We start from the raw sequence: 221406 nt of genomic DNA on the forward strand, positions 1-221406 counted from the left end.
GTCAACAACCGTGATCGCAACTTCACCCAGGCCAAACTCCGCGCCCGCATGGAGCAAATCGAAAAAAGCATCGACCGTTATCTGGCAGCGATGGATACCACTGACCGGACGCAGTCCGATGTCGCTGAGGCCAAGACCAGCCGCCTTCAGGACAAAATCGAGAAGCTCCGGCAGCAGATGCAAGCGCTCAAGGAGATGGAGCAGCAGCTACGTGAAGCGCCGGATGGACAGGTGTCATTGACCGATCCGGATGCGCGCTCCATGGCCACCAGTGGAAAAGGCACCGGCACGGTTGGCTACAACGTGCAGACTGCGGTCGATACCCGGCATCACCTGATCGTCGCTCACGAAGTCACTAACGTCGGTCATGACCGCATGGCGCTAGCCGCAGTGGCCGAGCAGGCACGCGAAGCGACCGGAGCTGAAAGTCTCACCGTCGTTGCCGACCGTGGCTACTTCAGCGGGCTGGAAATCCTGGCCTGCGAGCAGGCCGGCATCACGCCCTTCGTACCCAAGCCGATGACCTCAAGCAGCAAGGCCGAAGGGCGCTTCGGCAAGCAGGACTTCGTCTACCTCCCGGCTGATGACGAGTACCGCTGTCCCGCTGGCCAGCGTGCGATCAAGCGTTTCTCGACAGTGGAGGACGGCCTCGAGTTGAATGCTTACTGGAGTTCTGCGTGTCCGCGCTGCCCAATAGCAGTTATCGGAGACTCAAGCGCTGGCGACACGAGGCGGTACTGGAGGCCATGCAGCAGCGGCTGGACCGTCAGCCGGAGATGATGCGCGTGCGCCGCCAGACCGTGGAGCACCCGTTTGGCACGCTCAAGCACTGGATGGGCGCGACGCACTTCCTGACCAAAACGCTGCCTCGGGTGAGCACGGAGATGAGTCTCCATGTGCTCGCCTACAACCTCAAACGGCTGATGAACATCTTTGGCATCCGTGGTGCGGTAGAGGCCCTGCGGGCCTGAGGCGGCCCATTTTGACTCGTTCCCCCGCCTCAGGATGCCGTAGATGGCGCCAGGCGGCTCAGGTAGCGGTCTGCACCGAGCTGCCGTGCCTAAACCTCACCCGACCTCGGGTCAAAGGCTGCCTGTAGCTCTGGTGTTAGCACTTCGCTGTTTTCACACAGCCTGGCCCCAAAGCGGACGTCCAATCAGCGACAAACGACTAGTTGAGCGCGACGCAATGCGGAGTCTGTGAGATCTCCAGAAGTGCGGCTCGCTTGATCGAAGATAGCGGACCTGGACTAAGAGCTGATGCTTGATCGGGAGCGATCATGGTGGCAGAGAACGTCCCTTCTCGCTCTCCACATCCAGAGAATCCGGAAGCCTGATAGCCCCCATTTCCAGTTATCCGAAAGAATCCGAGCGGCGCTACCGCTGAATGGATAGCATTGAGCCACCAAGGATTATGACCAGCTGCGTCTCAGACTGACAACGCTTCTCATCATCAAGGATGTGACCCTCAAACAGAGTCCGCGGTAATCACTGTTTTTAAGGAAAAAGAGATGGCGCCAAGGTGCGGTAGTCGTTACTTAGATAAATTTGAGAACTTAAATTTAATTAAGGAGTTTGACCCTAAAGAGCAATCGCCTGCTTTCATAGAGGCAGAGCTAGAAGGCTTGCCTGTACTGATTAAGCATTGGGTCCAAGAAAGCCCCGATACTGAAAGAACGCTACAAGAAATTTGGCTTTATGAGGTTCGGCAGCTTCACCGACTTAAGGGATGTCCGGGTGTGGGCGATTTTATTGCCCCCATTGTCGCTTCCAATAGTGATGAAGACGGCTTCTATTTGGTTTTGGGAACTGAGGATCGACGCCCGCTTTCACTGTATACATCAAGAAGTGTCAAGGGAACCCTTAGGGTTAGGCAGTGGGTAAACAATCTAAAGAATAGGTCAAACAGGGCTAAGCTTTGGAGGAATATAAATAGAGTATCGCAGGCTCTGCAAATATTGCACTCCCAGGGAATTCTACACAGAAATCTGGATTGTGATTCAATTCTTACTGACATAAGCAGCGAAGTAGATGACTTCCAGTTAACTGGATTTGAATGGTCAATCCGACTGCAGCATATGTCAGATGACAACGTTGCAATAGCCTCTCCAAATCACACTAGCGGAAATATATTCTCATTTCTCACGGATTGGCATGACTTGGGTAGGCTTGCAGCTGAGATCCTGGATATAAATATATCTTCAATCTGCGACTTGAACATCCCTGTTAAGTCCATAATCGAAGACACAGAGTTAATTCTCGATGAGATTAATTTGATACGTGGGCTGATTGGAGTTGTAAGGATTGACTCTAGCACACCATTTGAAGGATTGAGTTATGAGGTTTTACAGCCAAAGCTGGAATCAATAATTAAAAAACTAGATGAGTTTGGCGTCACGCAACAAGAGGGTTATAGTGTTGCATTTCTTCTGACTCCCCCTGCAAGTAATCCAGGATCAGGAGCAAAACGGATTCCAGTGTATTCAGCAATACAGAAAACCTTCTTCGATGCTCATGGCATAGCTATTCCAGCCCACGACATATCGGAGTTTATTAGATTTATAGAGGATGATTTGCGAGACACTTCCATTCTGTCTGTATTTAAGACTGATAGAGCGGTTGAGGAAGTCATACTTTTAGGCTCGACTCTTACCTATGTATTGACGAAGAACAAAAGGATTGGAGGGGATGAAGATGGCTCTTGGGATTGTGCATTTTGCACTCAAGCGTACCTCACTCCACCACGAAAAGTCGATGGTACCAACCCAACAAAAATAATAACTTCAAAAATAGCATGCTTTGCGCATAATGACCGTGCAGGCCAAGCATCTTGTAACTCAAAGTCTTGGCAAGGTGTAATAGGTGAGTTGCGAAGCGCTAGTGCTGTCGAGGAAAAGGCAACGACGCTGCTTCTTGGATTTGCTGCATATCATTTGGCAGAAATCGCTTATGCTAAGTCAGAGATATATCCTGTAGAAATTATTACATATACCCCAGATGTAGAGGATCCGGGTCAAAGCATCGTTCGACTTAAGAGCAGATCTGACGCAGTCGCCGATGATATTTCGGAGACATTGCGAATTAATAGCCCGGCAAAAAGATTTAAAGAGATTTTAATCGGGGCTAAGGCGTCGGAGCCAAACTGGAACTTAGTTAGCAATATTAACTTTTCTGAAGATGATCAAGAAGTCATTTTTACATTCCTGCAGCACCAGGAGGTCTCTGGAGAGGATATATTTGAATTTCAGGCAAGCAATCCTGATCCGGAGCATCAATACTACTATCTAGTGCCAGGGTCCGCGCAAGGAACCACTAAGCAGTTGAGCAGGAGAGCGTTTGCGATTGACGCTCTTAGCGAACACGCTGAGCTAATAAAAGTTCTTGAGCGCCCACATCTAGAATGCATGGACTCACATGAAAACTATGTGGCCGACTCTGCCTTTGAGCAACTGGACTCGTCAAAGAAGGATGTGTTTAAAAGGATTCAAAGCACCTTGCCGCTCTATTTGGTTCAAGGCCCTCCAGGAGTAGGAAAAACTCACTTAGTTACAGCCTTGGTTAGGCAGGCGTTTGAGTCAGAACCTAGCTCCAGACTTCTTCTCACAGCTCAAAGTCACTCTACTGTTCAGCATCTCTACAAAGAGGTTAAAAATGCCGTAGATGCCCAAGGCAAGGCGTCGCCATTAATAGTTAGCTGTATCAAAGATGCGTCAGGAGATGATGAAAAGGATGCAATATCTCAGCTAGATGATCTTGCGCGAGAACAACTCTTGAGGCTGACAAGTAGTGACGCTTACCGAAATGCTCCAGCGGATATCACAAAGCATAAAATTCAGGAGCTGTGCAGGGATGGAAATAGATCCATGCGATTCTCTTTTATGGGGCAGCTGTTAAGGTCGGCAAATTTAGTTTTCACAACTACAAACTCCAGACAGATAGAAGACCTTATCAGAACGCGATCCCAGTTTGACTGGAGTATTATGGAGGAGACAGGGAAGGTTACGGGGATCGAGCTTCTAAGTCCTCTACTTCTGTCTTATCGTCGATTGATGATTGGAGATCATAAGCAACTTCCTCCCTATGCGACTGAGCAAATGCGCCAGACTCTAAGAGACCTAAATAGGCTGAGAGGTGCGCTAGAGATTTCCACTGAAGTCTACAACAGCCAGATAAAGGGGGAGTTTATTAAAGAGATGTTCACATCTGAAAAGATAAGTGAAATATCACCTGAGCATCTACGAGAGATAAGCTCTGAAGCACTACGCCTGCATCTGCTGTTTGAGTCTCTGATTAATGAAGAGATATCCGCCGCAAAGAAATCATTAGAATACTATGGGTCTAGTGATTTTCACAGACCTATTGCAAGTATGCTGTCCATTCAGCATAGGATGCATCCAGATATTGCGGACCTAATTTCATTCTCATTTTATGAAGGGAAGCTTAAAACTTATCATAAAAAAGAGATTGAGTATTTATCAAGCCCTCGACCTTTCTTTTTTGAAGGCAATTGCAAGGTGGTAAGGAAGTTGAATAGCGCTGCAATAATCTGGATTGAGATCCCAGATGTTCAAGCTAATCGAGGGGTGAAATCTAAAGAAGAGAAGCCTACATGGAATAACCCACTTGAACGCAAGGTTCTGATTAGAGCACTGTCAAGGCTTCGTGCAGTGCCAAGTGGCAAGACACCGAAGCTCGCGCTATTATCTCCGTATGCGGTTCAGGTTAAGCATTTAGAGAAAGATATTGATCGAGCGGCAGGAGATCTGGAAAACTTGCGGGACTTTTCTAAGCCAGACGACTTATCTACATTTTGTAAAACGGTAGATAGCTTCCAAGGCGCGGAGGCCGATCTAGTCGCTATTTCTCTAGTCAGAAATAATAGTGAGTCCTATCCGCTGAGTGCGTTGGGTTTCTTACTTGATAGCCGCCGGATGAATGTTCTTCTCAGTAGGGCAAAACATCAATTGATGATTATAGGGTCTTATGAGTTCCTTTCTTGCTGGTCGCAGAAGATAAAAGAAGAAGAGATCCGGAAGGGAAATGCTGATAATGAGTTCCTTGTTAGGTTAGTAGAGAAGCTTGAGAGCCATAAGAAGGCAGGCAAGATGGTAACTATTCAGTACGAGCAGATTATGAGTCTGACCAAGATTTCGTAGGAGCATTTCATGGAAGATAAAAAACTTAGCCCGATGATATTTGTTAAGGTTCCATTTGGTTATGGGGTGCATAAGTTTAAGCTTATGAAACGGATAAGCTGGGGGGCTGTCGATCATCTTATTCTACAAACTATTGCTTTCGGCCCGACGACACCTGACGAGCTTTCGAAAAGGACTAGTCTTCCTAAGCAGCTTGTAATAGAGATTTTGATCCCCCTAATGCAAGCCGGATGGATAGAGATATCCCATATAGATGGGAGATATCAATTTAAGATCACTCATCGCGGCTTGGCGGTTTCAACAGAGGCAGATCTTCCTGTAAACAAAGAACCTATACTTAGAATCAGAAGCTTCTTGGTCGATCCATTGACCCAGCAGTGCTATCGTGTTGATAAGAAAAAAAAGCAGGCATTCTTGATATATCCAAAGTCTAAAGTGCATAGAGTAATTGAGCAGTATGGGATCTATGCGACTGAGGTTAGGATCAAAGAGCCTGTCTATGATCCTGATATCTCGGAGATATATTCTTGCGTTGCACACGATGATGAAGAAATAAGCGGATTCGAAAGTGATGCCGTCAAACCACGCTATGGCGAATCACTAAGGTACATTATTGCGCGAGTAGATTCTGAGAATAAATTGCAGGGGGTGCCGGATATTTCTGACGAGCTGCGTGCGGAAATAATAAGTGCTGGTGTAAAAAGGCGTGAGCAGATTCGCTTGCTAGGTTCTGCTCCAGCAAAAGGATCGCAGCTTTCATTTTATGAGGCCTCTCCACTCGAAAAGGTATTTCCAGCTGCTCTAGTTAAGTCTAGTTGTGTAGATCTTCTGGCTACTCCAGAAGAGCACAGGGCACATTTAACCTCGGAGATCAGATGTGCTTACTCTAGACTGGTTATTCACTCAACCTTCCTCAATCCAAGCTGCATTGATCTGATTCTTGAAGATCTAATAAGCGCAGCGCGGCGGTCCGTCCAGATAGATATCCTTTGGGGGCAGTGCCCGCCAGAAGTTGAAGATAAACTGTCGAATTATAAGCGAGTTCTTGAGTCAATTGAGTCTTTCCAAACTTATATTGACTCTCAAGGGCTATCTACGCAATTGAGGTTCCATCGCGAGCCAACCAATTCTCACTCGAAATTTTTGATCAGCGATCGTAAGAGTGGTGAGTGGCATACTACATTTGGGTCCTGTAATTGGTTATCTTCTAACTTTAACAGGATCGAAGCATCTGTTCGAATTGTAGATATGAAAATAGGTTCTATTGCCTTAAGCATCGCTTCTACCCTTGCGATGGGGCGTCGCGGTTTGGCAAATAACTTAAGCAGGGACCTAGCTGTTCAGTCAGCAAGGCTGGCTGCATGGGCGAAAGATCAGAAAAGCGCAACACCAGGTGACTCTAACTCTGTCTCGGTTAGGGTCATTACAGCACCAGAACATCACAAATTAGCGAAACATGCTTGTGATGAGGCTGAAAGGGAAATATTTGTTTGTAGTCATCGCGTTAGTTATGCCGGAGATAGGCCGATTTTTACTCCACTAAAGGCGTCTATTAAAGCCGTTCCTTTAATCAAAATAAGGATTGCCTTTGGTAGATCAAGTGGAGAGATGAAGAATCAGGAGGCGAGAGTACTAAAGGAGAAGCTGGAGGGTCACGGTTTTGAGGTCATCAAGGCGGACGACCCACAAATACATGCAAAATTTCTCACTTGGGACGATAACAATTTAATTGTGACTAGTCTGAATTGGCTTTCGGCGTCATCTAAAGGTGATTATCTGGGGGAGTTAGGGGTGCATGTCTTTGGTGGGGGTTATTCAAAGACAATAAAAGACTCATTTGATAAGTTCTATGGATGAGATATCTAGTTCTCCAGCTCCAGTGCGTCCGAGGCCGATCCGGGATTGGCAGTGTTCAGCTCGCGAACTCAGAACTCGTGGGCCAAGCGCCATAGATTGTGGCGCTGGCGCGCGTCTCAAGGAGCAGTACGATGCAACTGTGGGATCCTCTTTATAACTACGTGCTGATGCTTCGCAGGAGTTTCTGATTCGTTCGAGAGAGACGGTGGCTGCAGTCTGATGGAGGTAATCACCGGCTCAACTTATACTCCAATGCCCGCTTCTGGCCGTTTGTAGCCATATAGCATCCAGCCTGGTTCGCTCCACAACCCAGGGTAGACCCCAGCAGGCAATCCGTTACGGTCTGAGTTAAGGACGAGGGGATGACCGTGGCTGACTCGAGTCTGATCGGAGTGCCGCAGTGCAACCGGATGGCTGTGCCATCGGCTCGTTCGTCCGGCTCTCTTCGTTCGCCTCCGGAATCAGCAATTTGGCACGGCTTGTTGTTGTTGAACGCCGGTCCGATAGCTCCGCGCCCACTCCTGAGCGGGGAATCCGCCGAGTAGCTCCTGGTGAAAAGGCCCCGCTTCTCGCTCCCCAGCTCGGTCATATAAAGAGTCGTTCCATCCCTGGCGTGAACCTTCGCGCTGGCAAAATTCCAAGATCGAAATGACCTCCGTGCCAGTCAGTTCCGAGACATGGCGACCACTCCAGGCCATGAAACCGCAATGGTTGAAGACGATACGGGGAACGTATTCAGAGGGATCATCGCCCTGTTGCACTATGGTCATGACGCTTTTTCCTAAATCAGTAATTACCCCCCTGCTCGTTGTAGCAGCTGGATGGCGGCGGTGACGTGTCGGCTCAAGGTGGCGCGCTCTTCCGAACGTCCCCGCCAGTACCCGCCGGCGTTGGCGAGGCGGGTCATCAGCTCCAGGTCCTGGTCGCGACGGGCAGCCTGCAGGTACTGCTCGGCCAGCTCGGGCGTGTGCAGGAACAAGGTGCGCTCCGCTTGCTGGCGGGCATCCTGCTCGCTGCGACAGAGGTACGAGACATGCCCGCCCTCGATCCGAAAGGTCCACTCGTCGGGGTGAGCGATGAAACGGGGATCGTCGGCGTAACCGCCACGGCGGGCGAAGTCCACCAGCCGGCCGATCTCGATGAAGGGAAACGCGGGATGGGGTTTGATGGAGGGCATGGCGAGTTTCCTCACAGAGCGCTGGCGAGCCAGTCGAGCGCGGACAGGAGCGTGGCTGCATCGGCTGCGCCTTCCAGGCGGATCGAGCGGCCGGTCTGGTGGTCGGTGAGCAGCAGGGTCGGGGTGGCCTCGATGCCGCTGGCCGAGGCGGCCGCCGCCTGCTGGCGGACGGTTCGGGCGATCGTCTCGTCGTGGGCGAGGCACTGCTCGAGCGCCTGGGGATCGACGCCCGGGATCGTCAGGGGACCGGGCAGCCCCTGGCCGCTGCCGCGGGTCTGGCGAAAGACCCGCTCGACTGCCCGCCAGAACGCCGCATTACCGCCCAGCCGGCCGGCGCACTCGGTCAGACGCGCCTCGCGCCCGGCCGCCGGCTCGTGGAAGGGCAGCGGCCGATGCTGCCAGGTCCCGTTCACCTGCGGGTGCGCCTCGATCCAGGCCTTCAGGCCGGGAAACGCGTCCCGGCAGTAGGGGCACTCCAGGTCGGCATACGCGGTGAGCGTGAAGCGCGCCTCGGGAACCCCGTAGACCCAGGGTCCTTCAGGCAGTGCATCGGCCTCGGGCGGATGGCCGCTGGGCGCGGCCAGGCCGATCAGGGCCAGGAGGGCGACGGCCACCCCGGCGATGCCCCATGGCGCCTTCGGCCTCATGTCGTCGGCCCCTGGCGGTTGAGCAACTCGGCTTCCAGGAACTTCAGCAGGGCCTCCTGGGCTGCCTGCGGTTGCGGATGGCGTTCCAGCCAGCGGCCGACCGCCCTGCGCAGCTGTGCCTCGATTTCCCGCCGGTCCACGGCGCGCTGCCGGACCGTCTGCAGGTTCTCGATGAGCACCGGGGCGCAGACCTTGAGGACGGCCAGGCTGTCCTCCTGGGGCTCGCTCAGCAGCTCCGTAAGGCTGTCGATCAGGTTCTGGGTCAGGGTGTCCATGGCTCTCATGCCTGGCTCTCCGGTGAGGCGGTGGGGGTAAAGACGATGGGCAGCGAGTCGATGCCGCGCTTGCGGTCCAGATCGGCCGCCACGGCGAGGGCGGCCTCCAGCTCGTCGCAGCCCCGAGCCTGCATGATGTCGTAGCGCTGTTTCTTCTCTTCCGGCTCGGTCATGGCCAGGGCGAGGCAAAGGCTGGGCGGCACGACCCGGAACAGCAGCTCCATGGCCTTGGACAGCACGACGCCTTCGGTGAACTTGCCCGACTCCTTGCGCGCGGACAGCATCAGCGCCTTCTGCGCCGGCTTGAGTTCGCGGAACCGGGCGATCTTCTCGACCTCATCCGGCGGCATGTTCAGGCAGATCCACCACTCGATCATGTTGAGCAGCGCATGGGCTTCGGGCGGTACGTCGTCGACGTTCTGGGTGGCCATCCAGAACCAGGCGCCGAGTTTTCGCCACATCTTGGTGATCTTCACCGAGTAGGGCGACAGCAGGGGCACCTTGAGCTGAATGTGCCCCTCGTCGGTGAAGAAGATCAGCGGGCGTCCCTTGAACTGGTCGCGTTCGGCGATGTTGTTCACGGTATTGAGCAGGGAGATGTAGGAGATGGCCATCTGGGCGGCATAGCCTTCGCGGGCGTAGGTCGCCAGATCGACCACGGTGACGTCGGCCTCCGGCCAGGCCGAGCCCGGCCGGTTGAACATCTCGCCTTCCGCGCCCATGCAGAACAGGCCCATCGCCTCGGCCATCTCCAGGAAACGATTGCGCCGTGACTCCGGCTGGGAGGTATCCGCGCCGGCGAGGCGCAACTGGTCGCGCACATCCTCGGGCAGGACGATCCGACCTTCGGCATGGCACTGGCGAGCTGCCTCGAGGATGCACTGACGGATCGCACTGCGATCGGCACGGGTCAAACGCTGGTCCTCCTTGTCCTCGCCGCCGGTGATCATCAGGCGAGCCACGATCTCCATCTCGCCCAGGATGTCCCGCTGCTCGTCTTCCTCCGTCTGGCTGGCGACATGCTCGTCGGAGGCCTCCAGCTCGTCGGCGCCCAGCACCCGGATGCCAGCAGGCTGCTCGATCAGCTTCACGGCATCGGAGAAAGGCGCCAGGCTGACGCCGGACCCGGGGGACAGCCGGACGCGGTTGACCGTCAGGCCCAGGCGCTTGGCGAAATCCCCCATCAGACCGAAGCTGTTACCGGCCTCGACGATGAACAGTCGCGGTCGGTAGAGGGCCAGGATCTGGATGAGGATGTTGGTCGCCGTCGCCGACTTGCCCGCCCCGGTCGGGCCAAAGATGAACATATGGGCGTTCATCTGCCGATCGAGCTTATTCAGCGGATCGAAGGTGAGGGTCTCGCCGCCCCGGTTGAAGAAGGTGATCCCCGGGTGGCCGGTGCCGGTGGCACGACCCCAGACCGGGGTGAGGTTGGCCACGTGCTGGACCAGCATCATCTGCGTGTACCAGTCCAGCCCGTGCTTCTGGTTCGGGTCGAAGTTGGCCGGCAGCCAGCGCAGGTAGCTGTTCAGCGGGGCCACCTCGTCCTGCGGCATGACCGGCTCCATGCCGGCGCCGAGCATGGTGTTGCACAGGTCGAGCGAGCGCTGCTCGAGGATCTGCTCGGTCTCGCCGCGCACGAAGAAGGCCACGCTGCCCCGGTACAGCTTGTGCTTGCGGCCGATCAGCTGGCGGGCCTGCTCGACCGCCTCGCGGGTCAGCGCCGAGGCCTGGTTGTCGCCCACCGACTTGCGGTGCAGGCGCTCCAGGTAGCTCTCCAGCACGTCCTGCGGGGTGACCACCAGGGTGAGGTTGAGGACGGTGTCCTCGGGCAGCTTGTCGAACAGGGCGTGCAGGGCATCGCCGCCGCTGCGGGTTTCGCCGGTGAGGTGCCCGGTGGGCGGCGGCTCGCGCAGGCGATCGAGCAGGATCACCCGGTGCGGCTGGCCGTCGAAGTACCAGAGCCCCTTCTCGAAACTCGAGACCGGCTCCCGGTAGAACAGACACTGGGAGAAGTCGTCCCCGTCCGCCAGGGGCAGGGTGCCTTCCTCGTGCTTGAGGCGGGTATTGATCAGCTCGAAGAAGCGCTCCCGGTCCTCCCGGGTCGGACCCAGCATGTCGGGGTGGGGATTGAACCAGCGCAGCAGCCAGTGGCGGATGTCCTGTCCGTCCATCCGGCGGGCGGTGAGGCCGGCGTTGGCCAGCGCCCCGCACAGCCGCTTGCAGATGTTGTTCAGGTAGGGCGCCGGGGCCTGGCCCCGGATCTTGCCGTCGCCGACGCTGCGCCGGTAGACCACCATCCGCACCCGCCGGCGCTGTCCGCGCCAGGGCAGCTTGGAGACCACGGTGTCCTGGAACAGGCCGCCCGGCTTCGACACCGCGGCGAGGTGATGATGGAACAGCTGCAGGTAGAGCTCGGTGAAGGGCGTGCCCTGGGCCCGGGGCTGCACGTAGTCGCGCAGCCCCGCCAGGTAGTCGTCCCAGCGGGTCTCGTCGTTGGCGAAGAACTGGATGACCCAGGGGGAGGTGTCCAGCTCGTCGAAGCTGTCTTGCAGCGCATTCTCCAGGGCGTCCCGCGCTTGGCGCAGCCAGTCGGGGTCGCGCCCCTCGGTGCCGATCGGCGTCAGCTCGAAGAAGGCGGCGAGGGACTGGTTGTCCTCGAGCAGCATGGCCTGCTCGTCGGGCAGGTACTCGACCCAGGGCAGCAGCTCCACGAAGCTTGGATTGGCCCGGTACAGCGCGGCGACGTCGTCGACGGTGGCGGGCTTCTGCTTGGGATCGCGCCAGGCGCCCGGGGCGGGAATGCCGTGCGCGGCCAGGCGATCGAGATAGCGTTGCCAGGCCTCCTCGGCAGTGCGCTCGGCTTCTCGGGTGGCCTTCAGCCCATCGTCGGCGAACAGCCGCGGCCGCTTCGCCGGCACGCTGTCCGCGTCCGGAACGTCGTCAGCTTCCGGAGGTTCCGGGGCTGGTTCAGCGACCGTCCATTCGGGGGCTGCCTCAGTGGAACGCGATTCTGTTTCAGGTTCTGCCTCAGTAACCGGCTGGGCCGCTTTGTCCCGCCGGAACCATTCGAATAATCCCATCAGTAATCCTCCACGCGCTCGCCGGGCATCGCGTATTGCACGCGCTGGTACAGGGGGAAGACGGTGGTGTAGCCCGGGACCGGCGCCGGATCGGAGCCGGCCAGGTGCGGGAACACGTACATCACCAGGTCGGGGTTGGGCAGACGGCGGAACTGGCTGTAGATCTCGTTCTGGGCAGTCCGCGAGTAGCTGGCGTTCTCCGCCAGGGGCGAGCCTGCGTTGACCGGGCGGCGCAGTTCGGCGCGGGCATCGAGCAGTTGGCGGCCGGCGGCGCTGCCGCCGCTGCCCACCGTGCCCTGGTCCCACACGTCCAGCATGGTCTGGGGACCGTGCGGGAGTAGTTTCTCCTTGCTGGTCGAACAGCCGGTGAGGAGTGTCACGACGGCACCGAGCACGACCGCATTAATCCAAGTTGGCCGAGACATGGCTGGCTCCTGTGCGATGGTCGACGGCGCGACCCTTGAGTTCGTAATCGATGGCGAGCTCCCGATCCAGGTGGACGGCCACCTGGGCGCCGGGCTGCACGTAGACGGCGGCGAAGGCCTGGCCGTAGAGCTTGTTCATCCAGTCGGAGATATCGCTCACGCCCTGGGTCAGGATCTGGCCCATCGCCTGGTTGCCGGAGAGGCCCGTGCTGCCGAGGGTGCCGCTCGCGTTGGAGATGTAGGACGAGCTGTTGCTGTTCTTGACCAGCGACGCGGCGGCCGCGCCGGCGGCCGTCACCAGGGCCTGGTTGCCGATGTATTCGGCGGCATTGCTGCGGCGCACGCCGCTGATGCAGGGGATCCCGTAGGGATCGCTGATCCAGCCCAGGCCGTTGCCCTGGACGGGCGCGGGCTGGCCGTTGACCGCGCTCTGGTTGTTGTTCTGCTGCGACGCGCCGTTCTCCTGCGGGGCTGGCAGCGTGCGCACGCGCCCGTCGTGGAAGACGAAGGTCAGGCTCCGGATCTGGCCGCGGACGCAGGACAGGGTCCAGTCGCCCGAGGCGGTGCCGGTGGCCACCGCCCCGGCCACGTCGGGCAGGTCGATGCCGTTGGCCGTCAGGTTGTCCGGGCCGATCAGGACCTTGAACGGGTAGGGGTCGTTCACCGTGCCGTCGATCGGCACCCGGCCGATGAGGGCGGACATGGCCACCGAGCCCATCAGGGTCGAGTTCTGCGGCAGGGTGTAGACCTTGCGCACCTGCCGGCGGGCCTGCTCCTCGGTTTCGACGTGTTCCGCGACCTGGCCGGCGCCGGCGCTCAGCACCTTCTGGCCTCGCTCCACGGACTCGCCGAACGCCGTCGGAAAGCTGAACCCGCTCGCCGCTTGCCCGGCGCCCGAGGCCAGAGGCCTGCCGTTGGCATCCAGCGCCGTGGCGTCCTGCGGTTCGATCCAGATCACGTCCGCGCCCGGTGGCTGGAACTGCTGGCCGTCGCCCGGCTGCACGCCCAGGCCGATCGGCAGCTCCGATCCGGTGGCGGTCGGGCGGTTTTCGAGCCGTTCCCAGCGCTGCTGCAGTTCGCCGAAGAAGTTCTGCTGCTGTTCCCGGACCTGCTCCAGGCCGCTCTGCATCCGCTGATCCACTTTCTGGTCGATCGAGCCCAGGCGCTGTTTGAAGACCTCGTTGTCCTCCTTGAGGCTCTGGTTGTCCTTCAGGGCGTGTTGCAACTGCTCCTTGAGCTGGCGGCTCTCGGCCACCATGGTCCGCAGGGTGTCGCTGGGGGTGTCGCCCTCGATGCCCAGCGCCTTGGCCTGGTCGGGCGTCAGGCTCGGGTGGGCGGCGTCCGGGGCCGGCGCGGAGCGGTCCCGAAGGACGCCGATGGCGACCAGGCAGGCCAGCAGGACCACCGGCACCACCAGGAACTTGAGCAGGGGATTACCTTTGAGCGTGGCCATCGCGGTCCTCCGGCGCCGGGCGTGGGTCGGCGGCCCCCAGGGCCGGGATCAGGGCGCGTTCCAGTCCATGCCCCTTGGTCACCAGGTACAGCACGGTGGTGTCGCTGGCGTCGCCGCGCCGGCCGAGGTCCGGGTGCTGGAAGGTCGCGGTGGCGAAGTCGCCGAGCAGCTCGCGGGGATCGAGGACGAGCCGCTGCGCGCTCCGGTTGCGCAGCTTCACGGCCGTCACCCAGTGGTCGTCCAGGCGCCAGGCCCCCAGGGCCGAGGCCTCGACGGGCAGGCCGGGCAGCAGGTGGGCCAGATCCAGGCGGCGATCCAGCTTGACCGGGGCGATGCCCTCGACCGGCTCCACCGTGCGCAGCGGCGCGTACAGCGTCTGCGCGGCATAGCGGGTCAGCACCACGGGGATCGGCGTCTCCCGCCGGGGCGGTGTCGGTTCGTCCTCGTTATCGGACTCGCGGGTGGCTTCTGGACGCTCGGCGACGGACCGCGAAGGCACCGAACGGTCACGACCATAGTGTTTGGGCGCCGTCTCGCCCGGCACGATCCGCACCGGCTCCAGGGGCGCCTGACCCTGGGCCGGCGGCGCGGCGGCGATGTCCACCAGCAGGATCTCGCCGGTGGCGGCATCCTGCAGCTGCAGGCGGCTCGGCTCGATCGGCGCCTGGGCCAGCAGGTACAGCGCGCCGCCTGTGCTTTGCACGCGCAGCTTGCCGTTCAGGCTATGGGGCAGGCCGACCCGCACGTTGCGCTCGACGAAGACGATGCGCTCCTGGCCGACCACCAGGGGAATGGCCAGGGGGATGCGCTCCCAGCGCTGGATTTCCACGGCGCGGGCCTCGGCCAGCCCGAGCAGGACCAGCAGGGCCAGGCCCGGAACGCTCCAGCGGCTTAGGGTTCTCCGGCTCATGATCCACCCCCGACCGGCACCTCGGCCGTGGCCTCGATGCGCTGCGGCGTGCCGGCGTAGCAGTCCCAGACCAAGCCGAACGGGTTGCGCTCCGGATCCACGTCGTGGCGCACGATGTGCAGCGGATAGCGGGCCAGGGCGCGCTTGACCCGTTCGCCGCCGTAATACTCGTCGGCGGTGATGTCCAGGGTGACTACCCAGTCGTTGTCGGAGAGCTGGCGGACATGCAGGGTGGGATCGTCCCCATAGCCCCGACCGGGGATCTCGTAGACGCCACGGACCCGCTTGCGCAGCTCGCCGGCATTGCGCCGCTGTTCGAAGTCGCTCTGCAGTTGGGCCGTGCAGGCGGGCGTGAGGTAACTGCCCAGGGTGTGCAGGTTGCGCTCGTAGTCGGCTTCGCCATCGGTCGGCCAGCGGTTCATCTGTTGGAAGAGATAGAGGCCGAAGGTGTAGACCGACTCCGGCGGCACGTCCCACCACTTGCGGGTACTGCCGGAGCGTAGATCCGGCGGCACGTGGATGGTCAGATCGCGGGGTGCGCTCCACCAGCCGTAGCCGAGGCCCAGGCACCCCAGGGTGAGGATGGCGATCCCGCCGCGCAGGGTCCGGATGTGTCCCCGCTGCGCGTCGGAGAGCTTCCAGGCCCGGCTCATGCGAACCTCCTGCGTTTGCACAGCCAGGCGCCCGAGCGCAGGACCAGTCGGGCGCTGTTGAACGAGGTCGGACCGTACTCGGCCAGCGCGAGCTGCGACTGGCGGTTGAGCCAGGTCTCCGGCCGGCCGCGCTTCAGGCGCCGCAGCACGCGGGCACCCACCGACAGGCCGAGGGCGCCGCAGACCAGGGCCCCCAGCAGCGGCATGGCGGGCGTCACCACGAACGCCAGCGGTATCCCGCCGAGCAGGCCGGCGCCGGCGGACAGGCCGATCGTCAGCCACATCTCATCGGCCGTCAGGCCGCCGATGATCACGGGCTGATGGTTCAGGCGGCTGGGCAGAAAGCGCAGCGTGCCATCGTCGAATGCATCGAACATGCCGGCGGCTCCCATGGTTCAGAAGATCTTGGTGGCCTGGGTCACCAGGAACACGATGGCGCCGAGCAGGGTCACCCCCACGGCGACGGTCCCGCCGAGGTCGGCCCATTTGGCCTTGCCCAGGTGGATATCGTGATAGATACCGATGGAGTGACGGCCGACGATGAACAAGGCGAAGGCGCAGAGGCCGACGCCGATCAGCATGGCGCCGTCGTAGATATAGTTCTGCATGGTCTGCAGCCAGTTGCTGCCCTCGCCCCGGGTCGGCGCCTGCTGTTGCGGCAGGGCGGCGAGGACGCTGGCCGGCAGGGCGGCGAGCGCCAGGGTCGCGAAGCGCGTCAGCGGGCGGCGGGCGCAATGGAACAGACGGGAGAGAGACAGCATCGGACAAAACTCCTTGGGTCAATGAAGCAGCAGGAAGGACAACGTCATGCAGAGCACTATCCAGCGGACGGCGTAGGCGGCGGCCGCTTGGCCGTCGAGGGAACGCTTCGCCCAGCCCCGGTAGAGGCTGAGCAGGGTCCAGGCGCCCCAGAGCAAGACGAGTGCGAAGGTGAGCGAGAGCCAGAGGAGGCTGACCGCGCTCGGCGTGAAGCCGCTGGCGGCCTGGAAGGCCGTGACCTGGGCGCCGCTCATGGGCATGGCTAACGCTCCCCATCCTGTCGGTAGCGGCCGGACAGCTCCACGGGGTCGCGAGGCTGGGCGCGGGAGGGGGCGAGGTAGTCCTGCAGGCCCTGGCGGATGCGGGCGACATCGCCGGCCAGGCGCTGGTAATCGAAGTGGTAGCGCTCACCGGGATCGTGGGGCAGGTCGGCACTGCGGCGGGCGACGGCTTCGACCGCGTTGAGCTGGCGGATCATGACCTCGAGGTTGACCGCTTCGGAGGCCGTGCCGGCGGCGCCGGCCGAACCGGCGACGGTCAGGGCGCCGAAGGCGACGAGGCCGAGGAGGCGGCGGAGGAGGGAGGGGCGATCGTGCATGTTCACGGCGAGGGCCTTGGACTACCGTTCGGGGTGTGGTCCAGAGCATGACGAGCCGATCGGGACGGGTCAGCAGAAAACCCTTTTTTGGTCGGTTAGGGTTTTTTCGAGCATTCGACGCGCCACTCTTCTGGCGTCTTTCACCCGTTGACCCAATGGGTACTAGTCTGTTTGCTGTATAAACAGACAGTTATTCTAGGGGCATTCCATGGTCAATGCGGAACTCATCGGGCCAGCGGGCAGCTCGGACACACCGCTGCCGTTCTTCTCGTTTCGTGTGCCGGCTGGCTTTCCCAGTCCAGCCCAGGATCACATGGAACGGCAGATCTCCCTCGACGAGGCACTGGACATCCGAGCGCCGCACACCTACTTGGTCCGGGCCATCGGCGACAGCATGACCGGCGTGGGGATCTACGACGGCGACATTCTGGCCGTGAACCGATCCTTGCGTCCGGCGAGTGGTCAAGTGGTGATCGCCGTGCTCAATGGCGAGCCCCTGAAGAAACTATTCATGGTCCAGGCCGGCCAGTCGCGCTGCTGGCGTTTGGCCTTAGGCCGCAATCGGCCAATGCTCTCGCGGGGCTTTTCGTTTTCTTGACGACCGCATGACGAAACGTTCACATGCAAGCCATTAGCCTGAAAGGGTCGTGATGTTGTGCTTAGCCCCGCTCTCCCGGCGGGGCTTTTTGTTTCTGCCTTTTCCCCAGGCGCCCCTCTGCGATAGCATTTTGTCTCCAGCAGTAAGGAGCGCCCGATGACAAGGCGCCGCATCGCCCATTCTTTTCTTTACCTGTTCCTAGCGGCCGGCCTAGCCCTTTTCATTGGGTTCATCGCCGCCCCGGCAATCACCCGCTCACTCGCAATCGTACATGAAGGTGTTCTGACCAAGATCCATGCAGTCCAGGCACGTGGTCAAGCCATATGGCGGGAGATTCAAGCCCGGCAGGCGATCCGGCAATACGAGCTCCAACAGCGCCAGCCAATGCCGAGAAATCAAGTTCAGCAGACGGCTGAGCAGCAGCTATTAAAGGATACAGCCTGGAAACGGTTCTATATCCCGCCAGAAGCCTGCAAGCATCCTGATGCTGAAGACCGCTTTGAGATCTGTGTGCTTCGAGAAGCTCAATTCAGAAAGGAATTCGATCGGCGCTGGGCTGCTGGAAAGTTTGCTCAACCGAAGTCCTAGTTTCGATGCGAGCCTTCTGATGTGAGCCTTTGCCCTCTCCAGCAGCGGCTTCCTCAGCCCCTATCAGGCTATCGATCGCTCAAAATTGGTGGATAAGGCGCATTCCGACCTCGGGACGCGCTGACTCGCTGCGGCTTTTGTTGACTCCGAGACCGAATTGGATATTCGCCAGCCGAGTGAGTCGTTGATGGATCTGGGGCATCAACAGGACATGGCTATCATGGCCGGTCAGATAATTGACCTCCAGCCCAAGAACGGTGCTGTCGGTCGCATCGTAGAAGGTCGAATGGTTGAGGATCAGATCATTGCGCTGGCTGGAGCGAGACCAGCTGATATCAGCAAGTCCGATCATGCTCATGGTGCTCCAGCGGCTGCTGAATCGGTTGCCCAGCATATAGACCAGGCTGTTGAGATAGGTGTGACGCTCACGATCGTAAATGCCCAGATACTGGGCGCCATGGACGGAGCGCCCATGATTGAAGGTGCCGAACGTGCCTTGCAGTCCCAGCTTGTATTCGGTCAGTCGGTCATCCTGAAAGGGAAATTCGAACTCGATGGCCATACCATCGGCGAAAGCCAATTCCGCTTCCGGCGCCCAGTGGGTCACCCGATCGGATCCGGACAATGGGGAGGTGGCCAGCGCATTGGTCTCGAACTCGCCCTGGTGCGCACCGAGCGGGCGAATCATGTCAAAGACCATTGGCTCCGGGATATGAGGGTAGGCGCTGGCTTTCCCCTTGCTGGACGACGCTTGCGCGGTCGATGCGACCGTGAACAGGAACGATCCCACGAGCAACCACTCGCATACGACAACGAGCCAATGATGTACCAAGACTGCAATCTCCGATAAGTGACAAAGAAGCGGGCAGGAGGATACCCCGAACCGTCGCCTCCTGCTGCAAATCGCATACCCAAACCAAGTCTATTCGGTAAAAGACCAAGGCGTCTTAAGCAACCATTCCTGTGATAGCGCTTGCCGCTCACCGTAGTTGGTTGTGACTTCGCCCATTGGGACAAGCAACTTCAGGGAGAGGAAGAGCCACCATGGACCACGACGAGCAAGCAGTACAAGTTTCACAAAAGCAGCGCCCATGAGCACACAAAGCCATGCCAGGCCAGCCTACATCGCACTCATTGTCAGGATTTCAGGATTGCAGTCTCGCCGCCTTATGCCTTCCGAGCTCGCCCGCCCGCGATGACAGCAGAGGCCGCAACCAAGATCGTCATATTCGAGCAGATCCCATCTGCTCGTGTTGTCAGGCCGGACTGGTGGGTGTCGACGACTCCATGGCGACCGGGGCGAAGATCTCAATCGCATTGCGACCGGATTGTTTGGCTCGGTACATGGCCTCGTCGCCTAGGCGCAGCAGATCGCGTGGGGTGTTGGCGTGGTCAGGGTAGAGCACTACGCCGACACTGGAGGAAATGTGCAGGGTATCGCCGCTGGCAGTGACGAACGGTACTTCGAGTCCGGCACGAATCTTTTCCGCGACGCACAGGGCATCGATATCCGAGGTGATATCCGGCAGCAGGACGACGAACTCGTCGCCGCCGACGCGCGCTACCGTATCCGATGCGCGCAGGACTGCCAGCATGCGTTGGGCGACCTGCTGTAGCAGCCAGTCGCCGGTTTCATGGCCGTACTGGTCGTTGACCGGTTTGAACTTGTCGAGATCGATATACAGCAAGGCCAGTCTGCGCTGGCCACGCCGGGCCTGGGCGACCAGTTGCGCTAGGCGGTCCTCCATCAGCCGGCGGTTCGGCAGGTTGGTCAGGCGATCGTAGTAGGCCATGTGGCGGATGACTTCCTCGGCTGCCTTGCGATCGCTGATATCGCGGCTGATGCCGAGGATCTGACAGGGACGGCCGGCCGCGTCGAGCAGCAGGGTGGCGGCTACCTCAGCGGGGATCGAGTGCCCATCCTTATGCGGTAGTTCGGTTTCGAAGGTTTCATGGCGCGACGGGCATTCCGGCGCTGCCAATCGTGCGGCCAGCTCGCGCAGGGCGCTTCGGAAGTTCGCCGCCTTTTCCGTTCCGACCAGTGCGTCCAGCGGCTGGCTGAGAATCTCCATCGGCGTCCAGCCGCGCAGCCGTTCGATCGACGGGCTGATGTAGCTGAAGGTCAGTGCCGGCAGGTCGACGATCCAGATCACGTCGTTGCAGTTCTCGGCGATCAGCCGGTACATCTCCTCGCTGTGGCGCAGCGCTTCTGCCAGGCGTGCGCGCTCGACTGCCAGCTGGACGAGCTTGGCGTAGTCCTCGATCAGGCGGATCTCCTGGTCGGACGGTATGGCCGGCTGGCGATGGTAGATCGCGAAGGTCCCGAGCACCTTGCCTTGGTTGTTCTTGAAGGGCTGTGACCAGCAGGCGCCGAGTCCGGCCCATTGGGCCAGTTCACGAAAGCCTTTCCAGTAGGGATGCTCCTGGATGTCCTCGACGATCACCCGCTCGCCGCGGAAGGCTGCGGTGCCGCAGGAACCGGCGCCTTCGGCGATTGGCACTCGCGCCGTCGCTTGGCTCCAGAAGGAGGGCATGCTGGGGGCTGCTGCGTGTAGAAGCGCGCGGCCATCCTCGCTGGCGAGCAGGATTGAGCAACAGGTGTCGGGGTGTCGTTTCTCGATGTTGAGCATCAGCTCATTCAGGATGTCGGTGAGCGGAGTGTTCTCGCCGATCTGTTGGAGGATCCGGTTGTTGATGCATAGATAGTGGCTGTGCTCTTCGAGTGCGGCCTCGCTCTGTTCGCGTGCCTCGGTCAGGGTCTGCAGGTGCTGGCGAGTTTCATTCAGCCAGCCAATCACGCTATCGGGCTTCGCCGGGACGGGAAGAGCGGGCGGGGAAAGGTCGCCCTTGCCAATGCGCTCGATTTCCGCCCGTACCGCTTCGGGTGAGGCACCGAGCAGCGTGCGTAGTGACAGGTAGTTGCGCCACAGCAGGGATAGCCACAACAGGCTGAGGCCGACGAATGCCCAGCGGCCCATGCCGGCATAGAAGGCCGCTTGCTCAAGGTCCGTGTTTTGGTCCGTCAGCTTTGCGAAGTCATCGAGCGGTCGCAGGAGCGCTTGCTTGGCGCGCAGATAGGCTTCGTCGAGCAGGATGTCGCGAGCGCGCTGCCGATCCTCTTCGGCATTCGGGTTGTCGCTTCCGACCAACCGCATCGCCTCTTCTTCCGTTTCGACCAAGGCGGTCGAGGCGAGCAGGGCCTGGTTCAGCAGGAGCCGTTCCTGCTCTCCCAGGCCGGCTTCCGCGATCCTGTCTTGCAGGGATGTCTGGCTGCCCCGGCTCTCGCCTGGCAGGGGATCGCCGGGCATGCGCTCCCAGTAGGGGCGACCCTGTTCCGGTTGCGGCTTGCGGCCAGCCTGGATGTCCAGCATTTCCTGATAGCGCTGTGCGTAGGCTGGATTCCCAGTGGCTATATAACCTTGCGCCATCCTGCTCAGGCTGTCCGAGGAGTGGCGTAGTTCGTCAGCGAGCAGCAGCGAGCGTAAGCGCTGCGCGTTCGCCCGTTCGACTTTTTTCTCGGCAAGGAGGTAGCTGGCAAGACTGGCGATCAACGTGCCGAAGGTCAGCATCATCAGCGCCATCCAGAGGGTAATACGGCGATTGTTTCCGATTCGAGTCATGGGATTCAGCAAGGCTCCGTCAGTTTCTATTTTTATAAAGTATGAGCCTGCCAGAGTGGCGATTCTAGAATGTGCATCTGGGGGATTCCGGCGTACGATGGTTCTAGCGGTCACCGTAGCCCCACCGATCCAAACAGTCTCTGCCAGCGGGAATCGGCAAGGGCGCGGCGTTCCGAGGGCGAGCCTGATCGAGAGCGAGGCGAGCTCGGTGCGCAGTCGTTGCGTCTGCCCCCCGGGCCCCCTTGGGCAGTAGGCCAGCCTACTCGATCACCTATTCACCTTCTGTAAGCTACGACCTACAAGAAATCGGGATCTTTTCCAATGTGCTCAAAGCAGCCGCCTGGGTACAGTTAATGCACCGAGACGTCGAGGGAACGACGCAGGCTGACCAAGAATGGCGGCCAGGGAGAAGTCGCAGGATAAGCGGCTGCTCGTCAGGACGATGAGCAAACGGATCATAGGGCAAAACAAAAACGGCGAGGCTAATCCCCCGCCGTTTTTGTTTGTGTCGGAAAAGATTATCTATCACCTGATGCAGGCCGCTGGCTCAGTCTCAATTTCCCTCTAGAGCGATAGAACTCAACGCTGCGCCAAGTTAGAACTGCCATCGTATTGGCGTGATGCCATGGAAATATCTGTGAACTTGTTTGCAATATAGAAATCAGACCGTCCGCAAAGTAGCGGTAGCTGGAGCAGTATCTTGAGCACGGAAGCAGTGTTTCCCCCCTTATGGATAGGATTGGCAGTCTTGTTGCCAGTGGCGGTATGGCTGGTCTGCGGTGTGATCGACCAGCAGCGCTGGAAAAATAAGCCATTCATGCCGGCAACAACGGATAGCGGCCTCGTGCGCCGTCTGAATGAATGGGTGGTCATGCATCCCGCCTCGCTCATTATCGGTTCATGGTGTGCCTTCTTTGCCGTCTACATCCTGCTTTGCTGGCTATGCGCCGGACAGCCGTAGAACTGAATTGCACTCGGTTTTTACTAACGGTGCAGGAGCGCCAGACCAAGGCGTCTTAAGCACGCATGCCTGTGATAGAGTTCACAACTCACCGTACCGTAGTTGGTCGCGACTTCACCCCTTGGGACAAGCGACTTCAGGGAAAGGAAGAACCACCATGGAGCATGACGAGCAAGCAGTACAACTCTTACAAAGAAGTAGCGCTCGTGAGCACACCAAGCCATGCCAAACCAGCCTGCCTCGCACTCACTGCCAGGATTGCAGTCTCGCCACCTTATGCCTGCCGAACTCGTCCGACTTCGATGATGGCGGGGCCGCAATCGAGATCGTCAAACGGAGCAGGCCGCTCAAAAGAGGCGAATATCTCTATCGACAGGGCGACCAATTCAATTGTGTGTTCGCCGTCTGCTCCGGGGCGCTGAAGACCTTCGGTCTGAGCGACGATGGTGAGGAACTGATCACCGGCTTTCACCTGCCCAGTGAACTGGTGGGGCTTTCAGGCATGGGCAGCAACATCTATCCGGTTTCGGCGCTGGCACTGGAAGAAACCCAGGTTTGCAGAATTCCCTTGAAGCAACTGGACGAGCAGCCCCTGGAGCTCCCCTATCTGCGTCGCCGGCTGATGAGATGCATGAGCCGCGAATTGCGCGACAACCAACAGATGAGGTTGCTGTTGTCGAAAAAGAACGCGGACGAGCGGATTGCCGCCTTTCTTATCGACCTGTCCGCACGCTTCCGCAGTCGCGACCTGCCCGCCAACCAGTTCCGCCTGCCCATGTTACGCAACGAGATCGGCAGTTACCTCGGCTTGGCCGTGGAAACGGTATCGCGCGTTTTCACCCGTTTTCAGCAAATGAGGCTGATCGCCGCGGAGGGTAAGGAGGTGCACATCCTCGCTCCCCTCGAACTGAGTACCCTGGCCGGCTGGCATTTGGATGACAGCCCGATATGAGCCGACAGGTCACCTCGGGCACTGAGCGTCGGTGAATCGACTGCTCCCTCACGACTAAAGCCCCGTCCGCCGGTGGGCCGTTGCAGACGGCATTCAGCGGAGCATGCTGCATCCGCTGATGGGGACTGATCCGTTCCGCTCGCAACGCGTCCCGCATCCGCTCCAGCCACTCCAGTTCATTGTTGTGTTTGCTCGAATTGATGTCGAGGAAGAGCGGAGCAATAGTGAAGTCGTAGTAGATGCTCGTAATGCGCTAATGTAGTGGCCCGACAATTTCTAGGCGGAATGCTTTATGAAAACCTGTGTTTACCTTTTTATGGGGAGTATTTTGATGCTCTCTTTTGGCGAGGTTTATGCTTCAACTGTCCGCTGTGGAACAGAGATCGTTAGTACCGGAGATTCGATTGATCAGGTCTTGGCTAAGTGCGGTAAGCCCGCAAGGCGAGAGGCATGGGGACCGGCATTGAGAAACAATGGTGTTCCCAAAAAAGGGGCTGTTAGTGAGGAAACGTTGGTCTATGGCCCAGATGGTGGCGCCTATAGGTATTTTCGATTTATTGAGGGGGAGCTTGTTGAGGTGCGTACTGAGCGAGAGTGAGGGCATTTTGATGATGCCCTCAGCGGTCATGACTCTAATGCGCTGCGTATATAATATCCAGCACGATATTCAGGTTGAACTGAGTTTGGCCTACAGAGTTAACGCTGAACTCCGTGCCCTCTTGGGCAACCTGAATAGCTCTTACTACATAGTTTCCGTCAGTGGGCGTCACTACAAGCTGAGCTCCATTATATTCAAGGGCTAGATTTGTACCGGCTGAGGCTTTGATTGCGGCAAGCATGTCGACCAGATTGGTTGCTTGGGCTGTGTTAATGTTGAAGAAGTTGTTCAAGTTGCCAAGTTGTACCGTTGACAATGGCTGGCCAGAGTAGAATTGTGCTCCATTCAGGTTGATGGAGATTTTTCTGTTGCTCGCTGTTTGTAGTAGTGTTTTTAGGTTTGGGGTTGTGAGAGCTTGGGCGGAGATTAAATTAAATCTTGTATTCTGATTGGATGCTGCGATGGTTTGTTTGATGAAGTCAAAGTTGACTTTTGTGACATCGAAGCTGATTGTGAAGTTGCGCGAGCCTGCAGCGGATAGGAATTGTCCAAAGTAATTCGTAGAGATGTATTCGCTATTTATTAAGGAGAGTGAAATGTTGGCGCCGCTGGGGCGATCTAAAAGATAAAGAATTTTGGCCGGTGAGGCCTGTTTCCCGTCGATTTGAGCCTGAAGTCTACGGCTTCCTGCTGCGTTGATAGCAGTCGCTATCCCTGAATCGGTCATCGATGTAATCGAGCTTAGTGTCAGGCTAGTGTTTAGTCCGTTTGCGTAGCCTAGCAAGTATTGTATTTGAGACTCGTTAGTGGCTGCACCATTAATTTGTGCGGAAAATGGTTTGTCTCCTACTGCTGAGTAAATAGATTGGATTTGTAGCGAGGAATATGCGTTGGCTTCGCGAAGCGAAAGTGAAGCGTTTGGATTGGGTCTGCAGGCGTTGAATAAGGCTAACGTCTGTGTGACTGATGCAGCGCTTCCATCTATGTCGATTGATATCTTTTTAGCGCTTGCAGACTGGATTGCGGACACAAGTTCGGATTGAGGTCTTCCATTGGCGTTTGCTACTGAAATTGTTGTATTGCTTCCAGCAGCCTGCATCAGTTGAGATATTTGGTTAACGGTTATGTAGTTGCCTTGGCAGCTTATATTAAGCTTCATTTTTACTTCCTTGCACTGATGGGGTGAATTGGTTTAAGGGTCTGTTTGGTAGATCTCTTGTTCGTCTCGGCTGTGTGGTCGATAAGTTGTTGTGTTGACAACTTGGTCGTTCGAGAATCTTACTTGCGTTACGGCTCCATTTGCGGGGCCGTAAAACCACAGGGTTATTGCTGCGTGTGGATATTGAGTGTCTTGGGGGGCGTTTGGGGCTATTTGTAAGATTCTTTTTCGGTCAGGCTTTCCACATTTTCTTTCAACGGCCTCGTAAGAATCGCCTGCCGATACGACTCCATTGCGACAGAGATATCCAGCGGCAGCGTAATCTGTAATTAGGGCTGTGGATGCAAGAAGTGTAATTTTGGCAAGCCTTAGAAATTCCTTCATGGGTATGGTTCTTTCTTGGAATTTAGTTTGCTGGTTTTTGGTTTTACTGCGCTTGTTGATAATGGAAGATTTATGTGCGCTTGGCTGTTGATTTGTGTCAGTCGTTTGGCGATTGCGCTTGGTTATTGCTTCATATTCGGCATTGCAGCTGAATAAGAGTTCGGGAATTGTGATGCGCTTCTGAAAGTTATAGAGCCTCCCCCTTCTTCCCCCAGACTTCGCGCAGCGCCTCGTCGTTCTTGACGATCTCCGCCTCGCACTCGTCTGCGGTGAAAAGCTCCGTCCGCCGGTGGGCCGTGCAGACGGCATTCAGCCGGGCATGCTGCATCAGTTGGTGGGGGCGGCTCCGCTCCGCACGCAGCTCATCCCGCATCCGCTCCAGCCACTCCAGTTCCGACTGCTTGACCGGGGCGGGAAGGGACGGGTTCATGTTCAACTCCTGGAGGGCGACGGGTGGGCGTCCTTATAGCGCTGCATGATCTGCAGGACCAGCGAATTGATCGCCAGGATCTTCGTGTCCCGTGTCCCGTGTCCCGTGTCCCGGTCACGTATAGCAAGTTCAGTTGGTCGTCTCGCTTGCCCGGATTGATGTCAGGGGAGAAATCTATCGTCAGACACTCAGACACTCAGACACTCAGACACTCAGATACTCGGCAACGGCAGGTGCACATGCAGGCAAATAGAGACCCATTGTTCCTGTGCATTGCTGTCAAGCCGGTTTCCGTAGACGGTGTCGATTTGCACACTGTCGGCCACCAGCCAGTGGCGTAAGCCCACTTGGTAGTACGGACGATCCCAATCCTGTCCGAAGGTCTCGGCGATCAACCAGGTGCTCGATGCGAACTGCGTTTCCGAGCCTACCCCCCAAGTCAGGTGGTCGCGCCGGGTTTCCCCCTCGCGCAACCAGCCCCAATTGGTATGCAAGAGCACACGGTCATCGCGGAATGAAAAGCCCGTCGGGACATAGGCATACCAGTCCAGGGCGCTTGAGGATGCGTGCAGATGCCGGTCGATACCCGCCGCTAGCCCCATCCCCCAACCGTTGGTCTCCAAGGGCTTGAACAGCGTTTTGCCCTGAACCTGTACGTCGCTGGTTCGAGTAGTCTCCTTATCGCCCGTGAGGGCTCCGCCTACTGTCAGCTCAAGGTTGCCAGTGAAGTTGCAGGCCGGCAGCGCCCAGTATTCGGTATGGCTCCGATTGCTCTTGATCGTGGTTTCGAGTTGGCAGGCGTTGGCGTCGACGACTCCCGCATCGTCGGTGACCATTGCCCCACCAGCGTGGGCGGAAGACGCACAACCAACTGCGAGCGCACGGACCAGTGCCGGCAATCCGGTGCGAATTTGTGCCGAACGAGGCAGCTCGATGAAATCGAAATGCATTGCTGCTCCCCAGCTCGGCATGCTGTGCGATGCAGAGCCGAACTTTTGCCGTAAATCGGCATTAATCAGTCAGATGGGAAGCAGAAAAAGAGGGTCGAGAACCGACCGGCTTGATGCCACTACCCCGCCATTGCGGCAAGGTAGCGATAGGAAGTGATCCCTTGGTTACCTTGCCAGTGTTTTACCGGTGCGATACCGACTACTGGAACTGTCCACAGAGAAAACTCCGTTTCTGAAAAAGGTGGTGGATTTTAGGCTAGCCAACAGGTGCTCACAATATCCTCCTAGAGGGGCAGGGGGTGGTGACCATGGCACGATACACAACATCTGTTTCTGCCAAGTTCCACTGTTAGAGATACTTCTTAAAGGTCGACGCAGTCAGGCTGACCGAGAAGCCGAGCAGGGCGGCGCACGGCAGCAACACCAGGAGCGGGCTGACGCTGATCGGCAGGGCCAGGTACAGGGTCCAGGGCAGGATCGCCAGGGGCACCAGGGTCCCCCGCACCTTGTGGTAGAGATAACTGGATTCCCGGCCCGCCCCGAACTTGCGCAGGTCCCGGCGGACCAGACCGTCGACGAAGCCGACCAGGGCCGCCATGGCGAACAGGGGGATGGCCAGCGTCAGGATGACCAGGCGCACGCAGAAGACCAGCACGGTGAACAGGGCGGCCAAGCCGTAGTCGGCCAACTGGGTCGTGGCCATCCCCGCCAGGTAGCGGAAGTCGAGCCCGTTACCCTGGGGGCCCTGGGCGGCGATCCCGGACTGGCGGGCGAACCACTCGGCCAGGCCGGTCTTCACGACACCCCAGTCGTAGAGCGTCTGGACCAGCCAGGTCGCAGTCCGACCGGGCTCCTGAATCAGCGCGCTGTGCAGGAAGCCCTGGGACAGCCACTCCAGCTCGTGATTGAGCATGGCCTTGGCGTGATGCCAACGGGCTTCAGGCCAGAAGCAGTACAGGCACAGCCATTCCACCAGGATGGCGCCGCCGAGGGAGAGGAACATCACGCCGATGAAATGGAAAGGGAAGCCGAGCAGCGAGCCGAGGAAGGTCGTTTCCCGGTCCTGTTGCTGCTGGGCGCGGTCGGCCACATCGCTCATCGTCAGGCCCCTTCATCGGTGGCGGCGAGCTGGCGGAAGCCGTCGACCAGGTCGTCCGGCAGCGCCTCGTTGAGCGCCCGCTGCCCCGGCGTCTCCCACCAGCCGCTGTCGCCGGCGCGGCCGACCTCGTAGGTCTGGCGCATGTTCGCCGCCAGGGCCTGCAGGTCCGCGGGCATGACCTCGTCGGGATCGTTGGCCGGCAGGGGCATGCGCACCTTCCAGAGGTTACCGCCCTCGATCAGGGCGAAGCACTGCCCCTTGGGCAGGCCGACCACATGGGCCGGTTCGATCATCGGCACGCTGACGGCGCCGATCTGGTCGTGGGTGTTGGAGGTGAAGGCGGTGTTGCCGTTGGCGGCATCGCTCGCGCTACTCGCCGGCGTGACCGAGTAGACCTGCACCTTGGGCAACTGGCCGGTCAGCAGCTCTGCCGTCGCGGTCTCGCGCACGCGCAGCATGAACAGGTTGTTGAAGTTGCCGATGATCTGGCCGGCCTTGGCGCGGTTGCCGATCCGCGCCTCGATATCGGACAGGGTTTGGGTGTAGGCCGTGACCTGCATGCCCGCACCGCCGCCCTTGTTGATCATCGGGATGAACTCGTCGCCGATCAGTTCGTTGAACTCGTCGGCGTGCAGGTTGATGGCCACCTTGCTGCCGCCCGAGGCGCCCGGCAGGCCGTCGTCGATGCCGAACTTGTAGAGATGACCGGCCACCGAGACCAGGTCGGAGAACATCGAGTTGCCGACCGCCGCCGCGACCTCGGTGTCCGACAGGGCGTCCAGCCCGACGTAAACCACCGCCCGTTTGCGCACGACCTGCATCCAGTCGAAGATCGGCCGTGGGTCGTTGACGTCCTGGTAGTCGGGCGAGATCAGCTCGGCCATCCGCCCGGTGGTGAGCTTCTCCAACAGCGGCAGGAGCGAGGCGACGATCTTGTCGAAGTAGGTCTTGTCGTAGCGCACGGCACTGCGCAGGCCGTCCATGACCGGATCGGCGACACGGGTCGCCGACAGGTATTGGTCGATGGCCACCACCCGCAGCGGCTTGCCCTTCATGTTGAACGGGATGTTCTTGTCGTTGAGCTTGCCCTCGATTGCAATCACTTCTTCCCAGGCTTTCGGCCCCTGCTCGCTGAAATACTTCTGGGCATACTCGAGGAAGAGGCCCTCGATGTTGATCACGTGCTGCTGGATCTGCAGGTAGTCCGGCCGGCGGCCGAGGGCGACCAGGGCGCGGGCGATGATGTTGACGAAACGCCAGGCGAACTCGCGGAAGGCCGCCGAGTTACCCTCGCCCGACAGCTGGCCGGAGATCCGGCTGGCCACCTCGGAGATGCGGCCGAAGCGGCCGACGGCGTTGTAGCGCACGGAATGGTCCGGCCAACCCAGGTGGAACACGTAGAACTCACCCAGGCGGCCGGCGCGTTCGCACTCGACGTACATGCGCTTGAGCAGGTCGGCGTCGCCCTTGGGATCGAACACGACCACCACCTCGAACTGGCCGTGCTTCTGACGGCGAATGTCCTGGGTGATGAACAGCTCGGCCAGGCGCGTCTTGCCCACCCGCGTCGTGCCCAGCACGATGCTGTGACCGACCCGCTCGCCCAGCGGCAGCGTCACGTCCTGCTCGTCCGGCTCGATGCCGTGCAGGCGCGGCAGGCCGCCGACCGGGGGCAGGGGACGCACCGGGTTGAGCGGGCTGTCCCAGGCCGTCGCTTTAGCGAGCAATGTCAGCGGGAAGGGCGCGAACTCCAAACGGGCCTCGAAGCACCGGGCCCACTGGGTCAGGGCAGAGGGTTCGACATACTCGGCGAACGTCGGCAGGTAGGTGTCCATCAGGCGCTGGGTGTGCTTCTGGGTCCAGCGAAAGCCCTTGCCGACGAACAGCCGCTGATTGCTGACCGGGATCTCCTTGCTGGTCATGCTGTAGGCCGGCAGCCGGCGAATGTTGCGCCGATAGCGCAGCACTTGCAGGGCCTGACGCAGCCGGACGGAGCCGAGGGCGAGAAAGGCCAGGGCGGTCACCAGTCCGAACAGCGGGGTGAGCGCCAGAGCCCAGGGGGCGAACAGGCAGAGGAAGGCGCCGGCCGCACAGACGTAGACGGTGTAGAGCTCGACCGCCGGGCGCAGCAGGATTTCCAGGGTGTGTTCCTGAGCCATGGTTGGACTCCTACTGTTCGAGGGCGCTGGAGGTGATGAGCACGGGGTAGTGCTTCAGGCCGAGCCGCTCGGCCAGGTCGTCGCCGGCGGCGGGCACCAGTTGCAGTCCCGGCGCGGCCCGGCGTAGGGCCTCCAGGCGCTCCTGATTCTCGACGTTGACGACCAGGCCGACCGCCTGCAGCTGCCGTAGCCTATCCCCCCGCTGCTGCAGCCAGCGGAAGGACAGCGCGTCGTCGCCGACCAGGAAGAAGGCGGACAGCCCGGGTGCCCGGATAGCTTGGCCGGAAACCGGCCCTGGTCTGAGGCGTGGCGAGCGCAGCGGCAGCCCTTGGGCCGCCTCGAGCGGTGCCAGCGGTGGCACCGGATCCGGCTCCTCGGGTTCCGGGCTGATCCGCTGGTAGTAGGGGGCCGCGCTGACCCCGCCGCGGTCCTCGACCACGGTGAGCGGCGCGGCCGGCGCCGAGGTCGGGCCGATCAGGAGGCCGGCGAGCAGGGCGCCTCGCCAACAGCACGGAAATCGATTCATGGGGTGGTGGCCAACAGGTTGAGGCCGGTGACCCGGCTGAGGTGTTTGGCGAAGGCGGCGCGGTAGCGCTCGGCCGGCTTGCCGCCGGCCGGTCGGTGGTAGCGGCCGGCGACGGTGATCCAGTCGCTGCCGTCGGCCCGCAGTTCGGCCAGCATCCGGGCGGCCACCTCCAGGTTCTTGTAGGGGTTGAGCGCCTCGCAGGGCGGTCCCCCGCCGAAGCGGTGGCCGTTGTGGCCCATATTGACCTGGGCGAGGCCGACATCGACCCGCTTGGGACTCACCGTGTTCAGGGCGATCAGCAGCGCGGTGCAGGCATCGGCGCGGGTAGCGAAGCGGTAGCCGGCACCGGCCACGTTCAGGGTCCAGGGCCAGGGGACCAACTGGCCCCGCAGTTTGGCGCCGCTCTCCTGCAGGGCCACGGCGTAGAGGACCTCCGAGGGAATGCCGGCCCCGTGGGCGGCCAACTGGTAGGCCGGTGGCGGCAGCTCGGCGGCGTGGGCCGTGAGGGCGACAGCGCCCAGCAGTAGTCCCACCAGGGGCCCGAGAGGAAGCCAGTAGCGACTCACTGACGCTGCCATTGCCCATCCACCTCGCGGACCACGGCCGGCAGTTCCCCGCCCAGGCCGAGGCTGGCCCAGCGGCCGCCGTCGTGGTTGAGGGTGATCTCCCGGGTACGCACCCGGGCCGGTTCCACGCCGGCGAGGACGGCCCAGCGTCGGATCTGCTCGTCGGCGCCCTGGCTGCCCACCATGTAGAGATCGAACGGCGTCTTCTGCGCCTGCAGCGCCTTCACCCGCTCGATGCAGCGGGGACAGTCGTCCTTGACGAAGACGGCCAAACGTCCGCTGCCGCGGGGGGCGGTGACCGGCGAAGCAGCCGCGCCACCCAGCTGCACGACCGCCATGCCCGGATAGAGGCGCTTCCAGGCTTCGTCGTAGGCCTGCTGGTAGGCCAACTCCTGGCTGACCCGGCGGGCCTCGGCCCGCACCTGCAGCTCCGCGTAGTGGCGGCGCTCGTCGTCCGAGCGCGCCTCGGTGCCCAGCGCCGTGAGCGGATCCAGGCCGGGAGAGTAGATCCCGCGAGGCCCCTGCATCAGCGTCTGGTAGCGCTGCCACTCCTGGTCGGTGAGATGCCAGGCCCGCGCCGCGGCTTCCCCGCTGAGGCGAGCGTCCGACTGCACGAGCTGACTCTCGCGTTCCTGGGCGCGAGCGGTGGCGGTGTCGGCAGCGGCGATAGCCGGCAGGAGGGCCAGGCAGGCGCCGGCCAGGGGAGTCAGGAAAGGAACACGCATGGGGGCCTCACGGGGTCAGGGAAAGGGAGCGGGAAGTGCCGTCGACCGCGAACTTGGCGCGGTTGCCATCGATGCCGTTGAGCCGCCAGCGGGTGCCGCCCACGGTGTCGCCTGGCCTCACCAGGTAGATGTCGCTCAGGCTCGTGCTGCCCTGTGGTGCCACCGAGAGGAAGCGCTCCCCGCCGCGGTATTCCAGGCCGATGACGTGGAAGGGCGGCGTCGTCTCCGCGACCTGGGCGGGTTCGGCCGGGCGGGGTTTCGGCGTGAGGCGGGGCTTGGGCTTCACCGGCAGGACCGACGACGGCGCGAGCCGGATCTTGCGCAGCTCCTGGAAATCGGTGGTCAACTGCTCGACCTTCACCTCCAGCATCACCACGTCGTTCAGCCCGGCCGCGCCGCGGCGGAGCTCCTGGAGCGAGCCCGTCAGGCTGTCGAGGCGGTTCGACAGGGCCTGCTGGGCGGCGCGGAAGTCTGCATCGGAAACCGGCTGCTCCACACCGTCCCCTTCCAGACGGGTCTCCGCCGCACTCAGGCGCTTGCTGAGGGCGGCGATGCTGTCCAGGTCGGCGGCGTGCTCGAGCACGGCCCGGACCTGGTGAAGCTGCCAGAACAGCCAAGCGACAGACAGGATGAGGGCGCCCCACAGCAGAGCGATACCGGCAGAGCGCAGGGGCAGGTGAAGCGGCAGTTTGGGACGGTTCATGGAGGACCTCACTCGACGTGAGGCCACCATGGCAAAGAGGGGGTGAGTGGGTCAGCAGGAAACCCTAATTGGGTCGGTTAGGGTTTTGGGGGCACGGAAACTGCATGAAATGGATTAAGGGGGCTGCTAGGAAATGCGTGATACTGCGCAATCAGAATGCGGTGCATGGTGCTTTCGCGACTCACTTTGAAGGACATAGTCATGAGTTGTGGAGTGGGCCAGCTACCTTTCCGCTCTTCGGAGGATGCGCCTGTGGATCTATTCGTTACCGCTTGGATGCTGAGCCGAGCGAGACAGGGTACTTTCACTGTCGGATATGCCAAAAAATCAGTGCAGCACTTGCTGTGCCATAGGCGACCGTTCCATTGAAGGCTCTGCATTACTTGGGAAGCGAACCTGCGATTTTTCGATCCAGCATTCAAGGTGGGGACGCCGCTTCTGCCAATCCTGTGGCTCACCTTTGGAATATCGCCAGGCCGGCGGAGACTCCATCAACCTTAATACGATTACCTTGGACCAGCCTGAGCGGTTGGTGCCAACAAGGCATATCTGGTGCTCATTTAGATTGCCTTAGTTCGAGGTCGCTAATGATCTGCCTCGTTTTTCTGGAGACTGATACAGCGGCTGACAGCGGATACCGTATCTCGATTATGCTTGTCGTTCACTCTATCACTTCGATCTTAAGTGCTTAGCCTAAAAACGACCTATTTGGCTATGGGGTTATGACTTGCGTGGAGTTTTATATGCAGAGCTGGAACGGTTCCTTTTTTAAAGCTACTTGGGGAGTGTTTGGTATCGTCGATGAAAGGTGGAAATAAGTTCTTGGGTTTAATGTGAGTGATGTGCTGGGCTATTTGTTTTGCTTTTGGTTTATTTTGAGTGCTTTTCTGGGTCGGAGATAGAAATTTGAGCCCTATTGTTAATAGTTTCATTAGGCCGTATTTTGATTTTCTATATGGTGCGGCTTATAGCTTGCATCAGGTATTAGAAGGGCTGGATGTAACTTCTTCAGGTTTTATAGAGCGCAATTCTGTTGGTCAGATAGTTGCCGGTTACTGGTCTCCAGAAAAGGCTGTGCTTTTAACTTTTGCTGGGTTGGTAATAGTTATACCATTGCTGATAGTGCTGGTCAGTATGGCTGCATATACTCTTGGTAGAGGCAAGGGGGTGTTGATTTTTCTAGTACTTTTATGCGTGCCAGGGGCTCTGAGTTGCTTGGGGTTGTTTCCAGATATTCACTATTTGCCAGAGCGCTTTGTAATTCATGGAACAGGTGTGCTGGGTAGCGAAGTCGGGGTGATTCCTCTGCTAATCGCTGGTGTAATGACTGGATGGGCTATTGTTGTTTTGTTGTACGATAGCTTTAGTTTAACTGATAAATTTAGGCAGTATTACGATCACTTGTGGTTTCCAATGGCGTTGGTTGCTGCAGTTTTCTTTGTTAAAGATAATGGTGCAGTTCAGGACTCGTCGATGCTAAGTGAGGGGGTGCGAGAAGTACGGCAGTCCAGTCAATATTTGCTAGGGCAGGTAAGGCGTTATCAGGACTATTGTAGTTCCAATGGGATGTCGGGCTCGAAGTCGTGTAAATGGAGTTATGATGTTCAGCCAGTGTTGAGTGATATTGCTGGATATGATGGGGGGTATTTCATTGAATTTGCTCCTGATTCTAGTCTTGGATTTTATGCTGGAGTGGGGGCTGGTGTCTCGGAAAGTGATGTTTTGGAAATTCGGAAAGAGATCGCAGTATACAATCAGGCAGTATGTCCAGTAAGGCATTTCTCTAATGGTGTTTCTCGGATGTCTCCTGTTTCAAGTAGCTGTGAAGTAGCCCCGTTTGGGTATTGCACAGCTTTTCCTGATGGGCCTGATGGGCTGGTAGATAAGCATATCGGCTCTCAACCTGTAGCATTGGCTAGTGAATGTATTATCCCTTCTTTAGTAGCTAGGAAACCATCGATTGCAATTCTTTCAAATTTGGTTGTTAATGATAAGCGTGATAAAAATCAACGCTGGTTATATTTTATTTTGGTCTCAGTGATGGTGGGTGGGAAGGTTGCTAACTCGAGTACAAAGGTAGCAGAGATAGATGTGCGTCCAGCAGCTAATCGCCGGGTTGTAGTTGGTGGTCTGTATAGGCTTATGTGTTGCTTTGCTCGAGCTTGCAGTAGTGTGATTCAGATGTGTATGGTAAGGACAAGGCGATGATTCGTAATGTCATAACCACATCGTTGGAATGTGGCTATATCTAGTATGTTGATCTTTCGATTGCTGGTTTGTGGCCGTCTAAATACTGTTGGCCTGTGGGTGCTTAATATGGAGAGGCTATACAAGATCTTGTGGGCGATAGTACTGCAGGTTGGGGGTGCCTGCAGTATAAGCTTTATCGGTTTAATTTTTAGGGCTCTTTTTACGGGTCCTAGAGCTCTTAATTCCAAGGTAGTTTGTTTCGTATGTGGTTAAGAGATTCCACATTTGTCTATCTATTGCATCATGTTTTTCGGGGTTTCTAAGTTTTTGAAGTAGTTTGCATAGAAATTTGGCTGGTAGCTTAATAACTAGGGCTTGGTGTGATTGAAACATTTCGCGCGTCCAATCAAGATCCTTCCCGTTGATGAGGTGTTCATCTGTATCTCTGTTTATTATGAAGCCAAGTTTTCCATAGCTGCCGGTTAGATATGATTGAAGTTGTCTGTACTCATCTGCGCCGAGATCTTGGTAGTTTTTTGAATCGAAGACAACATTTCTTACTTTGTAGTCATGAAGTACTCTCGTCCAGAATTCGGATTTGCTTCTATTGGTTCCTATAATGTCTCGACGCTGTACTGCTGCTCCATTAGGATGGAGTTGTAGCCCTGTAAGGTGAGCGGCGAATACTATCCTTAGTGCTTCGAGGCACCATAGTTCAAACTCTCTGTCTCCCTCTCGGCCTGGCGGAATTTGATCTAGATGAGAAACGACTTGACCAATTTTTGTATTTCTCAGCTTTGGGTTGAGTGATTCAACCTTGATATCGTATTCATCATTTATTTCCTCGGCTTCATCCGGCGATAGGGCATTTTTGCTGAGGTTTAGCCCAAGCCAGTAGCAGGGGTGAATAAGGATTCGGTCAGAGTTTTCAAATCCTTTATCCGGAGTCCTCCCGTCGTGGCAATATGAAAATGATGAAGTATTATGGTCGTGAACTCCAATGAATCCGATACTATAGAGAGATTGAAGTAGCCCACTTGGTTGGAGTAGCCTCGCTTCTGACAGCGCTGCTTGGTCGCCGGAGTCTTCAAGAGAGTTCACGGCACCTTCTATCTTTGAAAGTGCAACGAGTACGGATAGCTCTGGTTCGCTATTCTTGAATGAGCTTGTTACAGCTTGAACTGGTGGGAAGATTTTTTGATATTCTTTCCAGAGGTCCTCTAAGCGCGCTACGGATATGGATTTTGCAGCATGCTCTAAATCATCAAGTACGGCGGTTGTCCGGTCATGGCGGAAAGCACAAAAAAAAGCTTCATTTAAGAGGGAAAGAAGGTCTCGTGGTCGATATAGCGTAAATTGTAGGCATTTCTTGAATCCATCTCGTCCTTGTAGTTCTCCGGCGGTGCATCGATCCCATACGCGTTGGTCTTTTTCAATGTCTAGATTGAAAGAGATTCTCATTCTGGTTGCTGCTAGTAGTAATAACTGTGCCCAGTCCCAATGCAGCCTAATTGCTTGGCCTTCAATGTTTCGTGAGTAGTCAGGGTCTTCTTTTGCTAAGGCCCTGAATATATTGTCTCGTAAAAATATAATTGGTCTGACTAAGTCGGATTTTTGATTAAGTTCAATCGCTGCATATGCTAGCCCCGCAATGATTCCAATTCCAATGGCGTCGGGTTCATACCCTTCATCTAGGCGGTCCATTAAAATTACAACTCGGCGTTCTGCTTTTTTGAAGAGGTTTAGAACTCGCTCCTCAACAGTTGTAAGATCTAGGTTTATTGGTAGGTCGCCAATTGCTTCTTCTGGAGAGTCGGGCGAAAGGAACCTTTTTGCTATTGCGCGACATTTGGTAAGAAATGGACCTCTTGACTCATTCCAGTGAGTAAGGTGTCTGCTGAGTAACTCATCACGCTCAATAAGTGAAGATAGCTTATAGTGGCCGGCTATATAGTTTGCCATTTCCATAAGCATTGCATATCGCCACAGCATTCTAGTGGCGGCTCTTGCAAGGTTAAAAGAGCCTGCGAATGGTCTTAGAAGAGATCTAAAGCCAATTATTTCGGTATCTTCGGGGGAGAATGATAGAGTTATAACCTTCTTGTCTCTTTCCCAATATTTCTTGAGATTAATAAATAGTGCACTCTTTCCGGTTCCTCGCCGACCAACTACAACAGTTCGGTCGTCGGACTCAATAAGTGTGCGAAAATCTGCTGTCTCAATAAAGGCATCGGACAACATTCGACCATCATTTTCTGCAGTAGTATCGCCTAGTGGATTTGGCTTTCTAAGAGTTGCAGCTGAGGTCATCTCAATGGCTCCCGACCTACTGTGTTCTTCTTTTCTTGGAGCACTAACTCTTGGATGAGGCTCCGCTTTGTTAATTTTCATTTGGTACTCAAATTTTGGTTTGGTGTCAACCTGGAGGGAGTTACCAATTGCACAAAACCTTCCTTATAGCTGAAAGTTATCCGTCTCTGCAGTCTCAGACATAAAATCCATAGACGGAAAATTTTGATGAGCGGAATTCAGGCGTCTCAGCGTCGAGCAGGCCCAAGAGTCCCTCCCGGTTACAATTATTGTTCGTGATTCAATGCAACACAAAAAGGCCACCCGAAGGTGGCCTTGAAAGTCATGCCGCGATGAGTTGCCGGGCGAGTGCCATCTCGACCGAGTCCCCGTCTTGGTTCAGCGCATCGAGCCCCGACTCCGGGACGTCGCCCGACGTGCTCTGGGCCACGGCGATCTTCTTGGCCATCAGCTGCAGGCAGGTGATCTGCGAGCTGCCGGCATAGCCGAAGAACACCACCCGTACCGGATGCTTCTGTCCGATCCGCCACGACCGCCGCGCCGCCTGCTGCAGGGTGTAGACGTTGTAGCCCGTCTGCAGAAAGGCGATGGTCGGGAAGTCCAGCAGATCCAGGCCGGTCTTCACCAGTTCCGGATTGGTGATCAGCACGTCGATGTCGCGGTCGACCTGATCGAGGATCCAGTCCTCCCGCCGAGCCGTGTCCACCGAGGCGCGCAGCACCGCCACCTTCAAGCCGGCCTGTTCCAGCATCCGCTTGAGTCGACTGGTGGTGTCGCGCGTCCCGCTGTACACGGTGTAGGCCAGGACCTTGCGCTGCTTGGCCTTCTCCGCGAGGCAGAGGTCGACCAAGGCCCGCTCCTTGGGCATCAGCTCCTCGTCGCCGAAGAGCGCCGGCACCAAGGCCAACGTGTTCCGGGTCCGCGGGTGCTTGACCACCTCGGTGCGGAAGCAGCAGTCCGGCCAGGCCAGCAGCACGTTGAGCACCACGCCGAGCAGCGTGGTGTCCCGCCGTGCCAGGGCCTGGCGGAGCTCCGTCGTCAACGTGGCCGCCAGGCGCTGGTAGGCCGTGGCCTGTTTCGGCGCCATGGGCACGTCGACGAACTCCTCGCGGTAGTCCGGCAGCACGTTGCCACCGATGTCCTTCAGCTTGAGGAACACGGTGAACGGCAGTACGAAGCGGTGGATGCCTTTCGGGCCGAAGCCCGGGGCCTTCACCGTCCGCACCGAGAGCTTCTTGCCCCGGGCGGTCTTGTGCGATTCGCCGTCGCGCTCGGTGTAGATGTCCTTCAGCACGCCATGATCGCGCATGAACGACATGGCCGCGGGGGCCATGCTGCCACGGGCGTTCGGCCGGTAGCCGTCCTCGATCATGCGCCGGGTCAGGATGCGGAACAGGAGATAGAACAGGTCGTCGGCATAGCCGCCCATTAGGGTCCCGGTCAGCAGCACGGTTTTCCGTGCCTTCGCCGCCAGTACCCCCATGGCCTGGCCCTGGGCCGAGCCGCTGTTCTTGTACTCGTGCCCCTCGTCCACCACCAGCAGGTCGAAGCAACCATCCGGCAGATAGCGCTTGATGAACTCGGTCGGTTGATAGCCGCCTTCGCCGAAGCCGAACTCGAGGTTGGCCATGGCGCGCTCCATGCGCTTGGCCTGGCGGTCGCTGAAGATGAAGTTGCCTTGCGCGTCCATCAGGTTGACGAACTCGCTGACGTTGTCGACCAGCATCGAGGCGAGGAAGTCCTCCCCGAAGTCGTTGAGCAGGCGCTCGGCACGCACCGGACCGATGGTGGGGATCCGGCACATGGACTTCAGGATCGTCGTGCGACGATCGCTGGGGTCGGCTTGGCCGGGGCGCATCAGGGTCCAGAGCGCGGCGCCGCAGTGGGGACAGCGCCGGCGGCGCTCCTCGCTGCGGAACAGCTCCATCGTCAGCAGGTTGCCGTCCGGGTCCTCAAGGAGGCGGCCGCAGTCGGGACAACCCGCCAGGAGGCGGCCGCCGCCGGCACGCTTGGGCCAGCAGGCCAGCCGCCAGTGGAAGCCCATCCGCATCCGCACGCGACCGAGGACGAAGAACTCCTGACGACCGTCGTAGGGCCCCCCGAGCTGGTCGCGCAGCCTGAGCAGCTTGACCAGGGTGTCCGGGCCGTTGAGGACCCAGACGCGCGCGCCCGGAGCGGTCTCCAGGATCTCCCGCCGCCACTTGTAGACCAGGTGGGGCGGCGAGACCACGAGGGTGCGGCGATAGCCGGCCGCGTGCATCACGGCGGCGATCGCGATGGCCATCATGGTTTTCCCGGTGCCCATCTCGGCATTGAGGACGCAGGCCTGCTCGTGACGATCCAGCAACAGTGCTGCGGCCGCTTGCACGACCTCGGCCTGGGCCGGGAAGGGTGAGCGCGCAAGTCCCTCCAGCACGCGCTGCCGTTCGGCATCGCGCTGGCCGGTATAGACCGGCGGGTTGGAGCGGTTGAGCGAGTCCAGCAGCTCGTCGCCGAATTCGTCGATGAACTCGGTCAGTCCGATGGACAAGGGGGAAAGGGAGGCCGAGAGGCCCTGGGACAGGTCGGTCATATCGTTCATGTCGCTTCTCCTGGAAGAGATGAAGCAGGGCATGCACGACACCCCGGCGGGTATGCACATACCCTGCGGGTTGGTTAAACGACACCGGCTCGGTGTCGACGGGGTCAGTAGTCGCTGGGCAGCAGGACGGTGGTCGCGCTGCGGTCCGCTTCGGTGATGATCCAGAGCCGGGACTCGTCTCCGGCCTCGATGTCGTAGCTGGAGAACAGCCGGTCGCCCTGTTTCAGCGCTTGCTGGTTGCTCCGCCGATCCTCCTCGCACCGCTCGCCCCAATCGCCCGCCAGATGACGCTGGAGGTAGGGCAGCGGGTCGAGCAGGCCACGTGCGACCAGGTCATGGACGGCGCGTGTCTGCACGAGTCGGCCAGGTTCGAACCGCGGCGCAGGGCTGCTGCTCGGGGGTGTGGCAACGGGCGGCGCCGTTGGCTCCTCCGGTTGCGGACCGGACGAGCTGATGGTCAGCACGCGACCGAGGTGGGCGGAGCCCGGTGTCATCTCCCACGCCCGGATGATGGGCACGAAGCGGTCGGTGAGGATCCGCACCTCGGAGACGTTGCCGTCTTCGTCCTCGGTGAACTCGGTCTTGCGGACCTTATCCTTGTAGGTGTCGCCCTTCAGGACCAGGACGCGCCCGGACCGGGATCGCACCACGCCGGAGATCGCCCCGGCCGCCAGCGCGAGGGCCAGGTGCCAGCGCGAGAGCTCCCGAACGGGTGGACGCGGCTGCACCCCGGACTGGCCGAAGTGGAGGGTGAAGTCGGACCAGAGGCCTCGCAGCCGCTGGACCTCCTGGGCGAACTGCTCCGGCTCCAGGCTCACGCGGTAGAAGTGTTCCAGCTCGCGGGTCGCCGCCAGGACCCGATAGGGCTCCCAGGGCCAACACGCCGGCAGTTCCTCCGCCGTTTCCTGGCCGGCACCGATCGCCTGTAGGCGAGCGCGCACGGTGGCCACCTCCCGGGGCTTGGCCAGGTCCTGACGACGGATGCGGATGCCGAAGATCACCACCTGCTTGAAGGTGGGATCGACGGTCGCATAGATCCGCAGCGCGGTGAAGTGGTTGCAGAGCCAGCCGGTCAGTTCGTCGTCCAACACGTAGTGCGGGACGATGAAGACCAGGACGCCGCCGTACTGCAGCAGGGGCAGCGTGCGCTGGTAGAAGAGTTTCTCCAGGCGCCGCCGGCCGCTGCCTTGGTACTGCGAGGCCCCGGCATGGTCCGCGACCAGGTCGCCGTAGGGTGGATTGAGCCAGAGCAGGCCGAAGGACTGCCGACCGATTAGGGTGTCCATCAAGTCGCCGTGCAGCACCCGGTCGAGGAGCGATCGGGCATGCTCGGCGCGCTCCCGGTCGTACTCGACCGCGAACGCCTCGACCCGCTCGCGCCCCAGGGCGTGAGCGGCTTCGGCCAGGGCGACGCCTTCGCCGGCACAGGGATCGAGGATCCGCATCGTGCCGGTGGGGGCGGGCTCCAGGGCCTGCAGCACCCGCTCCAGGGTGGCCTCGTCGGTGGGGTAATAGCCGTTGCGGGCGAAGTTGCGCGCCAGGCGCGGAAACATCAGAGCCATGAAGGCCTCCTGTGAAGAAGTGAATGAGGGCGCCCGAAGGCGCGAAGTCGGGGGCTCAGGCGGGTGCCCGAGCCTCGAGGGTGAGTCGTCCCTGGCGGATCAGATCGCCGAGGGCCGGCTCCAGGACGTCGAGCTGGAGGGCGAGCCGCCAGGCGTGAACCCGGCCCAGCGCGCCGGGGAGGCGTTGCAGCATCCCGTGGTGGGTGAGGACCTCCATCACCGGCTCCCGCCAGTGCGCCAGAAGCGGCAACGGACAGGTGTCGGCGACCAGGGGCCATAGGTGCTGCAGTGGTGCTGAATCCTCCGTGAGGAGGGCATAGGCGAAGTGGTGGGCCCGATCGGGCTGGGTACAGCGCCGGTCGAACAGCCAGAGATGGAGCAGGCTGCCGAACAGCGTGCCGCGGTACTGCCGGGTGGTCCGCTTTTCCAACAGGTCGACGTTGGCGAAGACCGGCAGGTCCCGGCCGTCCTGCTCGAGGTGGACGTGCTCCAGGCCGTTCTCGGCGCTGCCGAGGGTCAGCCGGGCCAGGAACTCCTGGACGACGGTGTCGCGCCCCCAGGCGGAGAGGAAGACCAGGTTGCGCTGCTCGTCGCAGACGCAGGCGTCGACATACAGGTCGGGGCACTCCGCGACCGGGTAGAGCGCGTGGGGTTGCATGGATAGGCCTCCACTGAATAGGGGCCTGCCCACGAAGGGGCAGGGGTGCCCCTCGGGGTGTGTCGGTAAAGGTGAGTCGAGAGCGCTTAGGCTGCGGTGTCGCCATGATGGCGACGCAGTGCTTCGCGCCACGCCGGGTTGAGGCCGTAGGTGGCCATGTCCAGAAAGTGCAGGGGGCAGCCGTAGTAATACGGCCCCATCTCTTCCGGGATGGCCTTGTAGCCCCAGTAACCCTGGTTGCCGTCGAGCAGGTCCAGGTTGATGAAGGTGATCGCGTCCCCGATGGCATTGCCCTCGATGAACTGCGCCACTCTCATCTTCCACTGCACGACGGTCCAGAGCTCGTTGCCGACCAGGTGGTGCGCGAGCACGGTCCGGTCACGGGTGAAGCTGGAGGTCGGCGCCAACCGCTCCGCGATCAGCGCCTCTTTGCTGCGATGGGTATAAAGCCAGCCCATGGATGAATCCTCAGGTGATGGCCGGGCCCCCTGTCGGGTGGCCCCGGCAGGGTGGTCGTGAAGGTGATGCGATCGTGCGATCAGGTGCGGTTCCAGACCTGTTGCCGGAAGTCGAGGCTGTAGCCGAGCTCGCCCAGACGGGCGCACTGGGCACGCAACCGCTGGCGGTCGACCGTGGTATCCAGCTTGACCGTCTCGCCGAGCGGCCAGACGGTGCCGAACAGTTCGGCGTCCCCACTGGCGGCATCGGTAGTCGGTGCGGGCTTCGCGTCGTTCATGCCGAACGGCGCCTCGGCGGTCGGACCGGCGGGCGGCTTCGGCGTGGAGCGCGTAGGTGTCGGGGCCTTGGCCTTGCGGGCCGGCTCCGGTGGTGGCGTCTGCGACCGTTCTTCTTCCAGGGGATCGAGCTCCGTACTGGAAAACGTGGCGGTCTCTTCGGCGGTCAGGTGATCGAGGTCGTCCAGGGTCATGCTGTCGAGCTTCGCCCGGATCTCGACGACCAGGCGGCCGCCGGTCGAGTAGTAGGAGGGCCGGATCTCCGCGATGACGAAGTCGCCCCGGTACTTGCCCTCGTGATACTGATCCAGGAGGGCATCCTTGATGACGAACTCGCCGATGGAGGTGGCGAGGCGACCGACGTTGAAATCGCCGTTGCGTCCGTTGATGGTCCGAATCGCCAGTTGGCCGGGGATGGTGATCATGGTCGAGTCCTCACCCCGGGAACACCGGCAGGCCAGCCAGAACGCACGCGTGCGGATCGAACACTAGGAACCGCACATCGGCTTGGGCAGCCAGATGCAGGATGTCCACCAGTTCGGCCGGTAGGCCCTTGTCCAACTGTTCCTGACGCAGCGCGGTAAGGTTCTGGTCGTCCCAGGGCGTCAGGAGCAACTTGCAGCCCAATCCCTCGCCGGCATCCAGGCAGAAGAACTCGACCAGGGCGCCGGTCTGGGGGGCCGGCTCGCCGGCACCTGATAAGACGCGTAGACGCTGCCGCGCGCTCGCGGGCAGGTGCCCGGTGCTGATTTCCCAGCAGCGGCTGTAGTGGCCGGTCTCGAACGTCAGCCGTTGCACGACGGTGCGGGCCTGTTCGGCGGAATAGACATCGCCGACGAACATAGGCTGGCCGTTCTCCTCACCCGTTAGGGTATAGAGAACCTGGCGAACGATGCCGCGATGCGGGCATTGATCATCCAGCTCGTTTGCGATGACCTGCCCCTCGCTGATCAACACGAAGTCGTCATTGAAGACGCAGGGAAAGCACGCCAGTTCGGTATCCGGAAGATCGGCTTGGGTGGGATGGAGGGGGCGATAGCAGGGAGGGCAATCGTCTTCGTAAGTGATCTGCAGCATCCGCCGGATGCGCAGACGGTCATAGCCGCGGACGAAGGGGTTGTCTGCAGGGTGAGTCATGGTGAGAACCTCGTAGCGAGAGGGGCACCACGCCCAAGGGCCGGTAGCCCCTGGGGGAAAAGAGTCGGAAGGCAGAGCCTTCCGAGGTGGGTCTGAGCGCAGAGGCTCAGGACAGCGAATCGTGGCGCTGCGTCCAGGAGTGGGTCTCCAGGGCTTTCGCGGCGGCCTCGGTCGTGGGGAAGTACTCCTCGGACTCCCGGGTGAGGGGGCCGAGTTCATCGGCAGTCCCGATGTAGAAGCCCGCAGCGCTCTGGAGGATCTGCAGCGGGGATTCGGTGTGGAACTGGGCTAGAGCGAGTTGTCCGTACATGGTGGTCTCCGAACGTATCTGGAGCACACCATGCCCCGAGGGGGAATGGTGTCCCCGGGGGGGGTGATGAATAAAAGGCGCCCGAAGGGGCGCCTTGAGTTGGAATCAAGCAGTCCGGCGCTGATGCGGGCGGTCTGCGGGCTCCTCGGGTTGGGCCGGGGCTTCGGATTCCCCTTGCGGGGGCACCGGGAGCGGGTCGGCATTCTTGGGTTTGGCCTCGTAGACGGTTTCGCCATCCACCTTGATCCAGCCGATGAAGAGCAGTCGACCTTTCAGGCTTGCGCCCGGTTGACCTTTCTTCTCGCCTTTCTCGTAGGTGAAGGCATCTGCCCAGATGTCGCCGATGCGGAAGGACACCAGGACCTTCTTGCCGGCCGTGACGGCTTGTTCGCAGCGGCGTACCAGCTTTTCAGCCTCGGCGCCGACGACATTGCAGTCGATGTAGCAGTATTCCACGTCATCGGACGATCCCCGGAGGGCGGCGATGGTGGTGGCCAGGAAAGGGGCCCCCTTACGTGGTTTCACCTCGCGGATGCGGTTGAGATAACCGATGCCGCTGGTGTGCAGGTCGAAGAACTTGTTTTCGGTGGCGTTGCTCATGGTGATTCTCCAATTTCAAAAGGTTGAAAGCGGAGAAACACCTCGCCCGACAGGGAAGTATTCCCCGCGAGGGTAGGGCAAATCGGTGAAGGGTTAATGCATGTAGCGGATGGCGGTCAGTATCACACCGACAAAGGCGGACAGCATGACGCCCATGCGAATGGTGAGTCTCAGCTCCATTGCTGCAATCTGGGCCTGAAGCTCAGATTTCAGTTGAGCAATGTCCGATTTGACGTCTGATTTGACAACCAGCAGATCGGATTTTGTGGCCAGGACATTCTGCATATCCGACTCCAGAGCATCGACAACAGCAGTGGCTTTGCTTTCCTCGACATTGATGGAGCGCAATGCCTGGTACAGCGCTAAGCTCGCTTTCATGTAGGCCTCATTGGTCACGAGGCCTGCCCGGACGGGAAAGCCCCGTCGTGGGTGGGAAAAAGGTGCATTCATCGACCGTTGCCGGTTGATCGATCGCGCTGCCGAATGCTGAGCGATCTTGGGGTTGGATCTACGCGGAAACCGCGTCGCAATCACGAGATCCGGATTGCCTCGGGCATGTTGCTGACAACGTCAGCGAGACACGTCTCAAGAATCCGAAGAGCTCGGCGTCTTGTCAAGCGCGGGGATGAAAAAAGCCCCTCCGAGGAGGGGCGTTGGTGGGGCGTTCAGCAGGAGGCCGGCTCGATCGGCTCGATGAGCTGATCCAGCGATCCTCGCTTCGGCTCGATCACCGGGGGCACGGGCGTTTCGGCCTGAGCCGGTTGGGCCTTGCGGCGGCGGGGCCGTTTCTTAGCCTCGACGACTTCCCGGGTGTTGTTCTGGAACCAGAGGCCTAGGTCTGCGCTGGTCTTGCGGACGAACGCCGGTGTGCGATCGAGGTTGCTGAGTTCGGTCGTGGAAAGCAGCGGTCCGAATTCGCGGAGGATGCGGCCTTGGCCAACAGCCGGCGTTTCGGCCTTGTGGGGCTTCTTCCGGTTGTCGTCATAGGTCGTCCAGGGCGAGTCCGGCTGCTCTCGGGTCGCACGGAGGAATTCCCGGGTGACTGTGCCGAGGGCAGCGCCGAAACGGAAGCTGAGCGATGGGGTGGACATGAGGTTTCTCCTGCAGATTGATCATGCGGAGAAACACTGGCCCTATGCGGGGAGTGATTTCCCCGCTGGGTGAGATGACGCTGAGTGAAGTGTGCATTCATCGATTGATGGTCAATCGACCGATCGCGCTGCCGAATGCTGGGCGATCTTGGGTTGGATCTACGCGGAAACCGCGTCGCAATCACGAGATCCGGATTGCCTCGGGCCTGTTGCTGACGACGTCAGCGAGACACGCCTCAAGAATCGAAGGCGCCGAGGGGCGCTGTCAACCCCTGAAACGAATCCTATGATCTGCTCGGCTCACCCGAGGATCATGTCTCCCTGGGCAGTCTTTCTGACGGGATCTATTTAATAACAAAATAGAATTAGAAAATGTTTTATATGGCGAATAGCCTTATAAGTGGGTGCTGGCATATGGCCTCTATATCGCGTGCATTTCGTAGTCGGCCTCGCAGGAAGGGCTCGATCTAGATTGCCGGAATAAGGACATAACACGTGCGAGCCAATACAGACCTTCTATAAGGCGAAGCCCATGATTGCAATGGATGTTTTACAACAGCACTTCCGCCGAGAACAGGAGAGGCTTTGGGGGAGCCCTGTGCCGCTGATGGCGACTCCCGATGGCGTGGTGGGCCATTTTGCCCAATTTGTCCTGCACAGCCATTTTCAGCCGTTGTTCGATGCCAGAACTCTTCTGCCAGAAGCGTACGAGGCGCTGTTGCGCCCCGTCGATCACGAAACCCTTCAGTGTCATGCTCCGTCTGCAGCGTTCGGTTGCGCCAAAACGCCGGGGGAAGCTATCTACTTGGACCGGCTTTGCCGTGTGGTGCATGCGGCCAATTTTGTGCGTCAGCGGCCGAGTGGGCAATTGCTGTTCCTGAATGTCAGTGGTCGTCATTTGGTCGCCGTGGCCCAAGAGCATGGCTCGGCTTTCGAAAAACTGCTGGAGCTGTGCGGTCTGACGCCCCAACAGGTAGTGTTGGAAATACTGGAGTCCAGTGTGGATCAACTGGAGCTCTTACAAACGGCGGTGAAAGCCTATCGAGGACGAGGGTTTCGCATCGCTATAGATGACTTCGGCTGCCAGCACTCCAACTTCGATCGACTGTGGAAGTTGACTCCGGATCTGGTGAAGCTGGATCGCCATCTGGTTCAACAAGCCGAGGTCAATCCTCGGGCGCGGTTGATCCTGCCGAAACTGATCGAGATGATTCACGATCTGGGAGCCCGGGTGGTGTGCGAGGGCATCGAGACGGAGCTGCAGCATCAGCACTGTGTGAGTGCTGGGGCGGACCTTCTCCAGGGGTTCTACTACGCTCGCCCTCAGCCCTCGCTGCTCACGGAAGGGGGGATTGCAAGGCCACCCGTTCGCATGAGCAGGAGCGTCGGGTAACGCTCAGAGAAGATGTCTAGATGTCTCTGACGGTGCTCGAGATTATTCCCGGCCCCTTGCATCCGTGCTGGTATAGGAATGTCGTTGAGCTGCGGCAGAGGGGCGGCTAGCCGCCTCTGTTCGTGGCCACAGGATGATGGGCATGGTGGAGTTTCTGCACAGGGCAGATCCACGGCCCGGAGCGGGGTTAGATCTGCTTGCAAAATAGCTCTCAGGCTGCCAGTGTAATGACAAGTGTCTTTACTGGAGCCCGACAATGGCCTCGATCAATATTCGCGTGGATGACGACCTCAAAGCCCGCGCCTACCGGGAGCTGGAGCGACTCGGTGTCACCCCTTCCGAGCTGATGCGTCAGGCCCTGCAGTACGTGGCCGAACGTGGGCAGTTACCCTTCCGCCCGGTGCTGCTGACTGAAGAGGACGAAGCCCTGATGGCGACCGTTCGCGAACGGCTGGCCGCCCCGCAGCGCGTGAAGGTATCGCTGGATGACCTATAGCCTCGAATTCGATGCGCGTGCTCTGAAGGAGTGGCACAAGCTGGGCGATACGGTCCGGCAGCAGTTCAAGAAGAAACTGACCGAAGTCCTGAAGCATCCCCGCATTGAGGCCAACCGCCTGCAGGGCTTGCCCGACTGCTACAAGATCAAGCTACGCAGCGCCGGTTACCGCTTGGTCTACCAGGTCCTCGATCACGAGGTGGTGGTCTTTGTGGTAGCCGTCGACAAACGGGAGCGCTCGGCTGTCTACGAGAAGGCCTCCGAGCGGCTGGCCTGACCGCTCACACTACCCAATACGGTGCAATCCTGGGACGGCTCCGTGCGGAAACTGTCGCAGTCACAGGATCCTAACTGCTTCGGGCCTGTCGCTGACGAAATCAGCAGCACACGCGACCAGCGCTTCGGGTTCAAGGGGCTATCAAGCGAAGGGGCAGGGCAGGCGATGGGCGGGGCGGAATACTCGCCAGGGGCCTGTCCGACGACAGTCCGACTGGCGAGGCAGAGCGAGACTAGGTTGGGAGTGAAGGGGGAGCGAACGGAGAGAAGTGTGCCACCTGTGAGCGGAGCCACTCGTCCAGACCCCTGGGCATTGGTCCATCGAGCGATCGTCGCATCACCTGGCCCGTCATCGTGGCGGGGGCCAGCTATCGTCAGGCACGCATGCGCGCACAAAGGGAGCCCGTTTTGTCGCCGGCGGGCACCGGCGAGGAAAAGCGGCTACCCGAAGGGTAACCGGGTACGTCCGACGATCCGGAAGCACCTGGTTACCCAGCGGGCAAGCTAGAACTGAAAAGCGTGGGCCGCAACACCAGTGCGGCCCTAAGACTAGTGTGCACCGAACCTTCTGTGAACCCTATGTGCCTATAAACTCGCGTTCACGAGAGTTGAAGACAGCTGCGTGTCTGCTAGTACAGGGAGACACAGGGAGAATTCACGCGAAAATCTGCACGACCTTCCCGATGCTTATCGTGCTCTAGGGGTGGCCGCCACAGAACGAATCTGCCGCGACCGGGGTTGTCACTGATGACCGCCAGTGACCAACGGGGTGGAACAACGTTACGGCGCCATTATGTGGGGGGCGGAGGGGGGAACGCAAGGGACGCCCCTCTCAGGCCGGGCTGGTTTCCTTGGCCTTGCCCGGGCGGCGCTTGCTCTTGCCGGCACCGTCGATGGCCTGGATTCCCTTGCAGTCGGGGTACTTCGAGCAGCTCCAGAACTCGCCCTTGGTTCCCTTGCGCCGGCTCATCGGCGCGCCGCAGAGCGGGCAGGCGGGACTGGGCGGCAGCTTGATCGACAGGGTCATCGTGCTGCAGCGGTTCACCAGGCTGGTGATCCAGGTGGACTGCTTGGCCACGAACGCCTCCAGGCTGAGCTGGCCGCTCTCGATCAGGTCCAGGGCCTGCTCCCAGACTGCCGTAGTGCCCGGGTCGGCGACGGCCTTGGGGACGGCATCGATCAGCGTGAAGGCGGCCTCGGTGGCGCGCACGGCCTTGTTCTTCTTCACCAGGTACTGGCGATCGATCAGCCCCTGGATGATCCCGGCGCGGGTCGCCTCGGTGCCGATGCCGGTGGTCTCTTTCAGCGTGGCCTTGAGCCGTGGATCCTCCACCAGCTTGGCCACGTTCTTCATGGCCTTGACCAGGTCCCCTTCGGTGAAGGGCTTGGGCGGCTGGGTCTGCTGCGCCTTCAACTCGACGCCCTGCACCTGACAGCGCGAGGCGTTCTGCAGCGGTGGCAGGAGCTGGGAGCGCCCCCTGCTCGCGCTGTCGTCTTCCTCGGTGGTCTGGCCGAAAAGCGCCCGCCAGCCCGGCACGACGATCCGTTTGCCGACCGCCTGCAGCGCCACGCCCTCGCAGTTGAAGTCCGCCACGGTGCGGTCGAATTCGTGGTGGGGCAGGAATTGCGCCAGGTAATGCGCCCGGATGATGCCGTAGACCGCTCGTTCCTTCTCGGACATGGCGGCGAGGTTGGCAGCCTCGAGGGTGGGGATGATGCCATGGTGGGCGGTGATCTTGCTGTCGTTCCAGGCCCGGGAGCGCAGGCTCCGGTCCAGGGTCTGCAGCACCGGGGCGATGGCTAGATCGGTCGCCGCCACGGCGGCCAGCACGGCGGGGACCTCCTGGAGCATGCTTTCCGGGAGGTAGCCGCAATCCGTTCGGGGGTAGGTGGTGGCCTTGTGCGTCTCGTACAGCGCCTGGGCGACATCGAGGGTTTCCTTGGCCCCCAGGCCGAGCCGCTTCGAGCACACCTCCTGCAGTGTCCCGAGGTCGAACGGCAGGGGCGCGGCTTCCTTCACCCGATTCGTTTCCACCGTGATGGCGATCGCCGTCAGGCCGGGCGCGAGGCGGGCCTTCACCGCCGCCGCCGCCCCCTGATCGAGACAGCGCCCCTCGTCGTCGGTGAGGGCGTCGTCCGGCACCCAGTGCGCGGTGAAGGCCTGGCCGTTGGCGAACAGCTGCACCTCAAGGCTCCAGAACGGCACGGGGACGAAGTGGGCGATCTGCCGGTCCCGGTCCACCACCAGGCGTAGGGTCGGCGTCTGTACGCGACCCACCGAGAGCACGCCGCTGTACCCGGCCTGACGGCCGAGCAGGGTGAACAGGCGGGACAGGTTCATGCCGATCAGCCAGTCGGCCCGCGAACGCGCCAGGGCAGAGTGATAGAGCGGGAAGGTCTGGGCGCCGGGCTTGAGTTCCGCCAGGGCCTTGCGGATCGAGGCCTCGTTGAGGGCCGACAGCCAGAGGCGCTCGATCGGCCCGCGATAACCACAGTAGTCCACCAGCTCGCGGGCGATCATCTCGCCCTCGCGGTCGGCGTCGGTGGCGATGACCAGCGCCGAGGCCTGGGCCAGGAGCTTCTTGACGATCTTGAACTGGGTGGCGGTCGCGGACTTGACCTCCATCTTCCACTGGGCCGGGACGATGGGCAGGTCCTGGAGTGACCAGCGCTTATAGGCCTCGTCATAGGACTCGGGCTGAGCGGTCTCCAGCAGATGGCCGATGCCCCAGGTGACGGTGACTCCCGGGCCGACGAGGCAGCCATCGCCGCGCTGGGTTGCGCCCAGCACCTTGGCAATGTCCTTGCCCTGGCTGGGCTTCTCGCATAAAAACAGACGCATAAGCGGTTCTCCTGACGGTTGTCCGGAAGAACCCTGCCAGCTCGCCGGCCGACGAGCCGCAGTCAATCCTAATTCAGTGCCGTTCGATTCGATTTATGCAAAAGCTTCTCGCGGCAACACTGCTGCTCGTCCTTGCCGGATGTACCTCCCAGCCGAACCCGGGCATCACCGTGGTCGATCACTCGACGACCATGCTCTGGCGGCAAACCAGTCCCTATATGTGGGAGCAAACCATCGTTCCGGCCTCAACAGTCCCCTGATCCGGTCACTGGTACAGGACGACCGAGCTCTGGGGAATGGCGGTGGGGACGCTCATGCCGACCAAGCCGGCAAACGAGTTGAGCAACTGGCCGCCCGAGACAGAGCCCACCACTAGGAGCCGCTCGGTCGACGCTACGAGTTGACATTATCCTGGAGCTGCGTCGCCAATACTTGGCTTCCGCCCGCTTTCAGATGATCTGAGTTGCTGGGGGTTTTGCCGCCGCTCTTTGAAGATATCGAAACGTACCAATGTGTCGCTCGGCGAGTTATAGAGGTACAGGTCTCCTCCGATGGTGACCCGTCCATATCGACGCGCCACCGCGTAGCGCGTGCTCTTCACATGCTCGATGGTTTCTGGATTTCGTTTGCGCAAGATTGCACCTCTCTAGAATGTCGATGTCGGCCTTCATCTAGGACAAGCCGCTGTCTCTGGATCGAGACACGAACATACTCGATGCTTCTTTCATGAGAATATCTTAAGTTCTTCGAGAGAATATTGAATTTGTCTCATGATTGCTTCGGCCCCGAGAATACGTTTCATCATTCTCAGTGGAGCATCACGACGTGGCATTGGCACACAACCTCGGATTCCCGCGTATCGGGCGCAATCGAGAACTGAAGAAGGCCATGGAGGCCTTTTGGAAGGGCGAACTGGATGAGGCCGGACTGCAGGCCGTCGGCCGGGAGCTGCGCGCCGCACACTGGCAGATGCAGAAGGACGCCGGCATCGAGCTGTTGCCCGTCGGCGACTTCGCCTGGTACGACCAGGTGCTGACCCACTCGCTGACCTTTGGCGTGATCCCCGAACGTTTCCGTCCGCATGATGGCCAGCCGACCCTGGATACCCTGTTCGCGATGGCCCGCGGCGTGAGTTCCGGCTGCTGCGGTGGTGCGCATGCCCAGGAAATGACCAAGTGGTTCGACACCAACTATCACTACCTAGTCCCCGAACTCAGCGTCGACCAGCAGTTCGAGCTGAGCTGGGAACAACTGTTCGACGAGGTCGAGGAGGCGAAAGCCTTGGGCCATGCCGTGAAGCCGGTGGTGATCGGCCCGCTGACCTATCTATGGCTGGGCAAGACCAAGGGCGCCGACTTCGACAAGCTGGATCTGCTTGACCGCCTGCTGCCGCTCTACGGGCAGATCTTCCAGCGCCTGGCTGCCCAGGGCGTGGAGTGGGTGCAGATCGACGAGCCGATCTTGGTCCTGGACCTGCCGCTGGGCTGGAAGAGCGCCTTCGAGCGGGCCTACAACCTGCTGCAGAAAGAGCCGCTGAAGAAGCTGGTTGCGACCTACTTCGGTGGACTGGAGGACAACCTCGGCCTGGCCGCCGGTCTGCCGGTGGACGGCCTGCACATCGACCTGGTGCGTGCACCGGAACAGTACCCGACTATTCTCGACCGCTTACCGGCCTACAAGGTGTTGTCCCTGGGGCTGGTCAACGGCCGCAACGTCTGGCGTTGCGATCTGGAGAGGGCTTTGGCGGTCGCCCGTCATGCCCATGAGCGCTTGGGGGCGCGTCTCTGGATCGCCCCGTCCTGTTCCCTGCTACACAGCCCCGTGGATTTGACCAGCGAAGACAAGCTGGATGCCGAGCTGAAAGGTTGGCTGGCCTTTGCATTGCAAAAATGCCAGGAGGTGGCGCTGCTCGTCCGAGCTGTCGAACAGCCCGACGCGGACGACGTCGTGCTCGCCTTGGCCGAGAGTCGGTCGGTTCAGGACAGCCGTGCCGCCTCGCCGCGCATCCACAAACCGGCCGTGCAGGCCCGTCTGGCCGCCATCAAGCCGGCCGACAGCCAACGCCATTCTGTGTTCGCCGAGCGTATCGTTAAACAGCGGGCTTGTTTGCATCTGCCGGAGTTTCCGACGACCACCATCGGCTCGTTCCCGCAGACTCCGGCGATCCGCCTGGCCCGTCAGTCGTTCAAGCAGGGCAAGCTCAACGAGGCCGCGTACATCGAGGCCATGCAGAGCGAGATCCGTCATGCGGTCGAAGTCCAGGAGCGATTAGGGTTGGACGTTCTGGTGCATGGCGAGGCGGAACGCAATGACATGGTCGAGTATTTCGCCGAGCAGATCGATGGCTACGCCTTCACCCGTTTCGGTTGGGTGCAGAGCTATGGGTCGCGTTGCGTCAAGCCGGCCATCATCTATGGCGATCTGAGCCGACCGAAGCCCATGACCGTCGATTGGATCACGTATGCGCAAAGCCTCACCGACAAGGTGATGAAGGGCATGTTGACCGGCCCGGTGACCATGTTGATGTGGTCGTTCCCACGGGAGGATGTATCGCGTGAGGTTCAGGCCCGCCAACTGGCGCTGGCCATTCGCGACGAAGTGCTCGATCTCGAAGCGGCCGGTATCCGCATCGTGCAGATCGACGAGGCCGCCTTCCGCGAGGGCTTACCCCTTCGCCAAGCGCACTGGGCACATTATCTGCGCTGGGCCACCGAGGCTTTCCGCCTCACCGCGAGTAGCGTACGTGATGAAACGCAGATCCATACCCATATGTGCTACAGCGAGTTCAACGATGTGATCGAGGCCATCGCCGCCATGGATGCGGACGTCATCACCATCGAGACGTCCCGCTCGGATATGGAGCTGCTGGAGGCGTTCGAGAAGTTCGCGTATCCGAACGAGATCGGTCCGGGCGTCTATGACATCCACTCGCCCCGTGTTCCCACCCAGGAAGAAATCGTCCAGCTGATTCGCAAGGCCGAACTGCGGATTCCTCCCGAGCGCTTGTGGATCAATCCCGATTGTGGCCTGAAGACACGTGGCTGGCCGGAAACCGAAGCGGCGTTGGCCAACATGGTCGCGGCAGCACGAGAGCTGCGCAAGGAACTGGCCTCGCATCCTTGAGAGGGATAGGCGTAGAACGAAACGGGACGCGTGGCGTCCCGTTCTGCTTGCATAAGACTATGCGCTGGCAGCGGACCAGCCCCATATGTGGAAGAGATCCATTTTTCCGATCTCAATGTCTCCCTGATCTGCTCATTGGTACAGGACGACCGAGCCCTGGGGAATGGCGGTGGGGACGCTCACGCCGACCTGGCCGGCGAACGGGTTGACCAACTGGCCGCCCGATACCGAGCCCACTGCCAGGGAGCGCCCGGTCAGCTTGCCCAGTTGCGTCGCCAGTCCTCTGGGAGGATCGCTGCAGTAGGTGTAGCTCCGGCCGGCAGCGATATAGCCCTGGACACCGGAGGCCTTCACGTACCAGGTCGGGAGGTTCAGGGCCGAGTCGGCGACGGCGCCGGTAACGCTCGGATGGGCCACGGCATACTCGGCCAGGGCGTTGCGATAGACCAGTAGGCTGTGGGCCAACACCGACAGGTCGGTGCTTTCGCTCGAGCGCGCCGCCTGGTCATCGAGATCCAGCAGCAGGCCGAGCATCAGGGCCAAGGCTAGGAAAACGGCACCGTACATGCCCATCAATCAACCTCTTCATTCGTAGACTGTCGAGGAGATGTGAGCGGATGAGCTAGTCGTCCACAAGTGGAAATTAGAACTCACTCTGAAGATGGTTCCCGTATGGGGAACCATCTGGACTGACTGGATGGGGCATGCGATCAACTGATCTCGATCCCAAGCTTCTCACTCAGTTTTTTATAGAAAACAGTTCTCTTTCGTGGGGAGGGTAACTCTTTACAACACTCATCAAGTGCATCTGTTGCTTGGGTACAGGTAATAGACCCGTTCTCGACGTGGGGCTTTAGCTTGGAGTCATAGATGTGTATTAGCTCGTTGTAGTTTCCGCACTGCCCACATGAAACCAGCGAAGGGTCGCGTTTTCCTTGAGGGTTGGTATCTTCATAGCGGTACTTCTCGTTAATGTCCCTAATCGCCAAATGGGCCATCGAGTCTGTCACATCATTTCGCATGGTCATGTTCAGTTCCCTTTCAGACTACAAGATTAGCTCCGAGCCATTCCCCTGCAGGTTTGATCCGAAGTCACATCAGATGTAGGGCGATTGTTGGCGCTTTCAATGGTGCTGTCATATTTTGAAACGGTAGCTAACACACTGTCACGGCTGATCATCATTAGGTTTTTTGATTTTCTTAGCGCAGTTCTGCCCATTGATCAATGTCGCAGTACTTGGTGGCTGCGCTCATCACGCCATACGTCTGCCCTGGCGGAACGATGTATGTGGCTGGTTGTATTTCGGTGTTCGCATCGCCCCCGTCGTAGTCGTAGAAGCTGAACTGTCCGACCTGCACGCCGCCGATATAGAGGTAGTTGCGCTTCCAGTTGTTATTGACCCCATCGCAGTAGATGCTCGGGGCAATCATGATCGGTTTGGTGGTGTCATTCAGATACGTTTCGTTCAATGCCCGCGAAACGAGTTGCCACGTCTGGCCGTAGCCTATCCCGACGTTCCCAGTCCACTTCCCATCCTGGCAAGACAGCGGGAGGCCGTTCACATCACGGGCGAACAGCCCGGTGCGAGGGCAGCTACTCCCCTCGGTCGCGACGCCGTCCAGTTGCAGGTATTCCCCGACCGTCGTGCGTCCCTCGGAGGTGAGGCTGCCGCCGCGGACCTGTCCGCCGGTATACACGCCTTTGTTGCCGTACACGCGGACCCAGTCCGAGTCGCTCATGTACCAGCCGCCACCCCATTGCTCGCTGTACCAACCGCCATTGCCGAGCGAGCGGAACCACTGACCGGCCGAGACATCCGCCGAGGCGGTGATCGAGGCGGCGTTGACGAGGTCCTGGTCGCCCATGTCCAGCGTGGTGTTCATCCGGTTCAGCTCTGGGCGTCCCGGGATGGCATTGCGATACAGGTAGTCATTGGCCAGGGTGCCGTCCTGGAGGAACAGCGCGCTGGCGGTATGGCCGACCCCGGGATTCATCCCATAGTTGCTCAAGGCCAACTGCCAGCCTCCGCGCACCCCCTGGACGATCCCGGGATCGCTGGTGGGGATGAAGCCGCCCGGCGCGCCCAGGTTCTCCGCGATTTCCCGCGTGCCGATCTCGTCGATCGACTCGCCGCCGGTTGTCAGCACGATCGATTCCAACTGGTTGGCCGCCACCCGCCTGGCCAGCACGGTGAAGGTTTGCCCGAAGGCGTTGGTGTCCGCGACAGTGGCCGGCAGATAGTGGGTATTGCGCAGCATGGCCGGCGTGATCGTGACCGGGGCAGTGGGGCCGGCGGCGGCATAGACCGCAGCGAAATTGTCCTTGAGGTACTGGGCGGCGGCCTCGGCCACCTGCTGCTGTTGGTCGGCGGCAATCTGGTAGTTCACCGAGTCCATATGCCGGGCCATCAGGTTGAGCCCCGTACTGGCAATCATCGCCAGGGCGATGAGCCCGAAGAGCATCTCGATGGCGATGAACCCGCGTTGCCGAGCGATGGGTCGAGTCCCGCTCATGTCCACAAGCTCCGCTTGGATTGGTTTTCCACGTCCTGGGCGATCAGCTCGATATGGCCCGTCCGGATCTTTTCGCGGATGCCGGGTCCGTCCTGGCCGGTGAGCAGCAGGCTTTTCGACTTGAGCTGACGCCGGCCATCGACTCCGCTCTCGATGGTCTGCCAGATCACCGCGATCAGCCCCTGCGCGAGGATTTCCCGGGCATTGGGGATCTCGGGCTGGGCGGTGGAGGCGAGCCGTTCGATGCCTTGCTCGATGCTGCCGGCATGCAGGGTCGTGATCATGAAGTAGCCATTGATGGCGGCGCGGACGGTCTGGGCCGCGGTAGGTGTATCGCGCATCTCGCCGATCAGGATCTGGTCGGCCCGTGCCCGCAGCGAGCGCAACAGGGCCTCCTCGTAGCCGCCCGTGCGGCGCGAGACCTGCACCTGGATGCAGCGGCCCTGGCCATGGGGGCCGTGCAGGTTGGTTTCCTGCGGATCCTCGACGGCGAAGGCGATCCCGCCGCAGGCCTGCAGGCGGGCGACGACCAGCGATGCCGCGCTGGAGGTCTTCCCGGTACCCGATTCCCCGCAGAACATCACCAGGCCGCGTTGCTGTTTGTTCAGCAGGGCTGCGACGACCTCGTCGGGAAACCCGAGGTACTGGAAGTTGCGGATGACCGCGCTCGACTTGTTGAGGACGAAGACGGTTTGCCCGTGGGCATCGAGCAACTGGGTCACCCGCAGGACGACGCCATCTTCGATGATCGAGAACTCGGGATCCTGATCGGCGGCGAAGCGCTCGTTGCACCGAAGGCGCAGCGTTTCGAGCGCCGCCTGCCAGGCGGCAGGGGCCTCGATGTAATGCGCGGAGGCGCCATCGAGCCCCTTCACGTCGCAGAAATCCACGCCCAGGTAGAGATCCACGAACTGGGCTTCGCTGATCACGCTCATCCGCGCCCCTCAATAGACGGTCCAGGACAGCGTGTTGCTGGTCGAGTCGTTGCTGCAGCCACTGGTGGCCGTGGCCGAGGTGACCTCGCCGGTTGTGGAGGATCCGCCGTTGATCGCGGTGATGACCTTCTGGCCGCGACTGATCTTGGTCGCCAGCGTGGCGCAGGCGTCCTGGGGCAGGCCGTTTTCGGTGATGACGAAGGTCATGCCGTTGGAGACCACGGTCACGGTCCCGCCCCAAACGTTGTAGAGCGTGGAGCCGGAGACGCTCATGTTCGGCAGGCCCTTGATCGTCGCCAGTTGCGGGACCAGGTTGGTGCCGGAGCTGCCGTAGCCCGCGCTGCCTTTGAGCTTGCGGGTATTGGCGATGAGCTGGCCGATATTGGATTGCTCGTTGCCGACATCGGAGCTGTTCATCAGGCTGCCGCCGTTGTAGAGGGCGTAGCCGATGCCGATCGCGATGCAGATCAGCACGAAAATCATCGACAAGTCGATATATCCGGCTTGTCGGGGGCGGGCGCGTTTGCCCGGTTGTAGGGAGAAGAGAGAACTGTTCATCTGACGGTGCATGGGGGAGAGCCTCGTGATCAACGTGCAAGGGGAGTGGAAACGGCGGTCTGCATGCTGTTGGTCCCGATCAACACCAGGATCATCAGCGACCCCATGGCAATGCCGGAGAACAGCAGGAAGCCTTTCGTATAGCGCTCGACATTCTTCAGCGAGGTGTCGAGCCAGCGGTTGGCGAAGCGGTGGATGGCGTCGGCGAAGCTCTTGCGCGTCGCCAGGACGCAGAGGAAATGGATGGCGGTCTTGTCCGGAAACTCATGGCCGGCCAGCTTCAGGGCCACGCCGAAGTTCTTGCCGATCTCGACCCCGTAGCTGACGGCCAGGAGACGCTCGCGCAGCCAGGGCGTGGCGTTGACCATCAGCGTGTCCAGGGCCTCGATCTGGTTGATGTTGGCCCGCAGCATCACGGCGATGTTGAGCAGGAAGGTCGAGCCATGCAGGGCCTTGTAGATCGACCAGGGCGGCAGCCGCTCCAGACGTACCCGCAATGGCCCGGTGAGGTAGGGCAGGCTGACCAGGGAGCCGACCAGCAGGATGACCAGGGCGATGAGGGTGATCAGCCCGTAATGGTCGACATAGGTGGCGATCAGGTACAGCAGGTAGGGGGCGCCGGACGAGTCTTCGGGGGGCGACAGTCGGGCCATGGCCGGCACTACCCGGGTGGCGATGATATGGAGCAGGTAGGCCATCAGCGACCAGATGAGCACCGGATAGAGCGTCGAGTTCAGAATGAGCGACAGGATCTTCTGGCGCGCCTCGATGATGCGGATGCACTCGGAAAAGGCCTGGGTGAGGTTGCCGGAGCGCTCGCCGGCACCGATGATGGCCATCTCCTGGTAGGGCACCCAGACACTGCAGGACTCCGCCAGCTTCTTGCCGTTGCCGACCTTCTTGCCGATGTTGGCGCAGGCCAGGGCGACCGGGTGGTAGCGTTGGCGGCCGTCGTCGCTATAGATCCTCCGGACCTCGTTCAGCGCGTCGTCCACGCCGACGCCGTTCTCCAGCAGTGCCGTCAGGCTCTCGTAGAACTGGATGCGCTCGGTGCTGCCGAACTGCTTGCTGTAGAACCTCTCGACCAGCGAGGACCAACCATCGAGCAGCCTAGCCAGCATGACGGTCCTCCAGGACATACAGGTCGAAGTCCAGGGGGCCGACCACGGGCTCAGCCATGCGAGGATCGATCTCACCGCGGCGCACCTTCAGGCCGGTGTGGGCTATTTTGGTGATGCCGCCCAGCTCCTGGACCCAGTAGTTGCGCGCCGCGCCGGCGCCGTCCTTGCGGAAGATCTGCATGAACCGGTGCGTCGGCAGCAGAATCTCGGCGACCAGCGTCCGCGTGACGACGCCCAACTGGCGGCAATGCGGGCAGCCGGGACCGACCAGGCAAGCGGTATTCAGCAGACTCAAGTCGCGCAGGCGTTTCACCAGGTCGTCGGGTAGCGCCGACACCTGCTCACGGGCCGGTACCTTGCACTGTGGGCAGAGAACCGGCAGCAGCGACTGGTTGATCACGGCGGTCATCAGGGCCGGATCGGTGACCAGGCTCGGATCCACTCCCATGTCGATCAGGCGCTGCAGGCCGGCGACCGCGTTGTTGGTGTGCAGAGTGGACCAGACCTGGTGCCCGGTCATCCCGCCGCGGAAGGCGGCCTGCGCCGAGGCCAGATCCCGCACCTCCCCGTACATGAGGATGTCGGGATCCAGACGCATTGAGTTGGAGATGGCGTCATCCCAGGACTCGTCAGCGCCGAGCGGCGATTGATTGGCCAGCAGCGGGTATTCCGGCGGATCCTCGACCGTGAGGATATGCTTGGTGCCGCGGGTCTCGCGGGCCAGTAGATTGAGGGTGATCTGCAGGGTCTTGGATTTCCCGGAGCCGGTCGGCCCGGTGATCAGGTTCACCCCATAGGGCAGACTCCGTAGCCGTTTGAGCAGTTGGATCTGCTGGTCATGGAAGCCGAGCTCCTCGAGGCTCTGTTTGCCCTGGTCGTCGTAGAGCAGCCGTAGAACCATCAGAAGGCCGTTGACCATGGGGCGGGTGGCCACCCGGGCGCCGAAAAGGCCCAGTTGCTCCACGAAGCGGCGACTGACCCGGGCGTCCTGCTTGATCTCGGGCTGGAAATGCTCGTCCGCCACGTCGCACATGCTGTTGTAGAGGGCCGAGCAGAGCTCGATGCCGTTGGCGCTCGGGATCTGGCCGAACTCGGCCATCTGGCCATGCACGCGAAACCGGATGCTGGTGATGTCGTGTCCCACCACCAGGTGAATGTCCGAGGCCTGACGCTCATGCGCGAGCCCCATGAGCTCCACCATTTCGCGCTGGCGATGAGTGGTGTCGCTGCCGCCCGTGCCCTTCGGCGAGTCGTCGAGCTGGTAGAGCGCCTTGATCTCGCTCATGGTCGAGGAGCGCACCTCATAGGCGACGCCCGCCCGATCGAGCCGATCCATGAACGCCAGGATGAAATGGTCGGTGCGATGCTGGCCGGAGACGTACAGCACGGGGTGCGCCTGTCCCTCGTCGACCAGGGCGCACAGCTGTCGCAATTCGGGCTTGAGGTCGCCCCACTCGGCGCCCTCGGCCGTGAGCACCCGTTGTTTCAGCGGCGTCGGTAGCGCCTCGGCGTCTTCGCTTTTCATGTTCACAGGTCAGAACCTCCCAGGCAGGCCGGGGGCCACGGGCACCCCGCTCCTGGTGGTGGATGGAGTGCCAGTGGCCGCCGGCTCCTGATTCGAGAAGCCCAGGGGGTAGCGTTGTCCGTTGCGGGTCAGCTCGACACGGTCGAGCGTCAGGGCGGAGACCGTGTAGCCGCCCGGCAGCTCCCCGCCGCCGAGGTAGGCATTGACCTCCAGGCCGCCGCTGTACAGCAGCACGGCGCGCATCGACCCGCGGGAGCCCAGGATGCTCTTGACCACCGGCAGGGTCTCGGGGGCCTGAGCGGAGACCGGCGCGGCTCCGGGCTGGGCGCGTGGCGTCGGTGATGTCAGGCTGCCGCCCTCGGCCTCCAAGGCTCTCTTGGCCTTGGCCCGTTCGGCCATGGCCTGGTACAGCAGGGTCTCGCTCTGTACCTGGGACAGTTGTCCGACGCTCACGCCGGCGTAGGGCTCTGCAGCCTGGGCAGCGGTCGCACCGAGCAGCAGAAGGCCGAGGAGCGGGACTCTTCGATGGCTATTTCGCATACAGGTCTCCTGTGATCGACCATTTCGATTCGTGGCCCTGCCACTGGGTGGTGATCTCGCGCAGACGGAGCCCGCGCCCCTCAATCCCCTTGAGGAAGAGGGCCGGCGGCAAGGGACTGCTCGTTTGTACTTCGAAGTGCTTCCAGTCGGGTGGGGGCGGTGGCGGCGGCGCGGGTTGCCCGGGGATGGCGGGCGGCGCGGGGACGGCAACCGGCACTTCCTTGATGGCGGGCACGAGGGATTGCTGCTGCAGCCAGGACGTCAGGTCGGCTAGGGCCGTGCTCGCATCGCGCAGGGGCTCGTCACCGGCCAGGGGCAACACCAGGTTGGTCTTGACCGCGGCGCTGTTGCCCTCGTCGTAGAAGGCCGGCGCCTCGGCGAAAAGGCCCTCGGCCGCCTGGCTGAACTCGGCGGCGGTGCTGTTGCCTGTTCGCTTGTAGTTCGCGGAGACGAGAGTGCCGTCGCACTGGGCGGCGCTGAACAGCCAGCCGGCGATCGACGGGGGCAACTGATCGATCAATGCGTTGCAGCCCTCGACGAAAGCCACCACGCTGGGCTGTTTGGCCCAGGGGTGCTCCAGAGCCTGGGCCGGCTGGGTCTCGCCGGAGCGCTGGGCGAGCTCGGCCAGTTCGGCCTGGCGTCGGCGCTCCGCTTCCAGCGCGGCCTGGCGCGCCAGTTCGGCCTGATGCGCTTGCCAGCGCTGGAAGCCGACCAGGGCGATCAGCCCCAGGGCGGCCAGCGCCCCGAGCTTCAGCAGCTCCTCGCGTGACAGGCCGAAGGCCAGCGGACGCAGGCGGTACTCACGCTTGAGGCGTTCGGGCCGCAGCAACTGCTCGATGTCGATCGGCTTTCCGCCGTGCTCGAACTCGGCGGGCAGGAAGATCTCCTCGAAGGTAATCTCCCGACTGAGCTGCTGGGCGACCTTGCGCTTGATCGTCTCCGCGGTGCCGACCAGGTCGCAACCCGGGATGACGGCGCCCTTGAGCACGGCGACCAGGGCATAGCGGTCCTCGTCCGGAGTGATCCGCCAGGCCGCCAGCCAGGACTTGCCCAACTGGCCGGCCAAGGCGGCGGCCAGGGAGTACATGCCTTTGACCGCCCCGTCGCTGCGCGAGACGAAGCCGGCCTGGATGATGGACTCGGTGCGGCGGATCGCCACGATGTCCATCGACTCCTGACGGCCGAACTGGCGGGCTTCCTTCATGTAGCCGGTCAGGCTGCCCAGGGGATGCCAGAGGAGTCCGGTGACGAAGGCGTTGCCGTGGTAGCTCAGTACCTGGACCTTGGAGTTGCCCGCGTTGTTCTCTGCCAGAGGCGATGACCGGGGAGGGCGCCTCAACCGCTTCAACAGGCTCAGCTTCATGGCGTCAGCCCGTCACGATGGGAGTGATCAGCACGACCAGCACGCTGCGGGTGGAGGTTCGGGACTGGCTTCCCCCCAAGCCGAGGAAGCCGGGTTTGCCCGCTCCGATCTTGGTAGCGTCTTCCCGGGATTCATCGAAGCCGGACAGGATGAGGGTCTGGCCACTGCGCAGCTTGATCTTCGGCGACAGGACCTTGGTGTCGTAGTCGGGCGTCTGGGCGCTGGATCCGTTGCTCTGGAAGACGTCGAAGGTGGGCTTGGAGCTCATGTTGATCGAGACCATCAGCAGCATCTCGTCCTGGCTCAGTAGCCGCGGCAGGAGGGTCATGTTGAAGCCGCTGGTGATGGTTGCCGCTTGCAGGGCCGTGTTGGAGCCCACCGAGGCAGTCGTGGTCGTGCTGCTGGACTCGATGTAGCCCTTCACGTTGCCGATCTGGATCGGGGCCGGCTGCAGGTTGAGGGTGGTCAAGGACGGCTCCCGCACGGTCGAGATGCGTCCCTGCTCGGCCAGTGCCTTGACGATGAGATTGGAGCCCGCCCAGGGCGAGTGGGCGGTATCAAGGATGCCGACCGAGCCGGAGATCGCGTTGGTGCTGATGTCGGACAGGGTGTTAACCAGCGACAGTCCCCACTTGTTGGCCAGCGATTTGTAGACGACGTCCCAGTTCAGACCGAGCTGATCCTGATCGGTCAGGGTGACCTCCAGTACCCGGACGTTGAACAAGACCTGTTGAGTGATCTTGCGGTTGGTCTCGTTCAGGTAGGCCTCGACGCGGGCCAGTACCTCGGGCCGGTCGGTGACCGTGAGCGTGCCGGTCGAAGTCGAGAGGTACAGGCGCCCCGCGGGGCTGAGCATCGCCTGGACGTTGTTCTTGACGTCCGTGAGGATCGTGGACCTGAGCGTGACGGTCGTGCTCTGGTTGCTGCCGGACTGTCCCGAGGCTCCGGAGCTGGAGGAGCCGGAGCCGCCTCCACCCCCGCCTCCGGAGGTGCCGTTGCTGGTTCCGGTGTTGGTGGTCATCCCCGACTTGACCACGCTCTCGATAACCTGACTGTCGCCGAAGGACCAGACCTCGAACACGCGGGTGTCGACGTAGCTGATGCGCACGGCGCGCTCGGCGGGCGAGTAGCGCCAGGTCAGCCCCAGGCGTGCGGTCGCCAGGTCCAGCAAACCGGATAGCTTGCCCTTGTAGGTGAGGTTTGCGATCTGCGTGGTCTGTCCGAAGCTGCTAAAGCTGGTCAGGCTCGGCCCCCGGGAAACGCTCGCTGGTTGTCCCGCGGCGCCGACTACCCCGGCCGGGAGCAGGTCGGACAGGTTATCGGGATCGCCCCCGGCGGGCCGAGCGGCGCCGGACGCTGGGGGCGCAGTGACGGCCGCCAGCCCCGGGTTGAGCGCATCGGGGGAGACCAGGACGGGCAGGCCGCACTCGGAGGTGATGTATTGCGCGATCTCGGTGATGCTGACCCTGTCGCCCGGCCGATAGGCCAACTCGCAGTCCAGTGCCATCGGCAACCCGCGCTTGGCGCTGATGGGCTGGGTGGACACCCAGGGCTTCTTGCTGAACACCACTGTGTTGCGCTTGGGCTCCTGCTGCTGATTGCGCAGGTAGGCGGTGTACTGCGAGGCCGTATCGGTCTCGGATTGGGTGCGCGCCATGGACTCGTTGATGCGCTGCATCGTGCAGCCGGCGGCGCAGGCGACCGCCAGTACCAGGCTGGTCAGGCGAAGCAAGGGATTCATCACTTTTTCTTCTTCCGTTCGGAAACATGGACGATCCGCTGGTCGGGGTTCCCGTCGACCAGGAAAGATCGACGGGCGTTGTCCCAGAGAGGGAAAATTTCCGTGACCGCCTCGGCGAAGCTGCCGCTGAAGCGCAACGGCGCCTCGATGGCGTAGTCCAGGTCGTCGCACTCCCAGATCACCCGATAGTCGGCGGAGCGAGCCCAGGCTTCGACCGACTCGCGCAGTGTGGAACCCACCCGGGCCTCCCAGACGGGCTTCAGCGGCGCCCGGAGCGGGAGGGCCGACGTGGCGGGCGGGTTCGAAACCGGCTTGCCGGGCAGACTCGTGGCCGGGCGTTGGGCGACCGGAGAAGCCGGGGCCGTGGGGCGAAGCGCCTTGGCTGGTTCCTGCTGGGGAGTTGCGGCGACGGTCGTTTTTGCGGCTTCGGGAGCCGGAGCCGAGATCGACGTCTGGGCCGGGGCCGGCTTGGCGGCAGTGGCCCGGCTGACCGGGGCGGCTGGAGTCTGGCCCCCGCTGGTCCCGGCAGTCGTTTTCGAAGCGACCAGTGGCTTGGCACTGGGCACGGCGGTCGTCACGACCGCGGTCGGTGTCGATTTGGTGGGCGTGGGGGCTGGCGAGGTCGCCGGAGCGGTGGCCGGCGGCAGGGTAGCCAAGGCCGACCTTGGCGGATCGGGCAACTGATAGCCCGGGCGCAGAACGAAGCAGACGTTACGCATCACCTCGTCGACTTTGACCTGCCAGGCCGGACCCGCCAGCACTTGTAGGGTGTTGCGCAGGCTCATGGGACCGATCTTGTACTGGGCGGCTGGGAGCGGTCGGGTGAAGAGGATGTTGACGTGCGGGGTCTCGGGGCCGCACAGGCTGTAGCCGGAGCGGTTGAGCACGTATTGCATGGCATCGCGCACGGTCGGGCGCAGGTTGGCCGGGATGTTGATGTCGATGATCTGGGCCATCAGGTCCCGTTGCTCGATCCCCGGCGCGGTGTTGACCAGGGTGTAGCGTCCGTAGCGCACTTCGCGCTCCGAAGGGGCACCCGAGGGATACAGGTCCGGCGACAGCAGCTCGGGATTGCGGCTGCTGTCGAGGGACGGCTTGGACGGCGCGTGTGTGCAGCTGACCAGTCCGACCAGGAGCAGGAGAAGAGAGGAGTGAGTCGTGAACTGCCGGATCATGTATGCGCAGGCCCCATGTACTGATGGGAGCACGGTGCCAGCACGATCCGCCTAAATCAGCGGAAAATCCTATTTTGGTCGCAGAGGGATTATCAGGGCGTATTGAAGTTGCCGTCGTTCGCCTGGGATGCAACTCGTCAGGCTTAGGGCCAGCAGTTACTATCGCGATTTGGCTGATGCCCGAAGGATTGTACGGATGAACGTCGAAGTAGCTGAAAATGGAAAAGGCAGCTGGCAGGTGGAGATGGACGGGGCCTACCACGTGAACTTCCCTTGCCAGGCTGAAGCAGAAGCCTTCGCTGAGCGTCTACGAGTGCGACTGAATGCACCTCATCTCCTGCCGGAGATCTATGAAGCCTGCCCGGATCTGCCGCTCGATCTCGGGGCAAACTGAGTCAGTTGGCCAGGGCCTTGCACCACACCATCTGGTCGAGTCGGTATTCAAGGAGAGAAGCAATAATGATCGATGAGCTGATCGAGCACGTGGTGGTCCTGGAAACCGAGTTGCAAGCGTGCAGTGCCCGACTGCAGGAGCGTAGCGACGATGAGGCCCTGCATGATCTGCGTATCGGCGTGCGCCGGCTACGCAGCATCTTGCGCCCTCTACGGGGCCTACCCGAGATCAATGCGCTGGAGCTGGTCGCCGCAGAGGTGGGCCGGCGGAGCACGCCGCTGCGCGATACCGAGGTCTTGATCCAGGAACTGGAAGCCCACGAGCGGCCCGACCTGGTCGAGCCTCGCCGGCGTGAATTGGAGGCCGGGCGCGATGCCTTGTTGGCCAGCTCCGAGTGGCTCCTGTTCCGGAATGCTCTGGCAACGTGGCCGGCCATCTGTCGAGAGGCTGCAAGGAAAGGCAAGCTCAAAGGCCTGCGCAAGCACATTCGCAAGCAACTGGCGAAGCAGCAGCGCAAGCTGGCTGAGGGGCTGCGCAATCCGGCCCATGACCGGCATCGGCTACGGGTGCTGATCAAGCGGGTACGCTATGCCCACGAGGTCTATCCCAAACTATCCGACTTGCCGGACAAGGCCCCCAAGCGCTTGAGGGCAGCTCAGTCGGTGCTGGGGGACTGGCATGACTGCGTGCAGTGGCTGCAACGGGCTGAGCAGGAGCTGGATCTCCAGCCCTTGTGCGAGACCTGGCGCGAAGCCATGGCCAGTGCCGAGCGGCATTCGGACCAGGTGCTGAAACGGCTTCTCAAGGATTTTCCAGTGGCTTGACCACGTTCACGCCCGCTTTCCAACCCGGCTGTCGGCGAGGCCGGGCAGGTCCCCCCGTATCATTGGCACAGTCGATGAGGCGGCAAGGCCTCAGGCAAGAGGCAGATGATTGGCGCCCTGATGATCCGGTCTGGTCTTGAGCAGGACGAATATCTTGAGGCGCTCGTTCATTTCGCTCAGGACATGACGGAAAGCGTCCGGTTTGCTGCTGGCCTGTGGGTCTTCGACATTCCAGGCAATCACTTCCTCGCCTCTCGGCATCATTTGGTATTCCTGGGCGGACTTGTCGCACAAGGTGATGACGTAATCGAATTGCTGGCCGGCGAACGCCTCCAGCGGTTTGCTGTGCAGCCCCTCGCTCGGGATATCCAGCTGCGACAGTACCGCCAGTACACGGGAGTCGACCGGAGTTGGCTGGATGCCGGCACTGAAGGCGTCGAACTGTTCGGGAGCGATATACCGCAGCAGAGCCTCGGCCATCGGCGAGCGGGCGGAATTGTGGGCACAGATGAAAAGCACGCGTTTTTTGCTGTTCATGTAAGACCCCGGCATCAGATTGACCTTGTGGGATTCTCTTCGCCCTTCAAGTAAAACCGACGTGTCTGACAAGGCCGTGAATGCATCACGGTTTCTTGGGCTATCGCACTTAAAGCACCTTCACGAGCGTTGTCTGCATCGCCTTGGCCGCCGCAACCGGGTCGGGCTCGATGAGCTCCTGGGACAGCCGACGCTTGTCCAGCAGCAACTGCCAGAGCTGCTGATCGATCGAGTGTTCGACCAGGGGGATCTTGACCACCACCAGACGCCGCTGACCGTTGCGGTAGGCACGGTCCTCAGCCTGGTCCTGCAGGGCGGGCGTCCAGGGCAGGCCGAGGAAGAACACATAGTTCGCGGCGGTCAGGTTGTTGCCGGTTCCGGCGGCCGACGTCGTCCCGATGAAGACCCGGGTCTCGTCGTCCTGCTGGAAGCGGTCGATCGCCTTCTGCCGCTTGGTCACGCTGTCGGAGCCGACCAGGGTGACGCAGCCCATCCCGGCGGATTCGCAGAGCTGTTTCAGCACCCCGACAGTTTCCTTGTATTCGCAGAACAGGATCGCCTTGTCGGCGACATCGAGCTCGGCCAGCAGCTCCATGACGACCGGCACCTTCGCCCGTTCGAGCAGGCGACGCATCGCGCCCAGGCGGGCGAAGGGCTGCTGATCGCAGGCCCGGATGGCGTCGTATTCCTTACGCTGCTCCTCGCCGAGCACGACCGGAACGGTTTGTCGCTGCTTGCCCTTGAGCCCCGGCAGGACGTCCTTGCGCCGGCGGAGCATCCAGTCGCCGATGGCGTCGCGCAGGTTCTTGCGGAACTCCGGGCTGCCGGCGAATTGCTCGCAGAACTCCTTCAGCGGCAACTGGCCGACTGGGTGACCGGACAGCCGCAGGAGGGTGTGCAGCTCGGTCTCGCGGTTGAGCACCGGGGTGCCGGTCAGCAGGTAACGGTTGGGAACCTTGGCCGCGATGTCGAACCCATGCCGGGTGCACTGGGCGGTGGGCTCCTTGAGCCGGTGGGCTTCGTCGATGACCATGACCCGGAAGTGCTCGGCCTGCAGGACGTAGTCGGCCAGGCGCTCGTAGTTGATCACCATCCACTGGACGGACGCGTCGAAGGTTTGCTGGCCGATCCGCGCCTCGGGATAGACCGCCTGGATTTCCCGCTGCCAGTTGATCAGGAGCGAGGACAGGGTCACGACCAGTATTGGATGCCCCTCCGCCCGGATCGCTGCGGCGATGATCGCCTGCCGGGTCTTGCCCAGCCCCATGTCGTCGGCCAGCAGGGCGCTGGTCCGCTGTAGCAGGTGGCGGATGCCCGCGGGTTGGTGAGGCAGCAGCGAATGGCTCGCCAGGGCCTGCTCGATCTCGGCCTCGGTGTACTTGGTGCGCTCGATGGAGGGGACTGCCGCCAGGTAGAGGTCGGTTGAACTATCCTCGAGGGAGACCGCCTGGCGCTCGGCCGGCGCGCCGCCGAGGTTGATTCGGGTAATGGCCTCGGCCGAGGCGACGGAGCCATCGCTCAGCAGCTCTTGGAGTGTATCCAGGATCTCGAACTGCTCCTCGGCCAGCCCCAGTTCCAGAATCAGATTGCTGCGAACCAGCTCGGGGCTGGCATCGATCCGCCAAGAGCGCGACGGCCCGAGGAAGGTCCCCCGCATCCGCCGGGCCACCGCGACCATGCCGGGGTGGTAGTCGCCGGAGAGCAGCACGCCGCCCTGGGCGAGCGGGGCGATGCGAAAGACCATCCCCCAGGTGAAGGCCTGCCGATCGGGCGATGCCTGGGCCTGCTCCAGTTTCCGGTTGAAGCTCTGCCAGGACTCGGTGAAGCGGCCGTCGGCCAGCTCCATCAGCTGCTGGTACAGCAGGTCCGGTTCCTCGAACAGCTTGTTCTTGGACAGGCGCCAATAGCGGTACAGCGGGTGTTCGGCACGACGGATGAAGTAGCCGTCCCGTTCCAAGAGCAGGCGATTGGCCCCCTCGACGTACTGCAGTTGCAGGCCGAAGTCGTAGCCGTCGAAGACGACTCGCTTCAGCAGGCTAGGGGGCCGATTCATCAGCCGGGGACGGCTCATGCGAGTGCGTCTGACGGTGCTTACAGTGACACGGTCTCGGCAACGATAAATTCGACCTTTCGGGCCGTTTTGGGCTCGGTTGCGATGCGAGCTGGAAGAATTTTACCGACAATATCGGTGTTCAGGTCGGGATTGTGACAGACCAGGTGTTGAGGGGTGATCACGCCGATTGAGTAGAAGAAACCGTCTGGCTTCCGCTCCGTCAGCGCGATGATCTTGCAACCCGGCCCCTGATCCAGCGTCAGAAGCTCATACCCCCCCGTGCGATATCCCTTCAGGGCGGCAGGGGAGATGAACGTCGCGGTCACGGTGGAGCCCGCTTCGAGCTGTTTCTTGGCGGCCAGGGCAAAAGGCGTTATGGCGGTCAGGAGCAAGGCAACGAGTAAGGTCGGTTTCATGAGCACTCCGGGAGAGTTGAGGCAGGGAACAAGGCATGCCGATCATCCGCCCCGGACTGGCGATGGGCTATGTGGAATTGGAAATCCAGCGAGAGGCATTTCCGGTGGTGGAGAACGACGCACTGCTGCCTCGTCTCCACGCGGAAGTCTCACGATGAGGGCGCTTTTTTCAGTGCTTCGCCCGGTGCTGGAAGGGATCACGAGCGGCGTGGCTGGCGATGTAGCCCAGAAGGTCGCGGGCCTGACGCGACGTCTCGGCCAGCTTTCCGGCCATGTTCTGCTTGAAGTGCTCGCTGGCCAGCACTTCCAGGCCTTGGTCGTACAGGGCGTTGAAGAGAATCTCGGCGTCATGCGAGGTGCGCAGCAGACCGTAGAGCAGGTCCTTGGCGATCGAGGAGCCGGCGATGCCGGGCAGTACCTTGGCCGCATTCCCCTCGCCGATGATCTGGCCCTGGATGAAGGTCAGGGCCTGCTTGACCTGCTCAGGTGTGGCACGGTCGAGCGATTCGACATTGAGGTAGTGCTGCACGATCTCCTCGGTCGAGAGGCGCGGCAACTGGTTGGTTTGCCGATCCCGCATCAGTTCGAGCGTCCTGATGGCGAAGCGCAGCAGTGCCCGCTCGTCCTGCTGTGCCGGTTGCGCCCGCAGGGCCTGCTCCATCTTGTTGAAGGCGATGATGTAGGCCACTTTCCACTGTGCGGCCTGCTTGCCGGTGAACCCCATGCACAGCAGCACGAAGCCGTCGCGGGTCATGCGGTAGAAGACTTCTTGGCGAGTCGCGCCTTGAGGCCCCGGGACTTCTCTTAACGTCTCCTCAAAATTGAGGACACGAAACTCGGCAGGGCACTCAAGGCTCCGGATAGCCTTGATCACGTTGTCATGCCGCTTGCCGAAGTGCTTGGCGACATCCAGGCTCGTGGTAGTCACCTGGCCCTTGAACACCTCGACCGAGACCTCGGTAGTGTCGGTCGTTACCGGGGTAGGTACGCTGGTTTGGGAAGTGGTCATTTCGATCTCTCCAGTAGCTTGATTCGAGGTGGAGCAAGACGCGGAGTCGCCTCGTCTCCACCGAAAGATTCACGATGGGGCGCGCGATTTTCCGCCCGGTCACTACAGGGGAATGTCGTCGTCGAAGTCCTGATCAGTTGACCGTTGTGGTCCGCCACTCGCCCGGGGCGTCTGCCCCGTGCCTTGCCGCGACGGGTTGCTGCTCTGGCCCAGCACGACCTGTTCGATCCGGTGGGGCAGGATGCCCACGCGGGACGCCTGAACCTTCAGCGCGGACTGCTCCTCACCTTCCGCATTCGTCCAGGTGTCCATGATGGCCCGGCCTTGGACCACCACCCGCATGCCCTTCTGGTACAGCGAGGCGTATTGCTCGGCGTTCGCGTGCCAGATCTCGACGTTGGCCCAGAACCCGCCGCGGTCCTCGTAGCCATCGCCCTTGGGCACCGGGTTGTCGAAGTACACGTTCAGCCGGCAGAGCCGACGCGGATCCTTGTTGCCGTTGGGGAACTCCTTGAACTCCGGGGCGGAGCCGATGTTGCCTTCCCATACCACTGCAGTGCCCATATCAGGCCTCCTCTCGATTGGCGGTGTTGTCGCTGGTGGAAATCTGTTGCAGCCGCTCCCTGTAAGCGGTGTCGGCCTGGGCCATCTTCTCGGCGCACTCGGCGGCCTGGCGGCCGATGGTGTGAACCAGGCTGATCTGCATGTTCAATGCGATGCGTTGAAGCTCCAGGGCATGAAGGTCCTGGAGCAGGGACGTGGGGGTTCGGGCGGCCGCGACCAGATCGCGCCACAGCTGAACGCCCATCGCTCGGGTTCCGGTCTGCTGCCAGCGCAGGAACACGGGGCCGGCGCTCGTGGCCTGCTTGGTCAGCCGGACCGGCAGCAGGGTGAAGGGATAACGGGTGGCCTGGGCCAGTACCCGGTCCTGAGCGAGCGCCTTGAGGCTGTCCTCCAGTACCCGGCATTGCTCGGCGAGCAGGTCCAGCTCCCCCTTACCCTTAAAGGGTTTTAAAAGGCCTTTTAGGAAGGGCGCATGTTGCAGGCTGGAAAAGTCAGTCTGTTGCAGCGGCTGGAAGGAGCCCTGTTGCAGCGCATCGTGCTCGGTGGGCTGAGCCAGCTTCCTGATCATCGGACTCAGGCCTCGTCCTGGTCGAAGTCAGGGGCGGGCTGGTCCAGGGCATCGTCCTCATCATCCTCGACGGCCCGCGAGGTGTTGGCCCGGGTGATGTCCGGCGCGTACTTGGAACGGCGGGAGCCGTCGAGCACGTCGGCGGGTAGCTCGCCGAGGAAGGCGTACATCTCGCGAGCTGCCTGGGCACGGGCGTTGTTGGCGGCGAAGTCGTCGCGGCTGGCTCCCGAGAAGCCCTTGTAGCGCTGGCCCAGGCCAAAGAGGCGACGGAGGATGGCCGAGCCCTCGTCGAGCCAAGCCTCCTTGGTGTGGTTGTCGATGAGGCCGATATGGTTGGCCAGCAGGATCCGGCGGACCAGTTCGTCGTAGCTGGTCAGCAGGTAGACGCCCTTGTAGGCGAGCGGCGAGGTCAGATACAGCGGCAGGGTCATCGGCTGGACGGACAGATTGTTGCTGACACTGAGCTGGGCGGGCAGGCAGGCCATGACCTCGTCGAGCTTGCTGTCGATGTCCTTGAGCTGCTGGCTGGCTTCCTCGATGCGCTCCTCGATCATGAGGAGGAACCAGTCGGAGTAGGGATCGTCCTGGGCGGCGCCTTGCTTGATGCGGTTGATGATGTTGGCGAAGCCGCTCAGGCCGATCATGCCGGGCTTGCCGTTCTCGCCGCGGGGACGGCCGAACCAGAGACGGGAGGCATGGTGGGTGTGGAGGGTCAGTTGGACGCTGCTACGCAACGAGCCGAGGTTGAGCTGGAAGCTGTCAGCCATGCAGGGGATTCCTTCTATATAGAGGGGTGGATCACGCACGGCCAGCATGCCCACGCGGTAGGGCGCGGGTCAGCAGGAAACCCTTATTTGGTCGGTTTGGGTTTTTCTGAGGGAGGTGAGGAGGCTGGGAGTGATGCCCGGGGCATCACCTGGGCCGACCTGCCGGAGTGTTTCCAGTGGAACCACTAGGGGCGTCCTGCCGGAGTGATTCCAGTGGAATCACCTTGGGCGTCCTGCCGGAGTGATTCCTGGGGAATCACCTGGGCGTCCTGCTGGAGTGTTGCCAGTGGCAACACGGGTTCGGCTTCCTGCTGGAGTGTTGCCAGTGGCAACACGGGTTCGGCTCTCTGCGGAGTGTTGCCAGCGGCAACACGGGTTCGGCTCTCTGCGGAGTGTTGCCAGTGGCAACACGGGGCCGGCTCCCTGTGGGGTGTTGCCAGTGGCAACACTGGATTGGCGTCCTGCAGAGTGTTGCCCGGGGCAACACTTGGGCTTGCTCTCTGCTGGAGTGATTCCACTGGAACCACCGGGGCAGTCCTGCCGGAGTGATTCCCGGGGAATCACCTGGGCGTCCTGCTGGAGTGTTGCCAGTGGCAACACGGATTCGGCTCTCTGCGGAGTGTTGCCAGTGGCAACACGGGGCCGGCTCCCTGTGGGGTGTTGCCAGTGGCAACACGGGTTCGGCTCTCTGCGGAGTGTTGCCAGTGGCAACACGGATTTGGCTCTCTGCGGAGTGTTGCCAGTGGCAACACGGATTTGGCTCTCTGCGGAGTGTTGCCAGTGGCAACACGGATTTGGCTCTCTGCGGAGTGTTGCCAGTGGCAACACGGATTCGGCTCTCTGCGGAGTGTTGCCAGTGGCAACACGGATTCGGCTCTCTGCGGAGTGTTGCCAGTGGCAACACGGGGCCGGCTCTCTGCGGAGTGTTGCCAGTGGCAACACGGGTTCGGCTTCCTGCTGGAGTGTTGCCCGGGGCAACACTTGGGCTTGCTCTCTGCTGGAGTGTTGCCAGTGGCAACACGGATTCGGCTCTCTGCGGAGTGTTGCCAGTGGCAACACTTGGGCTTGCTCTCTGCAGGGTGATGCCAGTGGCATCACCTGGAGCCGTCCTGCGGGGTGTTGCTAACGCCCGGTTAGGGATTATTTCAACCGGACGGGGGAGGCTATGCTGTTCTGACTTCGTTCAGTAGCTCGGGGTGGCGATCGAGCACCTTGAGCAGTTTCACCAGAGCCAGAGGTGGCTTTGTTTTGCCATTCTCGTAACGCGAGAACGCATTCACGCCACCGCCGAATATCTCGGCAGCTTCGCGCTGGTCAAGTGAGAGCTTCTTGCGGACGCTGGCGATAAAGCCAGGATCGACAATCGAGGCATTCACCTGCTTGTTAAACTCCAACATCGCCGTGCTGATACGGGCTGACTCGTTTGCATCAAGGACTACCTCGCCACAGGCTGGGCAGAAGTCGCCAGTTACTGCCGGAATGATGGTCGATTCGCTCTTGTAGGTATGTGGTATATCGCGGGTGTCATGCACCAGTTCCGCCGCTGCACAAGATGGACATTTCATGTTCATAGCTCCTTAAAGGACACGATGAGCACGTCATCAATGACCGTGAGTTTCAGATAGATCTCTCCGGCCTCCGTGTTAGTCCGGTACACATCTTGCCAAACCGTATGGTCGGCATGCGTCGTCATGCTTTTGTAGAAGTCTGCCGGCGTCAGTGCCATGACAACGCCGACGATCCTCTCAAAGTCGTACCCCAACGATGCCCCGCCAGCCAGTGCAGACATGGTTGAGCGCACCTTGCCAGCCTCAATCAAGGCTCTGACGACTGGCAACTTGCAGTGCGGAGTTCTTTTTTCCATATGAGCAGTATTAACCTATTAGGTTGTATTTGGCAACTTGGTTAATGGTCTGGGCGTACGATTTTCCCGGATTCTGCGGGCTTCCAGCTGGAGTGATTCTAGAGAATCACCTTTGGCCATCCTGCTGGGGTGTTTCCCCGGGAACCACCTTGGCTGTCCTGTCGGAGTCAGTGGCAACACTTGGGTATTCGGGAAAAGGTGTTGTTAGGCCGCGCCTGCTAGCTAGCAGGCTTTCATAGGGAATGTGCAGCCCATCATGAAGGCGTTTTATCATCGCCAAGCTCAATTTGCATTTCCGGTTCAGAACCTCGGAAACCCGGCCGCTGGAGCCGATGTACGGCTCTAGGTCGCGTGGGGTCAGCCCCTGCTGATCCATACGGAATTTGATGGCTTCGATGGGGTCGGAAGGCTGCATCGGATAGTGCTCGTCCTCGTATTTCTCGATCAGCACCGCCAGCACTTCCAACTCGTCGCCCTCCGGCGTACCGATCTCGGAACCCCACAGTTGTTCCATGCGCGCAAAGGCCGCGGCCAGGTCATCATCGGAACGAATCGGTTTGATGTTCATTACACGGTCTCCGTGTTGATCTGGTCGTACTGGACATGGGGCCTACGAGTCTTACGAATCCAAGCTGTCGTTCGTAATCGATTGCCAGGATAACCCGGTACTTGTTGCTGTCGATGTTGAACACCACCTGGCTGCTGGAGGGCCCCGGGAACCACCCGGAGCCGACCTGCCGGAGTGTTGCCCAAGGCGTCACCCTGGCTCTCCCTGCGGAGTGATGCCACTGGCATCACCCAGTCCCCGCCCTCGAAGAATGGCGCTCTTCATCCCTGCCAATGCGCTGCGTGCAGTGGTGGCCGTCTCCGGGCTGGGCGAGGTTCTCGGCGGGTTCACCGTGATCGCGGGCGGCAGGGCCTTCGGTGTCTGGGGGCGATCAGGTTGCGGCGGTTGCGGTGCGCTCGGTGCGACCGGAGCCGACGTGGCTTGTGCCGGCTGGTCCTTGGGCACCTGCCAGTGGGCGTTGAACTCGCCGGACACCGCTTTCTGCACGCAGCTGAGCAGGTAGCCGAACGGGGTGCGCACCGCCCCGGTGCTGCACCGATGGTGCCACTGGTTCAACAGCGGCTGGCGAAGCTCGGCGTCAACCTTGGCCAACATGACCAGGGCGGTTCGCTGCTGCTCCTCGTCCAGGCGGTGGAAGGTCGCGGGCAGGGTCAGCTCTTCCAGCAGCCTCGGGCGCGGTACAGAGCTTTTACATACAGAGGTATCTGTATTCGTATACGTACTAGATGAGTTCGGATTCCGAACTCGGTCTGGAAGCCCCGGATTTCGTCTGAGTTCGGATTCCGAACTCGGGGCCGCGAAATTTTCTATCCCCTCGTTTTTGCTCAGTTCGGAATCCGAACTCGGCTCTTCGGGCACGACGGCTACCTGAGTTCGGATTCCGAACTCAGTGAGGGACAGGCGCTGCTCGAGCACTTCCAGCCGGGTCGGCAGTCTCTCGCCGAGGTCGGGATCGTTGGCCAGGTCGGTCAGCGCCCGGCCGGCGACCTGACGCACTGCCTTGTTGCTGTGCTCGAGCGACTGGCCGACCAGCGCCATGTAGTCCTGGTCGATCTCCATCGCCTCGGTGCAGCTCACCGGCTCGTCGTGGAGGATGTAGACGTTGCCCTGCATCTGTCCGCTGGCGGCGTCGCGCACATGGCGGCCGAGACTGAGCCAGCGGGTCAGGCGCAGGACGGTGAGCGCCTTGGCCACGGTTTCCCGGGAGGCGGGTTTGCCCGGCGTATTGCCGAGGTAGGGGCGCAACTGCTCATAGGTGGGGAAGGCGGTGACTCCGTCCGCGTTGATCAGCAGCCGGAAGACCTGCCAGAGGTTGCGCTCCAGGGGCGACAGGCGATCGTCCAGGAGCAGTCGTCGAGGCACGGTCTCGTGCGGGTTGCCACTAAAGACGATGCCGGCCATGTCCTCGGCCGGCATCGACAGGCCTGCAGCTTTTCTCGCCTGTTGCTGCTGGAGATGATTGTGCAGCATCCCGGCCGCCTGATTGATGACCCCCTCCAGGGGGGCCGTGAAGCGTTTTCTTCGGGGTGTCACAGCCGATCGCCTTCTACCGAATGAGGGGATGGCGAACCCGCGGCGCGGTCGCTGTCAGCGGATGCCTGGGGTTCCGGTGGGGAGGGCGGTGTGGGCGCAGCGAGCAGACGCAGTGACGATCGGGCGGGCGCGTGTCGGGGCGGATAGGTCCCCTCGCGGACCCAGCACTGGATGCGTGCCCAGACGGCGGCCAGCGGGATGCGCTCCCTCGTCTCGGGGGCCTCCTCGCTCTCCTCCAGCGGACCGTTGATTTCCTCGGTCAGCATCATCGCCACGTCCAGGAGGGCGTAGGGATCGCTAGGATCCCCCTCGTGCTCCTCCATTAGGTCGAGGAAGCGATACCAGAGTTCCGGCGACTCCGGCAATTCGGCGAAGCGGCCGGAGCGGGCCGGCAGATTCAGCAGCAGGCGCTGCTGGGCCACCTGTTGGGCGGTCAGGCCGAAGAAGTGCTTGAGCATGCTGGCGGTCGCCCCGAGTCGGATGGCGCGCTGGACAAGGCGCTCCTCCTCGCTGTCGCGTTGCCGGCTGTTCAGCAGGTTCTTCACGGCCTCCGCGTCGACCGCGGCGTGACACCAGAGCGCCGAGGAGTTGACCAGCAGGCTGGCCGCGGCTGGATGCTGGATTAGCGCGATGAGTTCGTGGTCCAGGCCCATGGCCTGGCATCGGCGCAGATCGCCGATGCGCAGGTTGTGCAGGATCTGGGCGAGCATCGCTTCATTCAAAGGATTTTGCTTCTTGGACATGAGCGACTTCCTGATACGTATGTCCTGTCGACGGATCATGCCTCGGTTTCGAGTTCGACGAGTCGGCGCCCCAGGCGGATCAAGCGGAAGAGTTTCACCACTGCGGCGTCGCTCAGCCGGTCGGCGAGCTGTGCGGGTTGGTCGGCGCGTGCCGGCTGACCCAGCAGCAGGGCGCCGAGTTGGGCTGCGAACTCGAACTCGACGACGGCGGCGCGGGTCTGCTCCGGGTCGACCTGGAGCGCGACCAGCCACACTCCGCTCAGGCTCTGCAACAGCAGCTTGGCATGGAACGCCGCATCGCTAAGGGCATCGAGCTGGTCCTCGGCCGGCTCCTCGCAGGTGAAGCCCAGACCGCCCGCCGCCGACTGGATCAGGGCCGGGTCCAGGCCGGCGAGGGAGGCGATCTCGCGAGCCAGGTCGGCACAGATCGGGCGCAGCTCATGGGGGAAGTTGTTCACCCGCTCGATGTACCAGACATCCGAGATGGGATGCAGGCCGCCGGCCTGGACTGGGATCGAGACCAGGGCATTGGCGTTGAAGTCCGGCAGCGTCTCCCCGTCGGCCGCGGCGATCTGCCGGCGTATCTGCTCGACGCGGGCCGAGGTCTGGACCGGCGTCACGATGTGACCGTCGATCCGGGCCTGACGCTCCTCGTCCGACAGGTGCTCGGTCGAGGCGGCGTCCGCGTTTCCCGTTCCGGTATCGGTGGGAGCGGGGACCGACTTCGGCTGTGACGGCGGAGTGGTGGGCGTCGCTCGGTCGCGGGCTTCCCGCGTCGGCGTGGCGACCGCGGGCGGGGTGGTTTCGCCCGCCAGGGGCGCCGGGAGTGTCTGAATGGACTCCGCCGCCAGTTCTTCCGGCAGCGCCTCGGGCAGTGGGATCAGGTTGCTGCGCCGCAGCCCCTTCTGCTTGTCGTCCAGGGCGCGCAGGATGGACTCGTAGCCGACCCCCGTGAGCAGGGCCATCTGGCCGATCAGTTCGTCCTGAACCGAGCGGTAGACGAACTCCTGCGTGTCGTTGTTCTCGAAGGTGCTCAGCACGTTCTGGAACAGGGGCTCGAACTCGGTGTTCGGGACCTCCGCGTCCGGTCCTTTTTCGGTGAGCCAATCGTTCCAGACCTGCTCGGCCGCCGAGTGCAGCGACAGCAGTTTTTCGATCTGCGGTTTGCCCAGGCCCGAGTAGAGCAGGGTCGGGATCGCCGGCAGCAGGACCCGGATGGTTTCCTGCATCCGACTGATGTGCGAGTGGGAAATCGGATAGCCGTCCGCTTTCAGCCGGCGCGCCAGTTCCCGCTGGGAAATCGCCTGGCCGCCGTTCTCCTGCTCGTACAACTGGCGTGCCCGGTCGACGCCGACGGCCCGCTCGATGAACATCAGGTCGCCGCGCACGTCGTTCTCGGCCAGGTGGCCGGTCAGGACGACCAGTTCGCCCCGCTCGGCGTTCCAGGGGCGGAACAGGCAGTGCAGCCGGTAGTAGCGCTCGTCCTTGGTCTCCTGCCACAGCTCGCGCAGGATGGTGAGCCGGGTGTTGCCGCCGTCGCGGATCATGAACTTGTCCGCGCCCGGGCGGCGGGTGATCGAGGGCGGATGGTCCAGGCCCCGCTCTCGGATCGACTGCTTGATCTCGTCGTACTTCTCGTTCCGGGTCGTGCGCGGGTTGGTGTCGTAGGGAGCGATGTCGTCCAGGGTCAGGTACATGGGCGTGTCCGCCACGGGGTCCGGCAGGCGCTGGACAGCCGGGGCCTTGCGCTCGAAGCCGCCGTGCAGCATGCGCCCGGCCAGTTGCTCTTGGGATAGCTTGTTGCTCATGTTCAGGCTCCTTCGGGGCGGGCGGGGGACGGGGCGGTCAGTAGCCGGTCGATGACCGCCTTGAGGCGGGTGATCTCCGCTTCCAGGGCGAGGGAATGGTCCATGCGGAAGACGACTTCCGCGTTCATGGAGCGCTGGTTGTCCCGGGCCGAGGCGCTGAGACGCTCGCGCATGCCATGGGGAAAGCGCACGACGAACTTCTCGTCGTGCGCAGAGGAGACGTGGTTAGTGAGTGTCATGGAGATCTCTCGAACTGGGCTGTCGATCGGCGCGACGGAGCTGGGCGCGGGCGTTGTGTTCGGCGCGGTGGTCGCTGGGCGACGACGAGGTGAAAATGGGGGCGCAGCCGGCCTTGGTGAAGCGGATATGGCCGCCGTTCGTGCGGCTCACGCTCCACCCCTGCCCGATGGCGAAGCAGGCCAGGTCGTGCAATTTCTTCTTGAGGCCGCGAGGCAGGGCAGGCGGAGTCATGCGACGCTCCTTCTGGCGGCCCAGTTCGCCTTCAGCGCGGCCTTGTAGCTGGCCTTGGCCTCTTTCTTGGTGCGTGCCCACTCGCCCTGTACGTCGATATAGCTGGATAAGCCTACCCAGCGTCGCATGCGGTACTCTCGATTCCGCCAGTCGCCGCGACTCTCGTACTCCGGCACGTTGATCCCGAGATAGTCGGCGAACGATTCGCTGTACTCCGAGCACAGGTACTCATCGTAGCGGGTCTGCTTTGGCGGCTCTGGCAGCAGGCGCAGAGCCAAGCGGCGACCCGCATCGGTTACGGTGAACACCACGTCGTCAGGACAACAGAAGGCCGGAGTACGGGCGCGCGCCATCAGCCCCTCGGCCTCCAGCCCCTGCAGATCCGGCATGGCGTAATGGCCAGGATCGGCGACGAAGTGGTTACGGTACGGCTCGCGTCGTTCGGGAGTCACGCCGAGCGTGTGCCAGAGAAGCGTCAGGTGGCGTTCGCTCACGGTCTCGTTCTGCATCATGGCCGGCCCCCCTTCTGGAAACATTGGGTCCGGATCTCGATGCGGTAGCGACGGGCGATCTCCTGGCAGCGGCTCAGGGGCTCCTTCAGCTCCTTGGCGATCGCGCCCAGCGATTGGTTGCCGCGCTTGGCCTTGACCAGTAGCTCTGCTCGCAGCTGGGCATCCGTGCGTTTCGTCTTACTCGTCTGCACGAAGCCCGACGGGGTCCCACTGTCGGTCGGGGAAGACACCCCTTCGGCGACGTGCGAGACTCCGCCGCCCTGGGACATGAAGGCCTCGACGGCCTCGTCGAGAGCTTTACGGGCGGCTTCGCGGCCGGCCGGGGTCGGCAGGTCGTTCCGGGTATCGTGATAGCGCTCCATCAGTGGGCTCCTTCTGCTGGGCTGGCTTGCCGGGCGAGTGCGTTGCCCGCCTGGACCGCCACGATCTCGGGAGCGAGGCCGGGGAACTGGGTGGTGAGGTCGGCGAGGAATTCGCGGGCGGCTTCACGCGTGCCGGGAATACGGAACACCACGGTGCAGTGCTGGGCTTCCTGCCGATCGTCGAGCAGGGGAATAACCGCGACCTTCAGGGCATTGGCGTACAGATGGCGGGGCACCCAGATTGACCAGAAGTAGGTGGACAGGAGGGCGCTCGGGCAGAGCAGCTCCACCGAGAGGGTTCCGCAAGGCGTCGGTGACAGCGTCACGTAACCGAGCTGCTCGAACTCGGCCAGGACCGCCTCCATGCTGGCCGGCACCACGGTGCTGTGATCCCGTGCCAGTCGATTGATGCTCTGGGCCAGCGCATCCAGTTCGGTGGCATTCACCCCGGAGCGATGGGCATGCACGAGAGCAGAAGCCTCGAACGCAGCGTCTGCGCGGATGGTGGGGAAGGGCATGGCGTCATTCGTCATGGCCGATCTCCTGCAGTTCTTCCACTTGATCGCTGCCGCAGTGAGGACAGATCAGCAGTTCGACTTCGCCATCGGGCGTGTGCTCGGCAGGCAAGGTCTGACGAACCTGTTGCCGGGTGTAGTGCTTTCCGCAGGAAACGCACCAATGGGTCGGATGAGCAGTGGTCATGCGCGGGCTCCTTGCCAGTCGGTGTTGGCACTGAGGTTCACGAAGCGGGTCTGATGGGCGATGAAGGCGGTGCGGACGGTGCCCGTCGGGCCGTTGCGCTGCTTGCCGACGATAATTTCCGCGATGCCCTTGTGTTCGGTGTCGGGGTGGTAGATCTCGTCGCGGTAGACGAACAGGATCACGTCCGCGTCCTGCTCGATGGCTCCGCCGTCGCGCAGATCAGCATTGATGGGCCGTTTGTTGGGGCGGCGTTCCAGGTCCCGATTCAGTTGGGAAAGCGCCACGACCGGACACGCCATCTCCTTGGCCAGCGCCTTGAGGGCGCCGGAGATGTCCGCGATCTCGTTGGCCCGGTTCTCCTTGCCGGGTTGTTTCATCAACTGCAGGTAGTCGACGAGAATGAGGGCCGGCGGACCATACTTGCGTGCCGCCCGCCGCGCCTTGGCGCGCAGGGCGGTTGGCGTCTGTGCCGGCGTATCGTCGATGACCAAGCGATCGCCGTAGCTGTTGAGCTTGTGCATCGCCGCCTGCAGCCTGGGCCAGTCTTCGTCGTCCAGTTGTCCCTTCATGAGCTTCTGCAGGTCGAGCCCGCCGAGGAGGGCGAGCAGCCTGAAAAGCAACTGTTGGGTCGGCATTTCCAGGCTGTAGACCTGGACGCTCTGCTCGGGGTACTTCCGCAGGGCGGGATCGACCAGGTTCAGGGCGAGACTGGTCTTGCCCATCGAGGGGCGTGCCGCGAGGATGATCAGGTCGGCTGGCTGCAGGCCGGAGGTGATCTGGTCCAGGTCATCCAGGCCGGTGGACACGCCGATGACTTCGGTGCCGTTGTTGAAGCGCTCGTCGATCAGATCGACGAGCTTGAGCAGCTCTTTCTGGATGTCGCTGAACTCGTTGACCCGATGGGTCTGGGCTAGGGCGAACAGTTGCTGCTCGATCGACTGCTGAACCGCCTCGGCTTGCGCTTGCGGAGCGGCAGCCTCTCGGCTGCAGGCGAAGCCGAGCTGGATCAGGCGGCGCAGCTGAGCTCGGTTCTGGACGATCTCGGCGTAGTGCTCGAGGTTGGCCACCGACGGAATGTTCTTGGCCAGCTCGCCCAGGTAGGCGAGTCCGCCAGCCTCCTCGAGGTCGCTCATCGACTCGGAGACAGTGACTACATCGAACGGCGCGTTGGTCGAGGCCAGTGTCCGGATGCCCCGGAAGATCAGGCGGTGCTCCCGCTGGAAGAAATCCTCTTCCGTGAGGCGATCGGCAATCAGATCCCAGGCGCTGTTGTCGAGCATCAGCCCGCCCAGGACGGCTTGCTCGGCTTCCTGGGAGTGCGGGGGCGAGAGGTCGGCGAGACTCACCATGCGCCACCTCCCAGCAAGGGCTGTGCGGGGGCATCCTGGCGAAGGGCCGGGTTGAGCCGGGCCTTCCGGCCCTGTTCCCAGCCTTGCCGCTGCGACTTCTGGTCGTGTCCCTTGGCCTGGGTGGAGTCGAGGTCGTTCGTCTTCAGGCCGGGATGATGCCGTTCGAGATAGGCCTGGATGGCTTGCTCGGTCTCGGTCGACCGCCCTTGGGCGAACTCCCAGACCTTCTCGGCCACGGCCGAGATCCAGGCTTCGGCGAAGATTGCTCCGCGCCGGCGCTTGGTGGACAGCTTGCAGCGGTGCTGCTGGGCCACGTGATGCCGGCGAGCGGTCTGTAACTGTAGGTTCAAGGCCGAATAGGCGTAGGCCGCCAGCTCGGGGGAGACGCCCAGGCCGACGAACTTCAGACTCCAGCCCTCACGAGGCACCGGGAACGCCAGATACTCGCAATCGAACGCCGTCGCGCAGGTGTTGGCCAACGCGAAGATCCAGGTCGGTGGCTGGCGTCGGGTGCCGGTCGGGATGCAATGCTCGTTGACCAGGAAGGCTTTCACCTCCCTATCGTCCAGGTTGTACTGCTCCATGAGCTTGCGGGCCTGGCGGAGTGCGGTTTCCGCTTCGTTCGGAGCGGCCCCCTTGGCGTGGGCGAGGGCGAAGCACTTGGCGACCTTCTCGAAGATCCTTTTTCGGTCCATCAGCGCGTCCCCCCTTGCGGGTTGGCCAGGGCTTCGGACCAGAGCCGAATCGTCTCGGCTTCCTGTGCGAGCACCTGCGGACGGAGCTCGTCGCATTTGGCCTGCAATGTGGCGAGGTTGGTGGGAATGTCGTGCGAAAAGGTCTCCAAGTTCAGCGAGGAGTTGATGTGATCCCTGACCGATTGGTGGATCTCGCTGCGCAGGTAATGGATCTCACGGCTAGCCGACCAGTCGTGTGCTTTTTGCGGATCGGGTTTTGCGCTCAGTCGCAGCTTGGCGGTGAACTCACGGGGGGAGTAATAAATCTGCAGAACCCGGGCCTGATTGAGCACAAGCGCAGTTCGCACGACCTCGAGCTGTTGCTCGGGGGTTTCGATCGGTAAGGGATGGGCCTGCTGGGTCAGCTCATGGGCTTGTTGATCGAGGGCGCGGAAGCGATCGGCACGCCCCTTCTCTTCGCGCTGTTTCTTCTCCTTGGCGTGCTCGATCCGCAAGTTGATGGTGCGGACGAGGCCGGCGGCCTGCCTGATCAGTTCCTGCTCTTCGAGGCCCATCAGGCGACCGAGCCCAGTCTTGTCGATCAGACGGTCCAGCTCTTTCGAGGTCGCCGTGAGTTTTCCCTGGTAGGCGCGGAGCTCCTTCGCCGTCAGGTAACGCGTCACGTTCAGGACTTGCTCGGTGGTGATGGAGGCGGCAGTAGGCCGGTCGGAAGGGGTATGAGCCATCTCAGCGCCCTCCTTTCACCAGGGCGTGCACGTTCTCTTCGGTCATCGCTTCGAAGCGGTCCCGCCATTGCGGGAACAGCTCGATGGCGAGGCCTCGGATCACACTCAGCGCCGAAGGCGACTTGCGGTTGGAGGGCTGGCGGTATTCCAGGCGGTGGGCGGGGATGCCTTGGGTGGCGGATTCTCGGTAGATGACGGCGGAAGGAATGGTGCTGTCCAGCACCTCGATGCCCTCGGCGGCCTGGAAGGTGTTGCGCACCAGGTCATGGATCTTTCGGGCATCGGCGGTCTCGTCCAGCAGGTTGACCACGACTTTGACGGGTGGAGTGGGAAGGCCGAGCCGGGCATAGGCGCGCAGACCATCGAGCATCTGCAGGGTGCCGCGGCTGAACTCACGAGCGGTGAGCATGTTCGGGGGGAGGGGGGAAATGCAGAGCTGCGAGGCCAGGACGACCATCTCCAGCATCACCGAGCGAGCACCCTGGGTGTCGATCAGGATGAGGTCGTACTGGCCCTTGAAGGCCTCGAGCAGTTGGGCGAGGCGCAGACGGCCATCGGGCGCCTGCAGGAGGAGGTTGATCAGTTGGTTGTTGGGATCGTTGGAGAGGATGAGGGAGAGATTCGGGATCTCGGTGATCGAGATGATGTCGCGGGGATTGGTGTTGTTCAGGGCGATCAGGTCGTAGATGCCGCCGGGCGCTTCCTGAGCGATGTTGTAGTAGGACGACAGGGAGGGTTGAACCGGGTCCATGTCGATGAGGAGAACACGCAGTCCGGCATCGGCGATGAATGCGCCGAGATTGGCGCCGGTGGTGGTTTTACCGGGTCCACCCTTGGTGGAGATGATGGAGGAGATCATGTGTAGCGCCTCTAATGTGGGTCATTAGAAGCAGCTGGGGGAGGCGGAGAAATAAGGTTATTGACTAGCCGGTTTGGGAAATATCACTTTTAACCAATTGGTCGTAGGTTCGAATCCTACACGACCCACCATTTCCTGAAGCACTCCATATTCTCTCTCCAGTATCTAGCAATCAATCAAAGACTTGCACGGATTTATGGTTCGTTTAGCGCTCTGTCAGTGCTGGCGGCATCATGAGTTTGATGCTAACGGGTGGCCTCCGCTGTAAGAAACTTGTGGGGATCGCCTATTTGTCTCTGTCTTGCGTTCGGTTTTCTACAGTCGCCCTTCGATTGTTATCGCATGGCCGGGTAGGGCATTGGCCCGCTCTGGCAGGCCAATGCCTATGCTTGATCAGTGTAGCTTCAGCCGCGGCTCCGTACTGCGGCGGAAATGGCCGCCGAGCATCATCAATGCGGTACGAAGGCCGCCGTAGAGGGCCATCTGGTGCTTCCGATAGAGCGAGACATAGAACTTCCGGGCCAGCCAGCCTTCCAGGGTCACACTGCCTGTCAGATTGCCCATCAGATTACCGACCGCTGAAAACCTCGACAGGGAGATCAGCGAGCCGTAATCGCGGTAGCGGTATTCCGGCAGGGGCTTGCCCTTCAGGCGTAGCTTGAGCGATTTCACCAATAACGCAGCCTGCTGGTGTGCGGCTTGGGCGCGGGGGGGGACGTTGCGGCCATCACTGTCCGGTTGCGGGCAAGCGGCACAGTCGCCGAAGGCGAAGATGTCATCGTCGCGAGTGGTTTGTAGCGTTGGGCGGACGACCAGTTGGTCAATCCGATTGCTTTCCAGTCCATCCAGCTCCTTCAGAAAGGCCGGGGCGCGGATACCTGCTGCCCAGACCATCAGATGGGCGGGGATGAACTGGCCATCCTTGGTATGCAGTCCATCGGCGGTAACCTCCTTGACCGCCGTGCTGGTCATCACGGTCGTGCCGAGCTTCTTCAGCGTGGCATGGGCCGACTGGCTGATGCGTTCTGGTAGTGCTTGCAGCACTCGTGGCCCGGCTTCGATCAGGGTGATTTGCAGGTCCTCTGGCTGGATTCGATCCAGACCATAAGCTGCCAGCTCATAGGAGGCATGGTGCAGTTCGGCTGCCAGTTCGACACCGGTGGCTCCTGCGCCGACAATGGCGATTCTGACTTGGTTGCTATGGTCTTCGCTGGCCTGCTGGGCACGCAGATAGTGGGTGAGCAGCTGACGGCGAAAGCGGTCGGCCTGTTTACGGGCGTCCAGAAATATGCAGTGTTCGGAAGCTCCCGGTGTGCCGAAGTCGTTGGATGTACTGCCTACGGCCATGACCAGTGTGTCATAGACGATATCTCGTTCCGGTAGCAGAGGGTGTCCATCAGGATTATTCGAGGCAGCCAGGCGGATGCGTTTATTCGCCCGGTCCAGCCCACACATGCGGCCAAGGTGGAATTCAAAATTGTTCCACTTGGCTTGGGCCACATAGTTCAACTCATCTTCAGTCGAGTTCAGTGAACCAGCTGCAACCTCGTGCAGCAGAGGTTTCCAGATGTGCGTCATGTTGGCGTCGACCAGAATGATCTTCGCCTGACCTCGTTTGCCCAGGGTTTTACCTAGGCAGGTGGCAAGTTCCAATCCGCCGGCGCCGCCGCCGACAATAACGATACGATGAGTCATGGGTAGGTCTCGCAAGGCTAGGAAAAACCGGAATGCGGGCCGTCCGGGCGAGCGCAAGGCAGCTCATAGCGCCAGTCGACCTAGCAGGAGACTCAACAAACCCAGGCTGAAGACCACGACCAGCAGTACCAGCATCATTCGCCAGGGGCGGAATGGGCGGCGCTCCACCTGATGTTGCGGAGCGCTCAGGTACTCATTGACGCGTCGCTGATCATCGGGACTCAGGCGGCTAGGCATGCAAGGCTCGGTATTCTTGGTTTAGTCATGCGCCAGAGTGACCCGGCGTGCTCTTTATGCTTGGATAATAACGCTTCGTCGGTGAATGTGAATGGAAAAATGCGAGTTTTAGAGGCGTAAAACAACCAACCTTAGTCGTAATTTCTCCACTTCAGAACCCTATGCCGACGTCAAACAGCACGCTTCGCCCCAGATTGTTGCGCAGGAATTCCGGCGCGTCTGAGTGAGCGAACAGCACTCGGGCGAAGGACGGTCCGATCAGTGAGAGCGAGCGCCAGCCCTGCAAGACGAATTCCGTGGGTGGTGGAAAGTAGGTGTTGCGGTCGAGTGTCGCCTGCTTGAGGCTGATGAAGGCGAGCAGGTCCAGTTCTCCCAAGTCGAGTCCGCGCTCCAGGTAGTTGTGCGCCTTCTTGTGCAAGGTCGGCGCTAGACGTGCCTGCAGATCCGCGGCAGGTAGATGACGTGGCGGACCGGCGTCGACAAGTAGATCCTTGAGGCTGTCGGCGCTACGGCGGCGTTGAAGCTCGGCGCGCCATTCCTCGTTCAGGCGCCGGCCCTCGTCAAGCACGAAGAACACCTCGAAATTAGCTTCCCGGAACCGGACATCCGGAGGCTCCTGGTCAGCGGGGCTGAATTCTCCGTTCCGATACGTGATGTTCAGTGCCTGCAAGAGGCGCTGGCAGACCCAGCACTCGCGCTCCCACTTGCGCGCATTGGAGAGAAAGTCGTTGGCCTGCTCGGCCTGTCGGGTGAGCAGACGCAGATAGTCGGCTTCGTCCATGGATCAAGACCAGGCACTTGGAATGTGTGGCTCGACAGATAGGAGCAATCGCCTGTGGTTATAGCGGGTTCGTTCTCTTCTGCCAATACGTCCTGACGCCCTACTGGGCATTGCCAATGGTGTTTTCTACGGTCGCTCCAGACCGCATCGACGCTCACGTGGTTTACGGCTAATCCACAGGGCTCTGCCTGGGGGTGTAAACTGCGTCATCCGCTTCAAGGAATTGTCGCATGTCGATTCGGTCCGTTACCCCTGGCGACCATCCCGCCCTGTTGGCGCTATGGCAGCGTACGCCCGGCTTGCAGCTTCGCGTCGAGGATGAGTTCGAACCGTTCTGTGCCTATCTCGAGCGCAATCCCGATCTGAGCCTGCTGATCGAGCAGGATGGCCAGGTCCTGGCTTCGCTGCTGGTGGGGCACGACGGTCGTCGTGGCTACCTGCAGCATCTGGTGGTCGACGAGCCCTGGCGCGGCCGTGGCTTTGCCCGTGCACTGCTGCGCGAGGGGCTGCTCCGCCTGGCTGCCTTGGGCATCGAAAAATCCCATGTCTTCGTGCTCGGCGATGCGCCGCTGGCGTTGGAGTTCTGGTTGGCTCAGCCAGGCTGGGAAATGCGTCGGGACATCCAGGTCTATTCCACTCGGAGGAATGAAAATTGAGATTCTTTACCGCTCTGGTGTTCTGTCTGATGCCTTTCTGGGCACAGGCCTTGGAGGTGGGGGAGCGGCTCGCTCCTTGGACCCTGCTCGACCAGCATGAGCAGGCCTATAGCCTGAATGAGCAGACCCGCATCCTGCTAGTTGCTCGTAGTATGGACGGCGCACGGCTGGTCGAGGCAGCGCTCAAGGATCGGCCCAAAGGCTATCTGGAGGTTCGCCAGACAGTCTTCGTCGCCGATATCAGCCGTATGCCGTCGCTCATTGCCCGGTTGTTCGCGGTGCCGGCCATGCGAGGCTACTCCTATCGGGTGTTGCTGGACCGCGATGCTCGCGTTACCTCTCGCTACCCTGGGGACCCGGCCAAAGTGCTCTGGCTGGATCTGGAGCAGGAGAAATTGCAGGGCTTGCGCGAATTCGGCAGCGCCGGTGAGCTGTCTGCTGCTCTCGAGCGGGAGGCCCGGTGATAGCTGCCGAGCTGCTTGAGCCCGATACACTGATGACCTGTACGGTCGTTTATGTGGGCACACTGCTTTTTGCCGCCTGGCGATCCCCCTGGCTGGAATTGTTCAGCGATAGCCGACGACAGCATCTGCTGTTCGGCACCATGCTGGCTGTGTTTCTACTATGGCTGGTGCGACGAGATTTTCCCTCCGGACTCTCCTTTCATTTCATCGGCATGACGGCGGTCACGTTGTTGCTCGACTGGCCGCTGGCAATGCTTGCCGGTCTGGCGGCCCAGCTCGGGCTGTTGGCTCTGGGCCGGCAGGACTGGGCTGCACTGGGGGTGAATGGTCTGTTGTTGGTGACGATCCCAGTGTTGATTGCCGAGGGCTGCGCCTTGCTGGTCGAGCGCGCCCAGCCACACAACCTGTTCGTCTATATCTTCTGTTCGGGTTTTTTTCCGGCTGCGCTGACCGCCCTGATTTGCCTGATGGCGGGGCTCGGTTTGCTGTGGATGGATGGGCGTTACGAAATGCCGCCGTGGCTCGAGGACTTTGCCGGTTACCTCTGGCTGATCATGTTCCCCGAAGCCTTCATCAACGGTGCCGTGGTCAGTGGTCTGGTGGTCTACTATCCCGAGTGGCTGGAAACCTTCAACCGCAGCCGCTATCTGCAGGCTCCCTGGAAGGACGACGAGACGCGGCGTTAGTCGGTTGTCAATGTTCTCTCGGCGGCAGTTCCCCGGAAAACAAGTCATCCTCGAGACTGTCTCCCGGAATCGCGTGCTCCTCGGCAGCCCAGGCGCCCAGATCGATCAGCTTACAACGTTCGCTGCAGAATGGTCGGCATGGGCTCTGTGAGCACCATTCGACTGGAGCTTTGCAGGTAGGGCAGGTGACTATCCGGGGCTGCTTCATGATACTTGGCCTCCGCGCAGGGTCAGATAAAAGGCATGTAGGCGTTCGACCTCGTGTTTCAGCCACTCCTCGGAGCGATCGTTGTTCAGCACGTCATCGGCATGGCGTAGGCGCTCTTCGCGGCTGGCCTGGGCCTTGATGATCGCTTCGATCTGTTTCCTATCGGCTTGGTCGCGTTGCATGGTGCGTTGCAGCTGCAGGGCTTCGGGCACATCCACGACGAGGATGCGTTGTACCAATCGATGCTGATCCGTCTCTACCAACAAGGGCGAAACCAGAATGGCATAGGGCGAACTGGCTTGTTCCAGGTTGGCTACGATCTCCTGGCGGATCAGCGGATGCAGCAGTTTCTCCAGCCAGCGACGCTCGTTTTCATCCTGGAACACCCGCTGTCGTAGTGCGGCTCGGTCCAGGCGGCCATCCGTCAGCAGGATCTCCTTGCCGAAGTGCTCGGCGATCTTTCTGAGTGCCAGGCGGCCTGGCTCCACCACCCATCGAGCCGCCTGGTCGGCGTCCACCACGTGCACGCCGAGATCGCTGAAATGCTGGGCGGCGGCGCTCTTGCCGCTGCCGATGCCTCCAGTCAGGCCAAGAATCCACGGTTTCATCTTAGGGCTCTTACGAATCATGCCAGTCTTGATACCGGTTCGACTGCCGATATGCAAATGGAGTGGACCAAGCCCCTCATCACGAAGAGGAGGGGCGGGCAAGGGATAGGCTTAGTGAAAGCCCGCGAACTGAAGATAGGCGCCGGTAATCTGCTTTCCCCAGAGCAAGGCGATCCAGCCGGCGAGGGCGAGGAAAGGGCCGAAGGGGATCGGCGTGCCATGCTCGGCCTTACGTAGTTTCAGAATGAGCAATCCGAGCATTGCGCCGACCAGAGAGGACAAGAGGATGGTCAGCGGCAGAATCTGCCAGCCTCCCCAGGCACCAAGCATCGCCAGCAGCTTGAAATCACCATAGCCCATGCCTTCCTTGCCGGTGGTCAGCTTGAACAGCCAGTACATCGACCACAGGCTGAGATAGCCGGCGATCGCCCCCCAGAGGGCGTCTTCCAGGCTGGTGAAAAGGCCGAAGTGATTGATGATCAGCCCCAGCCAGAGCAACGGCAATACCAAGGAGTCGGGTAACAACTGGTGGTCGAAGTCGATCAGGCTCATGGCCAGCAGGCCCCAGCTGAGCAGAAGCATGGCACCGGCCTGCCAGCCGAAGCCGAAATGCCAGGCGATATAGGCCGAGAGCAATCCGCAGGCGAGCTCCACCAGTGGATAGCGTACGCTGATCGACGCCTTGCAGCTCGAGCACTTTCCATGCAGGACCAGCCAACTGAGTAGTGGGATGTTCTCCCAGGGCCTGATCTCATGGCCGCAGTGCGGGCAGCGTGAGTTCGGCAAAACCAGGTTGAAGGTCTCGGTTGGTCCAGCATCCGGCAGTTCGAGTACTTCCCGCGCCTGGGCTTGCCAGTCGCGCAACATCATCTTGGGTAAGCGATAGATCACGACATTGAGAAAGCTGCCGACCACCAGACCAAGCAGCAGTACAGAGAAAACAAAGGCCAGCACGTGGCTGGCCAGCAGATCGATGAAAGGCATATCAGACCACGGCACCCAGCTGGAAGATCGGCAAGTACATGGCGATGATCAGGCCGCCGACCAGCACGCCGAGGACCGCCATGATCAGCGGCTCCATCAGGCTGGTCAAACCGTCGACCATATTGTCCACCTCGGCTTCGTAGAAGCTGGCCACTTTGTCCAGCATTTCATCCAGTGAGCCGGACTCCTCGCCGATGGCAGTCATCTGGATCGCCATGGTCGGGAAGGTGCCGGTGGTACGCATGGAGAAATTGAGCTGCATGCCGGTGGAGACGTCAGCCTTGACCTTGTCGGTGGCATTGCGGAACACCACGTTCCCGGTGGCGCCGGATACCGAGTCCAGCGCATCCACCAGCGGTACGCCTGCGGCGAAGGTGGTGGCCAGGGTCCGGGCGAAGCGGGCGACTGCGGATTTATAGAGAATGTCGCCAATGATGGGCAGTTTCAGAATCGTGCGGTCCACCCAGTCGCGAAACTTTTCCGAGCGCTTGTGCGCCTCCTTGAGTGCGAAAGAGGCTGCGAACATGCACAGCAGGACATAGAACCAGGATTTCTGTAGGGTCTCGGATAGGCTAACGACCATTCGGGTAAAGGCAGGCAACTCGGCGCCGAAGTTGGCGAACACCGATTGGAACTGCGGAACTACTTTAATCAGTAGAATTGACGAGACGATGATTGCTACCACGATTACCGCAATGGGGTAGTTCATCGCCTTCTTGATCTTGGCCTTCAGGGCCTCGGTCTTTTCTTTGTAGGTGGCGACCCGGTCGAGCAGGGTTTCCAGAGCGCCGGACTGCTCGCCGGATTCAACCAGGTTGCAATACAGGTCGTCGAAGTACTGAGGCTTCTTGCGCAGGGCGCTGGCGAAGCTGTTGCCTGCTGCTACTTCCTGTTTGACCTCGTCTACCAGCTTGCGCATGTTCTGGTTGTCGAGACCTTCGCCGATGATGTCGAAGGCCTGCAATAGCGGCACCCCGGCCTTCATCATGGTTGCCATCTGCCGGGTGAACAGGGCGATATCCAGCGGTTTGATCTTCTTGCCCTGGCCGAGGAGGGATACAGCCTTCTTGCGCACCTTGAGCGGGTTGATGCCCTGCTTGCGCAATTGCGCCTTGACCAGTGCAGGATTCACTCCGCTGAGTTCCCCCTTGACCTTGGCGCCGCGCTTGTCGGTACCCTCCCAGGTGAACACGCTGGTCTTTAACGCTTTTTCCGCCATGGTTAATCCTTGGTGACGCGGTTGACTTCTTCCAGACTGGTGATGCCCTGCATGGCCTTCAGCAGGGCAGAGGTGCGCAGGTCGTTGAAGCCATCGGCGCGCATTTGCTGGGCGATATCGATGGAGTTGCCGTCCTCCATGATAATGCGCTGCAGAGCCGGCGTGATTTTAACCACTTCATAAATACCGACCCGGCCCTTGTATCCGCCGTTGCACTGTTCGCAGCCGACCGGGCGATAAATCTTGAAGGTGCCGATTTTTTCCTCCGGAAAGCCCTCTTGAATCTGAGCTTCCCGAGGAATGTCCAGTGGCTTCTTGCAGTGGTTGCACAGCTTGCGTGCCAGGCGCTGGGCAATGATCAGGTTGACCGAGGTGGCGATGTTGAACGAGGGGACGCCCATGTTGCGCAGGCGGGTCAAGGTTTCCGCCGCGCTGTTGGTGTGCAGGGTGGACATCACCATGTGGCCGGTCTGCGCGGCCTTGATCGCGATTTCGGCAGTTTCCAGGTCCCGGATCTCACCGACCATGATGATGTCCGGGTCCTGACGCAGGAAGGCGCGCAAAGCCTGGGAGAAGTCCATGCCCTGCTTGGGGTTGACGTTGACCTGGTTGATCCCCTCCAGGTTGATTTCCACCGGATCCTCGGCGGTGGAGATGTTCACCTCGGCTGTGTTCAGGATATTCAGGCCGGTATATAGGGAAACCGTCTTGCCCGAGCCGGTCGGGCCGGTGACTAGGATCATGCCCTGTGGCTGGTTCAGTGCCTCCAGATAGAGTGCTTTCTGATCCTCTTCATAGCCTAGGGCGTCGATGCCCATCTGGGCGCTGGAGGGGTCGAGGATCCGCATCACGATCTTCTCGCCCCATAATGTGGGTAGTGTGTTGACCCGGAAGTCGATGGCCCTGGTTTTCGAAATCTTCATCTTGATCCGGCCGTCCTGGGGCTTGCGCCGTTCGGAAATATCCAGTCCGGCCATCACCTTCAGGCGTGCGGCGATCCGGGGCGCCAGTTGGATCGGTGGCTTGGCCACTTCATGGAGGATGCCGTCGGTACGCAGGCGTACCCGGTAGGTTTTCTCGTAGGGCTCGAAGTGCAAGTCGGAAGAGCCGCCCCGGATCGCATCCAGCAGCACCTTGTTGACGAAGCGCACCACCGGTGCATCCTCGGCATCGCCGGCCGGGTTGATTTCTTCCTCGTCGCCGTTGGTTGCCGTCACCTCCAGGCCGTCCAGATCGATGTCGGCCAGCTCCCCCATCCCGCTGCCGGCCGCGTCGAAGAACTTCTCGATAACTTCTCCCAGCTTGTCGTCTTCCACCAGAATGGCTTCGACGGTCAGGCCGGTACTGAACTGGATATCGCGAATCGCCTGATGATTGGTCGGATCGGAAATCGCTACGTAGAGCTTGTTGCCACGGCGCCGCAAGGGCAAGGCCCGGTGCTGGCGGATCAGCTTCTCGCTGACCAGGTCCTTCGGCTGCCCCTCCTTATCTAGTGCCTTGAGGTCGAACAGAGTGATGCCAAACTGCTCTGCCGCCAGTTCTGCCAGAGGGCGGCTTTTCACTAGCTTGCTCTGCACCAGATGGGTGACCAGCGACAGGTTATTTCGCTGTGCTTCGAGCTGGGCCTGCTGTGCCTTTTTCTCATCGATTAGGCCGACCAGCACCATCTGCCGGGCCAGACCGGAAAGGGAAACGTTGTCGTTCATCTACAAAGCGGCTCTCTGCTAAGTGGCGGAAACAGGCCGGGTGAATCGTGGGGAGCGGCAGATCTGGTGGGTCTCCCTTTTACTCTGGGACAGGCCGGATAGGGATACTCTACCCTGAGCCTTCAATTGCAGCAGAGGCATTCATCGCACTCTCCCTAGTGCATAGAGACAAGTCGCTCTTGCTTGCACGCGCATGTGCCCGTTTGGCAGCAAGGGAGGTAAGTGGAAAATCCATGGATCGGCCTCGATGGCATCTGCCTTATAACCCAGCAGACGAAAGCTGCCAAACCCACACAAGGCAAGTGACAAAAAGTGTCAGGAGTTGGCGGGTTTTTGCTCGAATGCCTGCTGGGCAAGTCGCCCACCCCTTTTTCTGGTTCTGGCAAACCGGGTATACCTGCCTCGGGGGGGCGATTTTTTGTGATGGAAGACTCAGAGGGGAATATCGGCAAAAACACCAATGGACATCTTTTTTTCAGGGGAGACGTAGCAACTACGTGCCTTCCAGCCCTAAGGTCGGTCCAAGTCCGGCCTCTTTCATCATTCTCGACTGCTCTAGAACGGGAAAGCTGGCACGTCTGCTGCTTTTACTCTGGCAGGCCAAGAGCCTTGACACCTTTAGGAGAAGTTGATGAAAGCTCAAGTGCAAAAGGGTTTTACCCTGATCGAATTGATGATCGTGGTGGCGATCATCGGTATTCTGGCCGCCGTTGCTCTGCCGGCTTACCAGGACTACACCATTCGTTCCCGTGTGACCGAGGGTGTAGGTCTGGCCTCCAGCGCCAAGCAGATGATCGCTGAAGCCAATACCGCAGCCGAACTGGCTGCTATTGCTGCTACCTGGAACGCTCAAGCCAACAACCTCGGCGCGACCAGTAAGTACGTGACTTCCGTACAGGTCGCTCCGGGGACTGGCGAAATAACCGTGACCTTCAACCAGGCCAACGTCGGCAATATTCCGGCTGCTTCGACCTTGCTCTTCACCCCCTACGTGCAAACTGGTGCTGCCACGGTTCAGTTGGGCGCCAGCTTCGGTGCTGGTGCTGCTACCGGCTCCATCGACTGGGGCTGCGCTTCCACTAGCAATAACGTATCGGGCAACCGTGGCTTGGGGGCTGTGGGTGCTGCTACCCTGCCTGCTCAGTTCGCTCCGAACGAGTGCCGCTAAGCAGGACAAGTGGCGGCCGTCCTAGATGCTCTGATGTCCCGGATAGTCGTTCCTGAATGCATGGAAAACCCCTTTTCAAGGGGTTTTCTGTTTTTGGATGCTGAATCGGATTCATGAAAGCGGGATGTTTATGCGCAGGCCTTTGAGCCGTTGGAGTGCAGGTGCGCTCCATTTTCTGATCAGCTTGGCGATCCTGACTGTGCTGGCATCGATTGCGCTGTTATGGCTCTTTCCCAGCGGGCTATTTCAGGCTGCTGGTGGCTGGGATGGGCTGAAAATCATCGCAGCGGTCGACCTGGTGCTCGGTCCTTGTCTGACTGTGATCGTGTTCAATGCTCTCAAGCCACGATCAGAGTTGGTCAGGGATTTGTCTCTGATCGCATTGGTACAGATGTTTGCGCTGGGCGCAGGTGCCTATGTCGTGGTCGAGTCACGACCATTGGCGGTGGTGCAGGTATTCGACACTTTCCATGTGCTCAACTGGAAAGATTATCGACAACTTAATCTTAGAGCGGGGGAGTTGGAGCGGTTATCGGGCTGGACTCCCAAGTATTTCTACGTCGAAGTGCCCGGGAGTGCTGCCGAGTTTCTAGTGCTACACACAAAAGCTCTACTTAATGGCGACACCCCACTTCAACTACGGGTAGATCAATATCGAGAGCTGAGCAGTGACCGTCAGACCTTAGAAAGAATTTTTCGGGGGGCTGTCTGGAGTGAAGAGAACGCCTGTTTTCGAGTGGATATCCAATCTTCTTATCAGGGCGGCTCAATCTGTTTTGATCCCAAAACGCAGCGGATGAAGGACTTTGTCCCGGATCCTTCCTAGAGCAGCTAACAAAATCAACCACAATTTCCTCACAGGCAGTGGCGGCAAGGCCTAACGGGCAGCCCCACCCGTTTTGTTGGCGGCTATTAATGAAGTTTGCTCTTATAGGCGCTTTGGTGTTGAGATCGCAGGGTGCTAAGTAAATCTTTTGTGGGTGGTATCAAGTTGGAGGCGATTCCGAACTAAACAACCAAGTGCTCGTAATTCACTCCTCTCTTGATTTCGTCCTTTGTCGATACAATGATGGTTCATTGATTGATTTGCATGGGGTTCTATGAGTCTGAGCCTGGTAGTCATTCTGGCGGTGTCGACCCTCTGCGCCGCTTATGCAGTGATTCTCTATAACGGCCTTGTGCGTCTAAAGCATGGGGTCGGCAAAGCCTGGTCGAATATCGATGTGTTGTTGCGCCAACGGCACGAGGAGTTGCCCAAGCTGGTGGAGACCTGCACGCAGTACATGCAATACGAGAGGGACACTTTGGAAATGGTGGTCCATGCTCGTAGCGTTGTCTACAGTGCCCGTGAGAGGGGTGACATTGTGGCATTGGGGCAAGCGGAGCGTGGCTTGCGCAGTGGGCTGGACCAGTTGTTCGCGCTGGCCGAGAACTATCCGGAGCTCAAGGCCAGTGAGAGCTTCCGTCATCTACAGCAGCGTATTACCCGTCTGGAAAGCGGCATCGCCGACCGCCGAGAACTGTATAACGAGGCGGTTAATCTCAATAACGTGCGTGTTGAGCAGTTTCCAGATGTAATTCTGGCTCGGCTGTTCGGCTTTGCCTCTGCCCCCTTGCTGCAGTTCGGCGAATCCGAAAAAGCGGATGTCGATTTGAAGTCGCTGTTTCGTTGAGTATGAACTTCCTGTTCTTTCAATTGATACTCGCCATAGGGCTTTGTCTTTTCGGTGGCTGGCTGTTTGTCAGCAACTGGTCGCGGACACGCTATCTGCTGGATACGCCAACTTCGAAAGTTTCCTCTGCCGCTCAGGGCTACGTCGAGTTGGCCGGTATCTTGCTGGATCTCTCCTCGCCCAATCTGTTCGGTCCGTTGACTGGTAAGCCCTGCCAGTGGTGGCGTTATCGGATCGAGGAATATAGCTCCGATGCCAAGGGCCGACGCTGGCGGGTGATCGAGAAGGGTACTAGCGAAGGCTGGCTGTGCCTGAGCGACGGCAGCGGAGAGTGCCTGATTGATCCGCACGGTGCCATGGTATTGCCAGCGCGGCGTGAGGTTTGGACAGGCAATCAGCGCCATCCGCAGGGGACTATCTCGGGCTCGGGCAGCTGGCTCGGACTGATCGGTTTGGGTAAGCAATACCGTTATATCGAGGAGCGCCTGCATACGGGAGAGCCCCTCTATGCCATCGGTGACTTCCGCACACTCGGAGGCGAGCAGGGCTTCGATCTTCAGGCGGCGAAGGGGCGGGTTGTCCGCGAGTGGAAAGGTGATTTCGCTGGGCTTCTACGTCGTTTCGATGGCGATGGGAATGGCCGACTCGACGAGGCCGAGTGGCGCCTTGTGCATCTCGCGGCCCAGTTGGAGGCAGAGGACCGTCACCGTCAGAGGGCCAGCTTGCCTCTGCAGCATCGCCTGGCACAGCCCGATGCCGCACTACCGTTCGTGCTCTCCAGCCATGGCCAGGAGGTACTGGCCAAGCGTTTTTTCTGGCAGGCGCTCGGAGGTGCCGTACTTTGTTTGGCAGGCGCTTTGCTGATGGCTTGGGTACTGGGAGTGCGACATTGGTAGGGCGGGCTATCCAGCTCATCTCCCGACGCTTTCTCGTTTCTGCCGGGCGCCCCTGATACCCAGATTCTCCGTTTTTTCGTTCTTGTCTTAGGCAACGCCGATGAGCATGGCTGTGTACTAGGCCCGTAGCAGCTTACATGACCTGTTAAAACTGTTCGGTCTCCGTTTTCGCGAGGATCCAGGCTGATGATGGAATGTGCATAAAGCTGGATATGGATGCACCGGCTCCTGCAGGTTACGCCGCTGAGGAGCCACAGTAGCGACTACGTCGGATCCTTTTGCCGGGCTACCTACAGCTTCAGACGCATGGACAGATCAATGGCCTTGACGTCCTTGGTCAGGGTGCCGAGAGAGATATAGTCCACCCCGGTTTCGGCGATGGTGCGCAGGGTGGAGTCGTTGATCCCGCCGGAGGCTTCCAGTTTGGCGCGGCCGGCGGTGAGTTTGACCGCGGTGCGCATGTCCTCGAGGCTGAGTTCGTCGAGCATGATGATGTCGGCGCCGGCCGCCAAGGCTTCCTGCAGTTCCTCCAGGTTTTCCACTTCCACTTCCACCGGCTTGCCGGGGGCGATGCGCTGGGCGCTGTCGATCGCTGCGCCGATGCCGCCGCAGGCGGCGATATGGTTTTCCTTGATCAGGAATGCGTCGAACAGGCCGATGCGGTGGTTGTGGCAGCCGCCGCAGGTGACTGCGTATTTCTGCGCCAGGCGCAGGCTGGGTAGGGTTTTGCGGGTGTCCAGCAGCCTGACCGGCGTGCCCTCCACCAGGTCCGCATAGTGACGGCAGCGGGTGGCCACGGCGGACAGGGTCTGGAGGAAGTTCAGGGCGCTACGTTCGCCGCTGAGCAGGGCTCGGGCCGGCCCTTCCAGGGTGAACAGCACCTGGTTGGCGGCGACCCGTTCCCCGTCTCTCACCTGCCAGTGCACGGCGACCCGCGGGTCGAGCTGGCGGAACACCGCATCGACCCAGGCGCTGCCGCTGATGACCGCCGCTTCGCGGGTGATGACGCTGGCATGGGCCAGGCGTTCGGCGGGAATCAGCTGTGCGGTGATGTCGCCGCTACCGATGTCCTCGGCCAAGGCACGGCGCACGTTCGCCTCGATTTCGGCGGTCAGGTCGGCAAGGATGAGGTCTGGCATGACGGACTCCGCGGGTTCGAAAGCACCGATTATAGGGGCTGTGGTGCGAGTGTGGGGGTGGGATGTGCATCCGCTGCTTCAGCGGGCCTCCGCCGATGGCTCCGGGGGCGGAATCCCTTGGCCCCGGCTTCCCGCTGCTCTAGAGTGGAGCTCTCCGAGGAGGCGTCCGATGCAGCTTGATCCCTTGACCGGCTGGTGCCATGGCGTGCGCCATTGCCCTTCGCCGAATTTCAATGTGCGCCCGCAGGGGGAGATCTCCCTGCTGGTGATCCACAACATCAGCCTGCCGCCGGGGCAGTTCGGCACCGGCAAGGTGCAGCAGTTCTTCCAGAACCGTCTGGCGGCGGATGAGCATCCCTTTTTCGCCTCCATCGCCACGCTGCAGGTCTCGGCCCATTTCCTGATCGAGCGCGACGGTGCCGTCACCCAGTTCGTTTCCTGTCTCGACCGGGCCTGGCATGCCGGCGTGTCGTGTTTCGAGGGGCGCGAGAGCTGCAACGATTTTTCCCTCGGCATCGAGCTGGAGGGAACCGACGAGCTGCCCTACAGCGAGGCGCAGTACGAGTCTCTGAGCTGGCTCACCCGGCAGCTGCTGCGCGCCTATCCGGCGCTCGATGCACAGCGTATCTGCGGTCATTGCGATATCGCCCCGCAGCGCAAGACCGATCCGGGTCCGTCCTTCGACTGGGCTCGTTATCTCCAAAGCCTTACTGAACAAGGAGGTGGTTGATGGCGTTTCTGGTTCTTCTGCTGGTCCTGCTGTTCGAGACGTTTTCCAACTGGCGTCTGCACATTCAGCAGGATCGGTTCTGGCTACGTCTGCTGACGAGGGTCGAAGGGCGTCCGCGACTGACCGCAGCGCCCTGGCTGAGCCTGGCCCTGCTGGTGCTCCTGCCGGTGCTGCTGCTCGGGCTGGTGCTGGTGGCGTTGCATCCGCTGGCCTATGGCTGGCTGGCCTTGCCGGTGCATCTGCTGGTGCTGATCTACAGTCTGGGACGCGGCGATGTGCAGACCTCGCTCGGGCCGTTCCGCGATGCCTGGCGTCGCGGCGACAGCCAGGCGGCCTATCTGGTGGCTGAGCGCGATCTGGCGCTGGAGGTGCCGGACGGCGACGCACTGCTGGAGCGGGTGCAGGAATATCTGCTGTGGCAGGCCTATCAGGGCTTTTTCGCGGTGATCTTCTGGTATGCCCTGCTCGGGCCGGTGGCGGCGCTGGCTTATCGACTGCTGGCCCTGACCGACGAGCATGCCCAAGTGGAGTCGCTGCGCGAGCGGGCGGTGCGGTTGCGGCATGTCTTCGACTGGCTGCCGGCTCGTCTGCTGGCGGCGAGCTTCGGCCTGGTCGGCAACTTCATCGCCGTCAGCCGGGTGCTGCTGCACGAACTGTTGAGCCGGGACGTGACGGCCGCGAAGCTGGTGGGCGATGCCGGGCGGGCTGCCAGTGAGGTTCCGGGGGAGACGCTCGGCGGCGAGGCCGGCGTCCGCAGCCTGGACGAGCTGTGGCAGTTGCTGGTGCGTGCTGCGGTGCTCTGGTACGCCGCGATCGCCCTGCTGGTACTCCTCGCCTGACCGCGTGGGTCACCGCCAGCCGAACAGCTCGCAGACGTTGCGCGTGCTCGCCTCGGCCAGAACATCCGGCTCTATGCCCATGAGCGCGGCGAGGGCGCCACAGATCTCCGGCAGGTACTCCGGGCTGTTGCGCTGGCCCGGATGCATGGCCGGGGTCATGTCCGGTGCGTCGGTTTCCAGTACCACGGCCTCCAGCGGCAATTGCGCGACCACCTGGCGCAGGCGGTTGGCCTGCGGCCAGGTCGGTGCGCCGCCCAGGCCGAGCTTGAAACCGAGCCTCAGGTACTCCTTCGCTTCCTCGCGGCTGCCGCTGAAGGCGTGAACGATGCCGGCACGCGGCGGCCGGACGCGCTTCAGCGCGGCGACGGTCGGTGCATGGGCCCGGCGCACGTGCAGCAGGACCGGCAACTCCACCTCCGCGGCCAGGCGCAGCTGGGCCTCGAATAGCGCTTGCTGGCGCTCGCGGTCCAGCTCCGTCAGGTAATAGTCGAGACCGAATTCGCCGACCGCGCAGAGCTTGCCCTGTCCGCGCAGGCGCCGCAGCCAGTCGCCCAGATCGTCCAGATCGGCGGCGCTGTGCCTGGCCAGATAGACTGGGTGCAGGCCGAAAGCGGCGTACAGCTCGGGTTCGACGCAGGCAAGGTCCCAGATCCGCTGCCAATTCTGCCGGTACACGCCGAGCAGGATCTGCCGCTCGATGCCCAGTGCCCGGCAGCGGGCGAGCACGGCCTGACGGTCCGCGTCGAACTCGGGAAAGTCGAGGTGGTTATGGGTGTCGATCAGACGCACGGGCGAACTCCTCGGAAGGGACCGGCAAGAGCATACCGCTGCGGGCTTTTCCGGCGGCCAGGCTCGAGCCCGTGGCTCCCGAGTCCTTCGCGAAGCATGGGGAAGGGCCGCCGTCGGGAGCGTCAGCCGGACCGATCAGGCCGGCCACAGCCAGGCGGCTCCGCGCACGCCGCTGGAGTCGCCGTGGCGGGCCGGCAGCAGGCGGGTGTTGATCCGGTCGGAGAAGACATGGCGTACCAGCAGGGGCGGCACCTCCCGGTACAGGGCTGGCATGTTGGACAGGCCGCCGCCGAGCACGATCACCCCGAATACGCTGTAGGCGCCTGCCCCGGCGCCGTCGCAGGCCTCCGAGAGGGCGAAGCAGTCGGCGTCGTTGGCCAGCCGGACCGGCCGCTCCAGTAGGCGTTCGAGATCGCCCTGCAGATCCTGGCCGATCAGGCAGGTGGAGTTGGCGTTCTTGATCCGCCCATGATCGGGCGAGACGGTTCCGGGAATCCCCAGGCCGACGCTGCCGCGCCGACCCAGTTCGCGTTCGGCGTCCCGAACCAGGTCGGCGACGGCGGCAAGCGTGGCAGCATAGTCGCCCCGGGGTGTGGTCACCCGTCGGCGCAGGCATTCGCGTTCGCCGTCGAGGCCGACGATCTCGATCTTGGTGCCGCCGAGGTCGATACCGAAGCGCAGGGTCATGGTCGTGTCTTGTTCGGTGGGGATCGTGACAGCCTAACAGTCCGTCGGCCGCCGTCGCTATCGGTGACCGCTTCCGCCGGCCTGATCCGGCTGCGGCAGGTTGTCCAGCAGCCGACGGGCCAGGGCCTGATAGAGCGGCACCGGAGAGATGCGTCTGGAAATCCCGCTGGCCAGCAGGCTGGCGGCGAGGATCGGCAGGGCCATGTCCGGGCTGTGCGACAGCTCGATGCTGATCACCGTGGCCGTCAACGGCGAGCCCGTGACGCCGGCCAGGTAGGCGGCCATGCCGAGTAGGCCGGCGGTCTGCAGACTGACGCCGGGAATCCAGTCGACCAGCCAGGGGGCGATGCCGGCGCCTACCGTCAGCGACGGAGAGAACAGCCCGCCGGGAATGCCCGCCAGGAAGGAGACCACGTTGGCGAGGAATTTCCACAGCAGGAAGCTGCCGTCGGTTGCCGGATGCCCCTGCAGCAGGGCGCGGGTTTCCTCGTAGCCGGTGCCGAACACGTGCTGTCCGGAGCAGACCCCGAGCAGGGCCAGAAGCAGCCCGCAGGCGGCGGCGAACAGCACCGGTCGACGTGCGCGCCAGGCTCCCAGCACGGCCAGCGGGCCGCTCCGGGCCGGCAGCACCAGGCGGCAATAAAGGCCGCCGAGCAGTCCGCCGAACAGGCCGCAGGCGATCACCGCCAGCCAGGCGCCGCCGAGGGGCAGCGCGGCGCCGAGTTCTCCGAAGTAGCTGTACGGGCCGAGCAGGCCCAGCGTGACCATGCCGCCGATCAGTACGGCGGTGAGGATCAGGCCGCTAAGGCGCTGCTCGAAGCGCGGGCTGAGCTCTTCGATGGCGAAGGCCACGCCGGCCAGCGGCGTGTTGAAGGCGGCGGCGATGCCCGCAGCACCGCCGGCGATGATCAGCCCGGAGCCAGCGCGCTGGGTCTGCAGGCCGAGGCGCCGGCCGAAGGCGTACATCAGGGCGGCGCCGATGTGCACGGTCGGACCCTCGCGTCCCACCGAGGCGCCGCAGAGCAGGGCCAGCACGGTCATCAGCATCTTCGCCGCGGCGATCGGCAGGGCCAGGGCGGCGTTGCGCAAGCGACTGGAAGGTTTGTGTTGCAGGGCGATCACCAGGTCGATGCCGCTGCCTTTGGCTTTGCCCAGCCGGCCCTGGGTGGCCCAGGCGAGCAGGGCGAAGCCGGTCGGGGTGACCAGCCACGGCCACCAGGAGCCGTGCCCGAGCAGATGGCGGAACTGAGCGTAGGCATGATCGGCGAGCCAGGCGAAGGCGAGGGCGGCGAGTCCGACCAGCAGGGCGCCGAGCCAGAAGGCCGCGCTCTGGCGCAGACCGCGCAGGCGCCGTCGATGGCGCAGGCGTTGCACCAGGGGGGCGGAGGTGTCGCGGGAGTCGTCCATCGGTGGGAGGCTTCCGTCGGCGGCGGGGCGTTGCCCGTTCGCGATGCGCCGGACAACGCCGGCCTGGCGAAAGGCCCCGCGGGTTGCGCGCGGGGCCGGGGCGGTCAGTGGTGCTCGCGGGTGGCGCGGAATTTCACGTCCGGCCAGCGCTCCTCCATCAGACTGAGGTTGACCCGGGTCGGCGCCAGGTAGGTGAGGTGGCCACCGCCGTCGATGGCGATGTTTTCGAAAGCCTTGGTCTTGAAGTCTTCGAGCTTCTTCTTGTCCTCGCACTCGATCCAGCGCGCCGACCAGACGTTGACCGCCTCGTAGGCGCACTCGACCTTGTATTCTTCCTTCAGCCGGCTGGCCACCACGTCGAACTGCAGCACGCCGACCGCGCCGAGGATGATGTCGTTGCTGCGCTCGGGGAAGAACACCTGGGTCGCGCCTTCCTCGGCCAGCTCCTGCAGGCCCTGGCGCAGCTGCTTGGACTTGAGCGGGTCCTTCAGGCGCACGCGGCGGAACAGCTCGGGGGCGAAGTGCGGGATGCCGGTGAAGCCGAGGGTCTCGCCTTCGCTGAAGGTATCGCCGATCTGGATGGTGCCGTGGTTGTGCAGGCCGATGATGTCACCGGCGTAGGCCTCTTCCAGCATCTCGCGCTCGCTGGAGAAGAAGGTCAGCGCGTCGGCGATCTTCAGGTCCTTCTTGATCCGCACGTGGCGCATCTTCATGCCCTTCTCGTACTTGCCCGAGCAGATGCGCATGAAGGCGATGCGGTCGCGGTGCTTGGGATCCATGTTCGCCTGGATCTTGAACACGAAGCCGGTGAACTTCTCCTCGATCGGCTCCACCACCCGCTCGTGGGCGGCGCGCGACAGCGGCTGCGGCGCCCAGTCGACGATGGAGTCGAGCACCTGGTCGACGCCGAAGTTGCCTAGCGCGGTGCCGAAGAACACCGGGGTCATCTCGCCCCGGAGGAAGGCGTCCTGGTCGAACTCGTGGCAGGCGCCCTGCACTAGCTCCAGCTGCTCGAGGAAGCCCTCGTACAGGTCGCCCAGGTGCTCGCGCGCCTCGGCCGAATCCAGGCCCTGGATCACCGGAACCTCGATGCGCTCGTGGCCGTGGCCGGGCACGTAGACGATGATCTTGTCCTCGGCCAGGTGGTAGACGCCCTTGAAGTCCTTGTAGCAGCCGATCGGCCAGGTGATGGGCGCGGCCTTGATCTTCAGCACCGCCTCGATCTCGTCGAGCAGTTCGATGGGGTCGCGGATGTCGCGGTCGAGCTTGTTGATGAAGCTGACGATCGGCGTGTCGCGCAGGCGGCAGACGTCCATCAGGGCGATGGTCCGCGGTTCCACGCCCTTACCGCCGTCGAGCACCATCAAGGCCGAGTCCACCGCGGTCAGGGTGCGGTAGGTGTCTTCCGAGAAGTCCTCGTGGCCGGGGGTGTCGAGCAGGTTGATCATGTGCTCGCGGTAGGGGAACTGCATCACCGAGGTGGTGATCGAGATGCCGCGCTGCTTCTCCATCTCCATCCAGTCGGAGGTGGCGTGGCGGTCGGACTTGCGCGATTTCACCGTGCCGGCGACGGCGATCGCCTGACCCATGAGGAGCAGCTTCTCGGTGATGGTGGTTTTGCCCGCGTCGGGGTGGGAGATGATGGCGAAGGTGCGGCGCTTCGCGACTTCGGCGGCCTGAATGGTCATCGGAAAAGGAACCCGTCGACGAGTAGTCGGTCTGTCAAAAAAGGCGGGGATTATAACGTCAAATGCTGCCCCGGCGCCTTTCCGCCTGCCCCCCGGAATGGCGGTTTCGTGCAGCATTCCCCACGCATCGTTGCAAATCCGAAACGACGGCGAGACCAAGGTCGGCCGAGTGGCAATTTCTGGTTGATCTGCCGGCCCCTTGGTCCTAAAGTTCGCGGCCGAACGTCCATGCTGGAAACGATCCATCCGGCTCAAGTACTGACGACGAGACAGCAAGGTCAACCCGCATCCACGGTTGACCTTTTTGCTTTCGGCGACATGCCTTGGGAAGTAGGCGAACCAAAGTGGGGAAACGGATTAGGCGTTCGCGATTACACCCCTTTTTCAATCCTTTCCGTGTTTTGCCATTGGAGTTCTTGCATGTCGATCAAGATCGAGGATTACTACCCACCCGCCACCTTCCAGCGCATGAAGGCGTTCGCCGACAAGCAGGAAACCCCCTTCGTGGTCATCGACACCGAGACCATCGCCACGTCCTATGACGAACTGGGGCAGTGCTTTCCCTTCGCCAAGATCTACTACGCGGTGAAGGCCAACCCGGCGGTCGAGATCGTTCGTCTGCTGAGGGACAAGGGTTCGAACTTCGATATCGCCTCGCGCTACGAGCTGGACAAGGTGATGAACGAGGGCGTCGGTCCCGAGCGCATCAGCTACGGCAACACCATCAAGAAGGCCCGCGACGTCCGCTACTTCTACGAGAAGGGCGTGCGCCTGTTCGCCACCGACTCCGAGGCCGACCTGCGCAACATCGCCAAGGCCGCCCCGGGCTCCAAGATCTACGTGCGTATCCTCACCGAGGGCTCCGATTCGGCCGACTGGCCGCTGTCGCGCAAGTTCGGCTGCAACCCGGACATGGCCCTCGACCTGCTGATCCTCGCCAAGCAGTTGGGCCTGGTGCCCTACGGCATTTCCTTCCACGTCGGCAGCCAGCAGCGCGACATCGACGTGTGGGACGCCGCCATCGCCAAGGTCAAGGTGATCTTCGAGCGCCTCAAGGAAGAAGATGGCATCCAGCTGAAAATGATCAACATGGGGGGCGGCTTCCCGGCCAACTACATCCAGCGCACCAACAGCCTGGAGACCTACGCCGAGGAGATCATCCGCTTCCTCAAGGAAGATTTCGGCGACGACCTGCCGGAGATCATCCTCGAGCCGGGCCGTTCGCTGATCGCCAACTCCGGCATCCTGGTCAGCGAAGTGGTGCTGGTGGCGCGCAAGTCGCGCACCGCCGTGGAGCGCTGGGTCTATACCGACGTGGGCAAGTTCTCCGGCCTGATCGAGACCATGGACGAAGCCATCAAGTACCCCATCTGGACCGAGAAGAAGGGCGAGATGGAAGAGGTGGTGATCGCCGGCCCGACCTGCGACAGCGCTGATATCATGTACGAGAACTACAAGTACGGGCTGCCCCTCAATCTGGCCAGCGGCGACCGCCTCTACTGGCTGTCGACCGGCGCCTACACCACCAGCTACAGCGCGGTGGAGTTCAACGGCTTCCCGCCGCTGAAGGCCTACTACATCTGACGGGACGCTTCCCTGACGAAACAACGCCGCGACTCGTCGCGGCGTTTTCGTTTGGAGCCCCTGGGGCCCGATTCAGTGGCGATGCCTGAGCGAGCAACGGACCGATCTGCCGTCACGGGGCAGAGAGAGCTGCCGCCTCTTCGGTCTCCAGCTCGGCGCAGCGCTGCACGTAGGCCTGGGCGATATCGGCGAATTGCGGGAAGGCGGCTCGCAGCAGTTCGTCACGGGCCCGGCGCAGGAAGCGCAGATGGCCGAGGGCGAGCGCCTGGCGCAGCCAGTGCCGCGCTTCGTCCCAGCGGCCGCGATCGGCCAGCACCGACGCATAGCTGAACTGGCCGCGGAAATCCCCCGCTTCGGCCGAGCGCCGGTACCAAGCGAAGGCGGCCTGAGAATCCCGCGGCACCGTGCGGCCTTCCTCGTAATAGCGACCGACCAGGTTCATCGACTTGGCATGCCCCCGCTCGGCGGCGCGCCGGTACCAGATCAAGGCCCCGGCCTGGTCGCGCTCGACCCCTCGGCCGGTGGCCAGCAGGTTGGCGTAGTTGTACATGCCCCAGTCCAGGCCGCGTTCCGCTGCCTGGCGGTAGCAGCGGGCTGCGGCGGCCAGGTCGACGGCACCGCCCCAGCCCAGCTCCAGGCAGCGCCCCAGCATGTTGCCGGCCATGGCATGGCCGCGGCCGGCGGCGATGGCGAACCAGGTTCGGGCCAGCGCCGGATCGCGCTGGATGCCGTTGCCGTCCAGGAGAATCTGCCCCAGCAGGGCCAGGGCCTCCAGCTCGCCGGCTTCGGCGGCGGCGAGGATCCAGCGGGCGGCGCGCACCGGCTCGCCGGGCTCGGGGAGGGCCGCGTCGTCCTCCTCGATGCGGTACAGGATGTGGCTCATGGCGACCCGCTCAGACCTCGCCCCAGCGCCGCAGCAGGTTGTGGTAGGTGCCGGTCAGCTGGATCAGCGCCGGATGCTCCGGCACGTCGCGGGACAGGTTCTGGATCGCCTGATCCATCTCGAATAGCAGGGTGCGCTGGGAGTCCTCGCGGACCAGGCTCTGGGTCCAGAAGAAGGAGGCGTAGCGGGCGCCGCGGGTGACCGGCTCGACCTTGTGGATGCTGGTGCTCGGATAGAGCACCAGGTCGCCGGCCGGCAGCTTCACCCGCTGGGTGCCGTAGGTGTCTTGGATCACCAGCTCGCCGCCGTCGTACTCGTCCGGGTCGCTGAAGAACAGGGTGGAGGACAGGTCGGTGCGCACCCGCTCGACGGAGCCCCGTACCTGGCGCACCGCGTTGTCGATGTGGAAGCCGAAGGTGCCGCCGTCGGTGTAGCAGTTGAACAGCGGCGGGAACACCTTGTGCGGCAGCGCGGCGGACATGAACAGCGGGTTCTGCCACAGCCGCTCGAGCATCGCTTCGGCGATCTCGCGGGCCAGCGGATCGTCCTCGGCCAGCTGCAGGTTGTGCTTGGCCCTGGCCGACTGGTAGCCGGCAGTGAGCTTGCCGTCCTGCCAGTTCGCCTGGTCCAGCGCCTGGCGGATACGGCGGATTTCGTCTCGGGAAAACACGCCCGGAATCTGCAGCAGCATGGTGATCGCCTCTCAAGTGAGAAATTGTCTCAAATAGTAATTCCCTGTGATTGGCTCGGTAAATGGGGATCTTTACTAAAAATTAACTTTTCTCGTTTGGCATAACATTTCGGTTGAATTTGAGAAGCGTTCTTGTTTAGAGTGCGCGCATCAGCAATTCGCATCACCATCCGGGGGGAAGGGGAAATGTCGCGTACTATCGAAAGGCCGGTCGCCGTGCCGCGTGTACTGGTTTCTGCACTGGGCGCCATGACGGCGCTTTCCGCGGTCGGGGCCGAGGAGGCCGCCGGCGACGAAGCCCTGTCCCTGGGAACGGATACCGTGCTGGGCGTGGAGGAGGGGGACTACCGGCCCGAGTCCGCGTCGAACAAGCTCACCGCGCCGCTGCGCGAGACGCCCAAGTCGATCACCATCATTCCCAAGCAGGTCATCAAGGACACCAACGCGATGACCCTGACCGACGCCCTGCGCACCACCTCGGGCATCACCTTCGGCGCCGGCGAGGGCGGCAACCCGGCGGGCGACCGGCCGATCATCCGCGGTTTCAACGCCGAGAGCGACGTGTTCATCGACGGCCTGCGCGACGTCGCCACCCAGAGCCGCGAGATGTACAACATCGAGCAGGTGGAAGTGAGCAAGGGACCGGGTTCGGCCTACACCGGCGCCGGTTCCACCGGCGGCAGCCTCAACCTGATCAGCAAGACCGCCAAGCGCGGCAAGTTCCTCGACATCAGCCAGACCTTCGGTACCGACCAGACCAACCGTACCACCCTGGACGGCAACTACCAGTTCTCCGACCAGGTCGCCGGGCGCCTGAACCTGATGCGGCACGACGCCAATGTCGCCGGCCGCGACGAGGTGGACGTCAAGCGCTGGGGCGTGGCGCCGACCCTGAGCTTCGGCCTCACCACGCCGACCCGGGCGACCCTGTCCTATAACCACATGCACACGAACGACACGCCGGACTACGGCATACCGCTGACCGGCAAGAGCGGGAGCACCCATCGCCGGGCCGCCGACGTCAGCCGCAGCAACTTCTACGGGACCAGCGACGATTACCGGCACAGCACCAGCGATTCCGGCACCTTCAAGCTCGAGCACGACCTCAACGAGCACGTGACCCTGTCCAACAGCTTCCGCGTGGTCCACACCAGTCTGGACTACATCACCACCAACCCGGACGACTCCAAGGGCAACGTGGACAAGGGCTACGTCTACCGCTCGCTCAAGAGCCGCAACTCGATGGCCAAGGGCTGGGTCAACCAGACCGCGATGAACGCCCACTTCGATACCGGCTTCATCGAGCACACCATGGTCGGCGGGCTCGAATTCAGCGGCGAGGACATCCACAACCGCCCCTACAGCATCACCGGCGGCGGCAGCGGCAACTGCCTGGTCGATCCGACCAACTGCACCAGCCTCTACGACCCGGTCTACCAACAGGGCTGGGTCGGCACCATCACCGAGGGCAAGGCCTACACCGACACCCACACCACGACCACCGGCGTCTACCTGTTCGACACCCTGAAGTTCAACGAGCAGTGGTCGCTGAACCTGGGCGTGCGCCACGACAACTTCCGGACCCACGCCAGCGGCTACAGCAACGGCAATACCCGTACCGGGCAGCCGGCCGGCGACTTCGACCTGCGCAACAACACCCAGTTCTGGAGCTACCAGACCGGTCTGGTGTTCAACCCGCTGCCCAACGGCAGCGTCTACGTGGCCTGGTCCACCTCCACCAACCCGGTGGGGGAAACCTCGGGTTCGGGCTCCCAGGACATCGCCTACAACACCGCGGATCTGAAGCCCGAGCGCAACCGCAACATCGAGTTCGGCACCAAGTGGGATCTCTTCCACGAACGGCTGCGGCTGGACGCGGCGCTGTTCCGCACCCGCAAGACCAACGCGAAGATCAACGACGAGAACGGCCTGCCGAAGAACATCGGCGCGACCGAGATCCAGGGCTTCGAGCTGGGGCTGACCGGCAACATCACGCGCAACTGGCAGGTCTTCGGCAGCTACACCTACCTCGACAGCGAGATCCTCAAGGGGACCGACAAGGGCAACCAGGTGCCCAGCGCGCCGAAGAGCAGCATGAGCCTCTGGAGCACCTACAAGGTACTGCCCGACCTGACCGTCGGCGGCGGCGCCAACTATGTCGACTCCCGCTACGGCGACACGGCCAACTACATCCGGGTGCCCGACTACTGGCGCTTCGATGCCATGGTCGGCTACCGGCTGAACAAGCACCTGGACCTGCAGCTGAACGTGCAGAACCTGACCGACAAGCGCTACTTCGACCAGGTCTACACCTCGCACATGGTCCACGTGGCGCCGGGCCGCACGGCGCTGCTCAGCACCAACCTGCACTTCTGACGCAGCGGCGTCGAACGGGGCCGCCTGCGGGCGGCCTCGTCACGTCCGGCCCCCGCACGCGCTCTGTAAGGACGGGGTAAAGATTGGGTAAATCCGGGTTGTTGATAATCCCTCCCGAATAGAATCGCCCGGCACCGCCGTTCCGGTGGTGCCCTGCGGCCGCCGGCCGCGCAACGAATCCAGGCGTGCCGCAGGCGCGGCGTATCGATCAGGTGGACCCACGTGGTGAAGAAGATCCTTTTCCAGTTGCACTGGCTGCTGGGCATCAGCGCCGGGCTGGTGCTGGCGCTGATGGGTGTGACCGGCGCCGGGCTGTCCTACCAGGACGAGCTGCTCGGCCTGCTCAATCCGGGCGTGGTCAGCGTCACGCCGCCGTCCGGAGCCCGGACGCTCGCGCCGGACGAGCTGCTTGGCCGCCTCGACGAGCAACTGGGCGGGCGCCAGGTGCTCGGCCTGATCCTCTCCGCCGATCCGCAGGAGGCGGTCAAGGTCAACGTCAGCGGCGGCGGTCCCCGCGGCGAGACGCTCTACGCCGACCCCTACAGCGGCGAGCTGCTCGGCGCGGCACGGGGCACCGAGTTCTTCCGCGTCGTCATGCAGCTGCACCGCTGGCTGGCCATCGGCGACACCGGCAAGGCGATCACCGGGGCGGCGGTCCTAGGCCTGGTGTTCCTCTGCCTGTCCGGCCTCTACCTGCGCTGGCCACGGCAGGCGGGCGCCTGGCGCGCCTGGCTGACCCTGGACTGGCGGCGCAAGGGGCGCGCCTTCCTCTGGGACCTGCACGCGGTGGCCGGCACCTGGTGCCTGCTGTTCTATCTGCTGGCCTCCCTGACCGGCCTGTACTGGTCCTACGACTGGTATCGCAACGGCCTGCACGCCCTGGTCGGCGAGCCGGCGCCGCAGCACGGCGGGCCGGGCGGACGCCGCGGACCGCCGCCGGGGATGCGGCCCGAGGGGAATGCGGTGCAGGCGCCGCGCCCGTCGCCGAACCTCGCTCCGGCCTGGAGCGCCTTCCGCCAGAGCGCGGGGGACGATTACCGTCTGGCCAACCTGCGCCTGCCCGAGCGTCCCGGCCAGCCGCTGCAGATCATGTATCTCCCCGACGATGCGCCGCACGGCCGCGCCTTCGACCGTCTGGAGCTGGACGTCCACAGCGGTGCCGTGCTCAAGCACCAGCGCTACGCCGACAAGAGCGTCACCGGCCGGCTGCTGGCGAGCGTCTATGCACTGCACACCGGCGAGTATTTCGGCCATCCCGGCCGCGTGCTGATGCTGCTGGCCAGCCTGAGCATGCCGCTGTTCTTCGTCACCGGCTGGCTGCTCTATCTCGACCGCCGGCGTCAGCGCCGCGCCGTCGAGGCCAGCCGCCAGGCGCTGGCACCGGCCCCGGCCGGCGTCGGGCGGCCGTGGCTGATCGGCTTCGCCAGCCAGAGCGGTTTCGCCGAGCGCCTGGCCTGGCAGACCGCCGGCCAGCTGCAGGCTGCCGGCCAGGCGGTGCAGGTGCGCCCGCTGGGCGAGCTCGACGGACAGGCGCTGAGCCAGGCCGGGCGCGCCCTGTTCGTGGTCAGCACCTTCGGCGACGGCGAGGCGCCGGACAGCGCCCGCGGCTTCGTGAACCGGGTGCTCGGCGGACGGTTCGACCTGAGCCAGCTGGAATACGCCCTGCTCGGGCTAGGCGACCGCCAGTACCAGCGCTTCTGCGGCTTCGCCCGGCAGCTGAACGGCTGGCTGCAGGCGCAGGGCGCACGCAGCCTGTTCGCCCCGCTGGAGGCGGACAACGGCGACGCCGCGGTCCTGCAGCGCTGGCGCAACCGGCTCGGCGAGCTGACCGGCCGGGCACCGGCGGCGGCACCGGGCGAGGAGGGCTTTGGCGAATGGCGGCTGGTCGAGCGCGACTGCCTCAACCCGGGCAGCAGCGCGGAGCCGATCTGGCGGCTGGCCTTCGCCATCCCGCCGGGGCAGCGCTGGGAGGCCGGCGATCTGGTGGAGATCCAGCCGCCGCAGGCGAACGTGCCGCCGCGCCGCTACTCCATCGCCTCGCTGACCGAGGACGGCGCGCTGGAGCTGCTGGTGCGTCGAGTGGTGCGCACCGACGGGCGCCTGGGGCTGTGTTCCGGCTGGCTCGGCGAGCAGTTGGCGGTGGGGCAGACGGTGCCGCTGCGCCTGCGTCCCAATGCCGGCTTCCATGCCCCGGCGGACGACCGTCCGCTGATCCTGATCGGCAACGGCAGCGGCCTCGCCGGGCTGCGCAGCCTGCTCAAGGCGCGCATCGCCGCCGGCCGGAAGCACAACTGGCTGCTGTTCGGCGAGCGCAGCGCGACTCACGACTTCCTCTGCGGCGAGGAGCTGCTGCGCTGGCGCGCCGGCGGCGAGCTGGAGCGCCTGGACCTGGCCTTCTCCCGCGACCAGGAGCGCAAGGTCTACGTGCAGGACCGCCTGCGCGAGTCGGCCGAGGAGCTGCGCGCCTGGCTCGACCGGGGCGCGGCCATCTACGTCTGCGGCAGCCTGCAGGGCATGGCCGCGGGCGTCGACGCGGTGCTGCGGGAGGTGCTCGGCGACCCGGCCGTGGAGCGCCTGCGCGACGAGGGCCGCTACCGGCGCGACGTGTACTGAGCCTGGTGCCCGGCCGGCGCGGCGCTTGCGGGCACCGCGCCGGCATCGCAAGCTAACGTCCCGAACGATCCCACCTTCAGGACAGCAGCCCATGGGCACGACCATCCTTCTCAACTGCGACATGGGCGAAAGCTTCGGGGCCTGGAAGATGGGCAACGACGCGCTGGCCATGCCGCTGATCGACCAGGCCAACCTGGCCTGCGGCTTCCATGCCGGCGACCCACTGACCATCCAGCGCAGCGTGGCCCTCGCTGTGCGGCACGGCGTCCGCATCGGCGCGCACCCGGCCTATCCGGACCTGGCCGGCTTCGGTCGCCGCCACCTGGACTGCACGGCGGAAGAGGTGAAGGCCCAGGTGCTGTACCAGCTCGGCGCGCTGGACGCCTTCTGCCGCGCCGCCGGGACCCGGATCGACTACGTCAAGCCGCACGGCGCGCTGTACAACGACCTGGTGGTCGACGACGCGCTGCTCACCGCCGTGCTCGAGGCCTGCGCCGCCTTCCGCCCCGGCCTGCCGCTGATGGTCCTGGCCCTCGCCGACAACGGCCGCGAGCGGCGCCTGGCCGAGTCCGCCGGCGTGCCGCTGCTGTTCGAGGCCTTCGCCGACCGCGCCTACCTCGCCGACGGTCGGCTGGCGCCGCGGCGCCTGAGCGGCGCGGTGCACCACGACCCCGAGCGCATCCTCGCCCAGGGGGTGGCCATCGCCCGCGGCGAACCCTTCCCGGACCTCGACGGCAGGCCGCTGCGGCTGCACGCCGACAGCCTCTGCGTGCACGGCGACAACGCCGAGTCCCTGGCCGTGCTGCGCCGTCTGCGGGCGGCGCTGGCCTGCCTGTGATCCGTCTCGAACCCGCCGGCGCCGAGGCGCTGCTGCTGGTCCTGGCTGAACGGCCCGAGGCCGACCTGCCGCTGCGCATCGCCGCCCTGGCCGACCGCATCCAGCTGGAGCTGGGGGCGCTGATCGTCGATCTGGTGCCGGGCTGGACCACCCTGCTGCTGCATTTCGATCTGCTGCGCACCGACCACCTTCGGCTCTCCGCGCGTCTGGAGCCGCTGCTCGAGGACTGGCGCACCCTGGTCCAGGTCCCGCGGAGCGGGCGTCTGCACGAGATCCCCATCTGGTACGCCGGCGAGGACCTGCCGGCGGTGGCCCGCGCCTGCGGCCTGGGCGAGGCCGAGGTGATCGCCCGGCACAGCGCCGTGGAATACCGCGTCGGCGCCATCGGCTTCGCCCCGGGTTTCGCCTACTTGGGCGAGCTGGACGCGCGCCTGGCCCTGCCGCGCCGGGCCGACCCGCGTACCCGCGTGCCGGCCGGTTCCCTGGCCATCGCCGAGCGGCAGACGGCGGTCTACCCGCAGGCCTCGCCGGGCGGTTGGCACCTGATCGGCCGCTGCCCTAGGCGGCTGTTCGACGCCGCTGCCGAGCCGCCCTGTTCGCTCGCGGTGGGCGACCGGGTGCGCTTTTTCGCCGTCGACGAGGCGACCTACCGCGCCGAGGGCGGCGCGCCGTGACGGGCCTCAAGGTGATCCGCCCGGGCCCCCTGAGCCTGCTGCAGGACGGCGGCCGCCTGGGCTGGCAGCACCTCGGCGTCTCGCCTTCCGGGCCGGTGGACCCGCACGCTGCGGCCTGGGCCAACCGACTGCTGGACAACCCCTGGGGCACGCCGCTGCTGGAGATCGCCCTGGGCGGCGTCGAGCTGGAGAGCGACGTGGACACCTGGGCGGCTTGCTGTGGCGCCGAGCTGCCGCTCACGCTGGACGGCGAGCCGCTGCCCTGCTGGTCGCGCTTTCCCCTGCGCGCCGGGCAGCGCCTGGCCCTCGGCTTCGCCCGCAGCGGCCAGCGCGGCTACCTGGCGGTGGCCGGCGGTTTTCGCGTCGGGCCCGTGCTGGGCAGCGTGGCCACCCAGGTCCGTGAGGGGCTGGGCGGGCCGGACGGCCACGGCCGAGCCCTGCGCGCCGGGGATCTGCTGCCCTGCGACCCGGCCGACCGCTCCGGCGGGCAGAGCGTGCCCTGGCGCTTCGTCCCGGACTATCGCACCGAGCCGCGCCTGCGGGTGATGCTGGGTGGGGACGCCGCGGACTTCGCCGAAGAGGAGCGCCGCGCCTTCCTCGAGCGGCCCTGGCGCCTGAGCCCGCAGTCGGACCGGATGGGCGCGCGCCTCATCGGCGAGCCGCTGCGCCCGCCGCGGCGGCAGTGGTCGCTGGGCGTGGCCGGCGGGGCCGTCCAGGTGCCGCCGGACGGGCAGCCGATCGTGCTGCTGGCGGACCGGCAGACCATGGGCGGCTATCCGATTCTCGGCTGGGTGCACCCGCTGGATCTGGGGTTGCTGGCGCAGAGCCCGGCGCATCGGGTGGTGCGGTTCGAGCGGGTGAAGGTGGGTCGGGTGCAGGAAGAGCTGAGGGCGTTTTATCGGTTCTTTGGGCGCTGACTCTTCGTTGGCTCCGGGAGTGTGGGCTCGATTCCCGGTTGCCAGGACGCTGCGCTTTCCTCGGCCCGACCGACAGATTTCGCCTGGCACGGCGAGTCACTTTTGGCGCGCCAAAAGTAACCAAAACCGCTTGCCCCCATCATCCGGCCCCGCCTGTGGCGGGGTTCCCTCCCTCCGTCGCCACTCCAGGGGCCCGGCCCGAAGGGCCATCCATGGCCAATCGGGCCTTTCGCCACATCCCTGCGGCTCAACCCCTTCCGTGACGACTCCGCTCGGCCTGCTGAAGGGAGCGTTCGGCGTCGCCTGAGGATTCGGGTAGGGAGCGAACTCATTCGCGATGCATCTACTTTCGCTGCCCATCGCAGATAAATCTGCTCCGATTTTTGCCGGCAAGAACCGCTGAAGACCTTGAAAGGGCTGGGCTTTGAACCGGCAGCTGGATCCGGAACGTTGTCTTGCGAGGGGGCAGGCCCCTCCCCGGTCCCGTCAGGAGGCCGAGTGCAGGCGCTGTGCCGAGCGAGTCACGAAGGGACAGGGACGTCCCTTCGTGACGTGCCCCCGGAGCAGCGCCGGAGCGAGGGAAGTCTGGCCGCGAAGCGGTCAGACCCGGATGTCGGGTGTCCTTCTTCTTTGGTTCCTTTCTTCTTGGGCAGGCAAGAAGAAAGGAGCTCGCCGTGCAAGGCGAAATCTGTCGTCGAAAGCCGAGGAAAGCGCGCCGTCATTGCGCCGAAAAGTGAAGCCCGAGCCCAAAAGACTCAAACGAACCGCTCCGCATAATGGCAAGCCACTTCCCGCCCATCCACCTCCCGCAGCGGCGGCACGTCCCCCCGGCAGCGCTCCGTCGCATACGGGCAGCGCGGATGGAACACGCAGCCGGCGGGCGGCGCGAGGGGATTCGGCGGCTCCCCGGCCAGGCGGACCCGTTCCCGCTGCGGTTCGCCATGCAGCCTGGGCGTGGCCGCCAGCAGCGCCTGGGTGTAGGGGTGCAGCGGCCGCTGGTAGATGCGCTCGGCCGGGCCGGTCTCCATGGCCCGGCCCAGGTACATCACCAGCAGCCGGTCGGCGATCTGCCGCACCACCGCCAGGTTGTGGGAGATGAACACGTAGGCGGTGGCGAACTCCTCCTGCAGGTCCATGAACAGGTTGAGCACCTGGGCCTGGATCGACACGTCCAGCGCGGAGGTCGGCTCGTCGGCCACCAGCACCTTGGGATGCAGCATCATCGCCCGGGCAATGGCGATGCGCTGGCGCTGGCCGCCGGAGAACATGTGCGGATAGCGTCGGTAATGCTCGGGGCGCAGGCCGACCTGCTGCAGCATGGCCAGCACCCGTCGGTGGCGTTCGGCGCGGGAGAGGTCGGTGTTGATCAGCAGCGGTTCGGCCAGCTGGTCGCCGATCTTGCGTCGCGGATTGAGAGAGGCGTAGGGGTTCTGGAAGACCATCTGCACGTCGCGGCGCAGCGCCTTCAGCGCGGCGCGGTCGGCGCCAGCGGCTTCCCGCCCGGCGATCTGCAGGGAGCCGGCGCTGGGCTCCTCGATCAGGGTCAGGGCACGGGCCAGGGTCGACTTGCCGCAGCCGGATTCGCCGACCACCGCCAGGGTCTGCCCGGCGGCCAGTTCGAAGGACACGCCGTTCAGCGCCTGCAGGGTCGCGGCGGGGCGCAGCAGGCCGCGGGGGACGCGGTAGTGGCGGGTCAACTGGCGGGCGATCAGCACCGGGTTCATGCCGGGTTCTCCTGGTTGCGCGGGTGATAGCAGCGCGCCAGGCCCTGGCGCTTGGCTTCCAGCGGTGGGCGGTGGGCGCGGCAGTCGTCCTGCACGTAGGGGCAGCGCGGTGCCAGCAGGCAGCCGTGGGGACGGTCGTAGCGACCGGGGACCACGCCCGGCAGGCTGGCCAGGCGCTTCCGGCCGGGCTCGGGCAGGGCGGCCAGCAGCGCCTCGGTGTAGGGGTGCGCCGGGGCGTCGAACAGCTCGGGCAGCGGGCCGCTCTCCACCGCCTGGCCGGCGTACATCACGCAGACCCGCTCGGCGCATTCGGCGACCACGGCGAGGTCGTGGCTGATCAGCAGCAGGGCCATGCCGCGCTCGCGCTGCAGATTCAGCAGCAGCTCCATGATCTGTGCCTGGATGGTCACGTCGAGGGCGGTGGTGGGTTCGTCGGCGATCAAGAGGCGCGGCTCGCCGGCGATGGCCAGGGCGATGGCGACGCGCTGGGCCATGCCGCCGGAGAGCTGGTGCGGGTAAGCCTTCAGCCGGCTGGCGGCGGCCGGGATCTCCACCTGCTCGAGCAGCTCCAGGGCGCGCCGGCGGGCGGCTGCGCCGCGCAGGCCGAGGTGCTGGCGGAGCACCTCGACCAACTGGAAGCCCACGGTGTAGCTGGGGTCGAGGGCGGCCAGCGGGTCCTGGAAGACCAGCGCCAGTTCCTTGCCGAGCAGACGCCGGCGGGCGCGCCCCCCGAGGCGGAGCAGGTCTTCCCCGGCGAACCGCAGGCGGTCGGCCGCGACCCGCCCGGGCGGATCGACCAGGCCGAGCAGGGCGAGCATGGCCATGGACTTGCCGGAGCCGGACTCGCCGACGATGGCCAGCACCTCGCCGGCATCCAGGCGCAGGTCCAGCCCGTCCACCACCGGCGGCGCGTCGGCGCCGAAGCGCACGCTGAGGTTGTCGATTTCCAGCAGGCTCATGGGGCTCCTCAGGCGGCGTTCTTCAGTTTCGGGTCCAGCGCGTCGCGCAGGCCGTCGCCCAGCAGGTTGATGGCCAGCACGCTGAGCAGGATGGTCAGGCCGGGCAGGGTCACCACCCACCAGGCGCGCTCGATGTAGTCGCGGGCCGAGGCGAGCATGGTGCCCCATTCCGGGGTCGGCGGTTGTACGCCGAGGCCGAGGAAGCCGAGGGCGGCGGCGTCGAGAATCGCCGCGGAGAAGCTCAGGGTGGCCTGTACGATCAGCGGCGCCAGGCAGTTCGGCAGCACGCTGACGAACATCAGGCGCAGCGGCCCGGCGCCGGCCAGCCGGCTGGCGGTGACGTAGTCGCGGTCGATCTCGCCGAGCACCGCGGCGCGGGTCAGGCGCACGTAGGCCGGCAGCGAGACGACGGCGATGGCCAGCACGGTGTTCAGCAGCCCCGGCCCGAGCACCGCGACGACGGCCACCGCCAGCAGCAGCGAGGGCAGCGCCAGCATGATGTCCGTCATGCGCATGATCGAGGGCCCCAGCCACTTCGGGAAGAAGCCGGCGGCGAGGCCCAGGAGCACGCCGGGCAGCAGCGACAGCAGCACCGAGGCCAGGCCGATGGACAGCGACAGGCGAGCCCCGAAGATCAGCCGCGAGAGCAGGTCGCGGCCCAGCTCGTCGGTGCCGAGCAGGAACTGCGCCTGGCCGCCCTCCAGCCAGGCCGGCGGGACGAGCAGGAAGGCGCGGTGCTGCACGGCCGGATCGAAGGGGGCGAGCAGCGGGGCGAACAGGGCGCAGACCACCAGCAACATGAGGAACAGCAGTCCGCCGAGGGCGCCGCGGTTGCGGGCGAAGGCGGCGCAGAACTCGCGCAGGGGCGAGGGGTAGGCCGGCTCTAACAGTTCGGGAGTGACGGGGCGGTTCATGCAGAGGTCTCGGTGGGAGCGATCATGGCACGGCCCTCAGCGCCGGTGGCGAATGCGCGGGTTGACCAGGCCATAGAGGATGTCCACGGTGAAGTTGACCAGGATGACCAGCGCGGCGATCAGCAGGATGCCGTTCTGCACCACCGGGTAGTCGCGGGCGCCGATGGCCTCGATCAGCCACTTGCCGATTCCCGGCCAGGCGAAGATGGTCTCGGTGAGCACGGCGCCGGAGAGCAGCGCGCCGACCTGCAGGCCGAACACCGTCATCACCGGGATCAGCGCGTTGCGCAGGGCGTGGATAAACACCACCCGCGCCGGCGACAGGCCGCGGGCGCGGGCGCTGCGGATGTAGTCCTCGCGCAGCACCTCGAGCATCGCCGAGCGGGTCATGCGGGCGATCACCGCCAGGGGGATGGTGCCGAGCACGATGGCCGGCAGGAGCAGGTGGCGCAGGGCGTCGAGGAAGGCGCCCCGTTCCTCGCTGAGCAGGGTGTCGACGAGCATGAAACCGGTCACGGGCTCCACGTCGTAGAGCAGGTCGAGACGCCCTGACACCGGCGTCCAGCCCAGCTCCACGGAGAAGAACATGATCAGGATCAGCCCCCACCAGAAGATCGGCATCGAGTAGCCGGCCAGCGCCAGCCCCATCACCCCGTGGTCGAGTGGCTTGCCGCGGCGCAGGGCGGCGACGGTCCCGGCGAGCACGCCGAACACCCCGGCGAACAGCAGGGCGGCGCAGGCCAGCTCGACGGTGGCGGGGAACAGTTCGAGGAATTCGTGCCACACGCCGTCGTGGCTGCGCAGGGACTGGCCCAGATCGCCCCGGGCCAGCTGGCCGAGGTAGGCCAGGTACTGCTCGGCCAGCGGCCGGTCCAGCCCCAGGCGCTGCATGGCCTGGGCGTGGGCGGCCGGATCGAGGCGGCGCTCGCCCATCATCACCTCCACTGGGTCGCCGGGAATCAGGCGGATCAGCGCGAAGGTCAGCAGGGTCACGCCGAAGAAGGTGGGGATCAGCAGCCCGAGGCGGCGGGCGAGGAAGGACAGCATGGCTGGCGAAGCTCCATTGGCCGGGGAGTCCGATCGAGGTCCCCATCATGCCACGACCGGCGCCGAAAGCTGCCGGCGGCCGGCCGACTTTTCCGGCGGGCTTCTACGGGGACGGGGTGCGTCTGACGCCGGCGAAGCTGTTGGTGCCCAGCGGGCTGACCACGAAGCCCTCGACGTCCCGGCGCACGGCGGCGAACTCCCGGGGGTGGGCCAGGGGAATCCACGGCGCTTGCCGGTGGAATATCGCCAGGGCGCGGCGGTAGAGCGCGGCGCGCTGGTTCTGGTCGGCGTTCTGGCGGGCTTCGCGCAGCAGGTCGTCGAATTCCCGGTTGCACCAGCCGGCCTGGTTCTCGCCGGAGGCGGCCGCGGCGCAGGACAGGTTGGGAGTGAGGAAGTTGTCCGGGTCGCCGTTGTCGCCGGCCCAGCCCATGAATATCAGGTCGTGCTCGCCGCGCTTGGCGCGCTGGATCAGCTCGCCCCATTCCAGCACCTGGATGCGCGCCTCGATGCCGATGGCGGCCAGATCGGCCTGCAGCATCTGCGCGCCGATGCCGGGGTTGGGGTTGCTCGGCCCGCCGCCGGGGCGGGTCCAGATGCTGAGCTTCAGGCCCCCGGCGTGGCCGGCCTCGGCCAGCAGCCGGCGGGCCCGCTCCGGGTCGTAGGGCCAGCCCTGCAGGCCCGGGTCGGAACCCCACAGGTTCGGCGGGTAGGGCGCCACCGCCGGAATGGCGCCGCCTTCGCCGTACTGGGCGCGCAGGTAGGCCGACTTGTCGAAGGCGAGGTTCAGCGCCTGGCGCACGCGCACGTCGTCCAGCGGCGGATGGCGGGTGTTGATGCCGACGTAGGCGATCAGCAGCGGCTCGCCTTCCAGCACCCGCAGGCGCCCGTCGCGGCGCAGGCCGGGGATGTCCACCGGACGCGGGGCGAGGGCGATCTGGCAGTCGCCGGCCTTGAGCTTCTGCACCCGCACGTTGGGTTCGGGGGTGATGGCCAGGATCAGGCGCTCGATGGCCGGCGCACCGGCCCAGTGCTCCGGGTGGCGGTGGAAGCGCACCTGGGCGTCCTTCTCGTAGCGCTCGAAGACGAACGGGCCGCTGCCCACCGGCTGGTTGTTGAGCTTCTCCGGAGTGCCGGCGGCCAGCAGGCGGTCGGCGTACTCGGCCGGGTAGATGGAGGCGAAGGACATCGCCAGGTCGGCCAGGAAGGGCGCCTCGGGGTGGCGCAGGACGAAGCGCACGCGATGGTCGTCGAGCCGGTCGATGCGCTCGATCAGCTCGCCCAGGGCCATCGCCTCGGCGTAGGGGAAGCCGCGCGGCGAGAGGGCATGCCAGGGATGCGCGGGGTCGATCTGGCGGCGGAAGCTCCAGATCACGTCGTCGGCGTTGAGCGGCCGGCTCGGGACGAACCAGGGCGTGCGCTGGAACTGCACGTCGCGGCGCAGGTGGAAGGTGTATTCGCGGCCGTCGGCGGAGATCTCCCAGCGCTCGGCCAGGCCCGGAACCAGCTCGGCGCTGCCGGGGGCGAAGCGCAGCAGGCGGTCGAACACCGTCTCGGCGGAGGCGTCGGCGCTGGTCGCGGCGGTGTACTGGGCGATGTCGAAGCCCTCCGGGCTGGCTTCAGTGCACACCACCAGGCTGCTCGGCGCAGCCTGGACGGCGCCGGCGAGCAGGCCGGCGCAGGCGAGGGCGATCAGAGGGCGGGGCATGGGGCGATCCGGTCGGGGTGTTGGCGTCACTCTAAACGGGCCCGGCGCGCCGGGAAAACACCGCAGGGCCCGTTCGAGTCACGAGCAGGCTCTCAGGGCATCTGCACCTCGATCACGCCCTCGGCATTGATGCCGACCTGGCTGGTGCCGGCCTCGATTTCCTGCGGCTGGGCCGCCTCCAACTGGCCCATGCTCTTCATCGCAGCAGCGCGCATGGGGATCGGCGGGTGCATGCCGCTGCCGTTCAGGTCCAGGTTGACCAGCCGGTAGCCGTGCGCGCCGAGGGCCTCGGTGGCCAGCTGGGCGCGTGCCTTGAAGGCGGCGACGGCCTCGCGCAGCAGTTCGTCCTCGTGCTTGCGACGGGTGGCGTCGGCGACGGCGAACTCCATGCCGCCCATCTTCAGGTCGCCGAGCAGATCGGCGGTGAGCTGGGAGAGGGCGGAGAAGTCGGTGCTCTCCAGGTGCAGGTTGGCCCGCTCGCGCCAGGCGACGATGCGGCTGCCGTCCTTGTCGTAGACCGGATAGCTGTTGCGGCTGCCGAGGCTGATCTTCACCCCTTGGGCCTTGCGCGCGCGCTCCACCGCGGCGTTGAGGCGGCGGGTGGTCTCGCCGGCGAGCTGGCTGGCGTCGGCGTGCTGGACCTCGCTGTAGAGGTTCACCTGCATCAGGTCGTGGGGCACCTCGCGGCTGACCTCTGCGCGCAGGGAGACCTGGTTGTAGCGGGGCGCGGCGCTGTCGGCCAGGGCCGGAAGGCTGGCCAGCACGGCGAGCGCGAGGAGGCCGGCACGGCGGAAGGGGACGATCATGGCATCGGACTCATGCAGGGACAGTGCCATCAATGTAGCCGCAAAGGAGCCCGAGCGCAGTAGCCGTTGCGTCCGGTTGCCACACATCAACGGGACGCCGGCGTCCTTTTGGGTATACTCGCTGGCACAACGGCAGCCTGATCGAAGTCCATGCTCGCACCCGTCCACATGTTGTCGGCCAGCCGTCAGAATCTCCGCCGACTCCTGCTCATCCGCATCCTCGTGCTCGCGGCCCAGGCCGGCTCGGTGGGGGTGGCCTGGCTGACCCACCTGTTGCCGCTGCCCTGGCTGGCCCTGAGCGTCACCCTCAGCGTGTCCGCCGGGCTCTGCCTGTTCACTGCCCTGCGCCTGCGCGCCGAGTGGCCGGTCACCGAGCCGGAATACGCCGGGCACCTGGCCTGCGACCTGGTCATCCACAGCGTGCTGCTGTATTTCTCCGGCGGCCCGACCAACCCCTTCGTCGCCTATTACCTGGTGCCGCTGACCATCGCCGCGGCGACCCTGCCCTGGCTCTATTCGGTGCTGCTCTCCGGCCTGGCGCTGGTCGGCTACACCGCCCTGCTCGAGTGGTACGCCCCGATCAGCCTGGAGCAGGGGCATCGCGCCTCCCTGCTGATCTACGGCATGTGGCTGAGCGTCGCCCTGGCCGCCGGGCTGATCACCTTCTTCGTCTCGCGCATGGCCGGCGAGCTGCGCCGCCAGGAGCGCTCCCAGGCGCAGCGGCGCGAGGAGAGCATGCGCGACCAGCAGTTGCTGGCGGTGGCGACTCAGGCCGCCGGCGCCGCCCACGAGCTGGGTACGCCGCTGGCGACCATGAGCGTGCTGATCAAGGAGCTGCGCCGCGAGCACGACGATCCGCTGCTGCAGGAGGATCTGGCCCTGCTCCAGGAGCAGGTCCAGCTGTGCAAGGACACCCTGCAGCAACTGGTGCGCGCCGCCGAGGCCGACCGCCGGCAGGCGGTGGAGATGCAGGGCGCCGCGACCTGGCTGGAAACCGCGCTGAACCGCTGGCACCTGATGCGTCCCGAGGCCAGCTACTCCTACGAGATCCGTGGCAAGGGCGCCATGCCGCGGCTGGCGCCGCCGCCGGACCTGACCCAGGCGCTGTTGAACCTGCTGAACAACGCCGCCGATGCCTGCCCGGAGGACCTGGAGATCTATCTCGACTGGGACGCCGCCGAGCTGTGCATCAGCATCCGCAATCATGGCGAGGGAGTGCCGTTGGCGATCGCCGAGCAGATCGGCAAACCCTTCTTCACCACCAAGGGCAAGGGGTTCGGCCTCGGCTTGTTCCTCAGCCAGGCCAGCGTGACCCGCGCCGGCGGTTCGGTGAAGCTCTACAATCACGAGGAGGGCGGCACGCTCACCGAGCTGCGCCTGCCGCGCCTGGTCCCTGGAGACGAACATGACTGAACATCTGCACGAGGGCGAAGAACAGCCCCATCTGCTGCTGGTCGACGACGATCCGACCTTCACCCGGGTGATGGCGCGGGCGATGATGCGTCGCGGCTTCCGGGTCAGCTGCGCCAGCTCGGCGGAGGAGGGCCTGATGCTGGCCCGTCAGGACGTTCCGGACTACGCCGTGCTGGATCTGAAGATGGCCGGCGACTCCGGGTTGGTCCTGCTGCCCAAGCTGCTCGAACTGGATGCGGAGATGCGCGTGCTGATCCTCACCGGCTATTCGAGCATCGCCACCGCGGTGGAGGCGATCAAGCGCGGGGCCTGCAACTACCTGTGCAAGCCGGCCGACGCCGACGACGTGCTCACCGCGCTGCTCTCCGAGCATGCCGACCTGGATTCGCTGGTGCCGGAGAACCCGATGTCGGTGGATCGCCTGCAGTGGGAACACATCCAGCGCGTGCTGAACGAGCACGACGGCAACATCTCCGCCACCGCCCGAGCCCTGGGCATGCACCGGCGCACCCTGCAGCGCAAGCTGCAGAAGCGTCCGGTACGCCGCTGAGCCCTAGCGGCGGCCCCGCGGCCGCCGCTGTCCACGCTTCTTTTCCGGTCCGCCCGCCGCGCCCGAGCGTGGTGGGGCGGAGCGCGTAGCCGTTCGTAGCAGCCGGCCCTGGGCGCGGCCCGTTATGATAGGCGCCCGTCGTTCTCCGGATGTTTCTCCCATGCTCGCGTTGTTCTCACAGACCCTGGCCATCACGGCGCCGGTGTTCGCCATGCTGTTTCTCGGTACCTGGCTGAAGCGCGTGGGCTGGATCGACGGACCGTTCATCAACACGGCCTCGGCCTTGGTGTTCAAGGGCACCATGCCGGTCATGCTGTTTCTCGCCATCCTGCGCGCCGACCTGGATGCGGCGCTGCGGCCGGCGGTGTTCGCCTACTTCGCCCTGGCTTCGCTCGGCTCCTTCCTGCTCGCCTGGGCCTGGTCGCTGTGGCGCTGTCCCCGTGCCGACCGCGGGGTCTTCACCCAGGGGGCGTTCCGCGGCAACAACGGCATCGTCGGTCTGGCTCTGGCCGCCAGCCTGTACGGCGACTACGGCCTGTCGCTGGGCGGGGTGCTGGCCGGCGAGGTGATCCTGGTCTACAACGTGCTCGCTGCCCTGGTTCTGGCGTTCTACAGCCCGAACGGCAAGACCGATGTCTGGAGTCTGGCCAAGAGCATCTTCGGCAATCCGCTGATCCTCGGCGTGCTGGCGGCGATCCCGTTCGCCTACTGGCGGATCGCCCTGCCGGACTGGTTGGCCACCTCGGGCGACTACTTCGCACGGATGACCCTGCCGCTGGCGCTGATCTGCATCGGCGGCACCCTGACCCTCTCGGCCCTGCGCGAGAGCGGCGCGCTGGCGCTCAGCGCCAGCCTGCTGAAGATGGTCTGGCTGCCGCTGCTGGCGACCCTCGGCGCCTGGCTGTGGGGCTTCCGCGGCGCCGAGCTGGGCATCCTCTTCCTGTACTTCGCCAGCCCGACCGCAGCGGTGAGCTTCGTCATGGCCAAGGCGGCCGGCGGCAATCACCAGTTGGCGGCGGGCATCGTGGTGATCACCACCCTGCTGGCGGCGGTCACCACCAACATCGGCATCTTCGTCCTGCAGTGGGCCGGCTGGATCTGAGCCGGCCGCGGGAACCGATCCGGCTCAGCGCTGCAGCTGCCAGGCGCGGGCGGAAGTCCCCAGCAGGATCAGCGTGGTGACGGGCAGGGCGTACCAGACCAGGGCGTCGTAAAGCGTGGCGACGGTGGCGGCGCCGGCGGCGAAGAGCACCTGATAGGCGAGGTAGGCCAGGTAGTAGCCGAGGAACAGCAGGCCTTCCCAGCGATTGATCCGGTAGCCGGTGAAGAAGATCGGCAGGCAGGCCAGCGCCACCGCGGTCATCACCGGGTAGTCGAAGGCCAGGGCGTTGGGCGACACGCTGATCGGCACGGGCGAGACCATCGCCGCCACGCCGAGGACCGCCAGCAGGTTGAAGATGTTGCTGCCGACGATGTTGCCCACCGCGATATCGCGCTCGCCCTTGAGGGCGGCCACCACCGAGGTGGCCAGCTCCGGCAGCGAGGTGCCGGCGGCGACGATGGTCAGGCCGATCACCAGCTCCGAGAGGCCGAGTTCCCGGGCCAGGGCCACCGCGCCGTCGACCAGCAGGTCCGCGCCCCAGACCAGCATGGCCAGTCCCGCGACGACGAAGAACAGGTGGCCGAGAATCGCCAGGCGACCTTCCACCCGTTCGCCGTACTCCGCGTCGAACTCGCTACCCGCGCCGTTCCGCGCCCGCAGGCCGCTGCGGATCTGCAGGGCGGTATAGGCGAGGATGCCGGCGAACAGTAGCAGACCGTCTAGCCGGCCGTAGCGCTGGTCCTCGGCCAGCAACCAGGCCAGCAGACTGGCGCCGATCATGGTGGGCACGTCCAGGCGGATCAGCTGGCGCGATACGCTCAGGGGAATGACCAGCGCCGACAGGCCAAGAATCATCAGCACGTTGAAGATGTTGCTGCCGACCACGTTGCCGACCGAGATGTCGCCCTGGCCGTGGTTGGCCGACTGGATGCTCACCGCCATCTCCGGGGCGCTGGTGCCGAAGGCCACCACGGTCAGGCCGATGATCAGCGGCGGGATGCCGAACCGGGCCGCCAGACGCGAGGCGCCGCGGACCAGGGCCTCGGCGCCGATGACCAGCAACGCCAGGCCGGCGATCAGGTTGACGAGGATCATCAGGGTCATGCTGTCTCCGAAGCCGCGGTCGGCGGCGCTGGGTCAGTTGCGGATGCCTTCCACGCGCACTGGGACCACGCCGGTGCCGAGCATGCCCAGTTCGCGGGCGGCCCGGTGGGAAAGATCGATCAGGCGCCCGCGCCCGTGGGGGCCGCGATCGTTGATGCGCACCACCACGCTACGCCGGTTGCGCAGGTTGGTGACCCGCACGCGGGAGCCGAACGGCAGGGTCCGGTGGGCGGCGGTGAGGGCGTTCTTGTCGAAGCGCTCGCCGCTGGCGGTGCGCTTGCCATGATGGCGGGTGCCGTACCAGGACGCCTTGCCTTCGGCGCGGTAGTCGCCGGCATCGGTGGCGGTCCGCTGACCGGCGCAGCCGGCGAGCAGGGCGAGAAGAGCGAGGATCAACCAGCGTTGCATGACGCCTCCATGAGTCAAGGGAACGCAGGGTCGTTGCAGCCGGGCGTTCCCCCGGACGGTGCCGCATCGCAGCTCGGCGCCGTCCGGCGGGCGTCATGTTGCCATCTTGGTATGGCTTTCCGCTAGCTGGTACTTGCGTGCCAGGCGTTCGCCGGGGGCAAGGCCGGCGTCGTCCGTTTTCGCTCAGCCTTCGAGCAGCTTCTTCAGCAGCTCGTTGACCTGGCCTGGGTTGGCCTTGCCCTTGGAGGCCTTCATGGCCTGACCGACGAAGAAGCCGAACATCTTGCCGCGCTTGGCCTCGTCGCTGGCACGGTACTGCTCGACCTGGGCGGCGTTGGCATCCAGCACTTCCTTGAGCATCGCCTCGATGGCGCCGCTGTCGGTGACCTGCTTGAGACCCTTGGCCTCGATGATGGCATCGGCGGGGTCGCCGGAGCCCTCGGCCAGCGCCTCGAACACCATCTTGGCGATCTTGCCGGAGATGGTGTTGTCCTTGATACGCAGGATCAGCCCGCCGAGCTGGTCGGCGGACACCGGCGACTGCTCGATCTCCAGGCCGTCCTTGTTGAGCAGGCTGGAGAGCTCGCCCATCACCCAGTTGGCGGCCAGCTTGGCGTCGCCGCAGGCGGCCTGCACGGCCTCGAAGTACTCGGCCATCTCGCGGCTGGCGCTCAATACGCTGGCGTCGTAGGCGGACAGGCCGTACTGGCTCTCGAAGCGCGCGCGCTTCTCGTTGGGCAGCTCGGGCAGCTCGTCGCGCACCTGCTCGATGAAGCAGTCCTCCAGCACCACCGGCAGCAGGTCGGGGCAGGGGAAGTAGCGATAGTCGTTGGCCTCTTCCTTGCCGCGCATCGAGCGGGTCTCGTCCTTGTTCGGGTCGTACAGGCGGGTTTCCTGCACCACCTTGCCGCCGTCCTCGATCAGCTCGATCTGCCGCTGGATTTCGTGGTTGATCGCCTTCTCGATGAAGCGGAACGAGTTGACGTTCTTGATCTCGGCGCGGGTGCCGAAGGCTTCCTGGCCCTTGGGGCGCACCGAGACGTTGCAGTCGCAGCGCAGCGAGCCTTCGGCCATGTTGCCGTCGCAGATGCCGAGATAACGCACCAGCGCGTGGATTGCCTTGACGTAGGCGACCGCTTCCTTGGCCGAGCGGATGTCCGGCTCGGAGACGATCTCCAGCAGCGGGGTGCCGGCGCGGTTGAGGTCGATCCCGGACATGCCGTGGAAGTCTTCGTGCAGGCTCTTGCCGGCGTCCTCTTCCAGATGCGCGCGGGTGATGCCGATGCGCTTGACCGTGCCGTCTTCCAGGGTGATGTCCAGGTGGCCCTTGCCGACCACCGGGTGGTCCATCTGGCTGGTCTGGTAGCCCTTGGGCAGGTCCGGGTAGAAGTAGTTCTTGCGCGCGAACACGTTGGTGCGGCCCAGTTCGGCGTCGATCGCCAGGCCGAACTTCACTGCCATGCGCACGGCTTCTTCATTGAGTACCGGCAGGGTGCCGGGCATGCCGAGGTCGACCAGGCTGGCCTGGGTGTTCGGCTCGGCGCCGAAGGTGGTGGCGCTGCCGGAGAAGATCTTCGAGCGGGTGCTGAGCTGGGCGTGGATTTCCAGCCCGATCACGGTTTCCCATTGCATGTGTGTCGTCCTCAGAATCCGGCCGGGGTGCGGGTGTGCCAGTCGCTCACCTGCTGGTACTGGTGCGCCACGTTGAGCAGACGCGCTTCCTGGAAATACGGCGCCAACAGCTGCACGCCCACCGGCAGGCCGTCGACGAAGCCGGCCGGCATGGACAGGCCGGGGATGCCGGCGAGGTTGGCGGTGATGGTGTAGATGTCTTCCAGGTAGGCCGACACCGGATCGGCGCTCTTCTCGCCGAGCTTCCACGCCGGGTTGGGGGTGGTCGGGCCGAGGATCACGTCGACCTCGCTGAACGCCTGCACGAAGTCGTTCTTGATCAGTCGGCGGATCTTCTGCGCCTTCAGGTAGTAGGCGTCGTAGTAGCCGGCCGACAGCGCGTAGGTGCCGACCATGATGCGCCGCTTGACCTCGGCACCGAAGCCCTCGCCGCGAGAGCGCTTGTATAGGTCCTCGAGGTTGACCGGGTTTTCGCAGCGGTAACCGAAGCGCACGCCGTCGAAGCGCGACAGGTTGGAGCTGGCTTCCGCCGGAGCGATCACGTAGTAGGCCGGGATGGCGTGCTGCATGTTCGGCAGCGAGATGTCCTTCACCGTGGCGCCGAGCTTCTTCAGCTCCTCGACCACCGCCAATACCTTCTCGGCGATGCGCGCATCTAGACCCTCGCCGAAGTATTCCTTGGGCAGGCCGATGCGCAGGCCGGCCAGCGGCTGGTTGAGCATGGCCAGGTAGTCGTCCACCGGGGCGTCGACGCAGGTGGAATCCTTCGGATCGAAGCCGGCCATGGTGCCGAGCAGCAGGGCGCAATCCTCGGCGGTGCGAGCCAGCGGGCCGCCCTGGTCGAGGCTGGAGGCGTAGGCGATCATGCCCCAGCGCGACACGCGGCCGTAAGTCGGCTTGATCCCGGTGAGGTTGGTCAGCGCCGCCGGCTGGCGAATCGAGCCGCCGGTGTCGGTGCCGGTGGCCGCCGAAATCAGTCGGGCGGCCACCGCGGCGGCCGAGCCGCCGGAGGAGCCGCCCGCCACGCGAGAGGTGTCCCAGGGGTTCTTCACCGCGCCGAAGTGGCTGGACTCGCTGGCCGAGCCCATGGCGAATTCGTCCATGTTCAGCTTGCCGAGGCTGACCGCACCGGCGGCCGCCAGCTTCTCTACCACGGTGGCATCGTAGGGCGCCTGGAAGTTGGCGAGGATCTTCGAAGCGCAGGTGGTCAGCACGCCCTTGGTGCAGAACAGGTCCTTGTGGGCGAGCGGCGCGCCGAGCAGGGCGCCGTTCTCGCCGGCGGCACGGCGGGCGTCGGCCGCCGCGGCCTGGGCCAGGGCCGGTTCCTCGGTGACGGTGATGAAACTGTTGAGTTGCGGGTCGAGCTGCCGGATGCGCGCTAGTAGGCCGCGGGTCAGCTCGACGGCGGAAAATTCCTTGGCGGCCAGCGCACGGGCGGTTTCGGCCAGGGTCAGTTGATGCATGGGAAACCCTTTCCTTTTATTCGATGACTTTCGGCACGAGGTACAGGCCGTTTTCCACGGCCGGAGCGATGGCCTGATAGGCATCGCGTTGATTGGTTTCGCTGACCACGTCGGCGCGCAGGCGCTGGGTGGCCTCCAGCGGGTGGGCCAGCGGCTCGATACCCTGAGTGCCGACGGCCTGCATCTGGTCGATCAGGCCGAGAATGTTGTTGAGGGTTTCGGTGGTGCGTGGAATGTCGGCTTCGTCGAGGCCCAGGCGGGCCAAATGGGCGATCTTTTCCACGTCGGAGCGTTCAAGCGCCATCGGGGATTTCTCCAGGAAAAGCGGGCGGGCGACCGCGGGTGAAAGGGGCTTGGAACCAGGTCCCGAGCAGGCGGTCGAAGGCCGCGTTTGTGGGCCTAACGGCCTGGGAAAACCGGCAATTTATCACAGAGCGCGCCTTGCCCAAAATCCCTGCCATTGTTAGAGTTTGCGCACTTTTTTACCCATGCTTTGCCTCAGGGTTCCCTTAATGCTCAAGAAACTCCGTGGCATGTTTTCCAGCGATCTGTCTATCGACCTGGGGACGGCCAATACCCTTATCTATGTGCGGGATCGCGGCATAGTTTTGAACGAGCCATCCGTGGTTGCCATCCGTACCCATGGCAACCAGAAGAGCGTCGTTGCGGTCGGTGCCGAAGCCAAACGCATGCTGGGAAGAACCCCGGGCAACATCAACGCCATTCGACCGATGAAAGACGGCGTGATCGCCGACTTTAGCGTCTGCGAGAAGATGCTGCAGTATTTTATCAATAAAGTGCATGAGAGCAGTTTCCTGCAGCCGAGCCCGCGTGTCCTGATCTGCGTGCCCTGCAAGTCGACCCAGGTCGAGCGCCGGGCGATCCGCGAGTCGGCCCTCGGCGCCGGCGCCCGCGAAGTATTTCTGATCGAGGAGCCGATGGCGGCGGCAATCGGCGCCGGCCTGCCGGTCGACGAGGCGCATGGTTCGATGGTCGTCGATATCGGCGGCGGCACCACGGAGATCGCCCTGATCTCCCTGAACGGCGTGGTCTATGCCGAGTCCGTGCGGGTCGGCGGCGACCGTTTCGACGAGGCCATCGTCACCTACGTTCGGCGCAATTATGGCAGCCTGATCGGCGAGGCCACCGCCGAGCGCATCAAGCAGGAAATCGGTACCGCCTGGCCGGCCAGCGAAGTTCGCGAGGTCGATGTACGTGGGCGGAACCTGGCCGAGGGCGTGCCGCGCAGTTTCACCCTCAACTCCACCGAAGTGCTGGACGCCCTACAGGAATCCCTGGCAACCATCGTTCAGGCGGTCAAGAGCGCCCTCGAGCAGTCTCCACCCGAGCTGGCTGCCGACATCGCCGAGCGTGGCCTGGTGCTGACCGGCGGCGGCGCCCTGCTGCGCGACCTGGACAAGCTGCTGGCCCAGGAAACCGGGTTGCCGGTGATCGTCGCCGAGGACCCGCTGACCTGCGTGGCACGCGGCTGTGGCCGCGCGCTGGAGATGATCGATCGGCAGAGCATGGATCTGCTCTCGACCGAGTGAGCCATAGGTGCCAGCCACGAATCGTTCCGGACTCTAGGCGCGGCGCTGGTTAGGTAGGCCGCTGGCGCCTCGAGGCCCGCGGCGGTGAGGATCTCGCTATCAAACTGCTTTTCAGCAAAGGGCCGTCGCTCGTGGCTCGCCTGCTGGTGCTGGCCGTTCTCTCGGTCGCGCTGATGGTGGTGGACGCCCGTTTCGATACCTTCAAACCGGTACGTAGCCAACTGGGGCTGCTGCTGACGCCGTTCTACTGGGTGACCGATCTACCGGTGCGACTGTGGGAGGGGATCAACCAGCAGTTCACCAGCCGCAGCGAGCTGCTCGCCGAGAACGAGAAGCTCAAGGCCGAGGCTCTCTTGATGCAGCGCCGGCTGCAGAAGCTGGCGACCCTCACCGAGCAGAACGTGCGCCTGCGCGAGTTGCTCAACTCCGCCGCCCTGGTGGACGAGCGGGTTCTGGTCAGCGAGCTGATCGGCGTCGATCCCAATCCTTTCACCCATCGCATCCTCATCGACAAGGGCGAGCGCGACGGCGTGTTCATCGGCCAGCCGGTGCTCGATGCGCGCGGCCTGATGGGGCAGGTGGTGGAGGTGATGCCTTACTCGGCGCGAGTGCTGCTGCTCACCGATACCACTCACAGCATCCCGATCCAGGTCAATCGCAACGGCTTGCGTGCCATCGCCGTGGGCACCGGCAATCCGGAAAGCCTCGAATTGCGCCATGTGGCCGATACCGCCGACATCAAGGAGGGCGACCTGCTGGTCAGTTCGGGCATGGGGCAGCGTTTCCCTTCCGGCTATCCGGTGGCCATCGTCAAGGAGGTGATCCACGACTCGGGTCAGCCCTTCGCCATTGTGCGTGCCGTACCGACCGCTGCGCTGAACCGGACCCGCTACATGCTGCTGGTGTTCAGCGATCCGCGCACCGCCGAGCAACGTGCCAGCGAGGCAGCCCAGGCCCAGGAGGCGCTGGATCGCAAGGCCGCCGAGCAGGGGGCAGCTCCGGTCGTGCCACCTACGCCGACTCCGGAGCGGGCCGCCGCCCCGGCCAAGCCCGAGCCACCGGCGCAAGTCCAGGGGCCGCGTCGATGAGTCCGACCGGAGCGCACAACCTCTGGGTGATCTGGGCCAGCTATCTCGTCGGTTTATTGCTCAGCGTGGCGCCTATGCCAAGCTTTATGGAGGTCGGTCGTCCGCTGTGGCTGGCAATGTGCGTCACCTATTGGATTCTCGCCCTGCCGCACAGGGTCAGCATGACCGTGATCTGGTTGCTGGGCTTGGCGATGGACGTGCTCTATGGGGTTCTGCTCGGTCAGCACGCCCTGACCCTTACCCTGATCGCCTTCCTGGTCATGTCGCTGCAGCAGCGCATACGCGTTTTTCCGCCATGGCAGCAGAGTCTGGTGATCCTGGTCGTCTTCGGTCTGGCCCAGTTGGTGCAGCTGTGGCTCAATGCACTGACCGGCAACCGTCCTCCAACGCTGGCGTTCCTGCTGCCGGCTCTGGTCAGCGCTCTGCTCTGGCCCTGGGTGTTCACGGCGCTGCGCGGTCTGCGCCTGCGCCTCAACGTCAATTAGCCGGGTCCGCCATGAATATCGTGGCACCCGGGCGGGGAGAAGTTGTATGACCACCCTTTACCTGGCCTCTGGCTCTCCCCGTCGGCGCGAGCTGCTCGCACAGATCGGCGTGCCCTTCGTTTCCCTCATGACCTCGGTCGACGAGACTCCCTTGCCCGACGAGACGCCGGCTGCCTACGTGGAACGTCTGGCCCGGGCCAAGGCGGCGGCCGGGCTGGCCACTCTGGGGGCCGACGAGCAGGCCGTGGTGCTCGGCGCCGATACCACCGTGGTGCTGGACGGCCGTATTCTCGGCAAGCCCGCGAGTCGCGAGGAGTGCATCGCCATGCTGCAGTCCCTCGGCGGACGCGAGCACGAGGTGCTCACCGCAGTGGCTTTGGCCAGTGTGCAGCACAGCGAAGCGCGGACCGTTTCCAGCCGGGTCGGCTTCCGCCCGGTCGATGCCGTCGAGGCCGGTGCCTACTGGGATACCGGCGAACCGGCGGATAAGGCCGGCGGCTACGCGATCCAGGGCTTCGCCGCGGTATTCGTGCGTCATCTGCAGGGCAGTTATTCGGCGGTGGTCGGCTTGCCGTTGTGCGAGACTGCGCATTTGCTGACAGAATTCGGTATCCCGTTCTGGCAACCTAAATGACGAGGTGCTCGAAGGGTGAACAGGGGGCTGTAGCCCGAGCGGGAACATGCGATGAGCGAAGAGATTCTGATCAATATCACGCCGATGGAATCGCGCGTGGCGGTGGTGGAGAACGGGGTGCTGCAGGAAGTGCACGTCGAGCGCACCCTGCGCCGCGGCATCGTCGGCAACATCTACAAGGGCAAGGTGGTGCGGGTGCTGCCGGGCATGCAGGCGGCCTTCGTCGATATCGGCCTGGAGCGGGCAGCCTTCATCCACGCCTCGGAGATTTCCGGTCGCGAAGGCAGCGGGGTGGAGAACATCAGCGCCCTGGTGCATGAAGGGCAGAGTCTGGTGGTGCAGGTCACCAAGGATCCGATCGGCAGCAAGGGCGCCCGCCTGACCACCCACCTGTCGATCCCCTCGCGCTATCTGGTCTACATGCCGCGTACCAGCCATGTGGGCATTTCCCTGAAAATCGAGGACGAGGCCGAACGCGAGCGCCTGAAGAAGGTGGTAGCCGACTGCGTGGCCGCCGAGGGCATCGAGAACGAAGGCGGGTTCATTCTGCGCACCGCAGCCGAAGGTGCCGGGGCCGACGAGATCCTGGTGGATATCCGCTATCTGCGCCGCCTCTGGACCCAAATCGCCGGGCAGATGCAGACGGTCTCCGCACCGGCGGTTATCTACGAAGACCTCAGTCTGGCCCTGCGCACCCTGCGCGATCTGGTCAGTCCGCGGATCGAGAAGATCCGGATCGATTCCCGGGAGACCTTCCAGAGAGTTTCGCAATTCGTCGCGGAGCTGATGCCGGAGATTGCCGATCGGCTCGAACATTATCCCGGCGAGCGGCCGATCTTCGATCTCTACGGCGTCGAGGATGAAATCCAGAAGGCGCTGGAACGTAAGGTGATGCTGAAGTCCGGCGGCTACCTGATTGTCGACCCGGCCGAGGCGATGACCACCATCGACGTCAACACCGGGGCCTTCGTCGGTCACCGTACCCTGGAAGAGACGATCTTCAAGACTAACCTCGAGGCGGCCACGGCCATCGCCCGCCAGCTTCGCCTGCGTAATCTCGGCGGGATCATCATCATCGACTTCATCGACATGGAGGATGAGGATCATCAGCGCCAGGTGTTGCGCACTCTGGAGAAGCAGCTGGAGCGTGACCACGCCAAGTCCAACATCATCGGCATCACCGAACTGGGCTTGGTGCAGATGACCCGCAAGCGCACCCGCGAGAGCCTCGAGCAGGTGCTCTGCGAGCCCTGTAGTTGCTGCCAGGGCCGCGGTAAGCTGAAGACCCCGGAAACCATCTGCTACGAGATCTTCCGCGAGATACTCCGCGAAGCACGGGCTTACCAGGCCGAGGGCTACCTGGTGTTGGCCAACCAGAAGGTGGTGGATCGCCTGCTCGACGAGGAGTCGGGCAACGTCGCCGATCTCGAGGCGTTCATTCAGCGTCCCATCAAATTTCAGGTCGAGGGCATGTATTCCCAGGAACAGTACGATGTCGTTCTGCTTTAAGGCCTAGTCATGCAGCGTTTTTTCCGCCTGCTAGCGGGCTGCCTGCGCGGCCTGCTCGGGCTTTGTGCTCTATCGTTGATGCTGCTGGCGCTGTACGTCAGTCTCGGTCGCGAGCTCGTTCCGATGGTCGCCGCGTACCGCCCGGATCTGGAGGCGCAGGCCCGGGAGACCTTGGGCATGCCGGTTTCCGTTGGCAGCCTGGAGGGGGACTGGGCGGGATTCTCGCCGTTGCTGGTGGCCCACGACCTGCTGCTGGGCGAGGGCGCCGGTGCCTTGCGTCTGGATCACGTACGGATGCGTCCGGATCTGCTGCAGAGCCTGTTGGCCCGTCGGCTACGGATCGACAGCTTGGAATTCGAGGGGCTGAAGCTCAGCCTGAGGGAGGACGAGCAGGGGAAATGGAGCCTCGTCGGGCTGCCTTCGCGGGAGTCTCGGAAACCCCAGGATCCGTCCGTGGTCCTCAAGGGACTGGAGCAGATCGCCAGTCTGTCGTTGCTGGACAGTCAACTGACGCTCGAACCCCATGGGCAGGCGCCTTTCAATCTCACCCAGGTCAACCTGAGTCTATCCAACGCCGAGGGACAGCAGCGTCTGGACGGTCACCTGCGCTTGCCCGATGGCCTGCCGCTGAGCTGGAGCTTGCGTACCCGTCTGGATGCCCAGGACTGGCTGCAGAGCCAGGCCGAGTTCTATCTCAGCCTGCCGCAAAGCGATTGGGCCGCCTGGTTGCCGCGCGCCCTGACCCGCGACTGGCACCTCGAGCGGCTGCGAGCCGGTGGCGAGCTCTGGTTGTCCTGGGCGGACGCCGGATTGCAGCGAGGCGTGATCCGTCTCCATGCTCCGGAGCTGGTGGGGAATTATGCCGAGCGGCCGCCGGTCAACCTGCAGGATCTCGCCGTGACCGGCTACTTCCAGCGCAATGGCGCCGATTTCCGGGTGCTGCTCGATTCCTTGGCCGCGACGCTGGGGCCCACCCGCTGGGGCGAGGTGCAGGTCGGGGTGGAGCACCGCGCTTCATCCGCCCTGCATGAAGAACAGTGGGCGATCAGCGCCGACCGTCTCCATCTACCACCCATCGCCTCCGTTGTGCAGGCCATGGCGCCGTTGCCGAAAACTGCCGCGAACCTACTGGCCGGGCTGCAGCCGCGGGGAACCCTGCGCAACATCGAGCTGTTCTACAAGCCACAGGCGAGTGCGAGCACGCGTCTGAGCTACGCCGCCAATCTCGATCGGGTGGCCTTCAATGCCTTCGGCGGTGTGCCGGCGGCGGAGAACGTCAGCGGTAGCGTGGTCGGCGATCTCGGCGCCGGCGAATTACGCTTGGATGCGCCGGATGCCGTCCTGCATCTCGCCAATGTGTTTCCCCGCCCCTGGCACTACCGGCATGTCGGCGGTCGGCTGCTATGGCATGTCGACGAGGAGGCGGTGACGCTGATCGCTCCCTACCTGCAGACCCAGGGAGAGGAGGGCAACGCGGCGGGCGATTTCCTGATCCGCCTGCGCCGCGATCCGGCTGAGGAAGATTACATGGACTTGCGGGTCGGGATGCGCGACGGCGATGCCAGCTATACCGAGAAGTACCTGCCCACCGCGCTTTCCCCGGATCTGGCGGGCTGGCTGAAGACGGCGATCCGCAGCGGCCGGATCGACGAAGGCTATTTTCTCTACCAGGGCTCGTTGAACAAGGGGGCCCTGGACACTGCACGCAGCCTCGGCCTGTTCTTCAAGATTCAAGGGACCGAGCTGGATTATCGGCAAGGCTGGCCCGGGCTGCGCGAGGCTCGTGGCGAAGTGTTCGTCGAGGATAGCGGCGTTCGGGTCAGGCTCAGTAGCGGGCGTATCCTAGACAGCCAGGTGACTGCGGCACAGGCGGATATTCCGCTGGGCCGTGGCGTGCTGCCGCGGTTACAGCTCAAGGGCGAGCTGGACAGCAGTATCGGCGAGGGGCTGAGGTTCGTGCGCGAGGCGCCGCTGAAAGGCGCTTCCGCCATTTTCGCCGGTTGGGAGGGAGAGGGGGCGCTCAAGGGCGGGCTCAGCCTGGATATCCCCCTGCGCCGCGATGAGCGGCAGCCTCCGCTCGGCGTCCAGATCGCGCTGACCACCTCGGGTGCCCGCCTGAAGATCGCCCAGGCCAAGCTGCAACTCGAGCAACTGCAGGGGAATTTCGATTACGACATCGCTCGCGGACTCAGCTCGAAGGATGCCCGTGCCCAGATATTCGGCCAGCCGGTACGCGCCGAGGCTATCGCCGAAGGCAGCAACGGCCAGCCGCTGACGCGCATACGGGCCACGGGGAGGGTGTCCTGGCCCGCCCTGAGCGAGTGGCTGAGTCTGACCCAGACCTTGCCGCTGAGCGGCGAGCTGCCCTACCGGCTGGATCTGAGCCTGGATGGTCAGGACAGTCTGCTGACGGTCGATTCCGATCTGCGCGGGCTGCGGATCGATCTGCCGGAGCCTCTGGGCAAGCCGGAGCAGGTCGCACGCCAGTCGCATTTCCGCATGACCTTGGATACGTCTACGGAACGGCACTACCGGCTGGACTACGGCGATCTGGCTAGCCTGGCCATGGCCGCTCCGCAGGGGCAGCTGGTCGGCGGGCGTGCGGAGCTGCGCCTTGGCGGGCAAGAGGCGGAGCTGCCGGTAAGCGAAGGCCTCTGGGTGCGAGGCAGCCTGGAGTCTCTGGAGTGGGACGCCTGGCGCGAGGTGCTGGCGCCGCTGACGCCGGTGACGCTAGGCTCCGGCCAGCAGGCCGAGGCCTCCCCTCCCTGGTTGCGTGGTGCCGAGTTGCAGATCGGGCACTTTCAGGGGGGCGGCCTGACCCTGTCGCAGCTCTCGGCGATTCTGACCCCGGCCTCCGGAGGGTGGCAGCTCGACCTGAACAGCCCGCAGGCGAAGGGGCGGATCCTGGTCCCGAAGGGCAAGAGCCAGCCGATCGATGCCGACCTGGAGTACCTGGTACTTCAGCCGCCCGCATCGACCGGGGCGGTATCGGAGCAAGGGGGGACGCCTCCGTACAGAGATCCGCTGGCGCGCATCGATCCGCGGCAGATTCCCCCGCTGGATGTGAGGATCAAGAGCCTCCAGCGCGGAGCCGAACAGATCGGTGCCTGGTCGTTCAAGGCGCGCCCGTCGACCGACGGCGTCGGTTTCAGCGAGCTGGATCTCGACCTCAAGGGCCTTCGGGTGAGCGGCAACGCGGGCTGGGAGGGGCGGCCCGGCTCCGGTAGCAGCTGGTACAAGGGGCGCGTGAGAGGGGGCGATCTGGCCCCGGTGCTGAAGGCCTGGGGCTTCGCTCCGTCCACGACCAGCAAGCGATTCCGGGTGGATGTGGACGGGCGCTGGCCGGGTTCGCCGGCCGCGATGCATATCGAGCGCTACAGCGGCAGTCTCGACTTCAGCTTGCGCAAGGGCCAGTTCCTCGAGGTGGATGGCTCTGCGGCGCGAGTATTCGGCCTGCTCAATTTCGACGCTATAGGGCGGCGTCTGCGCCTGGACTTTTCCGACCTGTTCGGCAGGGGATTGAGCTATGACGAGGTCAAGGGCCTGCTCGACGGTCATGACGGCGTTTTCGCCACCCGCACGCCTATCACCATGGAGGGCCCGTCGAACGATATCGAGATGGAGGGTACCCTCGACCTGCCGAGCAACAGAATCGACGCCAGGTTACGGGTCACCCTGCCGATCAGCAGCAACGTGATGGCTGTCCTGTTGGTCGGTGCGCCTGCGGTCGGGGGCGCACTGTTCGTGGTCGACAAGCTGCTCGGCAACCGGGTTTCACGCTTCGCCAGCGTCAAATACCGTGTCGAGGGCTCTTGGCAGGAGCCTAAAATTACCTACGACAAGCCCTTCTAACGATCCCGATCGGATGATGGTGCTTGCAGCGGGCGATGAAGTGCGCGACTTTTGACGGAAAGCTGCAGCGGAGAAGCCGAATGAATCTCGCCGTGATCCAGATGGTCAGTCAGGACGATGTGCTGGAGAACCTCGCAACGGCACGGCGGCTGCTCGAGCAGGCGGCGGCCGGTGGGGCACGGCTGGCCGTGCTGCCGGAGAACTTCGCCGCCATGGGGCGGCGCGATGCCGCCGCCCTCGGGCGGGCCGAGGCCCTGGGCGAGGGGCCGATCCTGCCGTGCCTGCGCCAGGCGGCGAGGGACTTCGGCCTGTGGATCGTGGCCGGCACCTTGCCGTTGCCGCCGCCCGGACGTCCCCAGGCCAAGGCGCATGCCTGTTCGCTGCTGTTCGACGAGCATGGCGAGCAGGTGGCGCGCTACGACAAGCTGCACCTGTTCGATGTAGAGGTGGCGGACAGCCGTGGCCATTACCGCGAGTCGGACGACTACGCCCATGGCGAACGGGTGGTAGTGGCGGACACCCCGGCCGGGCGCCTGGGGCTGACCGTCTGCTACGACCTTCGCTTTCCCGAACTGTATGGCGCCTTGCGCGAGGCCGGCGCGGAACTCATCAGCGCGCCCTCGGCCTTCACGGCGGTGACCGGTGCCGCGCACTGGCATGTGCTGGTGCGCGCCCGGGCTCTGGAGACTCAATGCTATCTGCTGGCCGCTGGCCAGGGCGGCACTCATCCGGGGCCGCGGGAGACCTACGGCCATTCGGCGATCGTCGATCCCTGGGGGCGGATTCTGGCCGAGCAGGCACAGGGCGAGGCCGTTCTGCTGGCCAACCGCGATCCGGGCGAGCAGACTGCGATCCGTCAGCGTATGCCGGTGCATCGACATCGGCGATTCTCAGTGCCGGCCGTGCCGCGGCCGGCCAGAATGGAGTGATTATGAGCGAGTTGGTGTTACCCGTTAGCCAGCAGCTGCTGGGCCCCGGTGGCCTGGATCTCGACGCTCTGCCGGCGTTGCTCGGCGAGCTGGCCGGTCCGGGCATCGATGCGGCGGATCTGTACTTCCAGAGCCTGGTGTCGGAGTCCTGGCTGTTGGAGGACGGCATCGTCAAGGATGGCAGTTTCCATCTCGATCAGGGCGTGGGCGTCAGGGCCCAGTCCGGCGACAAGACCGGCTTCGCCTATAGCAATGCGATCACCGAGGAGGCGCTGCGTCAGGCTGCCCAGGCGGCGCGCTCGATCGCCCGTGCCGGAAAGCAGGGGCGGGTCCAGGCCTTCGCCAGTCCCCAGGTGCAGCGCCTCTACACCAGCAGCAATCCCTTGGAAGTGATCGACCGGGCCGAGAAGGTGGAGCTGCTCAAGCGAATCGATGCTGCCACCCGGGCGCTCGATCCCCGCATCAAGCAAGTCACCGTGAGCCTGGCGGGGACCTGGGAGCATATTTTGGTCGCCGCCAGCGACGGTAGCTTGAGCGCGGATGTGCGTCCGCTGGTGCGTTTCAACGTCAGCGTCATCGTCGAGCAGAACGGTCGCCGCGAGCGCGGCGGACAAGGCGGCGGCGGGCGTACCGACTACCGCTATTTCCTCGAAGAGGATCGTGCCATGGGCTATGCCCGCGAGGCGCTGCGCCAGGCACTGGTCAATCTGGAGGCGGTACCGGCACCGGCCGGCACCCTGCCGGTGGTGCTCGGGCCAGGCTGGTCCGGCGTGCTGCTGCACGAGGCCGTCGGCCACGGCCTGGAGGGGGACTTCAACCGCAAGGGCAGCTCCGCGTACAGCGGGCGGATCGGCGAGCGGGTGGCCTCCAGCCTCTGTACCATCGTCGACGACGGCACTCTGGCCGGGCGCAGGGGCTCGTTGAGCGTTGACGACGAGGGCACCCCGACCCAGTGCACCACCCTGATCGAGAAGGGCGTCCTCAAGGGCTACATGCAGGACAAGCTGAACGCCCGGCTGATGGGCGTCTCGCCGACCGGCAACGGCCGGCGCGAATCCTATTCGCACCTGCCGATGCCGCGCATGACCAATACCTACATGCTGGCCGGCGACAGTGATCCGGCGGAAATCATCGCTTCGGTGAAGAAGGGGTTATTCTGTGCCAGCCTCGGCGGCGGACAGGTCGATATCACCAGCGGCAAGTTCGTGTTCTCCACCAGCGAGGCCTATCTGATCGAGGATGGCCGGATCACGGCCCCGGTGAAGGGCGCGACCCTGATCGGCAATGGCCCGGAGGTGATGAACCGGGTCTCCATGGTCGGCAATGATCTGGCTCTGGACAGCGGCGTGGGCACCTGCGGCAAGGACGGGCAGTCCGTGCCTGTGGGCGTCGGTCAGCCGACCTTGAAGATCGACGCGATCACCGTGGGCGGCACCGGAGCCTGAGTGCCTTCCAGGTCCGGTTGTCGCATTGCCGACGAACGGAAGTGCGTCGGCTGGTAATTGACGCTGGGCGAATCCTCGGGGGATCAGCTCAGCCCGCGCTGGGCTTCGTCGAGTCCGCGGATGTACTTGAAGATCTTGCGGGCGGCGCTGGGAGCCTTGTTGTGGGCCAGTTCATGCTGGGCATGACGGATCAGGCCGCGCAGATGCTGGCGATCGGTGTCCGGATAGTCGTTGACGAAGGCTTCCAGGGCTTCGTCTCCGCCTTCGATCAGGCGATCGCGCCAGCGCTCCAATGCATGGAAGCGCTCGTTGTACTGGCGGGTCGAGGTATCCAGCTGGTCGAACAGGGCGTGAATGGCATCGACATCTTGGTCGCGCATCAGTTTGCCGATGTATTGGAGATGGCGTTTGCGGGCGATATGCGCGCTGTGTTTCGGCGCATCGATCAGGGCGCGGCGCAAGGCGTCGGTCAGCGGCAGGCGATTCAGTTGCTCAAGCTTGAGCGTGGTCAGACGCTCGCCGAGATCCTGCAGGGCGTGAAGCTCGCGCTTGACCTGGGATTTGCTCTTCTCCCCGGAGAGGTCGTCGTGAAATTCGGGCATGGCAGTATTCCAGTGGAAATTCCTGCCATGATAACAGCAGCATCGGGCCGCAAGCTCGGGCCTCGATAGCAGGTCGGGCATGAGCCGGTAGGGCGATAGCTGCAACTCAGGAGTCGTTATGAATTCAGCAGACAAAGTCGGTCCGCAGGCGTTGCCGGAGCTGCAGGCGAAGGTCGAGCGAATCCTCGCGGAGAGCAGGCGGCAAGGCGCCACTGCCTGTGAGGTTTCGGTATCCATGGAGCAGGGGTTATCCACCTCGATCCGTCGGGGCGAGGTGGAGACGGTGGAGTTCAACCGCGACCAGGGTTTCGGCATCACCCTGTATCTCGGTCAGCGCAAGGGTTCGGCGAGTACCTCGGCGACCGGTGAGGATGCCATCCGGGAGACCGTGGCGGCTGCCCTGGCCATTGCCAAGCATGCCTCGGAAGACGATTGCGCCGGTCTCCCGGATGCCGCGTTGATGCCCAGCGAACTGCCCGAACTGGATCTCTACCATCCTTGGTCAATCACTCCCGAACAGGCCATCGAGCGGGCGCTGGAGTGCGAGGCGGCGGCATTCGCCGCCGACCCGCGGATCAAGAATGCCGATGGCACATCGCTGAACTCCCATCAGGGCTGTCGCGTCTATGGCAACAGCCATGGCTTCATCGGCGGCTATGCCAGTACCCGGCACAGCCTGAGCTGCGTGATGATCGCCGAGGGCGAGGGGCAGATGCAGCGCGATTACTGGTACGACGTCAGCCGGCAGGGCGAGGCGCTGGCCGATCCGCAGAGTATCGGGCGGCGTGCCTCCGAGCGCGCGGTGAGCCGTCTGGGCGCGCGGCCCGTACCTACCTGCGAGGTGCCGGTGCTGTTCGCTGCCGAACTGGCCACGGGTCTGTTCGGCCACTTCATCGCTGCCATTACTGGTGGCAATCTGTATCGCCACACCTCGTTCCTCGAGGGGACTTTGGGCCAGCAGCTGTTCCCCGAATGGCTGAGTCTCGACGAGCGACCACGCATTCCCCGGGCATTGGGGAGTGCCGCATTCGATGCGGACGGGCTGGCGACCTATGCCAAGCATTTCGTCGAAAATGGCCGGTTGCTTCGCTATGCGCTGGGCACCTACTCGGGACGCAAGCTGAACATGCCCAGCACGGCCAATGCCGGCGGGGTGCACAACCTGTTCGTCAGCCATGGTGAGGAAGACCTGGCGGCCCTGATCCGGCGGATGGGGCGGGGATTGCTGGTCACGGAGCTGATGGGGCAGGGGCTGAATCTGGTGACCGGCGATTACTCCCGCGGAGCGGGTGGTTTCTGGGTGGAGAACGGTGAGATCCAGTTTCCTGTGCAGGAGGTCACCATAGCCGGCAACCTGCGCGATATGTTCCGGCAAGTGGTGGCGGTAGGCAGTGATCTGGAGACACGCAGCAACATTCGTACGGGCTCGGTGCTGATCGAGCGAATGACGGTGGCAGGCAGCTGAGACCAATCAGAGCGGGCGAGCCGGTGCAGACGCATCGGTTGCCCTTGCGTCTACTCCCCTTCGTCGAAGCGGTTGTTGATCAGTTCGACCAGAGCATTCAGGGCTTCGTCGTCCTGCTCGCCCTCGGTATGTAGGTGGATTGGCGTGCCTTTGCCAGCAGCCAGCATCATCACCGCCATGATGCTCTTGCCGTCGACCAGGCATTCCGGTTCGCGGCCGATACGCACCGTGCAGGGATAGCGCCCGGCAAGGCCGACGAACTTCGCCGCAGCTCGGGCGTGGAGGCCGAGCTTGTTGATGATGGTGACCTTGCAGGCAGGCATCGCGCAATCAATCCTTCAACCAAGGTCGCGGTGGCGAACCTGAACGTTCTTGAGCGACTGCTTCAGCGCCTGCCCAAGCCGTTCGGCCAGGTAGACCGATCTGTGGTGGCCGCCGGTACAGCCGATGGCGATCGTGACGTAAGCGCGATTGCTGGCGGCAAATCGCGGCAGCCACTTTTGCAGATAAGCATGGATATCCTGGTACATCTCTTCCACATCAGGCTGAGCGGCCAAGTAGTCGACGACCGGTTGATCCAGCCCTGAGAAGTCGCGCAGATCGGGCTTCCAGTAGGGATTGGGTAGGCAGCGCACATCGAACACCAAGTCCGCGTCCACCGGCATGCCACGCTTGAAGCCGAACGATTCGACCAGGAACGCCGTGCCCGGTTCCGGCTTGTGCAACAGCCTTAGCTTTAGGGTGTCGCGCAATTGGTAGAGATTGAGATGGGTGGTATCGATCTTCAAGTCGGCCAAGTCCCTGATCGGGGCTAGCAGTCGGCTTTCATCCTGGATGGCTTCGGCCAGGGAGCGATTTTCGTTGGTCAGAGGATGACGTCGGCGGGTTTCCGAAAAACGCTTGAGCAAGGTTTCGTCATCGCAATCCAAGAACAGCAGGTCGCAGACGATGTAGCGCGCTCGTACCTCATCGAGCAGCTCTGGGAAGCGTTTCAGTTGGCTGGGCAGGTTGCGTGCATCGATGGAAACGGCGAGTTGCGGGTGCAGCAGCTCAGTATGCAGCAGTGCACGTTCGGCCAGTTCAGGAAGCAGACCGGCCGGCAGGTTGTCTATGCAGTAGAAGCCATTGTCTTCGAGCACATTGAGCGCAGTGCTCTTGCCCGAGCCGGAACGACCACTGACGATGATCACGCGCATGCTCAGGCTCTTCTTTCGATACGACGAGAGACGAGGGCCAAATGCTTGGCTGCCGGATAGACGTTCACAGCCAACAACGCTCCTCTAGGATTATTGACCGTTCTGCGTGTCCACTACCACTTGGTACAGCGCTTCACTGGTCTGGGCATGGCGAAGGCGCTCTCGGATCTCGCTGCGGTCGAGCATACTGGCGATTTGACGCAAGAGTTGGAGATGCTCGTCGGTGGCCTCCTCCGGAACCAGCAGGGCGAATAGCAGATCCACCGGTGCTCCATCGATGGCGTCGAAGTCGATGGGGGCATCCAACCGCAGGAGAACGCTGATCGGAGCGGGACAGCCAGGAAGACGACAATGGGGAATGGCGATTCCGTTGCCGAAGCCGGTCGAGCCAAGCTTTTCCCGGGCAACCAGGCTTTCGAAAATGGCCTTGCTATCCAGGTCGGAAATTTCACGCGCGACCAGATTGGCGATGAATTCCAGCGTTCGTTTTTTGCTGCCCCCCGGCACGTTCACCAGGGAGCGTGCGGGGGTTAGGATGTTTTCTAGTCGGATCATGGGGGATCGGGTTAGCGAGCGGTTGCGCCCTGCTGGCGCTCAACCTGCTTTTCCTTGTGCTTGATCAACTGGCGGTCGAGCTTGTCGATGAGCAGGTCGATTGCAGCGTACATGTCATCATGTTCAGCGTTCGCCACGACTTCCCCACCTGCGACATGCAGAGTGGCTTCGATTTTCTGCTTGAGCTTGTCGACCGACATGATCACCTGAACGTTGGTGATGCGATCGAAATGGCGTTCGAGCCGGCTGAGTTTCTCCTCAACATAGTCGCGCAGGGGGTCGGTCACATCCAGTTGGTGTCCACTGATGTTGACTTGCATACCGCTTTCTCCTTATTGCTATTAACACAGGCTAGCGGGCCTGCTACCGGTATATACCTTGGCATGGACCGTCGGAGGTCAATGCCTCCGAGCAGTCGTTCGGCAGGTCAAGCCCTGTTACATCAGTCGCTTGCGTTCGCTGGATGGGGCAATCCCGAGGGATTCGCGATACTTGGCGACAGTGCGGCGCGCCACTTGTATGCCCTGTTCTTCCAGTAAACCAGCGATCTTGCTGTCGCTCAATGGCTTTTTCGGATTTTCCGCCGCGACCAGTTTTTTGATGATGGCACGTATTGCAGTAGACGAGCACTCGCCACCTTCCGCCGTACTGACATGGCTGGAGAAAAAGTACTTGAGCTCGTAGATGCCTCGCGGAGTATGCATGTATTTCTGGGTGGTCACCCGGGAAATAGTCGACTCGTGCATGCCCACGGCTTCGGCGATGTCGTGCAGAACCAACGGCTTCATGGCTTCTTCGCCGTAATCGAGGAAACCGCGCTGGTGCTCGACGATCTGCGTGGCAACCTTCATAAGGGTCTCGTTGCGGCTCTGCAGGCTCTTGATGAACCAGCGTGCTTCCTGCAACTGGTTGCGCATGAAGGTATTGTCAGCGCTGGCATCGGCCCGACGAACGAAGCCGGCATACTGCGGGTTGATGCGCAGGCGGGGGATCGCTTCCTGGTTGAGCTCTACGAGCCAGCGGCCGTTGTGCTTGCGCACTATGACATCGGGAACGATGTATTCCGCCTCGCTGGCTTCGATCTGCGAGCCGGGGCGTGGGTTGAGGCTCTGGATCAGCTCGATGACCGGGCGGAGCTCTTCTTCCTTGAGCTTCATGCGGCGCATCAACTGGCTGAAATCATGGTTGCCGAGCAGATCGAGATAGTCCCTGGCCAGCCGTTGCGCCTCGCTCAGCCAAGGCGTATCGGCAGGCATCTGTCTCAGTTGCAATTGCAGCGATTCGCTTAGATCGCGAGCGGCGACTCCGGCTGGCTCGAACTGTTGAATGCGGCGCAGAACCATCTCGACTTCGTCGAGCTCGATACCCAGCTCCGGGTCGAGGGATTGGAGGACCTCTTCCAGTGCCCCCTCCAGATAGCCGTCGCTGTTGATGCTGTCGATGAGGGTGATGGCGATCAGGCGATCCGTGTCGGACATCGGCGCCAGGTTCAACTGCCAGAGCAAATGGCTCTGCAGGCTCTCTCCGGTGGACGTCCGGGCGGTGAAATCCCAATCGTCGTCGTCGTTGCTCGGCAAGTTGCTGGCGCTGGTCTGATAGATGTCTTCCCAGGCGGTGTCCACCGGCAGCTCATTGGGGATGCGCTCGTGCCAGTCGCCTTCTTCCTGGTCGTTACCGGCAGTCGACGAGGGTGACTCATAGAGGTCCGAATAACTGCCTTCCGGTGCGGCTTCGGAGGACCCCTGCCCGCTCTGGTCGCCTGGCAGATCGGAGTTGTCGTAATCGTCGCCAGCTTCCTGTTGCTCAAGCATCGGGTTGGAGTCCAACGCCTCCTGGATCTCCTGTTGAAGATCCAGGGTCGACAATTGAAGCAGGCGGATGGCTTGTTGCAGCTGCGGGGTCATCGTCAGCTGCTGACCCATTTTTAGGACTAGCGATGGTTTCATATTGTAGGAAGCACCGTATGCGCCGACGCTTGCGCGTCAACCACTACAAGGCGGCGAAGCGCCCATCTAGCAAGTTATATGCCTTATTTTTACGGATTTGCCTAGCCCTACCTTTCTTCTCGGAAAGAATCAAAGACGGAATTCGTGGCCCAGATAGACTTCCTTCACCAGTTGGTTGGAAAGAATGGTCTGAGCATCGCCTTCCGCAATCAATTGTCCATCATTGACGATATAGGCCGTTTCACAAATGTCGAGCGTTTCACGGACATTGTGGTCGGTGATGAGAACGCCGATACCCCTGTTCTTCAAATGATGAATGATCTGCTTGATATCGCCCACCGAGATCGGGTCGACGCCGGCGAAGGGTTCGTCGAGAAGGATGAACTTCGGAGCGGTGGCCAGGGCGCGGGCGATCTCCACTCGGCGCCGCTCCCCGCCGGACAGGCTCATGCCGAGGCTGTCGCGAATGTGCGTGATATGGAACTCCTGAAGCAGAGACTCGAGCGCCTGGTGGCGCCCGGTGCTGTCCAGATCCTTGCGCGTCTCGAGAATCGCCATGATGTTGTCGGCTACCGACAGTTTGCGAAAGATCGAAGCTTCCTGGGGCAGGTAGCCGATACCGGCACGAGCGCGTTTGTGCATCGGCAGGTCGGTCACATCCAACTGGTCGATCAGGACTCGACCCTGGTCGGCGCGAACCAATCCGACGATCATGTAGAAGCTGGTGGTCTTGCCGGCACCATTGGGACCGAGCAGGCCGACTATCTGCCCACTCTCGATAGAGAGGCTGACATCGCGAACTACCTGGCGACTCTTATAGCTCTTGGCCAGATGCTGGGCTTTGAGGACTGCCATTACTGTGTTTGCCCCTGCTGTGGCTGTGTCTTCTTCTTGGGCTGGATCAGCATGTCGATCCTAGGCTTCGGAGTCGTCACATTGGACCCGGTGGCTCGGCCGGCATTGACGATCTGGCGCTGGGTGTCGTAGACGATCTTCTCGCCCTCGAAGGTGTTTCCGTTCTGGATCACCTTGGCTTGGTCGATCAGTACTATCCGCTCATTGTCGGCAAAATACTGGATGGTCTTTCCGTAGGCCTTGACGGTTTCTTTATCGGCCGCGGGCTTATGTTCGAAGTAGGCAGGATTGCCGATGGAGGTCAATACCTTGATGTCGCCATTTTCATCCTGGGTAACGGTCACCTTGTCACCAGTGATCTTTCGTGAGCCCTGGGTGATGACTACGCCGCCCTGGTAGACCGCCACATTCTGCTTATCGTCGAGCTCGGCACTATCTGCTTGCACACGAATCGGCTGGTCGCCGTCAGAGGGCAGTGCCCAGGCATTCATGGCTCCGAGCCCGGTGCACAGGCTGAGCAGAAGAGGGAGAGTCCCGTGGGGGAAACGGTTAGCGAACCTCATGCTGACCTCTTATGTTGGACAGCAGGTGCATCCTGCCGTCATTCAGATACGCTTTCATTCCTTTGGCCGTGGTTACCCCATTGGCCGCCTCGATCATGACTGCTTGTTGGGTCTGCGCGTAATCCTTCTCTGGGAATACGGTCAGCCGGCTGGTGGTGAGGATGCTCGGGCGGCCTTTACTATCGGAGCGCTCAACTCTTACCGCATCGATCAGTTCTACTTCTTTGCCTTGAGGGCTCACTTCGCCAAGCTTGCTTTGCACATGCCAAGGTAATGCGGTCCCGCGGAAGAGAAGCAGGTCTGGACGGGTAAGCAGAGTGATATCGCTGGTTTTGAGATGCTCCAGCTTGTCTGTGGTCATTTCATACTTCGGCGTGCCGTCAGCCTGATATTGTACCGAGTGGGCATGAATAACGAAAAAGTCGATAGTATTGTCCTCGCGAGGAGGGGTATTAATTTCGTTGTTCATGAAGCTTTCGGGGCGGATATTCCAGTAACCCAAGGCAATCAGCAGGGCGGTCAGGACGACAAGCGTTAGTGGAATACGCAATCTGCGGAGCATGATCGCCTCTAAAGATATGCAGCTTGAGCGGCTTCAAGATTGCCTTGGGCATCCAATATCAATTCGCAGAACTCTCGAACGGCTCCTTCTCCGCCGCGTGCCGATGTCACTCCATGAGCGTGTTGGCGAACAAAGCTGTGGGCGTTTGCTACCGCCATGCCGAGCCCTACCCTGCGGATGACGGGTAGATCGGGCAGGTCATCTCCCAGATAGGCAACCTGCGAGTAGTCCAGGCCCAGTTCTGCAAGAAGTTCTTCCAGGACGGCTAGTTTGTCCTCGCGCCCCTGGTACACGTGCTGTATGCCGAGGTTATTGGCTCGACGTTCAACCGCGGGGGTGGTTCTGCCGCTGATGATGGCAGTGAGGACTCCGGATGCGATCAGCATTTTGATGCCGTGACCGTCGAGAGTGTTGAATGTCTTGAACTCGCTGCCATCGGCTAGAAAGTAAAGGCGACCATCGGTCATGACGCCGTCGACATCAAAAATCGCCAATTTAATAGTCTTGGCGCGCTGCGCTAAAAGACCGTTCATTATAGAACTCCTGCATGCAGGAGATCATGCATGTTCAGGGCGCCGACTGGTCGATCAGTGTCGTCGACCACTACCAGCGCGTTAATTTTATGGTCTTCCATGATTTTCAGAGCTTCGGCGGCAAGCATCTCTCGACGTACAGTCTTGCCGTGAGGTGTCATTACTTCATCGATGAGGGCCTTGCGCACGTCAATCTCACGGTCCAGGGTGCGCCGTAGGTCTCCGTCGGTGAAAATCCCAGCGAGACGACCGTCTGCTTCCAAGATGACGGTCATGCCTAGCTTCTTGCGGGTCATTTCCAGCAGCGCATCGCGCAGTGAGGTCCCTCGCTGCACATAGGGCAGGTCCTGGCCGACATGCATGATGTCCTCAACCTTGAGCAGTAGGCGGCGACCTAGTGCGCCTCCTGGATGAGAAAAGGCGAAGTCTTCAGCGGTGAAGCCTTTTGCTTCGAGCAGGGCAATGGCCAAGGCATCGCCCAGAACCAAGGTCGTGGTTGTGGAGGATGTTGGTGCCAGGTTCAATGGGCAGGCTTCTTGGCTGACACTGCAGTCGAGGTTCACAGCGGCAGCAGTAGCCAGTGGCGAGTGGGCATTGCCGGTCATGCTGATCAGCGTGACTCCCATGCGCTTGATCAGGGGCAACAACGTGAGGAGCTCGCTGGTGGTGCCGGAGTTCGACAAGGCTAGAACCACGTCGTCGCGGGTAATCATGCCCATGTCGCCATGGCTCGCCTCGGCCGGGTGTACGAAGTAGGCCGTCGTTCCGGTGCTGGCCAGGGTGGCAGCAATCTTTCGGCCGATATGACCGGACTTGCCCATGCCCAATACCACGACCCGTCCCTTGCTCTTTAGGATCAGTTCGCAGGCGCGGGAAAAGTCTTCATTAATACGCGCCTGAAGTGCCTCAATAGCCTTTGTTTCAAGGCGAATGGTGCGCTGTGCGGAGTGGATAAACGTGCTCGGTTGGGACATGGTAGGCAGTTAGTCACCAAAAAGGCAGAGATTATAACGGCAATAACGGCGGTACTCACGCTTCCTGCTGCAAAAGTCGTTGATCTAAGGGCGTTCTTGGGACAACGGTGTGCATGGTGTTATAGTGCTCGGCCTAATTCCGGCCGGCAGGTTCGGTTTATCCTCGATCGGGGCTACGGCGTCGCCCGGCGGTATTTGCAAGGAGTCTAGATGAGCGCCGCTAATGACTACGCGGTCGAGCTGAAAGGGGTAACTTTCAAGCGCGGCTCGCGCAGAATTTTCGATAACGTCGATATTCGCATCCCTCGTGGCAAGGTCACCGGTATCATGGGACCTTCAGGTTGTGGCAAGACTACCTTACTGCGATTGATCGCCGCCCAGCTCAAGCCTAATGCTGGCGAAGTCTGGGTTAGTGGCAAGAATCTCCCTCGTTTGTCGCGTGGTGAATTGTTCGATTTGCGTAAGGAAATGGGGGTGCTGTTTCAGAGCGGTGCCTTGTTCACCGATCTCAATGTTTTCGAAAATGTCGCCTTCCCCTTGCGGGTGCACACGAAGCTGCCAAACGAGATGATTCGGGATATCGTCCTGATGAAGTTGCAGGCGGTTGGCTTGCGTGGGGCGATAGATCTGATGCCGGACGAGTTGTCTGGTGGCATGAAGCGTCGTGTGGCGCTTGCTAGGGCAATTGCCCTTGATCCTCTGATCTTGTTGTACGACGAGCCCTTCGTTGGCCAGGACCCGATTGCGATGGGGGTTCTGGTGCGCCTGATCCGGCTGCTTAATGATGCGCTCGGTATCACCAGTATCGTTGTTTCCCATGATATTGCCGAAACGGCTAGCATCGCCGACTACCTCTATGTGGTAGGGGATGGTCAGGTGCTCGGTCAGGGGACGCCCCAGGAGCTGATGAATGCCGATAATCCGCGGATTAGCCAGTTCATGAAGGGGATGCCGGATGGTCCGGTGCCCTTCCATTATCCGGCGCCGGATTACCGCGAAGATCTTCTGGGGGGCGTCAATGCATAAGAAAACCTTGCTCGATCAGATTGCACTGCTCGGACGTGCAGGTCTTGATGTGGTCGAGTCAATGGGGCGTTCGGCGCTCTTCCTCATGCATGTGGTGTTTGGTCGGGATGGTCTCGGCAGCGGTTTTCAACTGCTGGTCAAACAGATCTATGCCGTCGGCGTTCTATCGCTGGCGATCATCGTGGTGTCAGGCATCTTTATCGGCATGGTGCTGGCATTGCAGGGCTTCAACATCTTGGTTGACTATGGTTCGGAGCAGGCGGTCGGGCAGATGGTTGCCTTAACCCTATTGCGTGAGCTGGGACCAGTGGTTACCGGCTTGCTGTTCGCCGGTCGGGCCGGTTCGGCGCTAACCGCGGAAATCGGCAACATGAAGTCCACCGAGCAGCTTTCCAGTCTGGAAATGATCGGCGTGGACCCTCTCAAGTACATCATCGCTCCTCGCCTGTGGGCTGGATTTATCTCCATGCCATTGTTGGCCATGATCTTCAATGTCGTCGGCATCTGGGGCGGGAAAATGGTCGCGGTGGACTGGCTCGGGGTGTACGAGGGATCATTCTGGTCCAACATGCAGAGCAATGTGGACCTGTACGAGGATGTGTTGAACGGTGTGATCAAGAGCGTCGTGTTCGCATTCGTGGTGACTTGGATCGCTGTTTTCCAGGGTTACGATTGTGAGCCGACCTCAGAAGGGATCAGTCGTGCTACGACGAGAACCGTGGTTTATGCCTCGTTGGCCGTGCTTGGCCTGGATTTCATACTGACTGCTTTGATGTTTGGAGATTCCTGATGCAAACCCGCACTTTGGAAATCAGTGTCGGCCTGTTTCTACTGGGCGGCCTGTTGGCTTTGTTGTTGCTGGCATTGCGAGTCAGTGGCCTGTCGGTCGGAAGTAGCGGCGAAACTTATAAAGTTTATGCCTATTTCAACAATATTGCCGGTTTGACTTCGCGGGCCAAGGTAACGATGGCGGGAGTCGCCATCGGTAAGGTTACGGCCATCGATCTTGACCGAGACAGTTATACCGGGCGGGTCACCATGGAGTTGGATAGGCGTGTGGATAATCTGCCGTCGGATTCCACTGCCTCGATCCTGACGGCCGGCCTGCTTGGCGAAAAATATGTTGGCATCAGTGTTGGCGGAGACGAGAAACTGCTCAAGGATGGTGACGCCATTCGGGATACTCAGTCTTCGCTGGTGTTAGAGGACTTGATCGGCAAGTTCCTGCTCAACACCGTCAACAAAGATAAACAGTAAGTTCACATGAGGGTTCTTTTCATGCTCAATGCTTTGCGCCGCGGCGCTCTGGTGCTGCTTGCTCTATTGCCTCTTTTTGCCAACGCCTCGGCTACCCCGCAACAAGTGGTGCAACAGACTACCGATCAACTGTTGAGTGATTTGAAGGCCAACAAAAGTACCTATAAAAAAGATCCGACAGCTTTTTACAATGCCGTGAATGGCATCATTAGCCCGGTTCTGGATGCCGATGGCATTAGTCGCAGCATCATGACAGTCAAGTACTCGCGCAATGCGACTGCTGAGCAGATGCTTCGCTTCCAAGAGAACTTCAAGCACAGCTTGGTTCAGTTTTATGGCAATGCTCTGCTCGAGTTTGACAATCAAACTGTCCGTATTCTGCCCTCCAATCAGATCGAAGGTGACCGTGCCAGTGTTGGCATGGAAATTCGCGACAGGCAAGGCACTCTCTATCCGGTCTCTTACACCATGGTGAAGAAGGACGGTCGCTGGTTGCTGTACAACGTCATCATCAACGGCATCAACATCGGTAAGCTGTTCCGTGACCAGTTCGCCGATGCCATGCAGCGTAATGGCAATGACTTGGACAAAACCATCGATGGTTGGGGTGATGTAGTTGCCAAGGCCAAGGATACCGAAGCTGGCAAGCAGGCCGCTGGTCAATGAGCAAGGCTGCCATTCGCCAGTCGGAGCCCGGTGTGCTCGCGCTGAGCGGTGTGCTTGACTACAGCTCCGGACCGTTCTTGCGTGAGCAGGGCAAGGTGCTGATTGGCACTGCTCAGGGGCGGGATCTGGTGCTCGATTGCGCAGGGGTTGCGAAATCTACTAGCGTAGGGTTATCCCTACTGTTGGCCTATATGCGCGATGCAAAAGCGGTCAGCAAGCGTCTGAGGGTGCGAGGGATGCCTCAGGACATGTATCAGATCGCTCAGGTCTGCGGTCTTCTCGAGCTGATTCCGCTGGAAGATTGAAGGTGTAATCCATAGCCCCCTGTCTGCAGCCCCTGTGGTGGGGTTCGCAGGCAGGGGGCTTTTTTGTATGATGGCCCATCGAGTTTTCGAGGTGGGAAGCCAGTCGTTTCAAGGCCTGTTGCGCTGGTATTTCCTGTCGATTGGATTCACACGGAAAGGTTTGAGGTAAGCGATGCAACCCACTGAAGTGAAAAAATTCTTGGAAACCAGGCTGTCGAACGTTCAGGTCGAAGTGGAAGGCGAGGGTTGCAATTTTCAGCTGAATCTTATTGGCGACGAACTGGCGGCCATGAGCCCGGTTAAGCGCCAACAGTTGGTCTACTCCCACCTCAATGAGTGGATTGCCAATGGCAGCATCCATGCTGTCACTATGAAGTTTTTCAGCCGTGCTGCCTGGGCCGAACGAGCCTGAGCCGGCAACGAGAGAATATGGACAAACTGATCATTACCGGCGGAAAGCGCCTCGATGGCGAGATCCGCATCTCCGGGGCCAAGAACTCGGCCTTGCCGATTCTAGCTGCGACCCTTCTCGCCGATACTCCCGTTACCGTCTGCAACCTGCCGCATCTGCATGACATCACCACCATGATCGAGCTGTTCGGGCGTATGGGCGTACAGCCGGTGATCGACGAAAAGCTCAGTGTCGAAGTAGATGCCAGCAGCATCAGAACCCTGGTCGCACCCTATGAGCTGGTCAGGACCATGCGGGCATCGATCCTGGTTCTCGGTCCTATGGTCGCCCGGTTCGGCGAGGCCGAAGTGGCCTTGCCTGGTGGTTGTGCCATCGGCTCGCGACCGGTCGACCTGCACATTCGAGGTCTCGAGGCCCTGGGGGCCCAGATCGAGGTGGACGGGGGCTACATCAAAGCCAAGGCTCCGGCTGGTGGTTTGCGTGGCGGGCATTTCTTCTTCGATATCGTCAGCGTGACCGGTACCGAGAACATCATGATGGCTGCGGCCCTGGCCAACGGCCGTACCGTTCTGGAGAACGCTGCGCGCGAGCCGGAAGTCGTCGACTTGGCCAACTTCCTCAATGCCATGGGCGCTCAGGTCAAAGGAGCTGGTACCGATACCATCGTCATCGAGGGTGTCAAGCGCCTGGGGGGAGGGCGTTACAGCGTGATGCCGGATCGGATCGAGACCGGAAGCTATCTGGTGGCTGCGGCTGCGACCCGCGGTAGGGTCAAGCTCAAGGATACCGATCCGACCATCCTCGAGGCGGTGCTGCTCAAGCTGGAAGAAGCAGGCGCCCATATCGACACCGGCAACAACTGGATCGAACTGGATATGAAGGGGAATCGGCCGAAGGCCGTCAACGTGCGTACCGCACCGTACCCGGCATTTCCTACCGATATGCAGGCGCAATTCATTGCCATGAATGTGATCGCCGAGGGTACTGGCACGGTTATCGAAACCGTGTTCGAGAATCGATTCATGCATGTTCATGAGATGAACCGCATGGGGGCGCGCATCGTGGTTGAGGGTAATACCGCTATCGTCACTGGCGTGCCGCAATTGAAGGGGGCTCCGGTGATGGCCACTGATCTGCGTGCCTCCGCCAGTCTGGTGATCGCCGCATTGGTGGCAGAGGGCGATACCCTGATCGATCGCATTTACCATATAGACCGCGGCTACGAGTGTATCGAAGAAAAGCTGCAGCTACTTGGCGCCAAGATCCGTCGTGTCCCGGGCTAGGTATGAGGCTTGTGGGAGCTGGTATTCTTCCAGCGGCCCCTTTCGCCCAGCCTACCTGGTCTGACCTGCGCTGTTCTGAAGGATTTTTAATGCTCACCATTGCCCTGTCCAAAGGCCGGATTCTCGACGATACCCTGCCTCTGCTCGCCGAAGCCGGTATCGTCCCTACCGAAAACCCGGACAAGAGCCGTAAGCTGATCATCCCCACTACCCAAGAGGACGTCCGTCTGCTGATCGTCCGCGCAACGGACGTCCCTACCTACGTCGAGCACGGTGCTGCCGATCTCGGCGTAGCGGGCAAGGATGTGCTGATGGAATACGGTGGCGAGGGGTTGTATGAGCCGCTGGATCTGCAGATCGCTCGCTGCAAGCTGATGACCGCCGGCAAAGTCGGTGCCGCGGAGCCCAAGGGGCGTCTGCGGGTAGCAACCAAGTTCGTCAACCTGGCCAAACGCTACTATGCCGAGCAGGGCCGGCAGGTCGAAGTGATCAAGCTGTATGGCTCGATGGAGCTGGCGCCTCTGGTCGGCCTGGCCGACAAGATCATCGATGTGGTCGACACTGGCAATACCCTGCGCGCCAATGGCTTGGAGCCTCAGGATTTGATCGCCACCATCAGCTCGCGGCTGGTGGTGAACAAGGCTTCGATGAAAATGCAGCATGCACGCATCCAGGCACTGATCGATACCCTGCGCGAAGCCGTCGAATCCCGACACCGGAAGTAATAGTCCCGCCTATACGCCTATCCGTGTCATAGTCAGAAATCTCGGGTGCCCGCGCGGAAGGCTTGCTAGTCTAGCGGCGCCTGAGCATCAGCCAATCACGAGGCCCATTATGACCGCACCCATCGCCATTCGCCGACTCAACGCTGCCGATGCGGATTTCTCCCGCCATCTGGACCACCTGCTGAGCTGGGAGAGCGTGTCGGACGACGCGGTCAACCAGCGGGTGCTGGAGATCATTCAGGCTGTGCGCAGCCGGGGTGATGAGGCCTTGGTGGAGTATACCCAGCGCTTCGATGGCTTGGAGGCCTCCTCCATGGCCGACCTGATTCTGCCGCGTGAGCGCCTGGAGCAGGCCCTCACGCGCATCACCCCGGCTCAGTGTGAAGCGCTGGAAAACGCCGCACAGCGAGTGCGCAGCTACCACGAGAAGCAGAAGCAGGACTCATGGACCTACACCGAGCCTGACGGTACCGTGCTCGGTCAGCAGGTCACTCCGTTGGATCGGGCCGGCCTTTATGTTCCGGGCGGCAAGGCCTCGTATCCCTCGTCCGTGCTGATGAATGCAATTCCGGCCAAGGTTGCCGGAGTGGCTGAGGTGGTGATGGTGGTGCCGACTCCGCGCGGTGAGGTTAATGAGCTGGTGCTCGCCGCGGCTGCCATCGCCGGGGTTGACCGGGTCTTCACCATCGGTGGTGCCCAAGCTGTGGCCGCGTTGGCCTATGGCACCGAGAGCGTGCCTCAGGTGGACAAGATTGTCGGTCCCGGCAACATTTACGTGGCCACCGCCAAGCGTCACGTTTTCGGCCAGGTAGGCATCGACATGATCGCCGGTCCTTCAGAGATTCTGGTGGTTTGCGACGGCCAGACCGATCCGGACTGGATCGCCATGGACCTGTTCTCCCAAGCCGAGCACGACGAAGACGCCCAATCGATCCTGGTCAGCCCGGATGGAGTTTTCCTCGATCGAGTGGCCGAAAGCATCGCCCGTCTGCTGCCCACCATGGATCGGAGCGAGATCATTCGTACCTCCATCGAGGGCCGCGGTGCTCTGATCCAGGTCGCCGATATGCAGCAAGCCATGGCAGTGGCCAACCGCATCGCTCCGGAGCACCTGGAGCTTTCCGTGGCGGATCCGCAGCAATGGTTGCCGCAGATCCGCCATGCCGGCGCCATCTTCATGGGGCGCTATACCGCCGAGGCCCTGGGCGACTACTGCGCCGGTCCCAACCATGTATTGCCGACTTCTGGCACTGCGCGCTTCTCTTCTCCGCTGGGCGTCTACGACTTCCAGAAGCGTTCGTCGATCATTTTCTGCTCGGCGACCGGCGCTTCCAAGCTGGGCAAGACCGCCTCGGTACTGGCTCGCGGGGAGTCGCTGACCGCCCATGCCCGCAGCGCCGAGTACCGCATCAAGGACTAAACCCTGGCCCGCCGGGGTGAGCGAATGTTCGCCCCGGATCAAGACATTCGAGGAGAGAAGGGCGTGAGCAAATTCTGGAGCCCTTTCGTCAAGAACCTGGTGCCCTACGTGCCGGGCGAGCAGCCGAAACTGAGCCGGCTGGTCAAGCTGAACACCAACGAGAATCCCTACGGCCCATCGCCCCGGGCTATCGCGGCCATGCAGGCCGAGCTGAACGACAACCTCCGTCTCTACCCGGATCCCAACAGCGAAATCCTCAAGCAGGCTATCGCCGGCTACTACGGGGTAAGGCCGGAGCAGGTCTTTGTCGGCAACGGCTCCGACGAAGTGCTGGCGCATATCTTCCACGGCTTGTTCCAGCATGGCGTGCCGTTACTGTTCCCGGACGTGACCTACAGCTTCTACCCGGTCTACTGCGGTCTGTACGGTATCCCCTTCGAGACGGTTCCGCTGAACGAGCAGTTCCAGATCCGTGTCGAGGACTATGCCCGTCCGAACGGCGGAATCATCTTCCCCAACCCCAACGCGCCGACCGGTCGACTACTGCCGCTCGCGGCCATCGAGCAGTTGCTCCAGGGCAGCCCTGATTCGGTAGTGGTGGTGGACGAGGCTTACGTGGACTTCGGCGGCGAGACGGCTATCGGCTTGGTCGATCGTTACCCGAACCTGCTGGTAACCCAGACCCTGTCGAAGTCGCGTTCCCTCGCGGGGCTGCGGGTTGGCCTCGCTGTCGGTCACAAGGATCTGATCGAGGCGCTGGAGCGGATCAAGAACAGCTTCAACTCCTACCCGCTGGATCGCATGGCCATCGCCGGAGCTGCGGCGGCCTTTGAGGATCGAGCCTATTTCGAGCGGACTTGCCGGCAGGTCATCGCCAGTCGCGGGTGGGTGGTCGCCGAGCTGCAGCGGTTGGGCTTCGAGGTGTTGCCCTCGGCCGCCAACTTCGTCTTCGCCCGCCATCCGCAGCGCGATGCCGAAGAGCTGGCGACCGGCCTGCGTGCGCAGGGGGTGATCGTTCGCCACTTCAAGCAGGAACGCATCCGCCAATTCCTGCGCATCACCATCGGTACCCCGGAGCAGAACCAGGCGCTTATCGAGGTCCTGTCGACCCTCTGCTGATCGCTTGCCCGATGATTCGGCGGCCCGCACTCAGTGGGCCGTTTTTCTATGGAGCTGCGTGATCGCTTTTAGGGCTGGGTCGTTTCCGGTGGCGTGCGCAAACCGATTTCGGCGGTCAGGGTCATGGGCTTGCCGTTGCGCAGGATTTCGATGCCGATTTTCTGGCCCGGCTGGGTCTGCGCTACCTTGTTCATCGAATGGCGCCCGTCGGTCGCCGGCTCGCCATCGATGCTGATGATCAGATCCCCGGGTTGCAGCCCGGCTTTCTGCGCGGGGCCGTCCCGGTAGATGCCGGCGACGACGATGCCTGGGCGTCCGTCGAGACCGAAGGACTCCGCCAGCTCCGCGGTCAGCGGTTGGACTTCGATGCCCAGCCAGCCGCGGACGACTTGGCCGTGCTGGATGATTTCCTGCATGACATCCATTGCCAGCTTCACCGGGATGGCGAAGCCGATCCCCTGCGAGCCGCCGGATTTGGAGAAAATCGCGGTGTTGATGCCGATTAGATTACCGTCGGCGTCGACCAGCGCTCCTCCGGAATTGCCGGGGTTGATGGCGGCGTCGGTCTGGATGAAGTCCTCGTAGGTGTTCAGTCCCAGCTGGTTGCGGCCGGTGGCGCTGATGATGCCCATGGTCACTGTCTGACCGACGCCGAACGGGTTGCCGATCGCGAGGGCCACGTCGCCGATACGGATATTGTCGGAGCGGCCGATATGCATGACCGGCAGGCCCGTCAGGTCGATCTTGAGTACCGCCAGGTCGGTTTCAGAATCGCTGCCGACCACGCGGGCGATGGTTTCCCGGCCATCCCGGAGGGCGACGATGATCTGGTCGGCTCCGGCCGTTACATGGTTGTTGGTCAGCAGGTAACCATCGGAGCTCATGATCACGGCCGAGCCGAGGCTGGACTCCAGGCGTCGCTGGTTGGGCAGGGAATTGCCGAGGAACTGGCGCAGCATCGGATCGTCGAGCATCTGAGTGGCAGGTTTCTCGACGATCTTGGTCGTATAGAGATTGACCACCGCCGGTGCGGCACTGCTGACGGCGTTCGCGTAGGAGGAGGGGCCGGATTGGGACAGCAGGGAGCGGGAAACGCCCGAGTCGTGCCCGCTCTGCGGCGGCAGGCCTACCCATTGCGGGTAGCGCTGGATGATCAGAAGTGCGAGCAATACTCCCACCAGCATGGGCCATCCGAGAAAACGCAGAGCCTTGAGCATGGCGCGGAAATCCTTGGGGTTGCGTGTGCCGAAGGGGGGAGCTTAAGGTGCGCCATTATACGAGGGAGTCGTCCCCAGGCTAGCGGCTCGCATTTGTTTCTTGGAGGCTCAATGTCTATTGCCTTATCTGTCCTGGTCGAGGAGGCAAGCCGATACCTGGCTGTCTCAGGGATGCCAGATTATTGTCCGAACGGCCTTCAGGTCGAAGGGCGTGCCGAAGTTAGGCAGATCGTCAGTGGCGTGACTGCCAGCCAGGCGCTGCTGGATGCGGCGGTCGAGGTCGGGGCCGATCTGGTGCTGGTACACCATGGGTATTTCTGGAAGAGCGAGAATCCCTGCGTGGTCGGCAGCAAGCAGCGCCGCCTGAAGACGCTGCTCACCCATGAGATGAGTCTGCTGGCCTATCATCTGCCGTTGGATGTGCATCCCGAGGTAGGTAACAACGTGCAGTTGGCCCGGCGTCTGGGCGTGCTGGTGGAGGGCCCGCTGGAGCCGGGCAATCCACGCTCGGTGGGACTGGTCGGCAGCCTGCCCGAGCCCATGGAGCCGCTGGATTTCGCCCGCAGGGTGGCTCATGTGCTGCAGCGCGAACCGCTGTTGATCGAAGCAGCACGGCCGATCCGCCGTCTGGCCTGGTGTACTGGTGCGGCACAGGGCTACATCGAGCAGGCTATCGCCGCGGGTGTCGATGCCTACCTGACCGGAGAGGTCTCCGAGTCGACCGTCCATAGCGCGCGGGAGAACGGCATCAGCTTTCTCGCTGCAGGCCATCACGCCACCGAGCGCTATGGCGTGCAGGCGTTGGGCGACTACCTTGCCTCCCGTTTCTCGATCGAGCATCGATTCATCGATTGCCCCAATCCCGTGTGAGCCTGACCTTCGGCTATATCGCTAGACTGTTTCAATCTAAGTATCTCGGTTCTTAGAATAAAGGTCTGTGCTAGAGTGCACGCACGTCCACGGCCCCGTTGGCCGTCCTCTGCAAGAAAAACCGTGAGTAGCCATGGTCGACAAACTGACGCATCTGAAGCAGCTGGAGGCGGAGAGCATCCACATCATCCGTGAGGTGGCCGCCGAATTCGACAACCCGGTGATGCTGTATTCCATCGGCAAGGACTCTGCCGTAATGCTGCATCTGGCCCGCAAGGCCTTCTTCCCCGGCAAGCTGCCGTTCCCGGTGATGCATGTCGATACCCGGTGGAAATTCCAAGAGATGTACAAGTTCCGCGACAAAATGGTCGCGGAGATGGGGCTGGACCTGATCACGCACGTCAATCCTGATGGCGTGGCGCAGGGTATCAATCCCTTCACTCACGGTAGTGCCAAGCACACCGACATCATGAAGACCGAAGGACTCAAGCAAGCGCTTGACAAGTTCGGCTTCGACGCCGCCTTCGGTGGCGCCCGTCGCGACGAGGAAAAGTCCCGAGCCAAGGAGCGCGTTTATTCGTTCCGCGATAGCAAGCACCGCTGGGACCCGAAGAATCAGCGCCCCGAGCTGTGGAACGTCTACAACGGCAAGGTGAAGAAGGGCGAGTCGATTCGTGTGTTCCCGCTGTCCAATTGGACCGAGCTGGATATCTGGCAATACATCTACCTGGAACAGATTCCCATCGTGCCGCTGTACTTCGCCGCCGAGCGCGACGTGATCGAGAAGAACGGCACCTTCATCATGATCGACGACGAGCGCATCCTGGAGCACCTGACCGACGAGGAGAAGGCGCGCATCCAGAAGAAGATGGTGCGCTTCCGTACCCTGGGCTGCTATCCCCTGACCGGCGCGGTGGAGTCCACCGCCACCACCTTGCCGGAAATCATCCAGGAAATGCTCCTGACCAAGACCTCAGAACGTCAGGGCCGGGTCATCGACCACGACCAGGCCGGTTCGATGGAAGAAAAGAAACGTCAGGGCTACTTCTAAGGTTTCCGCATCATGTCGCATCAATCCGAACTGATCAGCGAGGACATCCTCGCCTACCTGGCCCAGCACGAACGCAAGGAACTGCTGCGCTTCCTCACCTGCGGCAACGTCGACGACGGCAAGAGCACCCTCATCGGCCGCCTGCTGCACGACTCCAAGATGATCTACGAGGATCATCTGGAGGCCATCACCCGCGATTCGAAGAAAGTCGGCACCACTGGTGACGAGGTTGATCTGGCGCTGCTGGTCGACGGCTTGCAGGCCGAGCGCGAGCAGGGCATCACCATCGATGTGGCTTACCGCTACTTCAGCACGGCCAAGCGCAAGTTCATCATCGCCGATACCCCCGGCCATGAGCAGTACACCCGTAACATGGCCACCGGTGCCTCCACCTGCGACCTGGCGATCATCCTGATCGATGCCCGTCACGGTGTGCAGACCCAGACCCGCCGGCACAGCTTCATCGCCTCCCTACTAGGCATCAAGCACATCGTGGTTGCGGTCAACAAGATGGACCTGATGGGCTTCGACGAAGCCGTCTTCGAGCGAATCAAGGCCGACTATCTGCAGTTCATCGAGCGCATCGCTCTCAAGCCAAACACGCTGCACTTTGTGCCGATGTCTGCTCTGAAGGGCGACAACGTGGTCAACCGCAGTGAGCGTGCACCCTGGTACGAGGGCCCGTCGCTGATGGAGATCCTCGAGACCGTGGAGATTGCCGCCGACCGCAACCTGACCGACATGCGCTTCCCAGTGCAGTACGTCAACCGGCCGAACCTGAACTTCCGTGGTTTTGCCGGCACCCTGGCCAGCGGCATCGTGCACAAGGGAGATGAGGTCGCCGTGCTGCCGTCGGGCAAGACCAGTCGAGTGCGCTCCATCGTCACCTTCGATGGCGAGCTGGAGCAGGCGATTCCCGGTCAGGCGATCACCTTGACCCTGGAAGACGAGATCGACGTGTCCCGCGGCGACATGCTGGTGCATGCCGACAATCGTCCGCAGGTCACCGACAGCTTCGATGCCATGCTAGTGTGGATGGCCGAAGAGCCCATGCTGCCTAGCAAGAAGTACGACATCAAGCGCGCCACCAGTTACGTGCCGGGTTCGATCCCGGGCATCCGCCACAAGGTGGACGTGAATACTCTGGAAGAAACGCCGGCCAACGAGCTGAAGCTGAACGAGATCGCCCGGGTGCAGGTCAGTCTGGATGCTCCCATCGCTCTCGACGGCTATGAGTACAACCGCACTACCGGTGCCTTCATCGTCATTGACCGGCTGACCAACGGCACCGTTGGCGCCGGCATGATCATCGCCTCGCCGACCCAAGGAAGCGCCGGCAGCCATCATGGTGTCCTGGCTCACGTCTCTGCTGAAGAGCGCACTGCTCGCTTTGGCCAGCAGCCGGCCACCGTGCTATTCACCGGCCTGTCCGGGGCGGGCAAGAGCACCCTGGCCTATGCTGTGGAGCGAAAACTGTTCGACATGGGCCGCGCCGTATACGTGCTCGATGGGCAGAACCTGCGCCATGATCTGAACAAGGGGCTGGCGCAGGATCGCGCCGGGCGTGCTGAGAACTGGCTGCGCGCCGCCCAGGTGGCCCGGCAGTTCAACGAGGCCGGCCTGATCACGCTGGCCGCCTTCGTCGCCCCTGATACCGTAGGGCGCGAGGATGCCCGCGCGCTGATCGGGGCCGAACGCCTGATCACCGTCTACGTCCAGGCTTCTCCTCTGGTTTGCCGGGAGCGCGATCCGCAGGGGCTGTATGCGGCGGCTGGCGACAATATTCCCGGTGAGTCCTTCCCCTACGACGTGCCGCTGGAGGCCGATCTGGTGATCGATACCCAGCACCACTCGGTGGAAGAGGGCGTGAAACAGGTTCTCGATCTGCTGCGTAGCCGCGGCACCCTTTAATTAAGGCCGTCAGCGTCATGAACGAAGCCCTCACAGCATGCTGTGAGGGCTTCGTCGTTTGCGGACACGGCTGGCTACTGCGCCGATCCGCTCGGCTCTCGTCCTGCTTCTGCTGAGCGATGATCGATCCTCGGGCACTGTCGGATGCGTTAGGCCCGCATCCGCATCCATGATACGGCCAGAGTTGCTGGCCAGCAGCTCCAGATCGACCGGCTGCTCATTGCCCTGAAAATTCAGCAGAACGAGCAAGCGTCTATCCTGCTTGCCTCGTAGATGAACGATTACACCGAATGGAATGCAGACGTTGTGATAGCGACCAATGCAGAGCGCATGCTCCCGGTGACGAGGAGGCGCTCATGGTGCGGCATCAGTAGGGAGTCGCCTCCGGCCCGTTAGTCACAGGCCTTACCCGGCAGAAGCGTGGCCTGACAGGCTCTGCGACTGAGGGGCCGGAAACGTTGATGTGCGCGGGATGAAGAAGGATCCCGCAGCCCATACCTCACAGGGGAGGGCGGGATCAGTATTTGCCTTTCAGACCGAAGTTCTCGTCCAGGGTACCTGGAGCATCGGTTGTCTTGGGCGCATAGTCCTTCGGCGCCTCGGTGCTGACGGGTTTGGATAGACGTTCGCGGCTGGGGCTTTCATCGGTCTGCAGCGCAGCGAGCAGGCGCTGGCGTGTCAACTCGTCGAGAGCGAGGCGGTCTGCACCCTCGGAAAAATGCTGCTGGATTTCCTGATAGCTTTGGGTGAGCTTCTTCACCAGGTTGGCGGTGGTGTTGAAATGGGTAACTACCTCGTTCTGGTAGGCATCGAAGCGCTCCTGCAGGTCGTCCAACTGACGTTGAGTCCGGGTGGGCGCTGCGTTGGGCAGCAGGCGGGCGGCCACGAAACCGATCGCAATGCCAGCGATCAGGGTCAGGGCCGGTAACAACCAGGCGGTAAGCGTCTGTTCCACAATCCTTCCTCTATAAGCGTCTTTGCTTTACGTTAGCGGCTTCAGCTTGTCCTGTATATCTTGACGAATCTCGCGATCCGTGCAGGCAGGCCTTGCGTGAGTCCGGCAGCCATCAGCCACCAAGCGGGAAAGCATCGCTTCTCCCGGCGTCTTTATTGGCGCCGCTCTGGGGCTGTTTCGCCGAACGGCATGCTGAGGTGCCGTTCGAGCATAACCAATACGCGCCGATCCCGGCAGGGGTCATGGAGTTCGAAATTTGTTGGTCCGAGAAGAATCCCTACTCCTCGATGGGCCCTGCGGTCCGCTTGAGGCGCTCTACCTCGATGTGCCTGAGGCCAGCGGCCTGGCCCTCATCTGTCATCCCAACCCGGTGAAGGGCGGGACCATGATGAACAAGGTAGTCTCAACCTTGCAGCGTACTGCACGAGATGCGGGCTATTGCACTCTGCGTTTCAACTATCGTGGTGTAGGGGCCAGTGGCGGTGCTCATGACATGGGTGATGGTGAAGTGGATGACGCCGAGGTCGCGGTTCGCTGGTTGCGCGAGCGGCATCCGGAGTTGCCGCTCAATCTGTTCGGTTTTTCCTTTGGCGGCTTTGTGGTGGCTACCCTGGGTGGACGTCTGGAGACCGAGGGGCTGGTACCGGAGCGGATCTTCATGGTCGCCCCCGCCGTGATGCGACTGGATGAGAAGGCTCCCCTGCCGCAATTGGGGCGACTGGTTGTGATCCAGCCCGAGCAGGACGAAGTGGTCAATCCCGAGTTGGTTTATCGGTGGTCGGCCGAGTTGCAGCGTCCCCATGAGCTACTGAAAGTGGCAGAATGCGGCCACTTCTTCCACGGCAAGCTGGTCGAGTTGAAGGACTTGGTCGCTGCTCGCCTTTGATTATTGATAAGCGAATGTCATGACCACTCGTATTCTTACCGGTATCACCACTACCGGCACCCCTCATCTGGGGAATTACGCTGGTGCCATCCGTCCGGCCATCGTCGCCAGTCGCGATGCCCAGGTGGACTCTTTCTATTTTCTTGCCGACTACCATGCGCTGATCAAGTGCGATGACCCGCTGCGCATTCAGCGCTCGAGGCTGGAGATTGCGGCAACATGGTTGGCCTGCGGCCTGGATACGGACAAGGCGACTTTCTACCGTCAGTCTGATATTCCCGAAATTCCTGAGCTTACTTGGCTGCTGACCTGCGTAACGGGGAAGGGCCTGCTCAATCGCGCTCACGCCTACAAGGCTTCGGTGGACAAGAACCTGGAGGGCGGCGAGGACCCGGATGCAGGCGTGACTATGGGGCTGTTTAGTTACCCGGTACTGATGGCAGCGGACATTTTGATGTTCAACGCGCACAAGGTGCCGGTCGGCCGCGACCAAATCCAGCATGTGGAAATGGCTCGAGATATCGCACAGCGTTTCAATCATCTGTTCGGTCAGGGCAAGGAGCTCTTCACCCTGCCGGAGGCGGTGATCGAGGAGGAGGTCGCCACTTTGCCGGGGCTCGACGGGCGCAAGATGTCCAAGAGCTACGACAATACCATTCCGCTGTTCGGTAGTGCCAAGCAGCTGAAGGACGCCATTGCCCGCATCGTCACCGACTCGCGCGAACCAGGCGAGCCGAAGGACCCTGACAGCTCGCACCTGTATACCCTTTATCAGGCTTTCGCGACGTCTGAGCAGCTCGCTGAGTTCCGCGCCGATCTGCTGGCCGGTTTGGCATGGGGCGAAGCCAAACATTGCCTGTTTCAGTTACTCGACAACGAACTGGGCGAAGCTCGTGAACGCTACCAAGCGCTAATAGTCAGGCCGAACGATCTGGAAGACATTCTCCTGGCTGGTGCGGGCAAGGCGCGCCGGATTGCCACCCCATTCCTCGGTGAGTTACGCGAGGCTGTGGGATTGCGGTCATTCCGCAGTGCTGCTCTGGTTCAGTCCGCCAGTAGCAAGAAGAAGACGGCGAAGGCTGCGCGCTTCGTCAGTTTTCGTGAGCCTGACGGGCGTTTCCGTTTCCGCTTTCTGGCAGCTGACGGCGAGGAGTTGCTGCTGTCGCGGCCATTCGACGATCCCAAGTCTGTGGGGCAAATCAGTCAGCGGCTGATTGCTCGGGGAGCCGATGCACTCGAATTGCGCGATGACGAAAGTAGCCAGTTTACTCTCTGGGTGGATGGCGAATGTCTGGCCGACAGTCCGATCTACGCCGATCCGGATGCCTTGGATGCAGCCATGCTGCGCCTGCGTGAAGCTATCGCCGGGCTTGCAGGCTGAATGAGGTGACCGTTGCCAGGGCAAGGCTTTCCTTTCCGGCAACGGTCCTGAACCTTTTGAACTCTTGAAGAGGGCGGTCGTTTTGAATGATCTGAGTAAATTGCCAAGCGTCGAGGGCGCCGCTAAAGTGGCGGCCCCGCGTATTTACCCCGACTCTGCCATGACCCCTCTCGAGCGCTATCAGGCCGACCTGAAACGTCCGGACTTCTTTCACGACCCCGCCCAAGAAAATGCTGTGCGTCATTTGCAGCGACTTTATGACGATCTGGTTGCTGCCGAACATCAGATCAAGCTGGCCGGACTGTTCGGTCGGTTGCTGGGCAAGAAGCGTCAGGGACCAATCAAAGGCCTGTACTTCTGGGGCGGTGTGGGACGTGGCAAGACCTACCTGGTCGATACCTTCTACGACGCTTTGCCGTTCAAGGAAAAGATGCGTACCCACTTCCATCGCTTCATGAAGCGGGTGCATGAAGAGCTGCAGACTCTCGAGGGCGAGAAGAATCCTCTGACCATCATCGCCAAGCGCTTCGCCAAGGAAGCCCGGGTCATCTGTTTCGACGAGTTCTTCGTTTCCGACATCACCGATGCGATGATTCTCGCGACCTTGCTTGAGGAGTTGTTCAAGAATGGGGTGACCCTCGTAGCGACCTCCAACATCGTCCCGGACGGTCTCTACAAGGATGGCTTGCAGCGTGCACGTTTTCTCCCGGCGATCAAGTTGCTCAAAGAGAACACCGAGATCGTCAACGTCGACAGCGGTATCGATTACCGCCTGCGCGCCTTGGAGCAGGCAGAGCTGTATCACTGCCCGCTCAGTGCCGAGGCAGAAAGAAGCATGGAGGAGAGCTTCCGCAGCCTGCTGACGGAAAACTGCGTGGTGAAGGAAAACGAAGTTCTGATGATCGAGAATCGTGAGATTCGCGCACGGAAGGTTGCCAACGATGTGGCTTGGTTCGAGTTCAGGGAATTATGCGACGGTCCTCGCAGTCAGAACGACTATATCGACTTGGCGAAAATCTTCGATGCCGTTCTGATATCCGGCGTCGAGCAGATGAATGTCTCTACGGATGACATCGCTCGGCGCTTTATAAATCTGGTCGATGAGTTTTATGATCGCAATGTCAAACTAATCCTTTCGGCCGAGGTTGAGCTCAAGGATCTTTATGCTGGCGGGCGGCTGGAGTTCGAATTCCAGCGGACCCTCAGTCGTCTGTTGGAGATGCAGTCTCACGAGTACCTCACTCGCCCGCACAAACCGTAAGTGCCGATAAGGTCAAGGTCACCGGAGGGCGAGTCTAGGTAGCTTTCTGTTGATCAACTTTGGATACACAAGGAGGGCCGAACGGTATGGTAGCTCCGTACCACGTTAATGGTTCGCCTTTCGGTGATTGGGATGGAACCCCGGCAGGCGCTCGCTTGCTACAGCGGGAGTTGGCCAAGCAGGTATCGCTGATCGACGACTTTCCGCCCTTGCGAACGATCGCTGGCGTCGATGTCGGTTTTGAGGAGGGTGGTGCCGTTACTCGTGCCGCGGCTGTGCTGCTTGATGCCGAGACCTTGCAGCCCATCGCTGAGCACTTGGTAAGGGTTCCTACCTCCATGCCCTATATCCCAGGGCTTCTGTCTTTTCGCGAACTGCCAGCCGTATTGCAGGCGTTGTCCGGGCTTCCTCATGCTCCGGACCTGGTGTTCTGCGACGGGCAGGGGATTGCTCATCCTCGTCGGCTCGGTATTGCTGCGCATCTCGGGGTGGTCAGCGGTCTGCCCACCATCGGCGTAGCGAAAAAAATTCTAGTCGGGACTCACGAAGAGTTGGGCACTTCGCGAGGAGATCAGGTCGATCTTGTATATCAGGGTGAGGTGCTGGGGACGGTACTGCGTAGCAAGGACGGGGTCCGGCCTTTGATTGTTTCTCCGGGGCATCGTGTCAGTCTGGCTAGTGCCCCACTTCTGGTCATGACCTGTGTTACCCGCTATCGCCTGCCTGAGCCTACGCGGCTGGCTGATCGCTTGGCCTCCCGTCGTGCCGCTGGAAGGTAGCTGTTCTGACCCAGAGTCCCTGGAGTCCTGTCGGGCGCGCGGGGGTATTGCCTAGGTTGCTATTTTTTCTGTGATCGGTATGATCTACCGGCTTTCTCAGCAGGGATGCCTAGCCTGTTGGGAATTAGGTAGGGGATGCCTAGCCTACCGACCCCGCCGTAGCGGACGCGCTGACCCGAGCCCCCGATAGCGTCTGTTTCCGGCCGCCTTGACCTTGTCAAGGTAAGCACTAATCAGTAAGATCCGCCGTCTTAATTTTCAGGGCGGCCCCTGAGGCTATAACGAATGAAAACTTTTACTGCGAAACCGGAAACCGTTAAGCGCGACTGGTACGTCGTCGACGCTGCCGGCCAGACCCTGGGTCGTCTGGCTACTGAAATCGCCAGCCGCCTGCGTGGCAAGCACAAGCCTGAGTACACTCCGCACGTAGATACCGGCGACTACATCGTTGTTATCAATGCCGAGCAAGTGCGTGTCACTGGCGCCAAGTCTAGTGACAAGATGTACTACTCCCACTCCGGTTTCCCGGGCGGCATCAAGTCGATCAACTTCGAAAAGCTGATCGCCAGGGCTCCTGAGCGTGTGATCGAGACTGCGGTTAAGGGCATGCTGCCGAAAAACCCGCTGGGTCGCGACATGTATCGCAAGCTGAAAGTGTACAAGGGTTCCGTTCACCCGCACACTGCTCAGCAGCCTCAAGAACTGAAGATTTAACGGGATAGCTCATCATGTCGGCGACTCAAAACTACGGCACTGGCCGTCGTAAGACTGCTACCGCTCGCGTCTTCCTGCGTCCGGGTACTGGCAAGATCTCCATCAACAACCGCAATCTGGACCAGTTCTTCGGTCGCGAGACCGCGCGCATGGTCGTGCGTCAGCCGCTCGAGTTGACTGAGACTGTCGAAAAATTCGACGTGTATGTCACTGTGATCGGTGGTGGTGTCAGTGGTCAGGCTGGCGCCATCCGTCATGGCATTACTCGTGCCCTGATCGAGTACGACGAGTCTTTCCGCAGCCCGCTGCGCAAAGCCGGATTCGTGACTCGCGATGCACGTGAAGTCGAGCGTAAGAAGGTCGGCTTGCGTAAGGCGCGTAAGCGTCCGCAATACTCCAAGCGTTAATTCGACGACGCTGCAAGAAAACGCCCGTTATCCCCTTGGGATTCGGGCGTTTTTTTATGTCTGGTGTCTGGGATTGTCAGGGCTTGGTCAATGCTTCATTTCCTGCGAGGCGGAGAATAATCCGGATTTGTATCCAGGTATTACCTTGTCAGGTGGGGGCCTTTTCTTTAACATTTGGCGGATTTTTAGCGCGCCTTGATTTTTTTACTTAGTACAGGTCTGGGTAACAGGCCGCAAAGCTGATGGGAGACGACTGAATGAGCAATGACGGCGTGAATACAGGCCGGCGTCGCTTCCTGGTTGCAGCTACCTCCGTGGTAGGCGCAGCAGGGGCGGTGGGTGCCGCGGTCCCATTCGTGGGATCATGGTTCCCGAGCGCCAAGGCTAAGGCCGCAGGTGCACCGGTGAAAGTGAATGTCGGCAAGATCCAGCCGGGTCAGCAGATAGTGGCTGAATGGCGAGGGCAACCGGTCTTTATCGTTCGCCGTACCGAGGAAATCTTGGCCAACTTGGAAAAGGTGGCCTCCAGTGTTTCAGACCCGGAATCGAAAGCTTCGGTTCAGCCCGAATATGTTGATCGCAAGCTTCGTTCGATCAAACCGGAGATTCTGGTGCTGGTCGGTCTCTGCACCCATTTGGGTTGCTCTCCGTCCTTCCGCCCTGAGCTGGCTCCTGCTGATTTGGGGCCCGAGTGGGTTGGTGGCTATTTCTGCCCCTGCCACGGCTCCAAGTACGACCTGGCTGGCCGCGTGTACAAGGCGCAGCCTGCTCCCTTGAACCTGCCGGTTCCACCGCATTCATACGAATCTGACAATGTGATCGTTGTCGGTGTGGACCAGGAGAAGGCCTGATGAGCAAATTCATGGAATGGGTCGATGCACGCTTTCCCGCAACCGAAATGTGGGAAGGGCATCTCTCAAAATACTATGCTCCGAAGAACTTCAACTTTTGGTATTTCTTCGGTTCACTGGCTCTGCTAGTGCTGGTAAACCAGATCCTCACCGGTATCTGGCTGACCATGAGCTTCACCCCGTCCGCCGAGGAGGCTTTCGCTTCCGTCGAATACATCATGCGCGACGTGGAGTATGGCTGGATCATCCGTTACTTGCACTCCACCGGTGCTTCGGCATTCTTCATCGTCGTCTACCTGCACATGTTCCGTGGCCTGATCTATGGCTCCTACCAGAAGCCGCGTGAGCTCGTGTGGATCTTCGGCATGCTGATCTACCTGTGTCTGATGGCTGAAGCTTTCATGGGTTACCTGCTGCCCTGGGGGCAGATGTCCTACTGGGGCGCCCAGGTGATCATCTCGCTGTTCGGTGCCATTCCGGTGATCGGCGATGACCTGACTCAGTGGATCCGGGGTGACTTCCTGATCTCCGGTATCACCCTGAACCGCTTCTTCGCCCTGCATGTCATCGCGCTGCCGATCGTGATCCTCGGTCTGGTCGTGCTGCACATCCTGGCGCTGCACGAGGTTGGCTCCAACAACCCTGATGGAGTGGATATCAAGAAGAAGAAGGATGAAAACGGCAAGCCGTTGGATGGCATTCCGTTCCACCCTTACTACACCGTGAAGGATATCGTCGGGGTAGTGGTATTCCTCTTCGTATTCTGCTCTATCGTGTTCTTTTTCCCGGAGATGGGAGGGTATTTCCTCGAGAAGCCGAACTTCGAGATGGCGAACGCCTTCAAGACTCCTGCGCACATCGCTCCAGTTTGGTACTTTACTCCCTTCTACGCCATTCTCCGCGCGGTTCCGGACAAGTTGCTGGGTGTGGTCGCCATGGGTGCATCCATTGCCGCCCTGTTCGTTCTGCCATGGCTGGATCGTAGCCCGGTTCGTTCTATCCGATACAAGGGCTTGCTGAGCAAGCTGTGGATTGTGATCTTTGCGGTTTCCTTCCTCGTGCTTGGCTACTATGGCGCTCAGGCTCCTAGCCCGCTGGGTACCGTGCTGTCCCGTGTGTGCACCGTCCTGTATTTCGCCTTCTTCGTCCTGATGCCGTTCTACACCAGGATGGAAAAGACCAAACCGGTTCCGGAAAGGGTGACTGGCTGATGAAAAAGCAACTTGCTGCATTGATCTTCGCAATTCTGCCGGCCTTTTCCTTTGCCTCGGGGGGGGGCGAGCCGGCGTTGGAAAAGGTCGATATCGATCTGACCGACAAGGCAGCCATGCAGGATGGTCTGCGTACCTTCTCCAACTATTGCATGGGCTGTCACAGCGCCCAGTTTCAGCGTTACGAGCGCGTTGCCAAAGATCTCGGTATTCCGGAAGAAGTGATGATGAAGAATGTCGTCTTCACCGGTGCCAAGATCGGCGACCATATGAAAATCGGTATGAAGCCGCAAGACGCCAAGGTCTGGTTTGGCGCCGCTCCGCCTGATCTGACGCTGGTCGCTCGTGTCCGCGGAACCGATTGGCTGTATAGCTATCTGCGTAGTTTCTACGAGGACCCGACTCGGCCTCTGGGCGTCAACAACAAGGTGTTCCCGAACGTGGGTATGCCCAATGTGCTGGCAGGACTGCAGGGCCGCCAGGTCATCGGCTGCAAGCAGGTTCCTGTGGTTGAGCATGGTGAGAAGCAGTTCGACCCCCTCACCGGTACTCCGATCACTCACGAAGCCTGTGATCAGCTAGCAGTGCTGCCGAAGACCGGTTCGCTGAGCGAGGCTGAGTTCGACACGAAGGTCAAGAATCTGGTGACCTTCTTGGCTTACTCATCCAACCCGGTCAAGCTGGAGAGCCAGCGTATCGGTACCTATGTGCTGCTGTTCTTGGCTGTCTTCTTCGTGTTCGCGTATCTGCTCAAGCGCGAGTATTGGAAGGACGTGCATTAATCAGTAGGCTTAGTGCTGATCAAACACACGCGCCCTTCGGGGCGCGTGTGTTTTTTGTTTTCTGAATGAATAAGTTTAGCGAGGTGGGGCATGGGCGTAGCCAACCGGTTGATCTGCTATTCCGATCCGGTTGACCATTACTCCCACCGTGTGCGCATTGTGCTTGCAGAGAAGAGCGTCGCAGTAGAGATTCGGGATGTTGATCCGAGCTTGGGGCGTGCGAGGTTGGCCGAGCTGAATCCCTATGGCGTCTTGCCTACCTTGGTTGATCGCGATCTGCTTCTGTATGAGCCTGGCGTAATCATGGAGTACTTGGAGGAGCGTTATCCTCATCCCTCCTTGTTGCCTGCTTACCCGGTTGCCAGAGCCAATAGTCGGTTGTTGATGCATCGTATCCAGCATGATTGGTGCACATCGGTGGATCGGATTCTCGATCCGGAGACCGATACGAATATTCGTAGGCGGCTGCGAAATGAGCTGGGAGCCAGTTTGGCTTCCGTGTCCCCATTGTTTGCCGATAAGCCTTTTTTTCTGAGCGAAGAGCCGAGTTTGGTGGACTGCTGTCTGTTGCCGGTCCTGTGGCGGCTTCCGTTGCTTGGGGTCGAGTTGCCCCGGTCGGCAAAGCCGCTGCTCGAGTATATGGATCGCCAATTCTCTCGCCAGGCCTTTCAAGCCAGCCTGTCCGCTATCGAGCGGGACATGCGCTCTCATTGAAGGAGGTTCCAATGAACTCTAGTCGTCCTTATCTACTTCGAGCGCTTTACGAGTGGATTGTCGATAACGATTGCACTCCCCATTTGCTGGTCAATGCGGAGGCGCCGGATGTTCAGGTGCCGTCGGGGTATGCAAGTGATGGGCAGATCGTGCTCAATGTATCTCCCAACGCAGTGCGCCATCTGCAGATGAATAACCAGGCTGTTAGCTTCGAGGGGCGCTTTGGTGGTGTGGCGTTCAGTCTCTATATCCCTATCGAGGCTGTCATGGCGATCTATGCGCGAGAGAACGGCCAAGGCATGGTCTTCGAAATCGAGCCACCTGCGAAGAGTTCCGAGCTAGAGGATAATGGGCCCCCTACGGATGGCGAGCCGCCGAAGCCTGGCAGGCGCCCAAGCCTGAAGGTAGTCAAATAGGCAAATAAAAAGGCGATCCTTGGGATCGCCTTTTTATTTTCATGTCAGTCAATCGGTGTATTGGAACAGTTTGACTATTCGTTGTACACCGGAGACGCCTTGAACCAGATTGACGGCGCTATTGGCCTCCTGCCGGGTAATCAATCCCATTAGGTAGACAATGCCGTTCTCGGTCACCACCTTTATCTTGGAAGCAGGAACGCTGGTATCGGCCAGCATCTTGGTCTTGATCTTCGTAGTCAGCAAGCTGTCGTTGCTGCGTGCAAGCAGGGAGGTGGGTGTGAGAACCTGGAGCTCGTTGTGTACCTTGGTGACTCCCTGTACCGAACGAGCAGCTTTCTCGGCCAGTTGTTTCAGGTCGTTGCGAGGGGTCTGTCCCGCCAGTAGGGTCACTCCATTATAGGTGGTGACCACGACATGGGAGCTGTTGCTACCCAGGTCGGGATGGGCTTGGCGGATTTTCTCTGCGACATCGGGCTCGATGAACTGATCGTCTATCGAGTGGCCGATGCTGCGATTACTGCAGCCGCCCAACATCAGACTGGCAGTCAAGGTGGCAATAATGAGTGCCGAGCGTTTCATTCCTCACTCCCGAACAGATGATTATCAATCAAATCGCAGAGGCAATGAATGGCCAGCATGTGTACCTCTTGTATACGTGCAGTGGAGCTGCCGGGTACGCGGATTTCCACGTCTTCTGGAAGCAATAGGGATGCCATGCCGCCGCCATCTCGCCCGGTGAGCGCGATCACGACCATTTCTCGATCATGAGCCGCCTGTATGGCCTGAATAATGTTTGCGGAATTGCCGCTTGTGGAAATGGCCAGCAGGACATCCCCGGGTTGGCCCAGGGCTCGAATCTGCTTGGAGAATACCTCGTTGTAGCTGTAGTCATTGGCGATCGAGGTCAAGGTTGAACTATCGGTCGTCAACGCCATGGCTGGCAGGCTAGGGCGTTCCCGTTCGAAGCGATTGAGCAGTTCCGAAGAAAAGTGTTGGGCATCGCCGGCAGAGCCACCATTGCCGCAGGTGAGTATCTTGCCTTCGTTGAGCAGGGCATGAACCATGATCTCACTGGCTTGCGCGATATGGGGAGTGATGACTTCCATGGCCTGCTGTTTGGCTTCGATACTTGCCAGGAAAAGCTGGCGGATACGGGATTGCATGTCCATTGAAATAACCTTCAGTCGGATGTCCGCCCGGTCGTGCGGCAAGTGCTCGATGGCGGTAGCGGCGGACCGTCTAGGTTCGCTGGTTGGGCTTCGGGCGAGAGAGGGCTTTTGCAGCGTCAGCTATCAAAAGCGTTCTGGATCCAATTTAATGCGCCAGGGGAAAGCTCTCCGGCGTTGATGGCGACCACATCGAAGCGGCAGGGGTGACTGGCCCAGCGGGATTCCTTCTGTAAGAAGTACTGGGCGGTTTGGATGAGTTTTCCGCGCTTGCGCGAGTCGACGCTTTCCAAGGCCCCGCCCCAAGCGGCATGTCGCCGATAACGCACCTCGACGAATACTACTGTATCGCCATGAAGCATGACCAGATCGAGTTCGCCGCTCCGGCATAGCCAGTTCCGCGCCAGCAGGCGCATTCCCTGCGCCCGCAAATAGTGGAGTGCGAAAGCTTCGGCGTCGCGTCCGCTGCGTTGTCTGTCCATGTCAGAAACTGGAGGCGGGCAGGCGCTGGATCAGGCCGTCATGGAAGGTCGCCCAAGGTAGTTGTCGCTCAATGCGTTGGTTCGGGCTAAGGCGGAGGTTGCCCGAGTAGCCGTCGATCCGGGTTTCCGGCAATGCCTTGAGCTGGGAAAGGAGAGGAGCGAGCCGATAGGCATCCGCACCCATGGCGTAGAGGCGACCAAGACTGCTGCTAGCTTGCGGCCATTGTGCGCTGGCTTGTTGCGGCAGGTTGTCGCCAGAGTTCAGAAGCCATGGCGTCTCGCAGAACATAATGCCCTCCAAGTCGAGGTATTGGTTCTGATCCTGGTTGGGGTTGTACAGGTGGGAGGTCGCGTAGATCGGAACATCCCCGGCATATTGGAAGGCCAGGGTCGGCTTGATCTGCTGAGCCTGTTGTGGGGTGCTGGCCAGGAAAATGAAGTCTATATCCGGACGCCGAGCTGGCTGTGCCATTACTTGAGTGCCGGTCAGGCCTTGCAGGCGTTTGGCTCGAGCTTCGCTCTGGCGTAGTTGGAAAAGGTCGGCGATTTGTTGTGCCAATCGGGCGGGCTCGTCTATACGCTGAACGGCAATCAAGGTGCCTCCCATGGCTTTCCATTCTTGCTGGAAGGCTTGCATGACTCGGTCACCCCACTCACCAGGTGGCACCATGATGACGGCGCGGCGCATACCGTCGCTCCAGGCGCGATGGGCAGCCTCGCGGGCTTCGTCTTCGGCTGCCAGGCCGAACTGGAACAGCTGTGGTGGCGTTTCCTCGCCAGGGTTGCCGTAGTTCAGTGCCAGGGTGGTGATCGGCAGCTGTTCGCGGCCGCTGAGCTGTTTGACCAGTGGCTTCTCCAGGGGGCCGACCACCAGCTGTACGCCCGAGGCTTGAGCTTGGCGATAGAAGTCATCCAGGGAGGTCAGCTTGCTGCTGTCGTAAAGCTCGATGCTCGGTGGGTTCTGGCCGTCCTGACGAGCCTGGTAGTAGGCGGCGAGGAAGCCTTTGCGCAAGGCGTTGGCGACCGATGCGAGCTGGCCGTCTTCCGGGAGCAGCAGAGCGATCTTGCTCAACGGTTGGCTGGCCATGGCCTTGATTTTTTGTAGAGGCTCCGGCAGTCGTTGGGCTGCCGGATGTTCGGGGTGAGAGGCGATCCACTGGTCGATCGCTTCTTGCTGTTGTTGGGGCGTGCCTGCGCTCTTGGTGGCGAGCGCCAAGGCCTGCCAGCCGCCAAGGTCGGTATCGTCTGCGCCTTGTAGCTGATCGCTGGGCAGGGCATAGAGCAGGGCCCAGATCGCTTCGTGGTTGTCGGCGGCGGCCTGCTTGCTGAGCATGGGGGCGATGAAGACCCGCTCGCGGGCAGCTGCGATGAGTTGGCCGTCGGCTTCGAATGCGCGGGCACGGGTCAGTTGGGTGCGGACCTGCTGTTCGACGGGTAGCTCACCCAGATAGGACATGCTCGGATGTTTCAGGGCGTTGAGCGCTGCCTTGGCATTGTGGTGAGCGAGAGCGATCTGTGCGCTCAGAGTGCTGGCAAAAATCTGCTGGGCAGGTTGCAGTTTATCCAGGGGGACCTGCTCGAGGATGCGGGCAGCACGACCTAAGTCCTTTTGGGTATAGGCTTGGTCTGCGGCGGTCAGGCGCAGAAGAGCGGCTTTTTCAGGCTTGCTTTCACTGGCCTGCTGAAGCAGTTGTTCGATGCCGGACTTGGAAGGGGGGGGCAACTCTCCTACCTTGGATGAGGGCGAGCCGGCGCAGGCGGCCAGCAGACTGGCGAGGGCGAGGACGGGAAGGGGACGCAGGCAGGCGATCATTAAGGCGTTCCTGAGCTTGAGTTTGAGGCGAATTGTACCCAAGGCTCATCTGGGGTGCGATGCCGTGCTGGCTAAACGGGCTACAATGCGGGTTTTGATTATGGGGTCGCGCCGTGACTGCTCTTGCTGATCCGAACTCAACACCCGGCACGCTTTATGTGGTCGCCACGCCTATCGGCAATCTGGATGACATCAGTACGCGTGCGCTAAAGGTCTTGCGCGAGGTGAGCTTGATCGCCGCCGAAGATACCCGCCACTCGATGCGTTTGCTTCAGCATTTCGGCATTACCACGCCCCTGGCTGCCTGCCATGAACATAACGAACGGGATCAGGGGGGGCGTTTTCTGTCGCGCTTGCAGGCCGGGCAGGATGTCGCGCTCATCTCGGATGCCGGCACGCCTCTGATCTCCGATCCCGGCTTCCACTTGGTGCGTCAGGCGCGGGCTGCTGGTGTGCGCGTGGTTCCGGTCCCTGGGTCCTGTGCCCTGATCGCTGCCTTGTCTGCTGCAGGTCTACCTTCCGATCGCTTCGTGTTCGAAGGCTTTCTCCCGGCTAAGGCGGTTGCTCGGCAGGCTCGGCTGGAGCAGCTCAAGGAGGAGCCACGCACGCTGATCTTCTATGAAGCGCCGCATCGGATTCTCGAGTGTCTTGAGGATCTGGAGCGGATCATGGGTGGGGGGCGGCTGGCCGTGCTGGCGCGAGAGTTGACGAAGGCTTTCGAGACGCTGAAAGGACTTCCTTTGGCCGAGTTGCGAGCCTGGGTGGCTGCTGACGGTAATCAGCAACGTGGCGAATGCGTGTTGCTGCTGGCAGGTTGGCAGGCGCCTGAGGGCGAAGGGGAAATAACGACCGAGGCTCTTCGGGTGCTGGATCTTTTGCTTGGGGAGATGCCGTTGAAGCGTGCTGTCGCCCTGGCAGCGGAAATCACCGGGATCCGCAAGAATCTGCTGTATCAGGTGGCTCTGGAGCGTAGCGAAAGAGGCCGCTGAGCGGTTTGTTCGGCTCCGGGCTTGCAGTGGGTGGCCGGCTACCGTTACCCTTCCTAGAGGAGAGTCGATTGGACAGTCGCCGCTTCGTATTGTTCCGCAATATGAGGGGGAGGAAAGTCCGGGCTCCATAGGGCGGAGTGCCAGGTAACGCCTGGGAGGCGTGAGCCTACGGAAAGTGCCACAGAAAATAACCGCCTAAGCATGCAAATGCCGGTAAGGGTGAAAAGGTGCGGTAAGAGCGCACCGCACGGCTGGTAACAGTTCGTGGCTAGGTAAACCCCACTCGGAGCAAGACCAAATAGGGATCCTTCGGCGTGGCCCGCGCTGGATCCGGGTAGGTTGCTAGAGGCGGCCAGTGATGGTCGTCGTAGAGGAATGACTGTCCTCGACAGAACCCGGCTTATAGATCGACTCTCCTAATTTCCCTCCTCTTGGTTCTGATACCTCTCTCACAAATAGCAAAAGTTTCTTGACACTTAAGAAACTACTTTAAGTGCCATGAGCAGGTTTTTGTTTGTGCTCGAATTCCCTTTCGAGGCCTGCTTCGCTTGCGCCGATCTCCGCTTCGCTGCGTCGCTAAATCGCCGATCTATAAGGAATTTCTCCATTTTCCCCTCCTTGACTGTGAGGTCTTGGCGTTCCTATAGTGTGCGCAAGTGGCGCAAAGTGGCAGAAAGTGGGTCTCAGTGGCGTGGGAGCGGTAATTGAAGGGGAATTCAGTCCGTGTTTCGCGGAGCTAATGCCGTCAGTCTTGACGCAAAGGGAAGGATCTCGATGCCTGCCAGGTATCGGGACGAGATCGTCTCGCGTTCTGCCGGGCAGCTCATCGTAACCATCGACGCCGTCGACCCCTGTCTGTGCATCTATCCCCTGCCGGAGTGGGAGCTCATCGAAGCCAAACTGCGCCAGCTTCCTTCGCTGCGTGAGGAAACTCGCCGTTTGCAGCGTTTGCTGATCGGCAATGCTGTGGATATCGAACTGGATGGCAGTGGGCGCTTTCTGATCCCGCCGCGTCTGCGCGAGTACGCGAAGCTGGACAAGCACGCGATGCTGGTCGGTCAGCTGAACAAGTTTCAACTGTGGGACGAAGATGCCTGGAACGCGATTTCGGATGCTGACCTGGCGGCAATCAAACAACAACCTGGCGAAATGCCGGATGAGCTGCGTGACTTGATCCTGTGACTAATAAGAGCGGCTTCAGCCATATCACCGTTTTGCTCGAGGAGGCCGTCGAGGCCTTGGCTGTGCGTGCGGATGGCTGTTATCTGGATGGGACCTTCGGTCGTGGCGGTCATAGCCGACTGATACTCGACCATTTGGGACCGCAGGGGCGTTTGCTGGGGTTCGACAAGGACCCGCAGGCGATCGCGACGGGGCACGCCCTGGCCGCCGAAGATGGTCGTTTCGCCATCGTGCAGCGCAGTTTCGCCGAGCTTGCCGACGAGTTGGCGGTACGTGGGCTGGCCGGCAAGATCAGTGGGGTACTCCTCGATCTCGGGGTTTCCTCTCCGCAGCTGGACGATCCCGAGCGTGGCTTCAGTTTTCTCGGCGATGGCCCGTTGGACATGCGCATGGACCCCGATCATGGTGTCAGCGCAGCGCAATGGCTGGCCAGTGCCAGCGAGGAAGAAATCGCTCGGGTGTTCAAGGAGTACGGCGAGGAACGCTTTGCCAAGCGCATGGCTCATGCGGTGGTGCTGCGTCGCGCGGAAAGGCCCTTTGAGCGTACCGCCGATCTGGCCCAGGTGCTGGCCGCCGCCAATCCGGCTTGGGAAAAGGGCAAGAATCCCGCAACCCGCGCCTTCCAGGGCTTGCGTATCCACATCAATAACGAGCTGGCCGACCTGGAAAAGGGGCTCGGTGCCGCTCTCGAAGCCCTCGAGGTCGGCGGGCGCCTGGTAGTTATCAGCTTCCATTCGCTCGAGGACCGCATCGTCAAGCAGTTCATGCGACGCCAGGCCAAGGGCGAAGCGGACAAGCTGCCCCGTGACCTGCCGATCATTCCGCCGGCCTTCGAGCCTAGGCTCAGACTGGTCGGCAAGCCTCAATACGCGTCCGAGGACGAGCTCAAGGCCAACCCGCGCGCGCGCAGCGCGGTCATGCGCGTGGCGGAGAAGCTGAGATGAGCATCGAATCGGCCAAGGCCATGCCGAGCGGCAGCACGCTCATGCTCGTGCTTTTCATCGGCGTGCTGCTTTCGGCCATCGCCGTGGCCTACAGCGCTCACTGGAATCGCCAACTGCTCAATGCCCTGTATGGCGAGTTGAGCGAGCGCGACAAGCTCCAGGCCGAATGGGGGCGCCTCATTCTCGAGCAGAGTACCTGGACGGCCCACAACCGGATCGAATCCTTGGCCAGCGAGACCCTCAAGATGCGCATTCCCGAGGCGGCGGAAGTTCGTCTGGTGGCGCCATGATGAAGATCGAGGGCACTCTTTATCCATGGCGCTTCCGTCTGGTGCTGGCCCTGCTGGCGTTGATGGTGGCTGCTATCGCCATTCGTATCGTCGACCTGCACGTTTTCGATCACGACTTCCTGCAGGGACAGGGCGATGCCCGCAGCGTACGGCATATCTCGATCCATGCGCATCGAGGCCTGATCACCGATCGCAACGGCGAGCCTCTCGCCGTGAGTACTCCGGTCACTACCCTGTGGGGCAACCCCAAGGAGCTGCAGGGCGCCCGTGCGCAGTGGGCCGCCCTAGCCAAGGCCTTGAATCAGGACCCCAAGGTCCTGACGGAGCGCCTCGAACAGCAGGCCGGACGCGAATTCACCTATCTGGCCCGCGGCCTGACGCCCGAAGAGGGCCAGGCCGTTCTCGATCTGAAGATTCCCGGGGTCTACGGTCTCGAGGAGTTCCGACGCTTCTATCCGGCGGGGGAAGTGACGGCCCATGTGATCGGTTTCACCGATATCGATGACCGTGGGCGCGAAGGCGTCGAACTGGCCTTCGACGAGTGGCTGGCCGGTGTGCCGGGGCGGCGTCAGGTGCTCAAGGATCGTCGTGGCCGGCTGATCAAGGACGTGCAGGTGGTGCAGAACGCCAAGGCCGGCAAGGCGTTGGCGCTCTCCATCGATCTGCGCCTGCAGTATCTGGCCCATCGGGAATTGCGCAATGCCATTACCGAGTTCGGGGCCAAGGCCGGCAGTCTGGTGCTTCTCGATGTGAAGACCGGCGAGATTCTGGCGATGGTCAACCAGCCGACCTACAACCCCAACAACAAGCGCAACCTCGAACCGGCCGCCATGCGCAACCGCGCTCTGATCGACGTGTTCGAGCCCGGCTCGACGATGAAGCCGCTGTCCATGAGCGCCGCTCTGGAGACCGGGCGCTGGAAGCCGGAAGACAGGGTGGAGGTGGCTCCGGGCACGTTACGCATCGGTCGCTATACCATCCGCGACGTTTCACGTACCGAGGGCGGCGTGCTGGATCTGACCGGCATCCTGATCAAGTCGAGTAACGTCGGCATGAGCAAGGTGGCTTTCGATATCGGCGGCGAATCCATCTATTCGATGATGCAGCGCCTCGGCATCGGCCAGGACACCGGCCTCGGCTTCCCCGGCGAGCGCGTCGGCAACCTGCCCAATCACCGCGAGTGGCACAAGGCCGAGACCGCCACCCTGTCCTACGGCTACGGCCTGTCCACGACCGCCGTGCAGCTCGCCCATGCCTACGCCACCCTGGCCAACGACGGGCGTTCGGTCCCGCTGGTGATGACCCGGCAAGACAATGTTCCGGAGGGTGCCCAGGTGATTTCCGAGAAGGTCGCCAAGACCATCCAGGGCATGCTGCAGCAGGTGGTCGAGGCGCCGGGCGGTGTGTTCCGCGCCAAGGTTCCGGGCTATCACGTGGCAGGCAAGAGCGGTACCGCGCGCAAGACCAGCGTGGGCAGCAAGGGCTACAAGGAAAAATCCTATCGCTCCCTATTCGCCGGCTTCGGGCCGAGCAGCAATCCGCGCATCGCCATGGCCGTGGTGATCGACGAGCCGACCAATGGTGCCTATTACGGTGGTCTGGTGTCGGCACCGGTGTTCGGCAAGGTCATGGCAGGGGCGCTGCGCTTGATGAACGTGGCGCCGGACAATCTGCCTCCTCCGGAGGAGACCAAGGCCGCCGTGGCGGGTGAGTCCAGCAAACCCGGCAAAGGAGATCGCACCTGATGCCTATGCCGCTCAATCAATTGCTGCCCCAGGCCGAGAGCTCCGTCCTGATTCGCGAGTTGACCCTCGACAGCCGAGAGATCCGTCCGGGCGATCTGTTCATGGCGGTTCCCGGTGGACGCCAGGACGGTCGCGCGCACATCGCCGACGCCGTGGCGCGCGGTGCTGCTGCCGTCGCCTACGAGGCCGAAGGCGCGCAGATGCCTGCAGAGACCAAGATCCCCCTGTTGCCGATCAAGGGACTGGCACGTCAGCTCTCGGCGATTGCCGGGCGCTTCTATGGCGAGCCGAGCCGGGCCCTGCGACTGATCGGCGTGACTGGCACCAACGGCAAGACCAGCGTCAGTCAGCTGCTCGCCCAGGCATTGGACCTGCTCGGGGAGCGCTGCGGCATCATCGGCACCCTGGGCAACGGCTTCCATGGCGAACTGACCAGCGGACGGCACACCACGCCGGACCCTATCGGCGTGCAGGCCGCCCTGGCCGACTTGCATCGGGGCGGGGCTCGCGCCGTGGCCATGGAGGTTTCTTCCCATGGTCTGGAGCAGGGGAGGGTCGCGGCGCTGGATTTCGACGTGGCGGTTTTCACCAATCTGTCCCGCGATCACCTGGACTACCACGGCACCATGGAGGCCTACGCCGCGGCCAAGGCCCGGCTGTTCGCCTGGCCGAATCTGGGTTGCCGGGTGCTCAACCTCGATGATGCCTTCGGCCGGCAACTGGCGGCCGAGACGCAGTCCTCCCGCCTGATCGGCTACAGCCTGGAAGATCATGGCGCCTATCTCTACTGTCGCCAGGCCCGTTTCGACGAGCAGGGGGTGCGCGCCGAACTCGTCACTCCGCAAGGCGAAGGGCTGCTATGCAGTCCGCTGCTCGGCCGCTTCAACCTGAGCAACCTGCTGGCCGTGGTGGGGGCGCTGCTCGGCCTGGGTTATCCGCTCGACGAAATTCTCGGTGTGATGCCGAAGCTGCAGGCCCCGGCCGGACGCATGCAGCGTCTCGGCGGTGTCGGCCTGCCCCTGGTGGTGGTCGACTACGCCCACACGCCGGATGCCCTGGAGAAGGTGTTGGAGGCATTGCGCCCACATGTCCGCGGTCGGCTCCTGTGCCTGTTCGGCTGCGGTGGCGATCGCGACCGCGGCAAGCGCCCACTGATGGCGCAGGTTGCCGAGCGCTTGGCCGATGCCGTGCTGGTCACCGACGACAACCCTCGCTCTGAGCCGCCCGAACAGATCTTCGCGGATATCCGCACCGGCTTCGCCGCTCCCGAGAAGATCGCCTTCCTGCACGGTCGGGCCCAGGCCATCGCCCGGTTGATCGAGGGGGTCGGGGCCGCCGACGTACTGCTGCTGGCCGGCAAGGGACATGAGGACTACCAGGAAATCGACGGCGTGCGGCAGCCGTTCTCGGATATCGACGAGGCCGGCAAGGCCCTGCAGGAGTGGGAGAGGACACATGCTTAAGGCACTGCATCTCAGCGAAATCGCCGCCGCGCTGGAGGGCCGGCTGTCGGGTGCTGATGCCGCCTTCGACTCCGTGGGGAGCGACAGCCGGGCGATCCGCCCGGGACAGCTGTTCGTCGCGCTGGTTGGTCCACGCTTTGACGGGCATGACTTCCTCGTCGAGGTCGCCGGCAAGGGCGCGGCCGCCGCGCTGGTCGAGCGTGAGGTGCCGGGTTTGGCGCTGCCGCAGCTGCTGGTAGCGGATACACGCCTCGCCCTCGGCCGCCTGGGCGCCCTTAACCGCGGGGACTATCACGGTCCGCTGGCGGCGGTGACCGGTTCCAGCGGCAAGACCACGGTCAAGGAGATGCTCGCCAGCATCCTGCGTACCCACGGACCGGTGCTGGCCACCCGCGGCAACCTGAACAACGATCTCGGCGCGCCGCTGACTCTGCTCGAGCTGGCGCCCGAGCATGTCGGCGCGGTGATCGAGCTGGGGGCCTCGCGCGTCGGCGAGATCGCCTACACCGCCGGCCTGACCCGTCCGCAGGTCGCCATCATCACCAATGCGGGCACGGCCCATGTCGGCGAGTTCGGCGGCCCGGAGAAGATCGTCGAGGCCAAGGGCGAGATCATCGAGGGTTTGCCGGCCGATGGCGTCGCCGTGCTCAACCGCGACGATGCGGCTTTCCCGACATGGGAGCGGCGCGCCGCCGGTCGGCGCGTACTGAGCTTCGCCCTGAACGATCCGGCCGCCGACTTCCGGGCCGAGTCCATCGCCAACGACGACCGGGGTTGTCCTGCCTTCACCCTCCTGGGAGCGGCCGGCGAGATTCGCATCCAGCTCAATCTCCTGGGCCGGCACAACGTCGCCAACGCCTTGGCCGCCGCTGCCGCCGCCCATGCCCTGGGCGTGCCGCTGGTCGGAATCCGAGAGGGCCTGGAAGGCCTGCAGCCGGTCCGGGGCCGCGCTGTCTCGCGGGTCGCGCCGAATGGCGTGCGGATCATCGATGACAGTTACAACGCGAACCCCGTTTCGGTTTGCGCGGCGATCGATATACTCGCCGGCTTTTCCGGCCGGACCGTCCTGGTCCTCGGCGACATGGGCGAACTGGGGGCCTGGGCCGAGGAAGGGCACCGGCAGGTCGGCGCCTATGCCGCCGGCAAGGTCGACGCGCTGTATGCCGTGGGGCCGCTGATGGCCCATGCGGTGGCGGCATTCGGGAGCCAGGGTCGGCACTTCGCCGACCAGGCCAGCCTGCTCGAGGTGTTGCGCGGCGAACAGGACACCAACACCACCATTCTGATCAAGGGTTCACGTAGTGCGGCGATGGACAGGATCGTCTCGGCTCTCTGCGGTACCAGCGAGGAGATTCATTAAATGCTGCTGCTGCTGGCAGAGTATCTGCAACACGTCTACACGGGCTTCGCGGTCTTCCAGTACCTGACCCTGCGCGGGATTCTCGGGGTGCTGACCGCCCTGGCCCTGGCGCTGCTGCTGGGGCCCTGGATGATCCGCACCCTGCAGCTGCGCCAGATCGGCCAGGCGGTGCGCGACGACGGCCCGCAATCGCACCTGTCGAAGAAAGGCACGCCGACCATGGGCGGCGCCCTGATCCTCTCCGCCATCGCCATCAGCACGCTGCTGTGGGCCGACCTGTCCAACCGCTACGTCTGGGTAGTGCTGGCCGTGACCCTGCTGTTCGGCGCCATCGGCTGGGTTGATGACTACCGCAAGGTGATCGAGAAGAACTCCCGCGGCCTGCCGAGCCGCTGGAAGTATTTCTGGCAGTCGGTATTCGGCCTCGGGGCCGCCGTCTTCCTTTATATGACCGCGCAGACCCCCGCCGAGACCACCCTGATCCTGCCGCTGGTCAAGACCATCGAGATCCCCCTGGGGCTGGGCTTCATCGTGCTGACCTATTTCGTCATCGTCGGCTCCAGCAACGCGGTGAACCTCACCGACGGTCTGGACGGCCTGGCGATCATGCCGACGGTGATGGTCGGCGGCGCCCTAGGCATCTTCTGCTACCTATCCGGCAACGCCAAGTTCGCCGAATACCTGCTGATTCCCAACGTGGCGGGCGCCGGCGAGCTGATCGTGTTCTGCGGCGCGCTGATCGGCGCCGGCCTCGGCTTCCTCTGGTTCAACACCTATCCGGCCCAGGTCTTCATGGGCGACGTCGGCGCCCTGGCGCTGGGCGCGGCGCTGGGCACCATCGCGGTGATTGTCCGCCAGGAAGTGGTGCTGTTCATCATGGGGGGCGTGTTCGTCATGGAAACCCTGTCGGTGATGATCCAGGTCGCTTCCTTCAAGCTGACCGGCAAGCGCGTGTTCCGCATGGCGCCGATCCACCACCACTTCGAACTGAAAGGCTGGCCGGAGCCGCGGGTGATCGTGCGCTTCTGGATCATCACCGTGATTCTGGTGCTGATCGGTCTGGCCACACTGAAGCTGCGCTGAGGACAAGGGAATGAGCCTGATCGCTTCCGACCAATTCCGCATCGTCGTCGGTCTCGGCAAGAGCGGCATGTCGCTGGTGCGTTTCCTGGCGCGCCAGGGCACACCGTTCGCGGTGGTTGACACCCGTGCCAATCCGCCGGAGCTGCCGACCCTGGAGGCGCAGTTCCCGCAGGTGGAGGTGCGCTGCGGCCAGCTGGACGTGGACTTCCTCTGCCGCGCCAGCGAGCTTTACGTCAGTCCCGGCTTGGCCATCGCCACGCCGGCGCTGCAGGCCGCAGCCGCCCGCGGGGTGAAGCTGTCCGGCGATATCGAGCTGTTCGCCCGCCATGCCAAGGCGCCGATCGTGGCCATCACCGGCTCCAACGCCAAGAGCACTGTCACCACCTTGGTCGGCAAGATGGCCAGGGCGGCGGGCAAGCGCGTCGCCGTGGGGGGCAACCTCGGCACGCCGGCCCTCGACCTGCTGGCTGATGACGTCGAACTGTACGTGCTGGAGCTGTCCAGCTTCCAGCTGGAAACCACCGAGCGTCTGAACGCCGAAGTGGCCACCTGCCTGAACGTCAGCGAAGACCACATGGATCGCTATGCCGACATCCAGGCCTATCACCTGGCCAAGCACCGCATCTTCCGCGGTGCCAGGCAGGTGGTGGTGAATCGCGACGATTCTCTGTCCCGTCCGCTGGTGGCCGACCAGTTGCCGTGCTGGACCTTCGGCCTCGGCAAGCCGGACTTCAAGGGCTTCGGTCTACTGGAAGAGGACGGCGAGAAGCACCTGGCCTTCCAGTTCGAGGCGCTGATGCCGGTACGCGAGCTGAAGATCCGCGGCGCGCACAACCAGGCCAACGCCCTGGCTGCTCTGGCCCTGGGGCATGCGGTCGGCCTGCCGTTCGCGCCGATGCTGGAGACCCTGAAGACTTTCTCCGGGCTGCCGCATCGCTGCCAGTGGGTGCGCGAGCTGCGCGGGGTGAATTATTACGATGACTCGAAGGCCACCAACGTCGGGGCCGCGCTGGCCGCCATCGAGGGGCTGGGGACGGACATTCCCGGCAAGCTGCTGCTGATCGCCGGCGGCGATGGCAAGGGAGCCGACTTCTCGGCCCTGCGCCAGCCGGTGGCAAGCCATTGCCGGGCGGTGGTCCTGCTCGGCCGCGATGCCGAACTGATCGCCGAGGCGCTGGGCGATGCAGTGCCGCTGGTGCGGGTCAAGATCCTGGCCGAGGCGGTGCAGCGCGCCGCAGAGCTGGCCGAGGCGGGCGATGCCGTGTTGCTCTCGCCGGCCTGCGCCAGCCTGGACATGTTCAAGAACTTCGAGGAACGCGGGCGCCTGTTCGCCCAGGCGGCGGGGGCGCTCGTCTGATGCTGGGCCTGCTGCGTCCGTACCCGTCCCCGCTGCTCAGCCCGCGGGGCCTCGATGTCGACTTCCCGCTGCTGGCCGGGTGCCTGGCCCTGCTCGGCCTGGGCCTGGTGATGATCACTTCGGCCTCTTCGGAAGTGTCGTCGGTACAGTCCGGCAACCCCTGGTACTTCATGGTGCGTCACCTGATCTACCTGCTGATCGGCCTGGGGGCCTGCGCCGTGGTGCTGATGGTGCCGATCGCGACCTGGCAGCGGATGGGCGGCACTCTGCTGCTGGGGGCGTTCGGCGTACTGGTCCTGGTGCTGGTGCCCGGCGTCGGCCGCGAGGTGAACGGCTCGATGCGCTGGATCGGCTTCGGCGCCTTCAACGTGCAGCCCTCGGAGATCGCCAAGGTGTTCGTGGTGGCCTACCTGGCCGGCTATCTGGTGCGCCGAGAGGACGAGGTGCGGCACCGCTGGATCGGCTTCATCAAGCCCATCGTGGTGCTGATCCCGCTCGCCGGGTTGCTGCTGATGGAGCCGGACTTCGGCGCCACGGTGGTGATGCTGGGCTCGGCGGCCGCCATGCTGTTCCTCGGCGGGGTCGGGCTGCTGCGCTTCGCTCTGCTGGCCTCGGCGGCCGTCGCCGCGGTGGTCGTCCTGGTGCAGACCCAGGAGTATCGCCTGCAGCGTCTGATCACCTTCACCGATCCCTGGGCCGACCAGTTCGGCTCCGGCTACCAGCTGACCCAGGCGCTGATCGCCTTCGGTCGTGGCCAGTGGCTGGGGGTGGGGCTCGGCAACAGCGTGCAGAAACAGTTCTATCTCCCGGAAGCGCATACCGACTTCGTCTTCTCGGTACTGGCCGAGGAGCTGGGCATGGTCGGCGCGCTGGCGACTCTCGGGCTGTTCGCCTTCGTCTGCGTGCGCTCGCTGTACATCGGCCTGTGGGCGGAGAAGGCCAAGCTCTATTTCTCGGCCTATGTGGCCTACGGCCTGGCGTTCCTCTGGATCGGCCAGTTCCTCATCAATATCGGCGTGAACGTCGGCCTGCTGCCGACCAAGGGCCTGACCCTGCCGTTCCTCAGCTACGGCGGCAGTTCGCTGGTGATCTGCTGCGTCAGCCTCGGCCTGCTGCTGCGTCTCGACTGGGAGCGCCGCCGGCTGGAAAGAGGGGAGAGCCTAGAGGCTCCGGCCGGGAATTCCAAGGAGGCGAGCCATGACCTCTAACGTGCTGATCATGGCCGGAGGCACCGGCGGACACGTGTTCCCGGCGCTGGCCTGTGCCCGCGAATTCCAGGCCCGGGGCTACACCGTGCACTGGCTGGGCACGCCCCGCGGTATCGAGAACGACCTGGTGCCCCAGGCCGGTCTGCCGCTGCACCGGATCCAGATCAGCGGGCTGCGCGGCAAGGGCGTAGCGGCCCTGCTCAAGGCTCCCTTCCAGCTACTCAGGTCGCTGCTGCAGGCGCGCCGGGTGATGCGCGAGGTGCAGCCGGTGTGCGTGCTGGGCATGGGTGGCTTCGTCACCGGTCCCGGCGGCCTCGCTGCGAAGCTGGCCGGAGTGCCCTTGATCATCCACGAGCAGAACGCCGTAGCCGGCACCAGCAACCGGCTACTGGCGCCGATCGCGGCGCGTGTCTGCGAGGCCTTCCCGGAAACCTTCCCCGTCAGCGCCAAGCGCCGCACGACCGGCAACCCGGTGCGCCCGGAGCTGTTCCTGGAAACCCTGCGGCAGTGTCTGGACGGGCGCAAGCCGCGCCTGCTGATTCTGGGCGGCAGCCTCGGCGCCGAGCCGCTGAACAAGCTGCTGCCGGCCGCCCTGGCGCAGATTCCCGCGCCGCTGCGCCCGGAAATCTTCCACCAGGCCGGCAAGCAGCACCACGAGATCACCGGGCAGCGCTACCGCGAGGCCGGGATCGAGGCCGAAGTGGTGCCCTTCATCAAGGACATGGCCCGGGCCTATGCCTGGGCCGACCTGGTGGTCTGCCGCGCCGGCGCGCTGACGGTGAGCGAGCTGGCCGCCGCGGGGCTGCCGTCGATGCTGGTGCCGCTGCCCCATGCCATCGACGACCACCAGAGCCGCAACGCCGATTATCTGGCGCGGGAAGGCGCAGCCTTCCTGCTGCCGCAAGCGACAACCGGGGCGGCCGATCTGGCGGCTCGCCTGACCGAGGTACTGATGCAACCCGAACGACTGCAAAACATGGCCGCCAGCGCCCGCCGCCTGGCAAAACCCGATGCGACCCGCACCGTGGTGGATATCTGCCTGGAGGTGGCGCGTGGTTAAGTCCCAGGACGCGACCCAATCCGAGATCCGCCGGATGCGCCGCATCGGCCGGATTCATTTCGTCGGCATCGGCGGCGTCGGCATGTGCGGTATCGCCGAGGTGCTGCTCAACCTCGGCTACGAGGTTTCCGGCTCCGATCTGAAGGCATCGCCGGTGACCGCACGCCTGGAACGCTTCGGGGCGAAGATCTTCATCGGCCATCGCGCGGAAAACGTCGCCAGCGCCGACGTGCTGGTGGTCTCCAGCGCGGTCAGCACCGCCAATCCGGAAGTGGCGACCGCCCTCGAGCGTCGCATCCCGGTGGTGCCGCGGGCGGAGATGCTCGCCGAGCTGATGCGTTACCGGCATGGCATCGCGATCGCCGGCACCCACGGCAAGACCACCACCACCAGCCTGATCGCCTCGGTGTTCGCCGCCGCCGGCATGGACCCGACCTTCGTCATCGGCGGCCGCCTGAACGCTGCCGGTACCAACGCCCAGCTCGGCAGCAGCCGCTACCTGATCGCCGAGGCGGACGAGAGCGATGCCAGCTTCCTGCACCTGCAGCCGATGGTGGCGGTGGTCACCAATATCGATGCCGACCACATGGGAACCTACGAAGGCGACTTCAACAGGCTGAAGAAGACCTTCGTCGACTTCCTGCACAACCTACCGTTCTACGGTCTGGCCGTGCTCTGCGTGGACGACCCGGTGGTGCGCGAGATCCTGCCCCAGGTCGGGCGCCCGACCGTGACCTACGGCTTCTCCGAGGACGCCGACGTACGTGCCGTCGACGTGCGCCAAGAGGGCATGCGCACCTATTTCACCGTGCTGCGCCAGGGCCGCGAGCCGCTCGCCGTGTCGGTCAACATGCCCGGCGTGCACAACGTGCTGAACGCCCTGGCGACCATCGCCGTGGCCGGCGACGAAGGCATCGAAGACGAAGACATCGTCCGCGGGCTGGCCGGTTTCGAAGGCGTCGGCCGGCGCTTCCAGGTGTACGGCGAGCTGCCGGTCGAAGGCGGCAGCGTGATGCTGGTGGACGACTACGGCCACCATCCGCGCGAGGTGGCGGCGGTGATCAAGGCGGTGCGCGGCGGCTGGCCGGAACGCCGGCTGGTGATGGTCTACCAGCCGCACCGCTACACCCGTACCCGCGACCTGTACGAGGACTTCGTGCAGGTGCTTTCCGACGCCAGCGTGCTGTTGCTGATGGAAGTCTACCCGGCCGGCGAAGAGCCGATCCCGGGCGCCGACAGCCGCCAGCTGTGCCACAGCATCCGTCAGCGCGGCCAGCTGGACCCGATCTACATCGAGCGCGGCGCGGATGTGGCACCGCTGGTCAAGCCGTTGCTGCGCGCCGGCGACATCCTGCTCTGCCAGGGCGCCGGGGACATCGGCGGCCTGGCTCCACAACTCCTCCAGAGTCCTGTGTTCGGCGGCCAGCCCGAGGTTGACGCCAAGGGAGGCAAAGAATGAGTAACGTCCTGCAATCCACTCTCGCGCCTGAGGCCTTCGGCCGTGTCGCGGTGCTTTTCGGCGGCAAGAGCGCCGAGCGCGAGGTCTCCCTGAAGTCCGGCGCGGCCGTGCTGGAAGCGTTGCAGGCGGCCGGTGTCGACGCCTTCGGCATCGATGTCGGCGACGACTTCCTGCCGCGTCTGGCCGGCGAGCGCATCGATCGCGCCTTCATCGTCCTGCATGGTCGCGGCGGCGAGGACGGCAGCATGCAGGGGCTGCTCGAGTGCGCGGGGATTCCCTATACCGGGAGCGGGATCCTGGCTTCCGCCCTGGCCATGGACAAGCTGCGTACCAAGCAAGTCTGGCAGAGCCTGGGCCTGTCCACGCCCCGCCATGCGGTCCTGGCCAGCGAGGAGGATTGCCGCAATGCCGCCGCTGCGCTGGGCTTCCCGCTGATCGTCAAGCCGGCCCACGAAGGCTCCAGCATCGGCATGGCCAAGGTCGGCAGCGTCGACGAGCTGATCGCTGCCTGGCACGCCGCCAGCAAGTACGACTCCCAGGTTCTCGTCGAGCAATGGATTCACGGCCCCGAGTTCACCGTCGCCATACTGCGCGGTCAGGTGCTGCCGCCGATCGGCCTGGGCACGCCGCACAGCTTCTACGACTACGACGCCAAGTACCTCGCTTCGGATACCCAGTACCGGATTCCCTGTGGCCTCGACGCCGCCAAGGAGCAGGAGCTGAAGGACCTGACCGCGCGGGCCTGCGAGGCGGTGGGCGTGCGCGGCTGGGCGCGTGCCGACGTGATGCAGGATGCCGACGGCCGCTTCTGGTTGCTGGAGGTGAACACCGTTCCGGGGATGACCGACCACAGCCTGGTGCCGATGGCGGCACGGGCGGCTGGACTGGATTTCCAGCAGTTGGTCCTGGCGATCCTCGCCGACAGCGTAGAGCAAAGGAGATAAGCCATGCGCGGCGCCATGCTTCGTCATCAACCCAGCGGTATCGGTCGCAGTCCGCTGCGCAAGCCGGCGCCGCGGGGTGCCAGTCGCATGGTCGCCAAGCAGCCGCTGTCGGTGCGCCTGCAGAAGTTGGACATGGGGGCGCTGTTCAAGCGCCTGGGCTGGCCGCTGCTGCTGGTGGTCCTGGGATTCGGCAGCTATGCGCTAGCGCAGCGGCTGCTGCCCTATGCGGATCGACCGATCAGCCAGGTCAGCGTGGAGGGGCACCTGCGCTACGTCAGCCAGCAGGGCGTGCAGGAGCGCATCGCCCCTTTCATCAAATCCCGTTTCTTCAGTCTCGATCTGGCCGGCATGCGCAGCGAACTGGAGAAGATGCCGTGGATCGCCCATGCCGAAGTGCGGCGCGTATGGCCCGATCAGGTGGTGATCCACCTGGAGGAGCAACTGCCGGTGGCGCGTTGGGGTGACGAGTTCCTGCTGAACAACCAGGGCAAGGCCTTCGCCCCGCCCGAGCTGGCCAATTACGGGCATCTGCCGCAGTTGCACGGTCCGCAATGGGCTCAGGAGCAGGTGATGCAGCAGTACCAGATGCTCAGCCAGTTGCTCAGGCCCCTAGGATTCACCATCGCGCGCCTGGAGTTGCGCGAACGGGGCAGTTGGTACGTTTCCACCGCCCAGGGCATCGAGCTATCGCTCGGGCGTGATCATCTCGTCGAGAAAATGCGACGTTTCGGCACGATCTACGAGAAGACGTTGAAAGAACAGAACGCGAACATCGCGCGCATCGATCTGCGTTACGCCAACGGCCTGGCCGTGGCGTGGCGAGAGCCGATCGCGCCCACGGCGGCCGTAGCGGCTCCCGCCGTGCAGTGAATGAAGGAGCACCAGAGAACATGGCAAGCGCTCAGAGCGGCAAGATGATCGTCGGTCTCGACATCGGAACCTCCAAAGTGGTGGCTCTGGTGGGCGAGGTGCGATCTGACGGCCAACTGGAAATCGTCGGGATCGGCTCCCATCCCTCCAGGGGGTTGAAGAAGGGCGTGGTGGTGAACATCGAGTCCACCGTGCAATCGATCCAGCGGGCGGTGGAGGAGGCTCAGCTGATGGCTGGCTGCCAGATCCACTCCGCCTTCGTCGGCCTGGCCGGCAATCACATTCGTAGTCTGAACTCCCACGGCATCGTGGCCATCCGCGATCGCGAGGTCAGCCAAGCCGACCTCGAGCGCGTCCTCGACGCGGCCCAGGCGGTGGCGATCCCTTCCGATCAGCGGGTCCTGCACACCCTGCCGCAGGATTACGTGATCGACAATCAGGAAGGCGTGCGCGAACCCCTGGGCATGTCCGGCGTGCGCCTCGAAGCCAAGGTGCATGTGGTGACCTGCGCGGTGAATGCCGCACAGAACGTCGAGAAATGCGTGCGCCGCTGCAACCTCGAGGTGGACGACATCATCCTCGAGCAGCTGGCTTCGGCCCATGCGGTGCTCACCGACGACGAGAAGGAGCTGGGCGTGTGCCTGGTCGATATCGGCGGCGGCACCACCGACATCGCCATCTTCACCGAAGGGGCGATCCGCCATACCGCCGTGATCCCGATTGCCGGCGATCAGGTCACCAACGACATCGCCATGGCCCTGCGCACGCCGACCCAGTACGCCGAGGAGATCAAGATCCGCTACGCCTGCGCCCTGGCCAAACTGGCCAGCGCCGGCGAGACCATCAAGGTTCCCAGCGTCGGCGACCGACCGCCTCGCGAGCTTTCCCGCCAGGCTCTGGCGGAAGTGATCGAGCCGCGATACGACGAACTGTTCACCCTGATCCAGGGCGAGCTGCGGCGCAGCGGCTATGAGGACCTGATTCCCGCCGGGGTGGTCCTGACCGGCGGTACGGCGAAGATGGAAGGCGCCGTCGAACTGGCCGAGGAAATCTTCCACATGCCCGTGCGCCTCGGGCTGCCACACCGGGTCAAGGGCATGGAGGACGTCATCAGCAATCCCATCTATTCGACTGGGGTGGGACTGCTGCTCTACGGACTGCAGAAACAGGCTGACGGGACGTCCCTGGCCGGTCCGAATGCTTACAGCGAAGAGACCAAGACACCTGTACTGGAGCGGCTGAAGCGCTGGTTCCAGGGCAATTTCTGACAATGGCGGTAAAAGTAGGCAGCAAGAAAAAAAGGAGAAGGGAAAATGTTCGAGCTAGTAGATAACGTTCCACAAAGTGCGGTCATCAAGGTTATCGGTGTCGGTGGTGGCGGCGGCAATGCCGTGAATCACATGGCTTCCAGCAACATCGAGGGCGTCGAGTTCATCTGTGCCAACACCGATGCCCAGGCGCTCAAGAACATCGCCGCCCGCACCGTGCTGCAGCTCGGCTCCGGTGTCACCAAGGGGCTCGGCGCCGGCGCAAATCCGGAGATCGGCCGCCAGGCAGCCATGGAAGACCGCGATCGCATCGCCGAAGTGCTGCAGGGCACCGACATGGTGTTCATCACCACCGGCATGGGCGGCGGCACCGGTACCGGCGCCGCCCCGGTCATCGCTTCGGTGGCCAAGGAGCTGGGCATCCTCACCGTGGCCGTGGTGACCCGTCCTTTCCCGTTCGAAGGGCGCAAGCGTATGCAGGTGGCCGAGGAGGGCATTCGCGCCCTGGCCGAGCATGTGGATTCGTTGATCACCATTCCGAACGAAAAGCTGCTGACCATCCTCGGCAAGGAAGCCAGTCTGCTCGCTGCATTCGCCAAGGCTGACGACGTGTTGGCCGGCGCCGTGCGCGGCATCTCCGACATCATCAAACGCCCCGGCATGATCAACGTCGACTTCGCCGACGTGAAGACCGTGATGAGCGAAATGGGCATGGCGATGATGGGAACCGGCTCCGCCACCGGCGCCGGGCGGGCCCGCGAGGCGACCGAGGCGGCGATCCGCAACCCGTTGCTGGAAGACGTCCATCTGCAGGGGGCTCGCGGCATCCTGGTGAACATCACCGCTGGTCCGGATCTGTCCCTTGGCGAGTACTCCGACGTGGGCAGCATCATCGAGCAGTTCGCTTCTGACCAGGCCATGGTCAAGGTCGGTACCGTGATCGATCCGGACATGCGCGACGAGCTGCACGTGACCGTGGTTGCCACCGGTCTGGGCGCTCGTATCGAAAAGCCGGTCAAGGTGGTGGACAACACCCTGCAGACCGCTGCCGTGGCTGCTCCGGTTGCTCCCCAGCGTGGCGAACAAGAGGTCAATTACAAGGACTACGAGCGTCCCACCATTCAGCGCCAGAGCTACGCCAGCGGTGCGGCTGCGACCAAGATCAATCCGCAGGACGATTTGGATTATCTGGATATTCCGGCTTTCCTGCGGCGTCAGGCTGATTGATTGGGTGTATCAGGAGTGCTTGGGTGATTGGTGTTCAGCAAATATCGGTTCTGCTATCATTGCCGCCGATTGTTGAAAGCAATTCGCAACTATTAGCGGCCGAACCATGATCAAACAACGCACCCTGAAGAACATTATCCGTGCCACGGGAGTGGGCTTGCATTCAGGGGAGAAGGTCTACCTGACCCTGAAGCCTGCACCTATCGACACAGGGATAGTGTTCCGGCGCATCGACCTCGATCCGGCGGTGGATCTCCCCGCGCGGGCAGAGAACGTCGGTGAAACCACCATGTCGACCACGTTGGTCAACGGTGACGTCAAGGTGGATACAGTGGAGCATTTGTTGTCGGCCATGGCCGGTCTGGGGATCGATAATGCCTACGTCGAACTCTCCGCGTCCGAAGTGCCGATCATGGATGGTAGTGCCGGCCCCTTTGTCTTCCTGATCCAGTCAGCAGGTCTGCAGGAGCAGGAGGCTCACAAGAAATTCATCCGCATCAAGCGTGAGGTGACGGTGGAGGAGGGAGAGAAGCGCGCCACTTTCCTACCTCTGGATGGTTTCAAGGTGAGCTTCGAAATCGATTTCGACCACCCGGTCTTTCGAGGGCGGACGCAGCGGGCGAGCGTGGACTTCTCCAGCACCTCGTTCGTCAAGGAAGTCAGTCGGGCGCGAACCTTCGGGTTCATGCGCGATATCGAATTTCTGCGCTCGAACAACCTGGCACTCGGCGGCAGTATCGAGAACGCCATCGTGGTCGACGAGCATCGTGTGCTGAACGAAGACGGTCTGCGTTACGAGGACGAATTCGTCAAGCACAAGATTCTCGATGCGATCGGTGATCTGTACCTGCTGGGGCATAGCCTGATCGGGGAATTCCAGGGATTCAAATCCGGCCACGCCCTGAACAATCGTCTGTTGCGTACCCTGATGCAGCAAACGGATGCCTGGGAGGTGGTCACCTTCGACGACCCAGCGGCGCTGCCCATTTCCTACATGCGGCCTGCTGCGGCCGTGTAAGCAAGTTTTCCCTTCTTTTTCAGGGCCACCTTCGGGTGGCCTTTTTTATGGCTTTTGTCTGGACTCGGGGCAAGTGACGAATCAGCGAAGCGCGACGGTGCGAGCCCGGCTCAAGACGCCTCGCGTCCGTCCGGTCCCGCATGGCTAGCCAATCGCTCCAGTGCCGCTCTCAGTCTGGGGTCGCTGATCCCTTCGGCGGCGGTCTGGATGCTTTGCCGGGCCGCTGGCGAGAGACCGATCGTGCGATTGGTCGAACGCCTAGGGCCCATGGGCGGCTGAACCTTGATCTGTATCTTGGTCAGGCCCGCGAACTCCTCCAGCGTCTGCAGTTGGCGCTGCAGGCGGCGTTGCTGGTAACGCAGTCGGGTGGCCCAGTGGCCATCGGTGACGATCAGCAGGAGGCAGCCTTCGCGCCAGGCCGCGACATGGCAATGCTCGCGGGCGGCGGGCTGCAACTGGCTCTCGAGAAGATGCTGCAGGTGCGCCAGGTGTTGCGCCTGGTTGAACAGAGCCTTGAGAGGTCTCGCCTCGCGTAACAGCGCGGCGGGTGCACGAGCCGGCAAGGGACGAAAAGTCATGGCAGGATGCTCGATCCGATAGTGCGAAACGATCATGGTAACAGACTCGACGGCGCGAGCCTCCGCGACCGCCGGTGGCGAGGTCTTTTCGATCCGCCAGCGAAGGGGGCTCCTGCGGGAGGTCAATGCCTCGTCGCGCGCGAGACTTTATTCTGGCATGAGCCATGTTCTGGCAGTTTGCCGGTTGATATGCTCGGCGGTCTGTGTCCCCGCACATGCATTAAGTCCGTGTAATCTGGTACAAGACGGGTAGGGCATCGTCATGGTCGGCAAAGCGGTCCGCAGGACCGGAAATTCACGGCACCTCGAGGGCGCCACAGTGCCATCAGCTGAGCCCGGTTACTCATTCTTCGCTACGATGCGGGGAAATGATGCGATTTACCTTGCTCGCAGTGTTTCCGGGTAGAATGATTTTTTGCCCATGCAGCCCGAGCTGCCGGGTCAGCCCAGCGCCGGCCCTCCATTCAAACGTGTGGAAGAACCTGTCGATATGTTTGCGCCTTTGTTGAAGAAACTCTTTGGAAGCAAGAACGAGCGCGAAGTCAAGCGCATGACTCGTGCCGTGCAGGCGGTCAATGCCCTCGAAGAGCAAATGGTGGCGCTGACGGATGAGCAGCTTCGCGCCAAGACCACAGAGTTCAAGACCCGTCTGGGCAAAGGCGAAACCCTCGACCAGTTGTTGCCGGAGGCTTTCGCTGCTGCCCGCGAGGCAGGCAAGCGCGTCATGGGTATGCGCCACTTCGACGTGCAGCTGATCGGTGGCATGACCCTGCACGAGGGCAAGATAGCCGAGATGCGCACCGGTGAGGGTAAGACCTTGGTGGGGACCCTGGCGGTCTATCTGAATGCGCTGGCTGGCAAGGGCGTGCATGTGGTCACCGTGAACGATTACCTGGCCCGCCGCGATGCCAACTGGATGAGGCCGCTCTACGAGTTCCTCGGCCTTTCGGTCGGTATCGTCAGCCCGTTCCAGCCGCCCGAAGAGAAAAGGGCCGCCTACGCCGCCGATATCACCTACGGCACCAACAACGAATTCGGCTTCGACTACCTGCGCGACAACATGGCCTTCAGTCTGGAGGACAAGTTCCAGCGCGAACTCAACTTCGCCGTGATCGACGAAGTCGACTCCATCCTGATCGACGAGGCGCGTACCCCGCTGATCATCTCCGGCCAGGCCGAGGACAGCTCCCAGCTGTACCAGCAGATCAACGCCCTGATTCCCCGGCTCAAGCGGCATATCGAGGAAGAGGAGGGCGTGGTCACCCAGCAGGGGCACTACTCGGTCGACGAGAAGACCCGCCAGGTCGAACTGAACGAGCAGGGACACCAGTTCATCGAGGAGATGCTCACCCAGGCCGGGTTGCTGGCCGAGGGCGAGAGCCTGTATTCCGCCCACAACCTCGGCCTGCTGACTCACGTCTATGCCGGTTTGCGTGCGCATACGCTGTTCCATCGCAACATCGAATACATCGTGCAGAACAATCAGGTGCTGCTGATCGACGAGCACACCGGTCGGACCATGCCGGGACGCCGTCTCTCCGAGGGGCTGCACCAGGCCATCGAGGCCAAGGAGGGGCTGCCGATCCAGGCGGAAAGCCAGACCCTGGCCTCGACCACCTTCCAGAACTACTTCCGCCTTTACCAGAAGCTGTCCGGTATGACCGGTACCGCCGACACCGAGGCGTTCGAGTTCCGCCAGATCTACGGGCTCGACGTGGTGGTTATCCCCACCCATCGGGCGATCGCGCGCAAGGACTTCAACGATCTGGTCTATCTGACCCAGCAGGAGAAGTACGCGGCGATCATCGCCGACGTCAAGGAGTGCCAGGCCCAGAGGCGTCCGGTGCTGGTCGGCACCGCCTCGATCGAGAGCTCCGAGTACGTTTCCCAACTGCTGCAACGTGAAGGCATCTCACACCAGGTGCTCAACGCCAAGTACCACGAGAAGGAAGCCGAAATCATCGCCCAGGCGGGGCGTCCGGGCGCCGTGACCATTGCCACCAACATGGCCGGTCGGGGTACCGATATCCTGCTCGGCGGCAACTGGGAAGTAGAGGTTGCGGCGCTGGAGAATCCGACCGACGAGCAGATCGCCCAGATCAAGGCTGACTGGCAGAAGCGTCATCAGCAGGTGATTGAGGCCGGCGGCCTGCACGTGATCGCCTCCGAACGCCACGAGTCCCGTCGCATCGACAATCAGCTGCGCGGCCGCTCCGGCCGCCAGGGCGACCCGGGCTCCAGCCGTTTCTACCTGTCCCTGGAAGACAACCTGATGCGCATCTTCGCCTCCGATCGGGTGAAGAACTTCATGAAGGCCCTCGGCATGCAGTCCGGCGAGGCCATCGAGCACCGCATGGTGACCAACGCCATCGAGAAGGCGCAGCGCAAGGTCGAGGGCCGCAACTTCGACATGCGCAAGCAGTTGCTGGAGTTCGACGACGTCGCCAACGAGCAGCGCAAGGTGATCTACCACATGCGCAACAATTTGCTCGCGGCGGAGGACATCGGCGATACCATCGCCGAGTTCCGCGAGGAAGTGCTGAAGAGCGCGATCGACCAGCATATCCCGCCGCAATCGCTGCCCGAGCAGTGGGACATCCCCGGCCTGGAGGCCGTTCTGGACGGCGACTTCGGCGTCCAGCTGCCGCTGCAGAAGTGGCTCGACGAGGACGAGAGGCTCCACGAGGAAACCCTGCGCCAGCGCATCCTCGAGGCGATCCTGGCAGCCTACAAGGAGAAGGAGGAGATCGCCGGCGCCGAGGCCCTGCGCGCCTTCGAGAAGCAGATCCTCCTGCGCGTGCTGGACGACCTGTGGAAGGACCACCTGTCGACCATGGATCACCTGCGTCACGGTATCCACCTGCGCGGCTATGCGCAGAAGAACCCCAAGCAGGAATACAAGCGCGAGTCCTTCGAGCTGTTCCAGACCCTGCTGGAGTCGATCAAGCGCGACACCATCCGCGTCCTCTCCCATGTGCAGGTCCGCCGCGAGGACCCGGCCGAGGAGGAGGCACGTCTGCGCCGCGAAGCCGAAGCCCTGGCCGAGCGCATGCAGTTCCAGCATGCCGCTGCTTCGGCCCTGGCCCCGCAGCCTGAGCCTGCCGAGGCGGCCGCCGGGGAGCCCGCTCCTCAGGTGACCATGCGCGCCGAGCAGAAGATCGGCCGCAATGAGCCCTGTCCCTGCGGTTCGGGCAAAAAGTACAAGCACTGCCACGGACAGGTGAACTGATCCGGGGCTGCCCCGGCGGTTGGTGCGATGCGGGCGTCGGACGCTATCCTACGGAGATGATTTCGCTCATCTCCGTTGAGGCCGGACAATCCCAGCGCTCCTGCCGGAAGACCCGAAGTCGGCAGATTGCTTCCAGCGCCGCGACAGGCCAGGCCTTCGCGGCGTTTTTCCACCAGATTCCCCCCACCGTACCGCTGGTACGGTATCCAAACAGAACGCTTGTGAAGGAGCCCCTCATGGCTGTCGGTCTTGGCCCTCTGCCCACTCTGCACCCGGTCCCCGGTTTCGAACTCGGCATCGCTTCCGCCGGCATCAAGCGCCCCGGGCGCAAGGATGTAGTGGTCATGCGCTGCGCCGAGGGCGCCACGGTCGCCGGTGTGTTCACCCTGAACGCCTTCTGCGCTGCACCGGTGATCCTGGCCAAGCAGCGCGTGGCGGGGACAGTGCGCTATCTGCTGACCAACACCGGCAATGCCAACGCCGGTACCGGCGAGCCGGGCCTCACGGCGGCCAAGCGCACCTGTGCTCGCCTGGCCGAGCTGGCCGGGGTCGACGCGGAAGCGGTGCTGCCGTTTTCCACCGGGGTCATCGGCGAGCCGCTGCCGGTGGAGAAGATCGAGGCCGCGCTGCCCGCTGCCCTGGCTGATCTCAAGGCCGACAACTGGGGGGCGGCCGCCGAGGGCATCATGACCACCGACACCCTGCCCAAGGGCTGCAGCCGCCAGTTCCAGTATGAGGGCGTCACCGTCACCGTCACCGGCATCTCCAAGGGTGCCGGCATGATCCGCCCGAACATGGCTACCATGCTCGGCTACATCGCCACCGACGCCAAGGTCGCCCAGAACGTGCTGCAGGATCTGCTGCGCGATGCGGCGAACAAGTCGTTCAACCGCATCACCATCGACGGCGACACCTCCACCAACGACTGCTGCATCCTGGTCGCCACCGGCCGGGCCGAGGTGCCGGAGATCCGCAGCGCCGAGGGAGAGCTGTTCGCCAAGCTGAAACAGGCGGTCTTTGAGGTGAGCATGGATCTGGCCCAGGCCATCGTCCGCGACGGCGAGGGGGCGACCAAGTTCGTCACCGTGCAGGTCAACGGCGGTGCCAGCCATCAGGAATGCCTGGACGTCGGTTACGCCGTGGCCCACTCGCCGCTGATCAAGACCGCGCTGTTCGCTTCCGACCCCAACTGGGGCCGTATCCTCGCCGCCGTCGGTCGTGCCGGAGTCCCGCAGCTGGATGTGAGCCGGATCGATGTGTTCCTCGGCGATGTCTGCATCGCCAAGCAGGGCGGTCGTGCTCCCAGCTACACCGAGGATCAGGGCGCGGCAGTGATGGCCCAGCCGGAGATCGGCATCCGCATCGAGCTGGGACGCGGCGACTGCAGCGAGACCATCTGGACCACCGATTTGTCCCATGAATACGTGAAGATCAATGCCGAATACCGGACCTGATACGAGGTCCTAGGTACGGGCCGCGCAGGTCGGATTCGAGCCTGCCCGGCCTCGCGGTGTCGGCTCGCTCGCTGCTCCCTGATAACGAGGAGATCGCATGTCCCTGACCCTGATCATCGGCAACAAGAACTACTCGTCCTGGTCCATGCGCGCCGCGCTGGTGCTGGAGCTGACCGAGGAGCCCTACGAGGAGCGCAAGATCCCGCTGTTCCGCCCGGAGAGCCGCGCCCGGCTGCTCGCCGAATCACCCAACGGCAAGGTTCCGGTGCTGCTGACCGAGGAGGGGCCGGTCTGGGACTCCATGGCGATCGCCGAATACTTGGCGGAGACCTTCAGCGAGTTCCATCTCTGGCCGCGCGGCGAATATGCCCGGGCCGTGGCCCGCTCGATCTGCGCGGAGATGCACAGCGGTTTCGCCGCGCTGCGTAGCCACCTGCCGATGGATCTCAAGCGCACGCCGAAGACGGTGGCACTGCCCGTTGATGCCCAGGCGGACATCGATCGGATCTGCGTGCTCTGGGCCGACTGCCGCGAACGCTTCGGGCAGGATGGTCCCTTCCTGTTCGGGCACGTCAGCATCGCCGACGCCTTCTATGCACCGGTGGCCGCTCGTCTGCGCGGCTATGCCGTGCCGCTGCCGGCGGAGGCTGCGGCCTATGTGGAAACCATTTACCAGTGGCCGGCCTTCCAGCGTTGGTATCGGGCTGCCCTGGAGGAAACGGGAGAGAAGTGAATGAATCGAGTGCATGTCGCCGCGGCCGTGATCCGCGGCACCGACGGTCGGGTATTGATCGCCAGGCGGCCGGATGACAAGCACCAGGGAGGGCTCTGGGAGTTCCCAGGCGGCAAGGTGGAGGAGGGCGAGTCCGTCGAGACGGCCTTGGCTCGCGAGCTGGAAGAGGAGCTGGGCATCCGGGTGACCGCGTCCCGGCCACTGATCCAGGTCCGCCACGATTATCCCGACAAGCGGGTTCTGCTGGACGTCCGGGAAGTCTCCGCCTTCGAGGGCGAGCCCCACGGCGCCGAAGGCCAGCCGCTTGCCTGGGTTGCGCCCAAACAACTGCCCGATTACGAGTTTCCCTCGGCCAATCTGCCCATCGTCGCGGCGGTACGCCTGCCGGAGCGTTACCTGATCACGCCGGATGGCCTGTCGCCGCAAGACTTGCTGAAGGGCATCAGGGCCGCGCTGGACCGCGGAGCTCGCCTGCTCCAGCTGCGCACCCCTGCGATGTTCGATGCCGAGTACCGGGACATGGCGGTCGACGTGCAGGGGCTCTGCGCCGGAAGGGCGCAACTGATGCTCAAGGGGCCGCTGGAGTGGCTGGGCGATTTCCCCGCCGCCGGCTGGCACCTGACCGCCAAGCAGCTGCGCGAATACGCCGCCCGCGGGCGTCCTTTCCCTGCGACGCGCTGGCTGGCGGCGTCCTGCCACGATGCCGAGGAGTTGGCGTTGGCCATGGAGATGGGCGTGGATTTCGTCACCCTTTCGCCGGTCCAGGCTACCCAGACCCATCCCGAGGCCAAGCCCCTGGGCTGGGAGCAGGCCGGCGAATGGCTAAAGGGCTTCAATCGTCCGGCGTTCCTGCTCGGCGGGCTCGGTCCGCAGGATCTGGAACGGGCCTGGCAGGTGGGCGCTCAGGGCATCGCTGGCATCCGCGGGTTGTGGCCAGCGGAATGAGCCACTAGCGGAGAAGGACTTCAGTCCGCCGTGGCCGCCTGCCAGAGCACCTCGGCGCAACCCTGACGACGGCCGATCAGGCGGGCGGCGACGAACAGCAGGTCGGACAGCCGATTGAGGTAGGCCAGCAGCTCGGGCCGTAGCGGTTCCACGGCATTCAGCTGCTGGCAGCGGCGCTCGGCGGTGCGGGCCAGGCTGCGACAGACATGGGCCTGGGCGATCAGACGCGAACCGCCGGGCAGGATGAAGTCGCGCAGCGGGCCGAGCTCCGCGTTCCAGCGATCGATGGCGCTTTCCAGGCGAGCGATCTCGCCGGCGTCCAAGGCCAGGTAGTCGGGCATCGCCAGCTCGCCGCCGAGATCGAACAGACGATGCTGGCATGGCGCCAGGACTTCGCCGACCTCGGCCAGACCCGGATGGTGGCCCAGTGCCTCGGCCACTTCGGCCAGCAGCAGGCCGAGCTGGCTATTCAGGGTGTCCACCTCGCCCATCGCCTCCACCCGGGGATGGTCCTTGGGCACCCGGCGTCCGTCGGCCAGGCCGGTCTCGCCGGCATCCCCGGTACGGGTGTAGATCTTCGACAGTCGATTGCCCATGCTTGTGTTCCAGGTGGCTAGAGCTCGGCGCCTTCCGGCGTTTCGGCCAATTGCAGACGTAGGGTGAAGCTGCTGCCCTGGCCGGGCTTGGATTGTACTTCCATCTGCCCCTTGTGATTGTTGGTGATGATGAAATAGGACACCGACAGGCCGAGCCCCGTGCCCTGGCCGACTTCCTTGGTGGTGAAGAAGGGCTCGAAGATGCGCTTGCGCACCGGCTCGGGGATGCCGACGCCATTGTCCTCGACCACGATTTCCGCCCATGGCGGATTGCGCCGGGTGCGCAGGGTGATGCAGCCGGGCGTGCCGTCCTGACGCTGGTGGATGGACTGCGCGGCGTTCTTCAGCAGGTTGAACAGCACCTGCTCCAGCTCGTTGGCGATGGCCTGCGCCGGTCCGAGGTGCGGGTCGAAGTCGCGCTGGATGGTCAGGCTCTTGAAGTCGAAGCTCTCGGTCAGGGCGAAGTCGTTGCTAGCAATCTCCAACGCCTGATCGATCACCGGGGGGAGCAGGGTGGGTACCAGTTGCCGGTCGCTGCGCCGGCTGAAACTGAGCATGTGGCTGACGATCTTCGCCGCGCGGGTGCCGGCCTGCTGGATGCCGTCCAGCAGTTGCGGCACCTCGCGCTTGGCCAGGTAGTCGCGCACCGCCTCCAGGGAGACGCCGCTTTCCTCGGCCTGCTCCTGGTTCTTCGCCAGTTCCGGGGACAGGCGCCGGCGGATGTTCTGCACGTTGTGCAGGATCGCCCCCAGCGGATTGTTGATCTCGTGGGCCATGCCGGCGGCGAGGCCGCCCACCGAAAGCATCTTCTCCGACTGCACCATCAGCTCCTCCATGGACAGCCGCTGGGTGATGTCGTCGATGCGGATCACCACCCCTCGGCCACTGCCGCCCATCAGTGGGTAGAAGGTCAGGGCGTAGTGACGGGGCTCGTCGTCCTTGGGCCAGGTGACCCGTTCGATCTTCTCCACCGTATGCCGCTCGGCGGTGCGCCTGAGCTGTTCGATGAACGGCTTGAGCGGCGGGAAGGCGAGGAAGACCGGCTGGTTCAGGGCCTCCTGCAACGGCGTGCCGGACAGGGCGCTGGCTTCCTGATTCCACTGGGTGACGTAGAGCTGATCGTCGAGGGCGATCAGCGCCGAAGGCATGGAATCGATGATGCTGTTGAGATAGTTCTGGAAGCCGGTGAGCTTCTTCTCGATCTTGCCGCGCACCTGGACTTCCAGCTCCAGCTTGCGGTTGGAGTGGCGGGTCTGCTCGGCCAGGCTCTGGGCCTGCTCGGAGGCGGCCTGGGCTTCGTCGCGGGCGCGCTTGAGCTGCCGCTCGCGGGCCTCGATCCTAGACAGCATGGTGTTGAAGGCGTCGGCCAGGCTGCCGATCTCGTCCTGGTTGCCGGGCGCGGCGCGTAGGGCGTAGTTCTCCTCGTGGGTGACCTGGCGCGAGAGCTCCTCCAGCTTGCGGATCGGTCGGGTGATCAGGCGGCGGATCTGCCGGGCCACCAGCATCCAGAGCAGCACGCTGAAGGCGAGGATCAGCAGGCTGGCGCTGAGGGTGCCGGTATAGAAGGCGCCCGGCAGCTCGCTGGAGGCAACCAGCAGCAGACGGCCCGGAGGATGGCCCGGATTCGGTAGTTCGATCACCTGGTTGGCGCGAAATTCGAGCATGCGCCAGCTCTCCAGCGCGCTGGCGTGCTCCGGCAGCGCCAGGGGCGAGCCCCGCTGCAACTGGGCGAGGAGCTGGCCGTCGCTGCCGTACAGCGCGGCGGCGCGCAACGGCGTGTAGCTCTCCAGACGCTCGAGGACCTGCTTGGCCGCCTCCGGCGAGCCGAGTGCCTGTTCGCTGAGCGGTGGAATGGAGATCAGCTGGCCGAGGGTATCCAGGGCCTGGGGCGTCATACTCTGCTGGGAGATCCAGTAGGCCGCACTGATGAAGGCCAGATTGGCCAGCAGCAGAACGGTGGCGAGCAGTACCAACAAGGCTGCCAGGAGCTTTTGCCCGACCGGCAGGTTTTCCAGGCGCTGACGAAGCATGGCCATTTCACGGCTGACGGAAGAAGGGGCAGAGTAACGCGGGCCTCAGTCGACGGGCAATCCGCGCGCGGCCAGATGCTTCTGCAGGCGTAAATGCAGGCTCTGCAGCCGGGGGAGCGGCAGCGACAGGCGCTCCGCCTCGCGGCAGGCGTGGTCGAGCAGGTAGGCGATCTCGCTGCGCCGCCCGTGGGCCACGTCCTGATGCATCGACGAATAGTTGGCCGCGGTCGCCCGGATCACTCGTTCGACGTCTTCCCGCAGGCCCTCGGCGGCGGTCGGCTGATCGCAGCGGCGCAGCAGTTCGCGCAGCTCGTTGCAGAGGCCGGCGACCTCCTCCTCGTGCTCCAGCAGCCCGCCGTTGCGGCAGTCGTGCAGGACGGTGAGCGGGTTGATTGCGCAGTTCAGCGCCAGCTTGCGCCACAGTCGGGTCTGGATGTCCGCACTCCAGCTGTGCGGGATGCCGGCCCGCTCCAGCTCGGCCAGCCAGGCGGGCGGCGCTCCCGCATCGCCCAGCCAGGTGTGGCCCAGGCCGGCGAACACCACGTGGAAGTCGCCGTCGCGGAAGGCGCCCTCGGTGGTCGAGGCGAAAATGCAGCGGCATTCCGGCAGCGCAGCGGCCACCGCATCTTGGCTGCCCAGTCCGTTCTGCAGCAGGAGCAGTTCGGTGCCCGGCGCGAGGCGCGGCGCCAGCCGCTCGATTGCCGGCAGGGCATCGTAGGCCTTGCAGGCCAGCAGCAGACGGCGGATGGGCGTGCCGGCATCGAGGGCTTCGCCCTCGATCGGATACAGCTGCGTCTCGTCCCCGTATGTCAGGCGCAAGCCGCCGGCGGCCCGATAAGCCTCCAGCCGTTCCGGGCTGCGCAGAATCAGCCGCAGCGGCAGGCCTGCCCGGGCCAGGCGCGCGGCCCATAGGCTGCCCAGGCTGCCGGCGCCGAGGACGTGCCAGACGGTCTTCGAGGCTTGGTCGGCTGGAGGGGGAAACGGAAGGCGATCGTCTGCTGGCATGGGAGGGCTGGCTCGTGGGCGGCGGGCTTGGAGGATGGCAGGCAGGCGATGGCATAGTGCACCCTCGCAAGCCGGCAGGGAGGTCCGGCGAATCGTTATAATGAGCGGGTATCTCAACCGTCAAGGCGCGCCCATCCGGGCGGCCATCTACTGGAGGAACTCCATGCCCTCGTTCGACGTGGTGTCCGAACTGGACAAACACGAAGTCACCAATGCCGTCGACAATGCGATCAAAGATCTGGATCGACGCTATGACTTGCGCGGCAAAGGCAGCTTCGAGCTGAAGGACAAGACCGTCACCCTGACCGCCGAAGCCGACTTCATGCTTGAGCAGATGATCGAAATCCTCAAGCTGGCGCTGGTCAAGCGCAAGATCGACATCCAGTGCCTGGAGTTCAAGGACTCCTATGCTTCCGGCAAGGTGGTCAAGCAGGAAGTGACCCTGCGCGAGGGCATCGACAAGGAGCTGGCGAAGAAGATCGTCGCGCTGATCAAGGATGCCAAACTCAAGGTCCAGGCGGCGATCCAGGGCGAGCAGGTGCGCGTCACCGGCAAGAAGCGCGACGACCTGCAGGAGGCCATCGCCCTGCTGCGCAGCCAGGAGCTGGGCATGCCGCTGCAGTTCAACAACTTCCGCGACTGAGGGGCATCCGCCGTGGCGGCGAACCATCACGGCGGGTCAGTCGGAAACGGCGGGAGCCTCGTCCGGCGTGGCCGGAGCCGCCGACAGGGGCGGCAAGCGCCACTGCCAGAGGATCAGCAGCAGGGTCGGTACGCCGAGGATGGCGGTGACCAGGAAGAACTCGGCATAGCCGAGCTGCTCCACCAGTACGCCGGAATAGCCGCCGATGAGCCTCGGCAGCAGCAGCATGATCGAGCTGAGCAGGGCGTACTGGGTGGCGGAGAATTTCAGGCTGGTCAGGCTCGACAGGTAGGCGACGAAGGCCGAGGTGGCCAGGCCGGAGCTGAAGTTGTCGCAGGAGATGGTCAGCACCAGCATCTCCAGATTGGTACCCATGCCGGCGAGCAGGAGGAACAGGACGTTGGTGGCGGCGGAAGCCAGACCGCCGACGAAGAGAATCGGCAGGATGCCGAAGCGGACGATCAGCAGGCCGCCGAAACCGGCACCGAGCAGGGTCATGATCAGGCCGAACAGCTTGCTCACGCTGGCGATCTGATCCTTGGTGAAGCCCTGATCGATATAGAACACATTGGCCATCACGCCGAGCACGGTATCCGACAGCCGATAGGTGGCGATCAGTCCGAGCAGCAGCAGGGCCTGCCAGCGGTAGCGGACGATGAAGTCGCTGATCGGCGTCAGTACCGGCGCCAGGCTGCGTCGGCCCATGGCCGAGAGGCAGAGCGAGGCGAGCGTGAAATAAAGGATGAAGCGCAGGAAGGCGCGGTCTTCTCGGATCAGCTCCAAGAGCCCGATCCGGCCCTGGAACAGGAGCAGGGCGTCGCTGTGGTAGAGCTGGGTGAAGGTGGCCGGGACCGATACCAGCAGCGCGATCAGCACCAGGATCGACAGCAACTGGTGAGAGAACCTGAAGCGCGCCGCCTCCTGCTGGGTCTGCACGGGCACCGCCGGCTCGCGGGTCAGCAGGCTGGTGATCAGGCCGGGCAACATCAGCAGGGCGAACACCATGTAGGTGGCGCTCCAGGCGGAGGGCTTGTACAGCTGGCCGGTGGAACCGAACCACTCGGCGAAATACAGCGCTCCGGCCGTCGCCAGCAGGGCGGCTACCCGGTAGCCCGCCATGTAGCTGGCGGCCAGGGCGGCCTGGCGGTTGTCCTCGACGATCTCCAGGCGATAGGCATCCACGGCGATGTCCTGGGTGGCCGAAGCGATGGCCACCAGCACGGCCAGGGCGATCAGCCAGGCCAGGTTCCGCTGCGGATCGCACAGGGCCATCCCGACCAGACCGATGGCCACCAGCGTCTGCGACAGCACCAGCCAGGAACGCCGGCGGCCGAGGCCGCCGAGCAGCGGCAGGCGCCATTGGTCGAGCATGGGCGCCCAGACCCACTTGAAGGCGTAGGCCAGGCCGATCAGGCTGGCGAAACCGATGGTATCGCGGGCGATTCCCGCTTCGCGGAGCCAGACGGAGAGGGTGGAGAACACCAGCATGTAGGGCAGGCCGGCGACAAAGCCAAGCACCAGCAGGGCCAGAGTGGCCGGGCTGGCATAGGCGGCGATGGCATCGCGCCAGGTTTTATGGGACATGAGACTCGGTGGTTGCATGCAAAGATCGCACTCTACCCGCTGGGCTCCATGGGGCGCCAGCCGTGGCGACGGATATCCACGCGATTGCCTTCGACGAGCAGCCCTTCGGCGCGCAGGCGGGCGCGCTGTTCGTCCCCTGCCGGCGTGCCGGCCGGCAGACTGAGCCGGCCGCCGGTACCCACGACGCGATGCCAGGGAAGGCGCGTGCCATCCGGCAACTGTGCCAGGGTGCTGCCCACCCAGCGGGCGGCACGGCCGAGTCCGGCCAGGTCGGCCAGCTGTCCGTAGCTGACGACCTTGCCCGCAGGCACTTGGGCCAGGGCCAGGTACAGGGCTTCGCGGCGGCCCGCGGCGGTGGTCGCGGGGAACCCGGGAGGGCTGTCTTGGGGATCGCTCATGGAGTGTTCGGGCTCGCCGCGGACTGGCGGTCAGGACGGATTGGCCTGTCAGGATAACGGGACTGCGCGGCAGGACAAGGGCAGGTGGTCGGCAAGCCGGCGCCTGCCTTTCCCGGAAGAAGAGGAGCGCTGTCCTCGGATCGGCGAAACCCGGCTCGGACCGGGCTTCGGGAAAGGTGGGGAACACCCGCCGGATGGACTCCGGGCAAGGCCCGGAGCCCCGGCGCATCACATGCGCAGCCCGCCGTCCAGCTCCAGCACGCGACCGGTGAAGTAGTCGTTCTCGAAGATGAAGGCCGCGCCGTGGGCGATCTCCGCCGGTTTGCCCATGCGCCTCAAGGGAATGCCGGCAGTCATCTTCTCCAGGGCCTCGGGCTTCATGCTGGCGGTCATTTCGGTCTCGATGAAGCCGGGAGCGATGGCGCCGACGCGGATGCCGTAGCGGGCCAGCTCCTTCGCCCAGACCACGGTGTCGGCAGCCACGCCGGCCTTGGCCGCGGTGTAGTTGGCCTGGCCCATGTTGCCGGCCCGGGAGATGGAGGAGATGTTGACGATCGCGCCCTTGTTGTCCAGCTCGATCATCTTCGCCGCCACCTCGCGGGTGCAGAGGAACACGCCGGTCAGGTTGACGTCGATCACCGCCTGCCACTGGGCCAGGGTCAGCTTGCTCAGCTCGCCGTCCTTGATCTTGATGGTCAGACCGTCGCGCAGGATGCCGGCGTTGTTCACCAGACCGTTGATGGCGCCGAAGTCCTCGGCCACCTGGGCGACCATCTGGATCACCTGCTGCTCGTCGGCCACGTTGCACAGGTAGGAACGGGCGTCGCCTCCAGCGGCCTTGCAGGCGCCGACGGCTTCGTCGAGCTTCTCGCGGTTGAGGTCGACCAGGGCCAGCTTGGCACCCTTCGACGCCAGATGTTCGGCCATGGCCCGGCCAAGACCCTGACAGCCGCCAGTGATGATGATGACCTTGTCGTTCAGTTGCATCTTCTATCCCCCTGGGGATGGATCACTGTTGCCCCGCTGGTGCCGCGAATCGTTATGCTGGACACCTTGTCCGTTGCGACGGATCTTTCAAACGAGGAGTCGTAAGGTGAGCGTGAATGATTTGAAGCATGCCCGACAATTATTGCTCAAGGAGTACCGTGGTGCTCTGTCAACCCTGTCCCAGAGCCATTCGGGCTTCCCTTTCGGATCAGCGGTGCCCTATTGCCTGGATGCCTCGGGGCTTCCGTTGCTGCTGATCAGCCGGATCGCCCAGCACACTCGCAACCTGCAGGCCGACGGCCGCTGCTCGCTGCTGGTCGGCGAGCGCGGGGCGGAAGACGTGCAGGCGGCAGGCCGGCTGACCCTCCTCGCCCATGCCGAACGTCTGGCCGACGAGGCCGCGATCGAGGCCGCCGCCGCTCGCTACTACCGTTATTTTCCCGCCGCGCGCGACTATCACCGCGCCCACGACTTCGATTTCTGGGTGCTCAGGCCGGAACGCTGGCGCTTCATCGGCGGGTTCGGCGCCATCCACTGGCTGCAGGGCGTCGAGCTGGCCAATCCCTTCGCCGGGGAGGTCGAGACGGGCATGATCGAGCACATGAACCGGGATCACGCCGATGCCATCGCCCACTACGTCGAGCTGACCGGCTTGCCGAGCGACGAACCGGCGGAAATGGTCGGCATCGACAGCGAAGGTTTCCACCTGCGCATCGGGCGCGCGGTGCACTGGCTGCCGTTCTCCACAACTTGTAACACTCCGCTCGCGGTGCGCCAGGCCTTGGTGGAGCTGGCCCGGGCACCATCCTGGCCGACCGCTGGGGAAATCCAGGGTTGATTTCGGCGGGGACCGGCATCACTTAATAGAGAGTCGGAAGACGGTCTTCCCCAGGAAACCACCATAGATGCGCGCTTTCTTTCTGCTGTTCTTGCTGTTTCCCCTGCTCGAGCTGGCCGTGATGATCAAGGTCGGCAGTGCGATCGGCGTGCTGCCGACCCTGCTGCTGATCGTCCTCGACGTCATGCTCGGCAGCCTGATCCTGCGCCTGGCCGGCGTGGCCACTCTCTGGCGGGCCCGCGAGCGTTTGGTTCGCGGCGAATTGCCGGAGTTGGAAATGCTCGACGGGATGCTCATCGCCATCGGCGGCGCCCTGCTGTTGCTGCCGGGCTTCATCAGCGACGCGATCGGACTGGTCTGTCTGCTGCCCTTCACCCGCCATCTGCTGCTCGGCGATCTGCGTCGGCGCGCCGAGGAGCAGGCACGGCGCCAGCAGGCGTTTTTCGACGAACTGGCCGCCCGCACCGGCCAGCCACGACCGGACGGCGCCTCCCGGCCCAACGTCATCGAAGGCGAATACGAGCGCCGCGACGACTGAGCCGGCCCGCCGGCCTTCGATCGCGCCCGGCGTGACGGGCGAACGACGCCGGACGATGGTCCGGCTTTTTTCGTCCATTCCCCCCCTTGGCTCGATGCCGGCGGGCGGAAATTTTTCGTAGGCACCCTTGAAATGCCCTTGGGAGCCCACATGTAGCGGTCACCGCAAGGTTCCTGTCAGGCGACAGGGCAGTACTTCTGCGGTTCGCCCCGCGGGCCGCGGCCGGCACTCAGCCGGTTTTTGCTAACAGGCCGATCAGAGCATCGGTTGCAGACAACATTGAACTAGGAGAGATCGACAATGAAGCTTCGTCCTCTGCATGACCGCGTCGTCATTCGTCGCAGCGAAGAAGAAACCAAGACCGCTGGCGGCATCGTTCTGCCGGGTTCCGCTGCAGAGAAGCCGAATCAAGGCGAAGTCGTCGCTGTCGGCACCGGTCGCGTGCTGGACAACGGCGAAGTCCGTCCGCTGGCCGTCAAGGTCGGTGACAAGGTGGTGTTCGGCCCCTATTCCGGCAGCAATACCGTCAAGGTCGACGGCGAAGACCTGCTGGTGATGGGCGAGAGCGAAATCCTCGCTGTCATCGAAGCCTGATTTTCACGAATCTCCATAAATTCAAAGATTGAGGAACGATCAAATGGCTGCAAAAGAAGTCAAGTTCGGTGATTCCGCCCGCAAGAAAATGTTGGTCGGCGTGAACGTGCTGGCCGACGCCGTCAAGGCCACCCTCGGCCCGAAAGGCCGCAACGTCGTACTGGACAAGAGCTTCGGCGCCCCGACCATCACCAAGGATGGCGTGTCCGTGGCCAAGGAAATCGAACTGAAAGACAAGTTCGAAAACATGGGCGCCCAGCTGCTGAAAGACGTGGCTTCCAAGGCCAACGACGAAGCCGGTGATGGCACCACCACCGCTACCGTTCTGGCCCAGGCCATCGTCAATGAAGGTCTGAAGTCCGTTGCCGCCGGCATGAACCCGATGGACCTGAAGCGTGGCATCGACAAGGCCACCACCGCCATCGTCGCCGAGCTGAAGGCTCTGGCTAAGCCGTGCGCCGACTCCAAGGCCATCGCCCAGGTCGGCACCATCTCCGCCAACTCCGACAGCTCCATCGGTGACATCATCGCCGAAGCCATGGAAAAGGTCGGCAAAGAAGGCGTGATCACCGTCGAGGAAGGTTCGGGCCTGGAGAACGAGCTGTCCGTCGTTGAGGGCATGCAGTTCGACCGCGGCTACCTGTCCCCCTACTTCATCAACAAGCCGGACACTATGGTGGCCGAGCTGGACAACCCGCTGCTGCTGCTAGTCGACAAGAAGGTCTCGAACATCCGCGAACTGCTGCCGGTGCTGGAAGCCGTCGCCAAGGCTGGCCGTCCGCTGCTGATCGTCGCCGAGGACGTCGAGGGCGAAGCCCTGGCCACCCTGGTGGTGAACAACATGCGCGGCATCGTCAAGGTCGCTGCCGTCAAGGCCCCGGGCTTCGGCGATCGCCGCAAGGCCATGCTGCAGGACATCGCCATCCTGACCGGCGCCACCGTGATTTCCGAGGAAGTCGGCCTGAGCCTGGAAGGCGCCACCCTGGAGCACCTGGGTAACGCCAAGCGCGTCGTGCTGAACAAGGAAAACACCACCATCATCGACGGCGCCGGCGCCCAAGCCGACATCGAAGCCCGCGTTGCGCAGATCCGCAAGCAAGTCGAGGAAACCACCTCCGACTACGACAAGGAGAAGCTGCAAGAGCGTCTGGCCAAGCTGGCCGGCGGTGTTGCCGTGATCAAGGTCGGCGCTGCCACCGAAGTCGAGATGAAAGAGAAGAAGGCCCGTGTCGAAGACGCCCTGCACGCCACCCGTGCTGCAGTGGAAGAAGGCGTGGTTCCTGGCGGCGGTGTCGCCCTGGTGCGCGCTCTGCAGGCCATCGAAGGCCTGAAGGGCGAAAACGACGACCAGAACGTCGGTATCGCTCTGCTGCGTCGTGCCGTCGAGGCTCCGCTGCGCCAGATCGTCGCCAACTCCGGCGGCGAGCCGAGCGTGGTGGTCGATAAGGTCAAGCAGGGTTCCGGCAACTTCGGCTTCAACGCCGCGACCGATACCTATGGCGACATGATCGAGATGGGTATCCTCGACCCGGCCAAGGTTACCCGTTCCGCACTGCAGGCTGCTGCCTCCATCGGCGGTCTGATGATCACCACCGAAGCGATGGTCACCGACGTGGTGGAAGACAAGCCAGCCCCGGCCATGCCGGACATGGGCGGCATGGGCGGTATGGGCGGCATGATGTAAGCCACCCGCTCCCCAGCGGTATGAAAAAGCCCTGCCTCGCGCAGGGCTTTTTCTTTTGCTGCGCACCACGGCGCCGCGCAATAACCCGCCCGCTTTGCTGTCAAAGGGATTGCCATTCGTCAGCCATGCTGCAGACGGGTAGCGGCTGTTCTACCGTTGTCAAGTACATCCGGCAGCAACAGAGCGGGGATAATAAGAATGAAACCGGGTCTCGCACGCGTTCTGTTTCTGGTGGGCTCCCTCGTCGTCGCTACCCTGGCCACGGCAGCCTGGGATGAGCACGAGCCCGAAATACTCACCAAGAGTCGCTTGGACCATTGTCCGGCACCGCCCGAGGCGAAGTCCGACACGGCAGTCGAGCCCGACCGGGATCTGCTGCTGTTCCTCTACAGCCTGTCCCAAGGCCTGAAGGGCAGGAACTAGGGCGCCGAGTAGGCGGAAAGCCGGATGGCCGAGGCGGGCACGGCCTCGGCAACGGTCCTGTCGCGCTCCCGTTTCTGGAGCGTGGAGAGTGGGGCTTATTTCCCTTTCGGCAGGCGTATGCCTTCGTCTTTCACCATGTAGGGCGCTTCGTTCCGTTCGTAACGGACCTGTGCCGATACACGGCTCCGACCGGGCTCGCCGTTTGTCCTGGTCGAGGAGGCCGCCGATCAGCAGCCGGCCGCCGACAGCGTGAGCGGGACGAGGCAGAGGGCGATTCCGAGCAACAGCAGTCCGGCGGCCTTGCCGTACCGGGCGGCGTGCCCGTTGATTGTCAGCCAGGCGTGCCGGGTGCGGCACCATAGGCGCTTGAGGATTCTGTTCATGGTTGTGTACCACCTTCCCTGATGGCGATGCCCGCGGGCGTGCGGCCAGTTCCGTGCTTCAATCCTTGAAGGCTCGTGCCGACCGACCACGACACGGCCGGCTCCCTAAACTTAGGTGCCCTTTGCCATTAAGGCAATATGAATGTGCGACCGATTCGATACGGCGGGGGCCAGTCCGTTGCGCGTCCCGGCGCTCAGGTCGCCTCACCGGCGGGACTGGGGTGACGCTGCATGCGCCGGATGAACTCGGAGAATTCGCAGGCCGACAGGGGCTCGCTGTACAGGTAGCCCTGGCCTTCGTGGCAGCCCTGGTCGATCAGGTAAGCCTCCTGCGCCGCGGTCTCCACTCCTTCCGCGGTGATCTGTTTGTCCAGGCTCTTGCCCAGCTGGATGATGGTGCGGACGATGGTGGCGTCTTCGTCGCGTCCGCCCTTGCCCAGGTCGCAGACGAAGCTCTTGTCGATCTTGATCTTGTCCAGCGGCAGGCTCTTCAGGTAGCTCAGCGACGAGTAGCCGGTGCCGAAGTCGTCGATGGCGATGCGCGCGCCGGAGCGGCGCAGGCCGAGCAGGTGGCCGGCGGCGGTCTGGATGTCTTCCATCAGGCTGGTCTCGGTGACCTCCAGCTCCAGGCTGCCGGCCGGCAGCTGGTAGGTGTGCAGCAGCCGGTTGATCAGGCGCGGCAGGCCGGCGTGGCGCAGCTGCACTGCGGAGAGGTTGACCGCCATGTGCAGCTCGCGGAAGCCCGCGTCATGCCAGGCGCGCAGCTGCCGGCAGGCCTGCTCCAGCACCCACTCGCCGATGGCTATGATGCTGCCGTTCTGCTCCGCCAGGGGGATGAACTGCTCCGGCGGCACTTGGCCGTGGTCGGGATGCTCCCAGCGCAGCAGGGCTTCGGCCCCCAGCACCCGCTGTTCCAGATAGGACAGCTGCGGCTGGTAGTAGAGATGCAGCTCTCGGCGCGGCAGGGCCTCGCGCAAATCCTTCTCCAGCTCCCGGCGGCGACGCATCTCGCTGTCGACGCTGGCGATGTAGAACTGGTAACGGTGGTGTGCGCGCTTGGCCAGGGTCATGGTCTGCTCAGCCTTCTGCAGCAGCTTCTCGGTGGCGCGACCGTCCTCGGGGTAGAGGGTGATGCCGATGGTGGCGCGCAGGCGAACCTCCTGGAAATCCAGCGAGAAGGGCTCCTGCAGGTCGTCGAGGATGCTCTGCGCCAGCTCCGCGGCCAGGTACGGCTGCTCGATGTCGGTCTGCACTAGGACGAAACGGTCGCTGCCCAGGCGCGCCAAGGCGGCTAGGCCGGCGCTGAGGTTGCCCAGGCGGTCGGCCAGCGCCACCAGCAGCTCGTCGCCGACCTGGTAGCTGAACTGTTCGTTGATTCCCTTGAAGTCGTCCAGGCCGACGCAGAGCACCGCGACCCGGCGCTGGCGGCGGGTCGCGTCCTCGAGGATGTGGTCGAGCAGCAGCAACAGGTGCTGGCGATTGGGCAGCCCGGTGAGGGGGTCGTAGTGGGCCATTCGCTGCAGGCTGCTTTCCGCTTCGTGGCGCAGGCGGGTGTTGCGCTCGATGGAAGAGAGCAGCTGGTTGACGGTTTTGATCCACTGGCCCAGTTCGCTCCCCTCGTGACCCTTGAGCATCGGCAGCTTGCTGGCGCCGGGGCGGTCCGGATCGATCTTCGCCAGGTTGCCGATCAGCTGGCGCAAGGGACTGCTCAGGCGTTCGCGGAAGATCGGCAGTAGCAACAGGGGCAGGGCGAGGGCGCTGAGCAGGCTGGACGAGAGGATGGCCAGGGCGCGGGAGAGGAAGTCCCGGCCATAGGCCGCGGTATCCAGACTGATCTGCAGATCGCCGTAGTGCACGCTGCCCGGCGCTTGGCCGTACAGCGGCAGGCTGGAGCGCCTGGTCGGGCCGAACAGCGGATCGGTCAGCCAGCAGGTCGGCAGCGGGGGCGGCTCGCGGGAGCGCGCAGCGAGGCTTTTCCCGCGGCCCGTGCCGAGGCTGGCCGAGCCGACCGCCTCGTGCCGGAGCAGCCCCTCGACGACCTGCAGGCCCTGGCCCCGGTCGAGGCGCTGGAGCGCCTGGGTCGCCGGATCGCGGAACAGGGCTAGGATGCGCGCGGCGTCCCGGTCGATCTGCTCGCGGGTCTTCAGCAGATCGAGAAAGATCAGGCCGCCGCTGGTGGCCATGCCGATCGATAGGGCGGTCAGCAGCACCACGCGGAGCAGTTTCAGCGACAGGCTGTGGTCGGGGGCCAGCTTCAAGGCGCGAGTCCTGGTGAGATACTGCGTGAGCCGGACTTGGAGTATTGGCAACGCTCGGGTGAACGTCAAAAGCCCCGGTCGGATGTCGTTGGGTGAGCGCGTGGCCTTTCTTTCCCGGGCCGAAACGAAAAAGCCCGACGTGGCGTCGGGCTTTTTCGTGGAGCGGTGCGGACGGCTTAGGCGAAGTTCTTCGCCACGAAGTCCCAGTTCACCAGGTTCCAGAAGGCTTCGACGTACTTCGGACGGGCGTTGCGGTAGTCGATGTAGTAGGCGTGTTCCCAGACGTCGCAGGTCAGCAGCGGGGTGTCGCCGGAGGTCATCGGGTTGCCGGCGCCGATGGTGCTGGCCAGGGCCAGGGAGCCGTCGGCCTTCTTCACCAGCCAGGCCCAGCCGGAACCGAAGGTGCCGATGGCGACCTTGGTGAACTCTTCCTTGAACTTGTCGAAGGAACCGAAGGCGGCGTTGATGGCGTCAGCCAGTTTGCCGGTGGGCTGGCCACCGCCGTTCGGCTTCATGCAGTTCCAGTAGAAGGTGTGGTTCCACACCTGGGCAGCGTTGTTGAAGATGCCGCCGGAGGAGGACTTGACGATCTCTTCCAGGCTCTTGCCTTCGAACTCGGTGCCGGGGATCAGGTTGTTCAGGTTCACCACGTAGGTGTTGTGGTGCTTGCCGTAGTGGTATTCCAGGGTTTCGGCGGAAATGTGCGGCTCGAGGGCGTTCTTTTCGTACGGCAGCGGCGGCAATTCAAAAGCCATGATCTTTTCTCCATCTCATCAGGTAAGAACTTGCGCGGCAGGTGCGCGACCGGGGCGGTCGGGTACGGCTCCGAGCTGGGCTCATGGTGCCGCGAATTCAGGATCATAGCACCCGACCTGTGACATATCCACGCAGGATCTGTGTGGAAAGCCCATGCTAGAGCCTCGAGCGGTGGTCGCCGGATCGGGGCGACCTGAAGGTGTGGACAACTCTGCCGAAACCTCGTTCAGCCCCTGGGATGGCAATCGGTCGGGCGGCCTGCGCGGAGCCCGACGGAGGGGATGAGATGCGTCATTGCGGCGCCTTCTGGAGCAAAGCCGCCGGTTCGAGCCGCTATACTCGTTCCTTTGTCAGGATGCCTCCCGAAGGTCGCTCATGCGTAACGATACCGACGATGAACTGGAGCACATTCCCAGCCTGCGTGCCGAGGTGCGCGAGCGGGACGATTTCGGCCGCGCGGCCATCGACGAGCCTCCCGCGTCCGTGCGCAGCCGCCGGCAAGCCGCAGTCCCGCCGCGCGGTGCCCGTACCGGGCCGTTGTGGGCCCTGGTCGGCGCGCTCAGCATCGCCTTGGCCGGACTCGGCTGGTGGAGCTTCCAGCAGATCTCCCTGATGGAGCAGCAGTTGGTGGCGACCCAGGAGAGCTTCGCGCGGATCAGCGAGGAAGCGGCCGGGCGCATTCAGGACATCAGCGGTAAGGTGGTGGCGGCCGAGTCCAACGTGAACACCGGCAGCGAAGCCTTCAAGCTGCAGATCCGCCAGGTCGAGCGGCGTCTGGCGGAGGTGGCCCTGCAACTGCAGGGGCTGGCGGAGCGCCAGGGCGAACAGGGCAAGCAGGTCGAGCAACTCGCCGGCACCCTGCAACAGCAGCAGAGCGCCGGCGGCGAGCGGGACGCCCAGCTGGAGAACCGTCTGAACGCCCTGGCCAGCGAGCAGGCGGCACTGGGCACGCTCAAGGCCGAACAGGACAGGCAGCAGGCGAGCCTGGCCAGCCTGGGCGAATCGGTCCAGCAACTGAAGGGCCGCAAGGACCCGGCCGCCGATATCGAGCGCCTCGAGCAGGAGCTGCTCGTGTTGCGCAGCGAGCTGGACAACCGGCCGGCGGCGTCGGCGTCGACGACCAACGTCGAGGAGTTCGACGCCTTCCGGGCGCAGGTGAACCGCAGCGTCAGTACCCTGCAGAAGCAGGTCAAGACTCTGCAGCAGCAGTTGGACAACCGCTGACGGGCGGTGCCGTCCCTGACAGAAAAGCGAAAAGGCCCCGGTCAGGGGCCTTTCCGTTACGGGACCAGTCAGGCGTGGTCCATCCCGCCCGGGATCACAGGCGTGGGTAATCCAGGTAACCGACCGGGCCGGAGCCGTAGAAGGTTTCCGGATGCGGCTCGTTGAGCGGCGCATCCGCGGCCAGGCGCGCCGGCAGGTCCGGGTTGGCGATGAAGGGAATGCCGAAGGCCACGGCATCGGCCTTGCCGCCGGCCAGCCAGGCGTTGGCCTGCGCCTTGGTGAAGCGTTCGTTGGCGATCACCACGCCGCCGAAGAGCTCCTTCAGTTTCGGGGTCAGGCTGTCCTCGCCTTCCTTTTCGCGGGTGCAGATGAAGGCGATCGAGCGCTTGCCCAGCTCGCGGGCGACGTAGCCGAAGGTCGCCGCGCGGTCGGAGTCGCCCATGTCGTGGGAGTCGCTCCGCG

221 protein-coding genes, 1 other RNA gene and 3 pseudogenes (1 of these 225 only partly in view) are annotated in these 221406 nt (G+C 62.8%); 98 read left to right on the plus strand and 127 right to left on the minus strand.

The window, feature by feature from the left end; genetic code table 11:
- From ACFOJE_RS16530 to ACFOJE_RS16540, 3 genes and pseudogenes are all read left to right on the plus strand, one after another.
- Positions 1 to 971 (plus strand): annotated as a pseudogene (locus ACFOJE_RS16530) (IS1182 family transposase); the annotation flags it as partial.
- 539 nt (positions 972 to 1510) lie between these two features.
- Positions 1511 to 5155: an AAA domain-containing protein gene (locus ACFOJE_RS16535; RefSeq protein WP_377815696.1), complete on the plus strand. Its 3645-nt coding sequence runs from the start codon at positions 1511 to 1513 to the stop codon at positions 5153 to 5155.
- Between the two features lie 9 nt (positions 5156 to 5164).
- Positions 5165 to 7012: a phospholipase D-like domain-containing protein gene (locus tag ACFOJE_RS16540; protein ID WP_377815698.1), complete on the plus strand. Its 1848-nt coding sequence runs from the start codon at positions 5165 to 5167 to the stop codon at positions 7010 to 7012.
- Positions 7013 to 7473: 461 nt separating this feature from the next.
- Here ACFOJE_RS16540 and ACFOJE_RS16545 read toward each other — a convergent pair whose 3' ends face one another.
- From ACFOJE_RS16545 to ACFOJE_RS16605, 13 genes are read right to left on the minus strand one after another with little or no spacing between them, the layout of a single operon-like run.
- Positions 7474 to 7782, minus strand: coding sequence for a hypothetical protein (locus tag ACFOJE_RS16545; RefSeq protein WP_377815699.1), 309 nt, complete (start codon positions 7780 to 7782; stop codon positions 7474 to 7476).
- 23 nt (positions 7783 to 7805) lie between these two features.
- Positions 7806 to 8189 (minus strand): hypothetical protein, encoded by a 384-nt coding sequence (locus ACFOJE_RS16550; RefSeq protein WP_377815701.1) that lies wholly within the window; start codon positions 8187 to 8189, stop codon positions 7806 to 7808.
- 11 nt (positions 8190 to 8200) lie between these two features.
- Positions 8201 to 8836, minus strand: a complete 636-nt coding sequence (locus ACFOJE_RS16555) for a DsbA family protein (protein ID WP_377815703.1) — start codon at positions 8834 to 8836, stop codon at positions 8201 to 8203.
- The gene (locus ACFOJE_RS16560) at positions 8833 to 9120 is read right to left on the minus strand and encodes a hypothetical protein (protein ID WP_377815705.1); all 288 of its coding nucleotides are present in this window, start codon (positions 9118 to 9120) and stop codon (positions 8833 to 8835) included. The genes ACFOJE_RS16555 and ACFOJE_RS16560 overlap by 4 nt, the downstream gene beginning before the upstream one ends.
- Positions 9117 to 12194 carry a conjugative transfer ATPase gene (locus ACFOJE_RS16565; protein ID WP_377815707.1) on the minus strand — a complete coding sequence of 1026 codons (3078 nt, stop codon included), beginning with the start codon at positions 12192 to 12194 and terminating at the stop codon, positions 9117 to 9119. Before ACFOJE_RS16565 ends, ACFOJE_RS16560 begins: the two co-directional genes overlap by 4 nt.
- Positions 12194 to 12619: a TIGR03751 family conjugal transfer lipoprotein gene (locus ACFOJE_RS16570; RefSeq protein ID WP_377815709.1), complete on the minus strand. Its 426-nt coding sequence runs from the start codon at positions 12617 to 12619 to the stop codon at positions 12194 to 12196. The genes ACFOJE_RS16565 and ACFOJE_RS16570 overlap by 1 nt, the downstream gene beginning before the upstream one ends.
- Positions 12597 to 14072 (minus strand): TIGR03752 family integrating conjugative element protein, encoded by a 1476-nt coding sequence (locus tag ACFOJE_RS16575; protein WP_377815711.1) that lies wholly within the window; start codon positions 14070 to 14072, stop codon positions 12597 to 12599. The genes ACFOJE_RS16570 and ACFOJE_RS16575 overlap by 23 nt, the downstream gene beginning before the upstream one ends.
- Positions 14053 to 14982, minus strand: a complete 930-nt coding sequence (locus ACFOJE_RS16580; RefSeq protein ID WP_377815713.1) for a TIGR03749 family integrating conjugative element protein — start codon at positions 14980 to 14982, stop codon at positions 14053 to 14055. Before ACFOJE_RS16580 ends, ACFOJE_RS16575 begins: the two co-directional genes overlap by 20 nt.
- Positions 14979 to 15635: a PFL_4703 family integrating conjugative element protein gene (locus ACFOJE_RS16585; protein WP_377815714.1), complete on the minus strand. Its 657-nt coding sequence runs from the start codon at positions 15633 to 15635 to the stop codon at positions 14979 to 14981. The genes ACFOJE_RS16580 and ACFOJE_RS16585 overlap by 4 nt, the downstream gene beginning before the upstream one ends.
- Complete coding sequence (locus tag ACFOJE_RS16590; protein WP_377815716.1) at positions 15632 to 16012, minus strand: TIGR03750 family conjugal transfer protein; 381 nt, start codon at positions 16010 to 16012, stop codon at positions 15632 to 15634. The genes ACFOJE_RS16585 and ACFOJE_RS16590 overlap by 4 nt, the downstream gene beginning before the upstream one ends.
- 18 nt (positions 16013 to 16030) lie before the next feature.
- Complete coding sequence (locus tag ACFOJE_RS16595; RefSeq protein ID WP_377816324.1) at positions 16031 to 16393, minus strand: TIGR03745 family integrating conjugative element membrane protein; 363 nt, start codon at positions 16391 to 16393, stop codon at positions 16031 to 16033.
- Between the two features lie 21 nt (positions 16394 to 16414).
- A complete protein-coding gene (locus tag ACFOJE_RS16600; RefSeq protein ID WP_377815718.1) occupies positions 16415 to 16654 on the minus strand; it encodes a TIGR03758 family integrating conjugative element protein in 240 nt (79 codons plus the stop codon).
- A 2-nt stretch (positions 16655 to 16656) separates the two neighbouring features.
- Entirely contained in the window at positions 16657 to 16992 is a 336-nt protein-coding gene (locus ACFOJE_RS16605) for an integrative conjugative element protein, RAQPRD family (protein ID WP_377816326.1), read from the minus strand.
- A gap of 208 nt (positions 16993 to 17200) precedes the next feature.
- Here ACFOJE_RS16605 and ACFOJE_RS16610 point away from each other — a divergent pair, with 208 nt between their 5' ends.
- Together ACFOJE_RS16610 and ACFOJE_RS16615 are read left to right on the plus strand one after the other, a co-directional pair.
- Positions 17201 to 17590: a LexA family protein gene (locus ACFOJE_RS16610; protein ID WP_377815720.1), complete on the plus strand. Its 390-nt coding sequence runs from the start codon at positions 17201 to 17203 to the stop codon at positions 17588 to 17590.
- A gap of 156 nt (positions 17591 to 17746) precedes the next feature.
- Positions 17747 to 18178, plus strand: coding sequence for a hypothetical protein (locus tag ACFOJE_RS16615; RefSeq protein WP_377815721.1), 432 nt, complete (start codon positions 17747 to 17749; stop codon positions 18176 to 18178).
- A gap of 79 nt (positions 18179 to 18257) precedes the next feature.
- Here ACFOJE_RS16615 and ACFOJE_RS16620 read toward each other — a convergent pair whose 3' ends face one another.
- Positions 18258 to 18968, minus strand: a complete 711-nt coding sequence (locus ACFOJE_RS16620) for a hypothetical protein (RefSeq protein WP_377815723.1) — start codon at positions 18966 to 18968, stop codon at positions 18258 to 18260.
- Between the two features lie 466 nt (positions 18969 to 19434).
- Positions 19435 to 21750 (minus strand): diguanylate cyclase domain-containing protein, encoded by a 2316-nt coding sequence (locus tag ACFOJE_RS16625; protein WP_377815725.1) that lies wholly within the window; start codon positions 21748 to 21750, stop codon positions 19435 to 19437.
- A gap of 748 nt (positions 21751 to 22498) precedes the next feature.
- On the opposite strand from ACFOJE_RS16625, the gene ACFOJE_RS16630 reads away from it, so the two are divergent.
- The 3 genes from ACFOJE_RS16630 (at position 22499) to ACFOJE_RS16640 (ending at position 24309) form a co-directional block, all read left to right on the plus strand.
- Positions 22499 to 22759 (plus strand): hypothetical protein, encoded by a 261-nt coding sequence (locus ACFOJE_RS16630; protein ID WP_377815727.1) that lies wholly within the window; start codon positions 22499 to 22501, stop codon positions 22757 to 22759.
- Positions 22760 to 22916: 157 nt separating this feature from the next.
- Positions 22917 to 23711, plus strand: a complete 795-nt coding sequence (gene fnr, locus ACFOJE_RS16635; protein ID WP_377815729.1) for a fumarate/nitrate reduction transcriptional regulator Fnr — start codon at positions 22917 to 22919, stop codon at positions 23709 to 23711.
- Between the two features lie 292 nt (positions 23712 to 24003).
- Positions 24004 to 24309, plus strand: coding sequence for a DUF2845 domain-containing protein (locus tag ACFOJE_RS16640; protein ID WP_377815731.1), 306 nt, complete (start codon positions 24004 to 24006; stop codon positions 24307 to 24309).
- 34 nt (positions 24310 to 24343) lie between these two features.
- Here ACFOJE_RS16640 and ACFOJE_RS16645 read toward each other — a convergent pair whose 3' ends face one another.
- The 10 genes from ACFOJE_RS16645 to ACFOJE_RS16690 form a co-directional block, all read right to left on the minus strand.
- Positions 24344 to 25468 carry a hypothetical protein gene (locus ACFOJE_RS16645; protein ID WP_377815733.1) on the minus strand — a complete coding sequence of 375 codons (1125 nt, stop codon included), beginning with the start codon at positions 25466 to 25468 and terminating at the stop codon, positions 24344 to 24346.
- A 33-nt stretch (positions 25469 to 25501) separates the two neighbouring features.
- On the minus strand, positions 25502 to 25852 hold the full coding sequence (locus ACFOJE_RS16650) for a DUF2845 domain-containing protein (protein WP_377815735.1): 351 nt from the start codon (positions 25850 to 25852) through the stop codon (positions 25502 to 25504).
- 187 nt (positions 25853 to 26039) lie between these two features.
- Positions 26040 to 26282 carry a hypothetical protein gene (locus ACFOJE_RS16655; protein WP_377815737.1) on the minus strand — a complete coding sequence of 81 codons (243 nt, stop codon included), beginning with the start codon at positions 26280 to 26282 and terminating at the stop codon, positions 26040 to 26042.
- A gap of 212 nt (positions 26283 to 26494) precedes the next feature.
- The gene (locus tag ACFOJE_RS16660) at positions 26495 to 27232 is read right to left on the minus strand and encodes a hypothetical protein (RefSeq protein WP_377815739.1); all 738 of its coding nucleotides are present in this window, start codon (positions 27230 to 27232) and stop codon (positions 26495 to 26497) included.
- Between the two features lie 349 nt (positions 27233 to 27581).
- Positions 27582 to 28331, minus strand: coding sequence for a TIGR03747 family integrating conjugative element membrane protein (locus tag ACFOJE_RS16665; protein WP_377815741.1), 750 nt, complete (start codon positions 28329 to 28331; stop codon positions 27582 to 27584).
- A 2-nt stretch (positions 28332 to 28333) separates the two neighbouring features.
- Positions 28334 to 30490, minus strand: a complete 2157-nt coding sequence (gene traD, locus ACFOJE_RS16670; protein WP_377815743.1) for a type IV conjugative transfer system coupling protein TraD — start codon at positions 30488 to 30490, stop codon at positions 28334 to 28336.
- 10 nt (positions 30491 to 30500) lie between these two features.
- Positions 30501 to 31016: an integrating conjugative element protein gene (locus ACFOJE_RS16675; RefSeq protein WP_377815745.1), complete on the minus strand. Its 516-nt coding sequence runs from the start codon at positions 31014 to 31016 to the stop codon at positions 30501 to 30503.
- A complete protein-coding gene (locus ACFOJE_RS16680; protein WP_377815746.1) occupies positions 31013 to 31594 on the minus strand; it encodes a lytic transglycosylase domain-containing protein in 582 nt (193 codons plus the stop codon). The genes ACFOJE_RS16675 and ACFOJE_RS16680 overlap by 4 nt, the downstream gene beginning before the upstream one ends.
- Positions 31579 to 32307, minus strand: a complete 729-nt coding sequence (locus ACFOJE_RS16685; RefSeq protein WP_377815748.1) for a TIGR03759 family integrating conjugative element protein — start codon at positions 32305 to 32307, stop codon at positions 31579 to 31581. Before ACFOJE_RS16685 ends, ACFOJE_RS16680 begins: the two co-directional genes overlap by 16 nt.
- Positions 32308 to 32314: 7 nt before the next feature.
- Entirely contained in the window at positions 32315 to 33010 is a 696-nt protein-coding gene (locus ACFOJE_RS16690; protein ID WP_377815750.1) for a hypothetical protein, read from the minus strand.
- Positions 33011 to 33114: 104 nt separating this feature from the next.
- Here ACFOJE_RS16690 and ACFOJE_RS21785 point away from each other — a divergent pair, with 104 nt between their 5' ends.
- The 3 genes from ACFOJE_RS21785 (at position 33115) to ACFOJE_RS16700 (ending at position 35218) form a co-directional block, all read left to right on the plus strand.
- Complete coding sequence (locus ACFOJE_RS21785) at positions 33115 to 33363, plus strand: GFA family protein (RefSeq protein ID WP_449224145.1); 249 nt, start codon at positions 33115 to 33117, stop codon at positions 33361 to 33363.
- Complete coding sequence (locus ACFOJE_RS16695) at positions 33327 to 33584, plus strand: GFA family protein (protein ID WP_377815751.1); 258 nt, start codon at positions 33327 to 33329, stop codon at positions 33582 to 33584. Before ACFOJE_RS21785 ends, ACFOJE_RS16695 begins: the two co-directional genes overlap by 37 nt.
- Before the next feature lie 332 nt (positions 33585 to 33916).
- A complete protein-coding gene (locus tag ACFOJE_RS16700) occupies positions 33917 to 35218 on the plus strand; it encodes a hypothetical protein (RefSeq protein WP_377815753.1) in 1302 nt (433 codons plus the stop codon).
- A 183-nt stretch (positions 35219 to 35401) separates the two neighbouring features.
- On the opposite strand, the gene ACFOJE_RS16705 is transcribed toward ACFOJE_RS16700, so the two are convergent.
- From ACFOJE_RS16705 to ACFOJE_RS16755, 11 genes are all read right to left on the minus strand, one after another.
- Positions 35402 to 37591, minus strand: coding sequence for a P-loop ATPase, Sll1717 family (locus tag ACFOJE_RS16705; protein ID WP_377815755.1), 2190 nt, complete (start codon positions 37589 to 37591; stop codon positions 35402 to 35404).
- 241 nt (positions 37592 to 37832) lie between these two features.
- A complete protein-coding gene (locus tag ACFOJE_RS16710; protein ID WP_377816327.1) occupies positions 37833 to 40082 on the minus strand; it encodes an SNF2-related protein in 2250 nt (749 codons plus the stop codon).
- A gap of 113 nt (positions 40083 to 40195) precedes the next feature.
- Complete coding sequence (locus ACFOJE_RS16715) at positions 40196 to 41653, minus strand: DUF6094 domain-containing protein (RefSeq protein ID WP_377815756.1); 1458 nt, start codon at positions 41651 to 41653, stop codon at positions 40196 to 40198.
- Positions 41654 to 41708: 55 nt separating this feature from the next.
- Positions 41709 to 42311 carry a hypothetical protein gene (locus ACFOJE_RS16720; protein ID WP_377815758.1) on the minus strand — a complete coding sequence of 201 codons (603 nt, stop codon included), beginning with the start codon at positions 42309 to 42311 and terminating at the stop codon, positions 41709 to 41711.
- 86 nt (positions 42312 to 42397) lie between these two features.
- Entirely contained in the window at positions 42398 to 42769 is a 372-nt protein-coding gene (locus tag ACFOJE_RS16725; protein ID WP_377815760.1) for a hypothetical protein, read from the minus strand.
- Positions 42770 to 42849: 80 nt separating this feature from the next.
- Positions 42850 to 43470 (minus strand): DUF3275 family protein, encoded by a 621-nt coding sequence (locus tag ACFOJE_RS16730; RefSeq protein WP_377815761.1) that lies wholly within the window; start codon positions 43468 to 43470, stop codon positions 42850 to 42852.
- A gap of 10 nt (positions 43471 to 43480) precedes the next feature.
- Positions 43481 to 44182: a DUF5983 family protein gene (locus ACFOJE_RS16735; protein WP_377815763.1), complete on the minus strand. Its 702-nt coding sequence runs from the start codon at positions 44180 to 44182 to the stop codon at positions 43481 to 43483.
- 106 nt (positions 44183 to 44288) lie between these two features.
- A complete protein-coding gene (locus ACFOJE_RS16740) occupies positions 44289 to 44492 on the minus strand; it encodes a hypothetical protein (protein WP_377815765.1) in 204 nt (67 codons plus the stop codon).
- A gap of 105 nt (positions 44493 to 44597) precedes the next feature.
- Positions 44598 to 45092, minus strand: a complete 495-nt coding sequence (locus tag ACFOJE_RS16745; RefSeq protein WP_377815766.1) for an STY4534 family ICE replication protein — start codon at positions 45090 to 45092, stop codon at positions 44598 to 44600.
- A gap of 93 nt (positions 45093 to 45185) precedes the next feature.
- Positions 45186 to 45470, minus strand: coding sequence for a hypothetical protein (locus ACFOJE_RS16750; protein WP_377815768.1), 285 nt, complete (start codon positions 45468 to 45470; stop codon positions 45186 to 45188).
- Between the two features lie 287 nt (positions 45471 to 45757).
- Entirely contained in the window at positions 45758 to 46183 is a 426-nt protein-coding gene (locus ACFOJE_RS16755) for a hypothetical protein (RefSeq protein WP_377815770.1), read from the minus strand.
- Positions 46184 to 46715: 532 nt separating this feature from the next.
- On the opposite strand from ACFOJE_RS16755, the gene ACFOJE_RS16760 reads away from it, so the two are divergent.
- The 3 genes from ACFOJE_RS16760 to ACFOJE_RS16770 all read left to right on the plus strand — a co-directional run bounded on the left by ACFOJE_RS16760 (position 46716) and on the right by ACFOJE_RS16770 (position 48349).
- Entirely contained in the window at positions 46716 to 47576 is an 861-nt protein-coding gene (locus ACFOJE_RS16760; RefSeq protein ID WP_377815772.1) for an EAL domain-containing protein, read from the plus strand.
- Between the two features lie 256 nt (positions 47577 to 47832).
- The gene (locus ACFOJE_RS16765; protein WP_377815774.1) at positions 47833 to 48072 is read left to right on the plus strand and encodes a type II toxin-antitoxin system RelB/DinJ family antitoxin; all 240 of its coding nucleotides are present in this window, start codon (positions 47833 to 47835) and stop codon (positions 48070 to 48072) included.
- A complete protein-coding gene (locus ACFOJE_RS16770; RefSeq protein WP_377815776.1) occupies positions 48062 to 48349 on the plus strand; it encodes a type II toxin-antitoxin system RelE family toxin in 288 nt (95 codons plus the stop codon). Before ACFOJE_RS16765 ends, ACFOJE_RS16770 begins: the two co-directional genes overlap by 11 nt.
- Before the next feature lie 831 nt (positions 48350 to 49180).
- Here ACFOJE_RS16770 and ACFOJE_RS16775 read toward each other — a convergent pair.
- On the minus strand, positions 49181 to 51190 hold the full coding sequence (locus tag ACFOJE_RS16775) for a DNA topoisomerase III (RefSeq protein WP_377815777.1): 2010 nt from the start codon (positions 51188 to 51190) through the stop codon (positions 49181 to 49183).
- An 825-nt stretch (positions 51191 to 52015) separates the two neighbouring features.
- Between ACFOJE_RS16775 and metE the strand changes: the two genes are divergently transcribed.
- Positions 52016 to 54313 carry a 5-methyltetrahydropteroyltriglutamate--homocysteine S-methyltransferase gene (gene metE / locus ACFOJE_RS16780; RefSeq protein ID WP_377815779.1) on the plus strand — a complete coding sequence of 766 codons (2298 nt, stop codon included), beginning with the start codon at positions 52016 to 52018 and terminating at the stop codon, positions 54311 to 54313.
- A gap of 132 nt (positions 54314 to 54445) precedes the next feature.
- Here the strand turns inward: metE and pilM are convergent, their stop codons facing one another.
- The 11 genes from pilM to pilL2 form a co-directional block, all read right to left on the minus strand.
- Positions 54446 to 54880 (minus strand): type IV pilus biogenesis protein PilM, encoded by a 435-nt coding sequence (pilM, locus tag ACFOJE_RS16785; RefSeq protein ID WP_377815780.1) that lies wholly within the window; start codon positions 54878 to 54880, stop codon positions 54446 to 54448.
- Between the two features lie 143 nt (positions 54881 to 55023).
- Positions 55024 to 55341 (minus strand): hypothetical protein, encoded by a 318-nt coding sequence (locus ACFOJE_RS16790; protein WP_377815782.1) that lies wholly within the window; start codon positions 55339 to 55341, stop codon positions 55024 to 55026.
- A gap of 172 nt (positions 55342 to 55513) precedes the next feature.
- Positions 55514 to 56827 carry a shufflon system plasmid conjugative transfer pilus tip adhesin PilV gene (pilV, locus tag ACFOJE_RS16795; protein WP_377815783.1) on the minus strand — a complete coding sequence of 438 codons (1314 nt, stop codon included), beginning with the start codon at positions 56825 to 56827 and terminating at the stop codon, positions 55514 to 55516.
- Complete coding sequence (locus ACFOJE_RS16800; RefSeq protein ID WP_377815784.1) at positions 56824 to 57762, minus strand: ATPase, T2SS/T4P/T4SS family; 939 nt, start codon at positions 57760 to 57762, stop codon at positions 56824 to 56826. Before ACFOJE_RS16800 ends, pilV begins: the two co-directional genes overlap by 4 nt.
- Before the next feature lie 9 nt (positions 57763 to 57771).
- On the minus strand, positions 57772 to 58320 hold the full coding sequence (locus ACFOJE_RS16805) for a type 4 pilus major pilin (protein ID WP_377816328.1): 549 nt from the start codon (positions 58318 to 58320) through the stop codon (positions 57772 to 57774).
- 29 nt (positions 58321 to 58349) lie between these two features.
- Positions 58350 to 59441: a type II secretion system F family protein gene (locus ACFOJE_RS16810; RefSeq protein WP_377815785.1), complete on the minus strand. Its 1092-nt coding sequence runs from the start codon at positions 59439 to 59441 to the stop codon at positions 58350 to 58352.
- The gene (locus tag ACFOJE_RS16815; RefSeq protein ID WP_377815787.1) at positions 59431 to 60966 is read right to left on the minus strand and encodes a GspE/PulE family protein; all 1536 of its coding nucleotides are present in this window, start codon (positions 60964 to 60966) and stop codon (positions 59431 to 59433) included. Before ACFOJE_RS16815 ends, ACFOJE_RS16810 begins: the two co-directional genes overlap by 11 nt.
- A gap of 9 nt (positions 60967 to 60975) precedes the next feature.
- On the minus strand, positions 60976 to 61506 hold the full coding sequence (gene pilP / locus ACFOJE_RS16820; RefSeq protein WP_377815789.1) for a type IV pilus biogenesis protein PilP: 531 nt from the start codon (positions 61504 to 61506) through the stop codon (positions 60976 to 60978).
- Positions 61496 to 62869, minus strand: a complete 1374-nt coding sequence (gene pilO2, locus ACFOJE_RS16825) for a type 4b pilus protein PilO2 (protein WP_377815791.1) — start codon at positions 62867 to 62869, stop codon at positions 61496 to 61498. Before pilO2 ends, pilP begins: the two co-directional genes overlap by 11 nt.
- 4 nt (positions 62870 to 62873) lie before the next feature.
- Positions 62874 to 64613: a PilN family type IVB pilus formation outer membrane protein gene (gene pilN, locus ACFOJE_RS16830; RefSeq protein WP_377815792.1), complete on the minus strand. Its 1740-nt coding sequence runs from the start codon at positions 64611 to 64613 to the stop codon at positions 62874 to 62876.
- On the minus strand, positions 64610 to 65785 hold the full coding sequence (gene pilL2 / locus ACFOJE_RS16835; RefSeq protein ID WP_377815794.1) for a PFGI-1 class ICE element type IV pilus protein PilL2: 1176 nt from the start codon (positions 65783 to 65785) through the stop codon (positions 64610 to 64612). The genes pilN and pilL2 overlap by 4 nt, the downstream gene beginning before the upstream one ends.
- Before the next feature lie 196 nt (positions 65786 to 65981).
- Here pilL2 and ACFOJE_RS16840 point away from each other — a divergent pair, with 196 nt between their 5' ends.
- Together ACFOJE_RS16840 and ACFOJE_RS16845 are read left to right on the plus strand one after the other, a co-directional pair.
- Positions 65982 to 66179: a hypothetical protein gene (locus ACFOJE_RS16840; RefSeq protein WP_377815795.1), complete on the plus strand. Its 198-nt coding sequence runs from the start codon at positions 65982 to 65984 to the stop codon at positions 66177 to 66179.
- A gap of 65 nt (positions 66180 to 66244) precedes the next feature.
- On the plus strand, positions 66245 to 67003 hold the full coding sequence (locus ACFOJE_RS16845) for a CHAD domain-containing protein (RefSeq protein ID WP_377815797.1): 759 nt from the start codon (positions 66245 to 66247) through the stop codon (positions 67001 to 67003).
- A 90-nt stretch (positions 67004 to 67093) separates the two neighbouring features.
- Here the strand turns inward: ACFOJE_RS16845 and ACFOJE_RS16850 are convergent, their stop codons facing one another.
- The 3 genes from ACFOJE_RS16850 to ACFOJE_RS16860 form a co-directional block, all read right to left on the minus strand.
- On the minus strand, positions 67094 to 67540 hold the full coding sequence (locus tag ACFOJE_RS16850; protein ID WP_377815799.1) for an arsenate reductase ArsC: 447 nt from the start codon (positions 67538 to 67540) through the stop codon (positions 67094 to 67096).
- 109 nt (positions 67541 to 67649) lie between these two features.
- On the minus strand, positions 67650 to 69611 hold the full coding sequence (locus ACFOJE_RS16855; RefSeq protein ID WP_377815800.1) for a DEAD/DEAH box helicase: 1962 nt from the start codon (positions 69609 to 69611) through the stop codon (positions 67650 to 67652).
- Positions 69612 to 69631: 20 nt separating this feature from the next.
- Entirely contained in the window at positions 69632 to 70009 is a 378-nt protein-coding gene (locus tag ACFOJE_RS16860) for a hypothetical protein (protein ID WP_377815801.1), read from the minus strand.
- A gap of 35 nt (positions 70010 to 70044) precedes the next feature.
- On the opposite strand from ACFOJE_RS16860, the gene ACFOJE_RS16865 reads away from it, so the two are divergent.
- The gene (locus ACFOJE_RS16865) at positions 70045 to 70167 is read left to right on the plus strand and encodes a hypothetical protein (RefSeq protein ID WP_377815802.1); all 123 of its coding nucleotides are present in this window, start codon (positions 70045 to 70047) and stop codon (positions 70165 to 70167) included.
- An 11-nt stretch (positions 70168 to 70178) separates the two neighbouring features.
- On the opposite strand, the gene ACFOJE_RS16870 is transcribed toward ACFOJE_RS16865, so the two are convergent.
- The 24 genes and pseudogenes from ACFOJE_RS16870 to ACFOJE_RS16985 form a co-directional block, all read right to left on the minus strand.
- Complete coding sequence (locus tag ACFOJE_RS16870; RefSeq protein WP_377815803.1) at positions 70179 to 71018, minus strand: Rha family transcriptional regulator; 840 nt, start codon at positions 71016 to 71018, stop codon at positions 70179 to 70181.
- A gap of 102 nt (positions 71019 to 71120) precedes the next feature.
- Complete coding sequence (locus ACFOJE_RS16875; RefSeq protein WP_377815804.1) at positions 71121 to 71582, minus strand: single-stranded DNA-binding protein; 462 nt, start codon at positions 71580 to 71582, stop codon at positions 71121 to 71123.
- Position 71583: 1 nt separating this feature from the next.
- Entirely contained in the window at positions 71584 to 72150 is a 567-nt protein-coding gene (locus ACFOJE_RS16880; RefSeq protein ID WP_377815805.1) for a DUF3158 family protein, read from the minus strand.
- 5 nt (positions 72151 to 72155) lie between these two features.
- The gene (locus ACFOJE_RS16885) at positions 72156 to 72917 is read right to left on the minus strand and encodes a PFL_4669 family integrating conjugative element protein (protein WP_377815806.1); all 762 of its coding nucleotides are present in this window, start codon (positions 72915 to 72917) and stop codon (positions 72156 to 72158) included.
- Positions 72918 to 74080: 1163 nt separating this feature from the next.
- Positions 74081 to 74482 (minus strand): type II toxin-antitoxin system MqsA family antitoxin, encoded by a 402-nt coding sequence (locus tag ACFOJE_RS16890; RefSeq protein ID WP_377815807.1) that lies wholly within the window; start codon positions 74480 to 74482, stop codon positions 74081 to 74083.
- 2 nt (positions 74483 to 74484) lie between these two features.
- On the minus strand, positions 74485 to 74781 hold the full coding sequence (locus ACFOJE_RS16895; RefSeq protein ID WP_377815808.1) for a type II toxin-antitoxin system MqsR family toxin: 297 nt from the start codon (positions 74779 to 74781) through the stop codon (positions 74485 to 74487).
- 220 nt (positions 74782 to 75001) lie between these two features.
- Positions 75002 to 75349: pseudogene (locus ACFOJE_RS16900) on the minus strand (helix-turn-helix domain-containing protein); the annotation flags it as partial.
- A pseudogene (locus ACFOJE_RS16905) lies at positions 75349 to 75479 on the minus strand (type II toxin-antitoxin system HigB family toxin); the annotation flags it as partial. The pseudogenes ACFOJE_RS16905 and ACFOJE_RS16900, both read right to left, overlap by 1 nt.
- 59 nt (positions 75480 to 75538) lie before the next feature.
- Positions 75539 to 76882 carry an STY4528 family pathogenicity island replication protein gene (locus tag ACFOJE_RS16910; protein ID WP_377815809.1) on the minus strand — a complete coding sequence of 448 codons (1344 nt, stop codon included), beginning with the start codon at positions 76880 to 76882 and terminating at the stop codon, positions 75539 to 75541.
- Entirely contained in the window at positions 76879 to 77625 is a 747-nt protein-coding gene (locus ACFOJE_RS16915) for an STY4526/YPO1902 family pathogenicity island replication protein (RefSeq protein WP_377815810.1), read from the minus strand. The genes ACFOJE_RS16910 and ACFOJE_RS16915 overlap by 4 nt, the downstream gene beginning before the upstream one ends.
- 35 nt (positions 77626 to 77660) lie before the next feature.
- The gene (locus tag ACFOJE_RS16920; protein ID WP_377815812.1) at positions 77661 to 79433 is read right to left on the minus strand and encodes a ParB family protein; all 1773 of its coding nucleotides are present in this window, start codon (positions 79431 to 79433) and stop codon (positions 77661 to 77663) included.
- Positions 79434 to 79435: 2 nt separating this feature from the next.
- A complete protein-coding gene (locus tag ACFOJE_RS16925) occupies positions 79436 to 79672 on the minus strand; it encodes an Arc family DNA-binding protein (RefSeq protein ID WP_377815813.1) in 237 nt (78 codons plus the stop codon).
- A complete protein-coding gene (locus tag ACFOJE_RS16930) occupies positions 79659 to 79904 on the minus strand; it encodes a hypothetical protein (protein ID WP_377815814.1) in 246 nt (81 codons plus the stop codon). The genes ACFOJE_RS16925 and ACFOJE_RS16930 overlap by 14 nt, the downstream gene beginning before the upstream one ends.
- Complete coding sequence (locus ACFOJE_RS16935; RefSeq protein WP_377815816.1) at positions 79901 to 80416, minus strand: hypothetical protein; 516 nt, start codon at positions 80414 to 80416, stop codon at positions 79901 to 79903. The genes ACFOJE_RS16930 and ACFOJE_RS16935 overlap by 4 nt, the downstream gene beginning before the upstream one ends.
- Positions 80413 to 80778 carry a hypothetical protein gene (locus ACFOJE_RS16940; protein ID WP_377815817.1) on the minus strand — a complete coding sequence of 122 codons (366 nt, stop codon included), beginning with the start codon at positions 80776 to 80778 and terminating at the stop codon, positions 80413 to 80415. The genes ACFOJE_RS16935 and ACFOJE_RS16940 overlap by 4 nt, the downstream gene beginning before the upstream one ends.
- Positions 80778 to 81311, minus strand: a complete 534-nt coding sequence (locus ACFOJE_RS16945; protein WP_377815818.1) for a hypothetical protein — start codon at positions 81309 to 81311, stop codon at positions 80778 to 80780. The genes ACFOJE_RS16940 and ACFOJE_RS16945 overlap by 1 nt, the downstream gene beginning before the upstream one ends.
- Entirely contained in the window at positions 81301 to 81480 is a 180-nt protein-coding gene (locus ACFOJE_RS16950) for a hypothetical protein (RefSeq protein ID WP_377815819.1), read from the minus strand. The genes ACFOJE_RS16945 and ACFOJE_RS16950 overlap by 11 nt, the downstream gene beginning before the upstream one ends.
- Complete coding sequence (gene dnaB, locus ACFOJE_RS16955; protein ID WP_377815821.1) at positions 81477 to 82829, minus strand: replicative DNA helicase; 1353 nt, start codon at positions 82827 to 82829, stop codon at positions 81477 to 81479. The genes ACFOJE_RS16950 and dnaB overlap by 4 nt, the downstream gene beginning before the upstream one ends.
- Positions 82823 to 83524 (minus strand): DUF2786 domain-containing protein, encoded by a 702-nt coding sequence (locus ACFOJE_RS16960; RefSeq protein ID WP_377815822.1) that lies wholly within the window; start codon positions 83522 to 83524, stop codon positions 82823 to 82825. Before ACFOJE_RS16960 ends, dnaB begins: the two co-directional genes overlap by 7 nt.
- Positions 83524 to 84249, minus strand: a complete 726-nt coding sequence (locus ACFOJE_RS16965) for a hypothetical protein (protein WP_377815823.1) — start codon at positions 84247 to 84249, stop codon at positions 83524 to 83526. Before ACFOJE_RS16965 ends, ACFOJE_RS16960 begins: the two co-directional genes overlap by 1 nt.
- 1 nt (position 84250) lies before the next feature.
- The gene (locus ACFOJE_RS16970) at positions 84251 to 85108 is read right to left on the minus strand and encodes a ParA family protein (protein ID WP_377815824.1); all 858 of its coding nucleotides are present in this window, start codon (positions 85106 to 85108) and stop codon (positions 84251 to 84253) included.
- Positions 85109 to 85501: 393 nt separating this feature from the next.
- Positions 85502 to 86803: an NAD(P)/FAD-dependent oxidoreductase gene (locus ACFOJE_RS16975; protein ID WP_377815825.1), complete on the minus strand. Its 1302-nt coding sequence runs from the start codon at positions 86801 to 86803 to the stop codon at positions 85502 to 85504.
- A gap of 63 nt (positions 86804 to 86866) precedes the next feature.
- On the minus strand, positions 86867 to 87040 hold the full coding sequence (locus tag ACFOJE_RS16980) for a DUF3094 family protein (protein ID WP_377815826.1): 174 nt from the start codon (positions 87038 to 87040) through the stop codon (positions 86867 to 86869).
- Between the two features lie 151 nt (positions 87041 to 87191).
- Positions 87192 to 87821 (minus strand): DUF1780 domain-containing protein, encoded by a 630-nt coding sequence (locus ACFOJE_RS16985; RefSeq protein WP_377815827.1) that lies wholly within the window; start codon positions 87819 to 87821, stop codon positions 87192 to 87194.
- A 230-nt stretch (positions 87822 to 88051) separates the two neighbouring features.
- On the opposite strand from ACFOJE_RS16985, the gene ACFOJE_RS16990 reads away from it, so the two are divergent.
- The 3 genes from ACFOJE_RS16990 to ACFOJE_RS17000 are packed head-to-tail and all read left to right on the plus strand — an operon-like array spanning position 88052 to position 89627.
- The gene (locus tag ACFOJE_RS16990) at positions 88052 to 88477 is read left to right on the plus strand and encodes a GNAT family N-acetyltransferase (protein WP_377815829.1); all 426 of its coding nucleotides are present in this window, start codon (positions 88052 to 88054) and stop codon (positions 88475 to 88477) included.
- A complete protein-coding gene (locus ACFOJE_RS16995; protein WP_377815830.1) occupies positions 88474 to 88941 on the plus strand; it encodes an FAD/FMN-containing dehydrogenase in 468 nt (155 codons plus the stop codon). Before ACFOJE_RS16990 ends, ACFOJE_RS16995 begins: the two co-directional genes overlap by 4 nt.
- Positions 88938 to 89627 (plus strand): energy-coupling factor ABC transporter permease, encoded by a 690-nt coding sequence (locus ACFOJE_RS17000; protein WP_377815832.1) that lies wholly within the window; start codon positions 88938 to 88940, stop codon positions 89625 to 89627. The genes ACFOJE_RS16995 and ACFOJE_RS17000 overlap by 4 nt, the downstream gene beginning before the upstream one ends.
- Positions 89628 to 89634: 7 nt before the next feature.
- On the opposite strand, the gene yacG is transcribed toward ACFOJE_RS17000, so the two are convergent.
- From yacG to pilB, 5 genes are all read right to left on the minus strand, one after another.
- Positions 89635 to 89835 carry a DNA gyrase inhibitor YacG gene (yacG, locus tag ACFOJE_RS17005; protein WP_377815833.1) on the minus strand — a complete coding sequence of 67 codons (201 nt, stop codon included), beginning with the start codon at positions 89833 to 89835 and terminating at the stop codon, positions 89635 to 89637.
- Positions 89832 to 90464: a dephospho-CoA kinase gene (gene coaE / locus ACFOJE_RS17010; protein WP_377815834.1), complete on the minus strand. Its 633-nt coding sequence runs from the start codon at positions 90462 to 90464 to the stop codon at positions 89832 to 89834. The genes yacG and coaE overlap by 4 nt, the downstream gene beginning before the upstream one ends.
- A gap of 90 nt (positions 90465 to 90554) precedes the next feature.
- Positions 90555 to 91427: a prepilin peptidase gene (locus ACFOJE_RS17015; protein WP_377815835.1), complete on the minus strand. Its 873-nt coding sequence runs from the start codon at positions 91425 to 91427 to the stop codon at positions 90555 to 90557.
- A 1-nt stretch (position 91428) separates the two neighbouring features.
- Entirely contained in the window at positions 91429 to 92646 is a 1218-nt protein-coding gene (locus ACFOJE_RS17020) for a type II secretion system F family protein (protein WP_377815836.1), read from the minus strand.
- Positions 92647 to 92648: 2 nt separating this feature from the next.
- Positions 92649 to 94352, minus strand: coding sequence for a type IV-A pilus assembly ATPase PilB (pilB, locus tag ACFOJE_RS17025; protein WP_377815838.1), 1704 nt, complete (start codon positions 94350 to 94352; stop codon positions 92649 to 92651).
- Positions 94353 to 94983: 631 nt separating this feature from the next.
- Between pilB and ACFOJE_RS17030 the strand changes: the two genes are divergently transcribed.
- From ACFOJE_RS17030 to ACFOJE_RS17045, 4 genes are all read left to right on the plus strand, one after another.
- Positions 94984 to 95520 carry a pilin gene (locus ACFOJE_RS17030; RefSeq protein ID WP_377815840.1) on the plus strand — a complete coding sequence of 179 codons (537 nt, stop codon included), beginning with the start codon at positions 94984 to 94986 and terminating at the stop codon, positions 95518 to 95520.
- A 97-nt stretch (positions 95521 to 95617) separates the two neighbouring features.
- Positions 95618 to 96346, plus strand: coding sequence for a hypothetical protein (locus ACFOJE_RS17035; protein WP_377815841.1), 729 nt, complete (start codon positions 95618 to 95620; stop codon positions 96344 to 96346).
- Between the two features lie 274 nt (positions 96347 to 96620).
- A complete protein-coding gene (locus ACFOJE_RS17040; protein WP_377815842.1) occupies positions 96621 to 97193 on the plus strand; it encodes a LemA family protein in 573 nt (190 codons plus the stop codon).
- Positions 97194 to 97195: 2 nt separating this feature from the next.
- Positions 97196 to 98089, plus strand: a complete 894-nt coding sequence (locus ACFOJE_RS17045) for a hypothetical protein (RefSeq protein ID WP_377815843.1) — start codon at positions 97196 to 97198, stop codon at positions 98087 to 98089.
- 290 nt (positions 98090 to 98379) lie between these two features.
- Here ACFOJE_RS17045 and nadC read toward each other — a convergent pair whose 3' ends face one another.
- The gene (gene nadC, locus ACFOJE_RS17050; RefSeq protein ID WP_377815844.1) at positions 98380 to 99228 is read right to left on the minus strand and encodes a carboxylating nicotinate-nucleotide diphosphorylase; all 849 of its coding nucleotides are present in this window, start codon (positions 99226 to 99228) and stop codon (positions 98380 to 98382) included.
- Between the two features lie 169 nt (positions 99229 to 99397).
- Here nadC and ampD point away from each other — a divergent pair, with 169 nt between their 5' ends.
- Complete coding sequence (gene ampD / locus ACFOJE_RS17055) at positions 99398 to 99958, plus strand: 1,6-anhydro-N-acetylmuramyl-L-alanine amidase AmpD (RefSeq protein ID WP_377815845.1); 561 nt, start codon at positions 99398 to 99400, stop codon at positions 99956 to 99958.
- Positions 99958 to 100797: a regulatory signaling modulator protein AmpE gene (gene ampE, locus ACFOJE_RS17060; RefSeq protein WP_377815846.1), complete on the plus strand. Its 840-nt coding sequence runs from the start codon at positions 99958 to 99960 to the stop codon at positions 100795 to 100797. Before ampD ends, ampE begins: the two co-directional genes overlap by 1 nt.
- Before the next feature lie 9 nt (positions 100798 to 100806).
- On the opposite strand, the gene ACFOJE_RS17065 is transcribed toward ampE, so the two are convergent.
- From ACFOJE_RS17065 to ACFOJE_RS17080, 4 genes are all read right to left on the minus strand, one after another.
- The gene (locus tag ACFOJE_RS17065; protein ID WP_377815847.1) at positions 100807 to 101586 is read right to left on the minus strand and encodes a TatD family hydrolase; all 780 of its coding nucleotides are present in this window, start codon (positions 101584 to 101586) and stop codon (positions 100807 to 100809) included.
- 135 nt (positions 101587 to 101721) lie between these two features.
- Positions 101722 to 102273: an ROK family protein gene (locus tag ACFOJE_RS17070; protein ID WP_377815849.1), complete on the minus strand. Its 552-nt coding sequence runs from the start codon at positions 102271 to 102273 to the stop codon at positions 101722 to 101724.
- A gap of 57 nt (positions 102274 to 102330) precedes the next feature.
- Positions 102331 to 103680: a chloride channel protein gene (locus ACFOJE_RS17075; protein WP_377815850.1), complete on the minus strand. Its 1350-nt coding sequence runs from the start codon at positions 103678 to 103680 to the stop codon at positions 102331 to 102333.
- Between the two features lie 104 nt (positions 103681 to 103784).
- The gene (locus ACFOJE_RS17080; RefSeq protein ID WP_377815852.1) at positions 103785 to 105368 is read right to left on the minus strand and encodes a peptide chain release factor 3; all 1584 of its coding nucleotides are present in this window, start codon (positions 105366 to 105368) and stop codon (positions 103785 to 103787) included.
- A 420-nt stretch (positions 105369 to 105788) separates the two neighbouring features.
- Between ACFOJE_RS17080 and ACFOJE_RS17085 the strand changes: the two genes are divergently transcribed.
- A complete protein-coding gene (locus tag ACFOJE_RS17085) occupies positions 105789 to 106952 on the plus strand; it encodes a type III PLP-dependent enzyme (RefSeq protein ID WP_377815853.1) in 1164 nt (387 codons plus the stop codon).
- Positions 106953 to 107064: 112 nt separating this feature from the next.
- Here ACFOJE_RS17085 and ACFOJE_RS17090 read toward each other — a convergent pair whose 3' ends face one another.
- Together ACFOJE_RS17090 and ACFOJE_RS17095 are read right to left on the minus strand one after the other, a co-directional pair.
- Positions 107065 to 107835: a tetratricopeptide repeat protein gene (locus ACFOJE_RS17090; protein ID WP_377815854.1), complete on the minus strand. Its 771-nt coding sequence runs from the start codon at positions 107833 to 107835 to the stop codon at positions 107065 to 107067.
- Between the two features lie 10 nt (positions 107836 to 107845).
- Positions 107846 to 108526 carry a Fe2+-dependent dioxygenase gene (locus ACFOJE_RS17095; protein WP_377815855.1) on the minus strand — a complete coding sequence of 227 codons (681 nt, stop codon included), beginning with the start codon at positions 108524 to 108526 and terminating at the stop codon, positions 107846 to 107848.
- 186 nt (positions 108527 to 108712) lie between these two features.
- On the opposite strand from ACFOJE_RS17095, the gene ACFOJE_RS17100 reads away from it, so the two are divergent.
- The 5 genes from ACFOJE_RS17100 to ACFOJE_RS17120 all read left to right on the plus strand — a co-directional run bounded on the left by ACFOJE_RS17100 (position 108713) and on the right by ACFOJE_RS17120 (position 115944).
- Positions 108713 to 110902: a TonB-dependent receptor gene (locus ACFOJE_RS17100; RefSeq protein WP_377815856.1), complete on the plus strand. Its 2190-nt coding sequence runs from the start codon at positions 108713 to 108715 to the stop codon at positions 110900 to 110902.
- Positions 110903 to 111127: 225 nt separating this feature from the next.
- Positions 111128 to 113515: a PepSY domain-containing protein gene (locus ACFOJE_RS17105; RefSeq protein WP_377815858.1), complete on the plus strand. Its 2388-nt coding sequence runs from the start codon at positions 111128 to 111130 to the stop codon at positions 113513 to 113515.
- Between the two features lie 91 nt (positions 113516 to 113606).
- A complete protein-coding gene (locus ACFOJE_RS17110; RefSeq protein WP_377815859.1) occupies positions 113607 to 114353 on the plus strand; it encodes a 5-oxoprolinase subunit PxpA in 747 nt (248 codons plus the stop codon).
- Positions 114350 to 115027, plus strand: a complete 678-nt coding sequence (pxpB, locus tag ACFOJE_RS17115) for a 5-oxoprolinase subunit PxpB (RefSeq protein ID WP_377815860.1) — start codon at positions 114350 to 114352, stop codon at positions 115025 to 115027. The genes ACFOJE_RS17110 and pxpB overlap by 4 nt, the downstream gene beginning before the upstream one ends.
- Positions 115024 to 115944: a 5-oxoprolinase subunit C family protein gene (locus ACFOJE_RS17120; RefSeq protein WP_377815861.1), complete on the plus strand. Its 921-nt coding sequence runs from the start codon at positions 115024 to 115026 to the stop codon at positions 115942 to 115944. The genes pxpB and ACFOJE_RS17120 overlap by 4 nt, the downstream gene beginning before the upstream one ends.
- A gap of 755 nt (positions 115945 to 116699) precedes the next feature.
- On the opposite strand, the gene ACFOJE_RS17125 is transcribed toward ACFOJE_RS17120, so the two are convergent.
- The 6 genes from ACFOJE_RS17125 to ACFOJE_RS17150 all read right to left on the minus strand — a co-directional run bounded on the left by ACFOJE_RS17125 (position 116700) and on the right by ACFOJE_RS17150 (position 123099).
- The gene (locus tag ACFOJE_RS17125; protein ID WP_377815862.1) at positions 116700 to 117668 is read right to left on the minus strand and encodes a peptide ABC transporter ATP-binding protein; all 969 of its coding nucleotides are present in this window, start codon (positions 117666 to 117668) and stop codon (positions 116700 to 116702) included.
- The gene (locus ACFOJE_RS17130; protein WP_377815863.1) at positions 117665 to 118627 is read right to left on the minus strand and encodes an ABC transporter ATP-binding protein; all 963 of its coding nucleotides are present in this window, start codon (positions 118625 to 118627) and stop codon (positions 117665 to 117667) included. Before ACFOJE_RS17130 ends, ACFOJE_RS17125 begins: the two co-directional genes overlap by 4 nt.
- An 8-nt stretch (positions 118628 to 118635) precedes the next feature.
- Entirely contained in the window at positions 118636 to 119541 is a 906-nt protein-coding gene (locus ACFOJE_RS17135) for an ABC transporter permease subunit (RefSeq protein ID WP_377815864.1), read from the minus strand.
- 36 nt (positions 119542 to 119577) lie between these two features.
- Positions 119578 to 120588: an ABC transporter permease subunit gene (locus ACFOJE_RS17140; protein ID WP_377815865.1), complete on the minus strand. Its 1011-nt coding sequence runs from the start codon at positions 120586 to 120588 to the stop codon at positions 119578 to 119580.
- Between the two features lie 103 nt (positions 120589 to 120691).
- Positions 120692 to 122293, minus strand: a complete 1602-nt coding sequence (locus ACFOJE_RS17145; RefSeq protein ID WP_377815867.1) for an ABC transporter substrate-binding protein — start codon at positions 122291 to 122293, stop codon at positions 120692 to 120694.
- A 92-nt stretch (positions 122294 to 122385) separates the two neighbouring features.
- The gene (locus ACFOJE_RS17150; protein ID WP_377816329.1) at positions 122386 to 123099 is read right to left on the minus strand and encodes an SIMPL domain-containing protein; all 714 of its coding nucleotides are present in this window, start codon (positions 123097 to 123099) and stop codon (positions 122386 to 122388) included.
- A gap of 150 nt (positions 123100 to 123249) precedes the next feature.
- Here ACFOJE_RS17150 and ACFOJE_RS17155 point away from each other — a divergent pair, with 150 nt between their 5' ends.
- From ACFOJE_RS17155 to ACFOJE_RS17165, 3 genes are all read left to right on the plus strand, one after another.
- Positions 123250 to 124512, plus strand: a complete 1263-nt coding sequence (locus ACFOJE_RS17155) for an ATP-binding protein (protein WP_377815868.1) — start codon at positions 123250 to 123252, stop codon at positions 124510 to 124512.
- Positions 124505 to 125062: a response regulator transcription factor gene (locus ACFOJE_RS17160; RefSeq protein ID WP_377815869.1), complete on the plus strand. Its 558-nt coding sequence runs from the start codon at positions 124505 to 124507 to the stop codon at positions 125060 to 125062. The genes ACFOJE_RS17155 and ACFOJE_RS17160 overlap by 8 nt, the downstream gene beginning before the upstream one ends.
- Positions 125063 to 125222: 160 nt before the next feature.
- Complete coding sequence (locus ACFOJE_RS17165) at positions 125223 to 126164, plus strand: AEC family transporter (protein ID WP_377815870.1); 942 nt, start codon at positions 125223 to 125225, stop codon at positions 126162 to 126164.
- A 24-nt stretch (positions 126165 to 126188) separates the two neighbouring features.
- On the opposite strand, the gene ACFOJE_RS17170 is transcribed toward ACFOJE_RS17165, so the two are convergent.
- The 5 genes from ACFOJE_RS17170 to gatC form a co-directional block, all read right to left on the minus strand.
- A complete protein-coding gene (locus tag ACFOJE_RS17170) occupies positions 126189 to 127268 on the minus strand; it encodes a calcium/sodium antiporter (RefSeq protein ID WP_377815871.1) in 1080 nt (359 codons plus the stop codon).
- Positions 127269 to 127301: 33 nt separating this feature from the next.
- Positions 127302 to 127676, minus strand: a complete 375-nt coding sequence (locus tag ACFOJE_RS17175) for a septal ring lytic transglycosylase RlpA family protein (RefSeq protein ID WP_377815873.1) — start codon at positions 127674 to 127676, stop codon at positions 127302 to 127304.
- A 183-nt stretch (positions 127677 to 127859) separates the two neighbouring features.
- Complete coding sequence (gene gatB, locus ACFOJE_RS17180) at positions 127860 to 129308, minus strand: Asp-tRNA(Asn)/Glu-tRNA(Gln) amidotransferase subunit GatB (RefSeq protein ID WP_377815875.1); 1449 nt, start codon at positions 129306 to 129308, stop codon at positions 127860 to 127862.
- Between the two features lie 11 nt (positions 129309 to 129319).
- The gene (gene gatA, locus ACFOJE_RS17185; protein ID WP_377815877.1) at positions 129320 to 130771 is read right to left on the minus strand and encodes an Asp-tRNA(Asn)/Glu-tRNA(Gln) amidotransferase subunit GatA; all 1452 of its coding nucleotides are present in this window, start codon (positions 130769 to 130771) and stop codon (positions 129320 to 129322) included.
- 16 nt (positions 130772 to 130787) lie between these two features.
- Positions 130788 to 131075, minus strand: a complete 288-nt coding sequence (gene gatC, locus ACFOJE_RS17190) for an Asp-tRNA(Asn)/Glu-tRNA(Gln) amidotransferase subunit GatC (protein WP_377815878.1) — start codon at positions 131073 to 131075, stop codon at positions 130788 to 130790.
- Positions 131076 to 131283: 208 nt separating this feature from the next.
- Between gatC and ACFOJE_RS17195 the strand changes: the two genes are divergently transcribed.
- From ACFOJE_RS17195 to tldD, 8 genes are all read left to right on the plus strand, one after another.
- Positions 131284 to 132321: a rod shape-determining protein gene (locus ACFOJE_RS17195; RefSeq protein WP_377815879.1), complete on the plus strand. Its 1038-nt coding sequence runs from the start codon at positions 131284 to 131286 to the stop codon at positions 132319 to 132321.
- 143 nt (positions 132322 to 132464) lie between these two features.
- Positions 132465 to 133409: a rod shape-determining protein MreC gene (gene mreC, locus ACFOJE_RS17200; RefSeq protein ID WP_377816331.1), complete on the plus strand. Its 945-nt coding sequence runs from the start codon at positions 132465 to 132467 to the stop codon at positions 133407 to 133409.
- On the plus strand, positions 133406 to 133894 hold the full coding sequence (mreD, locus tag ACFOJE_RS17205; protein WP_377815880.1) for a rod shape-determining protein MreD: 489 nt from the start codon (positions 133406 to 133408) through the stop codon (positions 133892 to 133894). Before mreC ends, mreD begins: the two co-directional genes overlap by 4 nt.
- A gap of 46 nt (positions 133895 to 133940) precedes the next feature.
- Positions 133941 to 134528 (plus strand): Maf family protein, encoded by a 588-nt coding sequence (locus ACFOJE_RS17210; protein WP_377815881.1) that lies wholly within the window; start codon positions 133941 to 133943, stop codon positions 134526 to 134528.
- A gap of 51 nt (positions 134529 to 134579) precedes the next feature.
- Positions 134580 to 136037 carry a ribonuclease G gene (rng, locus tag ACFOJE_RS17215; RefSeq protein WP_377815882.1) on the plus strand — a complete coding sequence of 486 codons (1458 nt, stop codon included), beginning with the start codon at positions 134580 to 134582 and terminating at the stop codon, positions 136035 to 136037.
- A gap of 9 nt (positions 136038 to 136046) precedes the next feature.
- Positions 136047 to 139889 carry a YhdP family protein gene (locus ACFOJE_RS17220; RefSeq protein ID WP_377815883.1) on the plus strand — a complete coding sequence of 1281 codons (3843 nt, stop codon included), beginning with the start codon at positions 136047 to 136049 and terminating at the stop codon, positions 139887 to 139889.
- An 80-nt stretch (positions 139890 to 139969) separates the two neighbouring features.
- Entirely contained in the window at positions 139970 to 140818 is an 849-nt protein-coding gene (locus ACFOJE_RS17225) for a carbon-nitrogen hydrolase family protein (RefSeq protein WP_377815884.1), read from the plus strand.
- A 2-nt stretch (positions 140819 to 140820) separates the two neighbouring features.
- Positions 140821 to 142263, plus strand: coding sequence for a metalloprotease TldD (gene tldD, locus ACFOJE_RS17230; RefSeq protein WP_377815885.1), 1443 nt, complete (start codon positions 140821 to 140823; stop codon positions 142261 to 142263).
- Positions 142264 to 142346: 83 nt separating this feature from the next.
- Here tldD and yjgA read toward each other — a convergent pair whose 3' ends face one another.
- Entirely contained in the window at positions 142347 to 142865 is a 519-nt protein-coding gene (gene yjgA / locus ACFOJE_RS17235) for a ribosome biogenesis factor YjgA (protein ID WP_377815886.1), read from the minus strand.
- A gap of 118 nt (positions 142866 to 142983) precedes the next feature.
- Here yjgA and pmbA point away from each other — a divergent pair, with 118 nt between their 5' ends.
- Positions 142984 to 144330: a metalloprotease PmbA gene (gene pmbA / locus ACFOJE_RS17240; protein WP_377815887.1), complete on the plus strand. Its 1347-nt coding sequence runs from the start codon at positions 142984 to 142986 to the stop codon at positions 144328 to 144330.
- Positions 144331 to 144380: 50 nt separating this feature from the next.
- On the opposite strand, the gene ACFOJE_RS17245 is transcribed toward pmbA, so the two are convergent.
- From ACFOJE_RS17245 to ACFOJE_RS17290, 10 genes are all read right to left on the minus strand, one after another.
- Positions 144381 to 144653: an HPr family phosphocarrier protein gene (locus ACFOJE_RS17245; RefSeq protein WP_377815888.1), complete on the minus strand. Its 273-nt coding sequence runs from the start codon at positions 144651 to 144653 to the stop codon at positions 144381 to 144383.
- Between the two features lie 15 nt (positions 144654 to 144668).
- Entirely contained in the window at positions 144669 to 145526 is an 858-nt protein-coding gene (gene rapZ / locus ACFOJE_RS17250) for an RNase adapter RapZ (protein ID WP_377815889.1), read from the minus strand.
- Between the two features lie 90 nt (positions 145527 to 145616).
- Positions 145617 to 146081 (minus strand): PTS IIA-like nitrogen regulatory protein PtsN, encoded by a 465-nt coding sequence (gene ptsN / locus ACFOJE_RS17255; RefSeq protein ID WP_377815890.1) that lies wholly within the window; start codon positions 146079 to 146081, stop codon positions 145617 to 145619.
- A gap of 11 nt (positions 146082 to 146092) precedes the next feature.
- On the minus strand, positions 146093 to 146401 hold the full coding sequence (gene hpf, locus ACFOJE_RS17260) for a ribosome hibernation-promoting factor, HPF/YfiA family (RefSeq protein ID WP_377815891.1): 309 nt from the start codon (positions 146399 to 146401) through the stop codon (positions 146093 to 146095).
- Positions 146402 to 146518: 117 nt separating this feature from the next.
- On the minus strand, positions 146519 to 148027 hold the full coding sequence (locus ACFOJE_RS17265) for an RNA polymerase factor sigma-54 (protein ID WP_377815892.1): 1509 nt from the start codon (positions 148025 to 148027) through the stop codon (positions 146519 to 146521).
- A gap of 129 nt (positions 148028 to 148156) precedes the next feature.
- Positions 148157 to 148882: an LPS export ABC transporter ATP-binding protein gene (gene lptB / locus ACFOJE_RS17270; RefSeq protein ID WP_377815893.1), complete on the minus strand. Its 726-nt coding sequence runs from the start codon at positions 148880 to 148882 to the stop codon at positions 148157 to 148159.
- Complete coding sequence (gene lptA / locus ACFOJE_RS17275; RefSeq protein WP_377815894.1) at positions 148882 to 149445, minus strand: lipopolysaccharide transport periplasmic protein LptA; 564 nt, start codon at positions 149443 to 149445, stop codon at positions 148882 to 148884. Before lptA ends, lptB begins: the two co-directional genes overlap by 1 nt.
- Complete coding sequence (gene lptC, locus ACFOJE_RS17280; RefSeq protein WP_377815895.1) at positions 149432 to 150007, minus strand: LPS export ABC transporter periplasmic protein LptC; 576 nt, start codon at positions 150005 to 150007, stop codon at positions 149432 to 149434. The genes lptA and lptC overlap by 14 nt, the downstream gene beginning before the upstream one ends.
- An 8-nt stretch (positions 150008 to 150015) precedes the next feature.
- Positions 150016 to 150540, minus strand: a complete 525-nt coding sequence (locus ACFOJE_RS17285) for a KdsC family phosphatase (RefSeq protein ID WP_377815896.1) — start codon at positions 150538 to 150540, stop codon at positions 150016 to 150018.
- Complete coding sequence (locus tag ACFOJE_RS17290) at positions 150540 to 151514, minus strand: KpsF/GutQ family sugar-phosphate isomerase (RefSeq protein WP_377815897.1); 975 nt, start codon at positions 151512 to 151514, stop codon at positions 150540 to 150542. The genes ACFOJE_RS17285 and ACFOJE_RS17290 overlap by 1 nt, the downstream gene beginning before the upstream one ends.
- Positions 151515 to 151724: 210 nt before the next feature.
- On the opposite strand from ACFOJE_RS17290, the gene ACFOJE_RS17295 reads away from it, so the two are divergent.
- The 10 genes from ACFOJE_RS17295 (at position 151725) to hisC (ending at position 159727) form a co-directional block, all read left to right on the plus strand.
- On the plus strand, positions 151725 to 152540 hold the full coding sequence (locus ACFOJE_RS17295; RefSeq protein WP_377815899.1) for an ATP-binding cassette domain-containing protein: 816 nt from the start codon (positions 151725 to 151727) through the stop codon (positions 152538 to 152540).
- On the plus strand, positions 152533 to 153330 hold the full coding sequence (gene mlaE / locus ACFOJE_RS17300) for a lipid asymmetry maintenance ABC transporter permease subunit MlaE (RefSeq protein ID WP_377815900.1): 798 nt from the start codon (positions 152533 to 152535) through the stop codon (positions 153328 to 153330). The genes ACFOJE_RS17295 and mlaE overlap by 8 nt, the downstream gene beginning before the upstream one ends.
- Positions 153330 to 153797 (plus strand): outer membrane lipid asymmetry maintenance protein MlaD, encoded by a 468-nt coding sequence (gene mlaD, locus ACFOJE_RS17305; RefSeq protein ID WP_377815901.1) that lies wholly within the window; start codon positions 153330 to 153332, stop codon positions 153795 to 153797. The genes mlaE and mlaD overlap by 1 nt, the downstream gene beginning before the upstream one ends.
- 21 nt (positions 153798 to 153818) lie before the next feature.
- Complete coding sequence (locus tag ACFOJE_RS17310; protein ID WP_377815902.1) at positions 153819 to 154463, plus strand: MlaC/ttg2D family ABC transporter substrate-binding protein; 645 nt, start codon at positions 153819 to 153821, stop codon at positions 154461 to 154463.
- The gene (locus tag ACFOJE_RS17315) at positions 154460 to 154768 is read left to right on the plus strand and encodes an STAS domain-containing protein (RefSeq protein WP_377815903.1); all 309 of its coding nucleotides are present in this window, start codon (positions 154460 to 154462) and stop codon (positions 154766 to 154768) included. The genes ACFOJE_RS17310 and ACFOJE_RS17315 overlap by 4 nt, the downstream gene beginning before the upstream one ends.
- Positions 154769 to 154940: 172 nt before the next feature.
- The gene (locus ACFOJE_RS17320) at positions 154941 to 155180 is read left to right on the plus strand and encodes a BolA family protein (protein WP_377815905.1); all 240 of its coding nucleotides are present in this window, start codon (positions 154941 to 154943) and stop codon (positions 155178 to 155180) included.
- 17 nt (positions 155181 to 155197) lie between these two features.
- Positions 155198 to 156463 carry a UDP-N-acetylglucosamine 1-carboxyvinyltransferase gene (gene murA, locus ACFOJE_RS17325; RefSeq protein WP_377815906.1) on the plus strand — a complete coding sequence of 422 codons (1266 nt, stop codon included), beginning with the start codon at positions 155198 to 155200 and terminating at the stop codon, positions 156461 to 156463.
- 89 nt (positions 156464 to 156552) lie between these two features.
- The gene (hisG, locus tag ACFOJE_RS17330) at positions 156553 to 157188 is read left to right on the plus strand and encodes an ATP phosphoribosyltransferase (RefSeq protein WP_377815907.1); all 636 of its coding nucleotides are present in this window, start codon (positions 156553 to 156555) and stop codon (positions 157186 to 157188) included.
- A 109-nt stretch (positions 157189 to 157297) separates the two neighbouring features.
- The gene (hisD, locus tag ACFOJE_RS17335) at positions 157298 to 158608 is read left to right on the plus strand and encodes a histidinol dehydrogenase (RefSeq protein WP_377815908.1); all 1311 of its coding nucleotides are present in this window, start codon (positions 157298 to 157300) and stop codon (positions 158606 to 158608) included.
- Between the two features lie 63 nt (positions 158609 to 158671).
- Positions 158672 to 159727, plus strand: coding sequence for a histidinol-phosphate transaminase (gene hisC, locus ACFOJE_RS17340; RefSeq protein WP_377815909.1), 1056 nt, complete (start codon positions 158672 to 158674; stop codon positions 159725 to 159727).
- Positions 159728 to 159795: 68 nt separating this feature from the next.
- On the opposite strand, the gene algW is transcribed toward hisC, so the two are convergent.
- Complete coding sequence (gene algW, locus ACFOJE_RS17345; protein ID WP_377815910.1) at positions 159796 to 160944, minus strand: Do family serine endopeptidase AlgW; 1149 nt, start codon at positions 160942 to 160944, stop codon at positions 159796 to 159798.
- A gap of 111 nt (positions 160945 to 161055) precedes the next feature.
- Between algW and ACFOJE_RS17350 the strand changes: the two genes are divergently transcribed.
- The 3 genes from ACFOJE_RS17350 to cysN all read left to right on the plus strand — a co-directional run bounded on the left by ACFOJE_RS17350 (position 161056) and on the right by cysN (position 164776).
- Positions 161056 to 161814 (plus strand): Nif3-like dinuclear metal center hexameric protein, encoded by a 759-nt coding sequence (locus tag ACFOJE_RS17350; RefSeq protein ID WP_377815911.1) that lies wholly within the window; start codon positions 161056 to 161058, stop codon positions 161812 to 161814.
- Between the two features lie 133 nt (positions 161815 to 161947).
- Positions 161948 to 162865: a sulfate adenylyltransferase subunit CysD gene (gene cysD, locus ACFOJE_RS17355; RefSeq protein WP_377815913.1), complete on the plus strand. Its 918-nt coding sequence runs from the start codon at positions 161948 to 161950 to the stop codon at positions 162863 to 162865.
- A gap of 12 nt (positions 162866 to 162877) precedes the next feature.
- Positions 162878 to 164776 (plus strand): sulfate adenylyltransferase subunit CysN, encoded by a 1899-nt coding sequence (gene cysN / locus ACFOJE_RS17360; RefSeq protein ID WP_377815914.1) that lies wholly within the window; start codon positions 162878 to 162880, stop codon positions 164774 to 164776.
- 30 nt (positions 164777 to 164806) lie between these two features.
- On the opposite strand, the gene ACFOJE_RS17365 is transcribed toward cysN, so the two are convergent.
- Together ACFOJE_RS17365 and ACFOJE_RS17370 are read right to left on the minus strand one after the other, a co-directional pair.
- Complete coding sequence (locus ACFOJE_RS17365; protein ID WP_377815915.1) at positions 164807 to 165025, minus strand: hypothetical protein; 219 nt, start codon at positions 165023 to 165025, stop codon at positions 164807 to 164809.
- A 268-nt stretch (positions 165026 to 165293) separates the two neighbouring features.
- Positions 165294 to 165731, minus strand: a complete 438-nt coding sequence (locus ACFOJE_RS17370) for a YhcB family protein (RefSeq protein ID WP_377815916.1) — start codon at positions 165729 to 165731, stop codon at positions 165294 to 165296.
- Between the two features lie 256 nt (positions 165732 to 165987).
- On the opposite strand from ACFOJE_RS17370, the gene ACFOJE_RS17375 reads away from it, so the two are divergent.
- The 11 genes from ACFOJE_RS17375 to ACFOJE_RS17425 all read left to right on the plus strand — a co-directional run bounded on the left by ACFOJE_RS17375 (position 165988) and on the right by ACFOJE_RS17425 (position 175133).
- On the plus strand, positions 165988 to 166617 hold the full coding sequence (locus tag ACFOJE_RS17375) for an alpha/beta hydrolase (RefSeq protein ID WP_377815918.1): 630 nt from the start codon (positions 165988 to 165990) through the stop codon (positions 166615 to 166617).
- A gap of 19 nt (positions 166618 to 166636) precedes the next feature.
- Positions 166637 to 167998, plus strand: a complete 1362-nt coding sequence (locus ACFOJE_RS17380; protein WP_377815919.1) for a tryptophan--tRNA ligase — start codon at positions 166637 to 166639, stop codon at positions 167996 to 167998.
- A gap of 160 nt (positions 167999 to 168158) precedes the next feature.
- Entirely contained in the window at positions 168159 to 169259 is a 1101-nt protein-coding gene (gene zapE, locus ACFOJE_RS17385; RefSeq protein WP_377816332.1) for a cell division protein ZapE, read from the plus strand.
- A gap of 86 nt (positions 169260 to 169345) precedes the next feature.
- The gene (gene nfi / locus ACFOJE_RS17390; protein ID WP_377815920.1) at positions 169346 to 170038 is read left to right on the plus strand and encodes a deoxyribonuclease V; all 693 of its coding nucleotides are present in this window, start codon (positions 169346 to 169348) and stop codon (positions 170036 to 170038) included.
- Positions 170039 to 170323: 285 nt separating this feature from the next.
- Positions 170324 to 170752 (plus strand): 50S ribosomal protein L13, encoded by a 429-nt coding sequence (gene rplM / locus ACFOJE_RS17395; protein WP_377815921.1) that lies wholly within the window; start codon positions 170324 to 170326, stop codon positions 170750 to 170752.
- A gap of 14 nt (positions 170753 to 170766) precedes the next feature.
- Positions 170767 to 171159 carry a 30S ribosomal protein S9 gene (gene rpsI, locus ACFOJE_RS17400; RefSeq protein WP_377815922.1) on the plus strand — a complete coding sequence of 131 codons (393 nt, stop codon included), beginning with the start codon at positions 170767 to 170769 and terminating at the stop codon, positions 171157 to 171159.
- A 257-nt stretch (positions 171160 to 171416) separates the two neighbouring features.
- A complete protein-coding gene (gene petA / locus ACFOJE_RS17405) occupies positions 171417 to 172010 on the plus strand; it encodes a ubiquinol-cytochrome c reductase iron-sulfur subunit (RefSeq protein WP_377815923.1) in 594 nt (197 codons plus the stop codon).
- Positions 172010 to 173221, plus strand: coding sequence for a cytochrome b (locus ACFOJE_RS17410; RefSeq protein WP_377815924.1), 1212 nt, complete (start codon positions 172010 to 172012; stop codon positions 173219 to 173221). The genes petA and ACFOJE_RS17410 overlap by 1 nt, the downstream gene beginning before the upstream one ends.
- The gene (locus tag ACFOJE_RS17415; protein WP_377815926.1) at positions 173221 to 174003 is read left to right on the plus strand and encodes a cytochrome c1; all 783 of its coding nucleotides are present in this window, start codon (positions 173221 to 173223) and stop codon (positions 174001 to 174003) included. Before ACFOJE_RS17410 ends, ACFOJE_RS17415 begins: the two co-directional genes overlap by 1 nt.
- 90 nt (positions 174004 to 174093) lie before the next feature.
- Complete coding sequence (locus tag ACFOJE_RS17420; RefSeq protein ID WP_377815927.1) at positions 174094 to 174717, plus strand: glutathione S-transferase N-terminal domain-containing protein; 624 nt, start codon at positions 174094 to 174096, stop codon at positions 174715 to 174717.
- Between the two features lie 11 nt (positions 174718 to 174728).
- On the plus strand, positions 174729 to 175133 hold the full coding sequence (locus tag ACFOJE_RS17425) for a ClpXP protease specificity-enhancing factor (protein ID WP_377815928.1): 405 nt from the start codon (positions 174729 to 174731) through the stop codon (positions 175131 to 175133).
- A gap of 48 nt (positions 175134 to 175181) precedes the next feature.
- Here the strand turns inward: ACFOJE_RS17425 and ACFOJE_RS17430 are convergent, their stop codons facing one another.
- From ACFOJE_RS17430 to ACFOJE_RS17445, 4 genes are all read right to left on the minus strand, one after another.
- On the minus strand, positions 175182 to 175715 hold the full coding sequence (locus ACFOJE_RS17430) for a BON domain-containing protein (protein WP_377815929.1): 534 nt from the start codon (positions 175713 to 175715) through the stop codon (positions 175182 to 175184).
- Positions 175712 to 176305 (minus strand): phosphoheptose isomerase, encoded by a 594-nt coding sequence (locus ACFOJE_RS17435; RefSeq protein WP_377815930.1) that lies wholly within the window; start codon positions 176303 to 176305, stop codon positions 175712 to 175714. Before ACFOJE_RS17435 ends, ACFOJE_RS17430 begins: the two co-directional genes overlap by 4 nt.
- Positions 176306 to 176421: 116 nt before the next feature.
- On the minus strand, positions 176422 to 176784 hold the full coding sequence (locus ACFOJE_RS17440) for a YraN family protein (protein ID WP_377815931.1): 363 nt from the start codon (positions 176782 to 176784) through the stop codon (positions 176422 to 176424).
- Position 176785: 1 nt separating this feature from the next.
- The gene (locus ACFOJE_RS17445; RefSeq protein WP_377815932.1) at positions 176786 to 178597 is read right to left on the minus strand and encodes a penicillin-binding protein activator; all 1812 of its coding nucleotides are present in this window, start codon (positions 178595 to 178597) and stop codon (positions 176786 to 176788) included.
- Between the two features lie 113 nt (positions 178598 to 178710).
- On the opposite strand from ACFOJE_RS17445, the gene rsmI reads away from it, so the two are divergent.
- The 18 genes from rsmI (at position 178711) to lpxC (ending at position 198064) form a co-directional block, all read left to right on the plus strand.
- The gene (rsmI, locus tag ACFOJE_RS17450; protein WP_377815933.1) at positions 178711 to 179586 is read left to right on the plus strand and encodes a 16S rRNA (cytidine(1402)-2'-O)-methyltransferase; all 876 of its coding nucleotides are present in this window, start codon (positions 178711 to 178713) and stop codon (positions 179584 to 179586) included.
- A 60-nt stretch (positions 179587 to 179646) separates the two neighbouring features.
- Positions 179647 to 180005: RNase P RNA component class A (gene rnpB, locus ACFOJE_RS17455), an RNA gene on the plus strand.
- Positions 180006 to 180309: 304 nt separating this feature from the next.
- Positions 180310 to 180768, plus strand: a complete 459-nt coding sequence (gene mraZ, locus ACFOJE_RS17460; protein ID WP_377815934.1) for a division/cell wall cluster transcriptional repressor MraZ — start codon at positions 180310 to 180312, stop codon at positions 180766 to 180768.
- Entirely contained in the window at positions 180765 to 181712 is a 948-nt protein-coding gene (gene rsmH / locus ACFOJE_RS17465) for a 16S rRNA (cytosine(1402)-N(4))-methyltransferase RsmH (RefSeq protein ID WP_377815935.1), read from the plus strand. The genes mraZ and rsmH overlap by 4 nt, the downstream gene beginning before the upstream one ends.
- The gene (ftsL, locus tag ACFOJE_RS17470) at positions 181709 to 182002 is read left to right on the plus strand and encodes a cell division protein FtsL (RefSeq protein WP_377815936.1); all 294 of its coding nucleotides are present in this window, start codon (positions 181709 to 181711) and stop codon (positions 182000 to 182002) included. Before rsmH ends, ftsL begins: the two co-directional genes overlap by 4 nt.
- The gene (locus ACFOJE_RS17475) at positions 181999 to 183747 is read left to right on the plus strand and encodes a peptidoglycan D,D-transpeptidase FtsI family protein (protein WP_377815937.1); all 1749 of its coding nucleotides are present in this window, start codon (positions 181999 to 182001) and stop codon (positions 183745 to 183747) included. Before ftsL ends, ACFOJE_RS17475 begins: the two co-directional genes overlap by 4 nt.
- Complete coding sequence (locus ACFOJE_RS17480) at positions 183747 to 185210, plus strand: UDP-N-acetylmuramoyl-L-alanyl-D-glutamate--2,6-diaminopimelate ligase (RefSeq protein ID WP_377815939.1); 1464 nt, start codon at positions 183747 to 183749, stop codon at positions 185208 to 185210. The genes ACFOJE_RS17475 and ACFOJE_RS17480 overlap by 1 nt, the downstream gene beginning before the upstream one ends.
- Positions 185203 to 186570, plus strand: coding sequence for a UDP-N-acetylmuramoyl-tripeptide--D-alanyl-D-alanine ligase (locus tag ACFOJE_RS17485; protein ID WP_377815940.1), 1368 nt, complete (start codon positions 185203 to 185205; stop codon positions 186568 to 186570). The genes ACFOJE_RS17480 and ACFOJE_RS17485 overlap by 8 nt, the downstream gene beginning before the upstream one ends.
- Positions 186571 to 187653, plus strand: coding sequence for a phospho-N-acetylmuramoyl-pentapeptide-transferase (mraY, locus tag ACFOJE_RS17490; RefSeq protein WP_377815941.1), 1083 nt, complete (start codon positions 186571 to 186573; stop codon positions 187651 to 187653).
- A gap of 10 nt (positions 187654 to 187663) precedes the next feature.
- Complete coding sequence (murD, locus tag ACFOJE_RS17495; RefSeq protein WP_377815942.1) at positions 187664 to 189010, plus strand: UDP-N-acetylmuramoyl-L-alanine--D-glutamate ligase; 1347 nt, start codon at positions 187664 to 187666, stop codon at positions 189008 to 189010.
- The gene (ftsW, locus tag ACFOJE_RS17500; RefSeq protein WP_377815943.1) at positions 189010 to 190218 is read left to right on the plus strand and encodes a putative lipid II flippase FtsW; all 1209 of its coding nucleotides are present in this window, start codon (positions 189010 to 189012) and stop codon (positions 190216 to 190218) included. The genes murD and ftsW overlap by 1 nt, the downstream gene beginning before the upstream one ends.
- Positions 190208 to 191278, plus strand: coding sequence for an undecaprenyldiphospho-muramoylpentapeptide beta-N-acetylglucosaminyltransferase (gene murG / locus ACFOJE_RS17505; protein WP_377815944.1), 1071 nt, complete (start codon positions 190208 to 190210; stop codon positions 191276 to 191278). Before ftsW ends, murG begins: the two co-directional genes overlap by 11 nt.
- Before the next feature lie 34 nt (positions 191279 to 191312).
- On the plus strand, positions 191313 to 192737 hold the full coding sequence (gene murC / locus ACFOJE_RS17510; protein ID WP_377816334.1) for a UDP-N-acetylmuramate--L-alanine ligase: 1425 nt from the start codon (positions 191313 to 191315) through the stop codon (positions 192735 to 192737).
- A complete protein-coding gene (locus tag ACFOJE_RS17515; RefSeq protein WP_377815946.1) occupies positions 192734 to 193681 on the plus strand; it encodes a D-alanine--D-alanine ligase in 948 nt (315 codons plus the stop codon). Before murC ends, ACFOJE_RS17515 begins: the two co-directional genes overlap by 4 nt.
- A 3-nt stretch (positions 193682 to 193684) precedes the next feature.
- Positions 193685 to 194551, plus strand: coding sequence for a cell division protein FtsQ/DivIB (locus ACFOJE_RS17520; RefSeq protein ID WP_377815948.1), 867 nt, complete (start codon positions 193685 to 193687; stop codon positions 194549 to 194551).
- A gap of 20 nt (positions 194552 to 194571) precedes the next feature.
- Entirely contained in the window at positions 194572 to 195819 is a 1248-nt protein-coding gene (ftsA, locus tag ACFOJE_RS17525; RefSeq protein WP_377815950.1) for a cell division protein FtsA, read from the plus strand.
- Between the two features lie 45 nt (positions 195820 to 195864).
- Positions 195865 to 197046 (plus strand): cell division protein FtsZ, encoded by a 1182-nt coding sequence (gene ftsZ, locus ACFOJE_RS17530; RefSeq protein WP_377815952.1) that lies wholly within the window; start codon positions 195865 to 195867, stop codon positions 197044 to 197046.
- Between the two features lie 106 nt (positions 197047 to 197152).
- Entirely contained in the window at positions 197153 to 198064 is a 912-nt protein-coding gene (lpxC, locus tag ACFOJE_RS17535) for a UDP-3-O-acyl-N-acetylglucosamine deacetylase (protein ID WP_377815954.1), read from the plus strand.
- A gap of 110 nt (positions 198065 to 198174) precedes the next feature.
- Here the strand turns inward: lpxC and ACFOJE_RS17540 are convergent, their stop codons facing one another.
- Entirely contained in the window at positions 198175 to 198642 is a 468-nt protein-coding gene (locus ACFOJE_RS17540) for a DciA family protein (protein ID WP_377815956.1), read from the minus strand.
- Positions 198643 to 199132: 490 nt separating this feature from the next.
- Between ACFOJE_RS17540 and secA the strand changes: the two genes are divergently transcribed.
- The 4 genes from secA to ACFOJE_RS17560 all read left to right on the plus strand — a co-directional run bounded on the left by secA (position 199133) and on the right by ACFOJE_RS17560 (position 205003).
- Entirely contained in the window at positions 199133 to 201871 is a 2739-nt protein-coding gene (secA, locus tag ACFOJE_RS17545; RefSeq protein ID WP_377815958.1) for a preprotein translocase subunit SecA, read from the plus strand.
- A gap of 236 nt (positions 201872 to 202107) precedes the next feature.
- Positions 202108 to 203325, plus strand: coding sequence for a bifunctional glutamate N-acetyltransferase/amino-acid acetyltransferase ArgJ (gene argJ / locus ACFOJE_RS17550; RefSeq protein WP_377815959.1), 1218 nt, complete (start codon positions 202108 to 202110; stop codon positions 203323 to 203325).
- Positions 203326 to 203422: 97 nt separating this feature from the next.
- Positions 203423 to 204058, plus strand: a complete 636-nt coding sequence (locus ACFOJE_RS17555; protein WP_377815961.1) for a glutathione S-transferase family protein — start codon at positions 203423 to 203425, stop codon at positions 204056 to 204058.
- Positions 204059 to 205003 (plus strand): Nudix family hydrolase, encoded by a 945-nt coding sequence (locus tag ACFOJE_RS17560; protein ID WP_377815963.1) that lies wholly within the window; start codon positions 204059 to 204061, stop codon positions 205001 to 205003. It abuts the gene before it with no gap.
- A 20-nt stretch (positions 205004 to 205023) separates the two neighbouring features.
- Here the strand turns inward: ACFOJE_RS17560 and ACFOJE_RS17565 are convergent, their stop codons facing one another.
- From ACFOJE_RS17565 to ACFOJE_RS17575, 3 genes are read right to left on the minus strand one after another with little or no spacing between them, the layout of a single operon-like run.
- Entirely contained in the window at positions 205024 to 205599 is a 576-nt protein-coding gene (locus ACFOJE_RS17565; RefSeq protein WP_377815965.1) for a cob(I)yrinic acid a,c-diamide adenosyltransferase, read from the minus strand.
- Between the two features lie 17 nt (positions 205600 to 205616).
- A complete protein-coding gene (locus tag ACFOJE_RS17570) occupies positions 205617 to 207635 on the minus strand; it encodes a sensor histidine kinase (RefSeq protein WP_377815967.1) in 2019 nt (672 codons plus the stop codon).
- Between the two features lie 39 nt (positions 207636 to 207674).
- Positions 207675 to 208634 (minus strand): putative 2-dehydropantoate 2-reductase, encoded by a 960-nt coding sequence (locus tag ACFOJE_RS17575; protein WP_377815969.1) that lies wholly within the window; start codon positions 208632 to 208634, stop codon positions 207675 to 207677.
- A 163-nt stretch (positions 208635 to 208797) separates the two neighbouring features.
- Here ACFOJE_RS17575 and ACFOJE_RS17580 point away from each other — a divergent pair, with 163 nt between their 5' ends.
- Positions 208798 to 209277: a YajQ family cyclic di-GMP-binding protein gene (locus tag ACFOJE_RS17580; RefSeq protein ID WP_377815971.1), complete on the plus strand. Its 480-nt coding sequence runs from the start codon at positions 208798 to 208800 to the stop codon at positions 209275 to 209277.
- A 36-nt stretch (positions 209278 to 209313) separates the two neighbouring features.
- Here the strand turns inward: ACFOJE_RS17580 and ACFOJE_RS17585 are convergent, their stop codons facing one another.
- The 3 genes from ACFOJE_RS17585 to ACFOJE_RS17595 form a co-directional block, all read right to left on the minus strand.
- Positions 209314 to 210861, minus strand: coding sequence for an AmpG family muropeptide MFS transporter (locus ACFOJE_RS17585; protein WP_377815973.1), 1548 nt, complete (start codon positions 210859 to 210861; stop codon positions 209314 to 209316).
- 32 nt (positions 210862 to 210893) lie between these two features.
- Positions 210894 to 211259, minus strand: coding sequence for an MGMT family protein (locus ACFOJE_RS17590; protein WP_377815975.1), 366 nt, complete (start codon positions 211257 to 211259; stop codon positions 210894 to 210896).
- A 228-nt stretch (positions 211260 to 211487) separates the two neighbouring features.
- Positions 211488 to 212246: an SDR family oxidoreductase gene (locus tag ACFOJE_RS17595; protein WP_377815977.1), complete on the minus strand. Its 759-nt coding sequence runs from the start codon at positions 212244 to 212246 to the stop codon at positions 211488 to 211490.
- A gap of 106 nt (positions 212247 to 212352) precedes the next feature.
- On the opposite strand from ACFOJE_RS17595, the gene ACFOJE_RS17600 reads away from it, so the two are divergent.
- The 5 genes from ACFOJE_RS17600 to ACFOJE_RS17620 all read left to right on the plus strand — a co-directional run bounded on the left by ACFOJE_RS17600 (position 212353) and on the right by ACFOJE_RS17620 (position 216323).
- A complete protein-coding gene (locus ACFOJE_RS17600) occupies positions 212353 to 213084 on the plus strand; it encodes a HugZ family pyridoxamine 5'-phosphate oxidase (protein WP_377815979.1) in 732 nt (243 codons plus the stop codon).
- Positions 213085 to 213151: 67 nt separating this feature from the next.
- Complete coding sequence (locus ACFOJE_RS17605) at positions 213152 to 213622, plus strand: FxsA family protein (protein WP_377815981.1); 471 nt, start codon at positions 213152 to 213154, stop codon at positions 213620 to 213622.
- 300 nt (positions 213623 to 213922) lie between these two features.
- Entirely contained in the window at positions 213923 to 214216 is a 294-nt protein-coding gene (locus ACFOJE_RS17610) for a co-chaperone GroES (RefSeq protein ID WP_377815983.1), read from the plus strand.
- A 43-nt stretch (positions 214217 to 214259) separates the two neighbouring features.
- Positions 214260 to 215900 (plus strand): chaperonin GroEL, encoded by a 1641-nt coding sequence (gene groL, locus ACFOJE_RS17615; protein ID WP_377815985.1) that lies wholly within the window; start codon positions 214260 to 214262, stop codon positions 215898 to 215900.
- 198 nt (positions 215901 to 216098) lie between these two features.
- Positions 216099 to 216323 (plus strand): hypothetical protein, encoded by a 225-nt coding sequence (locus ACFOJE_RS17620; protein ID WP_377815986.1) that lies wholly within the window; start codon positions 216099 to 216101, stop codon positions 216321 to 216323.
- A gap of 227 nt (positions 216324 to 216550) precedes the next feature.
- Here ACFOJE_RS17620 and ACFOJE_RS17625 read toward each other — a convergent pair whose 3' ends face one another.
- From ACFOJE_RS17625 to sodB, 3 genes are all read right to left on the minus strand, one after another.
- Complete coding sequence (locus ACFOJE_RS17625) at positions 216551 to 216706, minus strand: hypothetical protein (RefSeq protein WP_377815987.1); 156 nt, start codon at positions 216704 to 216706, stop codon at positions 216551 to 216553.
- A 194-nt stretch (positions 216707 to 216900) separates the two neighbouring features.
- Positions 216901 to 218964 carry a putative bifunctional diguanylate cyclase/phosphodiesterase gene (locus tag ACFOJE_RS17630; protein ID WP_377815988.1) on the minus strand — a complete coding sequence of 688 codons (2064 nt, stop codon included), beginning with the start codon at positions 218962 to 218964 and terminating at the stop codon, positions 216901 to 216903.
- Positions 218965 to 219140: 176 nt separating this feature from the next.
- Positions 219141 to 219719 (minus strand): superoxide dismutase [Fe], encoded by a 579-nt coding sequence (sodB, locus tag ACFOJE_RS17635; protein WP_377815989.1) that lies wholly within the window; start codon positions 219717 to 219719, stop codon positions 219141 to 219143.
- A gap of 376 nt (positions 219720 to 220095) precedes the next feature.
- On the opposite strand from sodB, the gene ACFOJE_RS17640 reads away from it, so the two are divergent.
- Complete coding sequence (locus ACFOJE_RS17640; RefSeq protein WP_377815991.1) at positions 220096 to 220944, plus strand: ATPase; 849 nt, start codon at positions 220096 to 220098, stop codon at positions 220942 to 220944.
- Positions 220945 to 221038: 94 nt separating this feature from the next.
- On the opposite strand, the gene ACFOJE_RS17645 is transcribed toward ACFOJE_RS17640, so the two are convergent.
- Positions 221039 to 221406, minus strand: the 3' portion of a protein-coding gene (locus ACFOJE_RS17645) for an alkene reductase (protein WP_377815992.1). It continues 682 nt past the right edge of the window; only the last 368 of its 1050 coding nucleotides appear in the window; its start codon lies beyond the right edge, outside the window — the gene reads right to left on this strand; the stop codon is at positions 221039 to 221041.

Source organism: Azotobacter bryophylli, assembly GCF_042643485.1.
GTDB lineage: Bacteria > Pseudomonadota > Gammaproteobacteria > Pseudomonadales > Pseudomonadaceae > Azotobacter > Azotobacter bryophylli.

Excerpts from the sequence above, each read along its gene's own strand:
- traD (WP_377815743.1), bottom strand. The coding sequence starts at position 30,490 with ATGGCTCAGGAACACACCCTGGAAATCCTGCTGCGCCCGGCGGTCGAG.
- ACFOJE_RS16740 (WP_377815765.1), bottom strand. The coding sequence starts at position 44,492 with ATGTACGGACAACTCGCTCTAGCCCAGTTCCACACCGAATCCCCGCTG.
- ACFOJE_RS16865 (WP_377815802.1), top strand. The coding sequence starts at position 70,045 with ATGCCGATCATCCGCCCCGGACTGGCGATGGGCTATGTGGAATTGGAA.
- pilV (WP_377815783.1), bottom strand. The coding sequence starts at position 56,827 with ATGAGCGGGACTCGACCCATCGCTCGGCAACGCGGGTTCATCGCCATC.
- ACFOJE_RS17520 (WP_377815948.1), top strand. The coding sequence starts at position 193,685 with ATGCGCGGCGCCATGCTTCGTCATCAACCCAGCGGTATCGGTCGCAGT.
- murC (WP_377816334.1), top strand. The coding sequence starts at position 191,313 with ATGCGCCGCATCGGCCGGATTCATTTCGTCGGCATCGGCGGCGTCGGC.
- ACFOJE_RS16810 (WP_377815785.1), bottom strand. The coding sequence starts at position 59,441 with ATGCTGGCTAGGCTGCTCGATGGTTGGTCCTCGCTGGTCGAGAGGTTC.
- ACFOJE_RS17625 (WP_377815987.1), bottom strand. The coding sequence starts at position 216,706 with ATGAACAGAATCCTCAAGCGCCTATGGTGCCGCACCCGGCACGCCTGG.
- ACFOJE_RS16805 (WP_377816328.1), bottom strand. The coding sequence starts at position 58,320 with ATGAACAGTTCTCTCTTCTCCCTACAACCGGGCAAACGCGCCCGCCCC.
- yjgA (WP_377815886.1), bottom strand. The coding sequence starts at position 142,865 with ATGCCCGAATTTCACGACGACCTCTCCGGGGAGAAGAGCAAATCCCAG.
- ACFOJE_RS17095 (WP_377815855.1), bottom strand. The coding sequence starts at position 108,526 with ATGCTGCTGCAGATTCCGGGCGTGTTTTCCCGAGACGAAATCCGCCGT.
- rpsI (WP_377815922.1), top strand. The coding sequence starts at position 170,767 with ATGTCGGCGACTCAAAACTACGGCACTGGCCGTCGTAAGACTGCTACC.
- ACFOJE_RS17350 (WP_377815911.1), top strand. The coding sequence starts at position 161,056 with ATGTCTATTGCCTTATCTGTCCTGGTCGAGGAGGCAAGCCGATACCTG.
- fnr (WP_377815729.1), top strand. The coding sequence starts at position 22,917 with ATGGAGCATGACGAGCAAGCAGTACAACTCTTACAAAGAAGTAGCGCT.
- ACFOJE_RS16870 (WP_377815803.1), bottom strand. The coding sequence starts at position 71,018 with ATGACCACTTCCCAAACCAGCGTACCTACCCCGGTAACGACCGACACT.
- ACFOJE_RS16920 (WP_377815812.1), bottom strand. The coding sequence starts at position 79,433 with ATGAGCAACAAGCTATCCCAAGAGCAACTGGCCGGGCGCATGCTGCAC.
- murA (WP_377815906.1), top strand. The coding sequence starts at position 155,198 with ATGGACAAACTGATCATTACCGGCGGAAAGCGCCTCGATGGCGAGATC.
- ACFOJE_RS16665 (WP_377815741.1), bottom strand. The coding sequence starts at position 28,331 with ATGAGCGATGTGGCCGACCGCGCCCAGCAGCAACAGGACCGGGAAACG.
- nfi (WP_377815920.1), top strand. The coding sequence starts at position 169,346 with ATGGTAGCTCCGTACCACGTTAATGGTTCGCCTTTCGGTGATTGGGAT.
- ACFOJE_RS17590 (WP_377815975.1), bottom strand. The coding sequence starts at position 211,259 with ATGAGCGATCCCCAAGACAGCCCTCCCGGGTTCCCCGCGACCACCGCC.
- ACFOJE_RS17040 (WP_377815842.1), top strand. The coding sequence starts at position 96,621 with ATGAGTCTGAGCCTGGTAGTCATTCTGGCGGTGTCGACCCTCTGCGCC.
- ACFOJE_RS16990 (WP_377815829.1), top strand. The coding sequence starts at position 88,052 with ATGTCGATTCGGTCCGTTACCCCTGGCGACCATCCCGCCCTGTTGGCG.
- ACFOJE_RS17170 (WP_377815871.1), bottom strand. The coding sequence starts at position 127,268 with ATGACCCTGATGATCCTCGTCAACCTGATCGCCGGCCTGGCGTTGCTG.
- ftsZ (WP_377815952.1), top strand. The coding sequence starts at position 195,865 with ATGTTCGAGCTAGTAGATAACGTTCCACAAAGTGCGGTCATCAAGGTT.
- ACFOJE_RS17110 (WP_377815859.1), top strand. The coding sequence starts at position 113,607 with ATGGGCACGACCATCCTTCTCAACTGCGACATGGGCGAAAGCTTCGGG.
- ACFOJE_RS16555 (WP_377815703.1), bottom strand. The coding sequence starts at position 8,836 with ATGAGGCCGAAGGCGCCATGGGGCATCGCCGGGGTGGCCGTCGCCCTC.
- ACFOJE_RS17145 (WP_377815867.1), bottom strand. The coding sequence starts at position 122,293 with ATGCCCCGCCCTCTGATCGCCCTCGCCTGCGCCGGCCTGCTCGCCGGC.
- pmbA (WP_377815887.1), top strand. The coding sequence starts at position 142,984 with ATGAATTCAGCAGACAAAGTCGGTCCGCAGGCGTTGCCGGAGCTGCAG.
- ACFOJE_RS16640 (WP_377815731.1), top strand. The coding sequence starts at position 24,004 with ATGAAAACCTGTGTTTACCTTTTTATGGGGAGTATTTTGATGCTCTCT.
- ACFOJE_RS16735 (WP_377815763.1), bottom strand. The coding sequence starts at position 44,182 with ATGACTCACCCTGCAGACAACCCCTTCGTCCGCGGCTATGACCGTCTG.
- dnaB (WP_377815821.1), bottom strand. The coding sequence starts at position 82,829 with ATGGTGAGTCTCGCCGACCTCTCGCCCCCGCACTCCCAGGAAGCCGAG.
- ACFOJE_RS17570 (WP_377815967.1), bottom strand. The coding sequence starts at position 207,635 with ATGGCCATGCTTCGTCAGCGCCTGGAAAACCTGCCGGTCGGGCAAAAG.
- ampE (WP_377815846.1), top strand. The coding sequence starts at position 99,958 with ATGGCGTTTCTGGTTCTTCTGCTGGTCCTGCTGTTCGAGACGTTTTCC.
- tldD (WP_377815885.1), top strand. The coding sequence starts at position 140,821 with ATGAGCGAGTTGGTGTTACCCGTTAGCCAGCAGCTGCTGGGCCCCGGT.
- ACFOJE_RS17320 (WP_377815905.1), top strand. The coding sequence starts at position 154,941 with ATGCAACCCACTGAAGTGAAAAAATTCTTGGAAACCAGGCTGTCGAAC.
- ACFOJE_RS16580 (WP_377815713.1), bottom strand. The coding sequence starts at position 14,982 with ATGAGCCGGAGAACCCTAAGCCGCTGGAGCGTTCCGGGCCTGGCCCTG.
- rapZ (WP_377815889.1), bottom strand. The coding sequence starts at position 145,526 with ATGCGCGTGATCATCGTCAGTGGTCGTTCCGGCTCGGGCAAGAGCACT.
- ACFOJE_RS17515 (WP_377815946.1), top strand. The coding sequence starts at position 192,734 with ATGAGTAACGTCCTGCAATCCACTCTCGCGCCTGAGGCCTTCGGCCGT.
- ACFOJE_RS17310 (WP_377815902.1), top strand. The coding sequence starts at position 153,819 with ATGCTCAATGCTTTGCGCCGCGGCGCTCTGGTGCTGCTTGCTCTATTG.
- hisG (WP_377815907.1), top strand. The coding sequence starts at position 156,553 with ATGCTCACCATTGCCCTGTCCAAAGGCCGGATTCTCGACGATACCCTG.
- ACFOJE_RS16535 (WP_377815696.1), top strand. The coding sequence starts at position 1,511 with ATGGCGCCAAGGTGCGGTAGTCGTTACTTAGATAAATTTGAGAACTTA.
- pilL2 (WP_377815794.1), bottom strand. The coding sequence starts at position 65,785 with ATGATCCGGCAGTTCACGACTCACTCCTCTCTTCTCCTGCTCCTGGTC.
- argJ (WP_377815959.1), top strand. The coding sequence starts at position 202,108 with ATGGCTGTCGGTCTTGGCCCTCTGCCCACTCTGCACCCGGTCCCCGGT.
- gatA (WP_377815877.1), bottom strand. The coding sequence starts at position 130,771 with ATGCATCAACTGACCCTGGCCGAAACCGCCCGTGCGCTGGCCGCCAAG.
- ACFOJE_RS17085 (WP_377815853.1), top strand. The coding sequence starts at position 105,789 with ATGTCGATCAAGATCGAGGATTACTACCCACCCGCCACCTTCCAGCGC.
- lpxC (WP_377815954.1), top strand. The coding sequence starts at position 197,153 with ATGATCAAACAACGCACCCTGAAGAACATTATCCGTGCCACGGGAGTG.
- rng (WP_377815882.1), top strand. The coding sequence starts at position 134,580 with ATGAGCGAAGAGATTCTGATCAATATCACGCCGATGGAATCGCGCGTG.
- secA (WP_377815958.1), top strand. The coding sequence starts at position 199,133 with ATGTTTGCGCCTTTGTTGAAGAAACTCTTTGGAAGCAAGAACGAGCGC.
- ampD (WP_377815845.1), top strand. The coding sequence starts at position 99,398 with ATGCAGCTTGATCCCTTGACCGGCTGGTGCCATGGCGTGCGCCATTGC.
- ACFOJE_RS16880 (WP_377815805.1), bottom strand. The coding sequence starts at position 72,150 with ATGATCAGGAAGCTGGCTCAGCCCACCGAGCACGATGCGCTGCAACAG.
- ACFOJE_RS16710 (WP_377816327.1), bottom strand. The coding sequence starts at position 40,082 with ATGACCGACCTGTCCCAGGGCCTCTCGGCCTCCCTTTCCCCCTTGTCC.
- ACFOJE_RS16930 (WP_377815814.1), bottom strand. The coding sequence starts at position 79,904 with ATGACTCCGCCTGCCCTGCCTCGCGGCCTCAAGAAGAAATTGCACGAC.
- lptC (WP_377815895.1), bottom strand. The coding sequence starts at position 150,007 with ATGCTCCGCAGATTGCGTATTCCACTAACGCTTGTCGTCCTGACCGCC.
- ACFOJE_RS16705 (WP_377815755.1), bottom strand. The coding sequence starts at position 37,591 with ATGAAAATTAACAAAGCGGAGCCTCATCCAAGAGTTAGTGCTCCAAGA.
- ACFOJE_RS16925 (WP_377815813.1), bottom strand. The coding sequence starts at position 79,672 with ATGACACTCACTAACCACGTCTCCTCTGCGCACGACGAGAAGTTCGTC.
- ACFOJE_RS16945 (WP_377815818.1), bottom strand. The coding sequence starts at position 81,311 with ATGACGAATGACGCCATGCCCTTCCCCACCATCCGCGCAGACGCTGCG.
- ACFOJE_RS17035 (WP_377815841.1), top strand. The coding sequence starts at position 95,618 with ATGCTGAATCGGATTCATGAAAGCGGGATGTTTATGCGCAGGCCTTTG.
- ACFOJE_RS16895 (WP_377815808.1), bottom strand. The coding sequence starts at position 74,781 with ATGGAAAAAAGAACTCCGCACTGCAAGTTGCCAGTCGTCAGAGCCTTG.
- lptB (WP_377815893.1), bottom strand. The coding sequence starts at position 148,882 with ATGGCAGTCCTCAAAGCCCAGCATCTGGCCAAGAGCTATAAGAGTCGC.
- pilO2 (WP_377815791.1), bottom strand. The coding sequence starts at position 62,869 with ATGAAGCTGAGCCTGTTGAAGCGGTTGAGGCGCCCTCCCCGGTCATCG.
- ACFOJE_RS16655 (WP_377815737.1), bottom strand. The coding sequence starts at position 26,282 with ATGAACCCGTCCCTTCCCGCCCCGGTCAAGCAGTCGGAACTGGAGTGG.
- ACFOJE_RS16840 (WP_377815795.1), top strand. The coding sequence starts at position 65,982 with ATGAACGTCGAAGTAGCTGAAAATGGAAAAGGCAGCTGGCAGGTGGAG.
- ACFOJE_RS17165 (WP_377815870.1), top strand. The coding sequence starts at position 125,223 with ATGCTCGCGTTGTTCTCACAGACCCTGGCCATCACGGCGCCGGTGTTC.
- zapE (WP_377816332.1), top strand. The coding sequence starts at position 168,159 with ATGACCCCTCTCGAGCGCTATCAGGCCGACCTGAAACGTCCGGACTTC.
- ACFOJE_RS17475 (WP_377815937.1), top strand. The coding sequence starts at position 181,999 with ATGATGAAGATCGAGGGCACTCTTTATCCATGGCGCTTCCGTCTGGTG.
- coaE (WP_377815834.1), bottom strand. The coding sequence starts at position 90,464 with ATGATTCGTAAGAGCCCTAAGATGAAACCGTGGATTCTTGGCCTGACT.
- ACFOJE_RS16570 (WP_377815709.1), bottom strand. The coding sequence starts at position 12,619 with ATGTCTCGGCCAACTTGGATTAATGCGGTCGTGCTCGGTGCCGTCGTG.
- ACFOJE_RS16885 (WP_377815806.1), bottom strand. The coding sequence starts at position 72,917 with ATGGCTGACAGCTTCCAGCTCAACCTCGGCTCGTTGCGTAGCAGCGTC.
- ACFOJE_RS16875 (WP_377815804.1), bottom strand. The coding sequence starts at position 71,582 with ATGGGCACTGCAGTGGTATGGGAAGGCAACATCGGCTCCGCCCCGGAG.
- ACFOJE_RS16860 (WP_377815801.1), bottom strand. The coding sequence starts at position 70,009 with ATGAAACCGACCTTACTCGTTGCCTTGCTCCTGACCGCCATAACGCCT.
- ACFOJE_RS17420 (WP_377815927.1), top strand. The coding sequence starts at position 174,094 with ATGGGCGTAGCCAACCGGTTGATCTGCTATTCCGATCCGGTTGACCAT.
- ACFOJE_RS17445 (WP_377815932.1), bottom strand. The coding sequence starts at position 178,597 with ATGATCGCCTGCCTGCGTCCCCTTCCCGTCCTCGCCCTCGCCAGTCTG.
- ACFOJE_RS16935 (WP_377815816.1), bottom strand. The coding sequence starts at position 80,416 with ATGATGCAGAACGAGACCGTGAGCGAACGCCACCTGACGCTTCTCTGG.
- cysN (WP_377815914.1), top strand. The coding sequence starts at position 162,878 with ATGTCGCATCAATCCGAACTGATCAGCGAGGACATCCTCGCCTACCTG.
- ACFOJE_RS17480 (WP_377815939.1), top strand. The coding sequence starts at position 183,747 with ATGCCTATGCCGCTCAATCAATTGCTGCCCCAGGCCGAGAGCTCCGTC.
- ACFOJE_RS17075 (WP_377815850.1), bottom strand. The coding sequence starts at position 103,680 with ATGGACGACTCCCGCGACACCTCCGCCCCCCTGGTGCAACGCCTGCGC.
- groL (WP_377815985.1), top strand. The coding sequence starts at position 214,260 with ATGGCTGCAAAAGAAGTCAAGTTCGGTGATTCCGCCCGCAAGAAAATG.
- ACFOJE_RS16675 (WP_377815745.1), bottom strand. The coding sequence starts at position 31,016 with ATGAATCGATTTCCGTGCTGTTGGCGAGGCGCCCTGCTCGCCGGCCTC.
- ACFOJE_RS16615 (WP_377815721.1), top strand. The coding sequence starts at position 17,747 with ATGACAAGGCGCCGCATCGCCCATTCTTTTCTTTACCTGTTCCTAGCG.
- ACFOJE_RS17210 (WP_377815881.1), top strand. The coding sequence starts at position 133,941 with ATGACCACCCTTTACCTGGCCTCTGGCTCTCCCCGTCGGCGCGAGCTG.
- ACFOJE_RS17080 (WP_377815852.1), bottom strand. The coding sequence starts at position 105,368 with ATGACCATTCAGGCCGCCGAAGTCGCGAAGCGCCGCACCTTCGCCATC.
- rplM (WP_377815921.1), top strand. The coding sequence starts at position 170,324 with ATGAAAACTTTTACTGCGAAACCGGAAACCGTTAAGCGCGACTGGTAC.
- ACFOJE_RS17125 (WP_377815862.1), bottom strand. The coding sequence starts at position 117,668 with ATGAACCCGGTGCTGATCGCCCGCCAGTTGACCCGCCACTACCGCGTC.
- ACFOJE_RS17290 (WP_377815897.1), bottom strand. The coding sequence starts at position 151,514 with ATGTCCCAACCGAGCACGTTTATCCACTCCGCACAGCGCACCATTCGC.
- ACFOJE_RS16755 (WP_377815770.1), bottom strand. The coding sequence starts at position 46,183 with ATGTCCACCCCATCGCTCAGCTTCCGTTTCGGCGCTGCCCTCGGCACA.
- pilM (WP_377815780.1), bottom strand. The coding sequence starts at position 54,880 with ATGTACGGTGCCGTTTTCCTAGCCTTGGCCCTGATGCTCGGCCTGCTG.
- ACFOJE_RS16720 (WP_377815758.1), bottom strand. The coding sequence starts at position 42,311 with ATGCAACCCCACGCGCTCTACCCGGTCGCGGAGTGCCCCGACCTGTAT.
- ACFOJE_RS16695 (WP_377815751.1), top strand. The coding sequence starts at position 33,327 with ATGCCAAAAAATCAGTGCAGCACTTGCTGTGCCATAGGCGACCGTTCC.
- ACFOJE_RS17415 (WP_377815926.1), top strand. The coding sequence starts at position 173,221 with ATGAAAAAGCAACTTGCTGCATTGATCTTCGCAATTCTGCCGGCCTTT.
- ACFOJE_RS17195 (WP_377815879.1), top strand. The coding sequence starts at position 131,284 with ATGCTCAAGAAACTCCGTGGCATGTTTTCCAGCGATCTGTCTATCGAC.
- ACFOJE_RS16915 (WP_377815810.1), bottom strand. The coding sequence starts at position 77,625 with ATGTCCAAGAAGCAAAATCCTTTGAATGAAGCGATGCTCGCCCAGATC.
- ACFOJE_RS17585 (WP_377815973.1), bottom strand. The coding sequence starts at position 210,861 with ATGTCCCATAAAACCTGGCGCGATGCCATCGCCGCCTATGCCAGCCCG.
- ACFOJE_RS16545 (WP_377815699.1), bottom strand. The coding sequence starts at position 7,782 with ATGACCATAGTGCAACAGGGCGATGATCCCTCTGAATACGTTCCCCGT.
- murD (WP_377815942.1), top strand. The coding sequence starts at position 187,664 with ATGAGCCTGATCGCTTCCGACCAATTCCGCATCGTCGTCGGTCTCGGC.
- ACFOJE_RS17285 (WP_377815896.1), bottom strand. The coding sequence starts at position 150,540 with ATGAACGGTCTTTTAGCGCAGCGCGCCAAGACTATTAAATTGGCGATT.
- ACFOJE_RS17130 (WP_377815863.1), bottom strand. The coding sequence starts at position 118,627 with ATGAGCCTGCTGGAAATCGACAACCTCAGCGTGCGCTTCGGCGCCGAC.
- ACFOJE_RS16890 (WP_377815807.1), bottom strand. The coding sequence starts at position 74,482 with ATGAAATGTCCATCTTGTGCAGCGGCGGAACTGGTGCATGACACCCGC.
- nadC (WP_377815844.1), bottom strand. The coding sequence starts at position 99,228 with ATGCCAGACCTCATCCTTGCCGACCTGACCGCCGAAATCGAGGCGAAC.
- ACFOJE_RS17135 (WP_377815864.1), bottom strand. The coding sequence starts at position 119,541 with ATGAACCGCCCCGTCACTCCCGAACTGTTAGAGCCGGCCTACCCCTCG.
- ACFOJE_RS17020 (WP_377815836.1), bottom strand. The coding sequence starts at position 92,646 with ATGGCGGAAAAAGCGTTAAAGACCAGCGTGTTCACCTGGGAGGGTACC.
- ACFOJE_RS16680 (WP_377815746.1), bottom strand. The coding sequence starts at position 31,594 with ATGGCAGCGTCAGTGAGTCGCTACTGGCTTCCTCTCGGGCCCCTGGTG.
- ACFOJE_RS17160 (WP_377815869.1), top strand. The coding sequence starts at position 124,505 with ATGACTGAACATCTGCACGAGGGCGAAGAACAGCCCCATCTGCTGCTG.
- ACFOJE_RS17380 (WP_377815919.1), top strand. The coding sequence starts at position 166,637 with ATGACCACTCGTATTCTTACCGGTATCACCACTACCGGCACCCCTCAT.
- ACFOJE_RS17265 (WP_377815892.1), bottom strand. The coding sequence starts at position 148,027 with ATGAAACCATCGCTAGTCCTAAAAATGGGTCAGCAGCTGACGATGACC.
- ACFOJE_RS17605 (WP_377815981.1), top strand. The coding sequence starts at position 213,152 with ATGCGCGCTTTCTTTCTGCTGTTCTTGCTGTTTCCCCTGCTCGAGCTG.
- ACFOJE_RS17435 (WP_377815930.1), bottom strand. The coding sequence starts at position 176,305 with ATGGACATGCAATCCCGTATCCGCCAGCTTTTCCTGGCAAGTATCGAA.
- ACFOJE_RS16800 (WP_377815784.1), bottom strand. The coding sequence starts at position 57,762 with ATGAGCGTGATCAGCGAAGCCCAGTTCGTGGATCTCTACCTGGGCGTG.
- ACFOJE_RS17015 (WP_377815835.1), bottom strand. The coding sequence starts at position 91,427 with ATGCCTTTCATCGATCTGCTGGCCAGCCACGTGCTGGCCTTTGTTTTC.
- mlaE (WP_377815900.1), top strand. The coding sequence starts at position 152,533 with ATGCATAAGAAAACCTTGCTCGATCAGATTGCACTGCTCGGACGTGCA.
- murG (WP_377815944.1), top strand. The coding sequence starts at position 190,208 with ATGACCTCTAACGTGCTGATCATGGCCGGAGGCACCGGCGGACACGTG.
- ACFOJE_RS17595 (WP_377815977.1), bottom strand. The coding sequence starts at position 212,246 with ATGCAACTGAACGACAAGGTCATCATCATCACTGGCGGCTGTCAGGGT.
- ACFOJE_RS16690 (WP_377815750.1), bottom strand. The coding sequence starts at position 33,010 with ATGAACCGTCCCAAACTGCCGCTTCACCTGCCCCTGCGCTCTGCCGGT.
- ACFOJE_RS16750 (WP_377815768.1), bottom strand. The coding sequence starts at position 45,470 with ATGAAAGCGAGCTTAGCGCTGTACCAGGCATTGCGCTCCATCAATGTC.
- ACFOJE_RS16540 (WP_377815698.1), top strand. The coding sequence starts at position 5,165 with ATGGAAGATAAAAAACTTAGCCCGATGATATTTGTTAAGGTTCCATTT.
- ACFOJE_RS17555 (WP_377815961.1), top strand. The coding sequence starts at position 203,423 with ATGTCCCTGACCCTGATCATCGGCAACAAGAACTACTCGTCCTGGTCC.
- ACFOJE_RS17440 (WP_377815931.1), bottom strand. The coding sequence starts at position 176,784 with ATGGACAGACAACGCAGCGGACGCGACGCCGAAGCTTTCGCACTCCAC.
- ACFOJE_RS17175 (WP_377815873.1), bottom strand. The coding sequence starts at position 127,676 with ATGCAACGCTGGTTGATCCTCGCTCTTCTCGCCCTGCTCGCCGGCTGC.
- sodB (WP_377815989.1), bottom strand. The coding sequence starts at position 219,719 with ATGGCTTTTGAATTGCCGCCGCTGCCGTACGAAAAGAACGCCCTCGAG.
- ACFOJE_RS16855 (WP_377815800.1), bottom strand. The coding sequence starts at position 69,611 with ATGAGCCGTCCCCGGCTGATGAATCGGCCCCCTAGCCTGCTGAAGCGA.
- ACFOJE_RS16685 (WP_377815748.1), bottom strand. The coding sequence starts at position 32,307 with ATGCGTGTTCCTTTCCTGACTCCCCTGGCCGGCGCCTGCCTGGCCCTC.
- hisD (WP_377815908.1), top strand. The coding sequence starts at position 157,298 with ATGACCGCACCCATCGCCATTCGCCGACTCAACGCTGCCGATGCGGAT.
- ACFOJE_RS16625 (WP_377815725.1), bottom strand. The coding sequence starts at position 21,750 with ATGATGCTGACCTTCGGCACGTTGATCGCCAGTCTTGCCAGCTACCTC.
- ACFOJE_RS16975 (WP_377815825.1), bottom strand. The coding sequence starts at position 86,803 with ATGACTCATCGTATCGTTATTGTCGGCGGCGGCGCCGGCGGATTGGAA.
- petA (WP_377815923.1), top strand. The coding sequence starts at position 171,417 with ATGAGCAATGACGGCGTGAATACAGGCCGGCGTCGCTTCCTGGTTGCA.
- ACFOJE_RS16575 (WP_377815711.1), bottom strand. The coding sequence starts at position 14,072 with ATGGCCACGCTCAAAGGTAATCCCCTGCTCAAGTTCCTGGTGGTGCCG.
- ACFOJE_RS16940 (WP_377815817.1), bottom strand. The coding sequence starts at position 80,778 with ATGGAGCGCTATCACGATACCCGGAACGACCTGCCGACCCCGGCCGGC.
- ACFOJE_RS16605 (WP_377816326.1), bottom strand. The coding sequence starts at position 16,992 with ATGCACGATCGCCCCTCCCTCCTCCGCCGCCTCCTCGGCCTCGTCGCC.
- hpf (WP_377815891.1), bottom strand. The coding sequence starts at position 146,401 with ATGCAAGTCAACATCAGTGGACACCAACTGGATGTGACCGACCCCCTG.
- ACFOJE_RS16815 (WP_377815787.1), bottom strand. The coding sequence starts at position 60,966 with ATGAAAAGCGAAGACGCCGAGGCGCTACCGACGCCGCTGAAACAACGG.
- gatC (WP_377815878.1), bottom strand. The coding sequence starts at position 131,075 with ATGGCGCTTGAACGCTCCGACGTGGAAAAGATCGCCCATTTGGCCCGC.
- ACFOJE_RS17425 (WP_377815928.1), top strand. The coding sequence starts at position 174,729 with ATGAACTCTAGTCGTCCTTATCTACTTCGAGCGCTTTACGAGTGGATT.
- ACFOJE_RS16770 (WP_377815776.1), top strand. The coding sequence starts at position 48,062 with ATGACCTATAGCCTCGAATTCGATGCGCGTGCTCTGAAGGAGTGGCAC.
- ACFOJE_RS17100 (WP_377815856.1), top strand. The coding sequence starts at position 108,713 with ATGTCGCGTACTATCGAAAGGCCGGTCGCCGTGCCGCGTGTACTGGTT.
- ACFOJE_RS16715 (WP_377815756.1), bottom strand. The coding sequence starts at position 41,653 with ATGGCTCTGATGTTTCCGCGCCTGGCGCGCAACTTCGCCCGCAACGGC.
- ACFOJE_RS16730 (WP_377815761.1), bottom strand. The coding sequence starts at position 43,470 with ATGATCACCATCCCCGGCCAACTGGCGATTCGGACCATCAACGGACGC.
- lptA (WP_377815894.1), bottom strand. The coding sequence starts at position 149,445 with ATGAGGTTCGCTAACCGTTTCCCCCACGGGACTCTCCCTCTTCTGCTC.
- mreD (WP_377815880.1), top strand. The coding sequence starts at position 133,406 with ATGAGTCCGACCGGAGCGCACAACCTCTGGGTGATCTGGGCCAGCTAT.
- ACFOJE_RS16950 (WP_377815819.1), bottom strand. The coding sequence starts at position 81,480 with ATGACCACTGCTCATCCGACCCATTGGTGCGTTTCCTGCGGAAAGCAC.
- cysD (WP_377815913.1), top strand. The coding sequence starts at position 161,948 with ATGGTCGACAAACTGACGCATCTGAAGCAGCTGGAGGCGGAGAGCATC.
- ACFOJE_RS16760 (WP_377815772.1), top strand. The coding sequence starts at position 46,716 with ATGATTGCAATGGATGTTTTACAACAGCACTTCCGCCGAGAACAGGAG.
- pilP (WP_377815789.1), bottom strand. The coding sequence starts at position 61,506 with ATGCGAAATAGCCATCGAAGAGTCCCGCTCCTCGGCCTTCTGCTGCTC.
- ACFOJE_RS16775 (WP_377815777.1), bottom strand. The coding sequence starts at position 51,190 with ATGCGTCTGTTTTTATGCGAGAAGCCCAGCCAGGGCAAGGACATTGCC.
- ACFOJE_RS16790 (WP_377815782.1), bottom strand. The coding sequence starts at position 55,341 with ATGACCATGCGAAATGATGTGACAGACTCGATGGCCCATTTGGCGATT.
- ftsW (WP_377815943.1), top strand. The coding sequence starts at position 189,010 with ATGCTGGGCCTGCTGCGTCCGTACCCGTCCCCGCTGCTCAGCCCGCGG.
- ACFOJE_RS17565 (WP_377815965.1), bottom strand. The coding sequence starts at position 205,599 with ATGGGCAATCGACTGTCGAAGATCTACACCCGTACCGGGGATGCCGGC.
- mraY (WP_377815941.1), top strand. The coding sequence starts at position 186,571 with ATGCTGCTGCTGCTGGCAGAGTATCTGCAACACGTCTACACGGGCTTC.
- ACFOJE_RS17540 (WP_377815956.1), bottom strand. The coding sequence starts at position 198,642 with ATGACTTTTCGTCCCTTGCCGGCTCGTGCACCCGCCGCGCTGTTACGC.
- ftsA (WP_377815950.1), top strand. The coding sequence starts at position 194,572 with ATGGCAAGCGCTCAGAGCGGCAAGATGATCGTCGGTCTCGACATCGGA.
- ftsL (WP_377815936.1), top strand. The coding sequence starts at position 181,709 with ATGAGCATCGAATCGGCCAAGGCCATGCCGAGCGGCAGCACGCTCATG.
- ACFOJE_RS16660 (WP_377815739.1), bottom strand. The coding sequence starts at position 27,232 with ATGCATTTCGATTTCATCGAGCTGCCTCGTTCGGCACAAATTCGCACC.
- mlaD (WP_377815901.1), top strand. The coding sequence starts at position 153,330 with ATGCAAACCCGCACTTTGGAAATCAGTGTCGGCCTGTTTCTACTGGGC.
- pilB (WP_377815838.1), bottom strand. The coding sequence starts at position 94,352 with ATGAACGACAACGTTTCCCTTTCCGGTCTGGCCCGGCAGATGGTGCTG.
- ACFOJE_RS17580 (WP_377815971.1), top strand. The coding sequence starts at position 208,798 with ATGCCCTCGTTCGACGTGGTGTCCGAACTGGACAAACACGAAGTCACC.
- algW (WP_377815910.1), bottom strand. The coding sequence starts at position 160,944 with ATGCTCAAGGCTCTGCGTTTTCTCGGATGGCCCATGCTGGTGGGAGTA.
- ACFOJE_RS16850 (WP_377815799.1), bottom strand. The coding sequence starts at position 67,540 with ATGAACAGCAAAAAACGCGTGCTTTTCATCTGTGCCCACAATTCCGCC.
- ACFOJE_RS17575 (WP_377815969.1), bottom strand. The coding sequence starts at position 208,634 with ATGCCAGCAGACGATCGCCTTCCGTTTCCCCCTCCAGCCGACCAAGCC.
- ACFOJE_RS16845 (WP_377815797.1), top strand. The coding sequence starts at position 66,245 with ATGATCGATGAGCTGATCGAGCACGTGGTGGTCCTGGAAACCGAGTTG.
- ACFOJE_RS16645 (WP_377815733.1), bottom strand. The coding sequence starts at position 25,468 with ATGAAGCTTAATATAAGCTGCCAAGGCAACTACATAACCGTTAACCAA.
- yacG (WP_377815833.1), bottom strand. The coding sequence starts at position 89,835 with ATGAAGCAGCCCCGGATAGTCACCTGCCCTACCTGCAAAGCTCCAGTC.
- ACFOJE_RS16585 (WP_377815714.1), bottom strand. The coding sequence starts at position 15,635 with ATGAGCCGGGCCTGGAAGCTCTCCGACGCGCAGCGGGGACACATCCGG.
- ACFOJE_RS17045 (WP_377815843.1), top strand. The coding sequence starts at position 97,196 with ATGAACTTCCTGTTCTTTCAATTGATACTCGCCATAGGGCTTTGTCTT.
- ACFOJE_RS17070 (WP_377815849.1), bottom strand. The coding sequence starts at position 102,273 with ATGACCCTGCGCTTCGGTATCGACCTCGGCGGCACCAAGATCGAGATC.
- ptsN (WP_377815890.1), bottom strand. The coding sequence starts at position 146,081 with ATGATCCGACTAGAAAACATCCTAACCCCCGCACGCTCCCTGGTGAAC.
- ACFOJE_RS17245 (WP_377815888.1), bottom strand. The coding sequence starts at position 144,653 with ATGCCTGCCTGCAAGGTCACCATCATCAACAAGCTCGGCCTCCACGCC.
- ACFOJE_RS17640 (WP_377815991.1), top strand. The coding sequence starts at position 220,096 with ATGCGTAACGATACCGACGATGAACTGGAGCACATTCCCAGCCTGCGT.
- ACFOJE_RS21785 (WP_449224145.1), top strand. The coding sequence starts at position 33,115 with ATGAAATGGATTAAGGGGGCTGCTAGGAAATGCGTGATACTGCGCAAT.
- ACFOJE_RS16725 (WP_377815760.1), bottom strand. The coding sequence starts at position 42,769 with ATGGGCTGGCTTTATACCCATCGCAGCAAAGAGGCGCTGATCGCGGAG.
- ACFOJE_RS16590 (WP_377815716.1), bottom strand. The coding sequence starts at position 16,012 with ATGTTCGATGCATTCGACGATGGCACGCTGCGCTTTCTGCCCAGCCGC.
- ACFOJE_RS16765 (WP_377815774.1), top strand. The coding sequence starts at position 47,833 with ATGGCCTCGATCAATATTCGCGTGGATGACGACCTCAAAGCCCGCGCC.
- ACFOJE_RS16550 (WP_377815701.1), bottom strand. The coding sequence starts at position 8,189 with ATGCCCTCCATCAAACCCCATCCCGCGTTTCCCTTCATCGAGATCGGC.
- ACFOJE_RS17485 (WP_377815940.1), top strand. The coding sequence starts at position 185,203 with ATGCTTAAGGCACTGCATCTCAGCGAAATCGCCGCCGCGCTGGAGGGC.
- ACFOJE_RS16970 (WP_377815824.1), bottom strand. The coding sequence starts at position 85,108 with ATGATCTCCTCCATCATCTCCACCAAGGGTGGACCCGGTAAAACCACC.
- ACFOJE_RS17090 (WP_377815854.1), bottom strand. The coding sequence starts at position 107,835 with ATGAGCCACATCCTGTACCGCATCGAGGAGGACGACGCGGCCCTCCCC.
- ACFOJE_RS16745 (WP_377815766.1), bottom strand. The coding sequence starts at position 45,092 with ATGAGCAACGCCACCGAAAACAAGTTCTTCGACCTGCACACCAGCGGC.
- ACFOJE_RS16650 (WP_377815735.1), bottom strand. The coding sequence starts at position 25,852 with ATGAAGGAATTTCTAAGGCTTGCCAAAATTACACTTCTTGCATCCACA.
- ACFOJE_RS17155 (WP_377815868.1), top strand. The coding sequence starts at position 123,250 with ATGCTCGCACCCGTCCACATGTTGTCGGCCAGCCGTCAGAATCTCCGC.
- ACFOJE_RS17225 (WP_377815884.1), top strand. The coding sequence starts at position 139,970 with ATGAATCTCGCCGTGATCCAGATGGTCAGTCAGGACGATGTGCTGGAG.
- ACFOJE_RS17410 (WP_377815924.1), top strand. The coding sequence starts at position 172,010 with ATGAGCAAATTCATGGAATGGGTCGATGCACGCTTTCCCGCAACCGAA.
- ACFOJE_RS16960 (WP_377815822.1), bottom strand. The coding sequence starts at position 83,524 with ATGGACCGAAAAAGGATCTTCGAGAAGGTCGCCAAGTGCTTCGCCCTC.
- ACFOJE_RS16560 (WP_377815705.1), bottom strand. The coding sequence starts at position 9,120 with ATGAGAGCCATGGACACCCTGACCCAGAACCTGATCGACAGCCTTACG.
- ACFOJE_RS17620 (WP_377815986.1), top strand. The coding sequence starts at position 216,099 with ATGAAACCGGGTCTCGCACGCGTTCTGTTTCTGGTGGGCTCCCTCGTC.
- gatB (WP_377815875.1), bottom strand. The coding sequence starts at position 129,308 with ATGCAATGGGAAACCGTGATCGGGCTGGAAATCCACGCCCAGCTCAGC.
- ACFOJE_RS16985 (WP_377815827.1), bottom strand. The coding sequence starts at position 87,821 with ATGGACGAAGCCGACTATCTGCGTCTGCTCACCCGACAGGCCGAGCAG.
- ACFOJE_RS17030 (WP_377815840.1), top strand. The coding sequence starts at position 94,984 with ATGAAAGCTCAAGTGCAAAAGGGTTTTACCCTGATCGAATTGATGATC.
- ACFOJE_RS17220 (WP_377815883.1), top strand. The coding sequence starts at position 136,047 with ATGCAGCGTTTTTTCCGCCTGCTAGCGGGCTGCCTGCGCGGCCTGCTC.
- ACFOJE_RS17560 (WP_377815963.1), top strand. The coding sequence starts at position 204,059 with ATGAATCGAGTGCATGTCGCCGCGGCCGTGATCCGCGGCACCGACGGT.
- ACFOJE_RS16565 (WP_377815707.1), bottom strand. The coding sequence starts at position 12,194 with ATGGGATTATTCGAATGGTTCCGGCGGGACAAAGCGGCCCAGCCGGTT.
- ACFOJE_RS17315 (WP_377815903.1), top strand. The coding sequence starts at position 154,460 with ATGAGCAAGGCTGCCATTCGCCAGTCGGAGCCCGGTGTGCTCGCGCTG.
- ACFOJE_RS17610 (WP_377815983.1), top strand. The coding sequence starts at position 213,923 with ATGAAGCTTCGTCCTCTGCATGACCGCGTCGTCATTCGTCGCAGCGAA.
- ACFOJE_RS16610 (WP_377815720.1), top strand. The coding sequence starts at position 17,201 with ATGGTCAATGCGGAACTCATCGGGCCAGCGGGCAGCTCGGACACACCG.
- ACFOJE_RS17150 (WP_377816329.1), bottom strand. The coding sequence starts at position 123,099 with ATGATCGTCCCCTTCCGCCGTGCCGGCCTCCTCGCGCTCGCCGTGCTG.
- ACFOJE_RS16965 (WP_377815823.1), bottom strand. The coding sequence starts at position 84,249 with ATGGCTCATACCCCTTCCGACCGGCCTACTGCCGCCTCCATCACCACC.
- ACFOJE_RS17140 (WP_377815865.1), bottom strand. The coding sequence starts at position 120,588 with ATGCTGTCCTTCCTCGCCCGCCGCCTCGGGCTGCTGATCCCCACCTTC.
- ACFOJE_RS16600 (WP_377815718.1), bottom strand. The coding sequence starts at position 16,654 with ATGCCCATGAGCGGCGCCCAGGTCACGGCCTTCCAGGCCGCCAGCGGC.
- ACFOJE_RS17295 (WP_377815899.1), top strand. The coding sequence starts at position 151,725 with ATGAGCGCCGCTAATGACTACGCGGTCGAGCTGAAAGGGGTAACTTTC.
- ACFOJE_RS16980 (WP_377815826.1), bottom strand. The coding sequence starts at position 87,040 with ATGCCTAGCCGCCTGAGTCCCGATGATCAGCGACGCGTCAATGAGTAC.
- ACFOJE_RS17430 (WP_377815929.1), bottom strand. The coding sequence starts at position 175,715 with ATGAAACGCTCGGCACTCATTATTGCCACCTTGACTGCCAGTCTGATG.